Origin of the sequence: Thermophilibacter mediterraneus, assembly GCF_900119385.1 — a bacterium.
GTDB classification, from domain to species: Bacteria; Actinomycetota; Coriobacteriia; order Coriobacteriales; family Atopobiaceae; genus Thermophilibacter; species Thermophilibacter mediterraneus.
Genome location: NZ_FPKO01000009.1, coordinates 1080513 through 1272789 on the forward strand (window position 1 = coordinate 1080513; position 192277 = coordinate 1272789).

Annotated in this window: 165 protein-coding genes and 1 riboswitch (1 of these 166 running past the window's edge); of the genes, 110 read left to right on the plus strand and 55 right to left on the minus strand. The window is 66.4% G+C overall.

The features are described 5' to 3' along the window. From leuC to leuB, 3 genes are all read left to right on the plus strand, one after another. Positions 1 to 1062 carry the 3' portion of a 3-isopropylmalate dehydratase large subunit gene (leuC, locus tag BQ7106_RS09750; protein WP_205407694.1) on the plus strand. It extends 201 nt beyond the left edge of the window, so 1062 of the gene's 1263 nt are visible here — the last part of the coding sequence; its start codon lies off the left edge, out of view; its stop codon occupies positions 1060 to 1062. Positions 1063 to 1343: 281 nt separating this feature from the next. Continuing rightward, a complete protein-coding gene (locus BQ7106_RS09755; protein WP_072374901.1) occupies positions 1344 to 1850 on the plus strand; it encodes a 3-isopropylmalate dehydratase small subunit in 507 nt (168 codons plus the stop codon). Between the two features lie 2 nt (positions 1851 to 1852). After that, entirely contained in the window at positions 1853 to 2983 is a 1131-nt protein-coding gene (gene leuB / locus BQ7106_RS09760; RefSeq protein ID WP_072374904.1) for a 3-isopropylmalate dehydrogenase, read from the plus strand. A gap of 139 nt (positions 2984 to 3122) precedes the next feature. Here leuB and BQ7106_RS11090 read toward each other — a convergent pair whose 3' ends face one another. Beyond that, complete coding sequence (locus BQ7106_RS11090; RefSeq protein ID WP_162841083.1) at positions 3123 to 3272, minus strand: VOC family protein; 150 nt, start codon at positions 3270 to 3272, stop codon at positions 3123 to 3125. Between the two features lie 75 nt (positions 3273 to 3347). Here BQ7106_RS11090 and BQ7106_RS09770 point away from each other — a divergent pair, with 75 nt between their 5' ends. Further along, the gene (locus tag BQ7106_RS09770; protein WP_072374907.1) at positions 3348 to 4550 is read left to right on the plus strand and encodes a MalY/PatB family protein; all 1203 of its coding nucleotides are present in this window, start codon (positions 3348 to 3350) and stop codon (positions 4548 to 4550) included. A 125-nt stretch (positions 4551 to 4675) separates the two neighbouring features. Here BQ7106_RS09770 and BQ7106_RS11200 read toward each other — a convergent pair whose 3' ends face one another. The 5 genes from BQ7106_RS11200 to nrdD form a co-directional block, all read right to left on the minus strand. Next, positions 4676 to 5377 (minus strand): hypothetical protein, encoded by a 702-nt coding sequence (locus BQ7106_RS11200; protein ID WP_072374910.1) that lies wholly within the window; start codon positions 5375 to 5377, stop codon positions 4676 to 4678. Between the two features lie 219 nt (positions 5378 to 5596). Further along, positions 5597 to 8320 carry a magnesium-translocating P-type ATPase gene (gene mgtA, locus BQ7106_RS09780; protein ID WP_072374912.1) on the minus strand — a complete coding sequence of 908 codons (2724 nt, stop codon included), beginning with the start codon at positions 8318 to 8320 and terminating at the stop codon, positions 5597 to 5599. A gap of 268 nt (positions 8321 to 8588) precedes the next feature. Then, positions 8589 to 9224, minus strand: a complete 636-nt coding sequence (locus tag BQ7106_RS09785) for a GNAT family N-acetyltransferase (protein ID WP_072374915.1) — start codon at positions 9222 to 9224, stop codon at positions 8589 to 8591. 214 nt (positions 9225 to 9438) lie between these two features. Further along, positions 9439 to 9999 carry an anaerobic ribonucleoside-triphosphate reductase activating protein gene (gene nrdG / locus BQ7106_RS09790; protein WP_072374918.1) on the minus strand — a complete coding sequence of 187 codons (561 nt, stop codon included), beginning with the start codon at positions 9997 to 9999 and terminating at the stop codon, positions 9439 to 9441. 169 nt (positions 10000 to 10168) lie between these two features. Continuing rightward, positions 10169 to 12391, minus strand: coding sequence for an anaerobic ribonucleoside-triphosphate reductase (gene nrdD / locus BQ7106_RS09795; RefSeq protein ID WP_072374921.1), 2223 nt, complete (start codon positions 12389 to 12391; stop codon positions 10169 to 10171). A 379-nt stretch (positions 12392 to 12770) separates the two neighbouring features. Here nrdD and BQ7106_RS09800 point away from each other — a divergent pair, with 379 nt between their 5' ends. The 3 genes from BQ7106_RS09800 to BQ7106_RS09810 all read left to right on the plus strand — a co-directional run bounded on the left by BQ7106_RS09800 (position 12771) and on the right by BQ7106_RS09810 (position 15454). Further along, positions 12771 to 13931, plus strand: a complete 1161-nt coding sequence (locus BQ7106_RS09800) for a pyridoxal phosphate-dependent aminotransferase (protein ID WP_072374924.1) — start codon at positions 12771 to 12773, stop codon at positions 13929 to 13931. A 41-nt stretch (positions 13932 to 13972) separates the two neighbouring features. Then, positions 13973 to 14803 carry a Cof-type HAD-IIB family hydrolase gene (locus BQ7106_RS09805; RefSeq protein WP_240307479.1) on the plus strand — a complete coding sequence of 277 codons (831 nt, stop codon included), beginning with the start codon at positions 13973 to 13975 and terminating at the stop codon, positions 14801 to 14803. A gap of 72 nt (positions 14804 to 14875) precedes the next feature. Then, positions 14876 to 15454, plus strand: a complete 579-nt coding sequence (locus tag BQ7106_RS09810) for a nitroreductase family protein (protein WP_205407695.1) — start codon at positions 14876 to 14878, stop codon at positions 15452 to 15454. Between the two features lie 451 nt (positions 15455 to 15905). Here BQ7106_RS09810 and BQ7106_RS09815 read toward each other — a convergent pair whose 3' ends face one another. The 6 genes from BQ7106_RS09815 to BQ7106_RS09840 form a co-directional block, all read right to left on the minus strand. After that, positions 15906 to 16565: a potassium channel family protein gene (locus tag BQ7106_RS09815; protein ID WP_072374927.1), complete on the minus strand. Its 660-nt coding sequence runs from the start codon at positions 16563 to 16565 to the stop codon at positions 15906 to 15908. Between the two features lie 9 nt (positions 16566 to 16574). Next, positions 16575 to 17228 carry a potassium channel family protein gene (locus BQ7106_RS09820; RefSeq protein WP_072374930.1) on the minus strand — a complete coding sequence of 218 codons (654 nt, stop codon included), beginning with the start codon at positions 17226 to 17228 and terminating at the stop codon, positions 16575 to 16577. A 6-nt stretch (positions 17229 to 17234) separates the two neighbouring features. Continuing rightward, a complete protein-coding gene (locus BQ7106_RS09825; RefSeq protein ID WP_072374933.1) occupies positions 17235 to 20075 on the minus strand; it encodes a cation-translocating P-type ATPase in 2841 nt (946 codons plus the stop codon). Positions 20076 to 20269: 194 nt separating this feature from the next. Then, positions 20270 to 20968 carry a response regulator gene (locus BQ7106_RS09830; RefSeq protein WP_072374938.1) on the minus strand — a complete coding sequence of 233 codons (699 nt, stop codon included), beginning with the start codon at positions 20966 to 20968 and terminating at the stop codon, positions 20270 to 20272. Continuing rightward, a complete protein-coding gene (locus tag BQ7106_RS09835) occupies positions 20961 to 22469 on the minus strand; it encodes an ATP-binding protein (protein WP_159431285.1) in 1509 nt (502 codons plus the stop codon). Before BQ7106_RS09835 ends, BQ7106_RS09830 begins: the two co-directional genes overlap by 8 nt. Before the next feature lie 8 nt (positions 22470 to 22477). Beyond that, positions 22478 to 25408: an insulinase family protein gene (locus tag BQ7106_RS09840; RefSeq protein WP_072374945.1), complete on the minus strand. Its 2931-nt coding sequence runs from the start codon at positions 25406 to 25408 to the stop codon at positions 22478 to 22480. Between the two features lie 174 nt (positions 25409 to 25582). On the opposite strand from BQ7106_RS09840, the gene BQ7106_RS09845 reads away from it, so the two are divergent. Then, positions 25583 to 26524: a DMT family transporter gene (locus tag BQ7106_RS09845; protein ID WP_240307480.1), complete on the plus strand. Its 942-nt coding sequence runs from the start codon at positions 25583 to 25585 to the stop codon at positions 26522 to 26524. Between the two features lie 47 nt (positions 26525 to 26571). Here the strand turns inward: BQ7106_RS09845 and BQ7106_RS09850 are convergent, their stop codons facing one another. Further along, on the minus strand, positions 26572 to 27657 hold the full coding sequence (locus tag BQ7106_RS09850) for a coiled-coil domain-containing protein (protein ID WP_072374952.1): 1086 nt from the start codon (positions 27655 to 27657) through the stop codon (positions 26572 to 26574). 186 nt (positions 27658 to 27843) lie between these two features. After that, positions 27844 to 28305 (minus strand): universal stress protein, encoded by a 462-nt coding sequence (locus tag BQ7106_RS09855; protein ID WP_072374955.1) that lies wholly within the window; start codon positions 28303 to 28305, stop codon positions 27844 to 27846. A 199-nt stretch (positions 28306 to 28504) separates the two neighbouring features. On the opposite strand from BQ7106_RS09855, the gene BQ7106_RS09860 reads away from it, so the two are divergent. The 17 genes from BQ7106_RS09860 (at position 28505) to BQ7106_RS09940 (ending at position 47355) form a co-directional block, all read left to right on the plus strand. Beyond that, positions 28505 to 29434, plus strand: a complete 930-nt coding sequence (locus BQ7106_RS09860) for an undecaprenyl-diphosphate phosphatase (protein WP_072374957.1) — start codon at positions 28505 to 28507, stop codon at positions 29432 to 29434. 19 nt (positions 29435 to 29453) lie between these two features. Then, positions 29454 to 30953: a D-alanyl-D-alanine carboxypeptidase family protein gene (locus BQ7106_RS09865; RefSeq protein WP_072374960.1), complete on the plus strand. Its 1500-nt coding sequence runs from the start codon at positions 29454 to 29456 to the stop codon at positions 30951 to 30953. Positions 30954 to 31023: 70 nt separating this feature from the next. Continuing rightward, positions 31024 to 31470 (plus strand): low molecular weight protein-tyrosine-phosphatase, encoded by a 447-nt coding sequence (locus tag BQ7106_RS09870; RefSeq protein WP_072374963.1) that lies wholly within the window; start codon positions 31024 to 31026, stop codon positions 31468 to 31470. A 73-nt stretch (positions 31471 to 31543) separates the two neighbouring features. Next, positions 31544 to 32569 carry an alpha/beta hydrolase gene (locus BQ7106_RS09875; protein ID WP_072374966.1) on the plus strand — a complete coding sequence of 342 codons (1026 nt, stop codon included), beginning with the start codon at positions 31544 to 31546 and terminating at the stop codon, positions 32567 to 32569. A gap of 796 nt (positions 32570 to 33365) precedes the next feature. Further along, entirely contained in the window at positions 33366 to 33800 is a 435-nt protein-coding gene (locus tag BQ7106_RS09880) for a PTS sugar transporter subunit IIA (protein WP_072374970.1), read from the plus strand. A 70-nt stretch (positions 33801 to 33870) separates the two neighbouring features. Further along, on the plus strand, positions 33871 to 34368 hold the full coding sequence (locus BQ7106_RS09885; RefSeq protein WP_072374973.1) for a PTS sugar transporter subunit IIB: 498 nt from the start codon (positions 33871 to 33873) through the stop codon (positions 34366 to 34368). A 150-nt stretch (positions 34369 to 34518) separates the two neighbouring features. Then, positions 34519 to 35376, plus strand: coding sequence for a PTS mannose/fructose/sorbose/N-acetylgalactosamine transporter subunit IIC (locus BQ7106_RS09890; protein ID WP_072374976.1), 858 nt, complete (start codon positions 34519 to 34521; stop codon positions 35374 to 35376). Further along, positions 35376 to 36230, plus strand: coding sequence for a PTS system mannose/fructose/sorbose family transporter subunit IID (locus BQ7106_RS09895; RefSeq protein ID WP_072374979.1), 855 nt, complete (start codon positions 35376 to 35378; stop codon positions 36228 to 36230). Before BQ7106_RS09890 ends, BQ7106_RS09895 begins: the two co-directional genes overlap by 1 nt. Before the next feature lie 95 nt (positions 36231 to 36325). After that, positions 36326 to 36664, plus strand: coding sequence for a hypothetical protein (locus BQ7106_RS09900; protein WP_072374982.1), 339 nt, complete (start codon positions 36326 to 36328; stop codon positions 36662 to 36664). A 6-nt stretch (positions 36665 to 36670) separates the two neighbouring features. Then, the gene (locus tag BQ7106_RS09905) at positions 36671 to 38425 is read left to right on the plus strand and encodes a class I mannose-6-phosphate isomerase (protein WP_072374985.1); all 1755 of its coding nucleotides are present in this window, start codon (positions 36671 to 36673) and stop codon (positions 38423 to 38425) included. A 5-nt stretch (positions 38426 to 38430) separates the two neighbouring features. Further along, complete coding sequence (locus BQ7106_RS09910; RefSeq protein WP_072375561.1) at positions 38431 to 39270, plus strand: Cof-type HAD-IIB family hydrolase; 840 nt, start codon at positions 38431 to 38433, stop codon at positions 39268 to 39270. A 155-nt stretch (positions 39271 to 39425) separates the two neighbouring features. Then, positions 39426 to 39878 (plus strand): MarR family winged helix-turn-helix transcriptional regulator, encoded by a 453-nt coding sequence (locus BQ7106_RS09915; protein WP_072374988.1) that lies wholly within the window; start codon positions 39426 to 39428, stop codon positions 39876 to 39878. 439 nt (positions 39879 to 40317) lie between these two features. Then, entirely contained in the window at positions 40318 to 42141 is a 1824-nt protein-coding gene (locus BQ7106_RS09920; RefSeq protein WP_072374991.1) for a hypothetical protein, read from the plus strand. Between the two features lie 144 nt (positions 42142 to 42285). Continuing rightward, the gene (locus tag BQ7106_RS09925; RefSeq protein WP_072375564.1) at positions 42286 to 44775 is read left to right on the plus strand and encodes an ATP-dependent helicase; all 2490 of its coding nucleotides are present in this window, start codon (positions 42286 to 42288) and stop codon (positions 44773 to 44775) included. 111 nt (positions 44776 to 44886) lie between these two features. Next, complete coding sequence (locus tag BQ7106_RS09930; protein ID WP_072374994.1) at positions 44887 to 45651, plus strand: mechanosensitive ion channel family protein; 765 nt, start codon at positions 44887 to 44889, stop codon at positions 45649 to 45651. Between the two features lie 302 nt (positions 45652 to 45953). Further along, positions 45954 to 46442, plus strand: coding sequence for an S-ribosylhomocysteine lyase (locus BQ7106_RS09935; protein WP_072374997.1), 489 nt, complete (start codon positions 45954 to 45956; stop codon positions 46440 to 46442). Between the two features lie 211 nt (positions 46443 to 46653). Further along, complete coding sequence (locus BQ7106_RS09940; RefSeq protein ID WP_072375001.1) at positions 46654 to 47355, plus strand: 5'-methylthioadenosine/adenosylhomocysteine nucleosidase; 702 nt, start codon at positions 46654 to 46656, stop codon at positions 47353 to 47355. Between the two features lie 83 nt (positions 47356 to 47438). On the opposite strand, the gene BQ7106_RS09945 is transcribed toward BQ7106_RS09940, so the two are convergent. Further along, complete coding sequence (locus BQ7106_RS09945; RefSeq protein ID WP_072375004.1) at positions 47439 to 48302, minus strand: DegV family protein; 864 nt, start codon at positions 48300 to 48302, stop codon at positions 47439 to 47441. 126 nt (positions 48303 to 48428) lie between these two features. On the opposite strand from BQ7106_RS09945, the gene BQ7106_RS09950 reads away from it, so the two are divergent. The 5 genes from BQ7106_RS09950 (at position 48429) to BQ7106_RS09970 (ending at position 52192) form a co-directional block, all read left to right on the plus strand. Further along, positions 48429 to 49022: a DUF1836 domain-containing protein gene (locus BQ7106_RS09950; RefSeq protein ID WP_072375007.1), complete on the plus strand. Its 594-nt coding sequence runs from the start codon at positions 48429 to 48431 to the stop codon at positions 49020 to 49022. After that, the gene (gene nhaA / locus BQ7106_RS09955; protein WP_072375010.1) at positions 49019 to 50464 is read left to right on the plus strand and encodes a Na+/H+ antiporter NhaA; all 1446 of its coding nucleotides are present in this window, start codon (positions 49019 to 49021) and stop codon (positions 50462 to 50464) included. The genes BQ7106_RS09950 and nhaA overlap by 4 nt, the downstream gene beginning before the upstream one ends. 116 nt (positions 50465 to 50580) lie before the next feature. Next, on the plus strand, positions 50581 to 51213 hold the full coding sequence (gene amaP, locus BQ7106_RS09960; RefSeq protein WP_072375014.1) for an alkaline shock response membrane anchor protein AmaP: 633 nt from the start codon (positions 50581 to 50583) through the stop codon (positions 51211 to 51213). A gap of 3 nt (positions 51214 to 51216) precedes the next feature. Further along, entirely contained in the window at positions 51217 to 51579 is a 363-nt protein-coding gene (locus BQ7106_RS10695; RefSeq protein WP_083527012.1) for a DUF2273 domain-containing protein, read from the plus strand. A gap of 43 nt (positions 51580 to 51622) precedes the next feature. Next, positions 51623 to 52192: an Asp23/Gls24 family envelope stress response protein gene (locus BQ7106_RS09970; protein ID WP_083527013.1), complete on the plus strand. Its 570-nt coding sequence runs from the start codon at positions 51623 to 51625 to the stop codon at positions 52190 to 52192. On the opposite strand, the gene BQ7106_RS09975 is transcribed toward BQ7106_RS09970, so the two are convergent. Further along, the gene (locus BQ7106_RS09975) at positions 52189 to 53163 is read right to left on the minus strand and encodes a D-isomer specific 2-hydroxyacid dehydrogenase family protein (protein ID WP_072375018.1); all 975 of its coding nucleotides are present in this window, start codon (positions 53161 to 53163) and stop codon (positions 52189 to 52191) included. The genes BQ7106_RS09970 and BQ7106_RS09975 overlap by 4 nt on opposite strands. 172 nt (positions 53164 to 53335) lie before the next feature. Between BQ7106_RS09975 and BQ7106_RS11055 the strand changes: the two genes are divergently transcribed. Together BQ7106_RS11055 and BQ7106_RS09985 are read left to right on the plus strand one after the other, a co-directional pair. Continuing rightward, positions 53336 to 54034, plus strand: coding sequence for a hypothetical protein (locus BQ7106_RS11055; RefSeq protein ID WP_072375022.1), 699 nt, complete (start codon positions 53336 to 53338; stop codon positions 54032 to 54034). Positions 54035 to 54108: 74 nt separating this feature from the next. After that, the gene (locus tag BQ7106_RS09985; RefSeq protein ID WP_072375025.1) at positions 54109 to 54558 is read left to right on the plus strand and encodes a C-GCAxxG-C-C family (seleno)protein; all 450 of its coding nucleotides are present in this window, start codon (positions 54109 to 54111) and stop codon (positions 54556 to 54558) included. 527 nt (positions 54559 to 55085) lie between these two features. Here the strand turns inward: BQ7106_RS09985 and BQ7106_RS09990 are convergent. Together BQ7106_RS09990 and BQ7106_RS09995 are read right to left on the minus strand one after the other, a co-directional pair. Further along, complete coding sequence (locus BQ7106_RS09990; protein WP_072375028.1) at positions 55086 to 55682, minus strand: metal-dependent hydrolase; 597 nt, start codon at positions 55680 to 55682, stop codon at positions 55086 to 55088. Then, the gene (locus BQ7106_RS09995) at positions 55679 to 56272 is read right to left on the minus strand and encodes a GNAT family N-acetyltransferase (RefSeq protein ID WP_072375030.1); all 594 of its coding nucleotides are present in this window, start codon (positions 56270 to 56272) and stop codon (positions 55679 to 55681) included. The genes BQ7106_RS09990 and BQ7106_RS09995 overlap by 4 nt, the downstream gene beginning before the upstream one ends. A 194-nt stretch (positions 56273 to 56466) precedes the next feature. Beyond that, a riboswitch (TPP riboswitch) is annotated at positions 56467 to 56579 on the plus strand. Between the two features lie 53 nt (positions 56580 to 56632). Here BQ7106_RS09995 and BQ7106_RS10000 point away from each other — a divergent pair. From BQ7106_RS10000 to BQ7106_RS10035, 8 genes are all read left to right on the plus strand, one after another. Further along, positions 56633 to 56974, plus strand: coding sequence for a thiamine-binding protein (locus tag BQ7106_RS10000; protein WP_072375033.1), 342 nt, complete (start codon positions 56633 to 56635; stop codon positions 56972 to 56974). A 58-nt stretch (positions 56975 to 57032) separates the two neighbouring features. Then, positions 57033 to 57779 (plus strand): ABC transporter permease, encoded by a 747-nt coding sequence (locus tag BQ7106_RS10005; RefSeq protein ID WP_072375573.1) that lies wholly within the window; start codon positions 57033 to 57035, stop codon positions 57777 to 57779. After that, complete coding sequence (locus tag BQ7106_RS10010; RefSeq protein ID WP_072375036.1) at positions 57769 to 58848, plus strand: ABC transporter substrate-binding protein; 1080 nt, start codon at positions 57769 to 57771, stop codon at positions 58846 to 58848. Before BQ7106_RS10005 ends, BQ7106_RS10010 begins: the two co-directional genes overlap by 11 nt. Before the next feature lie 26 nt (positions 58849 to 58874). After that, positions 58875 to 59681 (plus strand): ABC transporter ATP-binding protein, encoded by an 807-nt coding sequence (locus BQ7106_RS10015; RefSeq protein ID WP_072375576.1) that lies wholly within the window; start codon positions 58875 to 58877, stop codon positions 59679 to 59681. A gap of 406 nt (positions 59682 to 60087) precedes the next feature. Next, a complete protein-coding gene (locus BQ7106_RS10020) occupies positions 60088 to 61236 on the plus strand; it encodes a hypothetical protein (protein ID WP_083527016.1) in 1149 nt (382 codons plus the stop codon). 18 nt (positions 61237 to 61254) lie between these two features. Beyond that, positions 61255 to 62868 (plus strand): vWA domain-containing protein, encoded by a 1614-nt coding sequence (locus tag BQ7106_RS10025; protein ID WP_072375042.1) that lies wholly within the window; start codon positions 61255 to 61257, stop codon positions 62866 to 62868. A 66-nt stretch (positions 62869 to 62934) separates the two neighbouring features. Continuing rightward, on the plus strand, positions 62935 to 63600 hold the full coding sequence (locus BQ7106_RS10030) for a hypothetical protein (RefSeq protein ID WP_072375045.1): 666 nt from the start codon (positions 62935 to 62937) through the stop codon (positions 63598 to 63600). An 81-nt stretch (positions 63601 to 63681) separates the two neighbouring features. After that, entirely contained in the window at positions 63682 to 64872 is a 1191-nt protein-coding gene (locus tag BQ7106_RS10035; RefSeq protein ID WP_072375048.1) for a toxic anion resistance protein, read from the plus strand. A 64-nt stretch (positions 64873 to 64936) separates the two neighbouring features. Here the strand turns inward: BQ7106_RS10035 and BQ7106_RS10040 are convergent, their stop codons facing one another. Beyond that, on the minus strand, positions 64937 to 65677 hold the full coding sequence (locus BQ7106_RS10040) for a DeoR/GlpR family DNA-binding transcription regulator (protein WP_072375052.1): 741 nt from the start codon (positions 65675 to 65677) through the stop codon (positions 64937 to 64939). 159 nt (positions 65678 to 65836) lie between these two features. After that, positions 65837 to 66745, minus strand: coding sequence for a glycyl-radical enzyme activating protein (locus BQ7106_RS10045; RefSeq protein ID WP_072375055.1), 909 nt, complete (start codon positions 66743 to 66745; stop codon positions 65837 to 65839). A 170-nt stretch (positions 66746 to 66915) separates the two neighbouring features. On the opposite strand from BQ7106_RS10045, the gene BQ7106_RS10050 reads away from it, so the two are divergent. The 11 genes from BQ7106_RS10050 to BQ7106_RS10100 all read left to right on the plus strand — a co-directional run bounded on the left by BQ7106_RS10050 (position 66916) and on the right by BQ7106_RS10100 (position 87574). Continuing rightward, positions 66916 to 69336, plus strand: coding sequence for a glycyl radical protein (locus tag BQ7106_RS10050; protein ID WP_072375058.1), 2421 nt, complete (start codon positions 66916 to 66918; stop codon positions 69334 to 69336). Positions 69337 to 69387: 51 nt separating this feature from the next. Then, positions 69388 to 70065, plus strand: coding sequence for a transaldolase family protein (locus BQ7106_RS10055; RefSeq protein WP_072375062.1), 678 nt, complete (start codon positions 69388 to 69390; stop codon positions 70063 to 70065). Between the two features lie 274 nt (positions 70066 to 70339). Next, positions 70340 to 74311 carry a S8 family serine peptidase gene (locus BQ7106_RS10060; RefSeq protein ID WP_072375066.1) on the plus strand — a complete coding sequence of 1324 codons (3972 nt, stop codon included), beginning with the start codon at positions 70340 to 70342 and terminating at the stop codon, positions 74309 to 74311. A gap of 500 nt (positions 74312 to 74811) precedes the next feature. After that, entirely contained in the window at positions 74812 to 75438 is a 627-nt protein-coding gene (locus tag BQ7106_RS10065) for a recombinase family protein (RefSeq protein WP_072375069.1), read from the plus strand. A gap of 414 nt (positions 75439 to 75852) precedes the next feature. Continuing rightward, positions 75853 to 76047, plus strand: a complete 195-nt coding sequence (locus BQ7106_RS10925) for a hypothetical protein (RefSeq protein WP_129583849.1) — start codon at positions 75853 to 75855, stop codon at positions 76045 to 76047. Positions 76048 to 76084: 37 nt separating this feature from the next. Beyond that, a complete protein-coding gene (locus BQ7106_RS10075; RefSeq protein ID WP_072375075.1) occupies positions 76085 to 77773 on the plus strand; it encodes a hypothetical protein in 1689 nt (562 codons plus the stop codon). A gap of 1091 nt (positions 77774 to 78864) precedes the next feature. Further along, complete coding sequence (locus BQ7106_RS11060) at positions 78865 to 80829, plus strand: S-layer homology domain-containing protein (RefSeq protein ID WP_159431287.1); 1965 nt, start codon at positions 78865 to 78867, stop codon at positions 80827 to 80829. A gap of 216 nt (positions 80830 to 81045) precedes the next feature. Next, a complete protein-coding gene (locus BQ7106_RS10085; protein WP_129583850.1) occupies positions 81046 to 82035 on the plus strand; it encodes a P-loop NTPase family protein in 990 nt (329 codons plus the stop codon). A 272-nt stretch (positions 82036 to 82307) separates the two neighbouring features. Next, complete coding sequence (locus tag BQ7106_RS10090; protein ID WP_072375085.1) at positions 82308 to 85748, plus strand: S-layer homology domain-containing protein; 3441 nt, start codon at positions 82308 to 82310, stop codon at positions 85746 to 85748. 456 nt (positions 85749 to 86204) lie between these two features. Continuing rightward, a complete protein-coding gene (locus BQ7106_RS10095; protein WP_072370045.1) occupies positions 86205 to 86714 on the plus strand; it encodes a helix-turn-helix domain-containing protein in 510 nt (169 codons plus the stop codon). A 41-nt stretch (positions 86715 to 86755) separates the two neighbouring features. Then, positions 86756 to 87574 (plus strand): IS3 family transposase, encoded by an 819-nt coding sequence (locus BQ7106_RS10100; RefSeq protein ID WP_240307406.1) that lies wholly within the window; start codon positions 86756 to 86758, stop codon positions 87572 to 87574. A 133-nt stretch (positions 87575 to 87707) separates the two neighbouring features. Here BQ7106_RS10100 and BQ7106_RS10105 read toward each other — a convergent pair whose 3' ends face one another. Together BQ7106_RS10105 and BQ7106_RS10110 are read right to left on the minus strand one after the other, a co-directional pair. Continuing rightward, positions 87708 to 89120 (minus strand): aminopeptidase, encoded by a 1413-nt coding sequence (locus BQ7106_RS10105; RefSeq protein ID WP_072375101.1) that lies wholly within the window; start codon positions 89118 to 89120, stop codon positions 87708 to 87710. A gap of 168 nt (positions 89121 to 89288) precedes the next feature. Continuing rightward, a complete protein-coding gene (locus tag BQ7106_RS10110; RefSeq protein ID WP_072375103.1) occupies positions 89289 to 90164 on the minus strand; it encodes a hypothetical protein in 876 nt (291 codons plus the stop codon). 195 nt (positions 90165 to 90359) lie between these two features. Between BQ7106_RS10110 and fba the strand changes: the two genes are divergently transcribed. From fba to BQ7106_RS10140, 7 genes are all read left to right on the plus strand, one after another. After that, positions 90360 to 91232 (plus strand): class II fructose-1,6-bisphosphate aldolase, encoded by an 873-nt coding sequence (gene fba, locus BQ7106_RS10115; protein ID WP_072375106.1) that lies wholly within the window; start codon positions 90360 to 90362, stop codon positions 91230 to 91232. 226 nt (positions 91233 to 91458) lie between these two features. Further along, the gene (locus BQ7106_RS10120; RefSeq protein WP_072375108.1) at positions 91459 to 93057 is read left to right on the plus strand and encodes an amino acid adenylation domain-containing protein; all 1599 of its coding nucleotides are present in this window, start codon (positions 91459 to 91461) and stop codon (positions 93055 to 93057) included. 6 nt (positions 93058 to 93063) lie between these two features. Continuing rightward, entirely contained in the window at positions 93064 to 94254 is a 1191-nt protein-coding gene (dltB, locus tag BQ7106_RS10125) for a D-alanyl-lipoteichoic acid biosynthesis protein DltB (RefSeq protein ID WP_072375110.1), read from the plus strand. Beyond that, on the plus strand, positions 94247 to 94498 hold the full coding sequence (dltC, locus tag BQ7106_RS10130; protein WP_072375113.1) for a D-alanine--poly(phosphoribitol) ligase subunit DltC: 252 nt from the start codon (positions 94247 to 94249) through the stop codon (positions 94496 to 94498). Before dltB ends, dltC begins: the two co-directional genes overlap by 8 nt. A gap of 142 nt (positions 94499 to 94640) precedes the next feature. Then, a complete protein-coding gene (gene dltD / locus BQ7106_RS10135) occupies positions 94641 to 95849 on the plus strand; it encodes a D-alanyl-lipoteichoic acid biosynthesis protein DltD (protein WP_240307481.1) in 1209 nt (402 codons plus the stop codon). Continuing rightward, on the plus strand, positions 95849 to 96016 hold the full coding sequence (locus tag BQ7106_RS11065) for a hypothetical protein (RefSeq protein ID WP_159431288.1): 168 nt from the start codon (positions 95849 to 95851) through the stop codon (positions 96014 to 96016). Before dltD ends, BQ7106_RS11065 begins: the two co-directional genes overlap by 1 nt. 46 nt (positions 96017 to 96062) lie before the next feature. After that, a complete protein-coding gene (locus tag BQ7106_RS10140; protein WP_240307482.1) occupies positions 96063 to 97523 on the plus strand; it encodes a serine hydrolase domain-containing protein in 1461 nt (486 codons plus the stop codon). Here BQ7106_RS10140 and BQ7106_RS10145 read toward each other — a convergent pair. The 7 genes from BQ7106_RS10145 to BQ7106_RS10175 form a co-directional block, all read right to left on the minus strand. Further along, positions 97520 to 97960 carry an RrF2 family transcriptional regulator gene (locus BQ7106_RS10145; protein WP_072375117.1) on the minus strand — a complete coding sequence of 147 codons (441 nt, stop codon included), beginning with the start codon at positions 97958 to 97960 and terminating at the stop codon, positions 97520 to 97522. The genes BQ7106_RS10140 and BQ7106_RS10145 overlap by 4 nt on opposite strands. Positions 97961 to 98011: 51 nt before the next feature. Further along, positions 98012 to 98446, minus strand: coding sequence for a Fe-S cluster assembly sulfur transfer protein SufU (gene sufU, locus BQ7106_RS10150; RefSeq protein WP_083527018.1), 435 nt, complete (start codon positions 98444 to 98446; stop codon positions 98012 to 98014). After that, complete coding sequence (locus tag BQ7106_RS10155) at positions 98433 to 99671, minus strand: aminotransferase class V-fold PLP-dependent enzyme (protein ID WP_072375119.1); 1239 nt, start codon at positions 99669 to 99671, stop codon at positions 98433 to 98435. The genes sufU and BQ7106_RS10155 overlap by 14 nt, the downstream gene beginning before the upstream one ends. Beyond that, positions 99665 to 100759 (minus strand): SufB/SufD family protein, encoded by a 1095-nt coding sequence (locus BQ7106_RS10160; protein WP_083527051.1) that lies wholly within the window; start codon positions 100757 to 100759, stop codon positions 99665 to 99667. The genes BQ7106_RS10155 and BQ7106_RS10160 overlap by 7 nt, the downstream gene beginning before the upstream one ends. After that, a complete protein-coding gene (sufB, locus tag BQ7106_RS10165; RefSeq protein ID WP_072375123.1) occupies positions 100759 to 102180 on the minus strand; it encodes a Fe-S cluster assembly protein SufB in 1422 nt (473 codons plus the stop codon). Before sufB ends, BQ7106_RS10160 begins: the two co-directional genes overlap by 1 nt. Further along, entirely contained in the window at positions 102177 to 102974 is a 798-nt protein-coding gene (gene sufC, locus BQ7106_RS10170) for a Fe-S cluster assembly ATPase SufC (RefSeq protein ID WP_072375127.1), read from the minus strand. The genes sufB and sufC overlap by 4 nt, the downstream gene beginning before the upstream one ends. A gap of 280 nt (positions 102975 to 103254) precedes the next feature. Continuing rightward, positions 103255 to 103764, minus strand: a complete 510-nt coding sequence (locus BQ7106_RS10175) for a pyridoxamine 5'-phosphate oxidase family protein (protein ID WP_205407696.1) — start codon at positions 103762 to 103764, stop codon at positions 103255 to 103257. Positions 103765 to 104049: 285 nt separating this feature from the next. Between BQ7106_RS10175 and BQ7106_RS10180 the strand changes: the two genes are divergently transcribed. The 7 genes from BQ7106_RS10180 (at position 104050) to BQ7106_RS10205 (ending at position 110423) form a co-directional block, all read left to right on the plus strand. After that, a complete protein-coding gene (locus tag BQ7106_RS10180) occupies positions 104050 to 105036 on the plus strand; it encodes a bile acid:sodium symporter family protein (protein WP_072375132.1) in 987 nt (328 codons plus the stop codon). A 120-nt stretch (positions 105037 to 105156) separates the two neighbouring features. Further along, positions 105157 to 105474 carry an Asp-tRNA(Asn)/Glu-tRNA(Gln) amidotransferase subunit GatC gene (gene gatC / locus BQ7106_RS10185; RefSeq protein ID WP_072375135.1) on the plus strand — a complete coding sequence of 106 codons (318 nt, stop codon included), beginning with the start codon at positions 105157 to 105159 and terminating at the stop codon, positions 105472 to 105474. Then, a complete protein-coding gene (gatA, locus tag BQ7106_RS10190; protein WP_072375138.1) occupies positions 105474 to 106991 on the plus strand; it encodes an Asp-tRNA(Asn)/Glu-tRNA(Gln) amidotransferase subunit GatA in 1518 nt (505 codons plus the stop codon). The genes gatC and gatA overlap by 1 nt, the downstream gene beginning before the upstream one ends. After that, positions 106988 to 108496: an Asp-tRNA(Asn)/Glu-tRNA(Gln) amidotransferase subunit GatB gene (gatB, locus tag BQ7106_RS10195; RefSeq protein ID WP_072375142.1), complete on the plus strand. Its 1509-nt coding sequence runs from the start codon at positions 106988 to 106990 to the stop codon at positions 108494 to 108496. The genes gatA and gatB overlap by 4 nt, the downstream gene beginning before the upstream one ends. Before the next feature lie 446 nt (positions 108497 to 108942). Then, positions 108943 to 109065, plus strand: coding sequence for a hypothetical protein (locus tag BQ7106_RS11380; RefSeq protein ID WP_275886723.1), 123 nt, complete (start codon positions 108943 to 108945; stop codon positions 109063 to 109065). Further along, on the plus strand, positions 109062 to 109427 hold the full coding sequence (locus BQ7106_RS11410) for an MFS transporter (protein WP_338064454.1): 366 nt from the start codon (positions 109062 to 109064) through the stop codon (positions 109425 to 109427). Before BQ7106_RS11380 ends, BQ7106_RS11410 begins: the two co-directional genes overlap by 4 nt. A 42-nt stretch (positions 109428 to 109469) precedes the next feature. Beyond that, positions 109470 to 110423, plus strand: coding sequence for a YitT family protein (locus BQ7106_RS10205; RefSeq protein ID WP_240307483.1), 954 nt, complete (start codon positions 109470 to 109472; stop codon positions 110421 to 110423). A 43-nt stretch (positions 110424 to 110466) separates the two neighbouring features. On the opposite strand, the gene BQ7106_RS10210 is transcribed toward BQ7106_RS10205, so the two are convergent. The 5 genes from BQ7106_RS10210 to BQ7106_RS10230 all read right to left on the minus strand — a co-directional run bounded on the left by BQ7106_RS10210 (position 110467) and on the right by BQ7106_RS10230 (position 115041). Further along, a complete protein-coding gene (locus tag BQ7106_RS10210) occupies positions 110467 to 111732 on the minus strand; it encodes an ABC transporter permease subunit (RefSeq protein WP_072375146.1) in 1266 nt (421 codons plus the stop codon). Further along, positions 111725 to 112660 (minus strand): ABC transporter ATP-binding protein, encoded by a 936-nt coding sequence (locus BQ7106_RS10215; protein WP_083527019.1) that lies wholly within the window; start codon positions 112658 to 112660, stop codon positions 111725 to 111727. The genes BQ7106_RS10210 and BQ7106_RS10215 overlap by 8 nt, the downstream gene beginning before the upstream one ends. 156 nt (positions 112661 to 112816) lie before the next feature. Continuing rightward, complete coding sequence (locus tag BQ7106_RS10220) at positions 112817 to 113605, minus strand: hypothetical protein (RefSeq protein WP_072375149.1); 789 nt, start codon at positions 113603 to 113605, stop codon at positions 112817 to 112819. Continuing rightward, positions 113602 to 114102, minus strand: coding sequence for an RNA polymerase sigma factor (locus tag BQ7106_RS10225; RefSeq protein ID WP_072375152.1), 501 nt, complete (start codon positions 114100 to 114102; stop codon positions 113602 to 113604). The genes BQ7106_RS10220 and BQ7106_RS10225 overlap by 4 nt, the downstream gene beginning before the upstream one ends. Before the next feature lie 288 nt (positions 114103 to 114390). Further along, a complete protein-coding gene (locus BQ7106_RS10230; RefSeq protein WP_072375155.1) occupies positions 114391 to 115041 on the minus strand; it encodes a helix-turn-helix transcriptional regulator in 651 nt (216 codons plus the stop codon). A 304-nt stretch (positions 115042 to 115345) separates the two neighbouring features. Between BQ7106_RS10230 and BQ7106_RS10235 the strand changes: the two genes are divergently transcribed. The 8 genes from BQ7106_RS10235 (at position 115346) to BQ7106_RS10270 (ending at position 127991) form a co-directional block, all read left to right on the plus strand. Next, positions 115346 to 116746, plus strand: coding sequence for a uracil-xanthine permease family protein (locus BQ7106_RS10235; protein ID WP_072375158.1), 1401 nt, complete (start codon positions 115346 to 115348; stop codon positions 116744 to 116746). A gap of 128 nt (positions 116747 to 116874) precedes the next feature. Further along, positions 116875 to 118218, plus strand: coding sequence for a putative aminohydrolase SsnA (ssnA, locus tag BQ7106_RS10240; protein WP_072375161.1), 1344 nt, complete (start codon positions 116875 to 116877; stop codon positions 118216 to 118218). 125 nt (positions 118219 to 118343) lie between these two features. Next, positions 118344 to 121340: a putative selenate reductase subunit YgfK gene (gene ygfK / locus BQ7106_RS10245; protein WP_072375164.1), complete on the plus strand. Its 2997-nt coding sequence runs from the start codon at positions 118344 to 118346 to the stop codon at positions 121338 to 121340. Positions 121341 to 121448: 108 nt separating this feature from the next. Continuing rightward, complete coding sequence (locus BQ7106_RS10250) at positions 121449 to 121661, plus strand: 4Fe-4S binding protein (RefSeq protein ID WP_072375168.1); 213 nt, start codon at positions 121449 to 121451, stop codon at positions 121659 to 121661. 15 nt (positions 121662 to 121676) lie between these two features. Next, positions 121677 to 124442, plus strand: a complete 2766-nt coding sequence (gene xdh / locus BQ7106_RS10255) for a selenium-dependent xanthine dehydrogenase (RefSeq protein WP_072375171.1) — start codon at positions 121677 to 121679, stop codon at positions 124440 to 124442. A gap of 664 nt (positions 124443 to 125106) precedes the next feature. Then, a complete protein-coding gene (locus BQ7106_RS10260; protein ID WP_072375175.1) occupies positions 125107 to 126453 on the plus strand; it encodes an AAA family ATPase in 1347 nt (448 codons plus the stop codon). After that, positions 126446 to 127042 (plus strand): RloB family protein, encoded by a 597-nt coding sequence (locus tag BQ7106_RS10265; protein ID WP_072375179.1) that lies wholly within the window; start codon positions 126446 to 126448, stop codon positions 127040 to 127042. Before BQ7106_RS10260 ends, BQ7106_RS10265 begins: the two co-directional genes overlap by 8 nt. Position 127043: 1 nt before the next feature. Next, on the plus strand, positions 127044 to 127991 hold the full coding sequence (locus BQ7106_RS10270) for a DUF2971 domain-containing protein (RefSeq protein WP_129583853.1): 948 nt from the start codon (positions 127044 to 127046) through the stop codon (positions 127989 to 127991). Between the two features lie 45 nt (positions 127992 to 128036). On the opposite strand, the gene BQ7106_RS10930 is transcribed toward BQ7106_RS10270, so the two are convergent. The 3 genes from BQ7106_RS10930 to BQ7106_RS10280 all read right to left on the minus strand — a co-directional run bounded on the left by BQ7106_RS10930 (position 128037) and on the right by BQ7106_RS10280 (position 130122). Beyond that, positions 128037 to 128486 (minus strand): hypothetical protein, encoded by a 450-nt coding sequence (locus BQ7106_RS10930; protein ID WP_129583854.1) that lies wholly within the window; start codon positions 128484 to 128486, stop codon positions 128037 to 128039. 48 nt (positions 128487 to 128534) lie between these two features. Further along, positions 128535 to 129377 (minus strand): hypothetical protein, encoded by an 843-nt coding sequence (locus BQ7106_RS10275; protein ID WP_072375186.1) that lies wholly within the window; start codon positions 129375 to 129377, stop codon positions 128535 to 128537. Positions 129378 to 129600: 223 nt separating this feature from the next. Continuing rightward, positions 129601 to 130122, minus strand: coding sequence for a DUF2798 domain-containing protein (locus BQ7106_RS10280; RefSeq protein ID WP_072375189.1), 522 nt, complete (start codon positions 130120 to 130122; stop codon positions 129601 to 129603). 332 nt (positions 130123 to 130454) lie between these two features. On the opposite strand from BQ7106_RS10280, the gene BQ7106_RS10285 reads away from it, so the two are divergent. Beyond that, a complete protein-coding gene (locus BQ7106_RS10285; protein ID WP_205407697.1) occupies positions 130455 to 131888 on the plus strand; it encodes an alanine/glycine:cation symporter family protein in 1434 nt (477 codons plus the stop codon). Between the two features lie 20 nt (positions 131889 to 131908). Here the strand turns inward: BQ7106_RS10285 and BQ7106_RS10290 are convergent, their stop codons facing one another. Both BQ7106_RS10290 and BQ7106_RS10295 read right to left on the minus strand, forming a co-directional pair. After that, on the minus strand, positions 131909 to 132187 hold the full coding sequence (locus BQ7106_RS10290) for a DUF4160 domain-containing protein (protein ID WP_072375192.1): 279 nt from the start codon (positions 132185 to 132187) through the stop codon (positions 131909 to 131911). Then, positions 132187 to 132456 carry a hypothetical protein gene (locus BQ7106_RS10295; protein ID WP_072375196.1) on the minus strand — a complete coding sequence of 90 codons (270 nt, stop codon included), beginning with the start codon at positions 132454 to 132456 and terminating at the stop codon, positions 132187 to 132189. The genes BQ7106_RS10290 and BQ7106_RS10295 overlap by 1 nt, the downstream gene beginning before the upstream one ends. Before the next feature lie 418 nt (positions 132457 to 132874). Here BQ7106_RS10295 and BQ7106_RS10300 point away from each other — a divergent pair, with 418 nt between their 5' ends. After that, positions 132875 to 134392 carry a gamma-glutamylcyclotransferase family protein gene (locus BQ7106_RS10300; RefSeq protein ID WP_072375199.1) on the plus strand — a complete coding sequence of 506 codons (1518 nt, stop codon included), beginning with the start codon at positions 132875 to 132877 and terminating at the stop codon, positions 134390 to 134392. Here BQ7106_RS10300 and BQ7106_RS10305 read toward each other — a convergent pair. Continuing rightward, entirely contained in the window at positions 134389 to 135378 is a 990-nt protein-coding gene (locus tag BQ7106_RS10305; protein ID WP_072375202.1) for a hypothetical protein, read from the minus strand. The two genes, BQ7106_RS10300 and BQ7106_RS10305, sit on opposite strands and share 4 nt — an antisense overlap. Positions 135379 to 135545: 167 nt before the next feature. Between BQ7106_RS10305 and BQ7106_RS10310 the strand changes: the two genes are divergently transcribed. Further along, positions 135546 to 136043: a hypothetical protein gene (locus BQ7106_RS10310; RefSeq protein WP_072375205.1), complete on the plus strand. Its 498-nt coding sequence runs from the start codon at positions 135546 to 135548 to the stop codon at positions 136041 to 136043. A gap of 59 nt (positions 136044 to 136102) precedes the next feature. After that, a complete protein-coding gene (locus BQ7106_RS10315; protein ID WP_072375208.1) occupies positions 136103 to 136306 on the plus strand; it encodes a hypothetical protein in 204 nt (67 codons plus the stop codon). A gap of 107 nt (positions 136307 to 136413) precedes the next feature. Here the strand turns inward: BQ7106_RS10315 and BQ7106_RS10320 are convergent, their stop codons facing one another. Next, positions 136414 to 137403 carry a hypothetical protein gene (locus BQ7106_RS10320; RefSeq protein WP_072375212.1) on the minus strand — a complete coding sequence of 330 codons (990 nt, stop codon included), beginning with the start codon at positions 137401 to 137403 and terminating at the stop codon, positions 136414 to 136416. 194 nt (positions 137404 to 137597) lie between these two features. Between BQ7106_RS10320 and BQ7106_RS10325 the strand changes: the two genes are divergently transcribed. Further along, positions 137598 to 137933: a nucleotide pyrophosphohydrolase gene (locus BQ7106_RS10325; RefSeq protein ID WP_072375215.1), complete on the plus strand. Its 336-nt coding sequence runs from the start codon at positions 137598 to 137600 to the stop codon at positions 137931 to 137933. A gap of 8 nt (positions 137934 to 137941) precedes the next feature. Here the strand turns inward: BQ7106_RS10325 and BQ7106_RS10330 are convergent, their stop codons facing one another. Further along, positions 137942 to 140026 carry a DUF2075 domain-containing protein gene (locus BQ7106_RS10330; RefSeq protein ID WP_129583855.1) on the minus strand — a complete coding sequence of 695 codons (2085 nt, stop codon included), beginning with the start codon at positions 140024 to 140026 and terminating at the stop codon, positions 137942 to 137944. A 258-nt stretch (positions 140027 to 140284) separates the two neighbouring features. Beyond that, positions 140285 to 140452 (minus strand): hypothetical protein, encoded by a 168-nt coding sequence (locus tag BQ7106_RS11070; RefSeq protein WP_159431289.1) that lies wholly within the window; start codon positions 140450 to 140452, stop codon positions 140285 to 140287. A 341-nt stretch (positions 140453 to 140793) separates the two neighbouring features. On the opposite strand from BQ7106_RS11070, the gene BQ7106_RS10335 reads away from it, so the two are divergent. Beyond that, positions 140794 to 142218 (plus strand): hypothetical protein, encoded by a 1425-nt coding sequence (locus tag BQ7106_RS10335; RefSeq protein ID WP_072375218.1) that lies wholly within the window; start codon positions 140794 to 140796, stop codon positions 142216 to 142218. Here BQ7106_RS10335 and BQ7106_RS10935 read toward each other — a convergent pair. Beyond that, positions 142204 to 142470: a hypothetical protein gene (locus BQ7106_RS10935; protein ID WP_129583856.1), complete on the minus strand. Its 267-nt coding sequence runs from the start codon at positions 142468 to 142470 to the stop codon at positions 142204 to 142206. The two genes, BQ7106_RS10335 and BQ7106_RS10935, sit on opposite strands and share 15 nt — an antisense overlap. Positions 142471 to 142554: 84 nt before the next feature. On the opposite strand from BQ7106_RS10935, the gene BQ7106_RS10340 reads away from it, so the two are divergent. The 5 genes from BQ7106_RS10340 to BQ7106_RS10360 all read left to right on the plus strand — a co-directional run bounded on the left by BQ7106_RS10340 (position 142555) and on the right by BQ7106_RS10360 (position 150971). After that, the gene (locus BQ7106_RS10340) at positions 142555 to 145014 is read left to right on the plus strand and encodes a dynamin family protein (RefSeq protein ID WP_083527022.1); all 2460 of its coding nucleotides are present in this window, start codon (positions 142555 to 142557) and stop codon (positions 145012 to 145014) included. 8 nt (positions 145015 to 145022) lie between these two features. Further along, on the plus strand, positions 145023 to 148052 hold the full coding sequence (locus tag BQ7106_RS10705) for a helicase HerA domain-containing protein (protein ID WP_159431290.1): 3030 nt from the start codon (positions 145023 to 145025) through the stop codon (positions 148050 to 148052). Further along, positions 148053 to 149333 carry a DNA/RNA non-specific endonuclease gene (locus tag BQ7106_RS10350; RefSeq protein WP_072375226.1) on the plus strand — a complete coding sequence of 427 codons (1281 nt, stop codon included), beginning with the start codon at positions 148053 to 148055 and terminating at the stop codon, positions 149331 to 149333. Positions 149334 to 149335: 2 nt separating this feature from the next. After that, entirely contained in the window at positions 149336 to 149728 is a 393-nt protein-coding gene (locus tag BQ7106_RS10355; protein ID WP_072375228.1) for an immunity protein YezG family protein, read from the plus strand. Positions 149729 to 150602: 874 nt separating this feature from the next. Further along, the gene (locus tag BQ7106_RS10360) at positions 150603 to 150971 is read left to right on the plus strand and encodes a hypothetical protein (RefSeq protein ID WP_129583857.1); all 369 of its coding nucleotides are present in this window, start codon (positions 150603 to 150605) and stop codon (positions 150969 to 150971) included. 39 nt (positions 150972 to 151010) lie between these two features. On the opposite strand, the gene istB (BQ7106_RS10365) is transcribed toward BQ7106_RS10360, so the two are convergent. From istB (BQ7106_RS10365) to istA (BQ7106_RS10380), 5 genes are all read right to left on the minus strand, one after another. Then, positions 151011 to 151703, minus strand: a complete 693-nt coding sequence (gene istB / locus BQ7106_RS10365) for an IS21-like element helper ATPase IstB (RefSeq protein WP_072375233.1) — start codon at positions 151701 to 151703, stop codon at positions 151011 to 151013. Continuing rightward, the gene (locus BQ7106_RS11385) at positions 151693 to 151821 is read right to left on the minus strand and encodes a hypothetical protein (RefSeq protein WP_275886724.1); all 129 of its coding nucleotides are present in this window, start codon (positions 151819 to 151821) and stop codon (positions 151693 to 151695) included. The genes istB (BQ7106_RS10365) and BQ7106_RS11385 overlap by 11 nt, the downstream gene beginning before the upstream one ends. A gap of 84 nt (positions 151822 to 151905) precedes the next feature. Continuing rightward, the gene (gene istB / locus BQ7106_RS10370; RefSeq protein WP_072375235.1) at positions 151906 to 152646 is read right to left on the minus strand and encodes an IS21-like element helper ATPase IstB; all 741 of its coding nucleotides are present in this window, start codon (positions 152644 to 152646) and stop codon (positions 151906 to 151908) included. 1 nt (position 152647) lies between these two features. Beyond that, positions 152648 to 154111: an IS21 family transposase gene (gene istA / locus BQ7106_RS10375; protein ID WP_072375237.1), complete on the minus strand. Its 1464-nt coding sequence runs from the start codon at positions 154109 to 154111 to the stop codon at positions 152648 to 152650. 154 nt (positions 154112 to 154265) lie between these two features. Next, positions 154266 to 155621, minus strand: a complete 1356-nt coding sequence (gene istA, locus BQ7106_RS10380; protein ID WP_159431292.1) for an IS21 family transposase — start codon at positions 155619 to 155621, stop codon at positions 154266 to 154268. Positions 155622 to 155904: 283 nt separating this feature from the next. Between istA (BQ7106_RS10380) and istA (BQ7106_RS10385) the strand changes: the two genes are divergently transcribed. From istA (BQ7106_RS10385) to BQ7106_RS10420, 8 genes are all read left to right on the plus strand, one after another. Further along, the gene (gene istA, locus BQ7106_RS10385) at positions 155905 to 157398 is read left to right on the plus strand and encodes an IS21 family transposase (protein ID WP_205407698.1); all 1494 of its coding nucleotides are present in this window, start codon (positions 155905 to 155907) and stop codon (positions 157396 to 157398) included. Continuing rightward, entirely contained in the window at positions 157391 to 158011 is a 621-nt protein-coding gene (locus BQ7106_RS10390; protein WP_083527025.1) for an ATP-binding protein, read from the plus strand. The genes istA (BQ7106_RS10385) and BQ7106_RS10390 overlap by 8 nt, the downstream gene beginning before the upstream one ends. Positions 158012 to 158025: 14 nt before the next feature. After that, positions 158026 to 159282: an IS256 family transposase gene (locus BQ7106_RS10395; RefSeq protein WP_129583871.1), complete on the plus strand. Its 1257-nt coding sequence runs from the start codon at positions 158026 to 158028 to the stop codon at positions 159280 to 159282. Positions 159283 to 159389: 107 nt separating this feature from the next. After that, entirely contained in the window at positions 159390 to 159617 is a 228-nt protein-coding gene (locus BQ7106_RS10400; RefSeq protein ID WP_420855285.1) for an ATP-binding protein, read from the plus strand. A gap of 408 nt (positions 159618 to 160025) precedes the next feature. Beyond that, on the plus strand, positions 160026 to 161498 hold the full coding sequence (locus BQ7106_RS10405; RefSeq protein WP_072375246.1) for an ATP-binding protein: 1473 nt from the start codon (positions 160026 to 160028) through the stop codon (positions 161496 to 161498). A gap of 5 nt (positions 161499 to 161503) precedes the next feature. Continuing rightward, positions 161504 to 164272 carry a Z1 domain-containing protein gene (locus BQ7106_RS10410; RefSeq protein ID WP_159431293.1) on the plus strand — a complete coding sequence of 923 codons (2769 nt, stop codon included), beginning with the start codon at positions 161504 to 161506 and terminating at the stop codon, positions 164270 to 164272. Next, complete coding sequence (locus BQ7106_RS10415; protein WP_072375249.1) at positions 164259 to 165239, plus strand: PD-(D/E)XK motif protein; 981 nt, start codon at positions 164259 to 164261, stop codon at positions 165237 to 165239. The genes BQ7106_RS10410 and BQ7106_RS10415 overlap by 14 nt, the downstream gene beginning before the upstream one ends. A 3-nt stretch (positions 165240 to 165242) precedes the next feature. After that, positions 165243 to 167354 carry an AIPR family protein gene (locus tag BQ7106_RS10420; RefSeq protein ID WP_072375253.1) on the plus strand — a complete coding sequence of 704 codons (2112 nt, stop codon included), beginning with the start codon at positions 165243 to 165245 and terminating at the stop codon, positions 167352 to 167354. 12 nt (positions 167355 to 167366) lie between these two features. Here the strand turns inward: BQ7106_RS10420 and BQ7106_RS10425 are convergent, their stop codons facing one another. Together BQ7106_RS10425 and BQ7106_RS10430 are read right to left on the minus strand one after the other, a co-directional pair. Beyond that, positions 167367 to 168857 (minus strand): DNA cytosine methyltransferase, encoded by a 1491-nt coding sequence (locus tag BQ7106_RS10425; protein ID WP_072375255.1) that lies wholly within the window; start codon positions 168855 to 168857, stop codon positions 167367 to 167369. Between the two features lie 123 nt (positions 168858 to 168980). After that, complete coding sequence (locus BQ7106_RS10430; protein WP_072375258.1) at positions 168981 to 169598, minus strand: SOS response-associated peptidase family protein; 618 nt, start codon at positions 169596 to 169598, stop codon at positions 168981 to 168983. Positions 169599 to 169729: 131 nt separating this feature from the next. On the opposite strand from BQ7106_RS10430, the gene BQ7106_RS10435 reads away from it, so the two are divergent. From BQ7106_RS10435 to BQ7106_RS10450, 4 genes are all read left to right on the plus strand, one after another. Next, on the plus strand, positions 169730 to 170260 hold the full coding sequence (locus BQ7106_RS10435) for a nucleotide exchange factor GrpE (protein WP_129583860.1): 531 nt from the start codon (positions 169730 to 169732) through the stop codon (positions 170258 to 170260). A gap of 3 nt (positions 170261 to 170263) precedes the next feature. Further along, on the plus strand, positions 170264 to 170635 hold the full coding sequence (locus BQ7106_RS10440) for a hypothetical protein (RefSeq protein WP_240307484.1): 372 nt from the start codon (positions 170264 to 170266) through the stop codon (positions 170633 to 170635). A 189-nt stretch (positions 170636 to 170824) separates the two neighbouring features. Next, entirely contained in the window at positions 170825 to 172999 is a 2175-nt protein-coding gene (locus tag BQ7106_RS10445; protein ID WP_072375261.1) for a KAP family P-loop NTPase fold protein, read from the plus strand. A gap of 891 nt (positions 173000 to 173890) precedes the next feature. Then, complete coding sequence (locus BQ7106_RS10450) at positions 173891 to 175015, plus strand: AbiH family protein (protein ID WP_159431294.1); 1125 nt, start codon at positions 173891 to 173893, stop codon at positions 175013 to 175015. Between the two features lie 62 nt (positions 175016 to 175077). On the opposite strand, the gene BQ7106_RS10455 is transcribed toward BQ7106_RS10450, so the two are convergent. Both BQ7106_RS10455 and BQ7106_RS11205 read right to left on the minus strand, forming a co-directional pair. After that, positions 175078 to 176448, minus strand: coding sequence for a hypothetical protein (locus BQ7106_RS10455; RefSeq protein WP_072375602.1), 1371 nt, complete (start codon positions 176446 to 176448; stop codon positions 175078 to 175080). Continuing rightward, positions 176448 to 177278 (minus strand): hypothetical protein, encoded by an 831-nt coding sequence (locus BQ7106_RS11205; protein WP_205407700.1) that lies wholly within the window; start codon positions 177276 to 177278, stop codon positions 176448 to 176450. Before BQ7106_RS11205 ends, BQ7106_RS10455 begins: the two co-directional genes overlap by 1 nt. 310 nt (positions 177279 to 177588) lie before the next feature. Here BQ7106_RS11205 and BQ7106_RS10465 point away from each other — a divergent pair, with 310 nt between their 5' ends. Next, on the plus strand, positions 177589 to 180111 hold the full coding sequence (locus tag BQ7106_RS10465) for a GmrSD restriction endonuclease domain-containing protein (RefSeq protein WP_072375271.1): 2523 nt from the start codon (positions 177589 to 177591) through the stop codon (positions 180109 to 180111). 119 nt (positions 180112 to 180230) lie between these two features. Beyond that, entirely contained in the window at positions 180231 to 180851 is a 621-nt protein-coding gene (locus BQ7106_RS10470) for a DUF6998 domain-containing protein (RefSeq protein WP_205407701.1), read from the plus strand. An 11-nt stretch (positions 180852 to 180862) separates the two neighbouring features. On the opposite strand, the gene BQ7106_RS10475 is transcribed toward BQ7106_RS10470, so the two are convergent. Then, positions 180863 to 181825, minus strand: a complete 963-nt coding sequence (locus BQ7106_RS10475; RefSeq protein ID WP_129583861.1) for a hypothetical protein — start codon at positions 181823 to 181825, stop codon at positions 180863 to 180865. 164 nt (positions 181826 to 181989) lie between these two features. On the opposite strand from BQ7106_RS10475, the gene BQ7106_RS10480 reads away from it, so the two are divergent. From BQ7106_RS10480 to BQ7106_RS10515, 8 genes are all read left to right on the plus strand, one after another. After that, complete coding sequence (locus BQ7106_RS10480; RefSeq protein ID WP_072375281.1) at positions 181990 to 182331, plus strand: hypothetical protein; 342 nt, start codon at positions 181990 to 181992, stop codon at positions 182329 to 182331. A gap of 2 nt (positions 182332 to 182333) precedes the next feature. Continuing rightward, entirely contained in the window at positions 182334 to 183368 is a 1035-nt protein-coding gene (locus tag BQ7106_RS10485) for a type II TA system antitoxin MqsA family protein (RefSeq protein ID WP_159431295.1), read from the plus strand. Positions 183369 to 183521: 153 nt separating this feature from the next. Then, positions 183522 to 183899 carry a type II toxin-antitoxin system RelB/DinJ family antitoxin gene (locus BQ7106_RS11210; RefSeq protein ID WP_205407702.1) on the plus strand — a complete coding sequence of 126 codons (378 nt, stop codon included), beginning with the start codon at positions 183522 to 183524 and terminating at the stop codon, positions 183897 to 183899. Beyond that, positions 183900 to 184385, plus strand: coding sequence for a type II toxin-antitoxin system VapC family toxin (locus tag BQ7106_RS10495; protein WP_072375290.1), 486 nt, complete (start codon positions 183900 to 183902; stop codon positions 184383 to 184385). An 87-nt stretch (positions 184386 to 184472) separates the two neighbouring features. Next, a complete protein-coding gene (locus BQ7106_RS10500) occupies positions 184473 to 184724 on the plus strand; it encodes a type II toxin-antitoxin system Phd/YefM family antitoxin (protein WP_072375293.1) in 252 nt (83 codons plus the stop codon). Positions 184725 to 184726: 2 nt separating this feature from the next. Then, positions 184727 to 185026, plus strand: coding sequence for a Txe/YoeB family addiction module toxin (locus BQ7106_RS10505; RefSeq protein WP_072375296.1), 300 nt, complete (start codon positions 184727 to 184729; stop codon positions 185024 to 185026). Positions 185027 to 185278: 252 nt separating this feature from the next. After that, positions 185279 to 186307 carry a macro domain-containing protein gene (locus BQ7106_RS10510; protein ID WP_072375299.1) on the plus strand — a complete coding sequence of 343 codons (1029 nt, stop codon included), beginning with the start codon at positions 185279 to 185281 and terminating at the stop codon, positions 186305 to 186307. A 106-nt stretch (positions 186308 to 186413) separates the two neighbouring features. Further along, positions 186414 to 187058 carry a vWA domain-containing protein gene (locus BQ7106_RS10515; RefSeq protein ID WP_072375302.1) on the plus strand — a complete coding sequence of 215 codons (645 nt, stop codon included), beginning with the start codon at positions 186414 to 186416 and terminating at the stop codon, positions 187056 to 187058. Between the two features lie 353 nt (positions 187059 to 187411). Here the strand turns inward: BQ7106_RS10515 and BQ7106_RS10520 are convergent, their stop codons facing one another. Beyond that, positions 187412 to 188782, minus strand: a complete 1371-nt coding sequence (locus tag BQ7106_RS10520) for an ATP-binding protein (RefSeq protein ID WP_072375305.1) — start codon at positions 188780 to 188782, stop codon at positions 187412 to 187414. Positions 188783 to 189132: 350 nt separating this feature from the next. Between BQ7106_RS10520 and BQ7106_RS10525 the strand changes: the two genes are divergently transcribed. The 4 genes from BQ7106_RS10525 to BQ7106_RS10540 all read left to right on the plus strand — a co-directional run bounded on the left by BQ7106_RS10525 (position 189133) and on the right by BQ7106_RS10540 (position 192154). After that, positions 189133 to 189891 carry a glucose 1-dehydrogenase gene (locus tag BQ7106_RS10525; protein WP_072375308.1) on the plus strand — a complete coding sequence of 253 codons (759 nt, stop codon included), beginning with the start codon at positions 189133 to 189135 and terminating at the stop codon, positions 189889 to 189891. A 156-nt stretch (positions 189892 to 190047) separates the two neighbouring features. Then, the gene (locus tag BQ7106_RS10530; RefSeq protein ID WP_072375311.1) at positions 190048 to 190803 is read left to right on the plus strand and encodes an MBL fold metallo-hydrolase; all 756 of its coding nucleotides are present in this window, start codon (positions 190048 to 190050) and stop codon (positions 190801 to 190803) included. Beyond that, positions 190787 to 191575 (plus strand): ADP-ribosylglycohydrolase family protein, encoded by a 789-nt coding sequence (locus BQ7106_RS10535; RefSeq protein WP_072375315.1) that lies wholly within the window; start codon positions 190787 to 190789, stop codon positions 191573 to 191575. Before BQ7106_RS10530 ends, BQ7106_RS10535 begins: the two co-directional genes overlap by 17 nt. Positions 191576 to 191755: 180 nt before the next feature. Beyond that, positions 191756 to 192154 (plus strand): DUF3592 domain-containing protein, encoded by a 399-nt coding sequence (locus tag BQ7106_RS10540; RefSeq protein WP_083527031.1) that lies wholly within the window; start codon positions 191756 to 191758, stop codon positions 192152 to 192154. Positions 192155 to 192277 lie beyond the last annotated feature (123 nt).

The following is a 192277-nucleotide window of genomic DNA, read 5'->3' on the forward strand; positions in this document are numbered from 1 at the left end:
TACGCGCCCAACAAGGACATCAAGAGCGCCGAGCAGACCAAGGTCACGCGCGACTTCGCCCACGAGTACGAGATCGAGCACTACTTCGAGCAGGGCTGCATGGGCATCGAGCACGCGCTGCTCCCGGAGCGCGGCATCGTCGTGCCCGGCGACCTCGTGATCGGCGCCGACTCACACACCTGCACCTACGGCGGCATCGGCGCCTTCTCCACGGGCGTCGGCTCCACCGACGCCGGCGTGGGCATGGCCACCGGCCGCGCCTGGTTCAAGGTGCCCGAGACCATCCGCATCGTCATCGACGGCGAGCTGCCCGCGGGCGCCTCCGCCAAGGACGTCATCCTCTACGTCATCGGCCAGATCGGCGTGGACGGCGCGCTCTACTGCGCGATGGAGTTCGCCGGCTCCACGATCGAGGCGCTCTCGGTGGAGGGGCGTCTCACCATCGCCAACATGGCCATCGAGGCGGGCGGCAAGGCGGGCCTCTTCGAGGTGGACGAGAAGTGCCGCGAGTACGTGAGCCGCCGCAGCACGCGCGCGTACGTGGAGTACCACCCGGACGCCGACGCCGCCTACAGGCAGGTCATCCACATCGACGCGGCCGACATCGAGCCCTGCGTCTCCTGGCCGCACCTGCCGAGCAACACCCACCCCGTGGCGGAGAGCCGCCACATCAAGATCGACCAGGTCGTGATCGGCAGCTGCACCAACGGCCGCATCGAGGACATGCGCGCGGCGGCCGAGGTGCTCTGCGGCCGCACCGTCGCCGACGGCGTGCGCTGCATCGTCATCCCGGCCACCCAGGGCGTCTGGCTGCAGTGCGTCCACGAGGGCCTGATGGACATCTTCATCAACGCCCACTGCGTGGTGTCCACGCCCACGTGCGGCCCGTGCCTGGGCGGCTACATGGGCATCCTCGCGGCGGGGGAGCGCTGCGTCTCGACCACCAACCGCAACTTCGTCGGGCGCATGGGCGACCCCACCTCGGAGGTCTACCTGGCGAGCCCGGCCGTCGCGGCCGCCTCGGCCGTCGCCGGTCACATCGCCCTGCCCTCGGATTTGTAGCCTCTCTGGGTGGCCGAGCTTGTCGCCGTGCTCAAACAGCTTTGGCGCAAAGGGCGCGCCTGCAGAACTGCGCGCGGCAACAAGCTCGGCCATCTCGCGCTTCCATCCAGGCGGAGGAGGTCCCGCGACGGCGCGGTCCGCAAGGCAGTTCCTCTTACCGTCTGGTTTACCTGCACGTTTTCGCGGGGTCATGGGTCATGCCCCGCGCGCAGTTTTGCGCAGCAACTGTTTGAGCACGGGGCATGACCCATGACCCGGGCACGTATCGAGGAGGAGAACCCATGCAGTTTAGAGGAACTGTCTTCCGTTACGGACGCGACATCGACACCGACGTCATCATCCCGGCGCGCTACCTCAACACCTCGGACCCGACCGAGCTCGCCAGGCATTGCCTCGAGGATCTCGACCCGACCTTCGTGGGGCGCGTGCGGCCCGGCGACATCGTGGTGGCGGACGAGAACTTCGGCTGCGGCTCGAGCCGCGAGCACGCGCCCGTGGCCATCAAGGCGGCCGGCGTGTCCTGCGTGATCGCCAAGAGCTTCGCGCGCATCTTCTACCGCAACTCGATCAACATGGGCCTGCCCATCCTCGAGTGCCCGGAGGCGGCAGACGCCATCTCCGACGGCGACGTCGTCTCCGTGGACGCCGACACCGGCACCATCACGAACGAGACCACCGGCGCCGTCTTCCACGCGCAGCCGTTCCCGCCGTTCATCCAGGAGATCATCAGCGACGGCGGCCTGGTCGCGCGCACCAAGCGCGTGATGGCCGAGAAGGGCGGGAACTAGCGATGGCATCCACGACCTACCGCGTCTGCACCCTGCCGGGAGACGGCATCGGACCCGAGATCATCGCCGAGGCCAAGAAGGTCCTCGCGGCGCTGGGCGAGAGGCACGACGTCGAGTTCGTCTGCGAGGACCAGCTCATCGGCGGCGCGGCCATCGACGCGACCGAGGCTGCCGGCGGCCCCGTGAGCGCGCTGCCGCCCGCCACGCTCGAGGCGGCGCGTGCGGCGGACGCCGTCCTTCTCGCCGCCGTGGGCGGCCCCAAGTGGACCGACACGCGGGTGGGGGCCGTGCGCCCGGAGCAGGGGCTCCTCGCGATTCGCAAGGAGCTCGGCCTCTACCTCAACCTGCGCCCGGTGCGCATGTTCTCGGCGCTCGTGGGCGCCTCGACGCTCAAGCCCGAGGTGCTCGAGGGCGTCGACCTCATCATCGTGCGCGAGCTCACGGGCGGCCTGTACTTCGGCGGGCACGAGCGCATGATGGGCGTCGAGGGGGCCGGCGTGGGCGGCGGCCGCGGCGAGTACGCGCGCGACGTGCTCGAGTACAGCGAGTACGAGGTCGACCGCGTGGTGCGCTGGGCCTTCGACGCGGCGCGCCGCCGCCGCGGCGTGGTCCACTCGGTGGACAAGGCAAACGTGCTCGACACCTCCCGCATGTGGCGCGAGGTCGCCCACAACGTCGCCGCGGAGTACCCCGACGTGAGGCTCGAGGACATGTACGTGGACAACGCCGCCATGCAGCTCATCGCCAACCCCGCCCAGTTCGACGTGCTCGTGACCGAGAACACCTTCGGCGACATCCTCTCCGACGAGGCGTCCATGCTCACGGGCTCGCTCGGCATGCTCGCATCGGCGAGCCTGGGCGACGGCACGGCGCTCTACGAGCCGAGCCACGGCTCGGCCCCCGACATCGCGGGACAGGGCATCGCCAACCCCATCGCGCAGGTCCTCTCGGTGGAGCTCATGCTGCGCTACAGCTTCGGCATGGACGACGCGGCCGACGAGCTCGCCGCGGCGGTCACGCGCGTGCTCGACGAGGGCTGGCGCACGGCGGACATCGCCGACGAGTCAACGCCCGCGGAGCGCGTGCTCGGCACCGCCGCGATGGGCGACAAGATCGTGGAGGCGCTCGGGTAGTCGCCCGGCGGACGGTCGAGGCCAAGAGGCCCCCGCGCCCGGGCATGGCCTGCGAGAGACTCGCCAACCCCCTCCCCGTCGGGCGGAGAGCCCAGCGGGGAGGGGGTCTCTGTGTCCCGAGGGCGCGCGCGGGGCCGCGCTAGACCGTGATCTCGACCTGGTTGCCCTCGGGGCCGAGGACGCATGGCTCGTAGTAGCCGTCGTTTGAGGTGGCGCCGAAGAAGCGGACGAAGAAGTCGCGCGCCCCCTCGAGGTCGTTCACGTAGAGTGCCGCGTGCTCGATTCTCATGGTGTCGCCCCCCGGTGTCCCTGACGCTGCGTTGACGCTATCCTAGCAGAGCAGACCAAGACGGGAGGGACGCCCATGACCTACGACTTCACCACCATCCTCGACCGGGCCGGGCACGACGCGCTCGCCGTCGACGCCATCGGCGCCGAGGGCTCCGCCTACCCGGAGCCCGAGGACGGCTTCGACGCCATCCCCATGTGGGTGGCGGACATGAACTTCCCCGTTGCCCCCGCCATCACCCGGGCCATCGAGGAGCGCCTCAGGTACCCGACCTTCGGGTACTTCCAGCCGTCCGACGCCTACTATCGGTCCATCATCGACTGGCACCGCGACCGCAAGGGCGTGGTCGACCTCCTGCCCGAGCACATCGGATACGAGAACGGCGTGCTCGGGGGAGTGGTCTCGACCCTGCGCACCTGCGCCGCCCCGGGAGACCCGGTGCTCGTGCACAGCCCCACCTACGTGGGCTTCACGCACAGCCTCGAGGACAACGGGTTCAAGATCGTGCACTCGCCGCTCGTGCGCGACGAGGCGGGGGTCTGGCGCATGGACTTCGAGGACATGGAGCGCCGCCTCGAGCGGGAGCGCATCCACGTGGCCATCTTCTGCTCCCCGCACGACCCCTGCGGGCGCGTCTGGGAGCGCTGGGAGGTCGAGCGCGCGATGGAGGTCTACGCGCGCCACGACTGCGTCGTGATCTCCGACGAGATCTGGTCCGACATCGTCCGCCCGGGCGTGACGCACGTCCCCACGCAGTCCGTCTCCGAGGACGCGCGCGCCCGGACCGTCGCGCTCTACGCGCCGTCCAAGACCTTCAACCTCGCGGGCCTCATCGGCAGCTATCACGTCATCTACGACGAGGGCCTGCGCGACCGCGTGACCTCGCGCGGCAGGAAGACGCACTACAACTCCATGAACGTGCTCTCCCAGCACGCGCTCATCGGCGCCTACTCGCGGGAGGGGAGGGCCTGGGCGGACGAGCTCAACCAGGTGATCGCCGGCAACGTGGACTGGGCGTGCGACTTCATCGCCGAGCGGCTCCCGGGCGTGAGCGTCTACCGCCCGCAGGGCACCTACATGCTCTTCCTCGACTGCTCGGAGTGGTGCGAGAGGAGCGGGCGCTCGATCGGCGAGCTCCTGGATGCGGGGCATCGCGTGGGCGTCTTCTGGCAGGACGGGCGCGCCTTCAACGGCCCCGCGCACATCCGCATGAACCTCGCGCTGCCGCTCTCCCGCGTGCAGGAGGCCTTCGCGCGCCTGGCGGAGCACGTCTTCTAGGAGTGGGACAGCGGGGACGGGGGGGGGGAGTGTCACCGCTCCGTCCCCGCTGTCCCAGGCGCTCTTCGAGCGGGAGGCGACCCTCCGCTAGCGCGCCCCCGACGGCACTGCCGCCCGCCCCGTCCCTACAAGAGGGCGCCCTCCGCGAAGGCCCGGTCGACCTCTGCCTGGAAGCGCGGGCTCACGCGGTTCTCCCCGTCGGGGATGAGCCCCCCGTAGGCCTCGAGCTGGTCCGCCCCCGAGATGACGGTGCGACGGGAGAGCTCCCGGGCCTGCCCCGCGATGAGCGGGACGGCCCAGGGGGCGGGCTCGCACGAGAGGTGGATCGTCATGCCGCTCGTGACGATGCCCCCCTTGAAGGGGAGCAGGGTGAGCAGATCGAGCGAGGGGATGGCGCTCACGTGCGCGTCGGCGGGGTCCTGCATGGCCCCCACCACGAAGAGGTGGTCCTGGTTCATGCAGACGATGCTGTCGGCGTCCGCGGCGACGATGGTGAACGCGTCGCGCACGGCACGTCGCCACGGCCGCGCGCAGGCGAGGTGCGCGTCGCCGAGGCGCATGGGGTTGTCGCGGACGAAGTCGTCGACGAGGCCGCGGTTCCTCCACAGCGCGTCGGCGACCTGGCCGCCGTGCTCGTAGAGCATGCAGGGGGCGCCCTCCCGCTCGACCAGGGCGCGGGGGTCGACCACGCCCATCCTCTGGTTGGCGTAGACGAGCAGGGAGTTCATCGTCGTGTAGAACAGGCGGGCGTCATCGTCGGACATGTGCGAGTAGGGGACGTACGTCGCGACGACGGTGCCGTCGCTCGTCTGCCAGTGCAGGCTCATGGTGCCTCCTTCGGTCGGGTGTGAAGGAGGCTAGCAGCTCGTCTGCCGCGTTGTCTGACGGTTGGCGAGCACGAGCCTGACGGTCGAGGCAGGGAGGCCAAGGGGGCCTCGGACCACCGCCGACCAGTTCGCGGGCGGTCGGCTTTTCGGGGCGAGCGGCGCCCCCGCCCCGGCCCGACGCGACGGGGGCGTCGGGCCGGGGCGTTTTCCGCGCGACGCCTACAGCAGCGTCCCGCCGCGGCGGACGAAGAGGCGGCGGGCGAGCAGCAGCGCCGCCGCGTAGAGCCCGACGATGGCGAGGAGCAGGGCGAAATAGGTCGGGGGCAGGGGCGCGAGGTCGAGCGCGGGGCCGAGCGGGGTGAACGGCAGCGCCGTCACCAGCGCGACCCCCAGCGCGCCGAGCACGGAGAGCTGCCACGCGGCGCGGCTCTCCACGAACGGCACGCGCTGCGTGCGGACGAGGTGGACGGCGAGCGTCTGCGTCCACATGCTCTCGACGAGCCAGCCGGCCTGGAACGTCGCCACGAAGAGCGCCCTGCCGCCCGCGTCGAGCTCGGCCCACGGCGCCCCCGTCACGCCGGGGCACACCACGAAGAAGAGCGCGGCAAACGTGAGGAGGTCGAAGACCGAGCTCACCGGCCCCATCGCGACCATGAAGCGCCGGACGGAGGCGCTGTCCCAGCGCCTCGGCGACCGGACCAGCTCGTCGTCGACGCTGTCCCAGGGCAGCGCCGTGCAGGTCACGTCGTAGACGAGGTTGAGCAGGAGCAGCTGGACCGCGCTCATGGGGAGGAAGGGGAGCAGGGTGGCGGCGGCGAGCACGGAGAAGATGTTCCCGAAGTTCGAGCTCACGGTCATCTTCACGTACTTGGTCATGTTGGCGAGCGTCCGCCTCCCGCAGACGATGCCGCGCTCGAGGACCATGAGGTCCTTCTCCAGCAGGATGAGGTCGGCTGCCTCGCGGGCGACGTCGACGGCCGAGTCCACCGAGATTCCGCAGTCGGACGCCCCCATCGCCGCGGCGTCGTTCACGCCGTCGCCCATGAAGCCCACGATATGCCCGGCGTCCCTGAGCGCGCCCACCACGCGCGCCTTCTGCGCGGGAGAGAGCTTTGCGAGGACCGACGCCTCGCGCACGCGCCGGCCGAACGCCCCGTCGTCGAGCGCCTCGAGCTCGGAGCCCTCGACGACCACGTCCGCGGGGATGCCGATGGAGCGGCACACGTGCGCCGCGACGCGGGCGGAGTCGCCGGTGAGAACCTTGGTCTCGACGCCGTGTGCCGCGAGCGCCGCAACCGCGTCGGCGGCGCCGGCCTTCGGCGGGTCGAGAAACGCGAGGCACCCCACGAGCGTCATGTCACGCTCGTCCTCGGTCGTGAGCCTCCCCACCCCGGCGGGCTCCCTGCGCAGCGCCACACCGAGCACGCGCATGCCCCTCTCGGCGAGCTCCGCGGCCCGCGCGCTCACGTCGGCCTCGAGCTCCGGGGAGAGCGGGACCTCCTCGCCGTCGACCTCGGCCGTCGAGCAGACGCCGAGCATCTCCTCGATGGCGCCCTTGCAGATCATGAGGGTCGCGCCCGACTCGTCGCCCACCACGACGCTGATCCTCCTGCGCTCGAAGTCGAAGGGGAGCTCGTCCACGAGGTCGTAGCGGGCGCAGAGCTCCTCGGCGGACGGGTCCACCTCGAGCGCGCGGCGCAGGATGGCGGAGTCCACGAGGTTCTTCACCCCGGTCCCGAAGAAGCTGTTGAGAAACGCCGCGCGCAGCACCCCCGCGTCCTCGCGGCCGAGCACGTCGAGGTGGAGCTCGAGCGTCACGCGATCCTCCGTGAGGGTTCCGGTCTTGTCGCAGCACAGCACGTCGACCGCTCCGAGGTCGGAGATGGCGTCGAGACGCTTCACGATGACCTTGTCGCGCGACAGGTCGACCGCGCCCTTGCCCAGGCAGCACGTCACGAGCACGGGGAGCATCTCCGGCGTGAGTCCCACGGCGACGGACAGCGAGAAGAGCAGCGCGTCGACCCAGTTTCCCTTCGTGAGGCCCGACACGACGACCACCGCGGGGACCATGAGCGCCATGAGGGTCACGAGCAGCCTGCTCGTCTGCGCGACCCCCTCGTCCGACGCCGTCGAGCGGCGCCGGCCCTCGCCGGCGACGACGTCGGCGGCGGTCGCCCCGAGCAGGGTCGCCGCGCCGGTGGCGATCACGACGCCCTCGGCGCTTCCGGAGATCACGCTGCTGCCCAGGAACACGAGGTTGTCGAGATCGGTCACCGACGCCCCCGCCCCCGCCCCGAGCTCGCGGTGCTTCTCGACGCTCTCGGACTCCCCGGTGAGCGCGGACTGGCTCACGAAGAGGTCGCGGGACGAGATGAGGCGCAGGTCGGCCGGCACGAGGTCGCCGGAGGAGAGGCGGACGACGTCGCCCACCACGACCTCGTCGATCGCCACCTCGACGAGGCCCGCCCCGGCGCGCCGGACGCTGCAGGTGGTCTCGACCATCTCGGCGAGGGCGGCCGCCGCGTCGCCGCTGCGCTCCTCCTGGACGAAGCGCAGCGTCCCGGAGATGAGCACCATCACGGCGATGATCGCGGGCGTGGTGAGGTCGCGCGCCTCGGGGCGCGCGAGGACCCAGTCGGTGAGGACGGAGACCGCGGCGATGAGCAGCAGGATGCCCACGAAGGGGTCGACGAACGCCGCGAGGGCCCGCCGCGCGAGCGAGGGGCGCTCCGAGCGCGCGAGGCGGTTCTCGCCCCAGAAGGCGCGCATGGACGACACCTCGTCCTCGGAGAGGCCGTCCTCATGGGCCCCGAGCTCCTCGAGGAGCTGCGAGGGGGAGGCCTCGGCGGCGTGGCGCAGCCAGTCGGCGCCCGCCTGGGACGCGGTCGCGGCAGGGCGGGAGGGGCGCGCGAGGACGCGCGCGAGGAGGGTGGCCAGCAGCATGGCTCACCTCGCAATCCCGGGACACGAAAGGGGCCGCGCTTCGGCGGCCCGAGGGAGTGCTGCTCTGAGCGTGCGCTATGCGCGGCGGCGCCGGCCGTCCCGTTTGGCAGGCGTCTCTCCCATGGGCTGTTGCATGCTTCGTCTGGAACTGCAACTGTCACTCATGGAAACCACCTCCCTCGGTTCGGGGCGCTCGCCCGCTCGTCGCGGCCAGTATGCCGCACTCCGGCGCCGCCGGACAACCCCCTCGTCGGGAGCCCCCCTCGCTTCACACTTTGGGCACATCCCTTGCGGAGGCGCGGGCCAGCCTGGCGTCGATGAGCCGCCAGGCCTCGTCGTTTCTTGTTGCGAACTCCTCCGGCGACATCCCCCATCCGGCGGGCGCGGGGCCGCGGTAGGCAACGAACCCCAGCTTGCGGTACATGCCGCAGGCCGGCCAGCTCCCCGTCTGGGTGGAGAGGTAGAGTGGCGGCCGGCCGGAGGGGACCAGCTCGTCGTAGCGCCGGATCGTCTCGAGCACGAGGGCCCGGGCGATGCCGCGACGCTGGTGCGCCGGGTCCACCCCGACCCAGTGCACGCGCAGCCGCTCGTCGCCGAAGTCGCGCCCGACCCACAGCGAGCTCGTGCCCGCGAGGCGCCCGGCGTTGTCCACGGCGACCACCATCTGCCGCGCGCACGCCACGGGGTCCGCGCCGTAGGTACGGTCGAAGTAGGCGAGGCCGTCCTCCACGGTGGGCCCGAGGTGCCCGAGGGCCACGTGCAGCCGAACCCACGCCTCGCGGAGGCTCGGGTCCCACGGGGCGAGGCGGTAGCCCGCCGGAAGCGGGACCTCGCGCACGGGCTCGTGCGGCCCCAGCTCCATGAGGACGGGGATGTTGGGGAGGCTTGTGTCCAGAACGGTCATCGACCATCCCTTCCTTCCAGGGGCTTCGTGCTGGTTACGGTCAGTTTTTGGCTGCGGACCGTCCACAACCCGCACGCACCTGAAGTACGTGCTGACTGCGGACGGTTTCGGGCTGCGGACCGTCAATAACCCGCACGTACCCGAACAACGTGCGGGTTACGGACGGTTCGGCCCCGAAAAGCGTCCACAACCCGCATGTACTTCTCGCCGGGCGTCACTCCATCGTGTGCGTGGAGAAGACCGGGTCGTCGCGCCACCAGACGACCTCGTCCCCGGGCGCCTCGAGCGTGGCGGGCACGTCGATGAGCCGCTGGTTGGACGAGCCGCGGAAGCGCAGCGTGATGTCGTGCCTGGCCTGGACGAAGGGCCCGTCCACGAGCACGTCGAGCGTGTCGAGGATGCGGTCCGTGACGTCGCCGAGGTTCCACGCGCCGCCGGGCCGCAGCTGCTCCCACGTGTGGCCCGAGAAGAGCCAGATGCTCTTGGCGGTGCCGAAGCGCTCGCGCACCGCCTCCAGGAAGCCGACGAGCCCCGCCTGGTTCTCGGGCTCCATCGGCTCGCCGCCGAGGATGGTGAGGCCGTCGATGTAGGGCGTGTCGAGCGAGTCCATGATCTTCTCGGCGACGGCGTCCGTGAAGGGCTCGCCGGCCTCGAAGCTCCACGCCTCCTCGTTGAAGCACCCCGGGCACCCGAGGCGACATCCCGAGACGAAGAGCGTGGTCCTCACCCCCACGCCGTTTGCGATGTCGCAGTACTTGATGTTCGCGTAGTTCATGATGGGGAGCTCCAATTTCCGAGAAGAACCGTGAGGGCCGCGGGGAGGCGCGGCCGCGTGCCGCACCGATGGCAGTGCGCGCGGGGCCTGAGGGTAAGGCCCCGCGCGCAGTTCTTGCGCAGCAAGCTGTTTGAGCACGGGACCTTACCCTCAGGCCCCGCCCCGAACCCTACAGGTGCAGCACGCGGTCGCGAATCTCCTCGGTGCGGCCCTGGTTCCAGAACTGGGTGCCGATGTAGCCGCAGGTCCTGCGGGCCACGTTCATCTTGGACTGGTCGCGGTTGCCGCAGTGCGGGCACTCCCAGACGAGCTTGCCGTCGTCCTCCACGATGCGGATCTCGCCGTCGTAGCCGCACACCTGGCAGTAGTCGCTCTTGGTATTGAGCTCGGCGTACATGATGTGGTCGTAGATGTAGCGCATGACCGAGATGACGGCCTCGAGGTTGTCCTGCATGTTGGGCACCTCGACGTAGGAGATGGCGCCGCCGGGGGAGAGGCGCTGGAACTCGGACTCGAAGCGCAGCTTGGTGAAGGCGTCGATCTCCTCGGTCACGTGGACGTGGTAGCTGTTGGTGATGTAGCCCTTGTCCGTGATGCCGGGGATGATGCCGAAGCGGCGCTGCAGGCACTTGGCGAACTTGTAGGTGGTGGACTCGAGCGGCGTGCCATAGAGCGAGTAGTCGATGTTCTCGGCGGCCTTCCACTCGGCGCACTTGTCGTTCATGCGCTGCATGACGGCGAGCGCGAACGGCGTGGCCTCCTTGTCGGTGTGGCTGTGGCCGGTCATGGCCTTGACGCACTCGTAGAGGCCGGCGTAGCCGAGGCTGATGGTGGAGTAGCCGCCATAGAGCAGCTTGTCGATCTTCTCGCCCTTCTTGAGGCGCGCGAGGGCGCCGTACTGCCACAGGATCGGCGCGGCGTCGGAGGTGGTGCCGAGCAGGCGCTCGTGGCGGCAGCGCAGCGCGCGGTGGCACAGCTCCAGGCGCTCGTCGAAGATCTTCCAGAACTCGTCCGTGCTGCGGTGGGCGGAGAGCGCCACGTCAACGAGGTTGATGGTCACGACGCCCTGGTTGAAGCGGCCGTAGTACTTGGGCTTGCCCGGCTCGTAGTTGCCGGCGTTGGCGATGTTGTCGAAGCCGTTGCCGGAGCGGTCGGGGGTGAGGAAGGAGCGGCAGCCCATGCAGGTGTAGCAGTCGCCGTTGCCCTCGGTCTCGCCCTTGGAGAGCTTGTACTCCCTCATCTTCTTCTCGGAGATGTAGTCGGGCACCATGCGCTTGGCCGTGCACTTGGCCGCGAGCTTGGTGAGATAGAAGTACGGGGTCCCCTCGGCGACGTTGTCCTCCTCGAGCACGTAGATGAGCTTCGGGAAGGCCGGGGTGATCCAGACGCCCGCCTCGTTCTTGACGCCCTGGTAGCGCTGCTTGAGCATCTCCTCGATGCACAGGGCCAGGTCGGCCTTCTCCTGCTCGTTCTTGGCCTCGTTGAGGTACATGAAGACCGTGATGAAGGGAGCCTGGCCGTTGGTGGTCATGAGGGTGACGACCTGGTACTGGATGGTCTGGACGCCGCGGGCGACCTCCTCGCGCAGGCGCTTCTCGACGATCATGTCGATTTTGTCGGAGCCGGGGTGCGCGTCGATGGCCTCCATCTCGGCCTCGACCTGGCGGCGGATCTTCTGGCGCGAGACGTCGACGAAGGGCGCGAGGTGGGTGAGCGAGATGGACTGGCCGCCGTACTGGCAGGAGGCGACCTGGGCGATGATCTGCGTGGCGATGTTGCAGGCGGTGGAGAAGCTGTGCGGGCGCTCGATGAGCGTGCCCGAGATCACCGTGCCGTTCTGCAGCATGTCCTCGAGGTTGATGAGGTCGCAGTTGTGCATGTGCTGCGCGAAGTAGTCCGAGTCGTGGAAGTGGATGATGCCCTCGTTGTGGGCCTCCACGATGTCGGCGGGGAGCAGCTCGCGCATGGTGAGGTCCTTGGAGACCTCGCCGGCCATGTAGTCGCGCTGGACCGAGACGACCGTGGGGTTCTTGTTGGAGTTCTCCTGCTTGACCTCCTCGTTGTTGCACTCGATGAGCGCGAGGATCTTGTCGTCGGTCGTGTTCTTGTGGCGCTTCTGGTTCTGCACGTAGCGGTAGATGATGTACTTGCGGGCCACCTCGAAGTGGTCGAGCGCCATGAGCTGGTCCTCGACGAGGTCCTGGACCTCCTCGACGGTGACGGTGTGGCCGGCCTCCATGCACTCGTCGGTGACGTTGAGGGAGGCGAACTTGACCTCGCGCTCGGTGAGGCGCTCGCTGGCGGGAACCTCGTTGTTGGCCGCGCGGATGGCGTTCTCGATCTTCGAGATGTCGAAGGTGACCTCCGAGCCGTTGCGCTTGATGATCTTCATCGCTGCCCCTCTCGTAAGACGGGCGCCCGCAGGCGCCCATCTGCGTGTTTGTGTTCCGGGGCACCCCCTCTGGGGTGCGGGGACTACTATGACACAACTAGTAGTGGTCGTGTGTCGACAACTCCACAAGATATTGTTGATAACCTGCTGAGATGCTGTTGATAAGCCATATCGGCGCAGGTAGAAAAAATGCTTCCGAAAAAAGCATTCGCCCAAAATTGACGGTGGTGTTTCCGTGAACGGCATGGCGAGCGGCGACGGCCCCGCAAGGGGTAGAGTGGAGGGGCCGCGCCGGGTCGGCCGTCGCGGCGCCCGGCGGGGCAAAGACGTTCGGGAGGCGTGCGGCGGGCCCGCGCGCCGCGAGGCAAGAGGGGTGCTCATGGAGTTTTCTCAGCGACTCGACCTGTTTGGCGACGAGGTCTTCGCGGCGCTCAACGCGAGGCGCCGCGAGCTTGAGGCGGCGGGACGGCGCGTCTTCGACCTCTCCGTGGGCACGCCCGACTTCGAGCCCCCCGCCCACGTGGTGGAGGCGCTCCTCGAGAGCGCGTCGCGCCCCGAGAACTGGAGGTACTCGCTGCACGACAAGGACGAGCTGCTCGAGGCCGTGTGCTCCTACTACGAGCGCCGCTTCGGCGTCGCCGGCGTCACGCCCGACATGGTGGCGAGCTGCCGCGGCACCCAGGAGGGCCTGGGCTACGTCTGCGCCGCGCTCGCCGACCCCGGCGACGTGGGCCTCGTGCCCGACCCGTGCTACCCCGTCTTCCAGAACGCGACGCTGCTCGCCGGCGCGCGCCCCTTCTACTACCCGCTCACGGCGGAGCACGGCTTCCTGCCGCACCTGGCCGACGTCCCGCGCGACGTCGCCGACGCCGCCAAGTACCTCATCCTCTCGCTGCCGGCCAACCCCGTGGGCTCGGTCGGGACGCCCGAGGTCTACGAGGAGGCCATCGCGTTCGCCCGCGAGCACGACCTCGTGGTCATCCATGACAACGCCTACTCCGACATCGTCTTCGACGGCGAGGCGGGCGGCTCGTTCCTGGCGTACCCGGGGGCGGCCGAGGTGGGCGTCGAGTTCCTCTCGCTCTCCAAGTCCTTCAACGTCACCGGCGCGCGCCTCTCCTTCCTCGTGGGGCGCCCCGACGTGGTGGCCGCCGCCAGGAAGCTCCGCGGCCAGGTCGACTTCGGCATGTTCTACCCCGAGCAGGACGCCGCCATCGCGGCGCTCACGGGGCCGCTCGACTCGGTCGAGCGCCAGCGCCTGCTCTACCAGGAGCGCCGCGACGCCCTCTGCGACGGCCTCGAGGCCGCCGGGTGGGAGCGCCCCAACGCCCACGGCTCGATGTTCGTGTGGGCGCGCCTGCCGCACGGCCGCACGGACTCCGTGTCCTTCTCGCTCGAGCTCATGGAGCGCGCGGGCGTGATCGTGACGCCGGGCGCGAGCTTCGGCCCGTCGGGGGAGGGCTACGTGCGCATGGCCCTCGTCATGGGCCCCGAGCGCCTGCGCGAGGCGGTGGCCGCGATCGCGGCGTCCGGGCTGTGATACAAAGGGACGGTATCCCAGCGGCGACCGAGGAGGACTCCTTGAGCGAGAAGAACATGGCGGCCCCGGGCCCCTGGAGGACGCCGGCACCCGTCCGCGCGGCCTTCTTCGACGTGGACGGGACGATGCTGAGCCATCGGCTCGGCACCGAGCCCGCCTCCACGCGGGAGGCGATCGCGCGACTCGTGGAGGCGGGGGTGACGCCGATCCTGGCCACGGGCCGCACGAGCTACCTGCTGGACCTCGTGGACCTCACGGGCTTCGGCGGCTTCGTCACCTTCAACGGCCAGCTCGTGGAGCTGGGCGGGCGCGTCGTCCACTCCAACCCCATGGACCCCGCCGACGTGGCCGTGGCGGTGCGGCAGGCGCGCGAGGGCCGCTACGCGTGCCTGTTCATGGAGCGCGACGGGATGTACGTGAACACGATCGACCAGCGCGTGCGCGACCTCGCCGAGCTCGCGCACAACCACTACGTGACGGCCGACGTGCGGCGCGCCCTCGAGAGCGACGTCTACCAGCTCAACCTCTTCGTGGGGCCCGGCGACGAGCGCATCCTGCTCGACGAGTGCCGCCACAGCAAGGCAACCCGCTGGAGCGACATCTTCTGCGACGTCATGCCGGACGCCGGCGGCAAGGACGCAGGGGTGCGCCTGGTGATGAGGGAGCTGGGCCTCGACCCGCGCGAGTGCGTGGCCTTCGGCGACGGCGGCAACGACGTGGACATGTTCGCCGCGGTGGGCACGTCGGTCGCCATGGGCAACGGCAACCCCGAGGCAAAGGCGGCCGCGACCTACGTGACCGACCACGTGGACGACGACGGCATCTGGAACGCCTGCGTCCGCCTGGGCCTCATCGAGGGGGCGCTGCTCTAGGCGTGCAAAAGGGACAGGCACTTTCGCACGCGGGACGGCCCCGACCCGCGCGCAGACGGAGGGAGCGCTCACATGAACGGCATGCAGTTCCAGGACCTGGTGGCGTCGTCGCGCACCTATCGGCGCTTCAGCGACCAGAGGGTGGGGGAGACGGTGCTCTCGGCGCTCGTGGACGCCGCCCGCCTGGCGCCGTGCGGCAACAACATGCAGCTGCTGCGCTTCCGCGTGGTGGGCGAGAAGGACGAGTGCGACGCGGTCTTCGGCCACCTGCGCTGGGCCGCGCTCTACCGTGACTGGGACGGACCGGAGCCGGGGGAGCGTCCGCACGGCTACGTGGTGATCTGCCTGCCGAGCGAGCTCGCGGACAATCCCATCCGCCTCATCGACGTGGGGATTGCGGCGCAGACGATGGCACTCGCCGCGTGCGCGCGCGGCCTCGGGTGCTGCATGATACGCAGCTTCGACGCGGGCCTCGCCCCGGAGCTCGCGCTGCCCGAGGGCCTCGTCCCCGCGCTCGTGCTGGCAGTGGGCGGGCGCGGGGAGCGCGTGGTCCTCGAGGGACCGGACACCGAGCACGGCCTCTCCTACTGGCGAGACGCCGACGGCACGCACCACGTACCCAAGCTCGCCCTCGAGGACCTGCTGGTCTAGGGGCGGCACCCCGCATGACTCCGCGCGGCCGCACAATTTCGGAATTGTGCGGCCGCGCGGGTCGGACGGGGGACAAAGTGCCTGTTGGAGGTTCTTCTCGCGGTCAAGAAATCGGCCCAGTGCGCGCTCGTGTCCGCACAATTTCGAGATTGTGCGTTCAGGGGTTGGGCTGCGCGCGTCGTGAGCCGGCTGCGGGCGTCATCGGTCCGCGCTACTCCCCGCGCGTCAGCTCCTCCTCGAGGACCGGCCAGAGCGCGATGGGGGCCAGGAGGAGCAGGGTTCCCAGGGCGGCGAGAAGCACGTAGAGCTGCTGGATCATCATGGTCTCCCTTCGCGGCGGCGTGCGTGACGGGACCATTGTCCCGCCGGCGCCCCCGGGGAGCCATCGCACAAGGTTGCGCCCACCTTACGGTTTCGCAAGGCATGCCCGCGCTTCGCCCCGCGACGCACCTCACGCGAACGCGCGGTGAAGCCGGGTGCGTCCCTGCTCGTCCGTGAACGCGATGATTTTGTCCCCCGCCTCGAAGCGCGTGTCCCCCTTGGGGACCACGATGCCGTCCTGGCGCTCTATGGCCACGAGAATCGTGGTGCCCGGGAGCTCCACGTTGCGCAGGGCCTCGCCGATGACGCGCGAGCCGGGGCGCACCTCCACGCGCACGACGGCGTGGCCGTCCTTGCCCAGGCGCAAGATCGTGAACACGTCGCGCAGGTCGAGCCCTTCCTGCACGGAGCGGGCGAGAAGCTCGGCCTGGTTGATGCTCACGTCCACGCCCATGCCCTCGTTGAACATCCAGGCGTTTGCCGGGTTGTTCACGCGTGCCACCACGCGGCCCACGCTGTACTCCATCTTGGCGAGGGTGGAGACCACGAGATTGACCTCGTCGGAGCCCGTGGCGGCCACCACCACGTCCGCGTGGAGGATGCCCGCGCGCTCCAGGGCGAGCGGGTCGGCGCCGTTCCCGAGGATGACGTCCTTCTCGCCGAACTGCTCGCGCAGGCGCGCGACGTGGTCCTTGCGGGACTCGATGATGCGGATGCGGTAGCCGTCCTCGGTGAGGAGCGTGGCGAGGTAGGTCCCGGTCTTGCCGCCGCCCACGATAATGATGTCCATGGTGCCCTCCTACGCGCTCGTGCCGATCATGTAGCGGAACTTCGCCGAGGCGCTCGACGCCACGGCGGCATAGATGACGTCCCCGTGCTCGAGGACGGTCCCGAGCGTGGGGATGAAGGTCTCGTTGTTGCGCGAGACCGCCACGACCTCCACCTCGCCCAGGGCCGTGAGCTCGCGCACGGGGCGCCCCTCCAGAAGGGCCGGGACGTCGCTGCGCACGAGCTGCACGTCGCCCGAGCCGATCTCCAGCACCGTGTCCATCTCCTGGTAGGTGAGCAGCTCGCAGGCATGGCGGATGCCCCAGTCCGTGGTGGAGATGGTCTGTATGCCCAGGCGCCGGTACGCCTCCGCCTTGCTTATGTCATAGAGCCGCGCGATGACGCGGGGCACGCGATAGGTTCCGCGGGCCACGCGGGCGATGACGATGTTCGCCTCGTCCGAGGACGTGCAGGCAACGACGGCGCTCGCTCGCTCAACGCCCGCGGCGGAGAGGACCTCGCGGTCAAACCCCACGCCCACGACGTGCCTGCCGGCGAAGTCCTCCCCCAGCTCCTCGAGCTCCTCGGCGTCGCGGTCTATGACGGTGACGTCGTGCCCCTGACGGCTCAGCCTCCTGGCGAGCCCGCGGCCCATGTGGCCCGCGCCCACGATGATGACGTTCATGGCAACCTACCTCTCCTCGGCGCCCGCACGATTGGCGCGGCGCCTCCTGACAAGACGGAACACGGCCTTGCGACCCTCCTCCACCGCAAGCACGAGCGGCGGCAGGCAGCAGAGGAAGACGTAGTCAAAGAGCCCGAGCGGGCTGGTGTGGAAGACCTGCTGGAACGGCGGGAAGAGCGTTATGAACACGATAAGGCAGACCTCGAAGACGATGCCCACGTTGATGTGGCGGTTGGAGAGGAGCCCTCGAGAGAAGACCGAGGCGGTCTCGGTGCGGCAGTTGAGGACCTGGCCGATCTGGGCAAACACGATCGCCGCGAGGCACATCGTGGTGGCGCGCACGTAGACCGGGTCGGCGTCCGTGCCCACGCCGAACATCGGCAGGCCCGGCAGCCACCCGGCCTCGACCTGAGCGAAGACGTAGGCGGCCATGGAGACGACGGCGCCCATGAGCCCGTAGCCGAGAAACGCCTTGCGCATGAGCTTTGCCGTGAGCAGGGGCTCCTTCGGGTCGCGCGGCGGGCGGTCCATGACGTCGGCCTCCGGGGCCTCGCAGCCCAGGCCGAGCGCCGGCAGCATGTCCGTGCCGAGGTCGATGGTGAGGATCTGCATCGTGGTGAGCGGCAGCGGCACGGCGCCGCCCGAGAGCAGGTAGACGGCCGAGGGCACCGCCTCGGGCATGTTGGAGTTCAAGATGTAGAGCATGAACTTGCGAATGTTGGCGTAGACGGCACGCCCCTCCTCGATGGCGTGGACGATGGAGGCGAAGTTGTCGTCCGTGAGCACCATGTCGGCGGCCTCCTTGGCCACGTCCGTGCCCGTGACGCCCATGGCCACGCCTATGTCGGCCTTCTTGAGCGCGGGGGAGTCGTTTACGCCGTCGCCCGTGACTGCAACGATCTCTCCCATCTGCTGGAGGTTCTCCACCACGCGCAGCTTCTGCTCGGGAGCCATGCGCGAGAAGACCACCTCGCCTCCGAGAATCTCGCGGAGCTCTGCGTCGCTCATGCGCTCCAGCTCTACTCCCGACACCACCCGCGGGTGCTCTCCGCGCACGATGCCGATCCTGCGCGCAATGGAGACGGCGGTGAGGCCGTAGTCCCCGGTGATCATGATGACGCGGATGCCCGCCCGCCGGCACTGCTCGACGGCTGCCGCCACCTCAGGACGCGGCGGGTCCTGCATGACCTCGAGACCAACGAAGACGAGGTCGCGCTCTATGTTCTCGGGCGTGTAGGCGCTCATGGCGCGCGGCACGCTCTCGTCGTCGGTGCGGAGCGGCCGGTAGGCCACGGCAAGGACGCGCAGGCCGTCGGCGGCGTAGGCGTCGTTTGCCGCGCGAATCCTCTCGTGCAGCTCGTCTGTCATCTCCACGGTCTTCTCGTAGGCGCGGCAGCGGGTGGAGAGGCGCACGATCTCACTGGGCGCTCCCTTCACGAAGGCCACGCGGCGTGCGCCCTCGAGAGGCTCGGAGAGCTGGTGGATCGTCGTCATGCGCTTGCGGCGGCTCTCGAAGGGCAGCTCGCGCACGCGGGGGCAGGACGCCTCCAGCTCCGCGGGGTCGAGCCCGGCCTTCTGGGCGGAGACGAGCAGGCACGCCTCGGTGGGGTCGCCCAGCACCGTGTAGCGCCCTCCCTCCTCCTCGGGCGCGATGAGGCGGGCGTTGGAGCACAGCGCCCCGCCGGAGACGAGCAGGCGCAGGTCGTCGTCATAGATGGCCTGGATGCGATGACCTGCCGCGCGCACCTCGCCCTCGGGGGCGTAGCCCACGCCCGTGACCTCGTACTCCGAGCCCACCGTCCAGAGGTGGTTCACCGTCATCTCGTTCTGGGTGAGGGTGCCTGTCTTGTCCGTGCAGATGACCGAGGTGGACCCCAGTGTCTCCACCGAGTTGAGCTTCTTCACGAGGGCGTTTCTCTTGCTCATGCGCTGCACGGCCATGGCAAGCGAGAGCGTCACCGTGGGCAGGAGCCCCTCGGGGATGAACGCGACCACCATGCCCAGGGAGAAGATGAAGGCGGCCGCGAACTCGCTCCCCACGAAGAGCTGGTCCAGGAGGAAGAAGCCCACGCCCATGCAGGCGGCAAAGACCGTGATCTGCCTGGTGGTGCGGTTGAGCTGCTGCTGGAGCGGGCTCTCGGCCTCCTCCATGTTCTGCGTGAGGTGCGCGATCTTGCCAAACTCCGTGTCCATGCCTATGCGCGTGACCACCGCGCGGCCGGTTCCCTCCGAGACCGAGGTCCCGGCAAAGAGGAGGTTGGGCGTCTCGGCCTGCGTGAGGTCCTCCTCCAGCACCGCGTCGGCCGTCTTGCGCACGGGGTTGGACTCCCCGGTGAGCGTGGACTGGTTGACCTGGAGGTCGTTGGCGCGCACCACGCGCGCGTCCGCGGAGATCTTGTCCCCCTCGGCGAGCAGCATGACGTCCCCGGGCACGAGGTCCTCGGCCAGGATCTTCTGCTCCTGGCCGTCGCGGATGACGCTTGCGTAGGAGGGGAGCATCTTCTTGAGCGCGTCCGTGGCCTTGCCCGCGCGGTACTCCTGCCAGAAGCTGAAGCAGCCGTTGATGACGTTCACGAGCCAGACCGCCACGCCCAGCTCAGGCAGCCCCGCCACAAAGGCAATGGCGCCGGCGGCCCACAGGAGGCATGCCATGAGGTGGGTGAAGTTGGAGAGAAACGCCAGAACCGGCGACCTCCTCTTCTCCGTTTGGATGAGGTTCTTGCCCTGCCGGGCCTGACGGGCCTCCGCCTCCGACTGCGTGAGTCCGGCCGGCGAGGTCTCGAGTGCCGAGAAGACCCTGTCCGCCGTGAGCCTCTGCACGGCCACGGAGGCTGTCGCTTCGCTCATCTCGGCCCTCCCTTCTCGTGTGGCTGTGCGTACGCGGCAAAGGGTAGGCCAGGGAGGGGCGTGTGGGCGCGGGGTGCCAGCGGGTGGTCAAAACGCCACGTGCCGAGCATAAAGACCCTGTTAAGAGGGGGCGTCTCGGCATAAAGGCGGCATTAACGCCGCAGGTCGGCAGCTTGCGAAGCGGGACCCGGCAGCTACTCCACCCGAACCATGCGATAGCCCACGCCCACGTGGGTCTGGACGAGCTCGGGGCCGATCTTCTTGCGCAGGGAGGCCATGATGACGCGCAGCGACGCGAGGTCCCCCACCTGGCCCTCGCCCCACGCGTGCTCGAGGAGGTACTGGTGGGTGAGGACCTTGTCAGTGTTTCTGGAGAGAAGGACGAGCAGCCGGTACTCCATGGGGGTGAGGTGGAGCTCCTCCCCGCGCACGCGCGCGATCCCGGCCGCGTAGTCGATCGTGAGCCCGCCGTTCGCGAAGGTGGGCGACTCGGGGCGGGCGGGCTCGCGGCTCGCGCGCCGCAGCGCCACCCGCACGCGCGCGAGGAGCTCGCCCACCGAGAAGGGCTTCACGAGGTAGTCGTCGGCGCCGGCGTCGAGCGCGTCGATCTTGTCGGCGTCGTCGGAGCGGGCGGAGACCACGATGATGGACAGGTCGCTCGACCAGGTGCGCACGCGGCGGACGACCTCGATGCCGTCCATGTCGGGCAGCCCCAGGTCGAGCAGGATGACGCGCGGCGCGAGCTCCGCGGCGTCGGCAATGGCCCGACGGGCGGTCCCGGCGAGCGCGTGCCGCAGGCCGCGCGACTCGAGCGCGGTGCCGACGAGGTTCGCGATGGCAGGGTCGTCCTCGACGACGAGGACGAGCGGGGCGTCGGCGGCTGGCTCAGACATTGGGTACCTCCTCGGCGGGAAGGGTGAGGGAGAAGACGGAGCCGTGCGGGGCGCGGTCGCGCACGGAGATGGTGCCGCCGTGGGCCCGCGCGACCGCCCGGCAGACGGTGAGCCCCAGCCCGACGCTGCGCGTCCCGTCGGGCAGGGTGGCGCCCGCGGTGCGGAAGGGGTCGAAGACGAGGTCCTTCTCGGCGTCCGGAATCCCAGGGCCGTCGTCCGCCACGCGCAGCTCCACGACCTCGCCCGCGCGCTCCGCCGAGACCGTGACGCGGCAGCCCGCGGGCGTGTGCGAGACGGCGTTGTTGACGAGGTTCACGAGCGCCTGGACGACGAGCGCGGGGTCCGCGCGCACGAGCAGCGGTTCGTCCGGAGCCTCGAAGCGCACCTCGTGGGCGTCGTCGCGCGCGGCGTGTCGCAGGGCCTCCTCCACGAGGTCGTCCACGAGCTCCGCGTCCGCCTGCGGCCGGACGCCGCCCTCCTCGAGGCGCGTGACCGTGAGGAGGTTCTCCACCGTGGCGCGGAGCCACGACGCGTCGTCGCGGACCGACTCGAGCAGGGCGCGCCGGCGCGCCCCGTCGAGGGCGTCGGAGGCCTCGAGCAGGACGTCGGCGTTGCCGATGATGGAGGTGAGCGGCGTGCGGAGGTCGTGGGAGATCGAGCGGAGGAGGTCAGCGCGGGTGCGCTCGTCGCGCGCGCGGACGGCGGCGCGCTCGCGCTCCTCGAGGGCGAGCAGGCGCTCGGCGGCGAGGGCCGAGACGCCGCAGGCGGATCGCCACAGGTCGACGTCCTCGGGAGCGAGGTCGGACGCGGGGGCGAGCGCAATCACGCCGAGCGGACGTCGATCGCTGCCGAAGGGGAGGTAGAGGCCCGATGCCGCCCCGAGGGAGGCGGTCGTCGCGCCCGCCGGGGCGCGGTTCGCGAGGGCGAGCAGGGCGACCTGTCGCTCGTCGACGACGGTCCCGCCCGGCTCGAGGGGGTAGGCGCGCTGCGGCCCGAGGGCCGCGGCGCCGTCGGCGACGGGGTACCACGCCATCGAGCGCCGCAGCGTGCGCGCGGTGCATCGTGCCATGACGCCGATCACGGCGTCGACGTCGGCGCAGTCCTGGAGCTCGCCCCTGAGGGCGAGCAGCGCCTGCGAGCGGGCGCGGGCGTCCTGCGCCTCGCGGGCCTCGGCGCGCAGGCGCGCGGCGAGGCGGCCCGCGACGAGCGCGACGACGAACATCACGGCAAACGTTCCCGGCATGGCGGGGTCGAGCGCCTCGAGCGAGAGCGTGGGCGCCGCGAAGAAGAAGTTGAACGCGAGGACCGACAGCGCCGCCGCCGCGATGCACCACGATCCGCCCGGGGTCAGGAGCGCGACGCCGATGACGGAGAGCACGTAGGTCACGACGACGGTCGCCTGCTGCAGCCCCGCGGCGCTCAGGCACGCACCCGCCGCCGTGGCGGCAGCGATGAGCCCGACCGTCACGAGAAGCGATGAAAAGGGGGTCCCCCTTCCCATCGGGCGCGTCATCGGACGAGCTCGGTGACGGCGTCGAAGGGGACGCCGCTCGCCTCGACGGCCTCCCGGCCGCCGAAGACGCAGATGCCGGTGGGCGCGGACTCGTCCGCCAGCGTCGCCGCGAGCGCGCGCAGATCGTCGGCCGTGACCGCGAGCTCCTCTGCGCGGACGGCGTCGCGCCAGCCGGGCCGCTTGCCGCCGAAGCGGGCGACGTCCTGGCGACGCGCGAGCTGGCGGGGCTTCACCGGCGCGTCGTGGGAGGCGACGGTGGCGACGACGTAGCCCTCGAGCTCCTCGCCCGTGCCGTCCCAGGAGGCGAGCCAGCCCGCCGCCCCGTCGTAGCGCTCGAGCGTCGCGTCGATGTTCGGGTCCCGGAAGCTCCAGAACGCGCGCAGACCCTCGCTCGTGCGCCTGAAGCCGCAGCCGTAGGCGCCGCCCTTCACGCGCACCTCGTTCCAGAGGTAGTCGTAGGAGAGGGCCCTCGTGGCAACCTGCCAGCAGCCGATGGTCCCCCGGTCGAGTGCGCTGCGCCCGCTGCCGCAGACCACGTAGCTCACGTCGGAGGGGATGAGGAAGGCTTCGTTGCGCGGAGCGGGGGAGGGGACCGCGAGCCGCCTCGCCGCGTCCCCGCCCGCGCCGAGCCCGAGCGTTCCGCCGGCCTCCCAGAAGCGCGCGCGGTCGTCTGCGGAGCCGGTGAAGCTCACGGTGACGCCGTCGGCGACGAAGACGCGCGCGGCGAGCTCAGAGAGCCGAGCGGGAAGATCTGGGCTGCGCAGCTCCCAGGAGTCGAGCAGCTCGCGCAGGAAGAGGTAGTACTCGAGCCCGGCCATGGCGCTCGACGCCACCGCGGCGGATGAGAAGTACGCGTTGGCACGCGCGGCGGCCGCGGTGTGGCCCGAGCTCACGAAGTACTGCTCGAGGGCGACCCGACGCTGCGTGAGAATGTCGCGCACGCGGCCGAGGTCGTCGAAGCGCGTGGTGCCCCACACCTCGGAGGGCAGCTCGGCGAGCGCGCCGACCTTCTCGCTGAGGGAGGAGGCGCCCACCACGAGCGCGGGGGCGGCGTAGGTGGGGTCGTCGTCGCGGGAGTAGGTCTCGGTGAAGAAGTCGAGCCCGCCGAGGCTCGCCTCGACGGCCGTGTCGAGGTCGGAGGCCGAGTGGCGCTCGGTGTCGAGCTTGCCGAGCAGGTCGGTGAGGACGCCGACCCACGGCAGGTCGGAGAAGTCGAGGCCGCGCAGGTCGAAGTAGTGGTAGACGTAGGCGATGCCATGGGTGTCGAGCTCGTGGGCGATGCAGGGCAGGGGGGCCTCGACGTCCTCGGGCGCCGCCTCCGGCGCGGGCGGCTCGACGTCGGCCACGGAGAGGCGCGGCAGCGTGGCGAGTGCCTCCGGCGCGTCCGGCGCCTCCTGCTCGGCGCGCAGCGCGGCGACCTCGGCCCGGACGGCCTCGAGGTCCTTCTCGCCCATGGTCGCGCGAAGGCGCGAGAGCTCGGCGCCCTCCTCGGCGGCGTCGCCCCCCTCCACGGGCACGATCTCGACCTCGGCGCAGTGCTCGCTCTCGCAGACGAGCTCGCGCAGCAGGCGCTCGAAGTAGTCGCCCTCGAGACCGGCCTTGAGCTCGGTGAGCGCGTCCTCGTAGCGCAGGTAGTCGAGGGGCCGGTCATCGTCGTAGAGCCAGCTCGACATCGCGGCGATCGAGAGCGCCACGCCGTCGGGGTAGCCGCCGAAGTCGCCCTCGCGCAGGTTGAACTCGGCCTGGGCGAGCGACGCCTCGAGCTTGTCGCGCGGGATGCCGGACTCGGCGAGCTCCGCGCAGGTGTCCTCAACGAGCCCGCGGAACCTCTCCCCGGCTCCCTCGGCGAGGCCGCGCAGGACGAACATGGCCTGGGGCTGCGCCACGCCGTCCGCGAGCATGGCGCTGAAGTCGTCGGCGAGGCCCGCGTCGAGGACGCGGCGCTTGAGCGGGGCCTCGTTGGATCCGCAGAGCGCGTCGAGAAGGACGTCGACGGCGAGCACCCTCGTGCGGTCGCCCGCGGTGCCCAGTACGTAGGAGAGGCCGATGGTCGAGTTGCTGGGCGCCGTCGCCATGGTGACCACGCGGCGCGCGGGGCGCACCGGGGCCTGGAGGAGGAGCGGGTTGGGCGCGCCGGCGCCGCGGTCGGTCGCGGCGCGGAAGCGCTCGTCGACGAAGGCGAGCTCGCGGTCGATGTCGAGGTCCCCGTAGAGCACGGTGTAGCTGTTGGACAGGGCGTAGTGGCGCGCGTGGGCGTCGAGGAACGCCTCGTAGGTGAGGGTGGGGATGGCGCGCGGGTTGCCGCCGGACTCGTGCCCGTAGGCGGTGTCGGGGAAGAGCGCGCGGCTGAGCTCCTGGTAGAGCACGTCCTCGGGGTCGGAGAGCGCGCCCTTCATCTCGTTGAAGACCACGCCGTTGTAGGAGAGCGCGCCGTCGTCATCGACCTCGAGGTGCCATCCCTCCTGCTCGAAGATGCGCGGGCGGGCGTAGATCGCGGGGTGGAGGACCGCGTCGAGGTAGACGCCCATGAGGTTCTCGAGGTCGGCGACGTTGGTTGACGCGACGGGGTACATGGTCTTGTCGGGGAAGGTCATGGCGTTGAGGAACGTCTGCATGCTGGTCTTGAGCAGGTTGACGAAGGGCTCCTTCACGGGGTAGGCGTCCGAGCCGCACAGCACCGAGTGCTCGAGGATGTGGAAGACCCCGGTGTCGTCGGCGGGAGGGGTCCTGAAGCTGATGGCGAAGGAGCGGTTGGTGTCGGCGCAGGCGAGCCACAGGGCACGGGCGCCGGTGGCGTCGTGGCGCATGAGGTAGGCGCACCCGCTGAGCTCCGGAACGACCTCCGCGCGCGTGACGGTGAAGCCGGCGTGGCGGGTGCCGGCGGCGAGCGCGGGGTCGGTCTGGGCGAAGCGGTTCTGCTGGGTCATGGGTCCTCCTTGGTGGCGTTTTCTGTGACAGTGTACCCCGTCGCCGGCGCGCACAGGGGACCGTGCAAAGGGGACAGGCACTTTTGCACGTTCGAACGCGTGCAAAAGTGCCTGTCCCCTTTGCACGAGAGGTGGTAGGCTATCGCGGGCAAATCCGGAGTGGGGGAGGAACACGTGGCCGACAGCATCCAGCCGAGCGAGGGCAGCCAGCGGGGCGAGCGCGATCTTGACCGCCGGCGCCGCGTGCGGCGCGGCATCGTCGCCACCCTCGTGGGAGGCACGTTCTGGGGGCTCAACGGCACGGTCTCCAAGTGGCTCATGGACGCCTACGCCATCGACCCGCTCTGGCTCGTGTGCCTGCGCGAGCTCACGGCGTGCTGGCTCTTCCTCGCCGCGGCGGCGGTGACGGCGCGCGGGCGCGAGCAGCTGCGCGGGGTGTGGAGAAGCCCGCGCGACCTCCTCGCCATCCTGGGGGTGAGCCTGGGCGCCATCCTGTTCTCGCAGGTGGCCTACCTCGAGGCGATCGACTGGACCAACTCCGCCACGGCGACGATCATGCAGAGCCTGGGCATGGTGATCGTGCTCGGCTACGTCTGCGTCAGGATGCGCCGGCGCCCGCGCAGGCGCGAGCTCGCGGGCGTGGGCCTGGCGCTCGTGGGGACCTACCTCGTGGCGACGGGGGGCAACCCCGGTCAGCTCAACCTGCCCGCCGAGGGGCTCGGGTGGGGGCTCGCCTGCGCCGCCGCGGCCGCGTGCCTCTCCATCCTGCCGGCGGGGCCCATGGCGCGCTGGGGCAACTTCACGGTCAACGGCCTGGCGTTCCTCTTCTCGGGGGTCATCCTCGCCGCGGTCTGGCGGCCCTGGGAGCACATGCCCGCGCTCGACCTCACCGCGGTGGCGGTCCTCGCGGCATGCGTGGTGGTGGGGACCTTCGGCGCCTACGCGCTCTACCTCCAGGGCGTGCACGACGCCGGCTCGATGCGCGCGAGCCTGCTCGGGACGATCGAGCCGGTCACGGCGACCATCGCCACGGTCGTGTGGCTGGGCACGCCCTTCTCGCCCGCGGAGATCGTGGGCTTTGTCCTCATCATCGTGATGGTGTACCTGACGGCGTAGGGTCGCCACGCCCGCCGTCGGGGTCGTCCCGCGCGTCGGGCCTCGCCCTAGATGCGCTCCATGTTGGCGAGGACGCTCGCGTACCAGTGGTCGGCGTTGGGCGGGCAGTACTTCTTCGCGGCGGCGTAGGTGAGCTGCCCGCCGTAGCCGGACGCGAGGCCGGCCACGTGGTCCCAGATGGCCTCCTCCCAGCTGTCCCAGCTCGAGCTGCCCCAGCCCCAGGCGTTGTGGGGCAGGAAGCAGTTGCGGCCCTGGGAGCTCTCGACCATGGAGATGGCGGGCGAGAAGCGCGGGTCGACCCCGTACTCCCACGCGGCTTCCGCGAACGTCGCGCCCTGACCGGCGAGCGGGGAGCCCGCGAGGTAGGCGTCGATGCGGGACGACCACTCGGAGACGAAGGCCTGCTTGTCGGCGCCCCAGTCGACCTCGCCGGGGTCGGGGCTCTCCGGGATCTCCACGGGTGCCTCCCCGCCCGACTCGGTGGTGAAGGTGTCGTCCTGGCCGCTCGACTCCTGGGCCGCCTCGAGCGCGGCCTGGCGCTCGGCGGCCTCGGCTGCGGCCTGGGCGGCGATCTGGTCCTCGAGCTCGCTGCGGGCCTCGTTCGCCTGCGCGAGGGCGTCCGCGGCCTCCTGCTGGGCGGCGCGGGCCTCCTCGACCTGGGCGTCGAGCGACGCCTGCGCGAGAGAGAGCTCGTCGGCGAGCGAGACGAGCTCGCTCACGGCGTCGGTGTTGCGGGACTGGATGATGTCCAGGTACTGGACCGTGGACACGAGCTCGAAGAAGTCGTCGGCGGAGAGGAGCAGCTCGACGAGGCTGCCCGATCCCTGCTGCATCTTGTAGAGGGTGCGCAGGGAGTCCGTGGCGCGCTCCTGCATCCCGGGCAGCTCGCGCTCGATCTGCTCGATGCGATCGCGGTTCTCGGCGATCTGGTCCTCGAGCTCGCTCACGCGGGCGGTCGCCTCGTCATAGGCGGCGTTGCCCTCCTGGATCTTCTGCTGGACGCTCTGCAGCTCCTCGACTGGGTCCGCCAGCGCCTCCGACGGCGCGAGGGCCGGGAGCGAGAGGGCTGCTGCAATCGCGCACGCGGCAAGGCCGGCGGCCCTCCGCGCGCGCTGCGTTGTCTCGGGCGTCAAGAACCACGACCTCCTCTGGACGCGTGGGCATTTTGCGCAAGTATTCAAGCCTTTCCATAATAGTCGGCCTGGCGGGAGCACACCTTTCCTTCATGACTTGTTCCAAAAGGCGCCCCGCAGCTCGGGGGCTGCGGGGCGTAAGGTGGTCGTTCGCTGCGGCCCGTCGGGCCCGGCCCGACGGTTGGGCTACTTGACGATGAGCGTGTCGCACTCGGTGTTGCGCGTCAGGAACGTCGAGATGGAGCCGAGGATGGCGTACTTGATCGACGAGAGCCCGCGCGCGCCGCAGATCACGAGGTCGGGCTCGATGACGTCGAGCATCTCGTCCTTCAGGGTCTCGCGGATGCGACCGGAGCGCACGATGACCTCGACCTTCTTGATGTAGGGGTTCGCCTCGGCGGCGGCGACCTTGGCGGCTATGGAGTCGCGGAAGGTCTTCTCGAGGGAGGGCACGATGTCGACGGGGAAGGTGCCGGCCGCCTCGAGCGCGGTCGAGTCGATGACATAGCCGACGTAGAGCTCGGCGTTGTCGTTGGCGGCCATGACGATGGCGCGGTCGAGCACCTTGTCCTGCTGCTCGGACCCGTCCAGGGAGACGAAGATCTTGTCGTAGCCGAGGTCTTGGTAGGTGGTGGCGGTTTCGGCCATGGTGGCTCCCTTCTCGCGTGCCCGCGGAGGTGTTGGCGGTGTTTCGCGGACTGCCTCACTTATGCCCCGCGGTCGCTCGGCCTTGCCGCTCGACTCGCCAAACGGCATAGTTTTTCGGTGGGGAGGAGGCTCCCGCGCATGCGGGTAGTCGGCTCCCGCGCGATGATGGTATGGTTTTGCCAGAGGGAGGGAGAAGGACGTGGATCTCATCGAGCTCGCTAAGGCCGCGGTCTTCGGCGTCGTCGAGGGCGTCACGGAGTGGCTGCCCATCTCCTCGACCGGCCACATGCTGCTGCTCAACCAGTTTCTCACCATGGACGTCTCCGAGGAGTTCTGGAACATGTTCCTCGTGGTCATCCAGCTCGGCGCCATCCTCGCCGTGTGCGTGATCTTCTTCGGGCGCCTCAACCCCTTCTCCCGGAAGAAGGACCGGGGGCAGCGGCGCGATACCTGGGCGCTCTGGGCCAAGACCGTCGTCGCGTGCCTCCCCGCCGCCGTCATCGGCATCCCGCTCGACGACTGGATGGAGGCCAACCTCGGCAGCCCCTTCGTCATCGCTGCCGCGCTCATCGTCTACGGCGTGGCGTTCATCGTCATCGAGACGGCGCGCGAGCGGCGCGCCGAGCGTGTGGCCGCGGAGCTCGCCGCGCGACCGGCGCCGAGGCACCTCGCCGCGCCGGAGCCCGCCGCGCTCTCGCGCTCCGAGCTCGCCGACGCCGGCGCGCGCGTGCAGAGCCTCGAGGAGCTCGACTGGAAGACCGCCATCGGCATCGGCCTGTTCCAGGTCCTCTCCATCGTGCCGGGCACCTCGCGCTCCGGCTCCACGATCATCGGCGGCCTCATCCTGGGCTGCAAGCGCACCGTGGTGGCCGAGTTCACCTTCTTCCTCGCCATCCCCGTGATGGTGGGGGCGAGCGGCCTGCGCCTCGTGAAGTACCTCCTCGCGGGCAACGTCCCCACGACGATGGAGCTCGCCGTGCTCGGCACGGGGTGTGTCGTCGCCTTCGTGGTCTCGCTCGCGGTCATCCGCTTCCTCATGGACTTCGTCCGCCGTCACGACTTCAAGCCCTTCGGCTGGTACCGAATCGCGCTCGGCGTGGCGGTCATCGCGTGGTTCGCGCTGCACTAGACGCAAGAGAGAGGTGCGCATGAAGACCCAACACACCGCGCGGGCGCGCCTGGCCCTCGCCCTGGCCCTCGCGATCGGGGCGCTCTGCCCGGCGCTCGCCGCCCCCGCGCCCGCCAACGCCGACGAGGCCGCGGGAAGCGAGGCCGCCTACCTCGCCTCGGAGCCCCCCGAGCTCGCCTCGCCCGCCGCTCTGCTCGTCGAGCCGTCGACGGGGACCGTCCTGCTCGAGAAGGACGCCGACGCGCGTCGCGAGCCCGCGTCGACCACCAAGGTCATGACGGCGCTCGTGGTGCTCGAGCACGCCGACCTCGACGCCGAGGTGACGGTCGAGGAGTCCGACTTCGACGAGGTCACGCCCGAGAGCTCCGTGGCGGGGCTCGTGGCGGGGGAGACGCTGAGCGTCCGCGACCTTCTCGCCTGCCTGCTGCTGCCCTCCGGAAACGACGCCTCCTACGTGCTCGCCCGCTACGTGGGCGGGGACTGGCGGAGCTTCGTCGACATGATGAACGCCAAGGCGTCCGAGCTGGGCTGCGCGGGGACGCACTTCGCCAACCCGTGCGGCCTGCCCGACGACGACCACTACACCACTGCGCGCGACCTCGCCACCATCATGGAGGCGGCGCTCGCGTACCCGGAGTTCCGCGAGATCGCCGGGTCCGCCACGTGGGACCTTCCCGCGACGAGCGGCAACCCCGCGCGCACGCTCGAGACCACGGTCCAGCTCCTCGACCCCGAGAGCCCGGTGTACATGGGCGAGGGCGTCGTCACCGCCGGCAAGACGGGCTACACCGACGACGCCGGCCGCTGCCTCGTGGCAAGCGCGGAGAGCGACGATATGACCCTCGTGGGCGTGGTCCTGGGCGCGTCGGGCTCCGCCGACGCCGAGGGCGTCACCGACAACTTCTACGACATGCGCTCGATGTTCGAGTGGGGCTTCGGCGCGTGGCAGCTCGGGGCGGTCGTGAGCTCGGGCGACGTCGTGGGCGCGGCCGACGTCGAGCTCTCCGACGACGGCGAGTCCGTCGACGCGGTGGCGACGTCGGGCGTCGAGGGCGTGGTCCCGCGCGGCACGACGCTCGCGGACCTCACGCTCACGCCCTCGTGGGAGGGGACCGACCCCGAGACCGGGGCGTTTCGGGCCCCGCTCGAGGAGGGCCAGGCGCTCGGGACGGTCGACGTCGCGCTTGACGGGCGCTCCCTGGGCACCGTCGGCGTGGCTGCCGCGCGCGCCATGGGCCTCTCGATCCCCGCGTTCGTGATGTGGTGGCTCTCCGACCCGGTGCACGCGGCGATCGCGGTGGCCGCGACGGTGGCCGCGTTCGTGGTCATCGGGCTCGTCTCGTCTGCGATTCGTCGCCGCCGCCGCACCCGCACGCGCTACCAGATGGCCGTCGGGCAGCGTCACCGCGTGGAGCCCGGCACCGGCGGCAGGAGGCTCGACCTTCCGTCGACGCCGCGGCAGGGCCGTCGCGCGCCCTCGCGCGGGGGCAGGCACGCGGGGCGCCACGCGAGGCGCTAGGGACGCTCGGCGGCCGTCCGACCATCGCCGGGGACGGCCCGCTCTCGAGCCGGACGAGTCTGGAGGCACCATGACCCGCATACTCTTCGTCTGCCACGGCAACATCTGCAGGTCGACCATGGCCCAGTTCGTGATGGAGGAGCTCGTGCGCCGCGCCGGGCGCGAGCGCGAGTTCGCGATAGACTCCGCCGCCACGAGCTCCGAGGAGCTCGGCAACCCGCCGCACCACGGCACCGTGGCCAAGCTTCGCAGGGAGGGGATCCCCGTGGGCGGCCACCGCGCCCGGCGCCTGCGTCGCGACGAGTACGCGGACTGGGACCACATCATATACATGGACGCCGAGAACGCCCGGGGCGTCGAGCGCATCCTCGGGGAGGACCCTGACGGCAGGGTGAGCCGCCTGCTCGACTGGGCGGGCATCGGGCGCGACGTGGCGGACCCCTGGTACACCGGGGACTTCGACGCGACCTACCGGGACGTCCTCGCCGGCTGCGAGGCGCTCCTCGCGGCGCTGTAGCGACCGCCCCTCGTCCCGGGGGGTGCGTCGCCCCGGGTCCCATCAGCAGACAGGCGTCGTCGAGAGGAGACCCATGAGCAAGAGGAGCGTGCTGGCCTCGCTGCTGGGCGCGGCTCGGGGGCTGGGCGCCGCGGCGCTCGTGCCCCGGCTCCTGCCCATGGTGCTGGGCCCGCAGCGCGACCTGGGGTCCGAGGAGCTGGGCCCGTACCTGGGAGGGGGCGGGGACGCGCGCGTGCGCGAGATGTCCCCCGGCCTCTCCGAGCGCGAGGGGCAGGTCATGGAGTGGGACCGCGCCGAGGAGGCCGAGCGCACCTGGCGCTGGCTCCAGGGGCTGCCCGTGCGCTTCGAGGACGTCGAGACGGCCTCGGACGACGGGACGCGCCTCGCCGGGCACGCGCTCGCGTGCTGCCCGGGCTCCGCGCGCTGGCTCGTCTTCGCGCACGGCTACCACGACAACTGGCGCGCCGGCCTCACCTACGCGAGGCGCTTCTGCGAGGCGGGCTTCAACCTGCTCCTCGTCGATCTCCGGGCGCATGGGGCGAGCGGGGGAGACTGGGTCGGCTGCGGGTGGCTCGACCGGCGCGACCTCGTGGCGTGGGCGCGCTGGGTGGCGGCCCGGGCGGGCGAGGGGGCGAGCGTCGTGCTCATGGGCATCTCCATGGGGGCGGCGTCGTGTCTCATGGCCTGCGGCGAGAAGGACCTCCCCCCGCAGGTCCGCGCCTGCGTCGCGGACTCCGGGTACTCCGACTTCCTGAGGGTCGCCGAGGTCGTGGTGGGCACGGGGTCGCTCGGGACGCCGCCGGTGCCCGCCCACCCGATGCTCGACGTGGCGCGCCGGCGCCTCGCCCGCGTGCCGGGCGGCTACGACCTCGCGCTCGCCCGCCCGGCCGACGCGCTCGCCCGCACGCGGGTGCCGGTGCTTCTTGTCCACGGCGAGGGGGACGCCGTGGTGCCGGTCTCGATGGCCCGCGAGCTCGCGGCGGTGGGCACGGGTCACGAGCTCATGACGTTCGCCGGCGCCGGGCACTGCTGCGCGGTGTTCGCCGACCCGGGCCGCTACTGGGACGGCGTGCTCGGCTTCGTGGGCCGCTGGGCGTAGGTGGCGCGGCGGCGGCCGGCGCTCCGGCGTCGCGGCGGTCGCCGGCGCTCCGGTGCAGAGCTTTTCTCGCTCGTTGCGCGCGAGGCCGGCGGCGCGCATAGAAAGTGCCGCGCGTACGCGCTCCGCGGTGCGCTCGGCCGCGGCACTCCTCCCGACCGCTTAAGTTTGGTCCGCCGCTGCGGGGATCGGGTTCTTCTCGCTTAGCAAATCCCGCTCGTATGGGCGCTGCGGCCGAGGGAGGCCCCCGGACGCGTCAGCATGTCGGCCGCGGGGCTCATACGGGCGACGATTCCTGTGCGGCGAGACGGAAGAATCTGCAACGGCAGAGAGTTTCTAGGCATCCTCCAGCGAAGCGAGCGGCTGAGAGCACTCCGGGGCAAAACCCGCGCGCACTTCTATGCGCGCCGGTGCGGCATTTCGCAAGGCGAGAGAATAGTTAATCGCGCGCCCGGACGAGGGGAGCCGTGTCCGCCCGAGGAGCCGCGCCCTCCCACGGTGGCCGCGTCCGCCCGACGGCGGCTCCGTCATCCGCGTGCCGCACCGTTTTTCTCGCCTAGGTCGGCCGCTCGGGTGCCACGGCTGAGAAAAGGCGCAGGTCGAGAGCGCTTCTCGCTGATTATTGCATCCCGAAATAGTTGCCAAAAAGAATAGTTGCTACCGTTAACCGAAGAATAGTTACCGCTGACAACCATCTGATTGTGTCGCTAATAGTTAACAAGGACAATCAGTTTCAGCGAAAACCTCAGACGGCGCGGCGCCTCAATGCTGCGGCGTGCGCCACGGGAAGGAAGGCATCATGCGGTATCTGCTCCTGGTCAGTCACGGAACCTTTGCGCCCGGCCTGCACAGCGTCCTCGACATGCTCGTGGGAAAGCGCGAGGACATCTTGAGCTGCAGCCTGCGCGACGGCGAGGGCGCCGACGAGTACGTCTCCGAGCTCGAGGGCGTCATTTCGCCGATCACCCCCGACGACCGCGTGCTCGTCCTCGGCGACATCATCGGCGGGTCCCCGCTCACCAACGCGCTCAACGCGCTCGCGGCGCGCGGCCTGCTTTCCTGCGCCCGCGCCTTCGGGGGCGCGAGCCTGCCGATGGCGCTCACGGCAGCGATGGACCTGCAGGCAGCCGACGAGGACGCCCTGTGCTCTTCGATGCTCTCGGAGGGCCAGGCTGCCATGAGCGAGATGGCCCTCGACCTTGGCTCCGGCGAGGACGACGAGGAGGACCTCTAGGTCCGCTCCGCACGGCACAGACGGCGGGCGCGCCCGCCGAAGGATAGCACTCCGACGAGAGGAGAAGAACATGGCTGTTTCGTTTGTCCGCATCGACGACCGCATGATCCACGGCCAGACCGTCACCCGCTGGGCGCTCGAGTACCCCTGCGACGGCATCATCGCCGTGAACGACGCCGCGGCCTCAAACCCCGTCCTCAAGAGCGCCTACAAGAGCGCGGCTCCCGACAAGAAGACCTTCGTCTGGACGATGGAGCACTTCAAGGAGAAGGCACAGACCGTCCGCGACTCCAAGACCCGCTACTTCCTCATCACCAAGAACCCCGTCGACATGGCCGAGATCCTCGTGGAGTTTGGCTTTGTTCCGGACGACGTCAGGACCGTCATCGTCGGTCCCTGCAACGACCGCCCCGGCACCACCAAGATCGGCAACAACCAGTCCATCACCCAGGAGGAGGCGGAGGCCCTCGAAGCCATCTCCAAGAAGGGCTACGTCGTCGACTTCCGACTGATCCCCGACAAGGAGACGGGAACTTGGGACAAGTTCCGCGGCCAGTTTGGCTTCTAGGAGCCGGACCCGCGCCTGACGGCGGGCCTCGCCCCCGCCAGGTCCCTGCGTTGCTTCTGCGGCGACAGACCCGGGAGTCGCCGCGTCTGGCAAGCAAGAGCCCCATGGGGACCACCCCCACGGGGCACCACTCACGGAAAGGTGGTACGTATGGTAATCAATGTGTTCCAGGCGGCGCTGCTCGGCCTGTTCGCCTGCCTGGCGTCGATGCCCGGCCTCGGCGGCACGTCCATCGGCAACTACACGCTCGGGCGCCCGCTCGTGGCCGGCCTCGTCGTCGGCATCATTCTGGGCGACATGACGCTCGGCATCATCGTGGGCATGGCCATCCAGGTGGTCTACATCGCCCTCGTCACCCCGGGCGGCACCGTTTCCGCGGACGTCCGCGCGGCATGCTACATCGGCATCCCGCTGGCCATGATGGCGGTGCGCGCCCAGGGTCTCGACCCCAACAGCGCCGACGCCGCGGCTCTTGCCACGACCCTCGGCGCCACCTGCGGCACCCTCGGCGCCATCCTCTTCTACGGCACCGCCACCATCAACCTCGCCTGGCAGGGCATGGGCTGGAAGTGGCTCGAGAAGGGCGACACCCACAAGCTCTACCTCGTGGACATGGTCCTTCCCTGGATCTCCCACATCGTCTGCTCCTTCATCCCCACGTTCGTGATCGTCTACTTTGGCCAGGACATGGTCACGTTCATCATGAACAGCCTGCCGATGGACGGCCTGCCCATGAAGACGCTGTTCGCGCTCGGCTCGCTCCTGCCCTGCGTCGGTATCGCCATTCTGCTCAAGCAGGTCATCGCCAAGCCCACTGACTTCCTGACCTTCTTCTTTGGCTTCACGCTCGCCGCGGTCATGGGCTGCAACCTCATCGCCTGCTCCGCCATCGCGTGCTTCTTCGCGCTCATCAACTTCCAGATCTCCACGCTCAAGAACCGTCCCGTGGTCGCCGCCGCCTCCGGCGAGCTCACCGCAGCCGACGACGAGGAAGAGGAGGACATCTAATGGCCGAGAACACCGTCGCCGCCAAGGAAGGAAAGAAGGTCTCCAAGAAGGCCCTCTCCAAGTCCTTCCACAACTGGTACTACGGCAACCTCACCTGCTTCTCGCAGGAGCACATGCAGACCTTCGGCTACCTGGTCTCGATGCTCCCCATCGTCGAGGACCTCTATGACAAGAAGGAGGACCAGCAGCGCGCGCTCACCACGTACTCGGCCTTCTTCAACACCGAGCCCCAGATCGGCTCCATGATCGTGGGCGTCACGGTTGGTCTCGAGGAGGCCCGCGCCAACGGCGAGGCCATCGACGACGAGACCATCAACGGCATCCGCGCCGGCCTCATGGGCCCGCTCGCCGGCATCGGCGACTCCCTCATCGTGGGCACGCTCATCCCCATCCTTCTGGGCATTGCCATGGGCCTCTCCGAGGGCGGCAGCCCGCTCGGTGCCATCTTCTACATCGTGGTGTGGAACCTGCTCGCCTACTTTGGCATGCGCCTGGCGTACTACCGCGGCTACGACCTCGGAGGCGCCGCGGTCGAGGCGCTCGTGGGCCCCAACGCCACCGCGCTTCGCGACGCCATCGTGATGGTGGGCACCATGGTCATCGGCGCCGTGGCCGCCACCTGGGTCTCCATCTCCACGTCGCTCCAGCTCCCCGGCGGCGGCACGCTCCAGGGCACGCTTGACGGCATCTACCCCAAGCTCCTGCCCCTGGGCTTCACCATCCTGTGCTGGTGGCTCATGACCAAGAAGAAGGTCAGCCCCATCGTCACGATGCTCATCCTGCTCGTGATCGCCTTCCTCGGCGCCGCGGTGGGCTTCTTCGGCGCCGCCACGATCGCCGCGCCGACCGCCTAGTCACGCTCGTACCGCATCGCTCGAATACCTCCTTCTGCCCGGGCCGCCATCTCCCCCTGCGCGGCCCGGGCTCCCCGCCATAGAGAGGACCTGACATGGCTCTTGACACCTCCGGCTGGACGCGCGCGGACCTCGTCCGCGAGGCCAAGCTCCAAACCGACGCCATCCAGCGCCTGAACGTGTGGCTGCGCATTGGATACTCGCTGATCGCCCTGGGCTTCATCGTGGGGTACTGGGGCCTTTACGGAGAGGGCGGCACGGGGTTCGGCGCGCTCGGGGTTGCTCTGCTCGCGGTGGGCGCCGTGGCGTCGGTCGTCCTCAAGGTGGGGACCACCAACGCCAAGAGGAACGTGCGGGCGATCCTCGCCGCCGCCGACGTCGACCTCGACGCGCGGCGCGACGGCGGGGGAGCCGAGGAGGACGAGGGGAGGTAGGTCGCGGTGGCAGGAGGCTATGACAGGTTCCCGACGGTGAGGGTTCCGGGGCACGAGGTCCTTCTCGGCTACGACGCCCTTGTGGGCGCGCTCGAGCGTCGCGTCGGAGCGCTTGGGCGGTCGGGCGCAGATCGCGTGGTCCTGGCGTGCGACTCCTACCCGGGGGTTCGCGACGACGAGGTCCTGGGGGCGCTCGGGTCGCTGCGGCCCGAGGTCCTCATCGACACCCGCGACCTCTTTCCCGAGCCCGACGAGCTCACGCGCCGCATGGAGCCCTTCCTCACCGACGACCGCGTCTTCGGGCGCATGTGCTTCGGCGAGCTCGAGGACTTCATGGACGCCGCCGCGCTCGTCTCGGCCCGTCGGCGCGTGGAGGAGGCGCGCGGCCTCGTCGTGGTGTGCGGGTTCGGCGCGGCGCTCGTGCATCCCGGCGACGTGCTCGTCTACTGCGACGTGACGCGCTGGGAGATTCAGCTCCGCTACCGCGCCGGGATGCCCAACTACCGCTGCGACAACGGCGACGACGACGTCCTGCGCAAGATCAAGCGCGGCTACTTCGTGGAGTGGCGCCTCGCCGACCGCCACAAGGCGCGGCTGCTCGGTCGCGCGGACTATGTCGTTGACACCGTTGACGCCGAGTCCCCGCGCGCCGTCACGGGCTCTGCGCTTGCGGATGCCCTGGACGTGGCGTCGAGCCGGCCGTTTCGCACGGTGCCCTACTTTGACCCGGGCGTCTGGGGAGGGCAGTGGATGCGCGAGAGGTTCGGTCTTCCCGGCGAGAAGCCCAACTACGCGTGGGCCTTCGACGGAGTTCCCGAGGAGAACGCCCTGGCCCTCGCCTTTGACAACGCCGTGGTGCGCGTGCCGGCGATGGACCTCACGCTCCTGCGCCCCCTTCCCCTGCTGGGGGAGGGGGTCTACGCGCGCTACGGGGCGGAGTTTCCCATTCGCTTTGACCTGCTGGACACCATGGGCGGGCAGAACCTGAGCCTGCAGGTCCACCCCACGACCGACTACATCAGGCGCGCCTTTGGCATGGCCTACACCCAGGACGAGAGCTACTACATCCTCGACGCGAGCGAGGACGCCTGCGTCTACCTCGGGTTGAGGGAGGGCGTCGACCCCGAGGAGATGATGGGGGCCCTCGAGCTGGCAAACGCGGGCGGCGCACCCTTTGACGCCGAGCGCTACGTGAACCGCATCCCCGCGCGCCCCCATGACCACTTTCTCATCCCCGCGGGGACCGTCCACTGCTCCGGGGCGGGGACCATGGTGCTCGAGATCAGCGCCACGCCCTACCTGTTCACGTTCAAGCTCTGGGACTGGGGGCGCACGGGTCTGGACGGCCGCCCGCGCCCGGTGCACCTGGGGCACGGCAGGCAGGTCATCCGCTGGGACCGCGACGAGGGGTGGGTGCGGCGCAACCTGGTCGGCCGGGCGCGCGAGGTCGACGAGCCGTGCGGCGCGGCGCGGGTGGAGCGCACGGGACTGCACGAGCTCGAGCCGCTCGAGACGCGCCGCTACACGATTGGGCCCGGCGCGCGCGTCCTTCTCGACACGCGCGGCACGGTGAGCGTGCTCAACCTGGTCGCGGGGGAGGAGGCGGTCGTGGGGAGCCCCGCGGGCGCCTTCGAGCCGATGCCCGTGCACTACGCGGAGACCTTCGTCGTGCCCGCCGCGACAGGGCCCTACACGGTGGAAAACGTCAGCGCATCGGACGTTGTGCTCGTGCGCGCGTACGTCCGCGGGATGGAGGGGTGATGGTGATGGGGCGTGAGCTTTCCCCAGGGAGGGGTGACGGGCCGGCCCTGCCGTCGGCCGTGTTCACCGACGTGGACGGTACGCTGCTCGACGGCTCGCACCGCGTGACTCCGCGCGCCGCCGCCGCTGCCCGCGCGCTCGCGGAGCGGGGCGTGCCGCTCGTGCTGGTCTCGGCGCGGATGCCCGAGGCGCTCTCGGAAATCCAGGCGCAGCTGGGCCGTCCCGGCCCGGTGGTGTGCTACAGCGGTGCCTACGTGCTCGACGCCGCGGGCGCAGAGCTGCTGAGCTGTCCCATCGCGCTCGGATGCGCGCTCGAGGTGCGCGACTACGTCGCCTGCGACGTGCCCGACGTGTGCTGCATGGCCTACGGCTACCATAGCTGGGTTACGTCCGACCGGCGCGACCCGCGCGTCGCCCGCGAGGAGGGCATCGTGGGCGTGCGCTCGATCGAGGGCCAGCTCGAGGACCACTTCTCGGAGCGCGGGCTTCACAAGTTCCTGCTCGTGGGTGAGCCCGACGCGATAGCGCGCGCCGAGCGGGAGGTGGGGGCGGCCTTTCCCTCGCTCGCGGTGGTGCGCTCGTCGGCGACCCTGTGCGAGGTGATGAGCGGGGACGCGAGCAAGACGAGGGGGGTTCGTGCGGTCTGCGAGCACCTCGGCGTCTCGCCGCGCGACGCGGCCGCGTTCGGCGACGGGAGAAACGACATCGACATGCTCCGGTCCGTCCCGCAGAGCTGGGCGATGGCCAACGCCCCCGCCGAGGTTCGCGCCGCGGCCGCCCACGTGACCGCGCTCGACAACGACCACGACGGCTTTGCCGAGACGATCTTTTCGCTTCTCGGCTGAGGCGACGCTGGTCCGAGAGACGTATTTCCGGTGATGCTCGGGGGGGTGATGCTGTGGACGGCGCGCAAAAAGTTGCTACCATTACCATTCAGTCGGATGTCGGGGCGGGGGGCTGGAACCCCGCGAGCTCGCTGGAAAGGACGAGTCGCACGGCGATGGACTACGAGGACGCAGCGAAAAAGCTCATCATGTACTCGAGGGGCGTTGCCAAGGGCTCGATTGGCACGGCGTACGGCATGTCGATGGGGGAGGACCCGGTTCTGGAGTACCTCTCTCGTCAGGACGGCGGGATGAACCCGTCTGACCTGGCCGAGAGGCTCGGCTACACGCGCCCGCGCATGACGCGGATCTTGGACTCGCTCGAGGCCAAGGGCTACGTTCGTCGCGTCCCCGACGAGCAGGACCGGCGCCGCGTGATCGCCTACTGCACCGAGAAGGGTCACAGCCACGCGCACGACCACAGCTCGAGCGGCGTCTCGAGCCTGGCCGCGACGCTGCAGAAGATGGGCGAGCACGATGCCCGCGAGCTGCTCCGAGGCCTTGAGGTCGCCTACAGTCTCACCTACGACCAGGACATCACCATCGGCGACTCCGACGAGGGGAAGTAGCGCCGCGCGCAGCCGGCGTGACGGGCAGGCGACGGCCATAGCCCGCCCGACGGCGCCCGCCGCGCGAGCTCGGTGAGGTCGAGGGTCCCGTCCCCCTTACCGGGAGTCCCTCAAGTATCCCGCTTTCCTGTAGAGTGTCCATGGTAGCCGCGTCGCTTCTACTCGAATCAACGTTTCAGCGAACATCGATTCTAGGGCACGGCCGCCGTCTTCCCGGGAGGCCCGTACACCACAATTCGACACACGATCCGTTTGGGGCGGAGCGGATGCCGCGGAGCGACAGGGTCCGCGCCAAGCGCACGCTCTGGCGACAAGATCCGTGCTTGGGGCGCGGGGTAACGACGGAGGTCGGCGTGCTTCCCGCTCCGTCGGGCGTCGAGCGGCTATCATGAGGCGGTGCGGCGCCGCTGCGCCGCCCAGCCGTCCGGAAGGAGCAGCCATGCCCGAGCGTTCCGTCGCGCCCCGTCACGCGACCGCGGCCCCGCGCGACCGCGGCAGGCGGCTGGTAGCCCTCGCCGTCGCCCTGGTGGCTCTTGTGGCGAGCCTGCCGGTCCTTCTCACCTACCTGCCCTACACGCCCAACCAGGACCTGATCTTCCACCTGTACCGCATCGACGGGATCGCGCGGGGGCTCGCCGACGGGCAGTTCCCCGTGCGCATGCAGACGGTCCAGGTGAGCGGCTACGGCTACCCGGTCTCGATCTGCTACGGAGACCTCTTCCTCTACGTGCCCGCCGTGCTCCGGCTCATGGGCCTCTCCATGCGGGCGTCCTACGGCGCCTTCGTCCTTCTCGTCAACGCGTTCTGCGCGGCCGCGACCTACCTGTGCTTCAGGCGCATGCTCTCGTCGCGCACGTCGGGGCTGCTCGCCTGTGCGCTCTGGACGCTCTCGCCCTACCGCCTGCTCGACGACGTCTGGCTGCGCGGGGCCGTGGGGGAGTACCTCGCGCTCGGCTTCTTCCCCGTGATCGCCTTCGGGGTCTACTGCGTCTTCTTCCCCGAGCGCGAGGGGGCGGCCCGCGGCGGATGGGCGTGGTGCTCGCTCGGCGTGGCGGCCGTCGTCTACTCGCACATCATCAGCATCGTCCTGGCGTTCGTGCTGTTCGCGCCGGTCGTCGTCGCCCTGCTCGTTCGGCGGCACGACGCTCGCACGCTGGGACGCCTCGCGCTCGCCGCGGCAGCGGCGCTGCTGCTCTCGCTCGCCTTCGCGGTGCCCTTCCTCGAGTACTACCAGTCGGCCGACATGCGCGTCACCGCCAAGACGGCGGCCATGACGCGCAGCGACGCCGCCAACAACGCGCTCATGCCCGCGCAGCTCCTCTTCTTCCTGCCCCGGGTCACGGGCCTGAGCTACGCCCTCGGCGAGCCGCTCGAGCTCGAGATGCCCTTCTCGGTGGGCTGGTCGCTCGTGCTCGGGGCGCTGCTGTGGGTGGCGCTCATGGTCGAGCCGGGCCTGCGCGGCCGCGTGGCGCGCCCCGTCCGCGCGCTCGGGTCGCTCGTGCTCGTGCTCGCCGTCCTCATCGCGTTCATGAGCACGGCGTACTTCCCCTGGAACCAGGCGCTGCCGGGACCGCTCGACGCGGTGGTCTCCGTGCTCTCCAACATCCAGTTCCCGTGGCGCCTGCTCGGCCCGCTCTCGTTTGCCCTCGTCTTCCTGGCGTGCCTCGCGGCGCGCTCGCTCGCCGCGGCGCTCTCCCCGGGTGCCGCGCGCGCGGCCGTCGTGGCGCTCGTGGCCCTCTCGTGCGTCGAGGCGCTGGCGGGTCTCACGAGCTACATGACGCTCGCCGACGCGCTCCCCGAGGACTACGTGGGCGTGGACGGCCAGGGCGGCGTGGCGAGCAGCGAGTACCTCCCCGTCGAGGCCGACAAGCCGGGCATGATAGCCGACGCGGACCCCGCGCCCGAGGCCTCCGGCGACGCCGAGGTCCTCTCGTGGAGCCGGAGCGGGGTCGACTTCGAGCTCGAGGTCGCGGGAGGCGAGACGGGCGGCTCGGTCTCGCTGCCGCTGCTCGACTACCCCGGCTACGAGCTCGTCAGCGAGCCCGGGGGGTGCGAGCTTGCGCGCGGCGACGCCTGGACGCTCTCGGTGGAGGTCCCCGCGGGCTTCGAGGGCACGGTGCGCGTCGCCTTCGTCGCGCCGCCCGCGTGGACCGCCTCGCTCGCCGCGAGCGCGGCGACCCTCGTCGGCTGCGTGGTCGTGCTGGCGGGGCCGCGGGCGGGCGCGCGCGGCTGCTCGCGTCGCGCTCTGTGGGTTTCTCGGTGACGCCCCCACTCTGTCCGGTCGGGCGGCTACACTCTTAGGGCACGAGAACTGCCGAGAAGAACGTGGGGGTTCCATGACCCAGAACCAGCAGAGCCTGTTCGCGCCCGACCGGACAGAGTGGGGGCGTCACCGAGAAACCCACAGCTGTTCGCGCCCGACGCCGCTCCCGCCCGCCCGGCACCCGCCGCCCCGACCGTCGACCTCGCCGGGCTCAACCCCGCCCAGCGCGAGGCCGCCGAGTGCACGCGCGGGCCCCTGCTCGTGCTCGCCGGCGCGGGCTCGGGCAAGACGCGCGTGCTCACGTACCGCATCGCGCACATGATCGCCGACGAGGGCGTGCGCCCGTGGCAGGTGCTGGCCATCACGTTCACCAACAAGGCCGCCGCCGAGATGCGCGAGCGCCTGGAGGCGCTGCTGGGCGGCGGGACGCGCGGCATGTGGGTGTGCACCTTCCACGCCATGTGCGTGCGCATGCTGCGCGAGGACGGCGAGCTCGTTGGCTACCGCCCCAACTTCACCATCTACGACGACGATGACTCCAGGCGCCTGGTCAAGGCCATCATGGCCGACCTCGACATCGACCAGAAGTCCTTCCCGATGAACTCGATCCGCTCCAAGATCTCCTCCGCCAAGAACGCGCTCGTGGGCCCGGACGAGATGGCGGGCTCCTCCAACCCTGCCGACCGCGCCGCCGCGCGCGTCTACCGCGAGCTCGACCTGCGCCTCGCCAAGGCGAACGCCATGGACTTCGACGACCTGCTCGTCAAGACCTTCGAGCTGCTCTCCCGCCGCCCCGAGGTGCTCGAGCGCTACCAGGACCGCTTCCGCCAGATCAGCGTGGACGAGTACCAGGACACCAACCACGTCCAGTACGCGATCACCAACCTCCTGGCGGCGCGCCACCGCAACCTCATGGTCGTGGGCGACGACGACCAGTCCATCTACAGCTGGCGAGGGGCGGACATCCAGAACATCCTCGACTTCGAGAAGGACTACCCCGACGCCCGCGTGGTGCGCCTCGAGCAGAACTACCGCTCGACGGGCCACATCCTTGCCGCCGCCAACGCGGTGGTGGCCAACAACGCCCGCCGCAAGCCCAAGCGGCTGTTCACCGACGCGGGCGACGGCGAGAGGATCCGCGTGTTCCAGGCCGCCGACGAGCGAGACGAGGGCCGCTGGATCGGGTCGGAGATCGAGAAGCTCCACGACGGCGGCACGAGCTACGACGACATGGCCGTCTTCTACCGCACCAACGCGCAGTCGCGCATCCTCGAGGACATGTTCCTGCGCGCGGGCGTGCCCTACAAGATCGTGGGCGGCACGCGCTTCTTCGACCGAGCCGAGGTGCGCGACGTCATGGCCTACCTCAAGCTCGTCGTGAACCCCGACGACGACGTGGCGGCCCTGCGCGTGGTCAACACGCCCCGGCGCGGCGTCGGGACCACCTCGATCAACAAGATCCGCGAGCTCGCGGCTGACGAGGGGGTCTCGTTCTTCAGCGCCTGCGAGATGGCGATCGCCGAGACGGGCCTGCTCGGCGCCAAGGTCCGCTCGGCGCTCGCGGAGTTCACGGGCGTGATCGAGGCGGGGCGCCACTTCACCGGGGAGCTCTCGGACGTGGTTGAGGCCATCGTGGAGCGCTCGGGGCTCATTCGCGCGCTCGAGGCCGAGCACAGCGTCGAGGCCGACGGTCGCATCGAGAACATCCGCGAGTTCATGGGCGTCGCCGCCGAGTTCGACGAGACGCACGACGCGGTGGAGACGCTCGAGAGCCTGGAGCAGCTGCGTGCGGCAGGGGCGATCGAGCCCGTCGGCGCCGAGCCCGGGGCGACCCCGCTTGCCTCTGGCTCACGCTCCGCGAAGTCGCCCGAGACAAGCGGGGACGTCCCGGGCTCGGCGCCTGCCAGTCTCAGGCCGCCCGTGGCCTCCGAGAAGCTGCCCGCGCTCATCGAGTGGCTGGCGCTGCGCTCTGACCTCGACGCTCTTGCGGGGCAGACGCACGCGGTGACCATGATGACCATCCACTCGGCAAAGGGCCTGGAGTTTCCGGTAGTCTTCGTGGCCGGCATGGAGGAGGGCATCTTCCCGCACACCTCCTACGACGGCGACCCGGAGGGCGTGGAGGAGGAGCGGCGCCTCGCCTACGTGGCCATCACGCGCGCCCGCAAGAAGCTCTACCTCACGCACGCGACGACGCGCCGGACCTTCGGCTCGGTGCAGGCCAACCCGCCGAGCCGCTTCCTGAACGAGATTCCCGCCGCCGACGTGGAGCGCGTGGGCGTGGGCTCCTCGGGCTTCAGCGGCGTGGGCTGGGAGAAGCGCGGCGACCGCCACGGCACCTTCGGCAGCGGGCGCGGCTCCTCTGTCTACGGCGGCAACGTCTTCGGGTCGCGCACCCGCTCCACCGGCGGCGCGCCCCGCGCCTCCGAGCTGGCTGGCGCCCGCGCGGCCGCGCCGGCGCGCCCCGCGCCGTCCACGTCCTTCTCGCCTGGGGACCAGGTCTCCCACAAGACCTTCGGCCCCGGTAAGGTGATCGCCGTCACGGGCGACACCATCGAGGTCAAGTTCACGCGCACGGGCAAGACCAAGAAGCTCCTCAAGGGCTTCGCGCCGCTCGTCAAGATCGAGGGGTAGCGGAGGGGTTGCCCCCCCATGCCGAGATGTATGCGTGCGCATGGATTTGCCCTCGAGAACGATTGATGCGTGCGTACGCATAAGGGGCATGACGGGAGAGAGGAGAATCGCATGGAGCATCTCATCGGCGTTGACATGGGCGGCTGGCTCGACAGGGGCGTGACGCTCGTCGTTGCCGTGGCAATCGCCGCGCTGGTGCAGCGTGTGGTGGTGCGGCTCATGCACCGGCTGCTCGATGCCTCCAACCTGCCGAGTGCATCGATCTTCATCAACATCGTGCGTGCGCTCATCTGGGCGCTCGCGCTGCTCAGCGTCATGCAGCCCGTCTTTGGCGTGGACCCGGCGGGCTTTGTCGCCGCCCTCGGCGTGGTGTCGCTCGCCATCTCGCTCGGCATGCAGGACACGATCTCCAACATCATCGGCGGCATCTCGCTCATGGTGAGCAAGTCCGTGCAGCCCGGAGATCGCATCACCGTGGGGCAGGTGACGGGCGAGGTCACCGACGTCACCTGGCGCAGCACGACCGTGCGCGTGCGCGGCGGGGCGCAGGAGGTCATCCCCAACTCCGTGCTGAGCAACACCTCGGTGCTGCACGTCACCGGCTGGACCGTGGGCTACTGCGGCGTGCCGATTGCGGTGGTGCCGGGTGCGGACCTCGACGCCGTGGCGCAGGAGTGCTGCGCGGTGGCGGCCCAGGAGCTCGCCGACCTGCTCGACCCCGACTTTGCGACCGACGTGGTCTTTACGGCCTTCACCGCCTACGGCACGCAGGGCGAGATTCGCCTGCACGTGAGGGACGACGTCGCGTTCTCGACGGCGCAGGACCGCCTCGTGCGAGCGCTCTCGGGAAGGCCGTGGCTGGCGAGCGCGCTGTAGGGCGCTGCGCGTAGGGTGTAGGCGCCAACCGACGGTTTCTCTACCCAGAGCGTCGCCGCGCGCCCACGGTTTCCAGGGTGTGGGCGCGCGGCGACGTTTTTCTCGCCCGAGGTGTCGTTTTGCGCCTACGCCCCGGTGACGTCCTCGATCTAGAGGATCGGCGCGGACAGGCGGGGGCCCGCGCCCGCTCGGGCCCTTGCCGAGGACGCGGGGCCGCCCCCAGTTTGCCCCAAGTTTTTCCTGCCGGCGCCCGACCGGCTACACTTAAGCGGCGAGAAGAACCCGCGACCCGGGGAGGCCCCATGGACAAGATCGCCAGCTTCACCGTGAACCACCTCGTGCTCGAGCCGGGCGTCTACGTGAGCCGCGTGGACGTCGACCCGGCGACGGGAGCCGTGGTCACCACCTTCGACCTGCGCCTCACCGCGCCCAACCGCGAGCCGGTCATGGACACCGCGGCTGTGCACGCCATCGAGCACCTGGGCGCAACCTACCTGCGCAACGACCCCGCCTGGCGCGACCGCGTGGTCTACTTCGGCCCGATGGGCTGTCGCACGGGCTTCTACCTCATCCTCTTTGGCGAGCACTCCTCCGCCGAGGTGGCGCCGCTCGTGCGCTCGTGCTTCGAGTTCATCCGCGACTTCGAGGGCGAGATTCCGGGCGCGCGACCTGAGGAGTGCGGCAACTGGCACGACGCGGACCTCACGGCCGCGCGGTGGTGGGCGCGTCGCTACCTCGAGGGCACGCTCGAGCACATCGACGAGGCGCACCTCGTCTATCCGGAGGCCTAGCGCCGGGCCCGCCGGGCGAGAAGTACGTGCGGATTCCGGTCGGTCTGCGGCCCAAAACCGTCCGCAACCCGCACCAAGTCGGAGTGCGTGCGGGTTGTGGTCGGTCTGCGGACCAAAACCGTCCGCAACCCGCACCTGGTTGGAATGCGTGCGGATTCCGGTCGGTCTGGGCCCCAAAACCGTCCGCAACCCGCACCTAAGGAGGCATGACATGAGAATCGGTATCATCGGTGCCATGGACGTCGAGGTCGACCACCTCAAGGCCGAGCTCGCGGACGCGCGGGCCGAGCGCGTGGCGGGCACGGAGTTCGTCGCGGGACGGCTGGGCGAGAAGGACGTCGTCGTGGTCAAGTGCGGCGTGGGAAAGGTGAACGCCGGAATCTGCGCACAGGTGCTCGCGGACCGCTTCGGCTGCACGCACCTCATCAACACCGGCATCGCGGGCTCGCTCGACGCATCGCGCCTGGACATCGGCGACCTCGTGGTCTCCACGGACTGCGTGGAGCACGACTTCGAGGTCGAGGAGCTGGGCTACGAGCCCGGCCTCATCCCCGGGCGCGACCGCGTGGAGTTCGTCGCCGACGACGCCCTGCGCGAGGCGGCCCTCTCCGCCGCGGCGGCCGTGGCGCCCGAGGTCCGCGCGCTGGCGGGCCGCGTGGCGTCCGGCGACCAGTTCGTGTGTCGCGAGCAGACGCGCCGGCGCATCGTCGAGCAGTTCGGGGCGCTCTGCTGCGAGATGGAGGGCGCCGCGATCGCCCAGGCTGCCGAGGCCAACGGCGTGCCCTTCGTCGTGGTGCGCGCGATCTCGGACAAGCCTGGCACCGAGGGGCAGGCCGTGGACTACGCCACCTTCGAGCGCGTCTCCGCCGAGCGCTGCGCGAGAATCGTCGAGCGGATGGTCGCCGAGCTGTAGCAATACGACGACGCCCCGTCCGCGGCACATGGTCGCGGACGGGGCGTCGGTCCCCGCCGAGTCCGAATCGAGGGGCCCGGTCCCTATAGCCCCTGCACCGCCATGCCCACGATGGTGGGGCCGGTGTGGACGAGCAGGTCGGCGGAGATGCTCAGCCGCAGGACCTCGACGATCCGGCTCACGGGCTCCACGCGCTCGCGAAGGCGCGCCTCGAGCTCGTCGTAGACGCTCGTGTCGTAGCTGCAGATGCCCAGGCGCACCTCGCGGTGCTCGCGCGCGTGCGCGGCGACGAGCTCCACCTCGGTGTCGAGCGCCCGCCTCCACCCGCGCGCCTTCTTGGCGATGACGTACTTGCCCTCCTCGCTGCACGTGAGGACCGGCTTGATGTTGAGCGCCGACCCCACGCGGTAGACGGTCTCGCTGATGCGCCCGCCCTTGCGCAGGAAGTCGAGCTTCTGGACGGCGAAGTACACGTGCGTGCGCTCGCTCACCCCCGCGAGCACGCTGCCGATGCTCTCGAGCGGCATGCCCGCCTCGACCTGTCGCACGGCCTCCATGACCACCATGCCCGCAGCGCCGCCGATGCTCCTGGTGTCGACGACCACCACCGGGAAGTCCTCCATCTGCCGCGCGACCATGCTCACGGTCTCGTGGGTCGCGGAGAGCCCCGACGAGATGGTCACGAAGACGGCGCCGACGTAGCCGTCGCGGCGCGCCTGCTCGAGGGTGTCGGCGATCTTCATGGGGGAGGGGAGCGACGTGGTGGGGACCTCCTCGCCGAAGCGCCTCACGACCTCCTCGGTGGTGATGCTCACGCCGTTCTCGTAGGTGGAGCCGTCGGAGTAGTTGATGCGAAGCGGGACGACGCGAACGTCGTGGGCGGCGACGAACTCCTCGGGCGTGTCGGTCCCCGAGTCCGTTATGACGGCGATGCGCTGCTTGTTCATGCTCTTCCCCCTCGCGACGTGACGCTCGGCGTCCCGGTCGGTATCATGGTGAGGTGACTATATCCCTTTAACATGGTTTTGAATACTAGGTAATCCGTTTCCGGAGACACTGAGGAGGTGGGCGGCATGTCAGACAGGACGAGGGCGCTGGTCCCGGCCCGCGTCACCGACGAGCGGCGCCGCGAGCTCGCGGAGCGCCTGGGGTCGGTGCACGTCTCGCGCATCCACGAGATGCCCCGGATCGAGCTCTACCTCGACCAGCTGCTCACGCTCGTGGCCCAGGAGCTCGAGTTCATGCGGCTTCCCGACGAGACCCTGGTCACGGGCTCGATGGTCAACAACTACGTCAAGCAGGGCGTGATCCCGGCGCCCCATCGGAAGCGCTACACGCGCCGCCACGTGGCGTCGCTGCTGTTCGTCTGCGCGCTCAAGCGCGTGTTCTCCATCGCCCAGGTGCGCCAGCTCGCCGCCCTCATCTGGACCTCAGAGCTCGACCTCGAGGCGCTCTACGACCGCTCCTGCGAGGCCCTGGAGCGCTCGCTGGCGGCGCGCTTCAGCTCGGGTGCGCCGGCCGAGCCCACCGTGCTCGAGCTCGTGGACACGAGCGGCCGCGCCGCCGACCCCGAGCTCGCGTGGCTGCTCCAGGCGGCCATCGACGCGCTCGCCGCGCGGGTCGTGGTGGAGCAGACCCTGCTTCTGGGGGAGGGAGAGGCGAGGTGACGCGCCCCGGGGCGATCTTCGACGAGCCGGCGGTCGTCCGGCGCCTCGAGCGCAAGGGCGCGCTGCGGGCGGTGACGGGCAGTTCCACCGTCGCGGCGGCGGTCATGGTGGGCGCCGCGCTTCTTGCGCTGGTGGTGGCCAACACGCCGCTCTACGACGCGGTCGAGCACGTGCTCGGGCTGCCGCTCGTGGTGGGCGTGGGGCGCCTCACGGTCTCGCTCACCGTCGAGCAGTTCGTCAACGACTTCCTCATGGCCGTGTTCTTCCTGCTCGTGGGCATCGAGCTCAAGTACGAGACCACGGTGGGGCAGCTGCGCCGCCCCCGCCAGGCCGCGCTCCCGATGCTCGCGGCGGTGGGCGGCGTCACCGTGCCCGCCCTCATCTACCTCGCGGTCAACCTCGCCCAGGGCGGCGAGCCGCGCGGATGGGCGGTTCCCATCGCGACCGACATCGCCTTCGCGCTCGGCGTGGTGTCGCTGCTGGGCGAGCGCATCTCGCCGGCGACCAAGGTCTTCTTCCAGACGCTCGCCATCGCCGACGACATCCTCGCCATCGTGGTGATCGCCCTGTTCTACGGGCAGGTCCCCCAGGTCGGGTGGTGCCTCGCGTCGCTCGCGCTCACCGGCGCGCTCGTCGCGCTCAACCGCGCGCGCGTCTACTCGGTCGCCCCCTACGTGGCGGTGGGCCTCGTCCTGTGGGCGTGCATGTTCAACTCGGGCGTCCACGCCACGCTCGCGGGCGTCATCCTCGCCTTCGCCCTCCCGAGCCGCTCCGACGTGCGCCTCTCCGAGCTCGGGGGCTGGCTCGAGCGGCGTGCGCGCGACCTCGAGGACGCCTACGACGACGAGCACCACGTCCTCGGGCAGCACGACTTCACCGACGGCGCCTGGAGAACCGAGCGCGTCATGCACCACGTCACGCCCCCGCTCCAGCGCATGGAGCGCTACGTGACGGTCTTCGTGAACTTCCTCGTGCTGCCGCTGTTCGCCTTCGTCAACGCCGAGCTGCACCTCGTGGGCGAGAACTTCGGGGCGCTGCTCGCGAGCCCCGTGGCGCACGGAGCCTACCTCGGCGCCGTCGCGGGCAAGCCCGTCGGCATCATCCTCGTGACGTGGCTCCTGGTGCGCCTCGGCTTCGCGCGCCTGCCGCGCGGCATGGACTGGCCGCAGGTCGTGGCGGTGGGGCTCATGGGCGGCGTGGGCTTCACCATGTCCATCCTCATCACGGGCCTGGCCTTCACCGACCCCGCCGACGCCATCGCCGCGAAGTGCGCCATCCTGCTCGCGTCGCTCACCTCGGCGGCGCTCGGCACCGTCTTCGCCCGCCTCGCCATCCGGGACGGCGGCCCGGGGGCGCGCCGGCGGCCGCCGCGGGGAGGGGCGCGGCGGCACGGTCCTTCTCGCCCGCCGCGCGAATCATGTCCGGGCCAAGGGGTATCCTAGGTACGTGGCCCGGGCACGTCCCCCCCGGGGCCCCGGAGCCGGGCCCCGCTGCGGAGGCGCTCGCCCGTGCCCCCCGTCCCGCGCGCCCGGCCCGTTCCGGCTGATTGGAGATTGGCATGAGTGGACTCAAGCGGCTGTGCACGGTCGTCTTCGTGCTCGCCTGCGCGTTCTCGCTGGCATCGCTGGCGCTCACGTGGTTCGGCCCCTGGACGGCCGCCGCGTCGGCGCTCTTCAACCTCGAGGCGTACGCCATAGCCGTCCTCGCGTGCCTGGCGGTGAGCGCGCTCGGCCTGGTGGTGCTGCTCTGCCGCGCGCTCTTCGCGCGCAGGACGGTGCGCACGGTCGAGATCGCCACCGTCGACGGCGGCGTGATCTCCGTCACGCGCGACGCCATCGCCGCGCAGGCCTCCCACATCGTCGAGGCGGACGGGAGCTGCGCCGCGGCGCGCGTCCGCGTGGACGCCAAGGCCCGCGGCCACATCCGCGTGCACGTGCGGGTGCTCCCGCACGAGACCGTCGACGTGGTCGCCAAGGGGGCCGAGCTGCACGAGGAGCTCGTGGACGGCCTGGCCGCCGTCTGCGGGGACAAGGTCGAGGACGTGAGCCTCGAGTTCGTGGAGCCCGAGTCCGTGACCGTCGCGCCCGACGACGAGGCGCCCGAGGCCGCCCCCGCCACGGGCGGCGGCGACGCCACGAGCGAGATCACGGTCTCCATGGGAGGCTCGCGCGAGTCCGAGAGGGAGGCGTAGCGCATGGCTGACGAGAGGACCCCCAGGCCCAAGATCAGCGTGGGCGAGAAGGACGAGGAGTGCCGCGACGACGCCGCGCAGGAGCGCCCGGCCGACGACGGTCGCTACACCGTCGCCGACGCCGTCCGCGACGGCGCGGGGCGCCTGAGCGCCTGGGTGAGCCGGACGTTCCCCGGCCACGAGCGGGCGTTCTGGGGCGCCGTGGTGGGCTTCGTGGCGGCGATCGCCTTTCTTGTCGTGGGACCGTGGCCGCTCGTGGTGATCGCGGTCTTCGTGCTCGCGGGCGTGGCCGTCGGCCAGGCGCTCGACGGCGACCCGAGGATCGTGAACACGCTCAGGCGCCTCTTCACCAGGGGCAACCAGTAGGCAGGACGTCGGCCGGGCGCCGCTCGGCAGCAAGGAGCGAGAGATGACTCAGAACGACACCGCACGTGAGCAGACGGACGCCAAGGGCGCCGACATCACCGTCGTCGAGGGGACCGCGGAGATCGTCGAGGCGGAGGCCGAGGGCACCGACATCGACCTGTCCGGCGACGACGAGGACGTCGACTCCGAGGACTCCCTCACCTTCTCCAACGGCGTGATCGAGAAGATCGTGGCCATCGCCATGCGCGAGGTCCCCGGCGTCGTGGGCATGAAGGGCAGCTGGTTCAACCGCGTGCAGGACGCCTTCGGCGCGAGCGACTCCACCAAGGGCGTGACCGTCGAGGTGACGCCCGAGAGCGCCGTGCGCGTGAACATCTCCGTGCTCATCGAGTACGGGGCGTATGCGCCGCAGGTCTTCGAGGATGTCAAGCGTGCTGTCGTGAAGCAGGTCAGTGGCATGACCGGGCTCGAGGTGGCGGGCGTGAACCTGCGCATCGAGGACGTCCTCACGCCGGAGGAGATCGAGCAGCGCAGCCGACGCGCCGCCGGTGCCGCCCGCGACGACAGGCCCGCGAGGGAGCGGGACGAGCGCGCCGAGAAGGACGAGGACTAGCGGACCTCGTGCGGCGTCGCCTCGCCGGAGGCGAAGGCGACGAGCGCCTCGACGTTGCTCCGGACCATGCCCTCGACGTCCTCTGCGGTGTAGAACGCCATGTGGGGCGTCACGATGACGTTGGGCAGCGCCATGAGCGCGGCCCGGTCGCGGTTGGGCAGGACGTCCAGGCCGCGGTCGAGGTAGTAGAGGTTCGACTCGTGCTCGATGGTGTCGAGCGCCGCGCCCCCTAGGTGGCCGGACTCGAGCGCGTCGAGCAGGGCGGCCGTGTCAACGAGGCTGCCGCGCGCGGCGTTCACGAGCACCGCGCCCTCGCGCATGCGCGCGAGCTCCGCGGCGCCGATCATGTGACGGTTCTCCGGGAGCCCCGGCGCGTGCAGCGTCACCACGTCCGACTCGGCGAGCAGCTCGGGCAGGCTCACGTACGTCGCGAGCCCGGCGCAGGGCGCCGGGTCGTACGCGAGCACGCGGCATCCGAAGCCCCGCAGCCGGCGCACCACGCAGGCGCCGATGGCACCCGTGCCCACCACGCCCACGGTGCAGCTTCCGAGCGCGCGCCCGATCTTTCCCTCGAGGGTGAAGTCCTGGGCGGCGGCGTGACGCTGGACGAGCTTCACCTTGCGCAGTGCCATGAGCGTCAGCATGACCGTGTAGTCCGCGACGCCGTCGGGCGGGTAGGAGGCGTGGGCCACGCGCATCCCGAGCTCGCGCGCCGCGGCGAGGTCGATGTGGTCGTATCCGATCGAGCGGGTGGCGACGCCGCGAACGCCGAGGTCGCGCCAGGCTCCGAGCAGCTCGCGCGTGAGGGGGCTGGTGATGACGCACACCCCGTCGGCGCCGGCGGCGAGCCCGGCGTTCGCGGTCGTCGGGTAGTCCTCCGTCCAGCCGTACTCGAAGCCCAGCTCGTGGGAAAGCGCGTCGAGGTAGCCGAGCTCGTCGTACGGGCGCAGCGAGTAGGCGAAGACCTTCATGGGGCATCCTCCAAGCGAACGTCTGTCTGGCCATGGGCGCGGGCGTGGGGTCGCTGCCCGGCTGAGGGGAGGCGAGCGCGCCGTTCGCGGAATCGTCGTCGCGTCCCCAGGTTGATTGTATGACCATGGACGCCGTGTCCGTTCGCACGTCGCGTGAGGAGGCTGCATCAGGATGGCAGGCGACTTCGACCCTCTCGGGTTTGTCGGGGGACTGGTCAACGATGCGGGCAACGCCGTCCAGGGCGCGGTGGGCGCCGTGGCGAGCGGGGCCGGCGAGGTCGCCCAGGGGGCGGTCGGCGCGGTGGGCCAGGGAATCGGCGCGGTCGGGGACGCCGTCGGCGGCGTGATCGAGGACGTCTTCGGCCCCGACCAGGCAGACCACAAGAGGGGGCAGCTCTCGACGCCACGGCTCGAGCCGCGTTACGCGCCGAGGGTCAGGGGCGACGTGAGGTTCCTTCTCCCCAAGGACGTCGAGGTGCGCCGGGTGACGCGGGGCATCGACGGCAAGCCGTTCGAGGGCCGCCCGCAGAATCTGAGGATGGACCTCGACGGCGTCACCCTCATGGCGTCGACGAAGCCGCTCGCCCACAAGGCCGAGCGGATTCCCGTCAGCAACGTGGCCCTGTTCCAGCAGGGCGAGAAGCCCGAGTCAAACCCGCTGCTCGCCGCGCTGATGGTGGGCGTGCTCGGCTCGCCCGTGCTGGGACTCGTCGTCCTGCTCGGGTCGATGGCGCCGCAGGACCGCGGCGTCTGGTACCTCTACGTGCTCAGGCACGACGGCGGGGAGGACCTCTTCAAGCTCGGGAGTCGCGAGGACGGCGACAGGGTCGTCGAGTTTCTCGACGGCTACATGCTGCCCGAGACCCCCTAGGGCATGTCCGCCCCGCTCGCGCGCACGCGGGCGGTCGCCTAGAATGTGCGAGGCACCTGACGAGAGGGGATGACATGCGCGACACCGTGAGCATCGAGGCCGTGTCCGCCGCCGCACGAGCCTACAACCTGCCGGGACCCGACCACAGGAACTGCGGCGAGTCCGTGATCCTGGCGCTCTACGAGGCGTTCGAGCCCGACCTTCCTCCCCAGGTCGTCTCGGTGGGGGCGGGGATGGGCGCCGGCGTGGGCGGTTCCGGCTGCATCTGCGGCGCGCTCAACGGCGGCGTGGCGTTTATCGGCCTCATGGTGGGGACCAAGGAGCGCGCCAAGCCGCTCGCCGCCGAGCTGCACGACGCGTTCCGCGAGGGCACCGCGCGCCATGCTACGTGCTGCCGCGTCCTCACGCGCGGCATGGAGTGGACGAGCCCCGAGCGAATCTCCCAGTGCCAGGACCACTGCGCGCTCGCGGCCGCGGCGACCGCGCGGATCCTCTGCCGCGAGCTTGGGGTGCGGGAGGCCTGAGCGACCGGCGGCGAGCCCCGGGCCCCGAGTACCGAGCAGCGAGCCCCGGGCCCGACCGCGAGCCCGACCGCGACTGCGAGCCCCAGGCCCGACCGCGAGCCCGACTCTTGACCCCGGGCCCCGCGATTGGGTACTCCGCCCCATGTCCACGGCCCGGGATTGGGCGCTTCGGTCACGAATCCCCCGCGATTGGGTGCTCAGCCATTTGACAGAGGGCTCGTTTTGGGCTCTGGGGGCTGCAAAATGTCAGCTTGTGCGGCCGATTGGGTGGAAGCCCGTCGTTTAGCCTGAGCCTCGCTCAGCGGATGGTACCCAATCGCAGGGGGTTTCTCCCCATTTGGCACTTCTGGAATGCATCTCCACCCAATCACCCGGGCTCTGTGGCAGCGAGCATCAACGGGCAGCGAGCATCAACGGGCAGCGGGCGCCAGCGGGCAGCGGGCGCCAGCGGGCAGCGGGCGCCAGCGGACAGCGAGCACCAAGGGGCGGCGAGCGCCAGCGGCCGCGCGGGCCCGCGATCCCGGCGCTCACAGGACGGCACGAACGCCCGCGAGCAGACCGCCCACGAGAAGGCAGGCGTCCACCACGCCACCTGAGGAACAGAGTCCCAGGCAGAAGCCGCGCGAGAGCGGCCAGAGCAGGCGGACCGGCCGCTTGTTGAGCAGGTCGAGCACGAGGTGGGAGGCCATGCCGATGGCAACGGGTGCTGCGAGCGGGGGACAGGCGAGCCACGTCGCGGCGGCGAGGGCGGCGAGAGCGGCAAGCGAGTGCGAGGGTCCGCGATGGGCCGAGAGCCGGGCGGCGCAGAAGAGGCCCGCCAGCGCGACGGCCCCGAGCGCGACCGGAGCCATGCCCCGCGCAGCGGCCGCGCGCAGCAGCGTCCCGCCCTGCGCCGCGTCGAGAGCGACGGCGCCCGCGAGCATGGCGGCTGCGGCCACGCGCGCGGCGCGGTCCCGAAGCGGGTGCGCCGAGCTCTTCACGTCGAGGTCGGGAAAGACGCCGCCTGCGGCTCCGCCGGCAGCGGCGAGGGCGAGCGCCGGTACCGTCGCGGCCGCCGGCATGGCCGATGAGGCTGCGACGAGTGCGGCTGCGGCGCCAACCACAACGTGCGTCCTGCCGGTCACCGTGCCCCACCGTTCTTGTCGGCACCCGCGTTCTTCTCGTCCGTGGGCGCGGTGCGGTACCAGACCTCGTTGTCGGTCCAGACGCCTTCCTCCAGGACAAAGCCCCGGCGCACCCCCTCGAGCTCGAAGCCGTTTTTGGCGAGCACGCGACGGGACGCGGGGTTGTCGAGGTTGACGTGGGCCTCGAGACGGTGAAACCCCAGGTGAAGAAGACCGATTCGCGCGAGCGCCCCGACCAGCTCGGTGCCCAGGCCCATCTCCCAGTGCGTGTTGTGCAGCGTGTACCCGATCTTGGCGAGCTGCAGGTCATCGCGCAGCAGCGTCGTGACGTCGCAGTAGCCGACCGAGCTTCCGTCCGCGGCGAGAAAGACGTTGAGCATGCGGCAGCAGTCAGCCTCCGCCTCGCGCCGACGGCGCCCGAGCAGGCCTTCGTACCAGGATCGCGTCATGAACGAGGTGTCGAGCGACCCCTCGTCGAAGCGGTTTCTCGCGGGTCCGCACGAGGCGAACCCGGAGACGAACGCCTCGTAGTCACTCGGCCGGAGCGCTCGGATGACGAGACGCTCGGTTCTCTCGACGATCCTGTCCAATGGGTCACCTCCCTTGTCTGCCCATCCATGATACCCGCCGGCACGCGCGACTCGGGAGGGCCGGTCGAGCGGGTGCGGAGGAGGGCGCGGCGGGGACTTCCGTCGCCCGGCCGCGCAGCTCACCCAACCCGCCCGCGCCCGCCCGACCCCCCGCGCAAAGAAACTCCGCCGCGGGCGCAACAGTGCTACACTACCAATCGAAAGCGGGGGGCTGGCGCACGCCGGCTGAGATTGGGCCCAGGATCGCGGCCCTGACCCATAACCTGATCCGGGTAATGCCGGCGTAGGGACCTTAGGCAGTGCGCTCGCGAGGCACCTACGGAGAGTGGGTGCCTTTTTTGCACCCGGAAGGGAGGGCGCGTGAACTGCTCGATCGCAATCCAGTTCCTGCCCATGGACGCCACGACCGACGACGCCACCTGTGACGCCGTCGACGCGGTGATCGCCTACATCGACTCGACGGGCGTCGACTACTTCGTCGGCCCGTTCGAGACGGCCATCGAGGGCGACTACGAGACCTGCATGGAGATCCTCAAGAACTGCCAGCTCGTGGGCGCCAAGGCCGGGTGCCGCCACATGATGACCTACGCCAAGATCAACTTCAGGCCCTCGGGCGACGTCATGTCCACCGAGCGCAAGGTGGGCAAGTACCACCCCGGGGACCCGGAGTTCGCCGAGAAGAGCCCGTCGGCGGCGGCCTAGCATGGCGCGCCCGGCCGCATCGCCGACGTCCGCAGCGCCCCGCGCGCGTCGCGTCGCGATGCCGCTCGCGACCATCGCCGTCCTTCTCGTCGTGTGGCAGGCCGCGGTGGTCACGGGCCTCGTGCCCAACTTCTTGCTCCCCACGCCGGTGCAGGTGGTCCAGGCGCTCGCGGAGGACGCCGCGCTGCTCGCCTCGCACTGCGTGACGACGCTCGCCGAGGCCGCCGCCGGCCTTGCCGCAGGCGTTGCCCTGGGCTTTGCGTTTGCGGTGCTCATGGACCGCTTCGAGGGGTTCTACCTGGCCTTCGAGCCGCTCATGACCATCTCGCAGACCATTCCCACCGTGGCCATAGCGCCGCTTCTGGTGCTGTGGCTCGGCTACGGGGCGCTGCCCAAGGTCGTGCTCGTGATCGTGTCGACGTTCTTCCCGATCACGGTGTCGCTCGCCTCGGGCTTCCGCTCCGTGGACCCCGACGTCATCGACCTCATGCGCACGATGAACGCCTCGCGCTGGCAGATCTTCTGGTACGCCAAGCTGCCCGCCGCGGCCGAGCAGTTCTTCAGCGGCCTCAAGATCTCGGCCACCTACGCCATCGTGGGCGCCGTCATCGCCGAGTGGCTGGGCGGCAACGAGGGCCTGGGCGTCTACATGACGCGCGTCCGCAAGTCCTTCTCTTACGACCGCATGTTCGCCGCGATCATCGTCATCTCCGCGCTGTCGCTTGCCCTCATGAAGCTCGTTGAGCTGGCACAGCGCCTCTGCATGCCCTGGAAGCGGGCAGAAAGGAAGAGCAATGAGCGATAAGAACCTCTCCAAGAACCTCTTCAAGAGCCTCAGCCGCCGCCAGTTCGTCGCCGCCTCCGGCGCCGTCGCGGCCACCGCGGCGCTCGCCGCCTGCAACAACAGCTCCGGGACCGTCGAGGGCCCGGACGGCACGGCCTCCTCGGACGACAGCGCCGGCGACGCCGACAAGACCAAGATCTCCTTCGTCCTCGACTACACGCCCAACACCAACCACACCGGCATCTACGTCGCGCTGGCCAACGGCTACTTCGCCGACGAGGGCCTCGACGTCGAGATCGTGCAGCCGCCCGCGGACGGCGCGGACGCCCTCATCGGTGCCGGCGGGGCCCAGATGGGCGTCTCCTACCAGGACTACATCGCCAACAACCTGGCCTCCGACCAGCCGATGCCCTACTCGGCCGTGGCCGCCGTCATCCAGCACAACACCTCCGGCATCATGAGCCGCGCCGAGGACGGCATCACGCACCCCGCGGCGATGGAGGGGCACACCTACGCCACCTGGAACATGCCCGTCGAGCAGGCCACGGTCCAGCACTGCGTCGAGGCGGACGGCGGCGACTGGTCCAAGGTCGAGCTCGTGCCTTACGAGGTCGACGACGAGGTCTCGGGCCTGCGCGCCAACATGTTCGACACCGTGTGGGTCTACGAGGCCTGGGCCGTCCAGAACGCCGTGGTGCAGGGCTTCGACCACAACTACTTCAGCTTCATCTCCATCGACCCGGTCTTCGACTACTACACGCCGGTCATCGCCGCCAACGACGACTTCGCCGCCGAGAACCCCGAGGCCGTGCGGGCGTTCCTGCGCGCGGCCAAGAGGGGCTACGAGTACGCGATCGAGAACCCCGACGGCGCCGCGGACATCCTCTGCGAGCAGGTGCCCGAGCTCGACTCCGACCTCGTCCACCAGAGCCAGGCCTACCTGGCCGACCAGTACACCGCCGACGCCGAGAGCTGGGGCGTCATCGACCCCGAGCGCTGGGCGGCGTTCTACCAGTGGCTCAATGACAACGACCTCGTCGCCAACCAGCTCGACGTCAACGCCGGCTACGACCTCTCCTTCCTGGAGTAGCGGTGAGCGCGGCGAGCGGGGCGACGATGCCGAGGAGCGTGGGGCGCGCGGCTGCGGAGCTCGCGGCGGACCAACCCGTCGCCCCTGCCCTCGAGGCGCGTGACCTGACGCTCTCCTGGGACGGCGAGCACGTCGTCGTCCAGGGCGTCGACGTGACGGTCGCCCCCGGGGAGGTCTGCTGCCTCGTGGGGCGCTCCGGCTGCGGCAAGACCACCATCCTGCACGCGCTCGCCGGCCTCACGACCCCCATGGCCGGCCGCGTCCTCCTGCACGGGGAGGACGTGACCGGCCGGCCGGGCCGCGTGAGCTACATGCTCCAGAAGGACCTGCTGCTGCCGAGCAGGCGCATCATCGACAACGTGTGCCTGCCGCTCGTGCTCTCCGGCATGCGCCGCACCGAGGCCCGCGCCAAGGCGGCCCCGCTCTTCGAGCGCTTCGGCCTCGCGGGGTGCGAGCTCAAGTGGCCGAGCGAGCTCTCCGGCGGCATGCGCCAGCGCGCGGCCTTCCTGCGCACCTACCTCATGGGGGCTGACGTGACGCTGCTCGACGAGCCCTTCTCGGCCCTCGACGCCATCACGCGCGTCGAGGTGCGCCACTGGTTCGTCGACGTGGTCGCCGAGCTGGGGCTCTCGGCGCTCGTGATCACGCACGACGTGGACGAGGCCGTCTCGATGGCGAGCCGCGTCTACGTGCTCGCGGGGTCGCCCGCAGCCGGCGTGCCGAGCCGCGTCGTCGGCGAGGTGGCCGTGACGCGCCCCGCGGGCGCGCCGAGCTTCGAGCTCACCGACGAGTACCTCGCCGCCAAGCGCGAGGTCATGGCGCTGCTGGGCTAGGCGGGGCGTCGGGCGGGACCACGCTAGCGTGCGAGCGCCGCACCCAGCACGTGCCGCACCGACGTGCCTCGGGCATTGCCCCGCGCCAAACGCACGAAATCGGGGGCGAAGCCGTGCGCTTGGGGCGGACTATGTCGAATCGCCGCGGGCGGCCCGCCAGGCCGGCTGCGGCGTATGGAAGGCGCGACCGCGCACACCTTCAAAATCAGAGCTCGTCTACACCCAAAACGCGAAGGTGTGCGCGGTCGGGCCACGACGAGCGCACGCTCCCGCCCGGCCGCGCGGGCGCGTCATGCTCGCGTAAGGCCCGCGTAATGCTCGCGCAAGGCTCGCCCCCGGCGCCCGCCCGCGCACCCTCCCCGGACGTATCGTTGTGGTAAGGATGCGTTCAGGTAGGGGAGGTGGCGTGGGAGCTCGAGCCAAGACGCTGATCGCCGGCGTGGCCCTCATCGTCGCCGCGGTCGTGGTGGCGGGTGCCATCGCGCTCCTGTCCGGCGAGTCGGGAGGGGGCTCCCCGTCCCCCGACCCCTCGACCGACCAGGCCGAGGAGCTCACCGTCGTCCGAGGGGTCATCGGCTCGGAGAAGGAGTCTCTCTTCGCCGACCCCGAGGCCCGGGCCATCTTCGCCCGCTACGGCCTCGACGTGCAGGTCACGACCTCGGGCTCCTGGGCCATGGCGGAGCGCCCCGGCATCGAGGAGGCGGACTTCGCCTCCCCCTCCTCGGAGATCGCCGCCGCGCACCTCGTCGACGTCCACGGGGACGCGGTCCTCTCCACCACCCGGCCCTTCTACTCTCCGCTCGCCCTGGCGACGGGCGACGCCGCCCTCGACGTCCTGTCGCAGAACGGCATCGCGGAGCAGCGCGACGGCGTGTGGTACCTCGACATGGCGGCCTACCTCGACGCCGTGGCAGCGGGCAGGCGCTGGACGGACCTCGTCGGGTCGGACGCGTACCCCTCGAGCCGAAACGTCATGGTCACCACGACCGACGTGCGCTCCTCGAACTCGGCGCTCATGTACCTGTGCCTCGCAAGCTACGTGCTCAACGGCAACGCGGTCGTGACGAGCGAGGACGCCGCCCGGCGGCAGGCCTCCGACTCGCTCGCCCGCCTCTTCCTCGACCAGGGGTACTCGCAGTCGTCCTCCTCGGGGCCGTGGGAGTCCTTCCTCTCCAAGGGGCCCATGAACCAGCCGCTCACCCTCATCTACGAGAGCCAGTACCTCGAGGCGCAGATGAACGAGCCCGCCCGCGTGACCTCGTCCATGAGGATCTGCTACCCCTCGCCCACGATCTTCTCGGACCACGTGGTCGTGGCCTTCTCGGAGGCCGGCCAGCGGGTCCAGGACGTCCTCGAGAACGACGCCGACATGGCGCGCGTCATCGCGCGGCACGGCTTCAGGCTCAACGGCGCCAACTCGGCCGCCTTCGCCGAGACGGTGAGCGGGGCGTCCCTCACCGGGTACGCGGAGGACGGGACCTTCATCGACGCCGCGCAGGCCCCCAGCTACGAGGTGGCCGACGCCATGCTCCAGACCATCGAGGCGCTCTACTAGCGCGAGGGGAGAAGAACCATGAGACCAGCACCCGTCCCGCGGCGCCACGCCCTCGTCGTCCTTCTCGCCCTGCTCTGCGCCATCGCGAGCGCGCTCGCGCTGCCCGCCTGCTCGGCGCCCGACGAGCCCGCTGACGACGCCCCCGCGACCCAGGGGGCGTCGGGCGGTGACGACCCCTCCGTCGACGGCGCCACGCTTCGCGTGCTCGCCGGGTCCGAGGTCAAGGACATGGAGGGCATCCTCGAGGACGCCCAGGACGAGCTCGGCGTCACGGTCGAGCTCGAGTACATGGGCACGCTCGACGGCACGGAGGCCGTGATGGCGGGCGAGGGCGACTACGACGCCACGTGGTTCCCGTCCAACGCCTACATGTCGCTCTTCGACGAGAAGGGCTCGCTCGTGAGCCAGGAGACGTCGATCATGCGCACGCCCGTCGTGCTGGGCGTGCGGGCCGATCGCGCCGCCGAGCTGGGCTGGGACGAGCGGAGCCCGACGTGGGCCGAGGTCGTCGACGCCGCCGCCTCGGGGGAGTTCCGCTACGGCATGTCGAGCCCGGTCTCGTCCAACAGCGGCTTCTCGGCGCTCGTGGAGCTCGCCACGGCGCTCTCGGGCACGGGTGCGGCCATCACCGCCGACGATGTCGAGGCGGTGGCCGCGGACCTCACGCGCTTCGCGCAGGGGCAGGCGCTCACGAGCGGCTCGTCGGGCTGGCTCATGGACGCCTACGGCAACGACCCCTCGGCGGTGGACGGCGTCTTCAACTACGAGTCCCTGGTCCTGGCGGACCCCGGCCTCGTCGAGGTGATCCCCCAGGACGGCGTCATCACCGCCGACTACCCGCTCACGCTGCTCTCGGGCCGTGGCGACCGGGCCGAGGCGGCCTACCGCGCGCTCGTGGACTACCTGCGGCGCGACGACGTCCAGCGGCGCATCGCCGACGAGACGCTGCGCCGGACCGACGCCACCACGGCCGACGACGCCACGGAGGCCTTCGAGATCCCCTTCCCCAACCGCCTCGAGACGGTGAGGGCGCTGCTCTCGAGCTGGGTCTCCGACGTGCGCAAGCCCGCCAACATGGTCTTCCAGATCGACACCTCGGGCTCGATGGAGGGTTCGCGGCTCGACTCCCTCAAGGCGGCGCTCGGCTCGCTCACGGACACGGGCGCCGAGGGGACGGGCTCGCTTCTGACCTTCCAGCCGCGCGAGACGGTGCACTTCGTGGAGTTCGCCACCTCGGTCAAGGACGAGCGCGACATCACGGTCGGCGAGGACGGGAACCTCTCCGACGTGGGCGACTACGTCCGGGGGCTCGTCGCGTCCGGCAGCACCGCGATCTACGGGACGCTCGAGCGCTCCCTCGAGCTTGCGGCACGGACCCGCTCCGACGCGAACGTGACCTCCGTCGTGCTCTTCTCGGACGGCGAGAACCTCGAGTCGCCGGACCTCGCCGCGTTCAGGTCATGGTACGAGGCCACGCCCGAGGTCCATGGCATCCCGGTGTACGCGATCTTGTTCGGCGAGGCGAGCAGGGACGAGATGGAGCAGCTCGCCGAGCTCACGGGCGGGCGCGTCTTCGACGCGGCGGACGGGGATCTCACCGCCGCCTTCAAGGAGATTCGCGGCTATCTGTAGGCGAGGGCGGGCCGGCTCCGCCGAGGGCGGGCGCCGGGTCGGGCGAGGAGAGAGCGGGAGGGGTCGATGCGGGGCGAGAGGGTCATGGCGATCGGGGTGTCCGTGGCGGTTCTCGCGGTCTTCTGCGCCGCCGCCCTTCTCGTCGCGGGCGTCGCTGCCCGCGTTGGGCTCGTCGCGGCGGGCGCCCTCATGTCGGCGGGGTCGTGGCTGCTGCTCACCTCGCTCAACATGCCGAGCCACGTGGCCGCCATCGACCTCGAGGCGCTCGTGGGCGCCGACCCCGCCCTCAAGGAGTCCGCGGAGGCCGTGAACGAGATGGCGGCGCGCATCGAGGGCGCGTGCGCGGCGGACGAGCCCCGGGGCATCGCCGCCGAGGCCGAGCCCCTCCGCGCCCTCGTGGCGTCCATGGTCGAGCTCGTGGGCCTGCCCGAGCTCGCGTCCGCCGGGGCGGAGGAGGACCGTCGCCTCGTGCTCTCGCTCGCGACGACCTGGCTGCCGGGCGCCTGGGAGCAGCTCGTCACCAACGTGCGCTACCTCGGCTTCGGCGGGCGCGCGAGCTCTCGCGCGCGCCGCAACGTCACGGCGCTCGACGGGCAGTGCGCCGACGTGGCGGGCGCGCTCGACCTCGTGCGCGCGCGCATCGTGGAGGGCGCCTCCACCCAGATCGAGACCGGCGCCGACTACCTGAGGCAGCGCCTCGGGCACCGCCCGAGCGAGCTCGACGTGAGCTGACGTCCCGCGTGCCCCGACCGCCTCGCGGCCGCGGGCGCGCCTGCCGCCCGACCCCACCTGCCCCCCATGAAAGGAGACCCCATGTCCGATGACCTTCTCAGCGCGCCCGACGACCGCTTCGACCTCGAGGCGACCCCGGCGCCCGAGCCGGTGCGCGTCGAGGGCGCGCTCTCGCAGGTGCCCGCCCCCGACGCCGCGGAGCTCCGGCGCCTGAGCGACAACGCCGGCTCCTGGGTCGCGCGCGTGGCGACCCTGCCGCCCCAGAGCCTCGAGTTCAAGCAGGAGGTCGACGCCATCTACGAGGTGGGCGCCGACGCCTTCTGCGAGACCAGCAGCACCTCGAGCCGCTTCCTCGAGCAGTCCCTGGCTACGTCCAGGTCCGGGGGAGCGCAGCAGGAGGTCTCCAGGAGCCTCGTCGACCTGCGCAACGAGGTCGACGAGCTCGCGCCGGGCGAGGACACCTTCGCCGAGCGCCTGCTGGGGGCGCTGCCCCTCGCGAGTCGCGTGAGGCGCTACTTCCGGCGCTACGAGTCCAACCAGGGCCAGCTCAACGCGATTCTGCTCGCGCTCGGCAAGGGGCAGGACCTGCTGCGCAAGGACAACGCCGCCCTCAACGTGGAGCGGCGCAGCCTCTGGGGCAACCTCGGGACCCTGAGGCGCGCCTACGAGCTGCTGACCGGCATCGACGACGCTCTCGTGGAGCGCATCGAGCGCGAGCGGGCCGCGGGCAACGCCGAGCTCGCCGCCTCGCTCGAGCGCGACGCGCTGTTCGCCGTGCGCCAGCGCCGCCAGGACGTGCAGACCCAGGCGGCGGTGACCATCCAGGCCTACCTCTCGATGGGGATCATCCAGCAGAACAACGACCAGCTGGTCCGAGGCGTCGAGCGCGCCAAGACCACCACGGTGACCGCGCTGCGCACCGCCGTGATCGTCGCGCAGTCGCTCGAGAACCAGAAGCTCGTGCTCGACCAGATCGACGCCGTCAACAGGACCACCGACGCCATGATCGACCGCACGAGCAAGCTGCTGCAGGAGAACTCCCTGCGCACGCAGCAGCAGGCCGTCTCGAGCGGCGTCTCGCCCGAGACGCTGAGGCGCGCATACGACGCGGTCTTCTCGACGCTCGACGGCATCGACAGGTTCCGCGAGCAGGCCAACGAGTCCTTTGCCAAGACGATCGACGTGCTGAGCGAGCAGCTGGAGCGGGCTCGCGACTACGCCGAGCGGATGAATCGCGACGGGGAGGGCGCCTCGCCGGAACCGGGGGAGTGACGCGACGGAGTGGGACACCGGGGACGGAGCGGTGACAATCCCCCCGTCCCCGTGTCATCACGTGTCACAGGGTCGTGACGCCGGCCGCGGCGAGCTCGTCGCGCACCGCGGCCCCGATCCGGTCGTCGGTGATCACGCAGACGTCCTTCTCGCCCAGCGCGAGCGGGACGGTCCCGTGGCGCCCGAACTTCTCGCTCTCCGTGAGGATGACGACGCGCTCGGCGTGCGACGCCATGTCGCGCACGGCCTGGGCGCGCATCTGGTCCGAGTTGGTGAAGCCGGTGCGCGTCGAGAAGCCGTCGGTCCCGGCGAAGAGCAGGTCGACGTAGAAGCCCTCGGCGCACGCCCTCACCATGGGCCCCACCATGACCTGGGCGTCCTTCTGGTAGATTCCGCCGAGGAGGACGACCTGGACGGTGGGGGCGTCGCGGACGTAGCCGGCGATGAAGGCGCTGTTGGTGACCACGGTGACGTCTCGCCCCGCCGCGGCGAGCTCGGCCACGAGCAGGGCGCAGCAGCTCCCGCTCTCCACCATGATGGTGTCGCCGTCGCGCACGAGCTCCGCCGCGCGGCGGGCGATCCGGCGCTTCTCCTCGTAGTGGTACGCGAGGCGCCCCTCCACGTTGTCGGCGCTCCTGAGCACGGCCCACCCGTGCTCGCGGCGGATGAGGCCGCGCCGCTCGAGCTCGGTGAGGTCCTTGCGCATGGTCACCTGCGAGACTCCGAGCACCTCGGCGAGCTCGGTCACCTCCACGCGCTCGCGCTCGGTCAGGATCTCGAGGATGCGGTTGGTGCGTGAGGGCATGACAGTCTCCTTTGAACGGTATCACGAAAGTATATCCGTTCAATTTGCTTTCGAACGAAATTGCTTCAGAAAGACCCCTCCGACCGACCGCGCACACCCTCCGTCCCGAGCCTGGATTGGCCCCGAAACGGCAGGGTGTGCGCGGTCGGGCGGGGTGCCCTAGAAGAAGGCGTCGACCCCCGCGTCCAGGTACGCCCGGCGAAACTCCTCCAGGTCCTCCTCGTGCAGGTTGGTCAGGCCGTGGAGGCGGTAGTCGCGCCCCAGCCGGTCGTACTTGCTCTCGCCGAAGTTGTGGAAGGGGAGGAGCTGCACGCGCGTCGCGCCCACCTCGCGCAGGCGATCGGCGAGGCGGCGCGCGTCGTCAACAGAGTCGTTGAAGCCCGGGATGACGGGCGTGCGCACGAGCACGTCCACCCCGCGCTCGATCGCGCGGCGCGTGTTTGCGAGGATGAGCTCGTTGGTGACGCCCGTGCCCTCGCGGTGCGCCGCGGCGTCCCAGTGCTTCATGTCGATGTAGGCGTGGTCCAGGAGCGCGCACACGCGATCGAAGTCGGCCGGGGCCACGTGCGCCGTGGTCTCCACGTTGGTGTCGACGCCCGCCTCGCGCAGCATCCCAAGCAGCTCGACGCAGAAGTCCGGCCAGGTGAGCGGCTCGCCGCCCGAGAGCGTGACCCCGCCTCCGCTCTGCTGGTAGAAGGGCTCGTCCTGCATGCACTCCTCGAGGACGTCCCCCGTGGTCCGGGTGCGCCCGGCCACGCTGAGCGCGCGCCCGGGGCAGCCCGCGACGGCGGCGCCGGCCTCGGGGGACCCGGCGTCCACGGCGCGCACGTCCACGTGGCGCTTTCCGCCCGTCTGTGCCGCCGGGGCCCCGGGGCACGCGGCGAGGCACGCCCCGCACCCCACGCAGCCCTTCTCGTCCCACTCGAGCTGGGGCGCCCGGGCCTGGCTCTCGGGGTTGGAGCACCAGTAGCAGCGCAGCGGGCACCCCTTGAGGAAGACCACGGTCCGGATGCCCGGCCCGTCGTCGAGGCTGAACTTCTGGACGTTGAACACGGTTGCGGACTGCATGGCGGCTCCTCCTGCGTCGGCGGCTGGGCGGGCGAGCGGTTCCTATCGTCGGCTCAATGGTAGTGAACTTACGAACGAAAGTAAATCGTATTACGAACATTGACAGCGGTTCTTCTCGCTGATATAACGATCATTGTAGGCAAGACGTCCCAGGAGAAGGGGAGTCCCAGATGTCCCAGACCAACGCGAGCCACTTCGGAGAGCTCACGCCGCGCATGCGGGCGTTCAGGGAGGAGATGCTCGACGAGAGGCCCTACATTGACGCCGAGCGCGCCGTCCTGGCCACCGAGGCGTACCGCGCCAACCAGAGCCAGCCCAACGTCATGAAGCGCGCGCTCATGCTCGAGAAGATCCTCGACAACATGTCCATCTACATCGAGGACAAGACGCTCATCGTGGGCAACCAGGCGACCAAGAACAGGAACGCCCCGATCTTCCCCGAGTACACCATGGAGTTCGTGATCGACGAGCTCGACACCTTCGAGAAGCGCGACGGCGACGTCTTCTACATCACCGACCAGACCAAGGCCCAGCTCCGCGAGCTCGCGCCCTTCTGGGAGAACAACAACCTGCGCGCCCGCGGCGAGGCCCTTCTGCCCGACGAGGTGCAGGTCTACATGGAGACCGGCGTCTTCGGCATGGAGGGCAAGCTCAACGCGGGCGACGCCCACCTGGCCGTCAACTACGCCCGCGTGCTCAAGGACGGCCTCGCCGGCTACGAGGAGCGCGTCCGCGAGCTGAAGGGCGCGCTCGACCTCACCGACCCCGACGCCATCGACAAGTACGTCTTCTACAAGGCCGTTCTCGTGGTGATCGCCGCCGTGCGCCGCTTCGCGCTGCGCTACGCCGCGCTCGCCCGCGAGACGGCCGCCTCCGAGGCCGACCCCGCCCGCGCCGCCGAGCTGCTCCAGATCGCCGAGACCTGCGAGCGCGTGCCCTACGAGCCGGCCCGCTCCTTCCGCGAGGCAGTCCAGTCCGTCTGGTTCATCCAGCTCATCCTGCAGATCGAGTCCAACGGCCACAGCCTCTCCTACGGCCGCTTCGACCAGTACATGTTCCCGTACTACGAGGCCGACGTCGCCTCCGGCGCCATCACCGAGGACGAGGCCCTCGAGCTGCTCACGTGCCTGTGGATCAAGACGCTCTCGATCAACAAGGTCCGCAGCCAGGCCCACACCTTCTCCTCGGCCGGCAGCCCCATGTACCAGAACGTCACCATCGGCGGTCAGACCCCCGACAAGCATGACGCCGTCAACGCGCTCTCGTTCCTCGTGCTGCGCTCCGTCGCGCAGACCCGCCTCACCCAGCCCAACCTCACGGTGCGCTACCACGCCAACCTCAACAAGGAGTTCTACGACGAGTGCATCGAGGTCGTGAAGCTCGGCTTTGGCATGCCCGCCTTCAACAACGACGAGGTGATCATCCCCTCGTTCATCAACTGGGGCGTCGCCGAGGAGGACGCGTACAACTACTCCGCCATCGGGTGCGTCGAGACGGCCGTGCCGGGCAAGTGGGGATATCGCTGCACGGGCATGAGCTACGTCAACTTCCCGCGCATGCTGCTCGTGGCCATGAACGACGGCGTGGACGTGACCTCGGGCAAGCGCTTCGCCAAGGGCTACGGCAACTTCCGCGACATGAAGAGCTACGACGAGCTCATGGACGCCTGGGACAAGACCGTGCGCGAGGTGACCCGCGCCAGCGTCATCGTCGAGAACGCCATCGACAAGGCCTCCGAGCGCGACGTGCCCGACATCCTGTGCTCCGCCCTCACCGACGACTGCATCGGCCGCGGCAAGACCATCAAGGAGGGCGGCGCGGTCTACGACTTCATCTCGGGCCTCCAGGTGGGCATCGCCAACATGGCCGACTCGCTCGCCGCGATCAAGAAGCTCGTCTTCGACGAGGGCCGCATCACGCCGGCCGAGCTCGCCGACGCCCTCGAGAGCGACTTCGCGGGCGAGGAGGGCGAGCGCATCCGCCAGATGCTCGTCAACGACGCCCCCAAGTACGGCAACGACGACGACTCCGTCGACCAGCTCGTCGTGGACGCCTACGACTCCTACATCGACGAGATCGCCAAGTACCCCAACACCCGCCACGGCCGCGGGCCCGTCGGCGGCATCCGCTACGCCGGCACCTCCTCGATCAGCGCCAACGTGGGCCAGGGCATGGGTACCATGGCCACCCCCGACGGCCGCCACGCGCACGACCCGCTCGCCGAGGGGTGCAGCCCGGCGCACAACGCCGACACCCACGGCCCCACCGCGGTGTTCAAGTCGGTCTCGAAGCTCCCCACCGAGAAGATCACCGGCGGCGTGCTGCTCAACCAGAAGGTCACCCCGGCGACCCTGGCCTCCGAGCGCAACAAGCAGAAGCTCGAGATGCTCATCTCCACCTTCTTTGACCGCCTGCACGGCTACCACGTCCAGTACAACGTCGTCGACCGCGCCACGCTGATCGACGCCCAGGAGCACCCCGAGCGCCACAAGGACCTGATCGTGCGCGTCGCCGGCTACTCCGCCTTCTTCAACGTGCTCTCCCGCGCCACCCAGGACGACATCATCGCCCGCACCGAGCAGACCCTGTAACATGTGGAAAAGGGACAGGCACTTTTCCACCCCCAGCGAAAGGAACCACGCATGAAGCTCATCATTGACGACGCCGACGTCAGCGCGATCAGGCACCTGGTCGAGTACTACCCCGTCGACGGCGTGACCACCAACCCCTCCATCCTGGCCAAGTCCGGCCGTCAGCCCTTCGAGGTCCTGCGCGAGATCCGCGACATCATCGGTCCCGACATGGAGCTGCACGCCCAGGTCGTGGCGCGCGACGCCGAGGGCATGGTCGCCGACGGCCGGCGCATCGTGGCCGAGCTCGGAGAGAACACCTTCCCCAAGGTCCCGAGCGTCCCGGAGGGCTTCAAGGCCATGCGCCAGCTCGTCGCCGAGGGCATCAAGGTGACCGCGACCGCCATCTACACCCCCATGCAGGCGTTCCTCGCGGCCAAGTCCGGCGCCTCCTACGCCGCCCCCTACATCAACCGCATCGACAACATGGGCTTTGACGGCGTGGGCGTCGCCATGGAGATCCACGACATCTTCCAGGCCAACAACCTGCCCTGCGAGGTGCTCGCCGCGAGCTTCAAGAACTCCCAGCAGGTGCTCGAGCTCGCCCGCTACGGCGTCGGCGCGGTGACGGCGGCCCCCTCCGTGATCGAGGGCCTGGTCAAGAACGCCGCCATCGATGCGGCCGTGGACGCCTTCACGGCCGACTTCGAGGGCCTCGTCGGCGTGGGCAAGACGATGGCCGACCTGTAGGGCCCGGCGAGAAGGACCTCGGCAAGAAGGACCTCGGCGATAAGAGCCTTGGCAAGAAGAGCCTCCCGCCGCAGACGGGGGAGCGCCTAGGGATGCCGGCCAACGGGGCCGTCCGCGACGCGCGGACGGCCCCGTTTCTGTCCCTCCCCGCGGCGCGCGGGGCTCCAGGTCTCCGCTGCGTTCGAATTCGTCCTCGTTTGTCTAAAGCTCGCGCCCGCGGTCCGTCCGCGCAGTAGAGTGGGGGACATCTGAATCCCAGCGGAAAGGAACGCGCATGAAGCGACCTCCCCTCGGACGCCGGGCGCTCAGGTGCGCGCTCGGCGCCGTTCTGGCGTGCGGGCTCGTGCCCTCGGCGGCGCTCGCCGTGCCGGCAGCGTCGGACCTGATGGCAGCCATGACGAGGGCCGCCTCGGATGACGGCGAGGACGCCCAGGCGGCCGTGCCCGGCCAGGCGATCGTCCTGTACCGCGCCTCCGACGCCGCCTCGGTGAGGCTGCTCGACTCCGCGAACGCCGACGAGCTCGCGAGCGCCGGCTTCGAGGTCGCCCAGGAGTGGGACTTCTCCGCCGTCGACCGCGCCCTCGACCAGGGCGTCGTCAGGCTCCAGAGCGACGAGGGGGGCTCCGGCGCGGTCCCGTCCGGCGCCGACCTGCGCGTCGCGCTCGTCGAGCGCGAGGGCGCCGACGCCGACGACCTGGTCGCCGAGCTCGAGGCGCTCGACTTCGTGGTGGCGGCGCAGCCGAACTACGTCGTCACGCTCGACGGCGTCACGCCCGACGACGCCCTGTACGACGGGTGGCAGTACAACATGACGAGCGAGGACGCGGGCATCGACCTCGAGGCCGCGCTCGCCGCCCGCGGCGAGGCGCCCGCGACCGCCGAGAACGTCGTTGCCGTGATCGACACGGGCGTCGACGTCTCTCACCCCGATCTCGTCGATCATATGTGGAAGAACCCCGGCATCGAGGGCCTGCCCGGCGAGGCGGGGTCGTGCGGCTACGACTTCGGCGGAAACGACGACGATCCGACGCCGGGCGCCACGACGCTCGCCTCCCACGGCACCCACTGCGCCGGCGTCGTCGCCGGCGTCCAGAACAACGGCGAGGGCGTCGCGGGCGCGAGCTCCGACACCAAGGTCATGGCGCTGAGGGTCGACACCGATGCCGTCCCTGGCATTTTTTACACGAACAGCATCGTCTCCGCGTACGAGTACCTCATCGGCGCGGCGCTCTCCGGAGAGCACGTCGTCGCGGTCAACGACTCGTGGTCGTCCGGCAGCTACCTCCCCGTGTTCGACTACCTGGTGAACCAGGCGGGCAGGCTCGGCATCCTGTCCGTGTTCGCCGCGGGCAACGACAGCCGTGACACGAACGACGCGGAATCCAGCATGACCATCGGTCTGGAGAGCCCGTATGCGGTCGTCGTCGCCTCGAGCAACAAGGTGAACGCCCTCTCGACCTTCTCGAACTACAACGAGACGGACGTCGACCTCGCGCTGCCGGGCTCCAACATCATGTCTACCGTCAGCACCGACGCCGCCCACGCGTACTTCTCTCCCAGCGTGTCGCTTGCCTCGGGCGAGGACCTCGAGTACGTGAATGACTTCTCTGACTACTCCATGGATTCGGACGCCTACCAGACCGTGATCTACGATGCCGACGGGAACCCCGTCTCACCTGACGTCGAGGACGCGTTCACCGTCGAGCGGGTCTCGGACGCGGGGCATGGTCTGCCCGGCCTCAGGGTGACGTTCGACCCCTCCAGGGCGGATGGGAGCGTCATGTATACGGTGCGGATCACATGGAGCGTCGACAACCCGTTTGTCGGCACGACGCACGTGGCGCAGGACTACGCGATCGGTGCGGGCGGCGTCCTCGACCCATCGTCCCCCGCCAACACCTTGGCGTACGTCACTCCGGGTCTCGCTGTCATGCAAGGCGACGAGAGCGTCACGCTCCAGGATCCGCTCTCCTACACCCAGTATGTCGTCGATCAGAGCGCCATCGGCGGAACGTCCCTTGTCGCAATCGACACCGAGAGTGAGCAGCTGACCGGCTGCTTCTGGCTCGATCTCATGACCCTCGACGGTGCCCCGCTGGACGGGAAGGTCACCTTCTACGTCGAGCCCTACGGCATCGGTCTGGTGGACGGCGAGGGCGTTGACGACGAGACGAGCGACTACGCCCCCTACGGCGAGATGAGCGGGACGTCCATGTCCGCCCCCATGGCGGCGGGCACCATCGGCCAGCTGGCCGCGCTCCATCCCGAGGAGAGTGCGCTCGAGCTGCGCGGCAGGCTGGTCGGCTCGACCGTCCCGCTGAGCACGACGACCTATGGGGGCGTCGAGAAGCACACGGCGACCGACGGCCGCTTTGATTGGAACGTGGCGCTCGATGACGACGCCGTCAGCGCGAACACGTGGTCAGTCGACGCCGACCCGGCGACGGGCACGCTCACCGTGCACGGCTACGCCCTCGGCGACGCGAACGTCGCCCTCGACGGCGAGGCAGTCCCCTGCGCGGAGCAGGACGACGGAGAGCTGACCTTCGTGGCGCCCGCCGACGTCTTCGACGGCAAGGAGCACCGCATCGACGTGACCGACCGCTCGACCGGCCGCACCCATCGCGCCTCCTACGGCCTGCCCGCGCTTGACGCGTCCTTTGACCTTGCGCGGACCGACGACCTTCCCGGCGACGGGGCGGAGCAGGCCACCGGCGTCCTGGTGAGCGCCGGGGACGCGCTGTACTTCGCCGACACGCGGGGCGCCTACCTGTACCGCTCGGATCGACCCGGAAGCGGGGCCTGGACCGCCTGCGCCGCGCCCGAGGGACTGTGGTACGAAGGCAACACGGACGCGCGGTCCTCGATAGCCTACGCGTTTGTCGGTGACGACCTCGTCGCCACCACGGCTGACGTGACCGACGGGGGCGACGTCGTCGCGTTCTCGGCCACCTACAACGCCGAGAAGGACGAGTGGGGCCCCTATCGGAGCGTCGATGGCGTTGCGGCCCCGGAGCGCATCGATGGCGCGCCGGCTGTCCGCACGAGGGAGAACACGACGACGGTCGTAGGCGCGACGACGATCGATGACACCGCCTACGCGCTCGTAGGCGCCGCCCTCTATGATGATGAGACGGGCATTGTGGGTACGAGCTACACGCTGGTCTCCCAGGACGGCGTCGACGGGGGGCTCTCCGCGACCGTGCTTCAGATCGAGCAGCTCCAGGGCATCTACTTCCTGCCGTCGACGCCCGTTGCACATGACGGCGCGATCTATGCGCTCGGCTCGATTCTGGGCGCGGGTGACCCCTCGGCAACCTACGAGCTGCATGCGTACGTCATCGATCCGGTGAGCGGGGCAGTCGAGGACCGCGGCGTCATCGAGGGCGCGGCGTCCTGCACCCTCGATGAGCTCCAGAGCCTCGACAAGGTCGCCCTTGTCCCCTTTGAGGACGGCGCGCTCCTGTTCAGTGTGTCCCTGGAGGGCACTCGCGACACGCTGTACGTCGATCTCGAGACCCTCAGCATCCCGACCTCGGCATGGATCGGTGCCAGTGGCGCCACGGGAGTCGTCGCCACGTCCGCCGCGACCCATGACGGGACGATCTATCTGAGCGCCCTCGATCGTGTCGGCGACGCAGGCTCCGCGTCCGCCGCGCTGTACACGCTGCCCTATGCTGCCGTGGAGCAGCTCTCGGGCGAGTCCTGCCCGACCGAGGGCTTCTCCGACGTGGATGGGCTCGCGTGGTACCACGAGGCCGTGGACTGGGCGGTGGAGAACGGCGTGCTGAACGGCTACGGCGAGGGCGGCGAGTCCCTCGGACCGGTGGCCGACGTCACCCGCGCCGAGATGGCGCAGATGCTGTGGAACCGGGCCGGCAGGCCCGAGGCGGAGGCGGACCTGTCCGCGTTCACGGACGTCGCGTCAGACGGCTGGTACGCCCCGGCGCTCGAGTGGTGCGTCTCCGAGGGGATCTTCTCCGGCTACGGCGACACCTTCGGCACCGAGCGCACGATCTCGCGCGAGGAGGCCGCGACCGTCCTCTGGCGCCTCTCCGGCAGCCCCGAGGCCGACGCCGACCTCTCCGGCTACGGCGACGCCTCCAGCGTGTCCGAGTACGCGACCGGCGCCATCGAGTGGGCGGTCGCCGAGGGCGTCCTCACCGGCAAGGGCGGAGTCGCCCTCGACCCGCAGGCGGGCTGCACCCGCGGCGAGGTCGCCGCGATGATGATGCGCATGGCTTGACACTGGCGTCAGGTCATAGTGTCAAGTCGGTCATAGTGTCAAGTCCTCGCTGGGAGGGCATCGGGGGCCGACGGCCGGGGACGGCATCGACATCGAAACGGAGCGGACTGCGAAAACAGGGCCGAATCGGCGGCGTTTTTCGCAGGATGCTCCGCCTCGGCGCGGGGGCAGGAAGGAGGGGCCGGCGGGCCGCGGGTGGGCACGCGGAGCCCGAAGTCCGTCGATGAGTGGGTTTATCTACCACAAGACTGGTATACAACTGGGCCCCCGGAGCCGTGGGAACGGTTCCAAGGGTCGGTTGTATACCAGTCTTGTGGTAGATAACTCGGGGCGAGAGGGGGCAGAGGCCCGCCGGCGTCGGCGGGCCGCGTCCCCGTCAGGTCATAGTGTCAAGTTGACACTATGACCTGACGCCAGCGTCAAGCCTCCTCGCCAGCCAACCATTCCGATGGGGGTATGGCAGCTCTGACAGCTGCTGACCCCCTTCGGAAGGAGACCTCATGGCGACCTACGGCTACGTGCGCGTGTCGAGCAGGGACCAGAACGTGAACCGGCAGCTCGACGCGCTGGGAGCGTTCCCCGTCTCGTCCGAGAACATCTTCGTCGACCACATGAGCGGAAAGGACTTCGATCGTCCGAGCTACCAGAGGCTCGTCGGTCTGCTGGCTCCCGGCGACCTCGTGGTGGTGTCGAGCATCGACCGGTTGGGGAGGGACTACGAGGAGATCATCGCCCAGTGGCGTCGCATAACGCACGACCTCGGGGCCGACATCGTCGTGCTCGACATGCCGCTGCTGGACACCCGTGCCCCCGCGGCGGCCGGCGGCGTGACCGGCCGTTTCATCTCCGACCTCGTCCTGCAGGTGCTCTCGTACGTGGCGCAGGTCGAGCGCGAGAACATCCGACGTCGCCAGGCCGAGGGCATCGCCGCGGCCCGCGCGCGCGGAACGCGGTTCGGGCGGCCACGAAAGGAGCGTCCCGACCACTACCGGGAGGTGCTGTGCAGCTACGAACTCGGCGAGCTCTCAAAGACCAGGGCGGCCTCCCTGCTCTCGGTGAGCAGGTCGACGTTCGACAGGTGGCGCGAGCAGGAAGACCCCTCGCAGCCTCGTGCGAGCGGAATGTAACAGGCGCGTCAGCGCCCGGTCAGAAAGGTAGACTTTTTCGACCGACGTCACCGTGAGGGCTTGTCGGGGTGCCGAGCGTACCCCGCATGTTGCAGCGCTCGGCAAATGCCCAGCTAGGTCAGTGTCCCCTCTCAAGCTCTTCACAAAATGAACACCTGAATGCGACCTTAACACTCGTGACTGAAAAAGTCTGCTTTTCCGACCGCGGGCGGGAGGTGGACGGTGTCGAGCAGGGCAAGAGGTCCAGAGGGCGTCGTCGCCCCTCCTCCCAGGTCCCGTGGGGCGGGAAGGCCGCATCTCACCAAGAGCCAGCAGGCAATTCTTCGTCTGATCGCGGGCGAGACCGCTCTCAACGGCGGGCTGTGCGCGTCCAAGCGCGAGCTCGCAGCAGCCGTGGAGAAGAGCGTGCGCACCGTGGACATCGCCATCTCCGTGCTGCGCGGGGAAGGGCTCATCGTCGCGGAGCCGCGCTTCGAGAGCAGCGGCGCGCAGTGCGCGAGCTTCTATCGCCTTAGCTATCCGACGGATGTCGTTGACGTGGGGCCGGCAGAAGACCCGGCCCGCCACTTAGCCAGCGAGAAGGACGAAAGGAGGTTCGAGGAAACGTAATGACCGAAGGAGCGAGAAGAACGACAAGGAGGAACGCATGAGAAAGAGATTGTTCGCGACCCTGATGCTCGCGGCGGGTATGCTGTTTGCGGCACCCGCGACGGCGCTGGCAGATGGAATCACAATGAGTGGGGAGGTCACGGGCGGAACCGTCACGGTCGATAACACCTCAAACACGATTACCGTCTCTGGTGATGCGACCATGAACGGCACGGGTAACGCCTTCACCATTAATGCCAATACGACGCTCGAGTTCGGCCCTGGCGCAACGCTCGCGCTCACAGGCTACGATAACGCCTTCGTGGTCAGCGGTGCCACGCTCTCCGGTGGCGGCTGGAACATCACCGACGGCGACGGCATGGACCTGTTCAGGCTCCAGTCGGGCGGAAAGCTCAGCATCGACGACGATGTTACCCTTACCGGCAATGGGACCGATGCCGCAACGGATACGATTGCCGCAAGCCGCGCTATCGTGCTCGAAAGCGGCTCTGGCCAGGAGGTCGCTCTGGCTGACGGACAAACGCTTACTGCCAACGGCTTCTATCGTGGCATGGAGACCGGTGGAGCGTCCGGCTACACCATTAGTGGCCAGAACAGTGAAACCAGCATCTTTGACTTCTCCGACAACGACTGTGGCATGGCCCTCAGCTATTTCGACTCCAGCGCCACATACAAGAACTGCAAGCTCGAGGTCTCTGACTGCCTGACGAGCGGTATCTTCATGCGTCAGGACAACGCCGCGCTTGCGGGGCTGACGATCGACGGCGTGTGGATTAACTGCGTGAACGACGAGAACCTTGATCAGGCGGATATCGCCATTCGCTTCCACAGCAATGACTTCACCATCAAGGACTCGAAGATCAATATCCAGAATGCTTGGAACACCGGCCTGTGGATTTGCGACGGCTGGAATGCCAACGAGAAGAACGAGATTCTGGATACCGAGATTATCGTGAATCATGTCGAGGACAATCAGGGCATCCTCGATATGTTCGGCGGAATCAATCATCGCAAGGGAATCACGTTCGTCCCGTATCGTCGCTGGGAGATTAGTGGGTGCACGATTAGTCTGACGAACACCGGCGAGGGCGGAATTAACATTGCAAGCGATCCGCAGCTTAATCGTAATGGCTCGATTTTGCCGTCAAGCTGGACTGTGACCCCGGGGATGCACGGCGGTCACGTGGTGCTTGAAGATACGCGCGTGACCACGTCGGGTATTCTGGGTGCTGACTTGGGTGTTCAGGCTGGTCAATGGCTTGAGATTGGTGAGGGTACCGTAATTGATAATGGTCATGCGTCAGACCACTACACGGTTCTCTGCGATGATCTCGATCAGGGTTATCCTGTGCAGGTGCCCCTCTTCGGACTTCAGTTTGTACAGTACGACACAAGCGGGATGTCTGAGGAGAATAAATCCTCTGACCGAATTAAGGTAACTGGTGGCAGCTTCTGGTCAACGAGGGAAGAGGGGGTTACGTACCCTGGGACGGACTACAGCTTCTTCGAACAGAGCATTCCGGTAAATGCCGACGGCGAAAATCTTGTTATGGTAGAGGTGACGCCGGACCAGCTTCCCTCCCTCGTGTCTGACGATGGAAGAATTACCGTGATGAAGGCCGGCGGCGGTGAGTATGACTATTACCTGGGCTTTACGTCTGCGGAGGAGAGCTGCTATCTCTGGATTCCGGACGGCGCAACGCTCCAGAAGCCGGATGTTGAGTAACGAATGTTGGGTGATGTGCGATGAAACAGCTGAGACGCATTATTGCATGTGTTCTGATGGCGGCGTTCCTGTGCGTCGTAGGCATTGCGCCCGCGAATGCTTATGCGGTCGATGGTGAGCAGTTTCCGTATGGCATTATTTCATCTGACGGGAGTGTGCTTTCGGCTACGCAAATAACGCTGGATGAGGACTCCGCAATTGAGCAAGAGGCAGAAGAGCGCGGTGTTGGAGTATATATTGGAGGGGGCGCGCAATCTGGCTATGGCGCAGGAAAGTGCCTCTCCCCATTTGTTCTCGAGACGGCACCGGGTTTTGCTGTGGCTTCATTCTCGATGAATCTTCCCGGTGATGCGGACTCGACGATAGGCGGCAGTGAAATCGGCTACGCGTTCGTGCTACTTGTGCAGGATGCGGATGACGCAGATGGCCCCGTCGTTGCCTATCCTGTTGAGTTTACTTCGGTTAATTCGAAGCTCGAACTCTCAATTCCCACGTTTGGAGAGACGCTGAACTGTGCCCTCGCCCAGACTTTTCCCGATAGTGTATCTACGGGCGCTAAGACGCCCAAGGTGAAGCTATCTGCGGGTCAATCGGCGGCTACGGGCAATCTCTTCGACAAGCCCTCCGGGACCTTCCAGACGTACGTCCTGTCGTTTGATGTGCAAGATGCAACAAGCGGTGTCGGCCTTGAAGCTTCGGACAACGCGCACGCACGATTGGTCATTCGAAGTCCCAAGGATCTCGAGCTCGACACCGATTGCCTCACTGTTCAAAGTGAGTTCTTTACGATTGCTGACAATGGGATAGTGCGGCAGGATGACGGAAGCTACGTTATAGGACTCGTTGCCAAGGACGAGTTAATTGATGAGGACGACAAGTATACGGATAACGCGGAAGAGGCGCTCAAGGGCCGCAACTCAATCACCCTTGTATATGACATAGCGGCCGATTCGGAGACAGAAGGTTCGTATACGTCGCCAAGTGTTGAGGTGTATGTCTGGGCAGAGCGGGAAAGCAGCATTAACAACTGGTCAAGTGCAGCGTTCCTGACTACATCCGCATCACCGGCGATTACCGTTACCCCTGCCGACATGACAGTTTACGAGGGCGGCAAGGACGGCTATGAGGGCGTCGTCGGCTCCGATGGGCAGATTACCGAGGAGGGTTCTGGCTCCCTGCCGCATCCGCTCTTCGAGATTACGGCTCCCAAGGGAAGCAACATCGACCCGGAGGTTCTTGTCTTCACCAGTGGTGAGGGGACCAACGCGAAGACTTGGAGCGTGGAGAAGGCCGATACGACGTCCGGTGCGGGCACTGACGGTGAGGATTCGCTCTACTACTTTGAGCCGACAGCTGAAGGTCAGGACCCCGTTCGTGTGACGTATACGGGCGCGGACGGCCAGCCGGTGCTAAGCGACGCGTTTGTGCCGACGGCTGATCTCTATACGACCTACAAAATTGACCTCTATCCCGGCGAGAACAATCTGTCCGAGGTGACCGCGAGCGATGATGTGCCTAGTAGCACCGCCTATCCCATTTCCGTCAACTCCGGGACGCTGACTGTTCGAGCGGTCGATGCAGGCAGCCCGAACGAGGTCACATATCCGGTTAAAGATGCCCCCGCCGCCAAGCTGGAGCCCGGCACCGCCGCAGTCTCCGCTCCGGCAGGCACTACCTATACGCTCAACAACACCGATGTCACTGTCCCTGACGACGGAATCGCCCTGCTCTTCGATGGCATCATTGACGATGACACTGCGGAGCGCACGGATGCCCTTCTCAAGAAGATTAACGCTACGAGCGAGACCTCCGAGGCAAAGTACCTCGATCTTGTCGACACAATGAATGGCAACGCGTGGGTCAAGGCAAGCGGGGCCGTTACGGTGTACTGGGCGTATCCGGAGGGGACCGACAAGAACACGGACTTCACGCTCTACCACTTCCCGGGCCTGCACCGAGATGACAGCACGGGTGGATCCTCCGGCTTTGACATTGAGGATCTCAACAGCGTGAAGCCCGAAACTGTCGGTATTACAAAGGGTGACAACGGCATCTCCTTTAACGTTGCGTCCGGTGGCTTCTCGCCGTTCGTGCTGACGTGGGAGAAGGACGAGCCCGATACGCCCGTTATCCCGCCGACCACCTACCACACCATCACCGCGTCCGCGGGCGAGGGCGGCTCGATTAGCCCGTCCGGCAGGGTCACGGTGGCGAACCACGGCTCGAGGTCCTTCTCCATCACGGCAGACGAGGGCTGGACCGTCCAGAACGTCATCGTCGACGGCGTCAACGTGGGGCCGCGCGGCTCCTACACCTTCAGTGACGTCACCGAGGACCACACCATCTCCGTGACGTTCACCGAGGGCAACGCGCCCGCCGACCCCGACGAGTCCGGCGTCTCCGAGTGGTTCGATACCGACGACCACTACGCCTACCTGCACGGCTACGGCGACGGCACGCTCTTCGGCCCGGAGAACCCGATGACCCGCGCCGAGGCCGCGCAGATGTTCTACAACCTCCTGCGCGACAAGTCCGGCGGCGACAGGCCCGTGACGTTCGAGGACGTCCCCGAGGGCGCGTTCTACGCCGAGCCCGTCCGCGTGCTGGCGTCCCTGGGCATGATCAACGGCACCAGCCCGACCACCTACGAGCCCGACCGGCCGATCACGCGCGCCGAGTTCGTGGCCATCGCCATGCGCTTCTCCAACGGCGAGGTGACCGGCGAGAACATCTTCTCCGACGTCCCCGAGGACGCGTGGTACCGCGACTACGTGGTCGGCGCCGTCGGCTACGGCTGGATCCTCGGCTTCCAGGGCGAGGACGCCACGTTCGGGCCCGAGCAGCAGATCACGCGCTCCCAGGCCACGACCGTCGCCAACCGCATGCTCGGCCGCGTCGCCGACGGCGCGTGGATCGAGGGGCACATGGGCGAGCTCAAGCTCTTCGAGGACGTGCCGCGGGGGCACTTCGCGTTCCGCGACATCGTCGAGGCCACCAACGCGCACGAGTACGAGCGCGACGGCCGCTATGAGGAGTGGACCGGCCTGACGGAGTAGTCTCCGCTCCGAGGGGAGGTCCGACGGGGGAGGGGTCCCGCGAGGGGCCCCTCCCCCTGTGCGCGGGGCGGGGCGAGGAGCTTCTCGCCGCCCCTGCGCCGAGACGGAGCATCTTGCGAAAAATGCTGCCGAGAGGGCCCCGTTTTTGCAAATCGCTCTGTTTCGGTGCCGGAGTCGCTCTCGGCCGCCGGTCTCCGCAGCCCTCCCCGCGCGGACTTGACACTTTGCCCTGACATCAATGTCAAGTCGGGCCCGCGCGGCGTGGGCAAGACGGTTCTTCTCGCTTATCTTGCCTCGCATTCCCGCGAGAGCGGATGGGTTGCCGCAAACGTCACCTCCCGTCCGGGCATGCTCGAGGACATCATCGAGCGGGCGACCGATGCCGCTGACGAGCTCGTGTCGTCTGCTCCCAGCGTCAGGATAACGTCCGTCAACGTGCCCGTGCTGTTTGGGGCGACGTGGGAGTATCGCGACCCGGAATCGGGCAACTGGCGGACGAGGATGAACCGTCTGCTCGACAGGCTTCAGGAGAGGGGGATTGGGCTCCTCATCACCATTGACGAGATTGACCCGTCGCTTGACGAGCTCATAGACTTTGCGTCCACCTATCAGCACTTCGTCAGGGAGAATCGTCGGGTGGCGCTCTTCATGGCGGGTCTTCCGGCAAGCGTTTCGGCGCTTCTCTCGGACAAGTCGGCATCCTTCCTAAGGCGTGCGGCGCAGCACCAGCTCGGACGCATAGACGATGCGGACGTGCGAGCCGCCTTTCTCGAGACCGTCGAGGACGCAGGGAAGGCCATCGACGAGGGGGCGCTCGCGGAGGCGGTCCGAGCGACGGACGGCTTTGCCTACATGATGCAGTTCGTGGGCTTTAGGATGTGGGCGGAGGCTCGCGGTCGGTCACGCATCGAGCCCGAGGACGCGCGTCGCGGGGCGGCGCGCGCTCGTGAGGACTTCATCTCTGGCGTCGTTCGCAAGACGTGCCAGGAGCTCTCCGAGGGTGACCTCGCGTTTCTGGGGGCGATGCTACCCGACGGAGAAGGGCCGAGCAGCGTCGCGGATGCGGCGAGCCGCATGGGAAAGACGGCCAACTACGCGCGAGTGTACCGGTCGCGTCTCATGGAGCAGGGGGTCATCACGACGGCGGCTCGTGGGCTCGTGCGCTTTGACATGTCGCTGCTGCGCGAGTTCCTCCTCGAGGAGTGAGTCGTTCGTCGCGCTGCGTGCGGTGCGTCACGTTTTCGGGTTGGGCGGTTGACGCTGGCGTCAGGCTACAGCGTCAAGTTTCGGGCTAGACGGACCGTCGGGGCGTATGGCGACGCCGCTCGCGTTGGTTGACGCGGTACGCCTCCCGTACGCGTTGTTGCTGCTGGTACATTATTTCTAGTCCGCTCAGGTCGGTCGTGACAAGGAGGTTCCCATGCACGAGAGTAAGAAAATCATGGGGGGGGGGTTGTCGTAGGACCGCGTCGTGCGTGATGCGACTGCTCCTCCTGGCTGCGCTCGTCGCCCTTCCCGCGACGCTGTACCCAGTGACGGCCCTTGCCGCGCCGGCTGCCGCCGACCCTTCGATCGTGAACGACGTAGAGGGGCTGGAGATCGAGGGGACCGTCGTCACGAAGTACACGGGGACGGCCGCGGAGGTCGTCATTCCGGCGGGTGTGACGGAGATTGACGATTTTGCCTTTCAGAATAACAAGGAGCTCACGAGCGTTGTCTTGCCCGAAAGCGTGAAGGTCATTGGCGAGGATGCGTTCAGAAACTGTACGAGTCTGGCGAAAGTTACTATGCCTGGGGTCGAGAGTACGGGACGTCAGGCGTTCGAGTACACCGCCCTCGTGTCGGTGGACGCCCCTGAGCTCATAACCCTTGGGGAGCGGACGTTCAGGTGCTGCTCCAGCCTCACGAGCGTCTCCCTGCCAAGAGTTCAGGACATTGGCTCGATGGCGCTGTCCGAATCTGCGCTTACGGAGTTCACGTTCCCCTCGAGCGTCAAGAAGGTGGCGGAGAGCTTCCTGTATGCCTCTAATGTGAAGACGATCACCGTGTCACTTGACGTGCTGCTGACCGCTGAGTTCGATAACGCTGCGTTCCGGGGTGCCTTCAGGAAGGAGCCGTACGAGAAGACGCAGGTCATCCTGACGGATGTGGGCGAGGCGGTCACCCTTACCGAGTGTGGGGTAAAGGCTGGCGAGAGGACCGTCGAATTTGAGATTTCTGGCGGGGTATACGACGCTCCATTTTGCGTGACGCAGGTCAAGGCCGAGCAAGGTGCCTCCGGGTTCGATGTCGTGAACATGACCGGTGATGAGGTCATGGTCAACGACGAGCCCGTGCTCACGGGTTCCGTTAAGCCGGTCGACGCCACCAATGACGCATACCTCTACTCGCTTGGCATCGATGAAGGCTATGCGCTCGAACCCGATTTCAGCAACCAGCTACTTAGCTTCTCTACCGCCGTGGAGTACACGGCAGGGTCAGTTACCGTTTGTGCGGTGCCGTCCGATGACGGGGCAACGGTGCGGATTAACGATACGCCTGCGGGCGCGCAAAACGACTGGTCCGTTGTCGTCCCGCTCAAGTCGGGCGAGAACGAGTTCTCCGTCGTCGTTACCGCTGCTGATGGCCAGGCTACCAGGACGTATACCCTCACGGTCACTCAGAAGCCCCGGCCGGTGAGCATCAGCATCGGTACCGCTGACGAGCTCCTTGCCTTCGCCGAGGAAGTGAATAAGGGCTCCTATACCGGTGTCTCTGACGTCAGCGTCGTGCTCACGGCCGACATCGATCTCACCGACATCGACTGGGTCCCCATGGGATGGGATGGCGAGCGCTACTTCTCCGGCACCTTTGATGGTGCGGGGCACAGCATCACGGGGTTGAGCATCGAGCGAGATGCGCAGTGGACCAACGTGGGTCTCTTTGGCTTTAGCGATGGTGACATATGCAACCTTACGGTGAGCGGATCAATTGTCAACGACATCACCGATCAGACTGTAAACATAGGGATGATTGTCGGGCTCAGTTCCGGGTCCGAGGTGACGAACTGCTCTGCGGAGGGGAAAATGACCGGGGCCGCGACCAAGGCGCAGTGCGTTGGTGGCGTAGTTGGTTACGCTGACTCGTCTACGTTGGTTGACTGCGCCTCTAGCGTGGAGATTAGTATCCCGAACGCGTTTTACGTGGGTGGCGTTGCTGGCGCGCTTGTTGATTCGCGGGTAGCCGGGTGTGCAAATGACGGGCCCATCACGATAACTAACGGGAACGCATGCTCAATCGGAGGCGTTATCGGCAATGTTCAGACTAGCCAGGGGTCGTGCTCGGTCGAGCGCAGCACCAACAGGGGAGCCGTGCAAGTAAACGGAGCTATGGGCTGGTATGCCGGGGGCGTTATTGGAGATGCGTCCGACGGCGTCGTGATTGAGCATTGCGCCAACGCGTCAAACGTCTCAGGAAATGCGAGCTGCATGGGAGGGGTCATCGGCTATAGCTACGACTATGGCAATGATGGCTCGTCTCCATCCGTCTCCTTCTGCCTCAACTCGGGAACCGTGGCAAACGGAAGCGAAAGCGGGAAGGCCGGGGGCATCGCTGGGTCCATCACCTGCCCGAGTACGGGAAGTGCCTTGCGTGGGTGCGTCTCTACAGGACAGGTGAGCGGCGGCGCGTGTGGTCCAATTGCAGGGCAGGCTTCTGGCGGGACCGACGGGTCGTTCTCGGAAAACTATCATGTGAGCAGCATCGGCTCGAGCGAGGGAGCGCCTGCGTGTGGGTCCACCGGGGTTGCGCAGGTGACCCAGGAGATCGTGGATACGCTTAATGAGGCCGGCGGAAGCTACCGTCTTGCCGACGATGGTACGGTCGAAATCAGCCCGCTCACCTATACCCTGACGATTGACTACGGCTATGAAGGGAGGGTGGAGGTTAGCGAGCAGCCCAAGGGCGCCGAGGTAGCGCTCGATGCGGGGACTCGTCCGGGATATAGCTTCTCCGGATGGGCGCTCTCGGGCGGCGGTGCCCTTGCCGACGCGTCTTCTGCCCAGACCACGCTTGTCATGCCGGCCTCTGACGTGACGGTTACGGCGAGCTGGAAGGCGAACCCGTACGTCCCGCCCGCGGACCCGACGTACCCGCCTAACGTCTCCGAATCCGAAGGCGGCACGGTCGTCGTGACGCCCGATCGGCCGGGTGAGGGCGACGAGGTCACCGTCGAGCCCGTACCCGATGACGGGCAGGAGGTACGCGAGGTCACCGTGACGGATGAGGGCGGCGAGGCCGTCCCGGTCGCCGACAACGGCGACGGCACGTGGACGTTCGTGCAGCCCGACGGCGCGGTGACCGTCACCGTGATCTTCGGCTGCGACGGCGGGGGGCTCTGCCCGACGCACGGCTTCAATGACGTCGACCAGTCCGCGTGGTACCACGACGCGGTCGACTGGGCCGTCGCCGAGGGCGTGCTCAACGGCTACGGCGAGGGCGGCGAGTCGCTCGGCCCGGTGGCGGACGTCACCCGCGCCGAGATGGCCCAGATGCTCTGGAACCGGGCTGGGCGCCCCGAGGCGGAGGCGGACCTGTCCGCGTTCACCGACGTCGACGCGGGCGGCTGGTACGCCCCCGCGCTCGAGTGGTGCGTGTCCGAGGGGATCTTCTCCGGCTACGGCGACACGTTCGGAACGGAGCGCACGATCTCGCGCGAGGAGGCGGCCACCGTCCTCTGGCGCGTTGCCGGCTCCCCCGAGGCAGACGCCGACCTCTCCGGCTACGGCGACGCGTCGAGGGTCTCCGACTACGCGACCGGCGCGATCGAGTGGGCCGTCTCGACCGGCGTCCTCACCGGCAAGGGCGACGTCGCCCTCGACCCGCAGGCGGGCTGCACCCGCGGCGAGGTCGCCGCGATGATGATGCGCATGGCGCAGTAGCCGCGCGCAGAGAGCGAGCCGCACCCGGGTCCGCGCCCCCAGCCAGACACGCTGGGGGCGCGGGCCTCTCCGTTCCCTGCCCGAGTTGTCTACCACAAAATCGGCAACAACTGGGACCTGGAACCGTTCCCACGGCTCTGGAACCCCAGTTGTTGCCGATTTTGTGGTAGATAAATCCAGCTGCCGCCGTCCCCGGCCCCACCGTCCTTCTCGCCCCATGCGCCGAGACGGAGCATCGTGCGAAAAACGCCGCCGATTCGGCCCCTTTTTCGCAATCCGCTCCGTTTCGTTGCCGGCACCGTCCCCGGCCGTCGGCCCGCGCGGGGGAGTTGACACTTTGCCCTGACACCAGTGTCAAGTCGGACACCAGTGTCAAGTCGGCCCCGCGCCCCGTGGTGGAACTGCCTCCCATTTCTTGGACTGAAAAGTAAAGTCCGAGGGATGGGAGGCTTTCTCATGTCGACCGACCAGCGCTTGAGGCACGACACGTCGCTCAGGGGGCGCGCCGCGGACCTCTTCGCGAGGGGGCTGGGGAGGGCGGCCGTTGCCGGCCTCCTCGGCGTCCCCGAGGAGGCCGTGAGAAAATGGCAGTACACCTACCGGGCCGCGGGAAGGGACGGGCTGCTGAGGATGGGCGCGGGCAAGGCGAGGTACGACTACGAGACGAAGGTCGCCGCGGCGAGCGCCGTGGTCGACGGCGGGATGTCCAAGCCCGAGGCGATGGAGCGCTTCGGGGTGGCGAGCCTGTCGCCGCTGAAGGAGTGGTGCCGGCTCTACCGCGCGGGCGGCGCGGAGGCCCTGCGGCCCAGGCCCAGGGGCAGGCCGCGCAAGGCTCCCGGCGCCCCGGCGACGCGCGAGGAGGAGCTCGAGCGCGAGGTCCGCAGGCTCGAGGCGCAGGTGGCGTACCTAAAAAAATCGATAGCCCTGAAGGCGGAGCTGCGCTCCCGAGGCGGGAGAAGGCCCTAGCGGTCGCCGAGCTTTCAGGGCTGGGGCACGACCTGGCCGACCTGCTGGGGGCCGCCGGCCTCGCCAGGTCCACATACTATTACGCGCTCGCGCACCCCAAGGGCCCGACCAGGCCCGAGCTCCGGCCGCGCGTCGCCGAGATCTTCGGGAGGCTCCCGAACGGCGTCGGGCACCGCCAGGTCGCCATGGAGCTGCGCGCCGTGGACGGCGCCCGCATAGCCGACAAGACCGTCCTCAAGATGATGCGCGAGATGGGCCTGCGCTGCGGCATCCGCCGCGAGACCGACTACCACAGGTACAACTCCTACAGGGGCGTCGTCGGCGAGGTGTTCGAGAACGTGCTCGGGCGCGACTTCGAGGCGGACGGCCCGTGGCAGAAGATGGGGACGGACGTCACCGAGTTCAGGCTCTCCTTCGGCAAGGCCTACCTCGCGCCGGTGTACGACTTCGGGAGCAAGGAGATCGTGGCGCACTCGATCTCGGAGCACCCCGACCTCGAGCAGCAGCGCGAGATGCTCTCCATGCTCGCGGAGGCCAAGCCCGCGTGGGCCAGCCCGGTCATGCAGACGGACATGGGCTGGCAGTACCAGCACGCCGAGTTCGTCGCCGCGCTCGAGGGGATGGGGATCGTCCAGAGCATGTCGCGCAAGGGCAACTGCATCGACAACGGCGCCACCGAGCAGGTGTTCGGACACATCAAGGACGAGTTCCTCCGCGGGCGCGACTGGGACACGTTCGAGGGGTTCAAGGCGGACCTCGAGGCCTACATCCATCACTGGAACCACGTGAGGCGCCAGGTCAGGCTGAAGGGCCTGACCCCGGTGGAGTTCCGGGAGCAGGCCCTTCGCGACGCCGCATAGCGGCTATTATTTATGCGTCCAAGTTTTGGGGCGCAGTTCAGGTATGGGGAGCGGGGCCGAACTTGTGGGTGCCAGTTTTGCTTGCCCGGTGCGAACTTGACACTTTGCCCTGTCACCAGTGTCAGAACAGGTGTTAGGCGAGCTTGAGGAACTCCTGGTAGCCGCGATAGGCCTCGTAGACGTCGGCCTTGCTCGTGGCCTCCCACGGCGCGTGCATGGAGAGCACGGGCACGCCGCAGTCGATCACGTTCATGCCGTAGGTCGCGAGGATGTAGGCGATCGTGCCGCCGCCGCCCGCGTCGACCTTGCCGAGCTCGGCGGTCTGCCAGTGCACGCCGCCCTCGTCCATGACGCGGCGGATGGTGGCCACGTACTCGGCGTCGGCGTCGTTGGAGCCGCCCTTGCCGCCGCGGCCGGTGAACTTGTTGAATGTGAGGCCGTGGCCCAGGTACGCGGAGTTCTTCGGCTCGAAGACGCTCGCGAACGCGGGGTCGAAGCCGGCCGAGACGTCGCTCGAGAGCATGTTGGAGCTCGCGAGGCAGCGGCGCAGGGCGAGCGGGCCGGTCTCGCCGGCGAGCTCGAGCACCTCGGCCATGGTGTCCTCGAAGAAGTGGCTCGTCATGCCGGTGGCGCCCACCGAGCCGATCTCCTCCTTGTCGACGAGCAGGGTGACGGCGGTGCGCGCGGGCGCCTCGCAGTCGAGCTGCGCCACGAGGCTCGTGTAGGCGCAGACGCGGTCGTCCTGGCCGTAGCCCAAGATCATGGAGCGGTCGAGGCCGAGGTCGCGGGCGGCGCCGGCGGGGACGATCTCGAGCTCCGCGGAGAGCAGGTCCTCCTCGTCGATGCCGAGGGTCTCGCTCAGGACGCGGACCACGCCGGCCTTGACCGGGCTCTTCTCGGCCTCGGCGTCCTTCTCGCCATCGGCCTCGGCGTCGATCACGAGCGGGCGGTTGCCCACGAGCACGTCGAGCATCTCGCCCTCGATGACCTCGGTGGCCTTCTTGGACATCTGCTGGGCACCGAGGTGGGGGAGAAGGTCGGAGATGCAGAAGACCGGGTCGGCCTCGTCCTCGCCGATGACCACGTTGACGACGCTGCCGTCCTTCTTCGCCACGACGCCGTGGATGGCGAGCGGCATGGTCACCCACTGGTACTTCTTGACGCCGCCGTAGTAGTGCGTGTCCAGCGTGACGAGCTCGTTTCTCTCCTCGAGGGGGTCCTGCTTGACGTCGAGGCGCGGCGAGTCGATGTGGGCGCCCAGGATGTTGACGCCCTCGGTGAGCGGGGCGGTGCCCAGGTGGACGAGCATGAGGCTCTTGCCGCGGTTGGAGGCGTAGACCTTGTCGCCGGCCTTGAGCGGCTCGCCCGAGGCGATGCGCTCGGCGAGGTTCGCGTAGCCGGCCTCCTCGGCCATCTGGATGGACGCGGCGCAGCACTCGCGCTCGGTCTTGTTGTCGGAGATGAAGGACTTGTAGCCCTCGCAGAGGTAGTGCAGCGCGTCGAGCTGCTCGGCGCCGTACTCCTTCCAGGCGTTCGGACGCTCCATGGAGCTCCTTTCTCGTGGGTGTGACGTTCGTACCGGGACGGGATTCTATGCCAAGTGGCGCCCGCGGGCCATGCCCGCGCCCGGGCGTCACCGAAGAAACGCGGACGGCGTCGAGCCGTGTCGGGTCACGCCGAGCCGCGTCGGGCCACGGCGCCGCTCCGTCGCGGCCTACTCGGCGCCTGACGCTCCGGACTCGCTCGTGGCGGCTCCGTCGGCGGAGCCCGTCCCCGCGCCGGTGCCGGACGCTCCGTCCGACTCGCCGGACGTGGAGCCGCCCCCGGCGTCCGTCCCGGAGTCGGTGCCCGCCCCGGTCCCGGCGTCCGTCTGCCCGGAGGGGTCGGTCGTCCCCGCGTCGGACTCGCCGCCGGTTTCGCCCTCGTTGCCCGTTGCGCCCGAGGTACCGCTGCCGCCCGCGTCGTCGCCCGTCCCGTCTGCTTGCGGCTGCTCCTCGGCGTCGTCGACCGTCGTCGGGACGTCCTGCCCGTCGGTCGGCGTCTGCTCGGTCGCGACGGGGTCGCGGACGGCGGCGGGGGAGGGGCCGATGCCCGAGCCCTGCGTCGCGAGGCTCACGACGAGCGCGTAGGCGAGGACCACGGCGACGGCCGCCGCCGTGGCGACGACGGCGACGCGGCGGCGCAGCCTGGCCCGCTCGCGCTCGCGCGCGGCGCTCACGACCTCGGGGGGCGCGATCGGCGTTCCCGAGCTCGCCACCCCCGCCGGCGCCTGCCGCGCCGGCATGACGCTCGTGCGTCCCTCACCCGCTCCGGCGCCCGGGGTGTCGGAGGGCCCCTCCGCCGCGTCGCGCGAGGTCAGGTCGGGCGTCAGCGCGCGGATCTTCTCCGCGGACGCGCTCAGGATGTTGCGGTAGACCTGCGCCGCGACCGACGAGGCGACCGCGCCGATGACCGCGCCGATGATGGACCCCGCGATGCCGATCTGCGCCGAGAGGGCAAACGAGGTCGCCGCGGCGAGTCCCGTCGCGACGAGCTGCGAGACCGAGAAGTCGCCCAGAACGCCCCCGCGCCCCGTGTTCTTCTCGCCCATGCGTCCCCCTTCCTCGTAGGTTCCAAGTCACTAACGTACCCGTGACGCGGTCCCCCGCGCGCCGCGGGGCGGACTCTCACGAAGACCTGACAATCTCGTTCCCTGAAAAATGGGCCTGAGACCGATTTCCGCACCGTGTCGCGCTATCATTTAGCAGTACCGTACTTCCGGGTTCTCTAACGTATGGAGGTCAACATGCTCGTCAACGCTACTGCCATGCTCAAGGCTGCTGAGAAGGGCCACTACGCCGTCGGCGCCTTCAACACCAACAACCTCGAGTGGGCATCGGGCATCCTCGCCGCCGCCGAGGAGCTGCAGTCCCCGGTCATCATCCAGTGCACCTCCGGTGCCGCCAAGTGGCAGACCAGCTACAAGGTCGTCGCCGACCTCGTCAAGAACCTCGTCGAGGACATGAACATCACCGTTCCCGTTGCCATGCACCTCGATCACGGCTCCTATGAGGACGTCTTCAAGTGCATCGAGGCGGGCTTTACCTCCGTCATGTACGACGGCTCCCACGAGGAGAGCTTCGACCTCAACCTCAAGCGCACCGAGGAGGTCGTCAAGGCCGCCCACGCCAAGGGCATCTCGGTCGAGGCCGAGGTCGGCGGCATCGGCGGCACCGAGGACGGCGTGACCGCCAAGGGCGAGCTGGCCGACCCCGACCAGTGCAAGGCCATCGCCGACCTGGGCGTCGACTTCCTCGCCTGCGGCATCGGCAACATCCACGGCATCTATCCCGACAACTGGGAGGGCCTGTCCTTCGACCAGCTCGCGGCCATCAAGGAGAAGACCGGCGACCTGCCGCTCGTCCTCCACGGCGGCACCGGCATCCCCGTTGACCAGATCCAGAAGGCCATCTCCCTCGGCATCTGCAAGATCAACGTCAACACCGACCTGCAGCTCGTCTTCGCCGAGGCCACCCGCAAGTACATCGAGGCCGGCAAGGACAAGGACGGCAAGGGCTTCGACCCCCGCAAGCTCCTCAAGGGCGGCCGCGACGCCATCGTCGCCCGCACCAAGGAGCTCATGGTCGAGTTCGGCTCCGACGGCAAGGGCTGGGCGTAGCGAGAAGATCGCGCACGCCGCATAGGTAGCGCCGACGCCCGGTCCCGCACCCCGCGGGGCCGGGCGATTTGCCGCGGGGGACATGCGGGAAACCCCCCGTTTACCGGCCTTTCAGCCTAGCCTATTCTTTCTCGCGACTTTGCGCTGATACGCGAGCGGCGCCCCCTCGCCCCGCTCACGGACCTACCATGCCCCCTGAAACGTGAGACATGGGGGAGGAGCGGTCATGGGAACGTCGGGCAACGCGGTCAACGTGTCGGGAAACGCCCTGCTGGAGGCCGTGGAGAGAACCGCGACGCTCGAGCCGGGGACGCCGGCGTTCAGGGCGAGCGACGGGAGGGTGACGAGCTACGGCGAGCTCTGGACGCTCGCGCTCGACCTCGCGGCAGGCATCCACGGTCACGTGGCAGGGAAGGACCCGGTCATCGTGCTGGGGAGGAAGGATGCCCGTACCGTTGCCGCGATGCTCGCCTGCCTGGCGAGCGGTCACGCCTACGCCCCCGTTGACGCCGACCTGCCCGTCGCGCGCGTCCGTGACATCGCGGGCCAGATGCCCTATCCCACCCTGCTCTCCACCTGCCCCGTCCCCGGGTCCCTGCGCGAGGCCATCCCCGCCTGCACGATGCTCGATGCCGACTCTCTCACCGGGGGCGTCATCGGTGTGGTCCCTGGGCGTGACGCGTGGGTCTCGGGGGAGGAGACGCAGTACGTGATCTTCACGTCGGGCTCCACGGGGCGCCCCAAGGGGATCGAGGTCACGGCTGACAACGTGGCCGCGTTCATGCGCTGGCTCGTGACCTTCCCCGTCATCCGGGACGGCCACCGGGCCTTCCTCGACCAGGCGCACTACTCCTTCGACCTCTCCGAGTACGAGCTCGTGGGCGCGCTCGCCACCGGCGGGTGCCTCTGTGCGGTGGAGGGGGCCGGCGACCTTGACTTTGCGGCGCTCTTCTCGACCCTTGCGGCGTCGGGCACCGAGGTCTGGGTCTCCACGCCGTCCTTCGCGGACCTCTGCCTCGCAGACCCGGGCTTTGACGAGCGCCTCCTGCCGAACCTCGGGCTCTTCCTCTTCTGCGGCGAGACCCTCCACCACACCACGGCAGAGGCGCTGCGCGAGCGCTTCCCCCGAGCGATCGTGGCCAACACCTACGGCCCCACCGAGTCCACGGTTGCGGTGACGTATGGCGAGATCGGTGAGGTGGAGCTTGCCGACCCCGCCCCGCTGCCGGTGGGATGGCCGCGACCGGGCACCGAGCTCAGGATCGTCGACCACGAGACGGGGGAGGCCCTTCCCGCGGGGCAGACGGGCGAGATCCTCATCTGCGGGGACACCGTGGCAAGGGGCTACTACGAGAACCCGGAGAGGACCGCCGAGGCGTTCTTCGAGACGACTCTTGCGGACGGCACGCCGTCGCGCGGATACCGGACGGGTGACCTGGGGCACCTCGACGCGGAGGGGGCCCTGCACTGCGAGGGCCGCCTCGACTCCCTCGTCAAGGTGAGCGGCTACCGCATCGAGCTCACCGAGATCGAGGGCGCCCTCGAGGCCATCCCCGGGGTCGAGCAGGCGGCGGTGGTCCCGCGCGAGAGCCGCGGCCGCACGAGCAGCCTCAGCGCGTACGTGGTGCTGGACCCGGCGGAGCGCTCCCTGATGCGCGACGCCGAGGGGGCTCGGGCGGACTTCGAGCTCTCCCGCATCCTCCGGGCCGAGCTTGCCCGCACCCTGCCCGCCTACATGGTTCCCCGTCGTGTTCGCGTGATCGACGAGATGCCCCTCACGGCAAACGAGAAGGTCGACCGTCGCGCGCTTGCGAGCCGTGGGTGACCCAAGGTGGAGTTCTTTGCCGACCCAGCGTTTTTCGTGCTTCTCGCCGTCGTGGTGGCGGTGGCGGCCGTGCTCGGCCTGACGGGGCACTCGCTCCAGCGCTGGGGCCTCGTGACGTCGGTCGTGTTTCTTGCCTGCCTGCTGGGCTCTGGGCCTCAGACCGTGGCGCTCATTACGTTTCTCTCCGTCGCGCGCGTGGGCGTGGTGTGCCTGGCGGGCCGCCCGCACGACCAGCGGCTCTTCTATGTCGTCTGCGGTGGCACGCTGCTGCCGCTCGTGGTCTACAAGCTCACCGCGAGCAGCGTCTCGCTCTGGGGCTTCGCGGGCATCTCGTACGTCACCTTCAAGGCGCTCCAGGTGGTCTTTGAGGTACACGACGGGCTCATCGGCCGCGACGAGCTGGGCCTTCTCGACTACCTGAGCTTCCTGCTCTTCTTCCCGCAGTTCACCTCGGGCCCCATCGACCGCAGCCGCCGCTTCCTCGCCGACGCGCACCGCGTGCCCCCGCGCGACGAGTACGCCGGGATGCTCGCCCGTGGCATCCTGCTGCTGCTCGCCGGCATGGGCTACAAGCTGGTGCTGGCCCAGCTCGCGCAGCGCTGGTGGGTGCTCGAGCCCTGGGGTGACGGGCCCCTCCTCGCGGAGCTGGCCAACCAGGTGCGCATCACCTACCTGTACGCCGCCTACCTCTTCTTCGACTTTGCCGGCTACAGCCTCATGGCCATGGGCGCGAGCTACTGCCTGGGCATCCGCTGCCCGCGCAACTTCCGCGCGCCGTTTCTGGCGTCCGACGTCATCGACTTCTGGAACCGCTGGCACATCACGCTCTCCACGTGGTTCAGGGACTTCGTGTTCATGCGGCTCACCCGCACGCTCATGCTGAGCGGGCGCCGGCGCGGCTGGCGCTGGGTGCGCGACCGCGTGCGCGTGGCGCAGGTGGGCTTTGTGGCCGACATGCTCGCCATGGGCTGCTGGCACGGGCTCACGGCGGACTACCTCGGCTACGGCCTCTACCACGGGGTCCTTCTCGCCGCCAACGAGTGGCTGCAGAAGCGCTCCGGGTTCTACCGCGCGCACCGGCGCGACCGCTGGATGCGCGCCCTCATGTGGTTCGTGACGCTCCAGCTGGTCATGCTGGGCTTTGCGATCTTTTCCGGTCAGGTTTCCTATCTCGTGAAGGGAGCTCTCAATGGGTGACGCGACTGAGTCGGTGAGGGAGCGGACGCTGTCTCTGCTCGAGGAGGTGTGCGGGGACCCCGCGGTGCGCGACCACCTCGACGACGACCTCTTCGAGCTGGGGCTGCTCGACTCGATGGGGGCCATCGAGCTGCTCGTGGGGATCGAGGACGAGTTTGGGGTGTCCATCGCCCCCACGGAGGTCCCCCGCTCGGAGATGAACACGCCCAACAAGATCGTGGCCCAGGTCGAGGGGCGCGCGTGAGCATGGCTCGCGACAAGAGGTCGGGGCGCCGGGCGGGCCCGGGGGCAGGGCGCCGAACGGGCCCGCCCGGCGCTCCGACCTCTTGTCGCGGGGGGCAGGGCGCCGAACCGGCCCGGGGGCAGGGCGCCGAACGGGCCCGGGGGTGCGCCTGCTCCTGGGCGTGGTGGCGGGGCTCGTGGCGGCGGCCGTCGGGCTCTGCGCGCTGGACGCGGCCCTGCCGGGCAACGGGCCCGCCGACCCCACCAAGCTCTACGACTACGTCTATGCGGACGGCAAGTCAGAGAACGTCGACTTCGTCCTCGCCAACCGGTCCCCCGACTCCGTCCTGTGCTTCGGGTCCTCGGAGTTCTACATCTCCAAGGACAAGGTGAGCATGTGCCCGCAGGCGGTCCTCGGCGAGAACGTGACCGGCCTGGACATGACCTTCATCGGGCAGGGCTACGACCAGAGCCTCTGGCAGGCCATCGCGGCAGGGGCATACGGCGGGCGCGTGAGCGGGGAGAAGGTCATGCTCATCGTCTCGCCCCAGTGGTTCTTTAAGGGCAACGGGGACCAGGACAAGTTCGAGAGCAAGTTCTCCTACTCGCTCTACCGGGCCTTCGCGCAGAACCCGGGCATCTCCCAGGAGACGAAGGACTACGTGCGCCGGCGCTGCGAGGAGCTGGGCGTGGATGCGGGACAGCTCGACGCCGCGTCCGCCGCCACGCCGCTCGACGCCGTCAACGACTGGCTCTTCTCGCTCGCCGACGGCTGGCGCCTGCGCTCGCAGGTGCCCAACATCGTGAGCCTCGCCCCCTCCAAGAGTCCTGCGCGGACGGCGGGGGAGCCCACCGGGGAGCCGGACTGGGACGCCCTGCTCGCCGAGGCGCGCTCGGAGGGCGCCGCCGCCAGCACCACCAACGACTACGGCGTCTACGACGACTACTGGGAGCGCAACCACCAGTACATGCCGGAGCTCTTCGAGAACTTCCACGAGGCGGATGATGAGTACGCTGACCTCGCCTGCTTCCTCAAGGTGTGCGACGAGCTCGGCCTGGACCCGCTCGTCTGCATCCTGCCGGTCCACGGGCCCTGGTACGACCTGGCGGACGTCTCTGCCGAGGAGCGGGCCGCCTACTACGCGCGCGTCCGCTCGATCTGCGACCAGGCGGGAGCCGCCTACGCCGACTTCTCGAGCTGCGAGTACGAGAAGTACTTCCTGTGCGACACGGTGCATCCCGGCTGGGTGGGCTGGGTGCGCATCGAGCGCGCGCTCACGGACTTCGTGGACGGGCGGGACGACGACTTCCTGGGGGGCGCCGGCTTTGGGGACGCCCCGGGACTCGCGGGCGCCTCGGGGGGCGATGCGTGATGACGGAGGGGCAGAACACGGCTGGCGAGAAGAACCTGGCGCGCCTGGCTCGCTGGGCGCCGGTCGGCGCGTTTCTCGCCGTGGTGGCGCTCGTGGCGCTGCTCACGTGGTTCGAGGTCTTCTCCGGCCTCGCGGGTCCGGTGCAGTTCATCTATGACAGCTTCTAGGTCAGGGCGGCGCGGGCTTTGCGGGGCGCCGCGCGCGGCGGCGCTGGTGGCGTCCGTCGTGCTCGCGCTCCTCTCGCCCTGCACCGCCCGAGCGGACGAGGCGCTCCTTCCCTCCCCGGATGACATCGGCGACCCTGGTCTCTCCGAGCAGGAGGTCGCGCGGATCGAGGAGCCCGAGCTCGACCCCACGGCCTCGGGGGCATTGGCCCCCGGCCTGGAGCCGGACGGCGCGGAGCTCGCGGGTCTTCTGGACGACTATCTCGACGAGGCCTTCCCCGCGTGTGGCATGCCGGGGGCGGCCGTGGCGGTGGTGGACGCCGACGGCGTGCGCTACCTGCGCTGCCTGGGTGACGTGACGGACGCCGACCAGACGTTTCTCGTGGGGTCGCTCTCAAAGTCAATGACGGCGGTCGCCGTGATGCAGCTCGTGGACGCGGGGCTCGTCTCCCTGGACGACCCCGCCGGTGCCTACGCACCCGAGCTCGGTGTCCCGGGTTCGGTGACGGTTCGCGACCTTCTCAACCAGACGAGCGGGTTTGGGTACTACGAGTCGCTCGCCGAGGCATCCGTGGGGGAGAGCGCCGGGACCTTCTCCTACGCCAACGCGAACTACGACCTGCTCGGGCAGATCGTCGAGGATGTGAGCGGGCAGAGCTTTGGCGCCTATCTGAGAGGGCACGTGTTCGGACCGCTGGGCATGGATGACGCCTCCGCCGGGTCGGGCGCGGACAGTGCGTCCTGGGCGCCGGGGCACCGCTCGTGGTTCGGGGCGTGGGTCGCGGACGGCTTCGAGCACGAGGAGGGGCCTGACGCCTGGGGCGGGCCCTCTTCGGGCTACGTGCGCGCGAGCATCGATGACATGGCCTCGTACCTGCGCATGTACCTCAACAGCGGCGAGGGGGTCCTCTCGCCTGACGCGCTGCACCAGATGGTCTTCTCGCGCGTGCCCGACCCCGCGGGGGACACCTACTACGGGATGGGGTGGACCACGTTCGCCTGGGACGACGGCGAGCTCGTGATGTCTCATGATGGTCAGGTGGAGAACTACGTGGCCCGCATGTGCGTCATCCCGGGGCGCTCGCTCGGGGTGGTGGTGCTGGCGGACGGGAACGACGAGTTTGGTGGCAACGAGTCGTTCTTCTCGCTTGCCGACGGGGTGACCTCGATTGCGGTGGGCGGTGTGGCGGACGTCCCCGACGTCTCGGCGCGCCTGGCGGAGCATGCACTCTACAACTTTGTCTACCTGGCGTGCGTGTGCGCCGCGGCGGTGCCTCTGGCCTGTGCGCTGCGGGGGCGGCGCAGCCTGGGGGCGGCGTGGGAGGTGGCGCTCCACGTGGCTCTGCCGGTCTCGCTGCTCCTTCTGCCGCGGATGGAGCTGGGCATGCGCCTGCGCGACTTCTGTGACTTCTACCCCGACCAGGCGCTCGTTCTTCTCGCCTGCTGCGTGCTGCTGCTGGCGGGGGGCGTCGCGCGTGCGGCCGCTGCTCGCCTCTCTCGCCCGCGCTAGATGGGCTTGGCGTTGCAGGGGCCGGCGTCATCGGGTCGCACGAGGTCGGCGAGGGTCTTGGAGTCGAGGTAGGACGACGTCACGCGCCCGAGGTCGCGCCAGACGTCCACGGTGGTGCAGCTCTCGCGCTGCGGGCAGAGCTCCTCGTTGGTGCAGTCGAGGCAGCTCACGGGTGCGAGCGATCCCTCCGCGGCGCGCAGGAGCTCGCCGAGGGTGTAGTCGCCGGGGGAGCGCGTGAGGCGGTAGCCGCCGCCCTTCCCGCGCTGGCTCTGCACGTAGCCCGCCTTGTGCATGAGGGAGATGACCTGCTCGAGGTACTTGCGCGAGATGCCCTGGCGCCGCGCGACGTCGCCGAGCGAGACCCAGCCGTCGTGGCTCGCCAGGTCCGCCATCGCGCGCAGCGCGTACATGCCCTTCGTTGAGAACATTCCGGCCATCACGTCACCTCCTCGTGCAAAGGGGACAGGCACTTTTGCACGCCGAGCGTGTCACTGTCGTACCTCGAGCATTTCGTCGAGCGTGCGCCAGGCGAGCTCGGCGCACTTCACGCGCGCTGGCATGTGCGCGATGTCGCGCAGCAGCACGCCGTCCTCGAGCGCGTCGAGCGTGGCCTCGTCGGTCTCCTCGCCGCGCACCATGCGCATGAAGAGGGCGCAGAGCTCGCGCGCCTCCTCGGGCGTCTTGCCGATCATGAGGTCGCTCATGATGTCGGCGCTCGCCTGGGAGATGGCGCAGCCGTGTCCGGTGAACGCCGCCTCCTCGATGGTGCCGTCGTCGGCAAAGCGCACGGAGAACGTGAGCTCGTCGCCGCAGGAGGGGTTGACGCCCTCGTGGCTGCAGTCGGCGTCCTCCAGCTGGTACTTGTAGTCGGGGTGCGAGACGTGGTCCATGAAGGCCGCGTTGTAGAGGTCAGTCACTGCCATGGAAGATCCCCCAGACCTGGGTCAGGCCGTCGACCAGGCGGTCGACGTCGGACGTGTCGTTGTAGAAGGCGAGGCTCGCGCGGCAGCAGGCGAGGTTCTCCACGCCGAGCCACGCGAGCAGCGGCTGCGCGCAGTGGTGGCCGGCGCGGATGCACACGCCTGAGGCGTCGAGGATGCTCGCCACGTCGTGCGGGTGAACGCCGCGCACGTTGAAGCTGATGACGCCGTGGTGGCGCGCTGGGTCCGCGGGGCCGATGAGGTCGACGAAGCCGAGACCCGCCAGGCGCTCCATCGCGTAGGCCACGAGAGCGCCCTCGCGCTCGGCAACGGCGGGAAGGCCCACCGTCTGCGTGAGGTAGGTGAGCGCGGTGCCGGTGGAGTAGATGCCGGCGGCGTCCTGCGTGCCGGCCTCGAACTTCTCGGGCACGGGAGCCCACGTGGCGTCCTGCTCGCGCACCGAGTCGATCATCTCACCGCCGGTGAGCATCGGCGGCATCTGCTCCAGGAGCTTGTGGCGTCCCCAGAGCACGCCCACTCCCATGGGACCCAGCGCCTTGTGGCCGGAGAACGCGAGGAAGTCCGCGCCCAGCTCCTCCACGTTGACGCGAAGGTGCGGGACGGACTGCGCCGCGTCCACGACCATCACGGCGCCCACGGCGTGCGCGGCGTCCGCCAGCTTGCGGACGGGCAGCTCGCAGCCCATGACGTTGGAGACGTGCGCGCAGGCGACGATCTTCGTGCGCGCACCGATCTTCTCGGCTATCTCCTCGTCCGTGAGCGTGCCGTCCTTCTGCGGGTAGAGGTAGACGAGGGTGGCGCCGGCCGCCCGGCAGGCCTCCTGCCAGGGGATGAGGTTGGAGTGGTGCTCCATGATCGTGATGGCCACCTCGTCCCCGGGCCCGAGGACGCAGGGCGAGAAGGACTTGGCCACGAGGTTCAGGGCCTCGCTCGTGTTGCGGCAGAAGACCACGTCGCGCGCATCGGGGGCTCCGATGAGCTCCGCCACCTGCGCGCGGACCGCGGCGATGGCCTCGGTGGCCGCCACGGAGAGGCTGTAGAGCCCGCGCAGGGGGTTGGCATTCATGGTCTCGTAGAAGCGGCGCTGGGCGTCGAGCACGCAGGCGGGGCGTTGCGCGGTGGCCGCGCTGTCGAGAAACGCGATCTCGGGGTGCGCGGCGAGCAGCGGGAAGTCCGCCCGGTACGGGTTCCTCTCGATGTCTACCATGCCAGATCCTCCAGGGTGCTCGCGCCGTGCAAAAGTGCCTGTCCCCTTTGCACGGTTGCGCGGGCCTCGTCGCAGGGAGCGTGCATGAGGGCGTCCTCGTAGACGGCGCGGGCGAAGAGCGCCTCCGCGTCGGCGCGGGAGAGGCCACGGCTGGCGAGAAACGCCAGCTGCTCGGGGCTCACCGAGCCGATCGTGGCGCCGTGGTTGCCGGCGACGTCGTCCTCGTCGCAGAGGATCGTGGGCAGGGTCTTGTTGACCACGTCGTCACCCAGTACGAGCACGGTCTCGGCCTCGTTGCCCTGTGCGCCCTTGGCGCCGTGCACGAGGTCGATCGTGGTGCGCAGTGACTTTTTGGCCGCGTCCTCGAGCACGCCGTTGTAGGCGAGCTCGGAGCGCGTGCTGCGCCCGCGCTGGCGCACGACCTCGTTGATGTCGAGCACCTCCGTGCCGCCCGCGTGGTAGCGGCAGCCGAGGTCCACGCGTGAGCGGTCTCCCGCGAGGTCGCAGGCGAGGCCCAGCGCGACGGTCCCGCCGCCGAGCAGGTACTGGTGCACGTCCACGCGGGCGTCGCGCCCGCACGTGATGCCCACGCTCTCGAGGTGCTGCTGGCCGGCGTCCGCGCCCACGTACTCGTAGAGGTGCACGCGCGCGCCGGCCTCGGCGATCACGCGCAGCAGCGACGCGGAGGTTCCGGCCTCGCCGTCCTTCTCGCCCCCTGCCGCCACGACGATGGTGACCTCGGCGCCCTCACGGACCAGCACGCCGGTGCCGGCCACCTCGTCGGCCCCCAGGGCCACCACGATCGGCTCCTCGCGGCGCGTGCCGCGCGGGACCTCCACGTAGCGGGCGTCCTTGGCCTGGGACTCGACCCAGTCGGTCACGGCCGGGCCCATGCCGCACTCCACGCCCTCGAAGAGGCGCGGCAGCGAGAAGTACACGTCGCCCGCACGTCCGCGCGCGGGGACGGTGAGCGTGATGTCGTTGGTGCGCAGGCGGTTCCACGTCTGCGCGGGGGCAACGTTGACGCGCTCGAGGGTGATCTCGGGAGCGGCGTCGGCGGCCGCGGGTGCCAGGTTCTTCTCGACCATCATCCGATCGCCCCTTCCATCTCGAGCTTGATGAGGTTGTTCATCTCCACGGCGTACTCCATCGGGAGCTCCTTGGAGACGGGGTTGGCGAAGCCGTTGACCACGAGCGTGCGCGCCTCCTCCTCGGAGCAGCCGCGGCTCATGAGGTAGAGGACCGTGTCGTCGGAGATGCGGCCGATCGTGGCCTCGTGGCCCACCTGCGCGGTGGCGTTGCGCACGTCCATCGCGGGGATGGTGTCGGAGCGGGAGATGTCGTCGAGCATGAGGCTCTGGCAGCTCACGCTGCAGCGCGCGCGGTCCGCGCGACGGCCGATCACGACTGAGCTCCGGAAGGTGTTCACGCCGCCGTCCTTGGAGATGGACTTCGTGGAGACGGAGGCCGTGGTGTCAGCGCCGTTCATGATGACCTTGCAGCCGGTGTCGAGGTCCTGCGTGGCGCCGGCGAAGGTGATGCCGGTGAACTCGCAGCTCGAGCGGTCGCCCGCCATGACGGTGGTGGGGTAGAGGTAGCTCACGTGGCTGCCAAAGGAGCCGGAGACCCACTCCATCTTGGCGTCGGCGCCGATGGTGGCGCGCTTGGTGTTGAGGTTGTACATGTTCTTGGACCAGTTCTCGATCGTGGAGTAGCGCAGGCGCGCGCCGTCCTTCACGAAGAGCTCGACGGCCCCGGCATGCAGGTTGGCTTCGTAGTACTTGGGCGCCGAGCAGCCCTCGATGAAGTGGAGGTCCGCGCCGGGCTCCACGATGATGAGCGTGTGCTCGAACTGGCCCGCGCCCGCCGCGTTGAGGCGGAAGTAGCTCTGCAGCGGGTAGGGGAGCGTCACGCCGGCCGGCACGTAGACGAAGGAGCCGCCGCTCCAGACGGCGTAGTGAAGCGCCGCGAACTTGTGGTCCGTGGGTGGGATCAGCGTGCCGAAGTACTGGTGCACGACGGGCTCCCACTGTGGGTCGTGGAGGGCGTCCTCGATCGTGGTGTAGATCACGCCCTGCTTGGCCACGTCCTCGCGCATGTTGTGATAGACGATCTCGGAGTCGTACTGGGCGCCCACGCCGGCGAGGCTCTCGCGCTCCGCCTCGGGGATGCCCAGGCGCTCGAAGGTGTCCTTGATGTCCTCCGGAACGTCGTCCCAGCTCTTGGCCTGCTTGGTCTTGGGGGAGACGTACGTGGAGATGTGGTCGAGGTCAAGCCCCGAGATGCTCGGCCCCCAGTTGGGCGCCATCTCGCGCGCGTGGTAGGTCTCGAGCGCGGCCAGGCGCATCTCGAGCATCCACTCGGGCTCGTCCTTCTTCTCCGAGATCGCGCGGACGATCTCGGGCGTCAGGCCGTCGTCGTAGCGCTCGTAGCCCTCCTCGGGCTTGGTGAAGTCGTAGAGGGAGCGGTCGACGTCGGCGACCTGCGTGCGCTTGCGCTCCTCGCTCACCGCGCATCACCTGCCGCGGGGCACCCGGGGCAGTCGTCGCAGCGCTCGTCGCCGCGCTCGAAGCGCTCGAAGCCGTTGGCGTCGATCTCCCCGATGAGCTCGGCGGGGCCCTCGGCAACCATGTGGCCCTTGACCATGACGTGCGTGCGGTCGACGGTCAGGCGCTCGAGGATGCGCGTGTTGTGCGTGATCACGATGAGCGCGCCGCCCACCTGCTCGCGGTACGCCTCGATGCCGCGCGAGACGATGCCGAGCGCGTCGACGTCGAGGCCGGAGTCGGTCTCGTCGAGGATCGCCAGCCTCGGCTGGAGCAGCAGCAGCTGGAGCATCTCGATCTTCTTCTTCTCGCCGCCCGAGAAGCCCACGTTGAGCTCGCGCATGAGGAAGCTCTGGTCGAGCTCGAGCTGGTCGGCGATCTCGCCCACGCGCTGGCGGAACTTGCGCGCCGTGGTCTTGAGCTCGGGGCGCATCTGGCAGATCGTGCGCAGGAAGCTGTAGAGCGGCACGCCGGGAACCTCGACGGGAGCCTGGTAGGAGAGGAAGATGCCGGCGAGCGAGCGCTTGTCGGCGGAGAGCTCGGTGACGTCCTCGCCCGCGAAGGAGATGGAGCCCGAGGTCACGCGGTACGCCGGGTCGCCCATGACGACGTGGCCGAGCGTGGACTTGCCCGCGCCGTTGGGGCCCATGAGGACGTGGCACTCGCCCTCGCCCACGACGAGGTCGACGTCGTGCAGGATGGGCTTGTCCTCGGTGCCCGCCGAGAGGGCGCTCACGTTGAGTAGCGTAGATGCCATGGTCCGCCTTTCTTCTCGCGGGCGACCTCCGCCCGCGCCCGTTCCCCTCGCGGGACCCTGCCCGCGCTCGTTTGCCTAATTCATACTAATGAGTGGGGAATTTCACGCAAGCGTCGGAGGGAGAAAAACCGGCGGCTCCGTAATAAATCCTAGTTCTGTGAGGGTATTTTGCGGCGCCCGGCACCACGGGCCCCGTGGAGCGGGCGCCGCGCGCACGGTCGCCGGGCTCCGGCGCGGGGTGCGGGGCAGCCGGGCATCGGGTGCCGCCCCGGGCGCGGGCTCACACGAGCTCGATGCTCTGCTTGCCGCTCGCGCGCTCGACGGTCACGTCGACGATGGCGGTGCGCGCGAAGAAGCGGGCGATCTCGGCGTCCACGGTCTCCGCCCCCAGATCGGGCGCGTACTTCGCGCACAGGGCGAGAAGGGCAGCGCGGCGCGCGTCGTCGCCGTCGACCAGGCGCGCCCGCCCGAAGGCGATGACGCTTTGGAAGTAGGTCGTGAGCTGCTCGGGCACCACGTCGCCTCGTTCGATCACGCACGCGCTCACGCGCGCGTCGGCGGCGATCGCGTCGAGCTTGGCGCCCTTGGGCGCGCCGTGGAGCAGGAGGTGCCCCACGACGCCCGCCTCCCCCTCGGCCTCGGTGGGGGAGGCGAAGGAGTAGTTCACGGGCACCGCGTAGGGAAAGCCGTCCGTGGCGTCGCTCCCCGCGAGCGCGAGGACGCACTCGCGCCCGCGCTCGAGGATGCCGCGGCACGCCTCCGGTGAGAGCTCCTGCCTTCTCCTGCGCATGGGTCGCATCGTCGCCCCTCTCGTCCGGGCGCTCCCGCGCCCTCTCGTCTTCGCCCAGTGTAGCAGCAAGGGGCGCCTCGGGCGGGCAGGCGCGAGGGCCGGTCGGCCGCCTCGTCGCTCCCGCGCCCCGCTGCCGGGTTTCTCGGGGCGTGCGTCGCCCCGCTTTGCCGGCGCGTTACGCGGCGCGGCGCGCCCCCGAGCGAGAAGTACCATGGCGCAGGTGTGGGGACGCGACGACCTGCGCCGGCATGGCCCGGGCGGTCAACGGGGGAGGTCCTTCTCGGCATGGATGCGTGGAAGCGGCTCGGCGGCTTCATCGGGAGCCACATGGCGTTCGTCTCGCCGGCCTGCGTGGTCCTGGGCGTGCTCTTCCCGGGGCAGCTCTCCCAGATCAAGCCGGCCGTGACCGCGCTCTTCGCGTTCATGACGTTCCAGAGCTCGCTCTCCAACACGTTCTCCAACCTCGCGCGCACGCTGCGCCACCCGGCGCCGATGGTCGCGACGCTGGCCCTGTCCACGGTCGTCATGCCCTGCGTCGCCTTCGCGCTCGCGACGGCGCTCTTCGGGTCGAGCCCCAGCCTCGTCTGCGGCATCGTGCTGGAGTACAGCGTGCCGGTCGCCGTGGTCAGCGCCATGTGGGTCAACATGCTCGGGGGCGACCCCTCGCTCACCCTGGCCACGGTGCTCGTGTCGACGGTTGCGGCGCCGCTGACCATCCCGCTCACGCTGCACGCGCTGCTCGGGCAGACCGTCGAGGTCGACGCCGCCCGGATGGTGGGGGAGATGGCGGTCTCCATCGCGCTCCCGGCGCTCGCGGGGACGGCCCTCAACGACGCCACGCGCGGGCGGGCGGCGCGCGAGCTCTCGCCGGCGATCGCGCCGGCGGCCAAGATCGCGCTCGTGCTCGTGATCTTGTGCAACTCGACGGGCGTGGCGCCCTACGTGCGCGCCCTCACGCCGCGGCTCGTCGCGGTGGCGGCGTTCATCTGCGCGTTCGCCGCGTGCGGCTACGCGCTCGGGCTGGCGGTCGCGCGCGCGGCGCGCCTCCCGCACGACCGGCAGGTCTCCATGACCTACCTCGTGGGCATGCGCAACATCTCCGCCGGGGCCGTGATCGCGGGGGAGTACTTCCCGGGTGAGGTGATGTTCCCCGTGGTCATCGGGACGCTCTTCCAGCAGGTGCTGGCGGCGGGGTTCGGCTCGCTGCTGCGTCGGCTCGCCCGCGGGCGCGCGGCGACGGGGGAGCCGGGTCGGGGCGGCACCGCCGAGTAGGGGCGACGCGCGAGGGGCGCGCCCCGCGGCGGCGCCCCGGCATTGTTGCGCCCTCGTCTCGGCGCGCCGGCGCGTCCGGTCCCTGTCGTAGAATGGGGCGCATCGAAGATAGGAGGACCCATGCCCCTTACCAAGGAAGACGTCGCGGGCATCGCGGACTATGCGCGCATCGCCCTCACGCCCGAGGAGCTCGACGAGATGACCGCGTACATGAACGACGCGATCGACCTGCTCGAGCCCATTCGGCAGTACGACCTCGAGGGCGTCGAGCCCACGTTCCACCCCATCGGGGACCTCTCCAACGTCATGGCGGGGGACGTGCCGGACACCTCCGTCCGCGCGCTGCCCCTCGACGCGGCGCTCCGCAACGCGGGCTCCTCGCGGGACCGCTGCTTCCGCGTGCCGTCGATCCTCGGCGACCAGGGGGGTGACCGCTGATGGCCACCGCGCCCACGAGCCTCGACACGCTCTCCGCCCGCCAGGTCGCCGCCGGCGTCGCGGCCGGCGACTTCACCGCCACCGAGGTCGCGCGCGCCGCGCTCGACGCCATCGAGCGGCGCGACCCCGAGGTCCGGGCGTTCCTGCAGGTCTCGGCCGACCTCGCGCTCGAGGCGGCCGCGGCGACGGACGCCCGTCGCGCCGCGGGCGAGGCGCTCGGGCCCCTCGCGGGCGTGCCCGTTGCCTTCAAGGACAACATGAACCTCGTGGGGACGCGCACCACCTGCGCCTCCCGCATGCTCGAGGGCTACGAGAGCCCCTACACGGCCACCTGCGTCCAGCGGATGCTCGACGCCGGGGCCACGCCCGTCGGCAAGACGAACATGGACGAGTTCGCCTTCGGCTCCTCGACCGAGTCGTCGGCCTTCCACCCCACGGCCAACCCCTGGGACGCCTCGCGCGTTCCCGGCGGCTCCTCGGGCGGCTCCGCCGCCGCCGTGGCGGCGGGCGAGGCCACCATCGCCCTGGGCTCCGACACCGGCGGCTCCATCCGACAGCCCGCGTCGCTGTGCGGCGTCGTGGGCCTGAAGCCCACCTACGGCGCGGTCAGCCGCTACGGCGTGGTGGCGTTCGGATCGTCGCTCGACCAGGTCGGCCCGTTCGGCCGCCGCGTCGAGGACGTGGCGCTGGCCATGAACGCGCTCGTCGCCGGCGGGCGGGACCCGTGGGACTCCACGAGCCAGGCGGTCGCCCCCGACTTCCTCGCCCACCTCGACGACCCGGTCGAGGGGCGCCGCGTCGGCGTCGTCCCCGCCCTCATGGAGGCCGCCGGCCTTTCCGACGAGGTGCGCGACGCCGTCGCCGCCGCCGGCCGGGCCCTCGTCGACCAGGGCGCCGAGCTCGTGGAGGTCGACCTGCCCAACATCGCCTCCGCCATCGCCGCCTACTACGTCATCGCCCCCTGCGAGGCGTTCTCCAACCTCGCCCGCTTCGACGGCGTGCGCTACGGCTACCAGGAGCCCGGCCGGGCGACCCTCGCGGAGCAGACCTCGCTCTCGCGCGCCCATGGCTTTGGCGAGGAGGCGAAGCGCCGCCAGATGCTCGGCGCCTACCTGCTCTCAAGCGGCGTGTACGACACGTACTACTACCCCGCGCAGCAGGTCCGCACGCTCATCACGGCCGACTACGCCCGGGCGTACGAGCAGTGCGACGTCATCCTCATGCCCGCCGCTCCGCGCACGGCGTTTCGGTTCGGCGAGCTCTCCGACCCCACGCAGATGTACGCGTCGGACATGTTCACGATCTCCAACAACATTGCGGGCAACGGCGGCGTCTCCGTGCCCCTGGGCCTCGGCGCGACGTCCGGCCTCCCGGTCTCGGCCCAGCTGCAGGGGCCCGCGTTCGCCGACGCCCGACTCCTCACGTTCGCGCGCGCGATCGAGCGCGCCCTCTCGCCCGACGGCGAGGGGGCACCCGTCGCGCCCGCGCTTGCCGGGAAGGGGGGTGAGCTCGCATGAAGAAGCTCGCCGAGGTCCTGCGCGACTGGGAGGCCGTGATCGGCCTCGAGGTCCACACCGAGCTCACCACGCTCGAGACCAAGATGTTCTGCAACTGTCGCCTCTCCCACGACGACCCGCCCAACACCAACGTCTGCCCCGTGTGCCTGGGCATGCCCGGTGCCCTGCCCGTGCCCAACGAGCGGGCCATCGAGTCCATCGTCATGGCGGGTCTGGCGACCAACTGCCAGATCATGCGGCACTCGATGTTCTACCGCAAGCACTACTTCTACCCCGACATGGCCAAGAACTTCCAGACCACGCAGGGGCCGGTCGCCTTCTGCATGCACGGCCACCTCGACCTGGAGGTCTCGGGCCCCGGGGCCGGGGAGCGCCCGGACGGCACGGTCGAGAAGGGCGGCGACGGCTCCTACGTGGCGCCCATCCGGATCCTGCGCATCCACATGGAGGAGGACGCCGCCAAGATGGTGCACGTGGGCGGCGAGGAGGGCCGCATCACCGCGGCGACCGAGAGCCTCATCGACTACAACCGCTGCGGCACCCCGCTCATCGAGCTCGTGACCGAGCCCGACCTGCGCACGCCCGAGGAGGCGCGCCTGTTCATGGAGAAGCTGCGCCAGACCTTCCTCACGCTCGGCATCTCCGACTGCTCGCTCGAGAGCGGCTCGATGCGCTGCGACGGCAACGTCTCGCTGCGCCGCCGCGGTTCCACGGAGTTCGGCACCAAGACCGAGATGAAGAACATCAACTCGTTCAAGAGCCTCCACGACGCGCTCGAGTACGAGATCTGCCGCCAGGCCGAGGTGCTCGAGGAGGGCGGCATCGTCTACCAGGAGACCCGTCACTGGGAGCCCTCGCGCAAGCGCACCGTCGTCATGCGCGTCAAGGAGACCGCGGACGACTACCGCCTCTTCCCGGACCCCGACCTCGCCCCCTTCGATCTCACGGACGAGTTCGTCGAGCGCTGCCGCTCGCGCATCCCCGAGCTGCCCGACGCCAAGCGCGACCGCTACATGGCCGACTACGGCCTCAAGCGCGCCGACGCCGCCCAGCTCGCGGGCGACCCCTCCGTGGCGTCGTTTTTCGAGGAGGCGCTCGAGGGCGCGGACGCAAAGGTCGTCCCCACGGTGGCCAACGTGATGGTCAACCTCGTGCCCAGCGTGGGCGAGCTCACGGTGGCGCAGGTCCGCGGCATCGCCGTTCTTCTCGCCGAGGACGCGGTCACGTTCGCCCAGGCCCGCGAGGTCGCGGGCGCGATCAGCGGCACGGGGGAGGACCCCGCCGCCTACGTCGACGCCCACGGCATGCGGCAGTCCACGGACGAGGGCGCGCTCGGCGCCATCGTGGACGAGGTGCTCGGCCGCTGCACCGACCAGGTCCAGCAGTACCGCGACGGCAACAAGAAGGTGCTCGGGTTCCTGGTGGGGCAGTGCATGAAGGCGGCCAAGGGCTCCGGCAACCCCAAGGCCTTCAACAAGATGCTCGCTGAGCGGCTCGAGGGGTAGCGCACCGGGCCCCGGGTCGACCTAAGAAGACGATCGCAAACGTGCGGGTTGCGGACGGTTTCTGGCCTCAGACCGTCCGCAACCCGCACGCGTTTGGGGTACGTGCGGTCTGCGGACGGTTTCGTGCCCAAGACCGTCCATAACCCGCACGTTCTTCTCTCGTCAAAAAATGAGGAACGTAAATAAATATTCGTAACGAGTATTCGGTATGAGAAGCCCGTCGGGAGAGGGGCGACGGGGGAGGGCCATGCCAGCGATCTTTTCAACGAGCGGCCGGGACGAGCTGCGCCGGCGCATGATGGACGCGGGGTGGAGGTGCCTGCTCGAACGGGGCTACCGGGGCACGCGGATCGAGGGCGTCGCTGAGCGAGCTCGCGGGCCCCGCCGCCGACGGCGACCGCCGCGACCTGGGCCTGGCGGCGGCGCTCCAGCGCTCGCTCGCCGTCGTGCTGCTCTCGCGCGACGAGTTCGAGCCGGGCGTCCTCGAGCGCGTGGTCGACGCGCTGATCGACGACACGCTCGACGCGCTGTACGGACCCGCGGACGCGAAGGGCGATGATGCTCGATGAGCAGGGAGAAGGACGACGAGAAGGACCTGGCGGAGCGGGGCGTGCCCCCCGTGAGGGGAGGTCGCGGCATGCACGCACCCCGGCGCGCCCCGGCGCTACTCGCCATCCTCTGCATGACGTTCATGGAGACGCTCGACGGGACCATCGTCAACGTGGCGCTGCCCACCATGCAGGCCGAGCTCGGGGTCGGCGCAACCCAGATTCAGCTCGTGGCGAGCGTCTTTCTGGTGGTCACCTGCGCGTTCCTGCTCGTCTTCGGGCGGCTGGGCGACATCGTCGGCAAGGTGCGCGTCTTCCAGGCGGGCGAGCGGACGGGTAGGCCGCCCGCCCTTCTCGCCGGCGCGCCGCGGCAAACCTGCTAGACTCCCAAGCCCGAGGGCAGGCACTCGCGAAGGGAGCGCGCGGTGGACGCGGTTGACGATCAGATGGGGGCGGCGGTCGAGCCGGTCGCGGAGGTGGTCACGGAGGACGAGGCGCGGCGCGGCGAGAGCCTCTCGAAGAAGCGCATGGCCTACAGCTTCCCGACGTTCTTCTCGCTGCTGAACGCGGGGCTCATCCTCACGGCGATCTCGCTCGTGCTGTTCAAGACGCCCAACCACCTCGCGTTCGGCGGCACGTCGGGATTCTCGATCATCCTGGCGACGGCGTTCCCCGTGCTGCCGGTCTCGGTCTACATGTGGATCCTGAACGCGGTGCTCGTGCTCCTCGGCCTCGTCTTCCTCGACCGCAGGGCGGTCCTGTGGACGGCGTTCGCCTCGTTTGCGCTGTCGGCGTACACGTCGCTGTTCGAGTGGCTCTTCCCGGTGACGGAGTCGATCACCGGAGACCTGTGGCTCGACGTCTGCTTTGCGGTCCTGCTGCCCGCCGTGGGCTCCGCCATCGTCTTCGACATCGGCGCCTCCACGGGCGGGACCGACATCCTCGCCATGATCTTGCGCAAGCACACCGACATCGAGATCGGCAAGGCCCTCTTCGCCGTGGACGCGGGCATCGTGCTCGCGGCGCTCGGCCTCTACGGCGCGCGCGTCGGCCTCTACTGCCTCCTCGGGCTCATCGGCAAGACGTTCGTGGTGGACGGCTTCATCGAGTCCATCCGCCAGCGCAAGGTCTGCCAGGTCATCTGCGAGCACCCGCGCGACGTGGAGGAGTTCATCGTCAAGAAGCTCGGCCGCACCGCGACGGTCAGCTTTGGCTGGGGCGCCTACTCGGGCAAGCGCGTGACCATCCTCACGAGTGTGCTCTCGCGCCGGGAGGCCATGAAGCTGCGCCTCTTCGTCCGCGCCCAGGACCCGGGCGCCTTCATCACCATCACGAGCAGCTCCGAGATCGTGGGCCGGGGCTTCCGCGGCGTCAACTAGCGGGCGCGGGCGCTCCCCCGGCGCGCCGGGGGAGCGGGGGAGGCTACGAGACCTGGTGGCGCCTCCAGGAGACCACCGCCACGGGCAGCGTCACCGCCGCGAGCGCGAGCCACGTCGCGAGCACGGCCCCCGCGAGGTCGACCACCGCGGGCCCCAGCGGGTAGGACGTGAGCGACAGGAAGAGCGTAGAGAAGTTTGAGAAGCCCATCGGGAAGAGCCTGAGCAGGTGCTCGAGGATGCCCGAGCCGCCCGAGGGCACCATCCCCGTGAGGAAGACCACCGCGACCCCCGCCACGATGACGGCGACCTGAGAGCGCGTGCGCGACGAGAGCGCGAGCGAGATCCCCGTCACGCCGAGCGTGCAGGCGTACATGAGCCCCACGGTGAGCAGCGCGGCCTGGCCGCAGGTGATGGGGTAGGGGGTCGAGAGGCCGAGGGCCTGCAGCGGCAGGTCGAAGCCGCCCGCCCCGTAGAAGACCACGGAGACCCCGCAGATGATCGCCGCGGCGAGGGCGAAGTAGGCCGTCGCGTAGAGAAGCGACGCCGCGACCTTCGCCGCCACGAGCCCGGACCTCCCGTTTCGCGTGGCGAGAAGGACCGCGTCGGTGCCCTGCTGGTACTCGCCGGAGAACGTGGGCGTGACCGTCACGCACACGGCGAGCATCGCGAAGGCGAGAAACGCCGCGCAGCTGATAATGTTGTCCCATGCGCCGGCCCAGCCGTAGGAGACGGGCTCGGGCACGCTCGCCTCCATGTCGGTCCAGTAGGCGCGCTCTGAGGCGGCGTACTCCCAGGAGCCGCCCTGGCCGTCGTCGAGCGCGTCCTGCGTGAGCTGGGCGACGGCGGCGTAGTAGCCCGCGAACTCCTCGTCGCTCACGCGCACGACGGTCTGGTAGGGCTCCTCGCCCGACCTCCTGAAGGGTGACATGAGCCAGGACCAGTACGGGTCGCAGAGCTCGTCGAACTGCTCGTCGGTGAAGGAGCGCACCGCCGCGCTGTAGGCGGCGGCGTCGCTCATCTCGAGGAGCTCGGAGGCGTCCAGCTCGGACAGCACGAGCGCGCGGTAGCCCCGGACGTCGGAGAGGACGCGCTCGACGCCGACCTCCCCGGCGCGGGCGTCGCGCTCCGCCCGCGCGGCCTCGATTGCCGCGGGCCCGCCGACGAAGGAGCCGTCGCTCAGGGCGAAGCGTGCCTGGACGACGTTGAGCGCCATGATGGCGACGAGCATCGCGAGCACGCCCGCGTTGACCACCACCGCCACCCGGCGGGTGAGCATCTTCTTGAGCTCGTAGCGCATGATCTTAAGCATGGTGTCCTCCCTTGGCGTGGCGGCCGCGCGCCCGGACGCGGCCGCGCGGCGCGTCGTCGTCGCGCTCGTCGGCAAAGACGTGAAGGTAGAGGTCCTCGAGGGTCGGCTCGGCCCGGCGTGCCCCGGCGACGGGCGGCTCCTCGGCGACGATGCGCACGAGCGCCTCGCCGCTCTCGAGGTAGTGCACGTTGCCCACGGTGAGGCGCGTGGAGAGCGCGTCGGCCTCCGCGGCGCTCACCCGGGCCTCCCACACCCGGCCCTCCACGGCCGAGACGATCTCGCCCGGCGCCCCCTCGAGCACGACCTGGCCCGCGCGCATCATCACGATCTTGTCCGCGATGTACTCGACGTCCGAGACGATGTGGGTCGAGAGCAGCACGATCCTGTCCTTGGCGAGGCTCGCGATGAGGTTTCTGAACCGCACGCGCTCCTTGGGGTCGAGCCCCGCCGTGGGCTCGTCGAGCACGAGGACCTCCGGCTCGTTGAGCACGGCCTGGGCGATGCCCAGGCGCTGCCTCATGCCGCCCGAGAAGGTGCGCACCCGCCGGCGCTCCTCGCCGGCGAGCCCCACCTCCTCCAGCAGCGCCAGCGAGCGCTCCCGGGCGAGCCGCCGGTCGACCCCCTTGAGGGCGGCCATGTACTCCATGAAGTCGAGCGCCGTGAACTCGGGGTAGTAGCCGAAGTCCTGCGGCAGGTAGCCCAGGAGGGCCCGGTAGGCGTCGCCCATCTGGGCGACGGGCCTCCCGTCGTAGCGCACCTCCCCCGACGTGGGGCGAAGTATGCCGCAGACCATGCGCATGAGCGTGGTCTTGCCGGCGCCGTTGGCGCCGAGCAGCCCGTAGACCCCCGGCGTGAGGCGTGCGCTCACGCGGTCGACGGCGATCTTGGGGCCGTACTCGCGCGTGAGGCGGTCGAGCGTGAGCTCCATGTGGTCTCCTTTCGTGTCCGTTCGTGTCCGATGCGCGTGCGAGGCCCGCCGGCCCCGTCCGGGTGGCCGTCCCGGGCCCTGGGGAGCGGCCGGGGAGGGGTGGCGGGCAACGAGTTGGGCGAGAAGAACGAGGTGGGTCGCGGGGCGCGGGCGTGGCTAGGACGCATCCGCCAGGGGCGCCGCCGGCTCGAAGGAGAGGCTCGCCGCCCGCAGCCAGAGCGCGACCTCGCGGGCGCACCACAGAAGCGCCGCGACCGCCGCCCCCGCCCACAGCCCGTCCGAGGCGCGCGCGTAGACCGCGGGCGTCACGGAGTAGACGAGGGCGCTCGCGGCGCAGGTGACGCCCGCCCAGACGAGGGCGGCCACGAGCGAGTCTGCGCTCGCGGCCCGGCGCGCCGCGGCGAGCCCGCCCGCGCAGGCGATAAGGTAGGGGGCTCCCAGCCGCGCCGCCATCACCCACGCGGGCAGCGTCGGCGGGCTCGCGGCGGCGCAGAGCGCGAGCGTGACCGCGCAGACGCAGCCGGACAGGAGCAGTCGCGCGCACGCGACCGACCGCGCGTTGAGGAGGCACGCGGCCTCGAGCTCGGTCATTCCGTGAGCGCGCCCGCTCACCACGCCGGAGAGCGCAGCGAGCGCCTGGAGCGCCCCGGCGGCGCTCGCCGCGACGAGGGTCTCGGCCCTCGACGCCCCGGCGAGCTCGAGGAGCGCGACGAGCGCGATCCCGAGCGCGGCGACCGGGACGCAGCGCGGCAGCACGAGGCGCGCCTGCGAGGCCAGCAGCGTCGGCCACCCGACCTGCGGGCGCCGCGACGCTGCCGCGCGGTCGACGGCGGCGAGCAGCTCCTCCGGAGGCCCTCCCTCGGGCGCAAAGGCCCGGTAGTGCTCCCGCAGGCGCTCCTCGAGCTCGCGTTCCGTCCCGCGTCCCCGTCGTCCGAGCGCTCTCATGGCACGTCTCCCTCCCCGAGCTCACGGCGCAGCGCCGCGAGCGCAGACCTGATCCTTCGCGAGGCGGCGAAGCGACTCACCCCGAGCGCCCCTGCGACCTCGCCCACCCGCAGCCCGCACCCGTAGCGCAGCTCGAGCGCCTCGCGCTCGTCCGGGTGGAGGCGCGCGAGCGCGAGCGAGAGCTCCGTGCGCTCCTCAGCCCGCTCGGCGGCCTCGTCGGGGATGTCCTCCGGGAGCTCGGCCGCGTCGCGGGCGCGGGCGCGCGCCGCGTCCGAGCAGACGTTGCGCGCGATGGTGAGGAGGTAGGCGAGGGGACGGCCCCGGTCGCGGTAGCGCGGGCGGGCGCGAACGAAGCGCAGGAACGTCTCCTGCGCGGCGTCCTCGGCGTCGGCGGCGCACGTCGCGTGCCGACGGCAGTACGCGAGCACGTCGCGGTAGTGCCGCGCGACGATCTCTTGCGCCTCCTCGCGCGTCAGCTCACGACCTGTCTCGAGCACGTGCCTCACCCCCCTACCCTAGATAACGGGGGAGGCGTGGAAAATGTGCGCGCCTCGATCGGTTTTTTCACGTTTCGATTCCCGACGACCCGTGCCCCGGCGGCGGGTGGAGTCCCCGGAGACGAACGTCAAGGTTTCCCCAGATGAGGTTCTTCTCGCGGTCAAGAAATCGTCCCAGTGCGCGCTCGTGGCCGCACAATTCCTAAATTGTGCGGCAGCCCAGGTTGTGCGGGCACCCGGGTAGCGAGCCGGGCGTCGCCGCGCGGGGACGGCGGCGGACCTGCCGCCCTAGTCCTTCTCGCCGTTTCGCGCCTCGTCGAGGTAGCTGTAGAGCGTGTACTTGGAGATCCCGAAGTACTTGCAGACCTTGGGGCCGCTCTTGGTGATGAGGAACGCGCCGGTGTCGTTGAGGTAGCGGATCGCGCGGACCTTCTCCTCCTTGGTCATGAGGGCGACCGGCGTCCCCACGAGCTCCACGCTCTGCTCGATGAGGTCGTCGAGGAGGTCGGCCACGCTGCGCACGATGGGCTCGGGCTCGCGCGGGGCGCTCGGCTCGGTGCCCACGAGCTCGCTGATGACCTCGTCTGCCGCGCGCAGCACCGTGATGTCGAAGTTGAGCGCGAAGATGCCCACCGCGTGGCCGCGCTCGTCGCGGATGAAGACGGTCGAGGACTTGAGGACCTTGCCGTCGGCGGTCTTGGTGAGGTAGGCGAGGCGGTCCTCGATCTGCGCGTCGCCGGCGTGCAGCGCCTCGAGCACCACGTGGCTCGGGCCGTCCCCGACCTTGCGACCCGTCACGTGGCCGTTCTCGATGGCCACGATCGAGTGGCTGGGGTCGGCGGACTCCAGGTCGTGCACGACGACCTCGCAACCGCTGCCGAACTGCAGCGCGAGCGCGTGCGCAAGTCGCTTGTAGAAGTCGAGCTGCTCTGGGCTCATGGGCTCTCCTCGGGGCGTCGGGCGCGGAGACGCGCGGCGAGACGTGGCGTCCGCGCTCTCGACGCTCCAAACATTTTTTCAGACGGCATCGTGCGTCGCGCGGGTCGGGGGGCACAGCCAACATAGGCTGACACTGCGTTATAGCACAAGGTAGCTAACGAAAAAAGTGGTCAGCCGCCAATTCGCCAACCGTTCACGCCCCGCAAGCTACCGTCTAACAGATTTTCTTGAAAGCAGACATTTTGTTAGCAGACCGACCGCAATACTATCGAAACATAGTCGCAGGTTCGTGGAGAGGACGATCATGGCGAAGACGCAGACCGCAGGGGTCGGTGAGGCGCACGACTATCTGTTCCAACGTGAGGGGATGCCGCCCGTCGGCGAGATGCTGCCCTGCGCGCTCCAGCACGTGCTGGCGTCGTTCGCCGGCATCATCACGCCCGCGATCCTCATCGCGGCGACCTTCAACTTCACCACCCAGCAGCGCACGGACATCATCCAGGTGGCGCTCATCCTCTCGGCGATCGACACGGCCCTGCAGGCCTTCGCCCCGTTCCGCCGCATCGGCGGCAACCTGCCCATCGTCATGGGCGTCTCGTTCGCGTTCCTGCCCGCCCTGCAGGCCATGGGCGCCACGTTCTCCTTCGGCTCGCTGCTCGGCGGCGAGATCGTGGGAGGCATCGCGGCCATTCTCTTCGGCATCTTCTACGGCAAGCTCAAGCGCTTCTTCCCGCCGGTGGTCACGGGCACGGTGATCTTCACCATCGGCGTGTCGCTCTACCCCACGGCCATCAAGTACATGGCAGGCGGCGAGGGCACCGACCTCTGGGGCACCCCGCAGGCATGGTGCGTGGCGCTCGTCACCTTCGCCGTGGTCTTTGGCCTCAACAACTTCGCCAAGGGCACGCTCAAGCTCGGCAGCGTCTTCTTTGGCATGATCGCCGGCATCATCGTCTCCGCCCCGTTCGGCATGCTCGACTTCTCCGCCGTGGGCTCCGCCGGCGTCTTCGCGTTCCCCAAGATCATGCCCTATGCGATCGAGTTCCACCCCGAGGTCTGCATCACGCTCGCCGTGGTCTACCCGATGGTCGCCATCCAGGTCATCGGCGACGTCTCCGCCGCGTGCCTGGGCTCCATGGACCGCATGCCCACCGAGCGCGAGCTCTCGGGCGCCATCGTCTCCCAGGGCTGCACGTCGCTCGTCTCCGCGTTCATCGGCGGCCTGCCCACCTCCGCGCTCGGTCAGAACGTCGGCATCATCTGCTCCAACAAGGTCGTCAACAAGTGGGTCTTCGTGATCGTCGCCGCCGTCTTCGCCGCGGCGGGCCTGCTGCCGCAGCTCTCCGCCCTGCTCACCGCCATCCCGCAACCCGTCATCGGCGGCGCCACGGTGGGCGTCTTCGGAACCATCACCATGAACGGTGTCCGCATGTTCACGAAGGACGGCCTCACGCCGCGGACCACCACCATCGTGGGCACCTCCGTCGTCTTTGGCCTGGGCATCTGGATGGCGACCGGCTGCCTCGCCGGCCCCGGCATGCCGAGCTGGGTCACCACCGTCATCGGCTCCAACGCCATCACCCCGGCCGCCCTCATGGCGATCCTGCTCAACCTCGTCCTGCCCACCGACCCGCCGCACGAGATCCGCGCCGCGGCGACCAAGGAGCAGGCCGTCGCCAAGGTCATGCCCGCCAGCAAGGAGTGAGACAGGGGGACGGGGGCGCTGTCACCGCTCCGTCCCCGTCGTCACGCCCTGACGCCCGGGCCGGGGGCGCAGACGCCGCTCGGCCCCGCGCTCTTCTCGACAGACAACCCACAAGAACAGGAGGAGCCATGCTGCTCGTCACCAACGGTCGCGTCATCACGCGCGACGCAGGCAACGCCTACCTCGAGAACGGCGCCGTCGCCATCGATGGCGAGAAGATCGCCGAGGTCGGCCCCGCCGCAGAGCTTGCCGAGAAGTACCCGGGCGCCGAGGTGGTCGACGCCCACGGCGGCGTCATCATGCCGGGTCTCGTGAACTGCCACACCCACATCTACTCCGGCCTGGCCCGGGGCCTCTCCATCAAGGGCTGCAACCCCACCAACTTCCTCGAGAACCTCGAGCAGCAGTGGTGGAAGATCGACGACAACCTCACGCTCGACGGCACCCGCGCGAGCGCTTACGCCACCGTGCTCGACAGCCTGCGTGACGGCGTGACCACGATCTTCGACCACCATGCGAGCTTCTGCGAGATCCCCGGCTCCCTCTTCGCCATCAAGGACGTCTGCGAGGAGACCGGCATCCGCGCGTGCCTGTGCTACGAGACCTCCGACCGCCGCGGCGAGGAGAAGCGCGACCAGGCGATCGCCGAGAACGCCGAGTTCGCGCGCTGGGCGGCCTCGCAGGACTCCGGCATGATCGCCGCGATGTTCGGCGGGCACGCCACCTTCACGCTCTCCGACGAGACGATGGACAAGATGGCCGAGGCCAACGGCGGCCTCACCGGCTTCCACATCCACGTCTGCGAGGGCATGAACGACGTCTGGGACTCCCGCCTGAACCGTGGGGGGATCTCGCCGATCGAGCGCCTGCTGCAGCACGACCTGCTGGGGCCGCGCACGATGCTCGGCCACTGCATCCACGTCACGCCCGCCGAGATGGACATCATCAAGGAGACCGGCACCCACATCGTCAACAACCCCGAGTCCAACATGGGCAACGCCGTGGGCTGCGCGCCGGTGCTCGAGTTCTACCGCCGCGGCATCCCCGTGCACCTGGGCACGGACGCCTACACCCACGACATGCTCGAGAGCCTCAAGGTCTTCCTCATCATCCAGCGCCACAACGCCGCCATGCCCAACGTGGGCTGGGTCGAGGACATGGACATGCTCTTCAAGAACAACCCCGCCATGGCGAGCGAGTACTTCGGGCGCGAGATCGGCGTGCTGCGCCCCGGCGCCGCGGCAGACGTCATCGTGATGGACTACCCGGTCTTCACCCCGTTCTCCGACGAGAACGTGGACGGCCACATGCTGTTCGGCATGATGGGCAAGAACTGCCGCACCACGATCGTCAACGGCAGGGTCCTCTACAAGGACCGCGAGTTCGTCGCCTTTGACGAGGAGCGCATCAACGCCTGGACGCTCGAGCAGAGCAAGTCGCTCTGGGGCACGCTCAACGAGCGCGCGTACTAGGAACAGGCGCCGCGGCGTGCAAAGGGGACAGTCACTTTTGCACGCAGAGGGACGCGGCAAATCGTGAGGACCGTGCAAAAGCGTGCAAAAGTGACTGTCCCTTTTGCACGAGGAGAGGAGCAACAATGAGCGACGTCATGAGGCCGATGCCGTTTGCGCAGGTCATGGACTGGATCCTGACCGAGCACGAGACCCAGGGGTCGATCTTCGGCGTGCGCAAGGCATACGTCCACGAGGGGGGCAGCGAGCCGATCTTCGAGGAGCGCATCGAGACCCCCTTCGGCCCGGCGGCGGGCCCCAACACGCAGCTCACGCAGAACATCGTCGCGTCCTACGTCGCGGGCTCGCGCTTCTTCGAGCTCAAGACCGTGCAGATCATGGACGGCGAGGAGCTCTCTGCCTGCGTGAACAAGCCCTGCATCGTGGCCGAGGACGAGTGCTACAACTGCGAGTGGTCCACCGAGCTCACCGTGCCGCAGGCCTTCGCCGAGTACGTCAAGGCCTGGTGGGCCTGCAAGCTCCTCGCGCGCGAGTACGGCCTCGGCGACCCGGACGGCTTCGTCTTCAACATGAGCGTCGGCTACAGCCTGGAGGGCATCAAGAGCCCCAAGGTCGACGCCTACATCGAGGGCATGAAGGACGCCTCCGGGAGCGAGGTGTGGGCGGAGTGCCGCGAGTGGGCGCTCGCCAACCTCGACCGCTTCCAGAACGTCGACGCCGACTTCGTGAACGCCGTCTCGCCGGTGGTGTCCCGCTCGGTGACCGAGTCCACGCTCCACGGCTGCCCGCCCGACGAGATCGAGCGCATCGCCACCTACCTCATCACCGAGAAGGGCGTGAACACCTACATCAAGTGCAACCCCACGCTCCTCGGCTACGACTTCGCCCGCGAGCGCCTGAACGAGCTCGGCTTCGACTACATCGCCTTCGACGATACGCACTTCCGCGAGGACCTGCAGTGGGCCGACGCGGTACCGATGTTCGACCGCCTGATCGAGCTCTGCGACGAGAAGGGCCTCGCCTTTGGCGTCAAGCTCACCAACACGTTCCCGGTGGACGTGACCCGCGGTGAGCTGCCGAGCGAGGAGATGTACATGTCCGGCCGCTCGCTCTTCCCGCTGACGATTGAGCTGGCGCGCCGCATCGCCGCGCAGTTCGATGGCCGCCTGCGCATCTCCTACTCCGGCGGCGCCGACGCCCGCAACATCCGCGAGCTCTACGCCGCGGGAATCTGGCCGATCACCATGGCGACCAACGTGCTCAAGCCGGGCGGCTACGAGCGCTTCAGCCAGATCGCCGGGCTTCTCGCCGGCGCCGAGCGTCTCGACTACGTCGACGTCGACGCCGTGACCGAGCTCGCGGCCCGCACCGCGTCGGGCGCGGACTACCGCAAGCCCATCAAGCCCGCCAAGCCGCACAAGATCGACGCCGAGCTCCCGCTCATGAGCTGCTTCACGGCGCCCTGCCGCAGCGGCTGCCCCATCAGCCAGGACATCCCCGCCTACCTCTCTCGCGTGGACGAGGGGAAGTTCGCCGAGGCCCTGCGCATCATCGTCGAGCGCAACGCGCTGCCGCACATCACCGGCAACCTCTGCCCGCACCCCTGCGGCGCCAAGTGCGAGCGCAGCTTCTACGAGCCCGAGGGCGCGCGCATCCGCGACCACAAGCTCACCGCGGCGCACGAGGGCTTCGAGGAGGTCGTGAGGGAGCTGCGCGCCGCCGGCCCGGCTCGCCTCGCCTCCGCCGCCGACAAGAACGTCGCCGTGATCGGCGGCGGCCCCGCGGGCCTCGCCACGGCGTTCTTCCTCACGCGCGCCGGCGCCAAGGTGACGATCTTCGAGCGCACCGAGTCGCTCGGCGGCATCGCGCGCCACGTGATCCCCGAGTTCCGCATCCCGGGCGAGGACATCGACCGCGACGTGGCCCTGTGCCTCGCCTTCGGCGCGCAGGTCCGGATGGGCCGCGAGGTCAGGAGGGTCTCCGACCTCTTTGACGAGGGCTTCACCGACGTCGTCGTGGCGACCGGCGCCTGGGCGCCCGGCCACGTGGGTCTCAAGATGGGCGAGGAGATCGACGTCCTGGAGTTCCTCGAGGCCGCCAAGGCCGGCGAGCCCATGGAGCTGGGCACCGACGTCGTGATCGTGGGCGCCGGCAACACCGCCATGGACGCGGCGCGCGTGGCCAAGCGCGCCGAGGGCGTCGAGAACGTCCGCATCGTCTATCGCCGCACCAAGAAGGAGATGCCCGCCGACGAGGAGGAGCTGCAGCTGGCCCTGGAGGAGGGCATCGAGCTCTGCGAGCTGCTCGCCCCGATCGGCGTCGCCGACGGCAGGCTCGCCTGCGAGGTCATGCGCCTCGGGGAGCCGGACGAGTCCGGCCGCCGTCGCCCGGAGGGCACGGGCGAGACCGTCGACGTCCCGGCAACGGCCGTCATCTGCGCCGTGGGCGAGCAGATCGAGTCGGGCCTCTACGAGGGCGCGGGCGTCGAGGTCGACCGCCGCGGCCGCCCGGCCGGCACCGCCACGGGCGTGGACCACGTCTGGGCCGCCGGCGACTGCCGCCGCGGGCCGGCCACCTTCGTGGAGGCCATCGCCGACGCGCAGGCCGTCGCGCGCGACCTTGCCGGCGTCGACTTCAACGCGTACGCCGAGAAGAACGTCCGCGCCGACAAGCTCGACGCCATCATGGGCCGCAAGGGCACCATCTGCCTCGACGCCGCCTCCGACGCGACGAGCCGCTGCCTCGGCTGCGCCACCGTGTGCGAGGTCTGCTGCGACGTCTGCCCCAACCGCGCCAACGTGGCGATCAAGGTGCCGGGCCTCGCGCAGCAGCAGGTCGTCCACGTGGACGGCATGTGCAACGAGTGCGGCAACTGCGCCGTGTTCTGCCCGTGGAGCGGCCGCCCGTACAAGGACAAGCTCACGCTCTTCTGGAGCGCCGGCGACATGGACGCGAGCGAGAACCGCGGCTTCCTGCCGCAGGCCGACGGCACGTTCCGCGTGCGCCTGGCCTCCGGCGAGGGCCTCTACGACGTGGACGACGCCGCGTGCGGCCTGCCCGAGGACGTGCGCCTCACCATCCGCGCCGTCCGCGACGACTACGGCTACCTGCTGGCCAAGTAACGCATCCGCGTGGCGTGCAAAAGGGACAGTCACTTTTGCACGCCACGCGCTTTTCGGGGAGTCCGTGCAAAAGTGACTGTCCCTTTTGCACGCCACGAGGGGAGAGACATGGACGACGAGATCAGGCGCATCTGGGTCGCCGACACCGGCTGCATAGGGTGCCGCCTCTGCGAGCGCGCCTGCCCGGCGGGCGCCATGCGCGTCGAGGACAAGCAGGCGCGCATCGACTACTCGCTCTGCATCGCGTGCGGCATGTGCGCCACCACGTGCCGCAAGGGCGTCATCCACGACACGCTGGGCATCTACGCCCCGGCGGAGTAGGGAGGGAAAAAGAACATGGCAGCCAACGCCAAGGCGCCCGCCGAGTACCGCTTCACCGTCAACGGCGAGGAGTGCCTCGTTACCGCGGACAAGCCGCTCCTGCGCTACCTGCGCGACGACCTCAGGCTCACCTCCGTCAAGGACGGCTGCTCCGAGGGCGCGTGCGGCACCTGCACCGTGCTCGTGGACGACCGCGCGACCAAGGCGTGCGTCCTCACCACGCGCCTGGCAAACGGCCGCGACATCGTGACCGTGGAGGGCCTGCCGCACGAGGAGCAGGAGGCCTTCGTCTACGCCTTCGGCGCCGTCGGCGCCGTGCAGTGCGGCTTCTGCATCCCCGGCATGGTCATGGCGGGCGCGGCCCTCGTCCACAAGGTGCCCGACCCCACCGAGGACCAGGTCAAGCTCGCCATCCGTGGCAACGTCTGCCGCTGCACCGGCTACAAGAAGATCATCGAGGGCATCCTGCTGGCCGCCGCCATCCTGCGGGGCGAGAAGAGCATCGACCCCGAGCTCGAGCGCGGCGACGACTACGGCGTGGGCAAGCGCGCCTTCCGCGTGGACGTGCGCCGCAAGGTGCTCGGCTACGGCAAGTACCCCGACGACATCGACGAGCGCGACTTCCCCGACCTCGCCTACGCGAGCGCCGTGCGCTCCAAGCACCCGCGCGCCCGCGTGGTCAGGATCGACGCCGAGAAGGCCCGCGCCATGCCGGGCGTGCTCGCCGTGCTCACGGCCGCCGACGTGCCGGTGAACGCCGTGGGGCACCTGCTCTACGACTGGGACGTCATGACCGCGGAGGGCGACGTCACGCACTGCGTGGGCGACGCGATCGCGCTCGTGGTGGCCGAGGACGCGGCCACGCTCGAGAAGGCCAAGAGGGCCGTGAAGGTGACCTACGAGGTGCTCGAGCCCGTGCGTAGCATCGAGGAGGCCCGCGCGGAGGGCGCGCCCGTGCTCCACAAGCCCTACCTCGCCTTCGGCAACTGGGTCACGCCCGAGAACAACATCTGCCAGCAGCGCCACGTGGTCCGCGGCGACGCGGCCGCCGCGCTCGCGGGCGCCGCGCACAAGGTGACGCGCACCTTCAGGACGCCGTTCACCGAGCACGCGTTCCTCGAGCCGGAGTGCGCCGTGGCCTTCCCCTACAAGGGCGGCGTGAAGGTCTGCTCGTCCGACCAGGGCGCCTACGACTCCCGTAAGGAGATCGCCCACATGCTCGGCTGGGACGCGACGCCGGAGCGCGTGGTCGTGGAGACCATGCTCGTGGGCGGCGGCTTCGGCGGCAAGGAGGACGTCTCCGTGCAGCACCTGGCGGCGCTCGCGGCGCTCGCCGTGAACCGTCCGGTTAAGGTGCGCCTCACGCGCCAGGAATCCATCAACTTCCACCCCAAGCGCCACTACATGGAGGGCACCTTCACGCTCGGCTGCGACGAGGACGGCACCTTCGTGGGCCTGGACTGCGAGATCAACTTCGACACCGGCGCCTACGCGAGCCTGTGCGGCCCGGTCCTGGAGCGCGCCTGCACGCACTCCGTGGGCCCGTACTGCTACCAGAACACCGACATCCGCGGCTTCGGCTGGTACACCAACAACCCGCCCGCCGGCGCGTTCCGCGGCTTCGGCGTGTGCCAGAGCGAGTTTGCGCTCGAGAGCCTCATCGACCTTCTCGCCGACGAGGTGGGCATCTCGCCGTGGGAGATTCGCTACAGGAACGCCATCGAGCCGGGCAAGGTCCTGCCCAACGGCCAGATCGCGGACCGGTCCACGGCGCTCAAGGAGACGCTGCTCGCGGTCAAGGACGTCTACGAGGCGCACCCCGGCCACGCCGGCATCGCGTGCGCGATGAAGAACTCCGGCGTGGGCGTGGGCCTGCCCGACGCGGGCCGCTGCAAGATCCGCGTGGAGGACGGGCGCGCGGTGGTCTACTCCGCCACGTCCGACATCGGCCAGGGCTGCAACACGGTGTTTCTGCAGGACGTGGCCGAGGCCACGGGGCTGCCCCTGTCGTGCATCGCCAACGGCGAGTGCTCCACCGAGAACGCGCCCGACTCCGGCACCACCTCCGGATCGCGCCAGACGCTCATCACCGGCGAGGCCGTGCGCGGCGCGGCGTTTTTGCTGCGCGACGCCATGCTCGCGGTGGAGGAGGGGACCGAGACCGGGACCGAGCCGGTGGTCGCGCACGGCGACGGCTTCGTGGTCGAGTACGTCGACGGCACGCCCTACGTGGGGCCGGGAGCGGGCTACCACGCGAGCGACCCGGTCGCCGCGCTGAGGGCGCTCGAGGGCCGCGAGTTCTCCTACGAGTACCTCGAGAAGACCGACAAGCTCGGCGCGGACGTCCCCAACCCCAAGAGCCACGTGGCCTACGGCTACGCGACGCACGTGGTGATCCTGGACGACGACGGCCGCGTGACCGAGGTCCACGCCGCGCACGACTCCGGCAAGGTCGTGAACCCCATCGCCATCCAGGGCCAGATCGAGGGCGGCGTGCTCATGGGCATGGGCTACGCGCTCACGGAGCGCTTCGACCTCGAGGACTGCGTCCCGCAGGTGAAGTTTGGCACGCTCGGGCTCTTCCGCGCGCCGGACATCCCCGACATCCACGCGATCTACGTCGAGAAGGACGAGCTGCTCGACGTGGCGTACGGCGGCAAGGGCATCGGCGAGATCGCCACGATCCCGACGGCGCCCGCCGTGCAGAACGCCTACCGCGCGCTCACCGGCGAGCTCCAGTGCGAGCTGCCGCTGCGACACTCGTACTACGCGCGCGACTAGGGGCGCGCGGCCGACCCGGGGCGCCCTCGCGGGGGCGCCCGACCTGACATACCCAGCGACAAGTAGCTCCGCTTCGTCGCGCATCCCTTGCTTGGGGCCCGCCGGTTTGCCATGCCCGGCGGGCCCTCGATTTGTGTGTAGGTACGAGTACGGGATCTTCCGCGTCGTAGTAAGATGTTGCCAGTTAATCCGGGCTGGCCACTCAACGATGCACGCTAGCGGATTTTCTTCTTTTATCTCGACGCGGGCGTGATGGATGTTGACGTTTATCTTAGTTTGGGGATTCTAAGCGGGACGGCATCGACTTGCGTTTCGAGTCCTTCCTCGTAGAATCCATTCTTCGTGGCTCACGTTGCCGCGCGCACAGTGCTGGTCTGTAGTCATCTTCTTGTTCGTCGTTGCTCTGAGTAGTTCCCTGGTGAGGTTTGTGAGGCCCTTGCCTCTCCCCTCGGTGAGCTTCAGGCATTGCGAATGCGTTATGACAGAAAGTTCGTTGTGGCGATTGTTTTTCGAATTTTTCTTGATTGAAAGAGGCCTCAGATCGAAGGCCGTTGCCCTTTCATGTCTTCCGTACATCACTGTTCGTGAAATAGCGTTCAGTATAGAACAGTACAGCACCGAATGTGATATTATCACATTCGGTGCTGTACCAAGGAGGATACAGATGCTGCTGAATTTCACTCTGAGCAATTGGATGTCCTATCGTGACGAAGCTTCCCTCAACATGATTTCTTCGCTCGAACGGCAGCATGGGGAGACTCGTTCAGAGCTTCCGGGCTTTCGAAGCAAGAAGGTTCTCCCAGTTGCCGCCGTGTATGGTGGCAACTCTTCCGGAAAGACTGCTCTTTTCAAGGGGCTTGCCGCGCTTCGAGAGATGGTTCTTACCGATCCCGGGGTGGACGGGTTGCTTCCCATCCAGCCTTTCATGCTTGATTCCCAGTCGGCGACGAGCCCAACGATGTTCGATATCACCTTCCTCGCCGGAGAGACGACGTATCGGCTTGTGGTTGAAGCCACGCGCTTCTCCGTCTCCTACGAATGCCTCGAGATAGTCAAAGAGGGTCAATCGATAGATGTGTATGAGCGCAACGCCTCTGGCGATGGGCGCTTCCAGTTCAATAGGGAGCTCTTCAGCGACTCCGATCACGTGCTGTACGCCGCAAAGAGCACTCGGAGTAACCAGGTTTTTCTCGGCGCAGGATTCTCTCAGAACGTCGACGAGCTGAGTGAGCCGTTTGGGTGGTTCTCCGAGACTCTCGAGCTGGTGGGTGTGGAGTCGCAGGCATGGTCGTTTGCCACGGCAGCAACTAACCGCGAGGACTTCCTCCGATATGCGGGCGACGCGCTTTCGCGCATGGACACGGGAATATGCGGCCTGGTTGGTGAGCGTGTCGAGGTTGATGCCCTTCCCCCTGACGCTCGTCTGCTCAAGAAGGCCTCGGAGCTTAGGGAGGACGAGACCATTACCGTCGTTGCCGACAGGGCTCCTGGTGACTATGGGTTCGAAATGCTCTCTGTTCGAGGCGGCGGCTCTCGGCCGGACGTCCAGAGGCTCAGAACGCTTCACTGCGGTCCCGATGGCGAGGAGCATTCGTTTGGGTTGAGCGCGGAGTCTTCTGGCACCCAGAGGCTCATGGGCCTCCTCCCAATGCTATTCGATCTCTCCGGCGAGAGTGGATCAAGCGGCTCGAAGGTTTTTGTGGTGGACGAGCTCGACCGATGCTTTCACACCATGCTTACCTCCCGTCTCATAGAGGACTTCCTTGTGACGTGCGGGCCTGACAAGCGAAAGCAGCTCCTCTTTACGACGCACGACCTTCTCCTCATGGACCAGTCGATCATGCGCAGGGATGAGATGTACATTGCCCAGCGAGGGTCCGATGGGCGTTCGCAACTCGTTGCCCTGAGTGATTTTGAGGGGATTCGCTTTGACAGGGACTTGATTAAGAGCTATCTCGAAGGGCGCTTCGGTGGCATCCCGATGCTGGGTGAGGTGTCCGACCATGGGTAAAAGAAAGAACAACACGCTGGTAAGGCGGACGGGACAGCGGGCCTACCGTCCTGTCTGCTGGGTTTCTGTCGAGGGTGCCACCGAACGAGACTACTTTCGTATGGTGGTTTTCAAGGATGCTCGCGCCTCAGTGAAGTACCCGAAGAATGTCCACCCCTCAAGAAGGAATCCTGCGGCAGTTCTCAAGAGGCTCCAAAAGGAGATTGGGCCCGGGGGGCTTAGATATGGGGACGAGGCGTGGGTCGTTGTGGACGTAGATGACTACGAGAGCGAGCTTGTCGACCTTCTCGAGTGGTGTGACAGTCACGCGGGCTTTCACCTCGCCGTGAGTAACCCCAAGTTCGAGTTATTCCTCGTCATGCATTTTGAAAAGGCCAACGGGTGTACCACGGCGGCAAAAGTTGACGCTGCTCTTAAGCGCTACATGCCCGGATACAACAAGCGTTTACCTCCGATGCAGTTCTCGCTCGAGAACGTAAGGGGTGCGGTGGCTAACGCGAGGGAGAAGCGCACTGCTTGTACGGAAGAGTTGCCCAGACCTGGCATGACAGACGTGTTCAAGCTGGTGGAGAGCCTGCTGGGGGTATAGATTGGTTGGAAGAAGCCTTCTGGATAGGTTCACTGAGAAACTTGAATTTGAGACCGTGATGCCGCTTAGCCCTTATGACGGCGAGGTGTATCACTATTCCTCGCTTGGGAATGTCAATTCAATCCTTCTGGGTAAGCAAGGCCTGTGCCTCTGGGCGAGCAGGATTGATTGCTTGAACGACGTTTCCGAGGGAACGTTGCCAGAAATGCGGTTCGTTCAGGCTTGCGACGAGCTTAAAGCCGATGGAAGAATTGACAGTCGGTTCTACGAATTAATCCGGAATGTGCGCCCCAACCGCACCGGACTCGTTCTCTATGCGGCAAATGGAAAGACTCGTCCGGTGAGAGATGAGTTTAAGACGTATATCACGTCGTTTTCTGAGGACTCCGATGCACTGGCGATGTGGAACTACTATTCCAAAGGCAGCCGATATGAAGGGATGAACATAGGAATCTCTTCCCGCAGACTGCTGAATTCCCTCAACTCACGCCAGAACCAACATGGAACCGTGATGGCACTCATGGTGAAGGTGATATATAACGAAAGGGAGCAGCTTGAGTTAATCGAGAGGGTCCTTCTCGATTTGCATGAGAACTATGAGCGGGGCTATGAGAGTTCCGTTAGGTATCACATCGGAACGTTGCTCAGCAACCTGAAACCTGTTTTTAAGTGCGCCTGCTTCTCCCATGAGAAAGAGGTACGTCTGTTCATCAACGTGTACAGGAAGTTTGAATCTGAGCTGCGGGTTGAGTACAGAACCTGTGCCGGATACGTGATACCTTATGTTTCTCTCAACTTTGATAGGTCTGTTGTTTCTCGGATTACGCTAGGACCGGGCCTTGGGAGCGACGATCAGAAGGCTGTGCAGAAGAAGGTTGTTGAGGAGATGCTGATAAATCACGGCTATCAGGCTGTAGTTGCGCAGTCGATTATTCCAGTGAGGTACTGAGTCCTTCTCGGGTGATCTTTCAGTGACCTTATGGGGCGGGTTTTCTCATTGTGAAGAACTGGATAAAGACCGCGAGTGCTTATGAGTGGTAGTGTCGTCTTGTGGACGGGAGATGCGATGGTTTGATGCTGCACTGCTGTCTCGCGCGGTGCACTGAATCTCAATACTTCCGGTGAGCTGGGTCGTCAAATATCGTTGGTGTCGAGCGCAACCATATACCGGCTCATGATAGGGTTCCATCTTCTTGAGCTCGAGTGTGGCCCCGTCGAGGATGAGCGTCTTATAAGTACGCAACGACCTTGGGCTTGTGGCGAGTCCGGCCAGGGCGGTGGTTGGTAGCTCGCTTCCGAGGACGTAGCCAACAACGACGCGCCAGCTGGTCCCGTCCTCGCTCAGCTCGATGCCCTCGAGGGCAGTGTACTTTGCCTCTGGGATGAGCTCGACAAGCAGTTCGACCGCCTTCTTCGCAGCGGCCTGAGCTGACGAAACGTCCATGATGGCCCCCTCCAACTTGCTCCCCCCTCATCGATTGTATCAACGCGATCAGCACGCCGACTGCTCCTCTCGCATCCTCTCGATCTCCTGCGCCCGCACCTCCTCCTGGCTCCACCCGTTGAGGCCCCAGAGGGGAAGCTCCCGGTAGACCTTCTCCATGGCGAGAAGCACGTTGGGGTCCGGCTCGTCTCGGAAGGGGTCGTAGTCCCGCGGGCCGGGCGGGAAGGTGTAGATCATGAGAAACTCGGCGTCCTCGTATGCGCTGTTGCCGCTGACGTCGATCATGGTCGAGGCAATGCGTGCGGACCGGTTGACCTCCTGGGCTATCCTGAACCGCTCCACGTCCTTCTTGGCGCGGTCCTTTCGCCCGAGGCGGATGGCAAGGAGCTCCTTAATGAGTCTCTGCGTGCAGGGAGCCTCCTCGATAAGGGCTGGGTGTCCCTTGACCAGCTCGTCGAAGGTCAGCTCCTTGATGGGAAGCGCGCGGTGACGCTTGACGAGCTCCGCCCTGAGCTCCCGCTCGCGCTCAAGCTCGGCGGGGAGCTCCTTCTCGTAGCGTTCCGTGTGCTCAAAGTCGTTGTGCTTGATGTGATAGAAGAGCCACTCGGCATGTCCGGCATCCGAGAAGGCGGCGGCGAGGGCGTACTCGACGCCCTCGTGCGTCCAGGTCTTGCAGGTTCCGTTCCAGGAGGCTGGCCTTTGCGCCGCCGCCTCGCGCATGGTCTCGTAGTCCATCGGCAGCTCGGGGAATGCCTTGACGTACAGCTCCACCAGGTCGTCAATGGGTACGACCCCGCAGAGCTCCGCGTAGGCGTCCGCAAACGCTTCCGGGTCGGACGCAACCTCGAGCGGGGTGTGCTGGGCGCGCTCGTACATGATGTGGTTCTGCATGGGGACTCCCTGTCTCTCGTGGTGGGGAGGCCCTAGCGCCTCGGCCGTGCCCCTCGTCTTGCACGCAGCTTCCGCTTGGCTGCGCGCCCAGCTCAGGGCGGTCGTTCTTCTCGATAGGGGCGGGTTCGCGTCGGCGAGCGGCATGGTTTTGCCTCCCGGCGGAGGGGATCTTCGCGGTAGGCCTCTCTCGACTGGCCTCGTTCGCACGGGGCGTTACCGTTCGTCACGATTGGTCCCGCGCCAGGCGCGCCTCCTTGACGCGCTGCCCCAAGCGATCCGTGGCCGAACCCAGCGCTCGCACCGCGGCGCGCACGGCCGGGCCCGCCACGAAGAGCTGCCAGAGAAGCGCCATGGGGAAGTTGAGCGCGACGGTCTGGAGCCACGTGGCCACGAGCTCGCTCGCGGCAGGCCGCTTGAAGGCGAGCGTCGCGACCAGGCTCATCATGGGGCACATGGTCCAGCAGGTGAAGGCGCCGCGCAGGATGGTGGCGAGCACCTCCGGGCGGCGGGCGGGGTCGCTTCCGAGCGTCCGCTCGACCAGGCGAGCCGCGACCCTGCCGCCGACGAGCGTCTCGAGCACGATGACGGCCGCCATGAGCGGGACGATGTCCGCGAACGGTGCTGCAAAGAGCTCGGTCCTGAGGCCGCCCGCAAGGAGCGCCTGGTTGTAGAGCTCCATGCCGTAGACCATGGCAAAGGCCATGAGGATCGAGAAGACGATGCGCTGGGTGCGGGTTCTGGGCATGGTTTCCCCCTCTGCCCAGCCCTCTTGGGTGCGTCGACGCGCCGCGGAAGGGCAACTGGACTTATGCCTTCCGCAGCGCGTTGCAGCGTCCCATGGTAGCGCGCCGGGTGGGGTGGGACGCCAAATCTTCACAGAGGGCGGCTTGGCGACGGAGGTTATTCCAGAGTGGATAATTCTCTAGAGAATAATCTTCGATGAACGTGGTGCTCGTCGACGACTCGGAATGGGAGGTGTTGACATTCAGCACGGCCGTCACGGGGCGGAAACACGGTCCATGTACAGTGGGCACTTCAACAGCCCGTGCTGCCCGCGCCCCAGACGAGAGGTGCCTCATGTTCGAAAGCTTCATGTCCGCCATTGCCGCGCTCAACACCAACGTGCTATGGGGTGTCCCCATGGTCGTGCTGATGCTCGGTACCGGGGCGTTCCTGCTCGTCGTCACCAGGGGTGCCATGTTCACGCGCTTTAACGTGGTCATGCGCTACACCACCAAGACGCTCTTCCAGCGCCGGGACCCGTCCGAGGCGGGGGAGGGCACCATCTCGCCCTTCCAGGCGGTGTGCACCGCGCTCGCCGCGACGCTCGGCACCGGCAACATCGTGGGCGTGGCGCTCGCGGTGGCAACGGGCGGGCCAGGTTCGATCTTCTGGCTGTGGCTGAGCGCGCTGGCCGGTATGGTCATCAAGTTCTGCGAGGTCACGCTGTCGGTGGCGTACCGTACGCGCAACGAGCGCGACGAGATCGTGGGCGGTCCTATGTACTACATCTCCCGCGGCCTGGGGGTTGGCTGGCTCGCGGCGCTGTTCGCCGTCTTCGGCTTCCTCGCGTCGTTCGGCATCGGGGCGAGCGTGCAGGCCAACTCGCTCGCCGGCAGCGTGAACGCGACCTTCGGGGTGCCGCTTCCCGTAATCGGCGTTGTCGTGGCGCTTCTCGCGGGCCTTGTCCTTATCGGCGGCATCACCCGCATCGCGCAGATCGCCGAGAGGCTCGTGCCCCTCGCGGCGGTGTTCTACCTCCTCGGGGCCGCGGCGGTGCTCGTGGTCAACGCCGCGGAGATCCCGGCGGCGATCGCCCGGATCTTCCGCGACGCCTTCACCGGCACGGCCGCCACGGGCGGATTTCTGGGCGCCACGGTCATGTACGCCTGCCGCGTTGGTATGTCGCGCGGCGTGTTCACGCACGAGGCGGGCATGGGCTCGGCGCCCATCGCGCACGCCTCCGCTGACACTGACCACCCCGCCCGCCAGGGCCTGTGGGGTACGTTCGAGGTGTTCTTCGACAGTATCGTCATGTGCACGGTCACGGGTCTTGTGATCCTCACCTCGGGGCTGTGGCACGCCGACCCCATGATGTCCGAGGGCGCCATGAGTTCGGCGGCCTTTGGGCAGAGCATTCCCGGTGGGCAGTACGTCGTGACGGTGGGCCTCATGCTCTTTGCGTTTGCCACGCTCATCGCGTGGTACTACTACGGCGAGAAGTGCGTGGAGTACCTGTTCCGCAGGCGTCGCGGTTGGCACGTGGCCGTGCGCGTCTACCAGGTTGCCTACGTCGCCATGGTGTTCGCGGGCTGCGTGACCAACCTCGACGTGGTGTGGGAGTTCGCCGACTGCTTCAACGGCCTCATGGCGATTCCGAACCTCATCGCGCTGATCGCGCTCTCGCCTGTGATCCGCCGGCTTGCGACGGACTTCTTCCGCGACCCCGACCGCAGGCGCCCGCGGGACGCGGATTACAATGAGATGCTGGTGTTTAGGGACAAGCGGTAACGCGTCTGGGACGATAAGCCTTAGATGTAGAAATGCAGCGAGTCCTCTCCGAACGTCTCGCACCATCGCCTGCAGATGAGTTCGTGGTTCGAGCGGACGAACTTTGCCACCCTACGGAGGTCTCGCTCGGGAAGCTGGCTGTTGTTGTGAGCCACGAGGCAGCCGCCGCTTGCCGTGAGCCAGAGCTTGGTCGCATCCTTGCTAGGCCGCTTGACGGAAACGTGCACGTGGACCGGCTCGCCCTGCTCGCCCGTCCAAAAGAAGATGATATATGGGCCAAAGGCGAACAGACTGGGCATCAGGCGACCTCCCACCTCTCCTCGGGAGGGCACTCGGCAAGCTCGAATATGAGGGGGGCGTTGTTTCTCAGGAACGCGTCAAGCTCCTCGATCTCCTGATCGGTGAACCCGTCGACGTCCGACCACCGGTAAGCGGGCATGATGCAGCGAGCAGAGTCAAAGCCCCAGTCACGGGGGCGTTCGATGTCGATGCGAACGGTTCCGTCCTCCTGGACGTCGGAGTATGCAACCTGTGTCTCATCGGGGAATTGCACATAGTTCCACATCATGTTCGGCACCTCCGTCTGGCCATCCTCGATATTGTACCCACGAAGGCGTGCTGTAAATTCTGGGAACACGCAGCGAGGCTCCTCGGATACGACGCGCCCGGGAACATTCGTCGACGGAAGCGTGGCATGCGTGTGTGAGGACGCCTGTCACGAGCGCCTGTGAGAGCTGGCGGCCCCCGGAGAGCTTGGGTTCGTGCCGTCACGGGCGGGGCGTTGGACGGATGCGCCGCGACGTGTTTTTCAAAAAGCGACTTTTTGGTCCCCCGGCACGACGCTCCTGAGCACGTTGCGCCGTTGTCTGGGGCAACGGTCCCCACCGCGCCCCCCGAACTACCAAGCACAGCTTGATGGTGTGCATCGTGGCCGCGCCGCAGAATTGGTGTCGTTACGAGAGAGGAACGACGAAAGGAGCCACGAGATGGCACTCACCCTCATCCGCGACCCGCGCACCACCACCCCCGACGGCGCCGAGCGAATCGACTTCGGGGCGTTCGAGCGCATGGGGCGCGAGCTCGCGCACCTGCGCGACGAGGTCCCCGCCAAGAGCGAGGAGTTCGAGGACGCGCTCGACGAGATCGTCGACTTCCAGCGCGAGGACGGCAGCTTCTCCCTTGTGAGCGACTACCGAATCGAGTCCGACTCCCGCGTCGAGTACGTCTATCGCCCGAGCTACGCGTGCTGCCAGATTCTCGTCAAGGCCGTCCTCTCGGGGTCCGAGGGCCTCGTCAACGGCATCGACGAGTTTCTCGACGCCCTGCGCCGCGGCCTTGCGTTCTGCTGCGGGCGCAGCCTCGCCGGCCACGGCTACGAGAGCGAGCGGCAGCAGGTCGAGGACCTGCGCAACTTCATGAGCGCGGGCTACCTCAGGCTGGCCCACGCCCGCCCCGGCCTCTGCCCCGAGTTCGACGAGATGGTCCACGGCATCGTGGCCGGCTACGAGCGCCGTCTCCGTGACTGCGCGACCGTCTTCGGCTTCGGGACCGACCTCACCCTGGGGATGTCGGATGTCGTCGAGGCGTTCGGCGGCGACGGGCGCGTGGCGGTTTTCGTCTACGGGACCCTCATGGAGGGGGCGTCCAGGGCGGGCGCGCTGGAGGGCTGCGCGCACCTCGGCTCGGCGCGCCTCGACGGCCACGCCCTCTACGACCTGGGCGAGTTCCCCGGCATCAGGCCCTCTGACGACGGTGGCTGCGTGCTGGGCGAGCTCCGCCTGGTGGACGCGCGTCACCTCGATGAGCTCGACCGCATCGAGGGGTCGGGGCGCCTGTTCGACCGCGCTCCCGTTGACGTCGTGGTCGCGGGCGCCACGCGGACCTTCACGCGTCGGGCCTTCGCCTACGTCTACCGCGGCGAGGTCGCGCCCTGGAGGCGCGTGCCCGAGGCCCTCCAGCCGTGGACCCGTACGGTGAGCCTGCGCAGGACGCACGTCTGGTACGTCGCCTATGGCTCCTGCCTGCTGCGCGAGCGCTTCATGCGCTACCTCGCGGGCGGGGTGTGCGCGGACAACGGGCGGGAGTACGAGCCCTGCTCCGACCCCACGCCGCCCGTCTGCGACGTCCCCTTCATCATCGGCCACAGCGTCTACTTCGGCAACAGGAGCCGCAGCTGGGGCGGCGCGGGCGCGGCGTTTCTTGACGTGGACCACGACGGCATCGCCCACGGGCGCGCCTACCTCATCACGCGCGAGCAGTACGAGTGGGTCCGCAACAAGGAGGGGAGGAGCGCGGACTGGTACGGGCGCGAGGTCAATCTGGGGAGCCTCGCGGGCATCCCGGCCGTGACCTTCACGAGCGAGAAGCCGCGCCCGTCCAACGCGCCGAGCGCCGCCTACCTCGACGTGGTGCGCCGCGGCATGGAGGAGGCGTACCCCGCCCTGGGAAGGGACGTGGTGAGCGAGCTTCTTCTCGACATGTGCGCGCAGAGGCGCGAGGACTAGGGCTGCTCGCCCGATGCCCTCCTGACGTCGGTGACGTCGCCCCAGTGGAGGGCGACAAACGAGCCGTCCTCCCGGCGCAGGGTGAAGAAGTTGGCGGGGTTGCGCACGTCCCCCGCGGGGATGTGCGGCTCGGGGCGCTCCCGGGGGCACAGGGTCCCGCGATAGGTCGTCGGCTCGCCGTTCTTCTCGCCGACGGTGACCTCCACGGACTCCCCGGTCTTCTCGAGAAACGCCCACTCGCGCGACCTGAGGAGGCTGGCAAGGGGCCCGCTCGCGGCGGACCGGTCGACCTCGACGCAGTTTGCTGGGGGCGTCCCGTGGTCAGGCAGCGCCCCCTGCTCCTCGAGGCGCTGGTCGATCCGCCCCCTTGCGTAGTCGCTCAGCTGAAAGTAGACCTTCTGTGCCAGGTCGCGGGCGATGACGGAGTGCGGGTCGAGTTGCTCGCCGCCCCGCGCCGCCCTGCCCAGGATGCCGAGCAGGACGTAGACCTCGGTGAGGTTGAGGGGGAGAAGGACCGGGTGGACCGTCGACTCGAGCCTGCCCCCGTACCTCGGGGCGATCCTCACCAGCATGTCTCCAAGGCGCCAGCCGTCCTGAAGCGCGGATGCGCGCTCGCTGACGGCCTGGGTCGAGCAGCGGAGCACGCTCGACGCGAGCTCCTCCTGGGACATGGGCGTCTGGAGCGCGCGGAGGATGGCGAGGTTCACCTCGTCGCTGCTGAGAAACGAGTTCCTGAGCTCGTAGCGATGCGTGGCGAGGCCGTCCGCACGGAGGCGCTCCATGAGGTCGTGCGCCTCGCGGTAGAGCTCCAGGCGGTCGTCGAGGCGCGCGAGCTCGTTTGCCCGTCGCGAGAGGTCCCTCCTGAAGGCGGGGAAGCGCGCGTCGAGCTGCGAGGCCTCGAGGTCTCTGTAGGGCGCGACGCCGAGGGCGGCAAGAAGCGCGTTGGCGTCGGGGAGCCTGCGCCTGACGTACTCGAGGAGGTTCATGGCGGAGCCTTTCTCTGCGTTGGGCGGGTGCGCCTAGCATAGCGCGGCCGCCGGACAGATCGGCGCACCCGGGAGCCTCGCGCCACCGGCGCCCCGGGGTGAGGGGCGAGCGCCAGCCAAGGGGTTTCTGACAACGCGATGGATGCGTGGAAAAGGAGTGACTGAGCATGTGCAGGATTGCTGCGACCGACCAGTACTACGGGGCCCTTCTCTCCGTCATGTGCAACGAGGGGAAGGTTCCGGTGCGTCTTGACCGCGAGGGGGAGCGCGGCGCCCACCGCGTCTACGGGCTCGTGGGCGAGGACGGGAGGGACAGGGGCCACTCGCTCTTCGCCAAGTACGTGAGGGCGGCCGATAACATGAGGGAGGGGTACGACCGCTGGACCTTCTACTTCTCGGAGGCCGAGGTCGACGCCCTCATGAGGCTTCGCGAGCGCGGGCGGAGGGTCTGGGCGGCCCTCATCTGCTGGAAGGGGAAGGGCGGCGAGGTCGCGCTGCTCGACTGCGACCAGGTCCTCGACTGCCTTGGCGTGAGCATCGGGGCGAGGAGCAAGTCGGTCACGATTCAGCGCTTTGCCGGGAAGCGCGGCCTGCGGGCGTACGGCACGGGTCGGGACATGGACCACGCCATCGTCATCGCGAGAGGAGTCATCGCGTCGCTGTAGATGCTTGCGGCGGGGCCGCGGCAGGCGGGTCGCGCGGCCATGGACGGATTGGAGGAGAGGTGCTCTCTGACGAGGAGATTGAGGAGAGGCTCGCGGGAAGGCGCTGGGTCTTTGCCTACGACCCGGTGACGGGCGAGCGCGTGGGGTTCACCAGCTGCCCCGAGCGGCGGGTCCCCGCGACGAGGATGCTCTACGAGATGGAAGGGTATCGGGTCGAGGTGATGACGGTGGGGGAGGTCGACGAGATGGTGGGGCGGCGGTGACGCAGGGGCACGGCCCCGCCGCCGTCTCGACGGCCGGGGCGGCGGACTCGGGATGCGGGTCCGCCGCCCCCTGACGGCCTCGGTCGGGTCTCGCGCGGAGCCGGGTCCTAGGCCTGCTTCTTGATTCCCTTGCGAACGGACCCGACCGCGCCTCGCGCGCCGCGTCGGGCGTCGCGGGCCCTCTGCTGCAGCGCGGCGACGGGAACCTCGATCTTGATGCCGAGCAGCATGTTCGCCACCCACAGGAAGAGGAGCAGCACGAGCACCGGCACCGCGCACGACGTGACGACCATGACCGCGAACGCCTCGACGAGGGCGTTCACCTGGTCGAGGATGTCCTGGGTGACGCTCGTCACGCCGTCCGCGACGGTCTGCGGGAGGTTGGCGACGGCCTCGGGGATGCCCGTGATGAACTCGAGGATCCCCCCGTCCCCCTCGTCCGACTGAGGCTGCTCCTGCGCCTCGGCCTCCTGCTCGGTCGACGCGACGGCGACGGACGTCTCGTAGGTTTCGTCGATGCGGTCGGTCACCCACACGCTCGCGGGCACCACGGAGACGAGGATTGCGCCGAGCAGGAGCAGGCGAACGGCGACGTGGGTGAACGTCCGCGATATGGCCGAGCGCCCGAGGAGCGCCACCGCCGCCGCGAGACCCGCGAGCCCGATGGGCATAAGGACGCCAAAGGAGAGGAACCCGAAGATCGTGAGCAGGTACTTCTCGAGGTAGATGACCACGAGCACGATTCCCAGGTCGACGCTCACGTCCATGAGCTTGTCCGCGATGGCGCTGCCCGTGTCGTCCGGCAGGACGGAGATCCCCGCCGAGAGCGCCGTCGAGGACGCGACGAGGGCGGTGACGTTGGCCTTCTTCTCGTCGAGCGTCGAGATGGTGGCCGTGTAGGTCTCCGGGGATGAGAAGGTCTCCCTGAGCGGGAAGAGCGACACGAGCGCGAGCACGGCGAGAAGGGCGACGATGGCGTAACGGAAGCGCCCGAGCAGGCCGACTATGGGATCGAGCTCTGGGGAGGCGAGCTCGTTGACCTCGTAGAGGCCCTCCTCGGCGGCGGGCTCGAGGGCGTTCTGATCGATTTGGTCCATGCGCATCTCCTTTCAGGATACTGACAGGCACACTTTACGCTTGCGCGGGTGCCATGGCGGTCGTGACTCCTTCTCCCGTGCGATAATGAGCTCAGGGGGCTCTATTCTGGGGAAAGGCACGGACGGACGGGCATCGAGTGGACGCCTGACGACGAGACCCGTCGGCCTGCTCCCAACCATCCTAGGAGGCCGTAATGAACTTTTCTGACGCCCAGCGGGAGGCCCTCGCCTTCCGCGACGAGCGTGACTGGAGGCAGTTTCACAACGCTAAGGACCTTGCCATCTCGATTTCGCTCGAGGCGGCGGAGCTCCTGGAGTGCTTCCAGTGGAGCGGTGTTGACCTCAATCCGTCCTTGTCGCGGGAGCGCATGCGCGAGGAGCTCGCCGACGTCATGATGTACTGCATCTATTTCGCGGATTCGGTCGGAATAGACATCCCTTCCGCGCTGCATGACAAGATTCTGCGCAATGCCGAGCACTATCCCGTGGACAAGGCCGCAGGCTCGGCGAAGAAGTACACAGAGCTGTGACCTTCCGGCTACAGTCCGCCCGCATCTTGGGCTCGCAGCAGCTTTGCTTGCAGCTCAGGGTCGACGGCAAACAGGTAGAGGCCGTGCACGCCTCGCCTCAGAAGAACGCTGAGCTCGTTTCTGAGGTTCTTCTCGGAATAGTCGAGCGTGCTGTTCCTCTTGTTCGTCGCCTGGGAGTTCTTGCTCGAGGAGGCGTCGAAGCAGATCCTGCCGTCGCGGAACTTCACGGACGGTCCGATGATCACTCCGGCGTAGTTGAGGTCAAACCCCTGAATCGTATAGGTGGAGCCAATCTCATCGATGGTCTCGGGCTTCTCGGCCCACGCCGTCTCCTCCTCAAGCTTTGAGGAGCCCGGGTGAACGAGGCAGTAGTTCCAGGGATGGCAGAACCTCGTCGGGTCAGCAGCGTCGGCACCTCTCTCGAAGCCCCTGTCATCGTCTTCCGAGAGCCCCATCTTCCAGGTGCCGTCGTAGTCAAGGTGCAGCTCGACGTTCCACATGCCGTCGGGGTCAAGCTCGTTCTTCTTCTTGCTCTTGTATGCCCAGTCATAGGTGGCGAGGACTCTGGAGAGGCCCTTGTCCTGCGCATCGATGGCCTTCTGCTTGATGGCAAGAAAGAGGTCGATGGGTGACGAGAAGACCTTTATCTCGTAGGCGTCACGAATCTTCTTTCCTCTCCTCCGCTCCGAGTGGTCATGGGGGATGGCGCCGATTCGGAGACCGGAGGCGAAGTCGTCAATCCACCTTATGACCTCCTCTCCGGCGGAAATGCGCATCTGCTGTCCGAGGTGGATTGAGGAGCGAAAGAAGCGAACCCCATCCTTGAGCGTCACCTCTGAGTCCTCGTGGCCGGTGGGGTCGTTGGTGGGGGCGAGGAGCGCCGCGAGGTCATCTTCGTCCCACTGCTGCGAAGTCTGGAGAATCTGGGCGGGATCAAAGACCGCAACGGTCACCTTGGCCCGACGCATGACGTCTAGCAGCATGTTATTGCCCTGATACCCTTGACTGCCCTGCGTGAGGAGAAGGTGGGCCTCGTCGATGAGGGCGATGTCCGCTCGGCCCTGGGGCTTGTTGACGTCGCGCTTCCCGCGAATCGGATTGCCGGCCTCATCTAGCTTGGGGGCACTGAAGGAGTTGATGAACGAGGTCGGCTTCTGGACGACCTCGTCGACCTTCTTTTGTAGGCCGAGCTTCTTTGCGACTTGGTTATAGACGTGACGCTGTTCGTGGTGCTGGATGAGCATGTAGGCGGTGACACCCTTCGTGCGGACGTCCTCGTCCCCGCTCTCGTCGTCATCGATGATGGCTTCGCCCTTCACGGACACTTCCCTCGAGAGGCGGTTGAACAGATGGCTGATAAGAACCGTCTTTCCTGTTCCTGCGGCCCCTTGGACGATGATGAGCTGGCCGAACTCCCCATCTTCGAGAGTCTCCTCGGCAGACTGCCGCATCAAGGCAGCTCGGGTTATGGCGAGAATCCTCTCCTCTGCGGCGCGCTGCTCCTCGGTGAGCCGATGGAAGGGGGACGCCTTGAACAGCGCGGAATCCCTGATGACGCTCTCTAGTGGGAAGAGCTCAGGATTACGCTTGTGCAGGGCCCTCCAAGTCTTCGAGAAGATCTCGTCGAACTCATGCTGGGGGTAATAGTTGCCCTGGGCGTTCGCACGCCTGTTGTTGAGCTGTTTAATCGCATCTACGCCGAGAAGATACTGCATCATGCGGTTCTCGACGTCGAGCGTCAGGGACTTGTTGAAGTGGGCGTTTCCAATGATGTACTGACGGACGGAGCCGCGGTCGCTCTCCGCCCGCTTGGCAAGGTCTCGCCAGTCCTCACGTGACCTGGCGTCCGGTCCGAAGTGCTGATAGGTTCTTGAGACGATGTCATTGGTCTCGCCGACATAGGCCAGGTATTCGGTCCTGTGGCTGTGTCGATTCTCTGCTTGAGAGTAGATGATGTACACGGTGGGGTAGTCGAAGACGAGCTCGTTGTCTTGGAACCCCGGGTGCGTCTGGCAGAACGAATCCCTTGTGAAGTCCCAGCACTCAACCTCAGCGATGACGGAATCTGGAATGCGCGTTTTACGATGGCTCACGGGCGGTCCAATCGATGGCAGTGTGTGGCAATAGTATATCGGCGTCCTCTCATGCGGCTCTGGATGCTTGCGGGCGGCGGGTGTCTCTTTGATTCTGTCGTGGGGCTAGGTTTTCGCTCGCCCAAATACCTGTGACGCTGTTATTGACAGGAGCTTGTCGACAAGGTGCAGGGCATGATGCTGCGGTCGAAGCGAGCGCGGCTGAGCTAGAACGTCGCCGCGCCACGCGCCGGGGCGCTCCAGCGGTGGATGAGCACATCACTCCGGGCACGCCACGGCCGCCCCGGGCGCCCCGCCCACGCGGATGCGCAGCCCCTCGTCGCCGGACTCGGGCGACTCGAACCACACGTCCTCGACCCGCCACTCGGGCCCCGGGCCCATCGAGCGCTCGAAGAGCCTCGCCAGCATCCCGGCCCGCGCGTCCATGTGGGCACCTCCCGTCGCCGCCCGACGACAGAATGGTGCCGCTCGGGGTCACGCGGTCACGAGGGGCTGGGTGCGCTACCCACTAAAAGTTCCGAAGAGCCCCAAAAAAGTCGGCAAGTGGATCTTGATCTTTTCCCTCCCCAGAGAGATCATACTCTCGCTTCCCGGATGGGAGGCCGGAGTATGGAGGATCGGAGATCCTTGGGCATAGCAGGAGCGCGCCATGAGAGAAGTGCACTCTCGAATGTCTGAGGCCGGGTTACCGGCTTTTCTCTTCTCTCGGAGAAGTTCTTCGAATCCCTGCCCGCTTGCAGGCATCGCAAATGAAGAAAGGGCACACCATGAAGAACGACAACGCCACCATCATTAGGCTTCACCAGAGCTTCAAGCAGCAGATCGGGCACATCACCCGTGTCATTGGCCTCATGTCGCCCAAGTTCCTCGTCGGGCTGATCGACAAGCTCGACCTCGACGCCAACCCCAGGAACTCGCGCCTCGGCAACGTCACGAACGCCATCCAGGAATCCATCGAGAAAGACGAGGAGGCCAAGGGGGACTCCAAGCTCTTCCCCCTCAAGTCCAAGGGCATCCTCATCGCGGCGTCCGGCTACGAGGTGCTCGACCGGAACCGCTACATGCTCGAGTTCGTCGACCGCAGCACCGAGGGCATCCTTGACGGCGGTCACAATACGCTCGCAATCGGCGCCTACATCCTAGCTCAGGCGGCAAAGTGCGCGGGCACCCCCACGCCCACGCATCGCGCCATGGCCATCTGGGACGACTTCAAGAGCGTGTGGGGCGAGCGCCGCGATGAGGTCGATGCGTACATCAGGGCGATCAAGGAGGATCCCAACGGTCTTGTAGAGCACGGCGCCGGAAAGCTCGACTTCCTCGTTCCCGTCGAGCTCATCCTTCCCGCCGACCCCAATGACGAGCTCTGCCTCGAGGAGTTCCGCTCGTCCCTTCTGGAGATCTGTGACGCTCGAAACAACAACGCCCAGCTTACACAGGGCACAAAGGGCAACCAGGAGGGCCTGTTCGACTCCTTCAAGACGCTGTTTGGCCAGAAGTACCCCGAATTCGCCAAGCAGATCAGCTGGAAGACCAACGACGGCGGCAGCATTCAGAGCAGGAGCCTCGTGGCGCTCGCTTGGATCGTGCTCTCAAAGACGAAGTATGTCCAGGACGGCAACGACAAGATTCTCGACGCCCCAGCCGCCTCCTCAATCTACAGCGGTAAGGAGAAGTGCCTCGAGAAGTACCTGCACCTGTTGCGTGACGATAGGGTCTCGAATCTTTACGGACAGAAGCGTGAGCTCAAGGACCCGCAGGTCGCCAGCGCCCTTAAGGTCGCCACTGACCTGCCACTTCTCTATGACCGCATCTACCGAATCTTCCCCGACTGCTACAACACCATCGGGACTTACGGAAGGATCGGCGCGGTCAAGAGCCTCATGAACAAGACCAACGACTACAAGACCCCGTTCTTCCACGAGAAGGCGGAAAAGCCCGTCCCTGACGGCTTCATCTACCCGCTCGTCTATGGCCTGAGGGCAATCATCGACATCGACGAGAGCACGGGCGAAATCACCTGGAAGACCGACCCTTACCAGTTCGTCGAGTCCGACGCCTTCAGGCTCGCGGTTGCCCAGTACTGCGGAGTCATCCAGCAGTCCGACTACGACCCGCAGAAGGTCGGCAAGGGTGCCTTCAGCTACACTTCCGCAGAGAACGCTGTCAAACTGGCGTACCTAATGACAAAGTAGCCGGAACTCATCACCATCAAGCGCGGCGGCAGTCCCAAGCCTCATCTGGGCTGCCGCCGCACTTCTATCACCCCGCAGCTCTGCCTCGATCTCCTCAATTGTGGGCAGCATCCCGCCCAGTTCCTCCGACATCATCTTGGAGAGCTCGTATTCGGATATGCCAATCGGCTGGCTGAAGCCTTCCGCTGCATTCCGCGCAAGTGTATTGCGCTGCACTTGGAATGAGTATTCAAGGGACAATCCGAGCGTCACTGCACCCACGTTTGGTAGACACCGGGCCATTCGGACGTAGGATAATAATCAATGACGTCACAGGGCTCCGTGAAGGACGGATAGATGAAAAAGGCAACACGTATCTCATACGACCCATATGAGAACTCGCTTAGATTCAAGGTCTATCACAGTGATGAAGATGCATGGGCTTGCCTTTCGGAAGGTTCCGACCTGTTGAAATACGAGAACCAGCTCGTTCTGTTCTCGAACTGCGTAAAAGATATCGTCAACACCATCAATGACAAGCAGAACTCCGCATCGGAAGGTCTGGAAATCCAGTTTGTGGGACCGAAGGATGACTACGAGCTGCTTGAGCACGAGGTCAAAGATGTTTACGACCAGCGGGGAGGAGCTGGACCGCTAACGTGCCGGCACATCGGAAGCTACCGAAATGCCAATGAGGTCCTCAGGACCATCAGATCCGATTACAAGTCAATCGCAAAGGAGTTCTCGCCATTTCTGCCGGGTGGGGAACGATATGAGGATGAATGGAGGAGAATCGGCGACAGCATCGTGAAGTTCGACGAAACGATCAGTGACGCCATCCCCGTCTGCATTATCGGTAATTACAGCGTAGGAAAATCGGCCTTAATCAATTCCCTGATAGGAGAGGACGTCCTTCCCAGCAAGGTCAACCCAAGCACCGCTAAGAACGTTGAAGTCATCAGATCCGATAGGTTCAGGGTCACTCTGTTCCTCCCCGACGAGAAATCCGAGATGTGTCCCCATAGCTTTGACATCGATGGCGGATGCCTAAAGGCAAAGTCAGAAGATCACGCTCTGTGCGACATAGCAAGGAGGCTGAACAAGATCGTCTCCTCCGATGGAGCGGACGAGAATGCCGTGATCAGACGCCTCTTAGATGCCCTCAACGACGGGTACCACCATGAGAGCGAATCGGAGCTTCTTTCCTCGTTTGGATGCAACGTCATCCTCGAGCTCCCGTTTAAGAAGTCATTACTCGACAGAGCAGACAACAAGATCGTGTTCTACGACACCCCGGGAAATGATAATGCGGAAGTCGACCAGCAGGAACACCGCCATGCTCTCGAGGACCTTCTTGGAACGCAGACCAACGCCCTGCCCATACTCGTCACAGAGCGAAGCAGAACCTCAGGAAGAAGCACGGGCGACGTCATGCACATGCTCGACGAATATAAGGAGAACTTCTCGAGCCCAAGCTGCCTGATTGTGCTCACAAAATGCGACAAGCATACCCGCTCCGAGCTCCAGGAAGCCTTGTCCCCCGAGCTGAGGAACTGGCACGGCAAGTCGATAATCCTCTTTACCACCCCGATCGGCGCGCTAGGCGAACGTAAGGGCGACGGCTCGTCATGGCTCGACGAATCGTATAGGGACATCTATGAAGAATGGAGCGATAAGCAGCTGGGACCGAAAAGGGTCTGCTTGCCCGACTATAACTGCTATCCGTGCGGCAGGCGCGGCACAAAGGAGGAAACTGGGGCGAGTGATAGTTTATATAACACCGGCATCCCCTCACTTGAGTATGAGATTCTTTACTATATCGAGAAGCATTCGAAGTATAAGAAGTGCGTCAGGGGTAGAAAGGACCTTCTCAACGCGTTGGCAACAGTAAAGCAAGAGCTCGACAATCGGAAAGCGAAGGCCACAGAAGCGCATAGGGAAGCAAAGAGGCGCAAAGCCACAAAGCGCGCAGCCCTACTCGCCGAGCTCGACGCCATTCACATCTCACTAACCAAGGGATTGGATGAGAACCTCGCCCACCAGTTTCAAAAGGAGCTTGACGATTATTGCGCCAAACTTCCCGAGATAATGGGCAACATTTATGATCGCCTTAACCCTGACGACCCCTTCGCTCTGGATGACAAGCTCAATGAGGCAATCAGGCAACACTGCCAGAAGAACCTCATTGACGCGGTCTACCTAGCAAATGGTGGCGCTAGAGAGAAGATCATTGAAAACATGACGGCGTATGCAGAGGACTATGCCGAGAAGCTCCAAGAGTACGTCAGCAAGAACGAATCACACTTTTCCGACTATGGAAAAGAACAGCTGAAGAAGTACCTCGGCAAGAATCTCGAGCCCCCGACCTTTAGTGAGGTAAAGAGCGTCCTAGACAGCATCGGTGAACTTTTCGAAAAGGCTTCGCTTGCCACACATGCCATCCTGAGACTGCTCAACAATCCCGATGCTGCAAAGAGCCAATTGGTCTCCGCTAAGTCCAGCTTCTTCGAGGGGCGTCTCAGGGACAAAACCGACTTCTTTGGACAAAAGATCCCCGGTCTCTTCCTCGAAACTGTCTTCACAAGGCCCATCAATGAATACTTTGAACAAATAACTGTCTGGACAAATATCTATAGAAAACATATAAAAATGCAGCTCGATAGCGACAACGCTCTGCTCAGCGATATGGAGACCCGGATAGAGGAGCTTGAACGAACAATAAGCGACCTCGAGGGCAGGCTCTCCGCCATCGCCGGAGTAGAGACGAGACTCGAAAGAATCCTCGAGCCGACTGAAGTGGAGCGCAACGAATGTTAAATCAGCCATTGAGCAGCACGGAAATTGAGGGGCGGAGCGATACAACATCGACCGCTCCGGCGCAGTCACCAGACGAGCTGTATGGCAGGTGCCTCGCTGAGGTATTCAGAGAGTATGCGCCGTATGTCGCTGAATGCTACTCGGTCGAAGAGCACCCCAGCCGCACCAGTCCGACCGAGTCCGTCGCGAGCTTCGAAATTACCAAGCTTGTTCTCGAGCAAGACGACCACATTGCCGCAAAGCTCAAGAACGTATATCACCTGCTTGCTTACTCGAGAAACAGCATCGCAATCGTTATCAGTCGGACCCATCGAGACTGCCGTATCTACATCGCAGTTGGAACCGAGGAGAACGATTCCGAGAAATCGAAAGACCTCACAGCAAACGTTCGTGACGCATTTTTGGGCAACTTCCCAGGTTCGGAATGCGGGCCCGTACGACACTATTCTGATGACTGGGACTCCGCATTTGGGTTCCTTAATGAGAGCACGCGTTTTGGCAACGTGAGCTTCAGCTCGGTGGGCATCGTGTCGAACGTTGCGACCGATTTCTCGGAAGAGTTTTCAGAGCAGAGTATTGAAAAGCTAATCGACGGCGTATCCCTCAACCAGGATGAGGAATACACGGTCATGCTCGTCGGCAAGGCGCTTCCACACGATGAAGTCGTTCGAAGGAAGAACAGGCTCTATAGCATCTATACCGGACTGAGCCCCTTCGCCAGCGTCCAGAGAAGTTGGGGCGTTCAGGAAAGTACAACCTGGACAAAAAGTGTGAGTGTTGGCAATTCCATCAACGTCCCGTTTTGTCCTTTCGGCCCGAGCCTCGGAGCAAACATCGGTTTTGGTTCCTCGATCGGAAGCGCCACAGGCACCACGTCCAGCGACACAGTAACCATCACAGAATATGGCGTGAAGCATATGCTCGACACGATAGAAAGACAGCTTGAACGCCTTGAGAGATGTGAGGCGCTCGGCCTTTGGCAGTTCTCAGCATACGTCATCTCGCCAGAAGTTCGTCTGGTGGATGAAGTGTCACGCATGTATCTGTCCCTCACCCAGGGACGGGATTCACATTTCGAAAGCCCCGCGGTTAATATCTGGAATGCGCTCAAAAACGGCGGCGCTCGCAAGGGGGAGTTATCCCGCCTGCGCGAGTACATGATGCATCTTGAGCATCCCGTGTTCAACAAACACCTTGGTTCAGGAGAACAAAGTTTTAACAGCCAAAACTGGCCACGCCGTGTCTCGTGTGCCGCAGAACTATCCGGCGCCGAACTCACCAAGGCCATGAGTCTCCCCCGAACGTCAATCCCGGGTCTACCCGTCATCAAGTGCGCAGCCTTCGGACGAGAAGTATCTTCCTATGACGGACAACGTGACAACGATATCCGCATTGGATGCATCCACCATATGCACCGTGATGAGGACATGCCGGTCGCCCTCTCGACAAAATCACTCGCGTCTCATGTATTCGTCACCGGTTCGACGGGATGCGGCAAATCAAACACGGTCTACAAGTTGCTCGATGAAGCAGAAACGAACTTCTTGGTTATCGAGCCAGCAAAGGGCGAGTACCGCTACGAATTCGAGGGCATCGCAAAGGTCTACGGAACCAACCCCCTTGCAGACAATCTCTTGAAAATCAATCCCTTCGTCTTTCCGGAAGGCATCCATGTATTCGAACATATCGATCGAATACTCGAGGTGTTCAACGTGTGCTGGCCGATGTACGCCGCCATGCCCGCCGTCCTCAAGGAAGCCGTGATTCGCGCCTACAGGCGAGTGGGCTGGAATCTCAGCACATCGACAAACCGTTTCGGCAATCTTTTCCCAACATTTAGAGACGTATGCGAGGAAGTGGACGCTTACATCGAGTCCTCTGACTACTCCACCGACACAAGGGGCGATTACAAGGGCTCCTTAAAGACACGACTGGAATCGCTCACGAATGGCATCAACGAGCTGGTATTCTGCAACGGCTGCATCCCAGACGCGAACCTCTTCGACAGCAAGGCAATCGTCGACCTCAGCCGCGTTGGCTCCGGCGAGAATAAAGCCCTCATCATGGGCATCCTCGTGATCAAGCTTCAAGAGCACCGGATGATTCAAAGAGGCCGCAACACCAATGAGGAGCTGAGGCACATCACGGTAATCGAAGAGGCTCACAATCTTCTGAGAAACTCCCAAGCATCCACATCCGCGGAGATGGGAGGGGGCATTACCGCCAAATCTGTGGAGATGATCTCGAACGCTATCGCCGAGATGAGAACATACGGCGAGGCATTCATCATAGTCGACCAAGCACCCGGTCTGCTTGACATGTCTGCAATCCGCAACACAAACACCAAGATTATCATGAGGCTTCCTGATGAACGCGATCGGAAACTCGTAGGAAGGGCGGCAAACCTCAACGACGCCCAGATTAGGGAGTTAGCTAGGCTGCAGACAGGCATCGCGGCGGTATATCAGAACGAGTGGATAGAACCAGTTCTCTGCCATATCGGAAAGCATGAGTCCATCTCCACGCCGTCCCCACGCACTGCCAACATCGCAGAAGGCACTCAAAAGCTAGGTGACGATGAGCTCCGTTACATGAACACCTGTCTTTTCGACCCCTCGAGGATTGATAGGCCGAGCGACCATGACTTTTCCGAGTGCGTCAGGAAATCAGATATGCCCGACTCCCTGAAGGCAAGAGCACTTGAGATGGCATACGTCCCCTATCAAAGAAGGCGTGAATCTTTTGCTAAGAGCGCTTACGGATACTTCAAGATGAGAGGGACTCTCAACCGAATGAGAGGACTTAATGCCGATGAGCTATCCAAAGCGATACGGCTCTACCTCTCCTCCGGCTGGAAGTTCGAGAGCGAAGTCAATCCCAAGCTGTGGGGACAGGCCCAATACTTGTTTATCCAGACTATGCTTAGCGAGCACGCCAACGCGCTTGCAGCATCGATCAAGGGAGTAGAAGCGGCAGAGTATCTTTCAGATCTCTCCGAAATTGCACGCGAACTCGCCACTCTGAAACCGGTGATGTAAATGGCACTTGAAAACCGCGAAGGTATCGAGTCCCCCCTCGACAAGATGGGCGCGGCCATTGACAGCGCCAAGCAGACGGTGACGGAATGCGCCAACAATACATGGAATGAAATTACCTCAAACGACGCGATATCCATGAGCATAAAAGCAATGCAGGATATTGCTGATGACGCATGGTCAACATGCTCGCCGCTTCTTGAGCAGGCAGGCGATATCGCCACCAAGGGTGCCAAAAATGTCGCCTACATCAGTGGTCGCGTCGGGCTGGGAGCCGCTGACCTCGTTGAGGATGCCTATATCGGTATCCGCTCGAACATCGAGTTCGTCACAACTGGAGAAGACGCTGCCGTTGAATCCGCCCAAACCGGTCTTATAGACAATGCGGTGGACGCATGGAACGACTACATGCAGGTCGACGATCAGGTTCGTGATATTGGAGATATGGCGCAGACAACTGGGCGATTCGCCGCAGAGGCGGCCGTAGGCACGGCAGCCGTTATTACTTCGACACCGTTAGCCGTAGCATCAGGAGCAGCTCTTGTAGCAAGCGAAATGGGCAAAACGCTCGAAGCCAATACCGAAGATGGCGAAATCTCCACTGGAGATATTGTCGAGCAGATAGCAGCAGGCGGCCTCACTGCAGCCACCCTTGCAGGAGGCAGACTATTGAGCAACTCTCTCCTGCCAAAAGGAGGGGCAAAAGAGCTAGGGAAGGCCGGTCAACTTGTAGATGATGCCGGCAATATCATTGACGATGTCGACAGCTTGGCTCCAAGGAAAAGCTACTTCGTCGACGGCACAAAATGTTCAACGGATGATCTTGGTAAGGTGTATAGGGTTGGTGATGACCTGGTGCCGGACACCACCTATGAGATAAATGGATATCGGTACACAACCGACTCGAAGGGCCGAATCACATCGGCAGAGGGAACGCTTCGCTTAAAAGCGCATGACGATCGCCTGTCGATACGCGACACCTTAGAGAAAATTGGAAAGGGTTTCCAACAGGCCTTCGATGAGCGCGGCCACTTGATTGGTGACAGATTTGATGGCTCTGCCGGCATGGAAAACATCATTGCTATGAACGGAACGGTCAACCGAGGAGCATATGCGAATATCGAAAGGAAATGCGCGGATGCTCTCAAACAAGGGAAGGACGTGTTTTACAGAGTCGAACCCGTATATGACGGATCATCACATAGACCTACAGCATTTGCCGTAACAGATATCATAGATGGGGAAGAAACCGTCACGTTTCTCCGCAACATCGCGAAAGGCTAATCATGAGCGAGCAAACTATGTTTCCCGGAATCGTCTCCGTTCTCGAGCATACCCTTCCCGATGGCTGGAACACCGTTATCTTTTACGCAGAGTATTCCGACGATGCCTTCTCCATTGAGTATTATGTAAAGATGCAGCGGTTGGACAATTTTATCAAATGTTTCAGTATTCCGGGAATTGAGAGAGCTGCCCTCCTCAATGACTTCCTTGAGATCGATGAGGTCATCTCCGCGGAAAGAGAGTCGCTCGACCAGTCCAAGCGCTGGAGTTCCATGACACTCGTCCTCCAGGCAAGCGGGAAGTTCCGAGTCGACTACGGATATGATAATTCGGACGAATCTCCTTACTTGAAAAAGCAGGAGTGGAAGAAGAAGTACCTTGGAGTCTCCAGCTGACCTGCCCCGCTTTGCCGTTGCATACTACATATAAAGCACCGCGCACTTCGCGATGGCGTTTCGGCTGACGCGGAGCCTACGGGCAGTCTTGGCCCTCGGCACGCCCGGCGCCCATCGACCATATATTATCCCTGTGTCCAGGGCACAACCCTCGCGATTAATCTGCTCTTTTTTCAGTGCTCGCAACTGCCCAGAAGCCGATGACCACTCAGACCCGTTCCTAGCGAACATCAACACGCGCACGGCTCGGACCCGTCTCGCCCTGCGCACAGCGAGCGATACGTACGGCCCCGCCCGCCGCTCCGGCTGTGTATTGCGCCGCGGCTCGGGTCAGCCGGCTCCGCTTTCGTATTGCTCCCGGCTCAGGCCAGCCGGCTACGCCGTCTGCCCTTCGCATCGGTCGCACACTCCGGCTGCGCCGTCTGCCCCTCGCACCGCGCGCATACACATCCTCCGCTCTGGGCGGCGCCTGACGGAAGTCTTACGTCGCGCAAGGCGGGGCGGGCCCTCGCTGCGGCGCGCACTCCGCTTCGGCGGACGGGCTGCTGCGTTTCCGTGCTCGCCCACGGGTGGTGGTGGGGTGTGGCATCCGCTCGCGACCCTCTCTGCGGGCGCCTGGGAGCGTCTCGGGCCCCCGGGGGGTGTCTCTATGGTTTTGTCAAGCCTTGAGCCCGCGACCTCTCGGCATGCTGGCGCCGGCCCCGCTGGTGTGTTTGATAGCCTCGAAGTTGCAGGTTTGAGCGTCGGAAAGTTTCGGGTCTGAGCACGAAATTCTTTCGGCTTTGAGCATGGGCACGCCGACCATCCGCAGTCGGCCCGACAATGTCGTTGCTTCGGTTTACGACGTGGGGAGGGCCAGAGAGGAATGATCGGCGTGGACAAGATAGAGGATATACGCAAAAGGGCCAGGGGCGGCGAGCCAATCGCCGCGATCGCGAGGGCGGTCGGCGTGTCGGAGCCGACGGCCAGGAAGCACGCCAGGATGGAGGACCTGTCGCCCGAGCCCCCGAGGCGGCACGAGCCTGAGAGCGAGCTGCTCGCGCCCTACGAGGAGACAATCGACTCCTGGCTCGACGACGACTGCAGGAACTGGCGCAAGCAGCGCCACACGGCGACGAGGGTCTACGTGAGGCTCCGCGACGAGGAGGGCTACGCGGGCAGCTACTCCACCGTGCAGCGCTACGTCAAGCGCCGCCGTGTGTTTTGTCAACTAGATTTGAGCAAAATGAGCACCGGAATCTGAGCAGCCTGCGCACGCGACGTGCGCAGGCTTTTTGAGCGCCTACCCCTCCTGCATGAGGGCGTGCCTCACTCGGTAGGACTCGCCCCGGAACTGGACCAGCCGCCCGTGGTGGACGATGCGGTCGATGACGGCGGCCGCCATCTGGTCGTCGCCGAACACCGAGCCCCAGCGGCTGAACTCGAGGTTGGTCGTGATCACCACGCCCTGCCTCTCGTAGGCGTCCGCGAAGACCTGGAACAGCAGCCTCGCCCCGTCCGGGTCCAGCGGCAGGAACCCGAGCTCGTCGACCACGAGCAGCCTCGCCCGCCCGATCTGGGAGGCCTCCCTGTCCAGGCGGCCCTCGTCGCGCGCCCGCCTGAGGCGCGCGACGAGCGAGGAGGCCGCGAGGAAGCGGGCCTCCATGCGCCTGTCGCACGCCAGCCGGCACAGCGCGCTCGCCATGTGGGTCTTGCCCGTGCCGACGTCGCCCATCAGCACGAGGTCCTCGCGGCGGTCCAGGAACGAGAGCGAGAGCAGGTCCTCGCGGCCGAGCCCCTCGGGCCACGACACCGCCGACCAGTCGTACCCGTCGAAGGTCTTGGGCGCCGGCAGCCCGCAGCGCCGAAGCAGGGAGGCGCGCTTGGAGGCGTCGCGGCTCGCGGCCTCGGCCTCGAGGTAGCGGGCGAGGTACTCGACCTGCCTCGGGCCGCCGGCCTCCACGACCCTGCGCGCGAGCTCCCCGCTAGCGGGCATCGGCCTCGCCTCCCCTCAGGAAGCCGTCGCAGGCGGACAGGTCGGCCCCGCCCTCCCCGCCGAGCGCGCCGGAGGCGATCCGCCTGGCGAGCACGTCGACCGTGGCGTCGTCGGGCATGTCTGTGTCAACGATAATTTGCCCTGATTCACAATCCGTCCGGGACACCTTCACGACGGGGAAATCCCCAGCTTCACGATTCCGCTACGACGACCGCATCAGTGCGTGTCGGAGCCTGTAGCTTTCGCCCTCGAAGACGACGAGCTGCCCGTGGTGCGCGACCCGGTCGATGATCGCGGCTGCCATCTGGTCGTCGGTCAGCACCGCTCCCCACCTGGAGAAGTCCACGTTGGTCGTTATGGCCAGCGACCGCCTCTCGTAGCTCGCGTCGATCGCCTGGAAGAGGAGGCGCGCGCCGTCCCGGTCGACCGGGACGTAGCCGAACTCGTCGAGCAGGATCAGGTCGGTCCTCTCCAGGGACCTCATGAGCTTTCTCGCCGTGCCGTCCCTCTTCGCCTCCGAGAGGAGCGTCGCCGGCTCCGTCGTCGTGAAGTAGCGCACCCTCATTCCCATGGAGCACGCGACCGTCCCCATCGCGACGAGCATGTGCGTCTTCCCGGTCCCGACCGGGCCGAACAGGACGAGGTTCTGGGCCTTCCTCACGAACGCGCACGTCGTCACGTCCTCCCGGGACAGCCTGGGCGGCAGCCTCACTGCCGACCAGTCGTACCCCTCGAAGGTCTTCGGGACCGGGAAGTTCGCGCGCTTGAGCAGGCGCCTCCTCCTGTTCGAGTCGCGGAAGGCGAGCTCGGCCTCCAGCATCCTGGAGATCGCCCCCTTCTCGACGTCCGAGTAGTTCTCCACGACGTCGCCCATGGTGTGGTTGGAGAGCATCACGGCCCTCCCGCAGGCCCTGAGCCTGGCGTCCGAGGCGGAGTCCGCCATGCTACACCGCCTCCTTCCCGAGGAACGCGCGGTCGTACTCGGAGAGGTCCGGTCCCGGGTCGGGCCCGGAGACGCCGGAGAGCAGCCTCAGGGAGAGGACGCGGAGGTCGCTGCGGCTGAAGTCGCCGCCACGCCTCACGAGCTCGAGCATCGACTCGCCCGCGGCCTCGATCCCCTCCTCCCCGGCGACCTCCGAGAGCATCGTCACGCTCCTCGACAGCGACGCCCTGTCGAGCCCGTCCAGGTACTCGACCACCCCGGCGGGCAGCGCCGAGCGCACGCGGGACTCGCGCCAGGCCCCAGGCCGCCGGCCAAGGAGCCCGAGCTCCGCCACGGGGTCGACGTCGACCGTGACGCCCCCGCCGAACCTCCTGCGGTACCTGGCGACGAGCTCGCCCGTCCCCTGGCTGACGATCGTCACCTCGTGGGCGCCGAGACCGACCGCGACGTCGGCGCCCGCGAGCTCGGGCCCGGCGCCGTAGGAGTGGGTGCCCACGGTGACCTCGCCCCACTTGTCGCACGGTCTCACGAGCCAGGTCACGCAGGAGAACGGCCTGGAGGGCAGGGGGCGGAGGGCGGCGCGGTCCGACTCGAAGAGCTCGCCCCACGTGCCGTCCCTCCTCCAGTGTCCCCTCTCGCCGAAGCCGTCTGCCACCCCGAGGAGGGACTCGTCGTGCTCCCGCAGGTCGCCGACGCGGGGGACGGGGACGAATACGTTGGAGCGCACGAAGGCGACCTTGCGCTCGACGTGACCCTTCTCGTGCCCCGCGTCGGGGCTGCAGAACCTCGCCTCGAAGCCGTAGTGGAGCCTGAACCTGCGGAAGAGCTCGGCCTCCCTCACCTCGTCGAGGACCCGGCGCCCCGCCCAGGCCGCGTTGTCGAACACGACGACGGGAGGGACTCCCCCTATGTGGCGAAAGACGTCGGCGAGGCCCTGACACACGCACTCCGACGCGCGCCCTCGGAACACCTGGAACCACGACATGCTGGAGTGCGGGAACGAGACCACGAGGAACAGCATCCGCTCCCTGCCGTCCGCGGTGTCGAAGTCGGCCTCGCCGAAGTCGGCCTGCGCGGTTCCGGGGGACCACTCGAGGTCGAGGAAGCCCTCGGGGGCTCGGCCCCTCATCTCGAGCTTCCTGTCGTGGACGTACTTCTGGACCAGGGTGTACCCGCCGTCGTAGCCGGCGCGGCGGAGCTCGGCGAGGATCTTCCTCGCGGTGTGGCGCTGCTTCCTCCAGACGTGCCTGTCGGCCTCCAGTATGGAGTCGATCGTCGGCTTGTACGGATCCAGCTTCGACGGCCCCGGGACGACGCCGGCGGGAGGCTCGGGCGAGAAGTCGACCTCGTCGAGGAACTTTCTGACCGTCTTCCTGTCGTGCCCCGTCCTGCGGGCTATCTCGGATATGCAGTACCCCTCCGACCACAGCCTTCGTATATCATCGATTTGCGGCATGCCCGGCATCCTCTCCACGACCCTTCTCCTCATCGCTGGCTTGGACCCCAACGACTCGAGGGTAGGTCGTCTCTAGGTTGTTCGGCATGCCGTCACTAACAAACTGGGGAATTCCCCGCCGTGATTCCGGGGCAGAGCCCCTGTGAATCCGGCCATTTATAGGCTATCTCAGACAGTCGGGCACGCGCCCGCCCTCGACGACGCGCAGCGCGGCCCGGCACGCCGCGCCGAGGCCCGACGCGGCGCTCGCGCGCGCCATGGACCCGGGCGTCTGCCTGCGGCCGGCGGCGCCCGTGCGGTCGATGCCCTCGACCAGCCCCTCGGGCATGTCCCGCCGTATCGTGGACTCGCCGAACGCGCGCGGCCTGGCGACGATCGCCGGGACGAGCGACAGCGGGTTGCGCACGGCGGGCCCGGCGCCGTAGGCCCTCGGGAGCACGGCCACCCTGCGCCCGCGGTCGGCGACGATCTCGACCGAGCCGGGGCGCATCCCGACGAGCAGCTCCCCTCCGTGCCACGCCGGGCCGGCGACGCACTCGCGGCCGTCGACCTCGACGTAGCCGCGCTTGTCCGCCCTGGCCCGCACCCACCGCACCGCGTCGAACGCGGCGCCGGGCAGCGCGCGCATCTCGGCGAGGTCCTCGCGCAGGGCCTCCGCCGACGCCCGGCCGTCGCGGCACCCCGCAGCGGCGTTCAGGCGCGCGCACCCCTCCGCCAGCAGGGCGCTCGGCTCGGCGAGCGACCCGACCCCGGGCACCGGCACGAGGAGGTTGCGCCTCAGGTAGCCGACCGCGCTCCCCGCCGACCCCTTCTCGTTGCCCGAGTAGGGGCTGCGGTACCTCGACTCGACGCGGTAGTGCCCCCTGAGCAGGGAGAGCGGCCCGGACTCCGTCACCTCGCCGCGGACCATCCTGCCCGCCTCGGTCGCGTTGTCCAGGACCAGCACCCTCGGGGCGCGGCCCCAGCGCGAGAAGATCGCCGCGAGCCCCGCGCACAGGCACTCCGACCTCTGAGACCCCGGCGCGAAGCACTGCCTGTCGTTGGAGTGGGGAGGGGTCGCCACCAGCAGCTCGGGGGCAAGCCCCTCGCCCGCGACGACGGCGCGGAAGTTGCCGAAGTCCGCCTGGCAGGTGCCCGGGGCCCACTCGAGCTCCAGGTAGCCCTCGCCCGCGCCGGCCGAGCGCGCGAGCCCCCGCTCGCGCACGAAGCGCTGGACGGTCGAGTAGGAGCCGGCGTAGCCCCTCTCCTCGACCAGCCGGTCGTAGATCCTCCTGGCGGTGTGGCGCTGCTTGCGCGGCGCGCCGAGGTCGGCCTCCAGGACCGACTCGACCCACCCCGCGTGCTCGCCGAGCGCGGGCCTCTCGCGCCGCGCCGGCACGGGGGCGGCAGGCGACATGTCCTCCATGTCGGCATACTTCGCGACGGTGTTGCGGCTGACGCGGAGCCTGCGGGCGATCTCGGCCCTCGGCACCCCGTCGGCGTCCATCGACCGTATATCATTCCTTGTGTCCAGGGGCACGGTCATCTCCTCCATCCTTCCCGGGCGGCCTCGCCAAAGTGCCCGCCCGGGACAACCCTACGGCGAGGGCCGCGCCCCTGGTCCAGGGGGCGCGGCCCTCGTGCTGAAGCTGCTCATTGTGTTTGATAACGTCTGACTTGCGGATTTAATCACCCGGAACTTTCGGGAATGATCACGAAAAACTTTCGGGTTTGGGCATGGGCACGCCGACCACCCCCGGCGGGCCTACCGTTGTCGATGCTTCGGTATTCGACGAGGGGAGGCCGGGAAGGAAATGATCGGCGTGGACAAGATTGACGATATCAGAAGGCTCGGGAGGAGCGGCGCGAGCGTCGCCTCGATAGCCCGGGACACCGGGGTCTCCGAGCCCACAGTGAGGAAGTACCTGAGGGAGCCGGACCTCTCCGAGAGGCCGCCGGCGGTCGGGAGGACGCCCGAGTCGCCGCTGCTGGAGCCCTTCGCGGAGACGATCGACTCGTGGCTGCGCGAGGACAGGCGCTGCTGGCACAAGCAGCGCCACACCGCGAGGAAGGTCTTCGACCGGCTGGTCGCGGAGGAGGGGTTCAGGGGGTCGTACTCGACGGTCCAGAGGTACGTGAGGCGCAGGCGCGGGGAGCTCGCCGCCGAGCTCGACGCCCGCGAGGCGCAGGGATTCCTGCTGCTCGACTGGGCGCCCGGCGAGTGCCAGGTCGACTTCGGGCAGGCGGACTTCCGCGTGCGCGGCGTCGTCACGCGGGGCCACTTCCTCGTGGTGGAATTCCCGCACTCCAACGTCGGGCTCGCGCAGGTCTTCTGGGGCGAGACGGCCGAGTGCGTCTGCCAGGGGCTGCGCGACGTCTTCGAGTTCCTCGGGGGCGTGCCGCTGCGGGCCGTCTTCGACAACGCCACCGAGGTCGGCCGCAGGGTCGGAGCCGAGATCAGGACCTCGGAGCTCTTCCGCCGCTTCGCCGCGCACTACGGGCTCGACTACAGCTTCACCAACCCCCACTCCGGCAACGAGAAGGGATCCGTGGAGAACAAGGTCGGGACGCTCAGGAGGAACCTCTTCGTGCCGATGCCGCAGGTGTGGGACGTCAGGTCGTACAACGAGCGGCTACTCGGGACGTGCCTGGAACTCTCGGACGGCAAGCCGCACTACCGCAAGGGCGCGAGCGAGTCCGAGCTCTTCGGGGACGACCGCGCCGCGCTCTCGCCGCTGCCCGCGGCGCCGTTCGCGTGCGTGACGTGGCTCACTCGGAAGTGCGACAAGCAGGGCTCGTTCAAGGCAGGCGGCGAGCACCGCTACTCGGCGGGCCCCGCCAACGCGTCGCGCGAGGTCGCCGTCGCGATGGGCGCCTTCGACGTCACGGTCGTCGGCGCCGGCGGCGAGGTCGTCGCCGAGTATATCCGCGAGTGGGGCGACGCGCCGACCGACTCCGCCGACCCCACGCTGCAGCTGAGGCTGCTCTGCGTGCGCCCCGGCGGCTGGCGCGACAGCGTGGTCAGGCGGTCCCTCCCGGGGGACCTCGTCGCCTTCCTCGACTCGGAGGCGCCCGCCGACCTCGGCGCGGACCTCAGGGCGCTGCGCGACGTGAGCGCCAGGCGGGGCTGGGCCGCCACCGTGGAGGGCGCGCTGAGGTCGCTCGGGGCCACGGGCGGCGTCGACGCCGCCACCCTCGAGCTCGCCGCCGCCAGGGCGGCCGCCGGCGACGCGCTCGTCGAGTACGACGAGCCGGTCGACCTCGCGGGGTACGACCGGGCCTTCGAGCTGCTGGAGGGGGGCGCCGCAAGTGCCTAGGGTCCCGGACTCCGAGCGCGAGGAGTTCTCCTCGCGCGCCAGGTCGCTGTTCATATCGAAGGCGACGGTGGCATGGTTCCTCGAGACCGCTACGCCCGGTCAGCTCGCCGCCTGCTCGGGGATGCTGGCCCGGGAGCTCGAGTCCCGGGAGCGGTCCAAGCGGGCGAGGCTGCTGCGCCAGGCGAGGTTCCCCGTGCCCAAGGCCGTCGAGGGGTTCGACTGGTCGAACGTGCGCTTCCCCGAGGGCTGGGGGCGCGACGAGATGCTCTCGCTCGACTTCGTCGGGCGCGCCGAGGACCTCGTCTTCCACGGGCCGACGGGCCGCGGCAAGACGCACGTGGCGACGGCCCTCGGCATCGAGGCGACCCGGCAAGGGATGCCGGTGCGCTTCTTCCAGACGGCGGCGCTGGTCCTGCAGCTCGGCAAGGCCAAGCGCGAGGGGACTCTGGATCGGGTCATCGCCGACATCGGGAAGGCGTCGCTCGTCGTCCTCGACGAGTTCGGCTACGTGCCGTTCGACGTGGAGATTGCGTGCCAAAAGTTGGTGTCACGGGCCGATTGGCTAAAGAAACGGCCATCACCTAGAATCTTGAAGTGTCGAAGTTCGAGATGAAAGGGATGGCCGCAATGGACACTTTACACGATGAAGGGGCTTCCGTGCTCGATATACCCCGATATAGCGACGGAATGATAAACATCCAAGAGCTCGGGCGCATGCAGCTCGAGCAAGCGATCAACCAGATAATGGACTGGCAGGCCGATGAGATATGCGGCGAGGGAAACAGGCGGAACGGATATCGCGAGCGAAAGCTGCTGACGCCATTCGGCGAGGTCACGCTGCGGATTCCCAAGCTCAGAGAGGGAAGCTACTTCCCCGATGAGCTGATCAGGCCGTACTCGCGCGCCGATAGGGCGATGATCGGCGTGGTCAAGGAGGCCTACGCGAAGGGCCTTTCCACGAGGAAGATAGAGAAGGTGGCCGACAATCTGGAAATAGGGTCTTTGAGCCCCTCCCGCATCTCCAGGATGGTCTCGGAGCTCGATGAGGAGGTGGCGGCGCTCGCCGAGAGGCGATTCGACGGGATGGCCTTCCCCTATCTTTGGCTCGATGCCACCTACATCAATTGCCGGGACGAGGGGCACGTTCAATCCCTGGGCCTGGTCACGGCGATAGCCTGCGCCCAAGATGGCTCGAGGCGCTTCGTCGGATTCGACGTCGTGGACACCGAGTCGGCGGCATCCTGGAAGGCTTTCCTGCGCAGCCTGCGGAGACGCGGGATAACCGGAGTGATGTGCGTGGTCTCCGATGACCACGGCGGGCTCGTGCAGGCCATAGCCGAGATATTCCAGGGCGCGGCATGGCAGCGCTGCATAGTCCATCTCGAGCGCGATGTCGCGAGGTGGTTCAAGTCGAAGAACGATAAGGGCATCGCCTTGGCCGCGATGAAGGCCGTGTTCGCGGAAAGGGATCCGCAGCTCGTCCGCGCGGCCTATCGTCGTGCAGCGGAGATCATATCCGGGCTGAGCAGGCGTGCCGGCGAGCTGCTCGAGGATGCGGAGGCGGATGCCTTGGCGTATCTGGACTTCCCCCGCGAGCATCACATCAAGCTCCGCACGAACAACGTCCAGGAGCGCGCCAACGAGGAGATCAAGCGCAGAACCAAGGCGGTGGGCGTCTTTCCGTCCATAGAGTCGATGAAGCGGCTGGCCGGCTCCGTGATCCTGGACATCAACGAAGATTGGATGGGCGGGCGATTCATCGATGCGGAATCCCTCGAGGACATCGCGAGAACGAAAGATGAGGACCCGACGATACCCATCGAGACGATGGAGAAGGCGAAGATGCTTATAGAGGCAGCGATCCGGGAAAGGAAGGCCGCATGATGCTGTAGAATAGAGCTGATTCCGGGTGATGCTCCGATTGCTCGGGCAGGCTAAAGCCTGCACCTCGCAATCGGAGAGATGACACCAACTTTTGGCACGCAACCGACGTGGACGGCGCCCGTCTGCTCTACCAGGTCATATCCGACTCTTACGAAAGGAGGAGCATAGTGTTCACCACGAATGTCGAGTTCAGCCGGTGGGGCACGGTCTTCGCGGACGACAAGCTCGCCGCCGCGATCGTGGACCGCGTCGTCCACCACGGCAGGCTCGTGGAGTTCGGAGGGCCCAGCCACCGGCTCGAGGAGTCGCTCATGCTGGGCAAGTCAGGAAGCTAGCGGCGCGCCCGTGACCGAACCCGAAAAAGTTGCGTGCCCAAACCCGAAAACTCTCCGTGATCATTTCCGAAAGAGGGACTTGACCAAACACACTCATTTCTAGATGCACGCGGTGCTCAAAAACCGGTGCTCATTCGGACCATTTCTTATTGCACATCAACAGGCGTCGGGTGCGTCGGCTACGCGGGCGCACACGTCGCCCTCCGGGGCCCCGAGGCGCTCTTGGGTGCCCGCAGTGTGGCCCTCGGGATCTTCGTTTGAGAGCTCACCGTTCTTCTCGTTCTCTACGCCGTATTGGCTTTGCATAGTGGTTGATGTAGTGGGCTTCCGCTCACCTTATGGGTCAAGATTGCGCTCTATCGTGCTGATATACTCTTTGCATGGGAAGCACTTCGAGTTAGGCATTATATGAGCGAATCCGACTTCACTTCGGACGTCCTCGATCCGGAGCCAGGTATATTAATTGAAAGCCTTCGTGATATAGGCTATTCATTCAATAGCGCGCTCGCAGACATCATTGATAACTCAATTTCCGCAAATGCGTCCCATATCGATGTTCTCGCCATCCCAGCCGACGACTTCCACGTCAGCATCATCGATAACGGCGCCGGGATGAGTGCAAGCGAGCTACGAAAGGCGATGCGACTGGGCAGTACAAGTCCTCGCGCCGAAAGGGCCCCAAAAGACTTGGGGCGGTTTGGCCTTGGTATGAAAACTGCGTCGTTCTCCCAGTGTCGCAGGCTGACAGTTGCCTCGCGATGTGAAGGCTCTCTCTCGGCGTTTACCTGGGATCTCGACGTAGTGATTAACGATAATTCTTGGAAGATTATTGAAAGACATGATTTTGAGAGCATTCGAGGTCTTGAGTATCTGACCGGCGATGGGACTCTAGTTCTCTGGGAGAAAGTCGACCGACTCTCCGGCGCAAGTGGTTCTGCGAAAGTTTCTTATTACGCTCGCGTTATTAGTGAAGCTCAGAGCCACCTCGCCCTCGTCTTCCATCGTTTTCTTGCTGGCGAGCCGGGGCTCTCTCGCATAGACATCTCATTTAATGGTCGCAAGCTTGACCCAATTGACCCATTCAACTCGAGACACAAGGCAACGCAAGTTCAGCCCTTCGAGGTAATCTGCCCTGGCGTCACCATGCAGGCATTTACCCTGCCGCACCGGTCTCATTACACGAGCCAACAAGAATATGATTACTATGGCCTCCGTGATGGGTATCTCAAAAACCAAGGTGTATACCTTTATAGAGCAAAGCGTCTTATCCTTTATGGCACTTGGTTCGGCGTCGCCAAGAAGACCGCGTTGACCCAACTTACTCGGGTAAAGATTGACATTGGCGTCGACCAAGACGAGCTGTGGAAAATAGACGTCAAGAAGGTCTCGGCTCAGATGCCTGAGGTCGTCCGAAACAGAATCAAGACCTTAATCGCATCCATTGGGGCGCCTTCGAAAAAGACCTATCGCAGGCGCGCGATCCGCCTGACCTCTCCCGAGGCGTATCCCGCATGGGCCGTGGAACAATCAGGAGAGAAGAGAATTTATCGCATCAACCGAGAGAACCCAGTCATATCAGCGTTACGCGCCGACGTTGGTGAAGAGAACGCAAAAGCTCTGGAGTCAGTCTTTTCCTTAATTGAGTCGACATTCCCCACTGAGTCGCTTTTCTACGATCTTGAAAACAACACGGAGAGCGTGTCTTTTGAGCCGATTGACAATGAGAGCTTCTCAGTTGCCGCAAAGGCATTCTTCTCCCAGCTCAAGCAACGGGGCATACCGGAAGAGGACGTTCTCGGCATCATGAGAGCTGCAGAGCCCTTCGCCTCAAGCTGGAGTAAGACCCTAGGTGCACTTGGAATCGATGAAACAGAGGAATAATGGTTGTGACTAGAGACGAGTTTTCCAGACTGGTGGATGAAACTGTTCGACGTATTCTTTCTTTGGGGGGCGAGAGCCCTGAGGAGGGACAGGTTAGGCAAGAGTACGAGCGATATTACGATATCCTTCAGCCTGCCTCGTTTCCAACTGCGACTGAGGAGGACAAGCTTTCCATCGTCCCGGCATTGGTAAAGCGATACTGCTCCGAGTTCACCATCAAAAAGAAGGTCGGGTTCGCCTATTTCGACGACTCGACTCATAAGTGGCTCGACGATGTTGAGGCCCAGATCGGATGGAAGTATTGGAATCGATACAAAGACTATTTGCTCTTTACGAAGAGATGGTCGAAAAACGCTGTGAGGACGCTCGATCGGGACACCTATAACCTTCTTGATCTCATGGCAGATCCTAGAGGCAGCGAATGTTTTGAGAGGCGAGGGCTAGTTGTAGCCTCCGTTCAATCGGGGAAGACGTCGAACTACATTGGTGTTATCTCGAGGGCGGCTGATGCGGGCTTCAAGCTCATCATCGTCATGGCAGGCGTCCACAACGTCCTGAGGAGCCAGACTCAGCAGCGCATCGAAGAGGGATTTACGGGCTTTACGATAGAGAACAATACTCGCCAACCTGTTGGTGTCGGATTGACAAAGCCCATTGAGCCCCACGTCATGATGTGCACGACTAGGGCGGAGGACTTTAATAAGCGACGCGCCGGAGCCCTGATGTCAATTCAGGTGCAGCACGTCACGCAAAACGTACCGCTGATTTTCGTCATAAAGAAGAACAGCAACGCATTGAAGCAGGTATATGAGTGGCTTAAGTCTAATGCGAACTCTAACGATCCCATCCTCATCATCGATGACGAGGCGGATAACGCCTCAATTAACGGAAAGTACAAGCGAGAGCATCGTGACGACGAGCCGACCAGAATCAATGGGCAGATTCGCAACATTCTCAGCCTCTTCAGTCGCTGCTGTTATCTCGGATATACTGCCACCCCGTACGCCAATATCCTGATTGACCCCGACCTCGAGTCCGAAGACTACGGAAGGGACTTGTTCCCCGGCAGCTTCATCTACACCCTAAGCGACTCGTCGGACTACTTCGGCGCCGAGAAGGTGTTTGGTGACTTTGACGAACCCCGCCCAAGACATCTTAGGTTCATCGACGACATCGACGACTTCCTTCCCCCGAAGCACAAGAGCACGTACAAGATGCACGCTCTTCCTGACAGCCTGAAAGAGGCTATAAGAGCTTTCGTCTTGGCCGACACTATACGTAGCCTAAGGGGACAATCATCTGAACACTGCACGATGATGGTCAACGTCTCCCCGTACAAGATTCCCCAGAAGTCAGTTGCTGACTGCATCTCAGACTACCTAGAGGTCCTCCGTGAATCGGTAAACGCTCTTGCCGGGCTGCCCGTTTCCATGGCTCTGAGCTGTCCCAGCGACAACGAGATCGTCATGCTCAAGGAGACGTGGTCTAGAGAGTATGAGACCACTCTGGACGACCGCTTCATCTGGGATGAGGTGCAGCCGGCGCTGATTGACTCGGTTGCCCGAATCCACGTCGTTAGCATCAACACCGACTCGAACGACGTCCTGAACTACGATGGCCAAGTCGAGCACGTTATCGCCGTCGGAGGCTATAGGCTTTCTCGAGGGCTCACCCTTGAGGGTCTGACAGTTTCCTACTACTCAAGAAACGCAAAGGCATATGACGCACTCATGCAGATGGCGCGCTGGTTCGGCTATCGTGCTGGCTACGAGGACTTGTGCAGGATTTGGATGTCACAGCAGGCAGCCGGTTGGTACAAGTTCGTCGCCGACTCCACAGATGATCTGATTGCGGACCTCCGAGAGATGAGGCAGCTAAGGAGCAACCCAAGGGACTACGGCCTAAAAATCCAGCGGTCTCCCGACTCTCTTACCGTGACCGCCCGAAACAAGATGGGGACCGGCAAGATCGTTAAGGCTCCAATTGACCTTAACAATGGTTTCGCGGAAACCGTGTCGTTTGTTAGAGACCGGAGAGTCATTGATAGCAATATTCAGGCGTGCTTCGACCTCCTTAGGAGTCTAGACAAAGCAAGTAGGGATGCGACGGAGCGGTTCCTCTTTAGAAACGTTCCGGTGTGTCACATCAAATCATTTCTTAGCTGCTACAAAAACGATGACACTGAGTCAATTCGATCCCAGACAACGCCGATTCTCAACTACATCGACGGCTGCCTTTCCATTGACGAGCTCACATTGTGGGACGTCCTCGTCGCACAGGGGGGCGATTCCGACGCTTCCATGGATCTTCCCGTGGTTGGTCGAGTCAGTTGCGAGCGGAGGTCACCAGGCTTGCGCACAAATGGCGCCTCGCTCGTCGTTGGCGAGAACAACCGCTTGGCAAGCCGCGGTGTCGAGAAGGCCGGACTTACCGAGGGTCAGATAGAGCGTGCCGAGGAGAGGTTCAGGGCCGAAAACCCGGAGAGAACTAAGAACTGCTCCGATAGGTACTATCGCGCCGAGAGGACGAAACCCCTTTTGGTGATTCATCCCGTGAACATGAAGTTCGGAAACAACGAGCGCTCGAAGAACTGGACGAAAATCGACGGCTGGGGCTCCCCTGAGCATCAAGAAAAAGCAATTGGATGGAGCATCAGCTTCCCCAAGAGCAGCGCCCAGGCAAACCTTGTTGATTACGTCTTCAACGAAGTCGCACTTAAGAACATCAGCAGCGATTTCAGGGAAGAGAGCGATGACGACTATGCGGACGACTAGCACACAATTTCCTTGGTTGGAAATCGAGAATTCGTCGGCTTCATCCGATTTCAACGTGCGCCTTGTCGGCGAAGCCGACAACCCCTCCGGCAGGCGGATCTTTTGGGGAAAGAGTTACGAAGGGCATCCGGCACTTCTAATCGAATATGGCACTGAACATTGGGAGCCGATAGCCATCCCCCTATTCGAGCATCTTGTGGTCTACGACTATAAGCACACGAGCACGCTGGCCATCATCTTAAGAAGCAACAGCATGGAGGACTTCTTCTATCGAGTTGCGCTAGACATCGTCCACTCGATTCAGGGCCTCAGCAAGGATGCCATACGAGCTGCGGCCATTCTCCGCCTGCAACGATGGAGCGCCTTCCTCAAGCCTACGCGAGCTCGGCTGTCCCGTGAGGAGCAAAAGGGCCTCATCGCTGAACTCATGTTCCTGCAAAGGTTTGCATTCGAGGTCTATTCACAGGGAGAGGCGTTGGCACATTGGGCGGGCCCTGACGCCGGAAGAAGAGACTTCGAGTTTGGCCAGACCTTCGTCGAAGTTAAAAGCAAGCGCGACTCCGCGAGCCCCGCAATATTGATCTCTTCCGAAATGCAGCTCAATAAGAACGAGTCTGAAAGGCTCTTCCTTTGCGTTGTAGAGCTTAGCGAGTCCATGGAGGACAACCCGAAGGCCTTTACTGTCTCGGACCTCGTTAGGGAGATCAAAATGTGTCTCGTGTCTCCATTCGACATCGCGATGTTTGAGAAGAAGCTTGCCAACGTTGGATACTTCGACGAGGACGACTACTCTGCCGACCGATGGACCGAAGGCGAAACGTCAATCTTCGAGGTACGCGGGGAGTTTCCAAGGATAACCTCTGAGAACTGTCCGGCTGGGATAATGAAGGTGAAATACCAAATCGACCTTAGTTGTTGCCAAGACTACTTGGCTAACGAGGATTCGCTGCTCGGCGCGATGGGATAAGACATGCAAACCATTGAAGAGTATTACGAAGAGCTGTATCAGGAAGTCGTCTCGTCAGCAGAGGCACAAGGCGAGTTCAAGGAGGACGCCTTCTTCGATCAAATGGTGGAGCTCCTCATCGATGCAGGCGAGTTCGACTATGCAGAGCGCTCTTACTTTCAGCCCTCGTCTCAACGGGGCATTAGGGTCGATGGCTTCTGCGGCGACCCCCTAGAGGTGGGGGTCCCATCCCAGGAGGAAGGCTATACGCTCGGCCTCATCGTGCTCGACTACTCTCAAGACACGAGCTTGAGCACGCTGACAAACACAGATATGGAGGCCGACTTTCGAAGGCTCGAAAAATACCTTATTAAGGCGCTGGATGCTAGGTTCAGGGCCTCCCTTGAGCCAACGGACCCGGGGTTTAATCTTGCTGACATGATTAGCTCGAGATGGGAGAAGATTTCTCGCGTCAACCTGTTCCTCCTTACCAACAAGCTTCTCAGCAAAAGGATTGAAGGCAAGAAGCAGGGCGATCTCGACAATAGGGAGATCGTTTACAACGTCTGGGACATCGAACGAATAAAGAACCTCGTTGAATCCGGCAAGGAGCGGGAACCCCTCCATATTGATTTTAACGAGCTTCCAACTGGTCCAATCCCCACCCTTCTCGCAAGCTCAACGAAGGATCGACGCAGGGTGTTCCTCGCCGCGATTCCCGGCGCTGACCTTGCCGCAATCTACGACCGCTGGGGGACAAGGCTCCTAGAGGCAAACGTCAGAGTCTTCCTTCAAGCCCGAAGCAACGTCAACAAAGGCATCAGGAGGACACTGGAGAATGAACCCGAGCTCTTCTTCTCCTTTAATAACGGAATAACGGCAACCGCTGAACGCGTTGGCGTTGTTGAGGATGACGGTGGACTAAAGATTGCAAGCCTTGAGAACCTGCAGATTGTCAACGGGGCACAGACGACGGCCTCTATTTATGCCGCGTTCAAGGCGAAGAAAGATCTTCGGAAAGTTTTTGTTCAGATGAAGCTGAGCGAGATTAGTCCCGAGGACGCCAAGGACCTCGTCCCCAGAATCTCCGAGTTTGCCAACAGCCAGAACAAGGTCTCTGCTGCGGACTTCTTTGCGAACCATCCCTATCACATTCGGATTGAAGACTTCTCGAGAAGGATTCTGGCTCCGATGAAGACCGATAGCTTCACTCAGACAAAGTGGTACTACGAAAGGGCTAGGGGCTCGTATCGGGATGCTCAGGCATATCTAACCCCTGCAAAGAAGCGCGCATTCGTTCGTACGTATCCCAAGGCTCAGACTTTTTCGAAAACCGACCTCGCTAAGTATCTCATGGTTTGGGGAGATAAGGGTTATCTGGTCAACAGGGGCGCTCAAAAGAACTTCGCCGAGTTCGCAAAGACAATAACCGACGAGTGGGAGAAGAACGACAAACAGTTCAACGAATACTATTTCAAAAGGCTCATTGCAAAGAAAATAATCTTCGACTCGACTGGGAAGATCGTCCAAGGCAGAGATTGGTATGAGGCTGGCGGATATAGGTCCCAGCACGTTGTCCTCACGATTGGAGTGCTCTCGGGTTCCTTGGAGAGAATGGGGAAGTCTCTCGACTTTCTAGCAATTTGGAATAGGCAGGATATTGATCCGCAGCTTGAGAAGGCTTTGGAGCTTGCGGCTGATAAAGCTCATGAGGTACTGATGAGCCCGGCGGAGGGATATCGGAACATCTCAGAGTGGGCAAAGCAGCAGAAGTGCTGGCTCACGGTCAGAAAGGCAGACATCCAATGGGACGAAGAGTGGATTAAGAAGCTCAATAGCTTGGAGGACGAGCGTGACATTGAGCGCCAGGAGGCCAAGAGCCAGGGAGAGCTCAACGGAATAGAGGCGCAGACTGAAGTTGTCGAAGCTGGCCCCGAATTCTGGAAGAAGTTCCTCAGCTGGTGTCTACGTGAGGGCGAAGGCTCCGAAAAGGAGCTTGGCATTCTAAAGGTTGCGGCGCAGATTCCTGCCAAGCTCCCCAGTGACAAGCAGTCTGTCATCTTGATTGACTTCTACAAGCGAATGAGAGGCAGCGGTTGCCCATATAAAATCAGGGCCAGCCGAAGTCGCGTTTAGCCCTTCATTGGCTTAGACCGGCTTTCTCCCAAGCGCATTGGCGACGACGACCGCGATTTGCTGGGCGAGCATTGGCGGCACGGCGTTTCCAACCTGCGTGTATTGAGAGGTTCGGTTTCCCTCGAACAGGTAGTCATCTGGGAATGTCTGGAGCCTTGCCGCTTCGCGCACGGTCAGGCTTCGACATTGGACGGGATCGGGATGGATGTAATGATGTCCGTCCTTTGCTATGTGCGACGTGATGGTTGTTGAGGGGCTGTCGGCCATCTGGACGCGGAACCGATCGTTGAACTTGAATGACCCTTCCTCCGCGCTTTGAACATTCTTATGATTGGGAAGGAGCTGCCGAGGGAAATCATCCAAGCGAGGGGGGACACCCTTAACTTCTGCATATGCTGAGCAGAACAAGTAGCGGTCCAAGTCCGAGGCAAGGTGGGCCCTTGCGACATGGCTTGTCAGCACCTTCCTATTCCCAAGCCTGCCCCGGTACCAGGAGTCATAGATGCCGTGGTCGGAAGTTATTTCCGTCCTCTCGTCTTTTCTGGGCGGATGGCTTGAGAGGACTCGCTTGAGAGCGGGGGCGATCTCCTCTCCCGCACTCGTCTCGAGAAGCCTCTTGGCTGCGGCGTCGACGTATGCCGCCCAGCTCGTGATTTCTGAGCTTTTGTTCCTTTTCGAGAAGTCGCTCCGTATCTTCGGAATTCCCATGAGCGCTTCTCCGAGGCTAACTCTCCTCTTCTTTTCCAAGATAGTCGTTTCGATGCCGAGGTCTTTTCTGACCCCCAGCAAGATGACGCGATGGCGTGTCTGCGGAATGCCGTAGTCTTCCGCGCGAACCACGTAGTCGCGCGGGCTTTCGGGGCTTTCAGTCACAAGGGAGCGAATCTCGTATCCCGCTCCCTCCATGTCAGCGACGATGCGAGAGAACATCTCATGGCCGTCATGGGTTGCGGATAGCAAGCCCTTGACGTTCTCCATTACGAATATGTCCGGCTTCAGGGCTTCGATGAACGACAGGTAGCACTTGTATAGAGTGTGCTTCTCGTCGTTCTCGAAGTTCTCGTCATGGGCCCTTCTTGATCTGCCGGCGAGTGAGTATGCTTGGCAGGGCGGTCCGCCTATGATGACAAGGGGGCCGTTACCGTTCTTCTTTCGCCAGTTCTCGAGACGCCTTTTTGCGATGTCTACGTGAGTGTTGTCGCCTTCCTTTAGTCTGGCTAGAAGGGCCTCTTCGTCGGATTGCTTCCAGAGGCGAGGCTTGTAAGAGATGAGCTCTTGGAAGCTCCTCTCATCGTGCTCCCGCATGTACTTGATATAGACAGAAGGCACCTTTCCGTCAGCCTTGAGGATCTTCCGAAGATAGGCGCGAAGCCTTAACGTCCTATGGGCTTGCTCGTCACACTCAATTGACAGGATGCTCTGAAAGATGGGTTTTCCCATCTCATCCCGCAACGAGGAGAATCCTTCACCGAGCCCCCCGGGACCAGCAAATAGATCAATCATGGGTATCACTGTGCTTCACCCTTTCTAAGATACATCCCCCAGGTTACCAGGGAACCGCATCTTTTTCCAGGGCGAGTCTTGTCTCCATGAGTTTGGTTATTACAAAAGGAATTGAACTTGTATCTATATGCTTGGCCTAGATAGAAGAGTGGTCTGATTGCGGTCCGCCAAGGCGGCGAAGCCCGGGCCCAACCACACGCTCGACTCCCCGGGCCCGAGCACGAGCGGCATGCGGTCGTGGATTGGCGCGACGCTGGCGTTCGGCCTGGTGGTGACGATCGAGAACCGGTCGCCCTCGCGCACGGCGGCGAGCAGGAACGCCCTGGCGCCGGGGAGGCGGAAGAGGTACTGTCGCTTCACAGGCTTGCCAGTCTTCTCGCTGGCGACCCTCTCCGTGGCGTGCCCCTCGTAGAAGGCGCGCACGGGGACGAGGCAGCGGCCCTCCGCTATGGCCATGGCCCACATGCCGCGCCTTCCCAGGCGCAGCTGCTCGAGGGCGGACTCTATGCGCGTGTTGAAGACGGCGTTGGGCTTGCCGTCGAGCGGGAAGCCCCACGTGAGGCGCGCGACGGCGAGGCCGCCGCCTTCGGGGACGTAGACGGGCACGATGCTGCCCGGGCGGGCGTCGCGCAGGGGGTCGGGGCGCTCGATGTAGCGGATCGCGTGCGCGCCGGGAGTGGCGCGCGCGTCCAGCACGGCCTGAGCCTCCTCGAGTGTGAGCGGGCACATCCTCACGCACATCGCTGCCTCCTCTCGCCCTCGTCCTTCTCCCCATTATCCCCTCGTCGTGCCACTTGTGACACGCCCATAGCCTGTACCCATCGTTTGGGTGCGGGTTATTCCTTTGCCCGCCTTACTGGAAGGACGGGCAGATGGATGGCTTGCAGGACGAGGCGAGGCTCGAGGAGCAGGGAGCGCAGCAGCAGGCGCTGCAGCGCGACGACCAGGAAGAGGCGTCGCAGGCGCAGGTGAGCGCGGCGGCTGCCGGCGGCGACACGGCCGCCCAGGCCCGCGCTGACTACGAGGCGGCGCTCGCGGAGCGCGACGCCCGCATCGCGGAGCTCGAGGGCGAGATCGCGGAGGCCGCGAAGACCGCCGAGGGCGCCGAGAGGCTGCGCGCCGAGATGGACGAGCTGCGCCGCAGGGGCGACGAGGAGCGCGTCGGCTTCGAGCTGCAGCTCGCAGGGGCGCGCAACGTCAAGGCGGCCCGCGCCCTTCTCGCCGACCACGACAACGACATCGAGAAGCTCAAGGCCGCGGAGCCCTGGCTCTTCTCGGCGCCCGCCGCCCCGGCGCCCGCGGGCGCGACGGGCCTCCCGAGCGCGGGCGCGGCCGGGGCCGACGAGTCGACGCAGATGAGCCGCTGGCGCAGGATCGCCGGCCTTCCCGAGAGCGAGGAGTAGCAGATGGCGAACAGCATCGCGTACACCAAGAACTACACGGCCGTCCTGGACGAGGTCTACAAGAGGGCCGCGTGCTCGACGTGCCTGAACTCGCCGCGCCGCATGGCTCGCGCGGAGCGCAACGCCAAGGAGATCATGATTCCGAAGATCGAGGTCACGGGCCTCGGCGACTACACGCGCAACGTGGGGTACAAGACCGGGTCGATCACCTACGAGTTCGAGACCAAGACGTTCAACTACGACCGCGGGATCAAGCTGCTCGCGGACGTCATGGACGTGGAGGAGGCGGGGGTGCTGGTGTGGATATTTGCTGCTAGGTTGATGCGATCCGCTAACTATATGGATAGCGGTTACTTTCCGAGACGACGAGAATAGAAACAATCGGGAAGAGGTCAGGAGGGCAGTAATGGTCCATTAACAGCTGCTTTGCGCTGAATCGAGCCGACCTCTTGGGGTTTTGCCAGGAAGAATGGACATGTCGTTATAGAAGAGACTTAGGATTAATCCACCTTCAAAATGAGATGCTGATACTGGCTGGTGAACTGCTTTGGTAACGGAGAGAATATGAACTCAGACCATCCCATTGAATCGTGCCCTGACGATGCGCTTGGAAGAGCGTCGGTTGCTCGTCGTGTTGCAGACCAGCTTGCGCTCGCCCCCATGGACCACTCGATTGTGTTTGGGTTGTATGGACCTTGGGGGTCAGGCAAGACTTCGCTGTTGAACATGGTTTGCGAGAAGTTGGAAGGTGTCGACAATCCACCAGTTATCGTCAAGTTCAACCCCTGGAACTATACGTCATCGGAGAATCTTGCCACACCCTTTCTAGCATTACTCTCTGAATGTATACAGCACGGGGCGCACAGCACTATCCCGGAGAAAGCTGCCAGGAAGCTCAGCAAAACAATGAAGAGGTACTCAGATGTGCTCGCTTCGGCTGCGGATGCCTTTAACTGGGTTCCTGCGGTGGGGGTTGTTTCGACTCTCCTTCGTCATATTGGTAGGGATGACGAGAAAAGCGCCTCTCCAACCAATCTAAAGAATCGCCTATCCAAGCTTCTAATTGACACAAATACTCGGGTAGTGGTGATAATCGATGACCTTGATCGTCTTTCAAACGATGCCGTTCGCTCGGTATTCCAGCTAGTAGCCGCTGTCGCCGACTTTCCGGGGGTGAACTATCTGCTTGCCTACGATCTAAACAATGTAATAAAGGCGCTGGGGTCGGTTCAAGAGTGTGAGGGCGAGCGTTATCTCGAGAAGATAGTCCAGATTCCCATTGAGCTTCACGAGCCGAATCCTGGAAGCATTCTTGAGCTGTTAGTGGATGGACTTAATCAGCTCCTCTCCAACCATAGGCTAAGTGACGACGAGGTGAACGACGTGGAATCCTGTCTTCATTTGGTATTCAGGAGGATTAGGTCGGTGCGCGATTTGCGGCGTCTGCTCAATGTGTTTGAGGTCGATTTGGCTGAGTCGTGCGGTGGGGTCGCTCCTGCGGACGTGCTTGTCATGTCCTCTCTCCGACTCTTTGCCCCAAGGCTGTTTCCGTGGATAAGCGCGCGTCGAAACGAGCTGGCAGGAGGAGCGCGGGGTGGTTATGAGCTCGCTTTGGCAAAGGAAAAGAGAGACGAGTTCAGCAAAGAGCTGAGGAGTATTCTTAATGGAGATGACGAGGCTGAGCTCTACGTGTTTGACCTGCTATGTAAGGCTTTTCCTCGATTTGAGAACAATTGCGGCGTCCGGGCGGTAGGCGTCTCTGAAGCCATGCTAAGACTGAACAGAAGGATTGCCTGCCCGGAGATTCTAGATGGATATCTGTCTGGATTGCTTGAGCGATACTCGTTCCCCCGAGAGGACGCCTTGAGACTTGTCAAGACGGGCTCAGCTGACGAGTTGGGGGCCTTTTTTGCCCAAGAGGGAGGGGAGGTTTCGTCCACGGTCTTGTCTGCAGCTGTGGAGCTTGCCCCTAGCTTGTCCTCTGCCCAGCTCGAAAACATTGTCAGAGCGATGTTGAGATCGGGCGGTGGTAATAGTAAAGACCCCACACTAATGGGGCTGTTCAGCGTATTCTGGAACTCGCTTGAGCACCTGATTCGGGAGCTTGGGAAGGAATCCGCAAGTCGGCTTATGGTTGAGGAGACACGAGGTAGGAGCTTCCTGGAGCTCGTCCCTCTCGCCGCATTTGTAAATGAGCAGGAGCTTTCCTACGCAAGGCTCGCGGGGGATATCGAAAAGCCTGATGAGCAGCTGATAACACTGGAGTCTCTCATCGAAGTCGAGAGAAACATTGTGAGCTCATTGAGAGGCGCAGAGATAAAGCCTGCTGATCTTGAGGACGGCGGATCGAGGATGCTGCTTTATCTCTGGAGCTGCTTCGATTCAGAGAGCTATGACCGTCTTGTGACTAACGGCGTACTGAGAGAACCTTTGGGCTATGCTCTACATGCGATGCATTATTTGGGGACTTTTGCTACTGGGACAAATCACGGTTGGTCGCTTTCAGAGAGCCGAGATGATATCGACCTTCCAAGGCTTTGCTCATGTATGGGCGATGTCGCTGAGTCTGAGGACTTCTGGAAGCTGCCCCGGGGTACACGGAGGCTAGTTGCCGCGCTGAGCGTTTGCGCAGAGAAGGCCGTGGATGGGGCGAGTGGAGTCGACTGGTACAGGGCGACTGCAAGCGAACGCGAAGCGGATATGCGCCTTCGATCATGGGCGGCCAGATTAATCTCATAGGCTGGAATGTCGGCATGACGCTGCTTCCTGTGAGGACAAGGAGCTCCGCGCTTTTCTCGCTCGCTTTCATGAGCTGGGCATCTCTCTCGTGAACCCTTCTCGTGTTCTTTACTGAAAATCTTTGGCGGTGACGCTCTCTCTTTTGACGGTTTTTTCGCCAAGTCTCGGATGACTTGGTGCATTCTGCTGGAGAGGCGGTGATGGGGGAAACTGTATCAGGAGCTCTCGATTGACATGGGTGTAGTTGTATGCCTTGTTGAGGATGTGGCTGCATCACGCCTCGACTGCTGCGAGCACTTTCTCGTTGAAGCCAGGGCCGGTACTTACCGAGACTTTTGAGTTTTGAGAACCATCGAGGTTGCTTTGAAATGCCTAGTGGGGGTTCCTGTCAGGTGCAGAACAGCTCATTTATCGTTTTTTCTCGACGTTCTTCTCATGCCCACGAGAGCACTCGATGACTATTGTGATGAACTTCTTTATGCCTTTGAGCTTGGGTATGTGAATCGTGACCTCACCGGAGACCGTCGTGAGCCTGAGCTTGTAGCGTCTGCTCGGCATGTCTTTCGGTTGGCGGTGCACTCGTATCGTCTGCGCCAACTAAGGTCGTTGACCTCCTCGTCAAGAAGGTCATTCGGCGTTATCTGGTGCTCTTCCAGACGAGTTTGCGTAGGGTGGTTCCCGGACCACCTCACTAAATGCTACGACGGACTCGGGGGCGGCTTTCCTCCAATACGCTTCTTGTCACGATATCTTGAATCATGCTGAGATTAGCCGTTTCTTCCCTACATTCTGGATGCAATTCCGCTATCAAAGAGCATATGAGAATGTACGTTACTACGAGTGAGGTGTGGCATCACAAGATAGTGGTCTACGATAGCTGGTCCATAGATATTGACTGAGCAGATTAAGAAGAGTGTCGAATTGGTACGGGAGGCAGCTTTGATTGCATTATGGATTATCGGTAACGGGTTTGACCTGAACGTGGGCCTGCGTACCGGATACCAGGATTTTCTTAACGATGTCTACTTGAAAGATGGGCCACATTCCGTGCGTAGGGACCTGCTTGTCAAGCTCGTTGACGAGGACCCTAGATTGAAAGGGGGCAAGTATTGGTCAGACCTGGAGGGTCTGCTTGCGTTTGCAACATCGATGTGTCCAGAACGGGTAAGTGAGCGTGACTTTACCGGTATTTTTGAGGAGATGCAGAAGCTGTTTGTGAAGAAGGTCGCAGCGGAGCAGTCGCGCTTGATGTTGCCCTTGCCGGCAGAAGCGATTTCAGAGTTCCGGGATTCCATCATCCGTGTGTCTTCTAGGATGTGCCCGCGAGATCGGCGAAAACTTCCTTGTAATCTATCTGTGCGTGAGAGCATCACCTGGGAGTTCATCGCTCTGAATTACACCACGGTTTTCGACGCCTTTCTTCGCTCTGCTATCAAGGAGAAGGGGGCAGAGTTCAATCGAAACACCAGTGGTCGTATTTTCGTCGACACTTTGAGAAATGATATTCTTCATCCGCACGGAATCATCTCTGACGATTCTGATGGAACGGAAATCATCTTCGGCACTTCCTCCCCTGATCAGTTTGGGGCTGAAAACCCCAGTGAGTTCGAACTTCTTAACGAGTTGTGGGTAAAACCCAACAAGAATCAAGTTATCTATGGTAACGAAAAGACCGAACGCCTTTCTGAACGTATATCTAATGCGCGAGTCTTTCTTTTGTATGGGGTTTCGCTTGGAGATAGCGATCGATACATATGGGAGATGATTGGAGAGCGCATGGCAGAAGCGACTGCTTGGACGGTACTCTTTTGCCATGGCTTGCCCCGATCCAGTTCACAGGATTCGTTGCTGTATTTAGACAAGAGAAGGCGACTCCAGAACCGGTTCCTGGACGCTATCGGCATTGATGACAAGAACCGGGACAACGTCCGAGATCGGATAATCGTTGTTCCGTCGGATGAGTACTTTATGTTTAAAGATATGCAGTTGGTGAATGAAGCTTCTGACGTATCTTAATGGACCTTCCGCTGATGACTCATGTGAGGATAAGGAGAATCTCCATCTTTTGGTGAAATGCGTTAGAGGACTATCGTCTCGCTTTTCAACTCTTCGAACATCCTATCAATATCGTCGTAGACCTCTCGTGCCTGCTGTTCGATTTCCGCCCTGACGTACTTGTCTCGTGCCTCTGGTTTCTCGATGAGCGTCCATTTAAGCTGTTGGTAGGAGTACTTTGCAAAGGCAATCCACTGGGCATAGCTAACTGCCATTGGATCCTTGGTGAAGGCTATCCTTCCTGCATTAGCTGCGGTCGCAATGGAGTGAGAGATGAAGAGCATTGTCCCGAGCTTGGGATACTTTTCTCGGTCCGTTGAGAAGGGAATCGCCTCTTTGATGGGGACGCCGTCCTTGATTTTGCGCAATGCATAAGCGAGGCGTACAACGATTTCATTCACAGCTACGGGGATTGACTGGGCGCAGAACTGTATGAAGTCGTATCCCTCGTAATACATTCCCTGTACGATTTCGGCTATGGTCGCCTCTTCTTCTCCAATCTTTCCAAATTGCATGAGGCTGAACAAGGCCATCCCGGGAGCGGGGAGTCCAGCAGGGGTGGTGACATCGGAGAAGAAATGCAAGATTTGGGTGATGAGTGCCTGTACAATATCTGTCTTCTGCAGATGGGCGTAGCGTTCGATAACCTGAACGACAACCTTGCCGTTCTTGTCGATGGTGGTCATGCGTCCGGTGAGGATGTCGGAGACGCCAACGACGAGACCAAGCAAGGGATCGTGGCCCAAGGAATAGAGTCGATGCATGCCGGGGAAGAGGCCTTCGACTCGTGTGGTTGTGAAGCCGTCGTTGATTGGAGCGTCATACGGAACCTTGCTCGCCTTCTCGAGCTGTCGGATTTGCTCCGGGCTAAGGGAGTTCTCGATGTGGTCTCTGATGAAGTTCGATAGTGGCCCTGCCTCTGTGCCGCTTGGCGTTTTCTTTGGGAGACCAATAAGCAGGATATCGATGGCTGCAGCAAGCAATCCCGCACCGGCGGCGATGGCAACATCAAGTTGATCGAGCTTGTGAATGGCATCGTACTCTGCGTTGAGTCGCCTGATTTCAGCAGAGTTTGTCTCGAGCTCTTCTTCCGAGAACAGGTTCTCTAGAGTGTCGTTGCCATGGCCACTTGCGGTTGCTTCGCTGAGCAGCACGTCCCAAGAGGGGAGTGCGATGGGGCGATGGGCTAGCGCAAGCGCAGACTGCCGTTCGTCGGCCCCGGCATCATCAGCGGGGAGGTCATACCCGAGTGATTTGAGCAGGGCTTCTGAAGAGCTGATGGCACTCTCGGCATCAGACAAATCTGGCATGGTGATGCCCTTCAGCTGGGCATCCTGAAACCCGAGCACCGCATTGAGTTCCTGCTCAGATTGGTTGTACTCGTAACGGCCCATCATTTCCCCAGATCGGCTCTCAGGTCATTGACGGCCTTGGTCAGGAGGACATTGAGGGACTGCAGGTAGTCGAGGCGCTCTTTTGAGGCGTCTGCCTCATCCTTGAGGGCTTGGATAATCGCCTGGTGTTTCCTCAGGGCCTCCTTGTACAGGCGCTCCTTCTCTTGTTTGAGTTGATCGGCCTTCAGCTTTGCCGCAAGACCGATTCCTACCCCCGCTCCAATTGCCACCGGAGCGGCAAGAACGAACACTCCCGCCGCCATGCCGCCACCAACAAGAGCCCCTGCCGTTGCGAGGGCCGAGGTCATCCCTGCAGCTGAAAGACCTACTGTTCCGAGGCCGTATAGGGCTGCGAATGAGGCGATTCCGCCGGCCGTTGCGCCCAGAGCTCCGCCAAGGACCTCGGGAATTGCGCTCTCACCGATGGTCCTGTCCTTATCGCTTAAGGCTGCCGATGCCTCGTTTACCACGTTGACTACGGGTTGAAGGGCTTCGATGCTTTGGAAGTTCATCGATTTCTTCTTTTCGAAGTCTCTCTTTGCATTCTCGATTCCGTCAGATATGGCACCCGCGGCATCACCTGCTGCTTTGCTGGCTTGGGACAGGGCCTCTCCCGTTGCCTTGCCAGCCTGAGATAACGCATCTCCGGCTGCCTTGCCAGCCTGAGATGCGGCCTCACCAGCAGCGTCTCCAATCTGGGAGGCAAGGTCGTTTGCTGCGCCACCAATTTGCAGGGCGGCCTCGTTTGCGGCGTTTGCCGCGTTGCCAGCGAAGCCTTGGATGGCAGCACCAGCGCTTTTGATTCCATCGAGCGGGTTCGGGAAGTCCATGCGATACCTCCGCGGTGAAAATGCATTAGCCAAGCATGTTTGATGGTAGTTCAAGAGAGTCGTGATGGAGTGAGCAACGTGGTTGGCGGTCTTGGTGGGAAGACCGGCGGTCGAATTGGAAGCTGTTTCTCAACCCCTATGCCGTTCAAATGGGGCGTGGTTGAGCACAATCTTGCGGCGTGAATTAGGTGGGCTATCCAGTTGGCCGACGTCCGACGTCTGAGCCCCTTGTCGACTTCTGACCAAGCATGCCCTCATGGGTATTGGCTTAATATGGACCAGTCGGCAGCCTCATCTCCCCGGAGCCCACATGAACGCCACGCCACAGACAATCGTCAGCCTGCTCAGCACCGCCAACCAGCGGATGGTCATCCCCGTCTACCAGCGCGCGTACTCTTGGGATGAGGAGCAGTGCCGGCAGCTCTGGGATGACATCGTGGCCGCTGGGCGCCGGAGCTCCGGCAACCACTTCACCGGTTCCGTGGTCATGGTGCTGGGCGGGGAGTTCAGCGCCGGCGGGGTGAACAAACTCCTGGTCATCGACGGTCAGCAGCGCATTACCACGATCAGTCTGCTCATCGCTGCGGTTGCCGAGTTCGCGCGCGAGCATCCCGAGAAGCTTACGCATGCCTCCTACGAGGAGATCATCGACAGTAGCTACCTCGTCCTCAAGCACAAGAAGGGGGAGGACCACTACCGGCTCACCCTCTCGCAGGGCGACGAGAAGTCGCTTCGCTCCGTCCTCGACCACCTGGAGAACCCGGACGTCGAGGTCGTGAGCGAGTCCCACAGAATCGTGGACAACCTCGCGCTCTTCCGCACATGGCTGGGAAACATTGACGACCCCAACGTGGTCTGGGACGGCATCCAGCGCCTCGAGATCGTGGCTATCACGCTCGCTCAGGGTCAGGACAATCCGCAGCTCATCTTCGAGTCGATGAACTCCACGGGCAAGGATCTCTCAACGGCTGACCTCGTGCGCAACTTCGTGCTCATGGGCCTTCCCATGGACGAGCAGGAGGACCTCTATGCCAACTATTGGCGCAAGATCGAGGAGACGCTCGGGGCGGACAGCTACGACGAGGTCTTCGACGAGTTTCTGCGCGCCTGGCTCACGGTCATCAATGCGCCGGCCAGCATCGTCGCGCGCGACGTGTACCGCCTGTTCAAGCGTCACGTCGTGGACAACGGCTACGACAAGCCCGGGCAGATGGCGGTCTTGCTCAAGGAGATCAGGCGCTACGCCGGTTACTACGCCCAGATCACGATGGGCGCCGCGAACGACAAGGACCTCCGCATGCGCCTTGCTCGCATCAAGGCACTCGACGTTACCGTTGTGAACCCGCTGCTCATGTCCTTCCTTGATGACTACGATGAAGGTTCCTTCGGTCGCGACGACCTTCTGGAGATGCTTGATGTAACGGAGAGCTATCTCCTGCGCCGCTCCGTGTGCGACATTGCTACGAACAGTCTCGGTAAGTTCTTCTCGTCGGTCGTCGCTCGTCTCAATGCTGCCCAGGAGGAGGGACGCAACTACTTGGAGGCTTACGAGGCGATTCTTCTGGGCGAGGCGGGGACTGCTCGGCGCATGCCGACCGACGCGGACTTCGAGCGAGCGCTCAGGACGCGCGACTGCTATGCGTTCCGTCGCGGCTTCTTCCTGCTCTCAGCCCTTGAGAACAGCTACCATCCCAAGGATCCGCGGGACTTTGCGGGCGGTGCCTATACCATCGAGCACATCATGCCCAGAAACGCGCTTGCTCGGGAGGATTGGCGAAAGATGCTCGGCCCGGAATGCGAGCGCGTTCACGACGAGCTGGTCAACGCACTGGGCAACCTCACGCTCACGGCGTACAACTCGGAGCTCTCCGATGCGTCCTTTGCCCAGAAGAAGGCGCGCACAGTTGGGGGCTATGACAAGGAGCTTCTCGTTATTTCCAAGTCGCTCCAGGACACGGATGTCTGGAATGAGAAGACAATCCGCGCTCGTACGGACGCCCTTGCAAATCGAGCGCTTGAGATATGGCGGATGCCCCATCTGGATCACTCCGTCATTGATTCCTATCGTCCGGCAAAGAAGGCGGCATCATCCGCTATGCGCAAGATTACGTTCCGCATGATCTGTGCATCCGGTCATCTCAAGGCGGGAGATACTCTGGTCTCGTTCGAGGACGGGCGCGAAGTTACGGCAAAGATTACGGAGGATTACGCAATCCGCCTCTCCAACGGTGAGGAAGTCGACAGCCCCTCGCGTGCGGCCATTCGTGTCAAGGAACTCGAGACGGGCAAGCACTACGCTGTAAACGGCTGGCAGTACTGGCGGGTTGGCGTGGATGGCCCGTACCTTGCGGAGTTCAAAACAGCGTATCTCTCCGAAGCGGAAAGAGCAGACGAGCTTGATGCCGCTAGCCTTCGTGCGGCGTTCTGGGACGGCTTCTTTGACTGTTGCTCCGAGCGAGAGGACTTTGTCAGGGTATACGGCGACCAGTCCGAACGGTGGGACAACCGTGGGTGGAGCGTCTCCTTTGGACTGGGCATCCACGGCGCAAGCGTCCTTGCGTATTATTCGCGGCGTGGGTGGGTCGCTGCAAGCATCTGGATGTCGGACCTTGCCCTCTACGACAGTCTCCTTGCCCGTCGCAGCGAAGTTGACGAGGTCCTTTCCTCTCTTGGCGGGAAGATCGCCTGGAACGAGGGGAACGAAAAGTCTCGCGAGCTTCTTGTGCGCTTGGATACCGATGTCACGCCCGAGCATTGGGACGAGCTGTACGCGTGGCTCGTTGACGGGCTGCTCAAGATTCGGACGGTGGCCAGGCTGCTCGAGGCGGAGTAGATCGAGGCATTATGCTGCCATTGATACGCATGCGCAGGTAATGAATGACGCGTCTCCAGTGCCACATTGATGCAAGCTGGCATCGTCCGTAAAGTATTCTCGGACGATGCCACACGGGAATGACGAACCTCGGCAACGCTCTACTTGATATCAGATCAAACTTTGGTCTGAAGGACGCCGTTCCTGATGAGAAGAACTACGCGAACGCCGATCTTGAATCCGGGATCGATGCCTCTGAGTACCGGTTTGTCTTTTCGAATCGCGAGGGAGGAGTGAGCTCGACAATGGACAGGTCGCAGGAACTTGAGGATATCATCAAAGAGCTCTATACGCTCACAGGCAGGCTCGAGGCGATGTACCCCGGCAGGCACTTCACGCCTGACGGCCACCTCGTCGGGAGCATCGGTGAGGTGTTCGCCGCCGAGCGCTACGGAATTAGTCTGTTCACGGCGAGCTACGAGACACACGATGGAGTGGCTCCGGATGGGCGGCTCGTGCAGATCAAGGCGACCCAGCGGCGTGCCGTCGCAATCAGCAGCGAGCCCGACTACCTCTTGGTGTTCAGCATCGACGACAAGGGTCAGCTGACAGAGGTCTACAACGGCCCCGGGAGGCCGGTGTGGCATCTCGTCTCCGGTCGGAAGAGGCCGAAGACGGGGCAGTACCAGGTCTCGCTCGCGAGGCTGAGGCGGCTCAACGAGGACGTCTCGCCAGAGGAGAGGATACGGCCGGTCGCGTAGGCGGGCCGCCGCTATCCAAGCACAATCGAAGCTGCTGCCACCTCCTCGAACAGCTCATCGATGTCACCATAAACGTCTCGCAGCTGTTCATCTATCGCGGTCCTCACATATCGATCCCGTGCCGCGGGCTTTTCTATGAATACCCACCTGAGCTGTTGGTAGGAATACTTGGCAAAGGCTATCCATTGGGGATAGCTGACTGCCATGGGAGTCTTGGTGAATGCGACTATGCCCGCATTCGCGGCGGTCGCGATGCTGTGGGCTGTGAAGAGCATGGTTCCGAGCTTGGGGTTCTTCTCGCGATTGGTCGAGAGCGGGATGGCGTCCTTAACGGGGGTCCCTCCCTTGACCTTGCGGAAGGCATAGGCGAAGCGTACCAGGATTTCGCATACGGCAACGGGAATCGACTGGGAGCAGAACTGGACGAAATCGTATCCCTGCCAGTACATGCCTTGGACAATCTCGGCTATGGTTGCCTTTTCATTCCCAATGCTCCCAAACTGCATGAGGTTGAACAGGGCCATACCGGGCGCGGGCAGGCCTGCGGGTGTCGTGACGTCCGAGAAGAAGTGCATGAGCTGCGTGACAAGCGCCTGCACGACGTCCGTCTTCTGGAGGTGTGCGTAGCGCTCGATTACCTGAACGGCGATTTTCCCATTCTTGTCGATGGTGGTCATCCGTCCCGTGAGGATGTCGGAAACTCCCACCACGAGCCCCAGGAGCGGGTCGTGCCCCAACGAGTACAGACGGTGCATACCGGGGCAGAGTCCCTCGACTCGGGTTGTCGTATAGCCTTCGTTGACTGGTGCGTCATAGGGGACCTTTGCCGCCCTCTCCAGCTCCCTCAGTTGACTAGGGCTGAGGGAGTGTTCGAGATGACCGCGAATGAAGTTAGTGAGCGGGCCTGCCTCGACTCTGCTCGGCGTCTTGCAGGGAATGCCCACAAAGAGTGTGTCTGTGTGTCTGAAAGTCATTCTATCGTGGACCTGAATGCCGGCAATCGTCCCGTTGCTTCTGGGGATCCTGACCCGCGCCTAGGAGGGCGTTCGATGAGGGGAGATGATGGCGTGAGCGCTGCAGACTTCTTGCCATGGCGTACAATGTAATCATATAATTACACTCTCGGCACGGGAGGGTGATGGACGCAAGGGCGCTGTTTCTGCACCAAGTCAAGAAGTTCGTCGAGAAGAACGGCTTCGTTCTCGTGCCTCGCGAGCAGAACGTGACGTTCATGGCCGAGCGTGGCATGACGATGGATGACCTCAGGCGAGTGATTCTTTCGCTTGAGCCGAAGGACATGTTCGACGGCCCCGAGCAAGATCGAGACCCGCGCTTTAGGGACAAGTGGACCGTCGCGGAGTTTTCGCCTGCGTATGGGAGCGAGACGCTGTACCTGAAGCTGTCCGGCCGGACTGACGCCGAGCGATGCAAGTGCTTGTCGGTAAAGTTGTTTGTTGACCGACGGGAGACGAGGAAATGAGCGTGGAGAAGACCATTAACACCTACTGCCCAGAGTGCGACTGCGAGGTAGTCGCGATTCTCGAGCATAGGGTTGAGACGTTGTCCGTCAAGGGCGAGCCGACCTCCTATGATGCCGAGGTTGCGGTCTGCCCGTGCTGTGGCGGGGCAATCGGAGACTCCCGCATTGAGGGCGAGAACCTGCGCCGCGCTTACTCCGCCTACTGCTCCGCCCATGGACTCATGGCTCCGGACGAGGTCAGAAGCCTTCGGAACAGCTACGGTCTCTCCCTGCGCGAGTTCAGCAAATTCCTCGGGTTCGGCGAGCAGACCGTGGCCCGCTACGAGGCAGGCGCAATCCCCGATGACTCGCACAACACCACGCTCATGCTTGCCGCAACGGCTTCCGGGGCTGTCGCCCTGCTCTCGGTGAGGGAGGGCCAGCTGAGTGAGAGGACCGTCGCCGCGGTTCGTCGGTTCGTCGAGAGCAAGACCCCTGTCTCCGGAGCCTCTTCCGCCTTTACCGCGCGTCAGTGGCCCACCCCGGCAATGCTAGTTCCCGGCAGGTTCAACGGCTATCGCCCGTTCGATATAGATCGCATTGCCGCAGTCGTATGCGAGCTGGCGTCTCGTTGCGTCGACCTGTACAAGACCAAGCTGCAGAAGGCGATGTTCTTCACCGACTTTCTGTGCTACGCGCGCACCACACGGTCGATGACGGGGCTCTCCTATGCGCACGCGGACTACGGCCCCGTCATGGACGGGAAGGACCGAATCGTTGTGCTCCTTCAGGATTGCGAGGCCATTGACCTTGCCCAGAAGGGGTGGGGAGAGGTGGTTGTGTCCAGACATCGTCCGACTGGCATTTTGAGCGAGGACGAGATCCAGCTTGTCGACGAGGTGGCGGCCTTCGTTAATACGTTCGAGAGGGCAACGGACATCTCGTCCTTCTCGCATGGCCTTGATGCGTGGAAGGACACCGAGAGTGGTCGGCCTATCGATTACGTCGCAAACGCAGGGCAGGTTGCTGACGCAATCGAACGTCGCATGGCGAGATAGCTTCCCGTTGTCACGGCGGCTTTCTCGCGTTTGCCGTGCTGGGTTCTGGGCGGGCTGAGGGGGTCAAACAACATCTCTGCGCCTGCCCGTGGTTGCCGCGTTCCACCTCTTCACTTTTGCTATACTGCTATACAAGCAAGCGAGGTGATGGGCATGCCTGCGACAAACGCGGCGCCAGCAGCACGTCAGGTGCAGATGAACACGCGCATAGACGCCGAGCTCAAGGCAGCTGGCGACGCCGTGCTCGCGCATCTTGGCTATACGCCCTCGGCGGCGGTGCGCGGGCTCTGGAGATTCGTGGTGGACCACCAGGACGACGCGGAGGCCGTACGTGAGGTCATAGAGCCCGACGCTGCCTCCGCGCTCTCCGACGAGGCGTCCCGGAAGGCGGCAGCGATCGCCGGCCTGCGGTCCCTGTACGAGCAGACGGCCTGCGAGCTCGGCATTCCCGGCGAGGCCGAAGCGGAGCTCCCGTCCTGGGACGGCCTTCGCGAGGACTGGTACGACGAGCGCCTGGAGGGGGAGGCGTAGATGCCGCAGCCGTCGCGCGTTCTTCTCGACACCAACGTCTGGCTCGATGCGTTTGACGGCGCGCGACCGCGCTCCCGTGCGGCGAACGAGCTGCTCAGTGTCTGCGTGCGCAAGGGAATCGAGCTGCTCTACGCGGTCGGCACGGCAAAGGATGTGTACTACCTCGTGGGCGCCTCGCTCAAGCGCCAGGCGCGGGCGGCGGGGGAGACGCTCTCTGAAGGGCAGGCGCACGCGGCATCCGCCTACGCGGCGGCATGCGTTGCAAACATGGACGAGATCGCAACGGCTGTGGGCGCCGACTCGTCGGACGTCTGGCTCGCCCGGAAGTACCAGCGCGTCCACGAGGACTTCGAGGACTGCCTCGTGCTCGCCGCCGCGCAGCGTGCAAAGGCGGATGTCCTCGTGACGAGCGACGAGGCGCTCCTGCGCCATGCACCCGTGGCAGCGCTCTCGGTCGATGACTTCCTTGCATTGGTGGGGGAGTAGTCGGCTACACAGAGGCAATCACCATCTAACGTACGTTGTTGCGTACGTTAAACTTGACGTACGCAACAACGTACGCAAGGAGGCGCAATGACCTCGATCAGCGCGACCGCGCTCCGCAAGGACATCTACAACATCATCGCGCGGGCCAACGAGGACTGCTCGCCCATCGTCATCACCAACACCAAGGGCAAGGGTGCGGTGCTCGTCGGGGAGGACGAGTGGGCCGCCATCGAGGAGACCCTCTACCTCATGGGGATTCCCGGCATGGCCGAGTCTCTCGTAGAGGGTCGCGACGATCCCGTCGAGGACTGTGTGGACGAGTCCGCGCTGGAGTGGTAGCCATGTGGCGGGTTGTCTTCACCAAGCAGGCCGCGAAGGACGCCAAGAACCTCAAGGCGGCGGGGCTGGCAGGGAAGGCCAAGCGCCTCGTCGAGGTCGTGCGTGCCGACCCCTTTGGGACCCCGCTGGCCTACGAGGGCCTCGTCGGGAGCCTCGCCGGGCTCTGCTCGCGTCGCATCAGCATCTGGCATCGCCTCGTATACTCCGTCGACGCGACGCCGGTCGACCTTGACGGCACGAGCTACGAGGGCACCGTCAAGGTGGTCCGCATGTGGACGCATTACGAGGGCGTGCGCGGGTAGGGTGCGTGTCCGGGCTTCTCGCTCTATGTAGCTGTGCGCCTCACGCCAAGCTTGTCCCGCGAGCGGCTGGGTGACGGCGCTCGGGCTCTGCGGCTACCGTTGCTCCGCTTTGCTCACTTTGGATTACTCAAAAAAGTTGAGTCAAAATAACTGAGTAAAACGGGCTCTGTACGAAAAGCGCCGTCCTTCTCGCCGCTGATCTGTCCGCCCGTCCTGCTACCATCGCCTTAAGGATCGAGGCGGGAGGTCACCATGCCGTTCTCCATCGTTCGCAACGACATCGCGCGCGTGCGCGCCGACGTGCTCGTCAACGCCGCCAACGAGCGGCTCGCCGCCGGGGGAGGGGTCTGCGGGGCGATCTTTGCCGCCGCGGGTGCGAGCAAGATGGCCGCCGCGTGCGCGGGGATCGGCCACTGCCCCACGGGCTCGGCGGTGGTCACGCCGGGCTTTGACCTGCCGTGCCGTTGGGTGGTCCACGCGGTGGGTCCCGTCTGGCGCGGCGGGACGCACGGCGAGAGGGGCCTCCTGCAGAGCTGCTACCGCAGCGTGTTTGCAGAGGTGGCGCACCTGGGCGCGGCATCGGTGGCGTTTCCGCTCATATCCGCCGGCATCTTCGGCTACCCCGTGCGCGAGGCGCTCGACGTGGCCCGTGCGGAGGCGTCGGCGTTTCTCGACGACCACCCGGACGTCGAGGTGACGCTCGTCGTCTTCACGCGTGACGTGGTGGCGCAGGGCGTGGCCCTCCTGGGCGAGCTGCGCGAGTGCGTGGACGACGCGTACGTGGACGGCAGCCCGCACCTGCGCGACCGCTCCGCCGAGCTCCGGGAGCTCCGCGCTCCCGAGGCGTGCCCCGTTGCGGCGGCGCCCCTCGCCGCGTCCGTCCCGGCCCCCGGCAGCCTGGGGGCGCCCGACGAGCTCGCCGAGCGCCTGGCGCACCTCGACCTGTCCTTCTCGGAGGCCCTGCTCGCGCTGATCGACGAGCGCGGGCTCACCGACGCCCAGGTCTATCGCCGGGCAAACCTCAGCCGCCAGCTCTTCTCCAAGATCCGCTCCAAGCCGGACTACCGGCCGAGCAAGCCCACGGCGGTGGCGCTGGCGCTCGCGCTCGGCCTCACGCTGCCGCAGACGCAGGAGCTTCTCGCCCACGCAGGGCTCACGCTCTCGCGCAGCAGCAAGTTCGACGTGATCGTCGAGTTCTACCTCGCGCGCGGCGTCCACGACGTCATGACCGTGAACGAGGCGCTCTTCGCCTTTGACCAGCCGCTGCTGGGCTCGCAGTAGGGGAGGGCGCCCTCGCCCGGCAAATGTCACCCGGCGGTTTACCTGTGCGCCGGCGCCCCCGCGTAGCCTTGGTGTCGTCAGGTTGGCTGCGACAAGGGAGGCAGCAATGCGCACGGAGATCGTCTTCATCCTGGACGCGAGCGGATCGATGGCGGGGCTCGAGGCCGACACGGTCGGCGGCTTCAACAGCCTCATCGAGAAGAACCGTGATGAGCCGGGGGAGGCCGTGGTGTCCACGGTGCTCTTCTCGAGCGGCTCGCGCGTCCTGCACGACCGAATCGACATCCGCGAGGTGTCGCGGCTCACGAGGCGCGACTACGAGTGCCACGGGTGCACGGCGCTGCTCGACGCCGTGGGCGGCGCCATCAGGCACGTCGATCTGGTCCAGAGCGTGCAGCCCACAGGCTACGGGGCGGACAGGGTGCTCTTCGTCATCACCACCGACGGCCAGGAGAACGCGAGCCGTCGCTACACGTACCCGCAGGTCAGGCGCATGATCGAGGAGCGCCGGCAGAGGGGCTGGGAGTTCCTGTTCATAGGGGCCAACATCGACTCCGCGGCGGAGGCGGCGAGCCTGGGCATCGCTCCCGAGCGCGCGGCAGACTACGTGGCGGACGGACGCGGCACCGAGGTGCTCTACGACGCCGTGGCGTGCGCGGTGGCCGAGGCGCGCGCGTGCCCGCCCAGTGCGGCGATGGGCGACGCGTGGCGCACGGGGCTCGACGCTGACGTGCGGGCGCGGAGGCGGTAGCCGTGCAAGGCCAAGGCCGTCAGGTAGCGCTGGCGAGAAGGACCCGCTGCCTGCGGGTTCTTCTCGCTACGTGGGCACGCTCTCCTCTTCTCTGTCCCGCCGCCATGCGAAAATGAGACGGCACCGCAGGTGAGGGGGTCACATGTCCGTCTGGGTAACCGGAGACGTGCACGACAGCATCGACATCGGCAAGCTCTCCGGTCGTAGGTGGCCCGAGGGCAAGGGCCTCACGCGAGACGACCCGCTCATCGTGTGCGGGAGCTTCGGCCACTACCACGCCGAGCGCCCAGCTCGACGAGCGGCACCGGCTGATCTACCGCGACATCGTGCGGGCGGGGTAGGGGCGGTTGCCCCTAAAGACAGTGCGCCATATAGAGCGGCAGATACTGCCGGTGACCGGATTTTTGCAGCTGCTTGGGATGAAGGACGTACTCGGTCCCCACGCGCATCCCGTAGCGCGGCCTGAAGTCGTCCAGCGACACGGTGCTGTAGCTCTTTGTCGACTTGACCTCAATCGGACAGATGCGCAGCTTGTTGCCGGCGTCCGAGTAGGGTTGCGTTATCAGGAAGTCCACCTCGCGCGGCCGGGGCTTCTTGTCGTCAGACAGAGGGGGCTCAGACCACGTGCGATAGAAGAGTGAATGGCCGCTTGTCTTGAGCTGCTGCGCGACGACGTTTTCCGCGAGCATCCCCCTGTTCACCGAGACTCTGCCAAACTGGAGGTCACGGTGAACGGAGAGTGACTCCGGTCCGTCGGCGAACGCAAGGGACACGAGAAGCCCGGTGTCTGCCATGTAGCACTTGAGCGAGCTCTCCTCCTCGTTGAGTCGGAGCCCCACGTTTGGGTCGGTGCAGAGGCGACATATGTTGGCGATGTGCGCGTCAGCAAGCCAGTCCAGCGCCGCCTCGCTACTTTCGTAGCGAACCCCCCTGCCGAGCGTGGAGAACTTGAACCGTTTTGAGGATGCGGACAGCTGACCCGGGATGGCTTGGAAAATGGCGCGAGCCCTCCGGGAGTCACTTCCTCCAAACTTTGCAATGTCCTCCAGGTAGAGATTGAGGATACGGCGCTTGATGCGGTCGCATCCTCCGAAGTCCTTGTCGTCTATGAAAGCCTCGACCGATTGGGGCATCCCACCCACGAGCATGTACTCGTTGAACAGCCTCATGATTTTGGCGTGCACGCTGTCGGGGAGCCGCTGCAGGCTCGTGCGGGCTCTTCGTATCTCGTCAGCGTAGATGTCGAGTCCGCATGCCCACAGGTACTCTTCAAAATCCATGGGGTTGAGTTCGATTCGGTCCTCCTCCGAGGGGATGACGATGTCGGCAACGTTCTTTCGCAGCGAGACGAGAGACCCGGTCTCTATGTAGTCGAAGCGCCCGTCCTCGACGAGGTGCTTGACGCACTCCCGGGCTAAGGGAAATCGCTGCACCTCATCGAAGATGATGACGCTGTCACGCCTCTTCAGCTGCTTTCCGTACTCCAGCTGCAGCATGCGAAGGAACGTGTCAACGTCCTCGCGGTAATTGCGGAAGAGCTCGAGCGTTGTGGGACTCGCTGCAGAAAAGTCGATATAGAGGTAGTCGGCATATTCGTTTTGCGCGAATGTGCGGACGAGCGTGGTCTTGCCCACGCGTCGCGCGCCCTCGATGAGCAGGGCGCTCTTTCCTCTTGACCCCCGCTTCCATGCGAGGAGCTTGTCATAGCACTTGCGTCTATACATATCGTTACCTCGACAGATTGCAAAATCCGTTAGGTTAGTTAGCAATTATAGCAACAGTATCCGTTAGTATGGGATGGCTAATTCCCTGCAGAATCTGTCAGTCACTCACCATTGAATATCAGTTTCGGTGAGACGTCCCTAGGGCTCATCGAGGCGCGCATCGATGAAAGCAGAGCTGAGTTGCCCCTTGGGTCGGATTTGCCGACTCGAGATCTCGCGCCCCGCTCGCCACGCCCCCTGCCGAAAGACGTGTCCCCGTCTGCCGCCAGGTTCTTGTCGCCGGCCCCGCCGACGCGGTAAGTGAACAGCGGTAGCGCGCACACGGCGCGCAACGGCAGAAGGGATGCAGCATGCAGCTCGAGAACAAGGTCGCGGTGGTCACCGGAGCGTCGTCGGGCATGGGGCACGCCATCGTGGAGCTCTTCGCCCGCGAGGGCGCCAAGGTGGTCGCCGTCGCGCGGCGCAAGGAGCGCCTCGAGGAGCTGGTGGCGAGCCTGGCGGACGCCCCGGGCGAGGTCGCGGCCTATCCCGGCGACGTCTCCTCCCGCGAGGTCAACGAGGGCATGATCGACTTTGCCCAGAAGACCTTCGGCGGCTTTGACGTCCTCGTCAACAACGCGGGCATCATGGACGACATGTCCCCGGTCGGCGACGCCACGGACGAGAAGTACGAGCAGGTCATGGCCGTCAACGTCTACGGCCCGCTCGCGGCCATGCGCGCCGCGGTGAACGCCTTCAAGGCGTCCGGCACCAAGGGCTCGATCGTCAACGTGGCGTCCGTGGGCGGCATGCGCAGCTGTGCCGGCGCCGTCTACTGCGCCTCCAAGGCCGCGCTCATCTCGCTCACCAAGAACACCGCCTACATGTACATGGCCGACGGCATCCGCACGAACTGCATCGCGCCGGGCGGCATCGTGACGGAGATCGCCACGTCGATGGGCGTCCCCAACCCGGCGGGCTACGGTCGCATCAAGCCGGTCCTGGACTGCGCGCCCGCGCCGGGCAGCGCCGAGGAGATCGCTGCCGCGGCGCTCTTCCTGGCTAGTGACGCCGCGAGCTACGTCAACGGCGTCATCCTGCCCGTGGACGGCGGCTGGATGGCCGGCTGAGTCTGGGTGGCGGCGTGTCAGGCGGCGGGGCCGTCGGCTCTGTGCCGGTGGCCCCGCCTCATGTGGCCGAGAGGGAATACGTGTCCGGTCACCACGTTATCCTAGGGTCAGGATCTCGATTCTCGATCGCCCCGGGAGGGGCTGAAAGGGGGCGCCGTGTCGCTCGTTCGCCTGTCGGAGCGTATATCCTATCTCCCGCACGTCGAGGAGCTTGACCGTCCCGTGCTGGCGCTCGTGCGCGGGGACCGCCTCGCCCTCGCCGTCGACGCGGGCTACTCGCCGCGCCACGTCGAGGGCTTCTACCGCGAGCTCGTCTCGGCGGGCCTCCCGCTGCCCGACCTCACCGCGCTCACGCACTGGCACTGGGACCACAGCTTTGGCATGAGCGTCGTCGCCGGTCTCACGGTCGCCCGGAAAGAGACGAACGAGCGCCTGCTCGAGGCGCGCGGGATCCTCTCGGACCCGGCCGACCCGCGCCGCGCGGACATCTGCTCGGCCCAGGGCTTCGCCGAGGAGTTCCCACCCGGGGAGGACCCCGTCGTCGTGACCGCCGACCTCGAGTTCGAGGGCGAGCTCGCGGTCGACCTCGGCGGCGTGACGGCTCGCCTGATCGCCACGGACGCGCCCCACACCGACGACTCGACGCTCGTCTACATCCCCGAGGAGCGCACCCTCTTCGTGGGCGACTGCTTCTGCGAGGACTACGACTCCGGCGACGACCCGTCCGTCTGCCACCTCGACCCCACGCGGCTGCGCGCACTTCTCGCCACGATTGGGGGCCTGGACCCGGCACCGGAGACCTTCGTCATCGGCCACTGCCCGCCGGAGGGCCCGGACGAGTTCCTCGGGTACCTGCACGAGCTGCTGCAGCCGGCCCCGGGGGAGGGAGGAGCACGTGCCAGCGCTTCGTGACACGATCTATGGTCTTGCCGTGGGCGACGCGCTCGGCGTGCCGTACGAGTTCCGCCCGCGCGGGAGCTTCACCTGCACGGGGATGGTCGGCCACGGCACGCACGACCAGCCGGCGGGCACCTGGTCGGACGACACGAGCATGACGCTCGCCACCTGCGACAGCATCCGCGCGTGCGGGCGCGTTGACACGGGTGACATGCGCTCCCGGTTCCGCGCGTGGATCGACGGCGGCGCCTATGCCATCGACGGCGTGGTCTTTGACTACGGCAACACCACGGCCCGCGCGCTCGCCGCCGGAGCGGGACGTGCGGGCGAGCGCGACAACGGCAACGGCTCGCTCATGCGCATCGCGCCGCTCGCCTTCACGGACGCCACGGACGACGAGGTCCGCGCGGTCTCGGCCATCACGCACGCGCACCGCGTCTCCACCGAGGCCTGCGTGGACATGGTGCACGTGATGCGCGCGCTCGCGGCCGGCGCCTCGCCGGCGGAGGCGGTCCCGGACCACGAGGTCCTTCTCGCCGCCAGCGAGAAGGACGTTCGCTCCGGGGGCTTCGTGCGGGACACGTACTGCGCCGCGCTCTGGTGCCTTGCGGTCTCGGGGTCATACGAGGAGTGCGTGCTGCGCGCGGTCAACCTCGGGGACGACACGGACACCACGGCGGCCGTGGCCGGCGCGCTCGCGGGCATCGCGTACGGGATCGAGGGGATTCCGAGCGAGTGGCTCTCCGGGCTTCGGGGAAAAGACATCATCGAGCGCTGCCTGTTCTAGGGTGCCACCTGGATCAAAGGGGACGGCCCCATTTAGGGCTGCCCCGTGGCAGCGCCTCTGCATCGAACCCAGAGCGCGGGGCCGCGTCAGTGCTAAGCTCACGGGAGGTCGCGCGGCCCGGGGCCAGGTGAGGCCCTCGGTCGCGCTGCGCACCCACCGCGAGAGCCACAAGGAGCCCCCATGTCTGACGGCGCCATGATCCTTCTCGTCTTTGCCCTGATCGCGCTTCTCGGGGGCGGCACGACGGCGCTCGTCCTCCTGATCGCGAGGCGGGCCCGGGCGCGCAAGGAGCGCGCCTACACCGCCGAGACGGTCGGGACCGTCGTTCGCGTGCGCCCCGGCGGCGTCGACCGGCCGACTGTCGTCTACGTTCGCTACGAGGTCGACGGCGTCTCCTACGAGTGCCACGAGACCGTGAAGCTCTCGAGCGAGATCATCAGGCTCGGCCCCGTCCCCATCGGCCAGCGCAAGCGCGGCAAGATCGCCTCGCGCGAGGGCAGTCGGGTCCGCGTGGCGTACCTGCCCGAGGACCCGTCGCGGGCAATTCTTGCGGACAACACCGGCCTGATGAGCGAATAGGGTCGCGCCGCCCGCGCCCTTCTCGCTACAATAGCTGGGCCCGAGCTCAACCGTGCAAAAGTGCCTGTCCCTTTTGCACATCGCAGGAAAGAAGACGCATGCCCAGCCAGACACTCGCCGAAC

Excerpts from the sequence above, each read along its gene's own strand:
- BQ7106_RS09755 (WP_072374901.1), top strand. The coding sequence starts at position 1,344 with ATGCAGTTTAGAGGAACTGTCTTCCGTTACGGACGCGACATCGACACC.
- leuB (WP_072374904.1), top strand. The coding sequence starts at position 1,853 with ATGGCATCCACGACCTACCGCGTCTGCACCCTGCCGGGAGACGGCATC.
- BQ7106_RS11090 (WP_162841083.1), bottom strand. The coding sequence starts at position 3,272 with ATGAGAATCGAGCACGCGGCACTCTACGTGAACGACCTCGAGGGGGCG.
- BQ7106_RS09770 (WP_072374907.1), top strand. The coding sequence starts at position 3,348 with ATGACCTACGACTTCACCACCATCCTCGACCGGGCCGGGCACGACGCG.
- BQ7106_RS11200 (WP_072374910.1), bottom strand. The coding sequence starts at position 5,377 with ATGAGCCTGCACTGGCAGACGAGCGACGGCACCGTCGTCGCGACGTAC.
- mgtA (WP_072374912.1), bottom strand. The coding sequence starts at position 8,320 with ATGCTGCTGGCCACCCTCCTCGCGCGCGTCCTCGCGCGCCCCTCCCGC.
- BQ7106_RS09785 (WP_072374915.1), bottom strand. The coding sequence starts at position 9,224 with ATGACCGTTCTGGACACAAGCCTCCCCAACATCCCCGTCCTCATGGAG.
- nrdG (WP_072374918.1), bottom strand. The coding sequence starts at position 9,999 with ATGAACTACGCGAACATCAAGTACTGCGACATCGCAAACGGCGTGGGG.
- nrdD (WP_072374921.1), bottom strand. The coding sequence starts at position 12,391 with ATGAAGATCATCAAGCGCAACGGCTCGGAGGTCACCTTCGACATCTCG.
- BQ7106_RS09800 (WP_072374924.1), top strand. The coding sequence starts at position 12,771 with ATGGAGTTTTCTCAGCGACTCGACCTGTTTGGCGACGAGGTCTTCGCG.
- BQ7106_RS09810 (WP_205407695.1), top strand. The coding sequence starts at position 14,876 with ATGAACGGCATGCAGTTCCAGGACCTGGTGGCGTCGTCGCGCACCTAT.
- BQ7106_RS09815 (WP_072374927.1), bottom strand. The coding sequence starts at position 16,565 with ATGGACATCATTATCGTGGGCGGCGGCAAGACCGGGACCTACCTCGCC.
- BQ7106_RS09820 (WP_072374930.1), bottom strand. The coding sequence starts at position 17,228 with ATGAACGTCATCATCGTGGGCGCGGGCCACATGGGCCGCGGGCTCGCC.
- BQ7106_RS09825 (WP_072374933.1), bottom strand. The coding sequence starts at position 20,075 with ATGAGCGAAGCGACAGCCTCCGTGGCCGTGCAGAGGCTCACGGCGGAC.
- BQ7106_RS09830 (WP_072374938.1), bottom strand. The coding sequence starts at position 20,968 with ATGTCTGAGCCAGCCGCCGACGCCCCGCTCGTCCTCGTCGTCGAGGAC.
- BQ7106_RS09835 (WP_159431285.1), bottom strand. The coding sequence starts at position 22,469 with ATGGGAAGGGGGACCCCCTTTTCATCGCTTCTCGTGACGGTCGGGCTC.
- BQ7106_RS09840 (WP_072374945.1), bottom strand. The coding sequence starts at position 25,408 with ATGACCCAGCAGAACCGCTTCGCCCAGACCGACCCCGCGCTCGCCGCC.
- BQ7106_RS09855 (WP_072374955.1), bottom strand. The coding sequence starts at position 28,305 with ATGGCCGAAACCGCCACCACCTACCAAGACCTCGGCTACGACAAGATC.
- BQ7106_RS09865 (WP_072374960.1), top strand. The coding sequence starts at position 29,454 with ATGAAGACCCAACACACCGCGCGGGCGCGCCTGGCCCTCGCCCTGGCC.
- BQ7106_RS09870 (WP_072374963.1), top strand. The coding sequence starts at position 31,024 with ATGACCCGCATACTCTTCGTCTGCCACGGCAACATCTGCAGGTCGACC.
- BQ7106_RS09875 (WP_072374966.1), top strand. The coding sequence starts at position 31,544 with ATGAGCAAGAGGAGCGTGCTGGCCTCGCTGCTGGGCGCGGCTCGGGGG.
- BQ7106_RS09880 (WP_072374970.1), top strand. The coding sequence starts at position 33,366 with ATGCGGTATCTGCTCCTGGTCAGTCACGGAACCTTTGCGCCCGGCCTG.
- BQ7106_RS09885 (WP_072374973.1), top strand. The coding sequence starts at position 33,871 with ATGGCTGTTTCGTTTGTCCGCATCGACGACCGCATGATCCACGGCCAG.
- BQ7106_RS09890 (WP_072374976.1), top strand. The coding sequence starts at position 34,519 with ATGGTAATCAATGTGTTCCAGGCGGCGCTGCTCGGCCTGTTCGCCTGC.
- BQ7106_RS09895 (WP_072374979.1), top strand. The coding sequence starts at position 35,376 with ATGGCCGAGAACACCGTCGCCGCCAAGGAAGGAAAGAAGGTCTCCAAG.
- BQ7106_RS09900 (WP_072374982.1), top strand. The coding sequence starts at position 36,326 with ATGGCTCTTGACACCTCCGGCTGGACGCGCGCGGACCTCGTCCGCGAG.
- BQ7106_RS09910 (WP_072375561.1), top strand. The coding sequence starts at position 38,431 with ATGGGGCGTGAGCTTTCCCCAGGGAGGGGTGACGGGCCGGCCCTGCCG.
- BQ7106_RS09915 (WP_072374988.1), top strand. The coding sequence starts at position 39,426 with ATGGACTACGAGGACGCAGCGAAAAAGCTCATCATGTACTCGAGGGGC.
- BQ7106_RS09920 (WP_072374991.1), top strand. The coding sequence starts at position 40,318 with ATGCCCGAGCGTTCCGTCGCGCCCCGTCACGCGACCGCGGCCCCGCGC.
- BQ7106_RS09930 (WP_072374994.1), top strand. The coding sequence starts at position 44,887 with ATGGAGCATCTCATCGGCGTTGACATGGGCGGCTGGCTCGACAGGGGC.
- BQ7106_RS09935 (WP_072374997.1), top strand. The coding sequence starts at position 45,954 with ATGGACAAGATCGCCAGCTTCACCGTGAACCACCTCGTGCTCGAGCCG.
- BQ7106_RS09940 (WP_072375001.1), top strand. The coding sequence starts at position 46,654 with ATGAGAATCGGTATCATCGGTGCCATGGACGTCGAGGTCGACCACCTC.
- BQ7106_RS09945 (WP_072375004.1), bottom strand. The coding sequence starts at position 48,302 with ATGAACAAGCAGCGCATCGCCGTCATAACGGACTCGGGGACCGACACG.
- BQ7106_RS09950 (WP_072375007.1), top strand. The coding sequence starts at position 48,429 with ATGTCAGACAGGACGAGGGCGCTGGTCCCGGCCCGCGTCACCGACGAG.
- amaP (WP_072375014.1), top strand. The coding sequence starts at position 50,581 with ATGAGTGGACTCAAGCGGCTGTGCACGGTCGTCTTCGTGCTCGCCTGC.
- BQ7106_RS10695 (WP_083527012.1), top strand. The coding sequence starts at position 51,217 with ATGGCTGACGAGAGGACCCCCAGGCCCAAGATCAGCGTGGGCGAGAAG.
- BQ7106_RS09970 (WP_083527013.1), top strand. The coding sequence starts at position 51,623 with ATGACTCAGAACGACACCGCACGTGAGCAGACGGACGCCAAGGGCGCC.
- BQ7106_RS09975 (WP_072375018.1), bottom strand. The coding sequence starts at position 53,163 with ATGAAGGTCTTCGCCTACTCGCTGCGCCCGTACGACGAGCTCGGCTAC.
- BQ7106_RS11055 (WP_072375022.1), top strand. The coding sequence starts at position 53,336 with ATGGCAGGCGACTTCGACCCTCTCGGGTTTGTCGGGGGACTGGTCAAC.
- BQ7106_RS09985 (WP_072375025.1), top strand. The coding sequence starts at position 54,109 with ATGCGCGACACCGTGAGCATCGAGGCCGTGTCCGCCGCCGCACGAGCC.
- BQ7106_RS10005 (WP_072375573.1), top strand. The coding sequence starts at position 57,033 with ATGCCGCTCGCGACCATCGCCGTCCTTCTCGTCGTGTGGCAGGCCGCG.
- BQ7106_RS10010 (WP_072375036.1), top strand. The coding sequence starts at position 57,769 with ATGAGCGATAAGAACCTCTCCAAGAACCTCTTCAAGAGCCTCAGCCGC.
- BQ7106_RS10015 (WP_072375576.1), top strand. The coding sequence starts at position 58,875 with ATGCCGAGGAGCGTGGGGCGCGCGGCTGCGGAGCTCGCGGCGGACCAA.
- BQ7106_RS10025 (WP_072375042.1), top strand. The coding sequence starts at position 61,255 with ATGAGACCAGCACCCGTCCCGCGGCGCCACGCCCTCGTCGTCCTTCTC.
- BQ7106_RS10030 (WP_072375045.1), top strand. The coding sequence starts at position 62,935 with ATGCGGGGCGAGAGGGTCATGGCGATCGGGGTGTCCGTGGCGGTTCTC.
- BQ7106_RS10035 (WP_072375048.1), top strand. The coding sequence starts at position 63,682 with ATGTCCGATGACCTTCTCAGCGCGCCCGACGACCGCTTCGACCTCGAG.
- BQ7106_RS10040 (WP_072375052.1), bottom strand. The coding sequence starts at position 65,677 with ATGCCCTCACGCACCAACCGCATCCTCGAGATCCTGACCGAGCGCGAG.
- BQ7106_RS10045 (WP_072375055.1), bottom strand. The coding sequence starts at position 66,745 with ATGCAGTCCGCAACCGTGTTCAACGTCCAGAAGTTCAGCCTCGACGAC.
- BQ7106_RS10050 (WP_072375058.1), top strand. The coding sequence starts at position 66,916 with ATGTCCCAGACCAACGCGAGCCACTTCGGAGAGCTCACGCCGCGCATG.
- BQ7106_RS10055 (WP_072375062.1), top strand. The coding sequence starts at position 69,388 with ATGAAGCTCATCATTGACGACGCCGACGTCAGCGCGATCAGGCACCTG.
- BQ7106_RS10060 (WP_072375066.1), top strand. The coding sequence starts at position 70,340 with ATGAAGCGACCTCCCCTCGGACGCCGGGCGCTCAGGTGCGCGCTCGGC.
- BQ7106_RS10065 (WP_072375069.1), top strand. The coding sequence starts at position 74,812 with ATGGCGACCTACGGCTACGTGCGCGTGTCGAGCAGGGACCAGAACGTG.
- BQ7106_RS10075 (WP_072375075.1), top strand. The coding sequence starts at position 76,085 with ATGAGAAAGAGATTGTTCGCGACCCTGATGCTCGCGGCGGGTATGCTG.
- BQ7106_RS11060 (WP_159431287.1), top strand. The coding sequence starts at position 78,865 with ATGACAGTTTACGAGGGCGGCAAGGACGGCTATGAGGGCGTCGTCGGC.
- BQ7106_RS10090 (WP_072375085.1), top strand. The coding sequence starts at position 82,308 with ATGCGACTGCTCCTCCTGGCTGCGCTCGTCGCCCTTCCCGCGACGCTG.
- BQ7106_RS10095 (WP_072370045.1), top strand. The coding sequence starts at position 86,205 with ATGTCGACCGACCAGCGCTTGAGGCACGACACGTCGCTCAGGGGGCGC.
- BQ7106_RS10105 (WP_072375101.1), bottom strand. The coding sequence starts at position 89,120 with ATGGAGCGTCCGAACGCCTGGAAGGAGTACGGCGCCGAGCAGCTCGAC.
- BQ7106_RS10110 (WP_072375103.1), bottom strand. The coding sequence starts at position 90,164 with ATGGGCGAGAAGAACACGGGGCGCGGGGGCGTTCTGGGCGACTTCTCG.
- fba (WP_072375106.1), top strand. The coding sequence starts at position 90,360 with ATGCTCGTCAACGCTACTGCCATGCTCAAGGCTGCTGAGAAGGGCCAC.
- BQ7106_RS10120 (WP_072375108.1), top strand. The coding sequence starts at position 91,459 with ATGGGAACGTCGGGCAACGCGGTCAACGTGTCGGGAAACGCCCTGCTG.
- dltC (WP_072375113.1), top strand. The coding sequence starts at position 94,247 with ATGGGTGACGCGACTGAGTCGGTGAGGGAGCGGACGCTGTCTCTGCTC.
- BQ7106_RS11065 (WP_159431288.1), top strand. The coding sequence starts at position 95,849 with ATGACGGAGGGGCAGAACACGGCTGGCGAGAAGAACCTGGCGCGCCTG.
- BQ7106_RS10145 (WP_072375117.1), bottom strand. The coding sequence starts at position 97,960 with ATGGCCGGAATGTTCTCAACGAAGGGCATGTACGCGCTGCGCGCGATG.
- sufU (WP_083527018.1), bottom strand. The coding sequence starts at position 98,446 with ATGGCAGTGACTGACCTCTACAACGCGGCCTTCATGGACCACGTCTCG.
- BQ7106_RS10155 (WP_072375119.1), bottom strand. The coding sequence starts at position 99,671 with ATGGTAGACATCGAGAGGAACCCGTACCGGGCGGACTTCCCGCTGCTC.
- BQ7106_RS10160 (WP_083527051.1), bottom strand. The coding sequence starts at position 100,759 with ATGGTCGAGAAGAACCTGGCACCCGCGGCCGCCGACGCCGCTCCCGAG.
- sufC (WP_072375127.1), bottom strand. The coding sequence starts at position 102,974 with ATGGCATCTACGCTACTCAACGTGAGCGCCCTCTCGGCGGGCACCGAG.
- BQ7106_RS10175 (WP_205407696.1), bottom strand. The coding sequence starts at position 103,764 with ATGCGCAGGAGAAGGCAGGAGCTCTCACCGGAGGCGTGCCGCGGCATC.
- BQ7106_RS10180 (WP_072375132.1), top strand. The coding sequence starts at position 104,050 with ATGGATGCGTGGAAGCGGCTCGGCGGCTTCATCGGGAGCCACATGGCG.
- gatC (WP_072375135.1), top strand. The coding sequence starts at position 105,157 with ATGCCCCTTACCAAGGAAGACGTCGCGGGCATCGCGGACTATGCGCGC.
- gatA (WP_072375138.1), top strand. The coding sequence starts at position 105,474 with ATGGCCACCGCGCCCACGAGCCTCGACACGCTCTCCGCCCGCCAGGTC.
- gatB (WP_072375142.1), top strand. The coding sequence starts at position 106,988 with ATGAAGAAGCTCGCCGAGGTCCTGCGCGACTGGGAGGCCGTGATCGGC.
- BQ7106_RS11410 (WP_338064454.1), top strand. The coding sequence starts at position 109,062 with ATGAGCAGGGAGAAGGACGACGAGAAGGACCTGGCGGAGCGGGGCGTG.
- BQ7106_RS10210 (WP_072375146.1), bottom strand. The coding sequence starts at position 111,732 with ATGCTTAAGATCATGCGCTACGAGCTCAAGAAGATGCTCACCCGCCGG.
- BQ7106_RS10215 (WP_083527019.1), bottom strand. The coding sequence starts at position 112,660 with ATGGAGCTCACGCTCGACCGCCTCACGCGCGAGTACGGCCCCAAGATC.
- BQ7106_RS10220 (WP_072375149.1), bottom strand. The coding sequence starts at position 113,605 with ATGAGAGCGCTCGGACGACGGGGACGCGGGACGGAACGCGAGCTCGAG.
- BQ7106_RS10230 (WP_072375155.1), bottom strand. The coding sequence starts at position 115,041 with ATGAGCCCAGAGCAGCTCGACTTCTACAAGCGACTTGCGCACGCGCTC.
- BQ7106_RS10235 (WP_072375158.1), top strand. The coding sequence starts at position 115,346 with ATGGCGAAGACGCAGACCGCAGGGGTCGGTGAGGCGCACGACTATCTG.
- ssnA (WP_072375161.1), top strand. The coding sequence starts at position 116,875 with ATGCTGCTCGTCACCAACGGTCGCGTCATCACGCGCGACGCAGGCAAC.
- ygfK (WP_072375164.1), top strand. The coding sequence starts at position 118,344 with ATGAGCGACGTCATGAGGCCGATGCCGTTTGCGCAGGTCATGGACTGG.
- BQ7106_RS10250 (WP_072375168.1), top strand. The coding sequence starts at position 121,449 with ATGGACGACGAGATCAGGCGCATCTGGGTCGCCGACACCGGCTGCATA.
- xdh (WP_072375171.1), top strand. The coding sequence starts at position 121,677 with ATGGCAGCCAACGCCAAGGCGCCCGCCGAGTACCGCTTCACCGTCAAC.
- BQ7106_RS10260 (WP_072375175.1), top strand. The coding sequence starts at position 125,107 with ATGCTGCTGAATTTCACTCTGAGCAATTGGATGTCCTATCGTGACGAA.
- BQ7106_RS10265 (WP_072375179.1), top strand. The coding sequence starts at position 126,446 with ATGGGTAAAAGAAAGAACAACACGCTGGTAAGGCGGACGGGACAGCGG.
- BQ7106_RS10930 (WP_129583854.1), bottom strand. The coding sequence starts at position 128,486 with ATGGACGTTTCGTCAGCTCAGGCCGCTGCGAAGAAGGCGGTCGAACTG.
- BQ7106_RS10275 (WP_072375186.1), bottom strand. The coding sequence starts at position 129,377 with ATGCAGAACCACATCATGTACGAGCGCGCCCAGCACACCCCGCTCGAG.
- BQ7106_RS10280 (WP_072375189.1), bottom strand. The coding sequence starts at position 130,122 with ATGCCCAGAACCCGCACCCAGCGCATCGTCTTCTCGATCCTCATGGCC.
- BQ7106_RS10285 (WP_205407697.1), top strand. The coding sequence starts at position 130,455 with ATGTTCGAAAGCTTCATGTCCGCCATTGCCGCGCTCAACACCAACGTG.
- BQ7106_RS10290 (WP_072375192.1), bottom strand. The coding sequence starts at position 132,187 with ATGCCCAGTCTGTTCGCCTTTGGCCCATATATCATCTTCTTTTGGACG.
- BQ7106_RS10295 (WP_072375196.1), bottom strand. The coding sequence starts at position 132,456 with ATGATGTGGAACTATGTGCAATTCCCCGATGAGACACAGGTTGCATAC.
- BQ7106_RS10300 (WP_072375199.1), top strand. The coding sequence starts at position 132,875 with ATGGCACTCACCCTCATCCGCGACCCGCGCACCACCACCCCCGACGGC.
- BQ7106_RS10305 (WP_072375202.1), bottom strand. The coding sequence starts at position 135,378 with ATGAACCTCCTCGAGTACGTCAGGCGCAGGCTCCCCGACGCCAACGCG.
- BQ7106_RS10310 (WP_072375205.1), top strand. The coding sequence starts at position 135,546 with ATGTGCAGGATTGCTGCGACCGACCAGTACTACGGGGCCCTTCTCTCC.
- BQ7106_RS10320 (WP_072375212.1), bottom strand. The coding sequence starts at position 137,403 with ATGGACCAAATCGATCAGAACGCCCTCGAGCCCGCCGCCGAGGAGGGC.
- BQ7106_RS10325 (WP_072375215.1), top strand. The coding sequence starts at position 137,598 with ATGAACTTTTCTGACGCCCAGCGGGAGGCCCTCGCCTTCCGCGACGAG.
- BQ7106_RS11070 (WP_159431289.1), bottom strand. The coding sequence starts at position 140,452 with ATGGACGCGCGGGCCGGGATGCTGGCGAGGCTCTTCGAGCGCTCGATG.
- BQ7106_RS10335 (WP_072375218.1), top strand. The coding sequence starts at position 140,794 with ATGAAGAACGACAACGCCACCATCATTAGGCTTCACCAGAGCTTCAAG.
- BQ7106_RS10340 (WP_083527022.1), top strand. The coding sequence starts at position 142,555 with ATGAAAAAGGCAACACGTATCTCATACGACCCATATGAGAACTCGCTT.
- BQ7106_RS10350 (WP_072375226.1), top strand. The coding sequence starts at position 148,053 with ATGGCACTTGAAAACCGCGAAGGTATCGAGTCCCCCCTCGACAAGATG.
- BQ7106_RS10355 (WP_072375228.1), top strand. The coding sequence starts at position 149,336 with ATGAGCGAGCAAACTATGTTTCCCGGAATCGTCTCCGTTCTCGAGCAT.
- istB (WP_072375233.1), bottom strand. The coding sequence starts at position 151,703 with ATGCCCGCTAGCGGGGAGCTCGCGCGCAGGGTCGTGGAGGCCGGCGGC.
- BQ7106_RS11385 (WP_275886724.1), bottom strand. The coding sequence starts at position 151,821 with ATGCCCGACGACGCCACGGTCGACGTGCTCGCCAGGCGGATCGCCTCC.
- istB (WP_072375235.1), bottom strand. The coding sequence starts at position 152,646 with ATGGCGGACTCCGCCTCGGACGCCAGGCTCAGGGCCTGCGGGAGGGCC.
- istA (WP_072375237.1), bottom strand. The coding sequence starts at position 154,111 with ATGCCGGGCATGCCGCAAATCGATGATATACGAAGGCTGTGGTCGGAG.
- BQ7106_RS10395 (WP_129583871.1), top strand. The coding sequence starts at position 158,026 with ATGGACACTTTACACGATGAAGGGGCTTCCGTGCTCGATATACCCCGA.
- BQ7106_RS10405 (WP_072375246.1), top strand. The coding sequence starts at position 160,026 with ATGAGCGAATCCGACTTCACTTCGGACGTCCTCGATCCGGAGCCAGGT.
- BQ7106_RS10415 (WP_072375249.1), top strand. The coding sequence starts at position 164,259 with ATGCGGACGACTAGCACACAATTTCCTTGGTTGGAAATCGAGAATTCG.
- BQ7106_RS10420 (WP_072375253.1), top strand. The coding sequence starts at position 165,243 with ATGCAAACCATTGAAGAGTATTACGAAGAGCTGTATCAGGAAGTCGTC.
- BQ7106_RS10425 (WP_072375255.1), bottom strand. The coding sequence starts at position 168,857 with ATGATTGATCTATTTGCTGGTCCCGGGGGGCTCGGTGAAGGATTCTCC.
- BQ7106_RS10430 (WP_072375258.1), bottom strand. The coding sequence starts at position 169,598 with ATGTGCGTGAGGATGTGCCCGCTCACACTCGAGGAGGCTCAGGCCGTG.
- BQ7106_RS10435 (WP_129583860.1), top strand. The coding sequence starts at position 169,730 with ATGGATGGCTTGCAGGACGAGGCGAGGCTCGAGGAGCAGGGAGCGCAG.
- BQ7106_RS10440 (WP_240307484.1), top strand. The coding sequence starts at position 170,264 with ATGGCGAACAGCATCGCGTACACCAAGAACTACACGGCCGTCCTGGAC.
- BQ7106_RS10445 (WP_072375261.1), top strand. The coding sequence starts at position 170,825 with ATGAACTCAGACCATCCCATTGAATCGTGCCCTGACGATGCGCTTGGA.
- BQ7106_RS10455 (WP_072375602.1), bottom strand. The coding sequence starts at position 176,448 with ATGGGCCGTTACGAGTACAACCAATCTGAGCAGGAACTCAATGCGGTG.
- BQ7106_RS11205 (WP_205407700.1), bottom strand. The coding sequence starts at position 177,278 with ATGGACTTCCCGAACCCGCTCGATGGAATCAAAAGCGCTGGTGCTGCC.
- BQ7106_RS10465 (WP_072375271.1), top strand. The coding sequence starts at position 177,589 with ATGAACGCCACGCCACAGACAATCGTCAGCCTGCTCAGCACCGCCAAC.
- BQ7106_RS10470 (WP_205407701.1), top strand. The coding sequence starts at position 180,231 with ATGACGAACCTCGGCAACGCTCTACTTGATATCAGATCAAACTTTGGT.
- BQ7106_RS10475 (WP_129583861.1), bottom strand. The coding sequence starts at position 181,825 with ATGACTTTCAGACACACAGACACACTCTTTGTGGGCATTCCCTGCAAG.
- BQ7106_RS10480 (WP_072375281.1), top strand. The coding sequence starts at position 181,990 with ATGGACGCAAGGGCGCTGTTTCTGCACCAAGTCAAGAAGTTCGTCGAG.
- BQ7106_RS11210 (WP_205407702.1), top strand. The coding sequence starts at position 183,522 with ATGCCTGCGACAAACGCGGCGCCAGCAGCACGTCAGGTGCAGATGAAC.
- BQ7106_RS10495 (WP_072375290.1), top strand. The coding sequence starts at position 183,900 with ATGCCGCAGCCGTCGCGCGTTCTTCTCGACACCAACGTCTGGCTCGAT.
- BQ7106_RS10500 (WP_072375293.1), top strand. The coding sequence starts at position 184,473 with ATGACCTCGATCAGCGCGACCGCGCTCCGCAAGGACATCTACAACATC.
- BQ7106_RS10505 (WP_072375296.1), top strand. The coding sequence starts at position 184,727 with ATGTGGCGGGTTGTCTTCACCAAGCAGGCCGCGAAGGACGCCAAGAAC.
- BQ7106_RS10510 (WP_072375299.1), top strand. The coding sequence starts at position 185,279 with ATGCCGTTCTCCATCGTTCGCAACGACATCGCGCGCGTGCGCGCCGAC.
- BQ7106_RS10515 (WP_072375302.1), top strand. The coding sequence starts at position 186,414 with ATGCGCACGGAGATCGTCTTCATCCTGGACGCGAGCGGATCGATGGCG.
- BQ7106_RS10520 (WP_072375305.1), bottom strand. The coding sequence starts at position 188,782 with ATGTATAGACGCAAGTGCTATGACAAGCTCCTCGCATGGAAGCGGGGG.
- BQ7106_RS10525 (WP_072375308.1), top strand. The coding sequence starts at position 189,133 with ATGCAGCTCGAGAACAAGGTCGCGGTGGTCACCGGAGCGTCGTCGGGC.
- BQ7106_RS10540 (WP_083527031.1), top strand. The coding sequence starts at position 191,756 with ATGTCTGACGGCGCCATGATCCTTCTCGTCTTTGCCCTGATCGCGCTT.